This is a genomic window from Brevundimonas sp. Leaf168 (assembly GCF_001423685.1).
Lineage (GTDB): Bacteria > Pseudomonadota > Alphaproteobacteria > Caulobacterales > Caulobacteraceae > Brevundimonas > Brevundimonas vesicularis_C.
Genome location: NZ_LMOY01000009.1, coordinates 113100 through 339730 on the forward strand (window position 1 = coordinate 113100; position 226631 = coordinate 339730).

217 protein-coding genes, 1 tRNA gene, 2 pseudogenes and 1 riboswitch (2 of these 221 cut by a window edge) are annotated in these 226631 nt (G+C 66.8%); of the genes and pseudogenes, 126 read left to right on the top strand and 94 right to left on the bottom strand.

Annotated features, from left to right (window positions below):
* The 6 genes from ASF81_RS09575 to ASF81_RS09600 all read left to right on the top strand — a co-directional run.
* Positions 1-1372, top strand: the 3' portion of a protein-coding gene (locus ASF81_RS09575) for a hypothetical protein (RefSeq protein WP_055808063.1). It extends 1337 nt beyond the left edge of the window; the window shows 1372 of its 2709 coding nt (coding positions 1338-2709); its start codon lies beyond the left edge, outside the window; it ends in the stop codon at positions 1370-1372.
* Positions 1373-1453: 81 nt separating this feature from the next.
* The gene (locus ASF81_RS09580) at positions 1454-2125 is read left to right on the top strand and encodes a hypothetical protein (RefSeq protein WP_055808066.1); all 672 of its coding nucleotides are present in this window, start codon (positions 1454-1456) and stop codon (positions 2123-2125) included.
* A complete protein-coding gene (locus ASF81_RS09585; protein WP_055808069.1) occupies positions 2125-2544 on the top strand; it encodes a hypothetical protein in 420 nt (139 codons plus the stop codon). Before ASF81_RS09580 ends, ASF81_RS09585 begins: the two co-directional genes overlap by 1 nt.
* 164 nt (positions 2545-2708) lie before the next feature.
* On the top strand, positions 2709-3206 hold the full coding sequence (gene ssb / locus ASF81_RS09590) for a single-stranded DNA-binding protein (protein ID WP_055808071.1): 498 nt from the start codon (positions 2709-2711) through the stop codon (positions 3204-3206).
* A gap of 118 nt (positions 3207-3324) precedes the next feature.
* Positions 3325-4263 carry a DMT family transporter gene (locus ASF81_RS09595; RefSeq protein WP_055808073.1) on the top strand — a complete coding sequence of 313 codons (939 nt, stop codon included), beginning with the start codon at positions 3325-3327 and terminating at the stop codon, positions 4261-4263.
* A gap of 29 nt (positions 4264-4292) precedes the next feature.
* The gene (locus tag ASF81_RS09600) at positions 4293-4826 is read left to right on the top strand and encodes a DUF1003 domain-containing protein (protein ID WP_055808074.1); all 534 of its coding nucleotides are present in this window, start codon (positions 4293-4295) and stop codon (positions 4824-4826) included.
* Positions 4827-4865: 39 nt separating this feature from the next.
* On the opposite strand, the gene ASF81_RS09605 is transcribed toward ASF81_RS09600, so the two are convergent.
* Entirely contained in the window at positions 4866-5441 is a 576-nt protein-coding gene (locus tag ASF81_RS09605) for a superoxide dismutase family protein (protein ID WP_055808076.1), read from the bottom strand.
* A 122-nt stretch (positions 5442-5563) separates the two neighbouring features.
* Here ASF81_RS09605 and gyrA point away from each other — a divergent pair, with 122 nt between their 5' ends.
* From gyrA to ASF81_RS09630, 5 genes are read left to right on the top strand one after another with little or no spacing between them, the layout of a single operon-like run.
* Positions 5564-8341, top strand: a complete 2778-nt coding sequence (gene gyrA / locus ASF81_RS09610) for a DNA gyrase subunit A (RefSeq protein ID WP_082503517.1) — start codon at positions 5564-5566, stop codon at positions 8339-8341.
* A 34-nt stretch (positions 8342-8375) separates the two neighbouring features.
* Positions 8376-9215 (top strand): aminotransferase class IV, encoded by an 840-nt coding sequence (locus ASF81_RS09615; protein ID WP_055808078.1) that lies wholly within the window; start codon positions 8376-8378, stop codon positions 9213-9215.
* Positions 9216-9268: 53 nt separating this feature from the next.
* Positions 9269-9754: a pantetheine-phosphate adenylyltransferase gene (gene coaD / locus ASF81_RS09620; protein WP_017504115.1), complete on the top strand. Its 486-nt coding sequence runs from the start codon at positions 9269-9271 to the stop codon at positions 9752-9754.
* Positions 9755-9767: 13 nt separating this feature from the next.
* Complete coding sequence (locus ASF81_RS09625; RefSeq protein ID WP_055808081.1) at positions 9768-10631, top strand: peptidylprolyl isomerase; 864 nt, start codon at positions 9768-9770, stop codon at positions 10629-10631.
* Between the two features lie 26 nt (positions 10632-10657).
* Positions 10658-11533: a peptidylprolyl isomerase gene (locus tag ASF81_RS09630; RefSeq protein WP_055808083.1), complete on the top strand. Its 876-nt coding sequence runs from the start codon at positions 10658-10660 to the stop codon at positions 11531-11533.
* On the opposite strand, the gene ASF81_RS09635 is transcribed toward ASF81_RS09630, so the two are convergent.
* Positions 11534-12634, bottom strand: a complete 1101-nt coding sequence (locus tag ASF81_RS09635; RefSeq protein ID WP_055808085.1) for a Ppx/GppA phosphatase family protein — start codon at positions 12632-12634, stop codon at positions 11534-11536. It lies immediately after the preceding gene.
* Between the two features lie 145 nt (positions 12635-12779).
* On the opposite strand from ASF81_RS09635, the gene hspQ reads away from it, so the two are divergent.
* The gene (gene hspQ, locus ASF81_RS09640; RefSeq protein ID WP_017504111.1) at positions 12780-13088 is read left to right on the top strand and encodes a heat shock protein HspQ; all 309 of its coding nucleotides are present in this window, start codon (positions 12780-12782) and stop codon (positions 13086-13088) included.
* Positions 13089-13143: 55 nt separating this feature from the next.
* Positions 13144-14019: a phenylalanine 4-monooxygenase gene (gene phhA / locus ASF81_RS09645; protein ID WP_055808457.1), complete on the top strand. Its 876-nt coding sequence runs from the start codon at positions 13144-13146 to the stop codon at positions 14017-14019.
* 6 nt (positions 14020-14025) lie between these two features.
* Here phhA and ASF81_RS09650 read toward each other — a convergent pair whose 3' ends face one another.
* The 5 genes from ASF81_RS09650 to ASF81_RS09670 are packed head-to-tail and all read right to left on the bottom strand — an operon-like array spanning position 14026 to position 20325.
* Positions 14026-15312 (bottom strand): MFS transporter, encoded by a 1287-nt coding sequence (locus ASF81_RS09650; RefSeq protein WP_055808087.1) that lies wholly within the window; start codon positions 15310-15312, stop codon positions 14026-14028.
* Between the two features lie 7 nt (positions 15313-15319).
* A complete protein-coding gene (gene astB / locus ASF81_RS09655; RefSeq protein WP_055808089.1) occupies positions 15320-16657 on the bottom strand; it encodes an N-succinylarginine dihydrolase in 1338 nt (445 codons plus the stop codon).
* Positions 16654-18069: a succinylglutamate-semialdehyde dehydrogenase gene (gene astD / locus ASF81_RS09660; protein WP_055808092.1), complete on the bottom strand. Its 1416-nt coding sequence runs from the start codon at positions 18067-18069 to the stop codon at positions 16654-16656. The genes astB and astD overlap by 4 nt, the downstream gene beginning before the upstream one ends.
* Positions 18066-19073 carry an arginine N-succinyltransferase gene (locus ASF81_RS09665; protein ID WP_055808094.1) on the bottom strand — a complete coding sequence of 336 codons (1008 nt, stop codon included), beginning with the start codon at positions 19071-19073 and terminating at the stop codon, positions 18066-18068. The genes astD and ASF81_RS09665 overlap by 4 nt, the downstream gene beginning before the upstream one ends.
* Position 19074: 1 nt before the next feature.
* Positions 19075-20325 carry a hydrolase gene (locus tag ASF81_RS09670; RefSeq protein ID WP_055808097.1) on the bottom strand — a complete coding sequence of 417 codons (1251 nt, stop codon included), beginning with the start codon at positions 20323-20325 and terminating at the stop codon, positions 19075-19077.
* A 95-nt stretch (positions 20326-20420) separates the two neighbouring features.
* On the opposite strand from ASF81_RS09670, the gene ASF81_RS09675 reads away from it, so the two are divergent.
* On the top strand, positions 20421-20963 hold the full coding sequence (locus ASF81_RS09675; protein WP_055808099.1) for a hypothetical protein: 543 nt from the start codon (positions 20421-20423) through the stop codon (positions 20961-20963).
* The gene (locus ASF81_RS09680; RefSeq protein WP_055808102.1) at positions 20963-21304 is read left to right on the top strand and encodes an arsenate reductase family protein; all 342 of its coding nucleotides are present in this window, start codon (positions 20963-20965) and stop codon (positions 21302-21304) included. The genes ASF81_RS09675 and ASF81_RS09680 overlap by 1 nt, the downstream gene beginning before the upstream one ends.
* A gap of 21 nt (positions 21305-21325) precedes the next feature.
* Here ASF81_RS09680 and ASF81_RS09685 read toward each other — a convergent pair whose 3' ends face one another.
* The 4 genes from ASF81_RS09685 to ASF81_RS09700 all read right to left on the bottom strand — a co-directional run bounded on the left by ASF81_RS09685 (position 21326) and on the right by ASF81_RS09700 (position 28821).
* Positions 21326-25564 (bottom strand): translocation/assembly module TamB domain-containing protein, encoded by a 4239-nt coding sequence (locus ASF81_RS09685; protein ID WP_055808104.1) that lies wholly within the window; start codon positions 25562-25564, stop codon positions 21326-21328.
* Positions 25561-27351 (bottom strand): autotransporter assembly complex family protein, encoded by a 1791-nt coding sequence (locus ASF81_RS09690; protein ID WP_055808106.1) that lies wholly within the window; start codon positions 27349-27351, stop codon positions 25561-25563. Before ASF81_RS09690 ends, ASF81_RS09685 begins: the two co-directional genes overlap by 4 nt.
* A gap of 44 nt (positions 27352-27395) precedes the next feature.
* Positions 27396-27659, bottom strand: coding sequence for a hypothetical protein (locus tag ASF81_RS09695; RefSeq protein WP_055808108.1), 264 nt, complete (start codon positions 27657-27659; stop codon positions 27396-27398).
* 73 nt (positions 27660-27732) lie between these two features.
* Positions 27733-28821, bottom strand: coding sequence for a CaiB/BaiF CoA-transferase family protein (locus ASF81_RS09700; RefSeq protein ID WP_200932933.1), 1089 nt, complete (start codon positions 28819-28821; stop codon positions 27733-27735).
* Between the two features lie 88 nt (positions 28822-28909).
* Between ASF81_RS09700 and ASF81_RS09705 the strand changes: the two genes are divergently transcribed.
* Positions 28910-28986, top strand: a tRNA-Lys gene (locus ASF81_RS09705).
* Positions 28987-29031: 45 nt separating this feature from the next.
* Here ASF81_RS09705 and ASF81_RS09710 read toward each other — a convergent pair.
* The gene (locus ASF81_RS09710; protein WP_162237591.1) at positions 29032-31311 is read right to left on the bottom strand and encodes a PAS domain-containing protein; all 2280 of its coding nucleotides are present in this window, start codon (positions 31309-31311) and stop codon (positions 29032-29034) included.
* Between the two features lie 263 nt (positions 31312-31574).
* Here ASF81_RS09710 and ASF81_RS09720 point away from each other — a divergent pair, with 263 nt between their 5' ends.
* Positions 31575-32096 (top strand): hypothetical protein, encoded by a 522-nt coding sequence (locus ASF81_RS09720; RefSeq protein ID WP_055808115.1) that lies wholly within the window; start codon positions 31575-31577, stop codon positions 32094-32096.
* Positions 32097-32117: 21 nt separating this feature from the next.
* On the opposite strand, the gene tgt is transcribed toward ASF81_RS09720, so the two are convergent.
* The 3 genes from tgt to ASF81_RS09735 all read right to left on the bottom strand — a co-directional run bounded on the left by tgt (position 32118) and on the right by ASF81_RS09735 (position 34526).
* Positions 32118-33230: a tRNA guanosine(34) transglycosylase Tgt gene (gene tgt, locus ASF81_RS09725; protein WP_039245513.1), complete on the bottom strand. Its 1113-nt coding sequence runs from the start codon at positions 33228-33230 to the stop codon at positions 32118-32120.
* The gene (locus ASF81_RS09730; protein ID WP_055808117.1) at positions 33231-33704 is read right to left on the bottom strand and encodes a hypothetical protein; all 474 of its coding nucleotides are present in this window, start codon (positions 33702-33704) and stop codon (positions 33231-33233) included. It abuts the gene before it with no gap.
* Positions 33705-33767: 63 nt separating this feature from the next.
* Positions 33768-34526 carry a tRNA1(Val) (adenine(37)-N6)-methyltransferase gene (locus tag ASF81_RS09735; protein ID WP_082503520.1) on the bottom strand — a complete coding sequence of 253 codons (759 nt, stop codon included), beginning with the start codon at positions 34524-34526 and terminating at the stop codon, positions 33768-33770.
* Positions 34527-34724: 198 nt separating this feature from the next.
* On the opposite strand from ASF81_RS09735, the gene ASF81_RS09740 reads away from it, so the two are divergent.
* Both ASF81_RS09740 and ASF81_RS09745 read left to right on the top strand, forming a co-directional pair.
* Positions 34725-35666: a polyprenyl synthetase family protein gene (locus ASF81_RS09740; protein ID WP_055753370.1), complete on the top strand. Its 942-nt coding sequence runs from the start codon at positions 34725-34727 to the stop codon at positions 35664-35666.
* On the top strand, positions 35663-36298 hold the full coding sequence (locus ASF81_RS09745) for a squalene/phytoene synthase family protein (RefSeq protein WP_055808119.1): 636 nt from the start codon (positions 35663-35665) through the stop codon (positions 36296-36298). The genes ASF81_RS09740 and ASF81_RS09745 overlap by 4 nt, the downstream gene beginning before the upstream one ends.
* Position 36299: 1 nt before the next feature.
* Here the strand turns inward: ASF81_RS09745 and ASF81_RS09750 are convergent, their stop codons facing one another.
* The gene (locus tag ASF81_RS09750; RefSeq protein ID WP_055808121.1) at positions 36300-36791 is read right to left on the bottom strand and encodes a MarR family winged helix-turn-helix transcriptional regulator; all 492 of its coding nucleotides are present in this window, start codon (positions 36789-36791) and stop codon (positions 36300-36302) included.
* A 66-nt stretch (positions 36792-36857) separates the two neighbouring features.
* Here ASF81_RS09750 and ASF81_RS09755 point away from each other — a divergent pair, with 66 nt between their 5' ends.
* The gene (locus ASF81_RS09755) at positions 36858-38063 is read left to right on the top strand and encodes an MFS transporter (RefSeq protein ID WP_055808123.1); all 1206 of its coding nucleotides are present in this window, start codon (positions 36858-36860) and stop codon (positions 38061-38063) included.
* Between the two features lie 19 nt (positions 38064-38082).
* Here the strand turns inward: ASF81_RS09755 and trmFO are convergent, their stop codons facing one another.
* Complete coding sequence (trmFO, locus tag ASF81_RS09760; RefSeq protein ID WP_055808126.1) at positions 38083-39477, bottom strand: methylenetetrahydrofolate--tRNA-(uracil(54)-C(5))-methyltransferase (FADH(2)-oxidizing) TrmFO; 1395 nt, start codon at positions 39475-39477, stop codon at positions 38083-38085.
* A gap of 76 nt (positions 39478-39553) precedes the next feature.
* Here trmFO and ASF81_RS09765 point away from each other — a divergent pair, with 76 nt between their 5' ends.
* Complete coding sequence (locus ASF81_RS09765; RefSeq protein ID WP_055808127.1) at positions 39554-40333, top strand: hypothetical protein; 780 nt, start codon at positions 39554-39556, stop codon at positions 40331-40333.
* A 20-nt stretch (positions 40334-40353) separates the two neighbouring features.
* On the opposite strand, the gene ASF81_RS09770 is transcribed toward ASF81_RS09765, so the two are convergent.
* Together ASF81_RS09770 and ASF81_RS09775 are read right to left on the bottom strand one after the other, a co-directional pair.
* Entirely contained in the window at positions 40354-41010 is a 657-nt protein-coding gene (locus ASF81_RS09770) for a 3-oxoacid CoA-transferase subunit B (RefSeq protein ID WP_055808129.1), read from the bottom strand.
* A gap of 2 nt (positions 41011-41012) precedes the next feature.
* A complete protein-coding gene (locus tag ASF81_RS09775; RefSeq protein WP_055808131.1) occupies positions 41013-41738 on the bottom strand; it encodes a CoA transferase subunit A in 726 nt (241 codons plus the stop codon).
* Between the two features lie 334 nt (positions 41739-42072).
* Here ASF81_RS09775 and ASF81_RS09780 point away from each other — a divergent pair, with 334 nt between their 5' ends.
* The 7 genes from ASF81_RS09780 to ASF81_RS09810 all read left to right on the top strand — a co-directional run bounded on the left by ASF81_RS09780 (position 42073) and on the right by ASF81_RS09810 (position 49352).
* On the top strand, positions 42073-43098 hold the full coding sequence (locus tag ASF81_RS09780) for a cyclopropane-fatty-acyl-phospholipid synthase family protein (protein WP_055808133.1): 1026 nt from the start codon (positions 42073-42075) through the stop codon (positions 43096-43098).
* Between the two features lie 11 nt (positions 43099-43109).
* Entirely contained in the window at positions 43110-43523 is a 414-nt protein-coding gene (locus ASF81_RS09785) for a DUF2177 family protein (RefSeq protein WP_039245498.1), read from the top strand.
* 104 nt (positions 43524-43627) lie between these two features.
* Entirely contained in the window at positions 43628-44878 is a 1251-nt protein-coding gene (locus ASF81_RS09790) for an oligosaccharide flippase family protein (RefSeq protein WP_156363207.1), read from the top strand.
* Entirely contained in the window at positions 44862-46010 is a 1149-nt protein-coding gene (gene glf / locus ASF81_RS09795; protein ID WP_055808137.1) for a UDP-galactopyranose mutase, read from the top strand. The genes ASF81_RS09790 and glf overlap by 17 nt, the downstream gene beginning before the upstream one ends.
* Entirely contained in the window at positions 46007-46921 is a 915-nt protein-coding gene (locus ASF81_RS09800) for a glycosyltransferase (protein ID WP_055808139.1), read from the top strand. The genes glf and ASF81_RS09800 overlap by 4 nt, the downstream gene beginning before the upstream one ends.
* Positions 46906-48144 (top strand): O-antigen ligase, encoded by a 1239-nt coding sequence (locus ASF81_RS15585; RefSeq protein ID WP_055808141.1) that lies wholly within the window; start codon positions 46906-46908, stop codon positions 48142-48144. The genes ASF81_RS09800 and ASF81_RS15585 overlap by 16 nt, the downstream gene beginning before the upstream one ends.
* Positions 48141-49352, top strand: a complete 1212-nt coding sequence (locus tag ASF81_RS09810; protein ID WP_235559301.1) for a glycosyltransferase — start codon at positions 48141-48143, stop codon at positions 49350-49352. Before ASF81_RS15585 ends, ASF81_RS09810 begins: the two co-directional genes overlap by 4 nt.
* On the opposite strand, the gene ASF81_RS09815 is transcribed toward ASF81_RS09810, so the two are convergent.
* The 3 genes from ASF81_RS09815 to ASF81_RS09825 all read right to left on the bottom strand — a co-directional run bounded on the left by ASF81_RS09815 (position 49298) and on the right by ASF81_RS09825 (position 52028).
* Positions 49298-50350 carry a glycosyltransferase family 1 protein gene (locus tag ASF81_RS09815; protein ID WP_055808145.1) on the bottom strand — a complete coding sequence of 351 codons (1053 nt, stop codon included), beginning with the start codon at positions 50348-50350 and terminating at the stop codon, positions 49298-49300. The genes ASF81_RS09810 and ASF81_RS09815 overlap by 55 nt on opposite strands.
* The gene (locus ASF81_RS09820) at positions 50343-51455 is read right to left on the bottom strand and encodes a glycosyltransferase family 4 protein (RefSeq protein WP_255353881.1); all 1113 of its coding nucleotides are present in this window, start codon (positions 51453-51455) and stop codon (positions 50343-50345) included. The genes ASF81_RS09815 and ASF81_RS09820 overlap by 8 nt, the downstream gene beginning before the upstream one ends.
* Before the next feature lie 111 nt (positions 51456-51566).
* Positions 51567-52028 (bottom strand): peptidylprolyl isomerase, encoded by a 462-nt coding sequence (locus ASF81_RS09825; RefSeq protein ID WP_017504078.1) that lies wholly within the window; start codon positions 52026-52028, stop codon positions 51567-51569.
* Between the two features lie 72 nt (positions 52029-52100).
* On the opposite strand from ASF81_RS09825, the gene ASF81_RS09830 reads away from it, so the two are divergent.
* Positions 52101-52811 (top strand): RlmE family RNA methyltransferase, encoded by a 711-nt coding sequence (locus tag ASF81_RS09830; RefSeq protein ID WP_055753232.1) that lies wholly within the window; start codon positions 52101-52103, stop codon positions 52809-52811.
* 135 nt (positions 52812-52946) lie between these two features.
* Positions 52947-53210: a hypothetical protein gene (locus ASF81_RS15070; protein ID WP_156363208.1), complete on the top strand. Its 264-nt coding sequence runs from the start codon at positions 52947-52949 to the stop codon at positions 53208-53210.
* A gap of 43 nt (positions 53211-53253) precedes the next feature.
* On the opposite strand, the gene ASF81_RS09840 is transcribed toward ASF81_RS15070, so the two are convergent.
* Positions 53254-53799: a DUF2061 domain-containing protein gene (locus ASF81_RS09840; protein ID WP_055808151.1), complete on the bottom strand. Its 546-nt coding sequence runs from the start codon at positions 53797-53799 to the stop codon at positions 53254-53256.
* Between the two features lie 127 nt (positions 53800-53926).
* Here ASF81_RS09840 and guaB point away from each other — a divergent pair, with 127 nt between their 5' ends.
* The 6 genes from guaB (at position 53927) to ASF81_RS09870 (ending at position 60910) form a co-directional block, all read left to right on the top strand.
* A complete protein-coding gene (gene guaB, locus ASF81_RS09845) occupies positions 53927-55384 on the top strand; it encodes an IMP dehydrogenase (RefSeq protein ID WP_055808153.1) in 1458 nt (485 codons plus the stop codon).
* 6 nt (positions 55385-55390) lie between these two features.
* Positions 55391-55786, top strand: coding sequence for an MAPEG family protein (locus tag ASF81_RS09850; RefSeq protein WP_055808156.1), 396 nt, complete (start codon positions 55391-55393; stop codon positions 55784-55786).
* A gap of 9 nt (positions 55787-55795) precedes the next feature.
* Positions 55796-57097 (top strand): RsmB/NOP family class I SAM-dependent RNA methyltransferase, encoded by a 1302-nt coding sequence (locus tag ASF81_RS09855; RefSeq protein WP_055808158.1) that lies wholly within the window; start codon positions 55796-55798, stop codon positions 57095-57097.
* Complete coding sequence (locus ASF81_RS09860) at positions 57094-57807, top strand: 5'-methylthioadenosine/S-adenosylhomocysteine nucleosidase (protein ID WP_055808160.1); 714 nt, start codon at positions 57094-57096, stop codon at positions 57805-57807. Before ASF81_RS09855 ends, ASF81_RS09860 begins: the two co-directional genes overlap by 4 nt.
* Positions 57804-59366, top strand: a complete 1563-nt coding sequence (gene guaA, locus ASF81_RS09865; RefSeq protein WP_055808162.1) for a glutamine-hydrolyzing GMP synthase — start codon at positions 57804-57806, stop codon at positions 59364-59366. Before ASF81_RS09860 ends, guaA begins: the two co-directional genes overlap by 4 nt.
* A gap of 290 nt (positions 59367-59656) precedes the next feature.
* Positions 59657-60910 (top strand): integrase arm-type DNA-binding domain-containing protein, encoded by a 1254-nt coding sequence (locus ASF81_RS09870; RefSeq protein WP_055808164.1) that lies wholly within the window; start codon positions 59657-59659, stop codon positions 60908-60910.
* Here the strand turns inward: ASF81_RS09870 and ASF81_RS14860 are convergent.
* Entirely contained in the window at positions 60864-61157 is a 294-nt protein-coding gene (locus ASF81_RS14860) for an AlpA family transcriptional regulator (RefSeq protein ID WP_081600486.1), read from the bottom strand. The genes ASF81_RS09870 and ASF81_RS14860 overlap by 47 nt on opposite strands.
* A gap of 135 nt (positions 61158-61292) precedes the next feature.
* Here ASF81_RS14860 and ASF81_RS09875 point away from each other — a divergent pair, with 135 nt between their 5' ends.
* From ASF81_RS09875 to arsH, 5 genes are read left to right on the top strand one after another with little or no spacing between them, the layout of a single operon-like run.
* Positions 61293-61628, top strand: coding sequence for a helix-turn-helix transcriptional regulator (locus ASF81_RS09875; RefSeq protein ID WP_017505590.1), 336 nt, complete (start codon positions 61293-61295; stop codon positions 61626-61628).
* 7 nt (positions 61629-61635) lie between these two features.
* Positions 61636-62061, top strand: a complete 426-nt coding sequence (arsC, locus tag ASF81_RS09880) for an arsenate reductase (glutaredoxin) (protein ID WP_055808166.1) — start codon at positions 61636-61638, stop codon at positions 62059-62061.
* Positions 62058-63137 (top strand): ACR3 family arsenite efflux transporter, encoded by a 1080-nt coding sequence (gene arsB, locus ASF81_RS09885; protein ID WP_055808168.1) that lies wholly within the window; start codon positions 62058-62060, stop codon positions 63135-63137. Before arsC ends, arsB begins: the two co-directional genes overlap by 4 nt.
* On the top strand, positions 63137-63553 hold the full coding sequence (locus ASF81_RS09890; RefSeq protein ID WP_017505587.1) for a GNAT family N-acetyltransferase: 417 nt from the start codon (positions 63137-63139) through the stop codon (positions 63551-63553). The genes arsB and ASF81_RS09890 overlap by 1 nt, the downstream gene beginning before the upstream one ends.
* The gene (gene arsH / locus ASF81_RS09895; protein WP_055808170.1) at positions 63553-64320 is read left to right on the top strand and encodes an arsenical resistance protein ArsH; all 768 of its coding nucleotides are present in this window, start codon (positions 63553-63555) and stop codon (positions 64318-64320) included. The genes ASF81_RS09890 and arsH overlap by 1 nt, the downstream gene beginning before the upstream one ends.
* A 12-nt stretch (positions 64321-64332) precedes the next feature.
* On the opposite strand, the gene ASF81_RS09900 is transcribed toward arsH, so the two are convergent.
* Complete coding sequence (locus ASF81_RS09900) at positions 64333-64758, bottom strand: helix-turn-helix domain-containing protein (protein ID WP_017505586.1); 426 nt, start codon at positions 64756-64758, stop codon at positions 64333-64335.
* A gap of 55 nt (positions 64759-64813) precedes the next feature.
* Between ASF81_RS09900 and ASF81_RS09905 the strand changes: the two genes are divergently transcribed.
* The 10 genes from ASF81_RS09905 to ASF81_RS09950 all read left to right on the top strand — a co-directional run bounded on the left by ASF81_RS09905 (position 64814) and on the right by ASF81_RS09950 (position 75298).
* Positions 64814-65491 carry a cation transporter gene (locus tag ASF81_RS09905; RefSeq protein WP_017505585.1) on the top strand — a complete coding sequence of 226 codons (678 nt, stop codon included), beginning with the start codon at positions 64814-64816 and terminating at the stop codon, positions 65489-65491.
* 130 nt (positions 65492-65621) lie between these two features.
* Positions 65622-65975 carry a hypothetical protein gene (locus ASF81_RS09910; RefSeq protein ID WP_017505584.1) on the top strand — a complete coding sequence of 118 codons (354 nt, stop codon included), beginning with the start codon at positions 65622-65624 and terminating at the stop codon, positions 65973-65975.
* 58 nt (positions 65976-66033) lie between these two features.
* Positions 66034-67287: a TolC family protein gene (locus ASF81_RS09915; protein WP_055808172.1), complete on the top strand. Its 1254-nt coding sequence runs from the start codon at positions 66034-66036 to the stop codon at positions 67285-67287.
* Positions 67287-68486, top strand: a complete 1200-nt coding sequence (locus tag ASF81_RS09920) for an efflux RND transporter periplasmic adaptor subunit (protein ID WP_017505582.1) — start codon at positions 67287-67289, stop codon at positions 68484-68486. The genes ASF81_RS09915 and ASF81_RS09920 overlap by 1 nt, the downstream gene beginning before the upstream one ends.
* Before the next feature lie 12 nt (positions 68487-68498).
* Positions 68499-71720 carry an efflux RND transporter permease subunit gene (locus ASF81_RS09925; protein WP_017505581.1) on the top strand — a complete coding sequence of 1074 codons (3222 nt, stop codon included), beginning with the start codon at positions 68499-68501 and terminating at the stop codon, positions 71718-71720.
* Complete coding sequence (locus tag ASF81_RS09930; protein WP_017505580.1) at positions 71720-72322, top strand: cation transporter; 603 nt, start codon at positions 71720-71722, stop codon at positions 72320-72322. The genes ASF81_RS09925 and ASF81_RS09930 overlap by 1 nt, the downstream gene beginning before the upstream one ends.
* Positions 72319-73230 carry a cation diffusion facilitator family transporter gene (locus tag ASF81_RS09935; protein ID WP_055808174.1) on the top strand — a complete coding sequence of 304 codons (912 nt, stop codon included), beginning with the start codon at positions 72319-72321 and terminating at the stop codon, positions 73228-73230. Before ASF81_RS09930 ends, ASF81_RS09935 begins: the two co-directional genes overlap by 4 nt.
* A gap of 82 nt (positions 73231-73312) precedes the next feature.
* Complete coding sequence (locus tag ASF81_RS09940; RefSeq protein ID WP_055808176.1) at positions 73313-73756, top strand: DUF305 domain-containing protein; 444 nt, start codon at positions 73313-73315, stop codon at positions 73754-73756.
* Positions 73757-73760: 4 nt separating this feature from the next.
* Entirely contained in the window at positions 73761-74171 is a 411-nt protein-coding gene (locus ASF81_RS09945) for a hypothetical protein (protein ID WP_055808177.1), read from the top strand.
* On the top strand, positions 74168-75298 hold the full coding sequence (locus ASF81_RS09950; RefSeq protein ID WP_055808180.1) for an acyltransferase: 1131 nt from the start codon (positions 74168-74170) through the stop codon (positions 75296-75298). Before ASF81_RS09945 ends, ASF81_RS09950 begins: the two co-directional genes overlap by 4 nt.
* Positions 75299-75490: 192 nt before the next feature.
* Here ASF81_RS09950 and ASF81_RS09955 read toward each other — a convergent pair whose 3' ends face one another.
* Positions 75491-76642 carry a hypothetical protein gene (locus ASF81_RS09955; RefSeq protein ID WP_055808182.1) on the bottom strand — a complete coding sequence of 384 codons (1152 nt, stop codon included), beginning with the start codon at positions 76640-76642 and terminating at the stop codon, positions 75491-75493.
* Positions 76643-76936: 294 nt separating this feature from the next.
* Here ASF81_RS09955 and ASF81_RS09960 point away from each other — a divergent pair, with 294 nt between their 5' ends.
* The 5 genes from ASF81_RS09960 to ASF81_RS09980 all read left to right on the top strand — a co-directional run bounded on the left by ASF81_RS09960 (position 76937) and on the right by ASF81_RS09980 (position 83093).
* Positions 76937-78229: a hypothetical protein gene (locus ASF81_RS09960; RefSeq protein ID WP_055808184.1), complete on the top strand. Its 1293-nt coding sequence runs from the start codon at positions 76937-76939 to the stop codon at positions 78227-78229.
* Positions 78229-79203, top strand: a complete 975-nt coding sequence (locus tag ASF81_RS09965; RefSeq protein ID WP_055808186.1) for an SEC-C domain-containing protein — start codon at positions 78229-78231, stop codon at positions 79201-79203. The genes ASF81_RS09960 and ASF81_RS09965 overlap by 1 nt, the downstream gene beginning before the upstream one ends.
* 238 nt (positions 79204-79441) lie before the next feature.
* On the top strand, positions 79442-81457 hold the full coding sequence (locus ASF81_RS09970; RefSeq protein WP_055808188.1) for a ParB/RepB/Spo0J family partition protein: 2016 nt from the start codon (positions 79442-79444) through the stop codon (positions 81455-81457).
* A gap of 315 nt (positions 81458-81772) precedes the next feature.
* Entirely contained in the window at positions 81773-82288 is a 516-nt protein-coding gene (locus ASF81_RS09975) for a helix-turn-helix domain-containing protein (RefSeq protein ID WP_055808190.1), read from the top strand.
* A 1-nt stretch (position 82289) separates the two neighbouring features.
* On the top strand, positions 82290-83093 hold the full coding sequence (locus tag ASF81_RS09980; RefSeq protein ID WP_200932934.1) for a hypothetical protein: 804 nt from the start codon (positions 82290-82292) through the stop codon (positions 83091-83093).
* Positions 83094-83164: 71 nt separating this feature from the next.
* Here ASF81_RS09980 and ASF81_RS09985 read toward each other — a convergent pair whose 3' ends face one another.
* Positions 83165-84586: a nuclease PIN gene (locus tag ASF81_RS09985; RefSeq protein WP_200932935.1), complete on the bottom strand. Its 1422-nt coding sequence runs from the start codon at positions 84584-84586 to the stop codon at positions 83165-83167.
* Positions 84583-86295, bottom strand: coding sequence for an SIR2 family protein (locus ASF81_RS09990; protein ID WP_162237592.1), 1713 nt, complete (start codon positions 86293-86295; stop codon positions 84583-84585). The genes ASF81_RS09985 and ASF81_RS09990 overlap by 4 nt, the downstream gene beginning before the upstream one ends.
* 283 nt (positions 86296-86578) lie before the next feature.
* Between ASF81_RS09990 and ASF81_RS09995 the strand changes: the two genes are divergently transcribed.
* The 3 genes from ASF81_RS09995 to ASF81_RS10010 all read left to right on the top strand — a co-directional run bounded on the left by ASF81_RS09995 (position 86579) and on the right by ASF81_RS10010 (position 89885).
* A complete protein-coding gene (locus ASF81_RS09995; RefSeq protein ID WP_055808197.1) occupies positions 86579-87493 on the top strand; it encodes a nucleotidyltransferase domain-containing protein in 915 nt (304 codons plus the stop codon).
* 16 nt (positions 87494-87509) lie between these two features.
* The gene (locus tag ASF81_RS10000; RefSeq protein WP_055808199.1) at positions 87510-88556 is read left to right on the top strand and encodes a hypothetical protein; all 1047 of its coding nucleotides are present in this window, start codon (positions 87510-87512) and stop codon (positions 88554-88556) included.
* A gap of 1032 nt (positions 88557-89588) precedes the next feature.
* Positions 89589-89885, top strand: a complete 297-nt coding sequence (locus ASF81_RS10010; RefSeq protein ID WP_055808202.1) for a DUF736 domain-containing protein — start codon at positions 89589-89591, stop codon at positions 89883-89885.
* Positions 89886-89936: 51 nt separating this feature from the next.
* Here ASF81_RS10010 and ASF81_RS10015 read toward each other — a convergent pair whose 3' ends face one another.
* Entirely contained in the window at positions 89937-91217 is a 1281-nt protein-coding gene (locus tag ASF81_RS10015; protein ID WP_055808204.1) for a hypothetical protein, read from the bottom strand.
* A gap of 234 nt (positions 91218-91451) precedes the next feature.
* Here ASF81_RS10015 and ASF81_RS10020 point away from each other — a divergent pair, with 234 nt between their 5' ends.
* From ASF81_RS10020 to ASF81_RS10045, 6 genes are all read left to right on the top strand, one after another.
* Positions 91452-91973 carry a MobC family plasmid mobilization relaxosome protein gene (locus ASF81_RS10020; protein ID WP_055808206.1) on the top strand — a complete coding sequence of 174 codons (522 nt, stop codon included), beginning with the start codon at positions 91452-91454 and terminating at the stop codon, positions 91971-91973.
* On the top strand, positions 91970-92962 hold the full coding sequence (locus tag ASF81_RS10025; RefSeq protein WP_055808469.1) for a hypothetical protein: 993 nt from the start codon (positions 91970-91972) through the stop codon (positions 92960-92962). Before ASF81_RS10020 ends, ASF81_RS10025 begins: the two co-directional genes overlap by 4 nt.
* Before the next feature lie 71 nt (positions 92963-93033).
* Entirely contained in the window at positions 93034-93627 is a 594-nt protein-coding gene (locus tag ASF81_RS10030) for a DUF6088 family protein (RefSeq protein ID WP_055808472.1), read from the top strand.
* Complete coding sequence (locus ASF81_RS10035; RefSeq protein WP_055808208.1) at positions 93620-94636, top strand: nucleotidyl transferase AbiEii/AbiGii toxin family protein; 1017 nt, start codon at positions 93620-93622, stop codon at positions 94634-94636. The genes ASF81_RS10030 and ASF81_RS10035 overlap by 8 nt, the downstream gene beginning before the upstream one ends.
* A complete protein-coding gene (locus ASF81_RS10040) occupies positions 94633-94986 on the top strand; it encodes a hypothetical protein (protein WP_055808210.1) in 354 nt (117 codons plus the stop codon). Before ASF81_RS10035 ends, ASF81_RS10040 begins: the two co-directional genes overlap by 4 nt.
* Before the next feature lie 50 nt (positions 94987-95036).
* A complete protein-coding gene (locus ASF81_RS10045; RefSeq protein WP_055808212.1) occupies positions 95037-95480 on the top strand; it encodes a hypothetical protein in 444 nt (147 codons plus the stop codon).
* Positions 95481-95489: 9 nt separating this feature from the next.
* Here ASF81_RS10045 and ASF81_RS10050 read toward each other — a convergent pair whose 3' ends face one another.
* The 17 genes from ASF81_RS10050 to ASF81_RS10125 all read right to left on the bottom strand — a co-directional run bounded on the left by ASF81_RS10050 (position 95490) and on the right by ASF81_RS10125 (position 108225).
* Complete coding sequence (locus ASF81_RS10050; protein ID WP_055808214.1) at positions 95490-96074, bottom strand: LPD7 domain-containing protein; 585 nt, start codon at positions 96072-96074, stop codon at positions 95490-95492.
* Complete coding sequence (locus tag ASF81_RS10055) at positions 96071-97891, bottom strand: type IV secretory system conjugative DNA transfer family protein (protein ID WP_055808216.1); 1821 nt, start codon at positions 97889-97891, stop codon at positions 96071-96073. Before ASF81_RS10055 ends, ASF81_RS10050 begins: the two co-directional genes overlap by 4 nt.
* On the bottom strand, positions 97857-98864 hold the full coding sequence (gene virB11, locus ASF81_RS10060; protein WP_055808219.1) for a P-type DNA transfer ATPase VirB11: 1008 nt from the start codon (positions 98862-98864) through the stop codon (positions 97857-97859). The genes ASF81_RS10055 and virB11 overlap by 35 nt, the downstream gene beginning before the upstream one ends.
* A complete protein-coding gene (gene virB10 / locus ASF81_RS10065) occupies positions 98864-99976 on the bottom strand; it encodes a type IV secretion system protein VirB10 (protein ID WP_200932936.1) in 1113 nt (370 codons plus the stop codon). Before virB10 ends, virB11 begins: the two co-directional genes overlap by 1 nt.
* Positions 99973-100803 carry a TrbG/VirB9 family P-type conjugative transfer protein gene (locus ASF81_RS10070; RefSeq protein WP_055808221.1) on the bottom strand — a complete coding sequence of 277 codons (831 nt, stop codon included), beginning with the start codon at positions 100801-100803 and terminating at the stop codon, positions 99973-99975. Before ASF81_RS10070 ends, virB10 begins: the two co-directional genes overlap by 4 nt.
* Positions 100800-101483, bottom strand: a complete 684-nt coding sequence (locus ASF81_RS10075) for a virB8 family protein (protein WP_055808223.1) — start codon at positions 101481-101483, stop codon at positions 100800-100802. The genes ASF81_RS10070 and ASF81_RS10075 overlap by 4 nt, the downstream gene beginning before the upstream one ends.
* Positions 101480-101671 (bottom strand): hypothetical protein, encoded by a 192-nt coding sequence (locus ASF81_RS15075; protein ID WP_156363210.1) that lies wholly within the window; start codon positions 101669-101671, stop codon positions 101480-101482. Before ASF81_RS15075 ends, ASF81_RS10075 begins: the two co-directional genes overlap by 4 nt.
* A 1-nt stretch (position 101672) precedes the next feature.
* Positions 101673-102593 (bottom strand): type IV secretion system protein, encoded by a 921-nt coding sequence (locus tag ASF81_RS10080; protein ID WP_054765304.1) that lies wholly within the window; start codon positions 102591-102593, stop codon positions 101673-101675.
* Positions 102594-102602: 9 nt separating this feature from the next.
* The gene (locus ASF81_RS10085; protein WP_055808225.1) at positions 102603-102818 is read right to left on the bottom strand and encodes an EexN family lipoprotein; all 216 of its coding nucleotides are present in this window, start codon (positions 102816-102818) and stop codon (positions 102603-102605) included.
* Positions 102815-103543, bottom strand: coding sequence for a type IV secretion system protein (locus ASF81_RS10090; RefSeq protein WP_082503524.1), 729 nt, complete (start codon positions 103541-103543; stop codon positions 102815-102817). The genes ASF81_RS10085 and ASF81_RS10090 overlap by 4 nt, the downstream gene beginning before the upstream one ends.
* Positions 103540-105915 (bottom strand): VirB4 family type IV secretion/conjugal transfer ATPase, encoded by a 2376-nt coding sequence (locus ASF81_RS10095; protein WP_235559302.1) that lies wholly within the window; start codon positions 105913-105915, stop codon positions 103540-103542. Before ASF81_RS10095 ends, ASF81_RS10090 begins: the two co-directional genes overlap by 4 nt.
* A complete protein-coding gene (locus ASF81_RS10100) occupies positions 105908-106243 on the bottom strand; it encodes a type IV secretion system protein VirB3 (RefSeq protein WP_055808227.1) in 336 nt (111 codons plus the stop codon). The genes ASF81_RS10095 and ASF81_RS10100 overlap by 8 nt, the downstream gene beginning before the upstream one ends.
* Entirely contained in the window at positions 106236-106418 is a 183-nt protein-coding gene (locus ASF81_RS10105) for a hypothetical protein (protein ID WP_055808230.1), read from the bottom strand. The genes ASF81_RS10100 and ASF81_RS10105 overlap by 8 nt, the downstream gene beginning before the upstream one ends.
* A complete protein-coding gene (locus ASF81_RS10110) occupies positions 106418-106717 on the bottom strand; it encodes a TrbC/VirB2 family protein (RefSeq protein ID WP_055808232.1) in 300 nt (99 codons plus the stop codon). Before ASF81_RS10110 ends, ASF81_RS10105 begins: the two co-directional genes overlap by 1 nt.
* Entirely contained in the window at positions 106714-107328 is a 615-nt protein-coding gene (locus tag ASF81_RS10115) for a lytic transglycosylase domain-containing protein (RefSeq protein WP_055808481.1), read from the bottom strand. The genes ASF81_RS10110 and ASF81_RS10115 overlap by 4 nt, the downstream gene beginning before the upstream one ends.
* A gap of 76 nt (positions 107329-107404) precedes the next feature.
* Entirely contained in the window at positions 107405-107665 is a 261-nt protein-coding gene (locus ASF81_RS10120; protein ID WP_055808235.1) for a helix-turn-helix transcriptional regulator, read from the bottom strand.
* 59 nt (positions 107666-107724) lie between these two features.
* The gene (locus ASF81_RS10125; protein WP_200932937.1) at positions 107725-108225 is read right to left on the bottom strand and encodes an XRE family transcriptional regulator; all 501 of its coding nucleotides are present in this window, start codon (positions 108223-108225) and stop codon (positions 107725-107727) included.
* Between the two features lie 256 nt (positions 108226-108481).
* Between ASF81_RS10125 and ASF81_RS10130 the strand changes: the two genes are divergently transcribed.
* The 4 genes from ASF81_RS10130 (at position 108482) to ASF81_RS15680 (ending at position 111898) form a co-directional block, all read left to right on the top strand.
* Positions 108482-109093, top strand: a complete 612-nt coding sequence (locus ASF81_RS10130; protein WP_055808237.1) for a GntR family transcriptional regulator — start codon at positions 108482-108484, stop codon at positions 109091-109093.
* 71 nt (positions 109094-109164) lie between these two features.
* Positions 109165-109482 carry a hypothetical protein gene (locus ASF81_RS10135; RefSeq protein WP_055808240.1) on the top strand — a complete coding sequence of 106 codons (318 nt, stop codon included), beginning with the start codon at positions 109165-109167 and terminating at the stop codon, positions 109480-109482.
* The gene (locus tag ASF81_RS10140; RefSeq protein ID WP_055808242.1) at positions 109470-110162 is read left to right on the top strand and encodes a lasso peptide biosynthesis B2 protein; all 693 of its coding nucleotides are present in this window, start codon (positions 109470-109472) and stop codon (positions 110160-110162) included. Before ASF81_RS10135 ends, ASF81_RS10140 begins: the two co-directional genes overlap by 13 nt.
* Positions 110159-111898 (top strand): asparagine synthase-related protein, encoded by a 1740-nt coding sequence (locus tag ASF81_RS15680; protein ID WP_082503526.1) that lies wholly within the window; start codon positions 110159-110161, stop codon positions 111896-111898. The genes ASF81_RS10140 and ASF81_RS15680 overlap by 4 nt, the downstream gene beginning before the upstream one ends.
* An 18-nt stretch (positions 111899-111916) precedes the next feature.
* On the opposite strand, the pseudogene ASF81_RS10150 reads toward ASF81_RS15680, so the two are convergent.
* From ASF81_RS10150 to ASF81_RS10165, 4 genes and pseudogenes are all read right to left on the bottom strand, one after another.
* Positions 111917-114211 (bottom strand): annotated as a pseudogene (locus ASF81_RS10150) (hypothetical protein); the annotation flags it as partial.
* On the bottom strand, positions 114211-117168 hold the full coding sequence (locus tag ASF81_RS10155; protein WP_055808247.1) for a TonB-dependent receptor: 2958 nt from the start codon (positions 117166-117168) through the stop codon (positions 114211-114213). The pseudogene ASF81_RS10150 and the gene ASF81_RS10155, both read right to left, overlap by 1 nt.
* 64 nt (positions 117169-117232) lie before the next feature.
* Positions 117233-118240, bottom strand: a complete 1008-nt coding sequence (locus ASF81_RS10160) for a FecR domain-containing protein (RefSeq protein WP_055808249.1) — start codon at positions 118238-118240, stop codon at positions 117233-117235.
* 10 nt (positions 118241-118250) lie between these two features.
* Positions 118251-118736 carry an RNA polymerase sigma factor gene (locus ASF81_RS10165; protein WP_055808252.1) on the bottom strand — a complete coding sequence of 162 codons (486 nt, stop codon included), beginning with the start codon at positions 118734-118736 and terminating at the stop codon, positions 118251-118253.
* Between the two features lie 480 nt (positions 118737-119216).
* Between ASF81_RS10165 and ASF81_RS10170 the strand changes: the two genes are divergently transcribed.
* Together ASF81_RS10170 and ASF81_RS10175 are read left to right on the top strand one after the other, a co-directional pair.
* On the top strand, positions 119217-119459 hold the full coding sequence (locus ASF81_RS10170; RefSeq protein WP_082503529.1) for a response regulator transcription factor: 243 nt from the start codon (positions 119217-119219) through the stop codon (positions 119457-119459).
* Between the two features lie 194 nt (positions 119460-119653).
* A complete protein-coding gene (locus tag ASF81_RS10175) occupies positions 119654-119953 on the top strand; it encodes a hypothetical protein (RefSeq protein WP_055808488.1) in 300 nt (99 codons plus the stop codon).
* A 67-nt stretch (positions 119954-120020) separates the two neighbouring features.
* Here ASF81_RS10175 and ASF81_RS10180 read toward each other — a convergent pair whose 3' ends face one another.
* From ASF81_RS10180 to ASF81_RS10210, 7 genes are all read right to left on the bottom strand, one after another.
* The gene (locus ASF81_RS10180) at positions 120021-120248 is read right to left on the bottom strand and encodes a hypothetical protein (protein ID WP_055808254.1); all 228 of its coding nucleotides are present in this window, start codon (positions 120246-120248) and stop codon (positions 120021-120023) included.
* Between the two features lie 10 nt (positions 120249-120258).
* Positions 120259-120642 carry a copper resistance CopC family protein gene (locus ASF81_RS10185; protein WP_055808256.1) on the bottom strand — a complete coding sequence of 128 codons (384 nt, stop codon included), beginning with the start codon at positions 120640-120642 and terminating at the stop codon, positions 120259-120261.
* A gap of 16 nt (positions 120643-120658) precedes the next feature.
* Positions 120659-121855 carry a copper resistance protein B gene (locus ASF81_RS10190; RefSeq protein ID WP_055808258.1) on the bottom strand — a complete coding sequence of 399 codons (1197 nt, stop codon included), beginning with the start codon at positions 121853-121855 and terminating at the stop codon, positions 120659-120661.
* Positions 121852-123678: a copper resistance system multicopper oxidase gene (locus tag ASF81_RS10195; RefSeq protein WP_055808261.1), complete on the bottom strand. Its 1827-nt coding sequence runs from the start codon at positions 123676-123678 to the stop codon at positions 121852-121854. The genes ASF81_RS10190 and ASF81_RS10195 overlap by 4 nt, the downstream gene beginning before the upstream one ends.
* Before the next feature lie 126 nt (positions 123679-123804).
* Complete coding sequence (locus ASF81_RS10200) at positions 123805-124365, bottom strand: RNA polymerase sigma factor (protein WP_055808263.1); 561 nt, start codon at positions 124363-124365, stop codon at positions 123805-123807.
* Between the two features lie 9 nt (positions 124366-124374).
* Positions 124375-124815, bottom strand: a complete 441-nt coding sequence (locus ASF81_RS10205) for a Spy/CpxP family protein refolding chaperone (RefSeq protein WP_055808265.1) — start codon at positions 124813-124815, stop codon at positions 124375-124377.
* Positions 124812-125093: a hypothetical protein gene (locus ASF81_RS10210; RefSeq protein ID WP_055808267.1), complete on the bottom strand. Its 282-nt coding sequence runs from the start codon at positions 125091-125093 to the stop codon at positions 124812-124814. Before ASF81_RS10210 ends, ASF81_RS10205 begins: the two co-directional genes overlap by 4 nt.
* 129 nt (positions 125094-125222) lie before the next feature.
* On the opposite strand from ASF81_RS10210, the gene ASF81_RS10215 reads away from it, so the two are divergent.
* Genes ASF81_RS10215 through ASF81_RS10225 form a run of 3 tightly spaced genes read left to right on the top strand, consistent with a single transcriptional unit; the run spans position 125223 to position 127379 of the window.
* The gene (locus tag ASF81_RS10215) at positions 125223-126374 is read left to right on the top strand and encodes an acyltransferase (RefSeq protein WP_200932939.1); all 1152 of its coding nucleotides are present in this window, start codon (positions 125223-125225) and stop codon (positions 126372-126374) included.
* The gene (locus tag ASF81_RS10220) at positions 126371-126847 is read left to right on the top strand and encodes a DUF411 domain-containing protein (protein ID WP_055808271.1); all 477 of its coding nucleotides are present in this window, start codon (positions 126371-126373) and stop codon (positions 126845-126847) included. Before ASF81_RS10215 ends, ASF81_RS10220 begins: the two co-directional genes overlap by 4 nt.
* A 40-nt stretch (positions 126848-126887) precedes the next feature.
* Positions 126888-127379, top strand: a complete 492-nt coding sequence (locus tag ASF81_RS10225; protein WP_055808273.1) for a nuclear transport factor 2 family protein — start codon at positions 126888-126890, stop codon at positions 127377-127379.
* 176 nt (positions 127380-127555) lie between these two features.
* Here the strand turns inward: ASF81_RS10225 and copD are convergent, their stop codons facing one another.
* From copD to ASF81_RS10250, 5 genes are all read right to left on the bottom strand, one after another.
* Positions 127556-128470, bottom strand: coding sequence for a copper homeostasis membrane protein CopD (copD, locus tag ASF81_RS10230; protein WP_055808274.1), 915 nt, complete (start codon positions 128468-128470; stop codon positions 127556-127558).
* Between the two features lie 4 nt (positions 128471-128474).
* A complete protein-coding gene (gene copC / locus ASF81_RS10235; protein ID WP_055808276.1) occupies positions 128475-128837 on the bottom strand; it encodes a copper homeostasis periplasmic binding protein CopC in 363 nt (120 codons plus the stop codon).
* Positions 128838-129044: 207 nt separating this feature from the next.
* On the bottom strand, positions 129045-129491 hold the full coding sequence (locus tag ASF81_RS10240) for a DUF305 domain-containing protein (protein ID WP_055808279.1): 447 nt from the start codon (positions 129489-129491) through the stop codon (positions 129045-129047).
* Positions 129492-129587: 96 nt separating this feature from the next.
* Complete coding sequence (locus ASF81_RS10245; RefSeq protein WP_082503530.1) at positions 129588-130031, bottom strand: DUF305 domain-containing protein; 444 nt, start codon at positions 130029-130031, stop codon at positions 129588-129590.
* A gap of 149 nt (positions 130032-130180) precedes the next feature.
* Positions 130181-130594 carry a MerR family transcriptional regulator gene (locus ASF81_RS10250; protein WP_055808281.1) on the bottom strand — a complete coding sequence of 138 codons (414 nt, stop codon included), beginning with the start codon at positions 130592-130594 and terminating at the stop codon, positions 130181-130183.
* A gap of 68 nt (positions 130595-130662) precedes the next feature.
* Here ASF81_RS10250 and ASF81_RS10255 point away from each other — a divergent pair, with 68 nt between their 5' ends.
* Entirely contained in the window at positions 130663-131427 is a 765-nt protein-coding gene (locus ASF81_RS10255; RefSeq protein WP_055808283.1) for a glutaredoxin family protein, read from the top strand.
* 539 nt (positions 131428-131966) lie between these two features.
* Here the strand turns inward: ASF81_RS10255 and ASF81_RS10260 are convergent.
* The 7 genes from ASF81_RS10260 to ASF81_RS10290 all read right to left on the bottom strand — a co-directional run bounded on the left by ASF81_RS10260 (position 131967) and on the right by ASF81_RS10290 (position 137477).
* Positions 131967-132392, bottom strand: a complete 426-nt coding sequence (locus ASF81_RS10260) for an OsmC family protein (RefSeq protein WP_055808285.1) — start codon at positions 132390-132392, stop codon at positions 131967-131969.
* 91 nt (positions 132393-132483) lie between these two features.
* On the bottom strand, positions 132484-133473 hold the full coding sequence (locus ASF81_RS10265) for a malate dehydrogenase (protein ID WP_055808287.1): 990 nt from the start codon (positions 133471-133473) through the stop codon (positions 132484-132486).
* A 7-nt stretch (positions 133474-133480) separates the two neighbouring features.
* Complete coding sequence (locus tag ASF81_RS10270) at positions 133481-134104, bottom strand: DsbA family protein (RefSeq protein ID WP_082503531.1); 624 nt, start codon at positions 134102-134104, stop codon at positions 133481-133483.
* 33 nt (positions 134105-134137) lie between these two features.
* Positions 134138-135319, bottom strand: a complete 1182-nt coding sequence (locus ASF81_RS10275) for a TDT family transporter (RefSeq protein ID WP_055808292.1) — start codon at positions 135317-135319, stop codon at positions 134138-134140.
* A gap of 22 nt (positions 135320-135341) precedes the next feature.
* Positions 135342-135863: a hypothetical protein gene (locus ASF81_RS10280; RefSeq protein WP_156363211.1), complete on the bottom strand. Its 522-nt coding sequence runs from the start codon at positions 135861-135863 to the stop codon at positions 135342-135344.
* 127 nt (positions 135864-135990) lie between these two features.
* Positions 135991-136482 carry a uracil-DNA glycosylase gene (locus ASF81_RS10285; protein ID WP_162237593.1) on the bottom strand — a complete coding sequence of 164 codons (492 nt, stop codon included), beginning with the start codon at positions 136480-136482 and terminating at the stop codon, positions 135991-135993.
* A gap of 110 nt (positions 136483-136592) precedes the next feature.
* Positions 136593-137477, bottom strand: a complete 885-nt coding sequence (locus ASF81_RS10290; protein ID WP_055808299.1) for a LysR substrate-binding domain-containing protein — start codon at positions 137475-137477, stop codon at positions 136593-136595.
* A 115-nt stretch (positions 137478-137592) separates the two neighbouring features.
* Here ASF81_RS10290 and ASF81_RS10295 point away from each other — a divergent pair, with 115 nt between their 5' ends.
* The 8 genes and pseudogenes from ASF81_RS10295 (at position 137593) to ASF81_RS10330 (ending at position 145735) form a co-directional block, all read left to right on the top strand.
* Positions 137593-138000 carry a DUF305 domain-containing protein gene (locus tag ASF81_RS10295; protein ID WP_055808492.1) on the top strand — a complete coding sequence of 136 codons (408 nt, stop codon included), beginning with the start codon at positions 137593-137595 and terminating at the stop codon, positions 137998-138000.
* Positions 137997-139436: a YncE family protein gene (locus ASF81_RS10300; protein ID WP_055808301.1), complete on the top strand. Its 1440-nt coding sequence runs from the start codon at positions 137997-137999 to the stop codon at positions 139434-139436. The genes ASF81_RS10295 and ASF81_RS10300 overlap by 4 nt, the downstream gene beginning before the upstream one ends.
* A gap of 11 nt (positions 139437-139447) precedes the next feature.
* Complete coding sequence (locus tag ASF81_RS10305) at positions 139448-140119, top strand: MBL fold metallo-hydrolase (RefSeq protein ID WP_055808303.1); 672 nt, start codon at positions 139448-139450, stop codon at positions 140117-140119.
* A 968-nt stretch (positions 140120-141087) separates the two neighbouring features.
* Positions 141088-141901 (top strand): annotated as a pseudogene (locus tag ASF81_RS15685) (tyrosine-type recombinase/integrase); the annotation flags it as partial.
* Positions 141902-142179: 278 nt separating this feature from the next.
* A complete protein-coding gene (locus ASF81_RS10320) occupies positions 142180-143163 on the top strand; it encodes an ABC transporter ATP-binding protein (protein ID WP_235559323.1) in 984 nt (327 codons plus the stop codon).
* Between the two features lie 116 nt (positions 143164-143279).
* On the top strand, positions 143280-143906 hold the full coding sequence (locus ASF81_RS10325) for a tyrosine-type recombinase/integrase (protein WP_055808308.1): 627 nt from the start codon (positions 143280-143282) through the stop codon (positions 143904-143906).
* Positions 143907-143987: 81 nt separating this feature from the next.
* Positions 143988-144566: a hypothetical protein gene (locus ASF81_RS15080; protein ID WP_156363213.1), complete on the top strand. Its 579-nt coding sequence runs from the start codon at positions 143988-143990 to the stop codon at positions 144564-144566.
* A 554-nt stretch (positions 144567-145120) separates the two neighbouring features.
* Entirely contained in the window at positions 145121-145735 is a 615-nt protein-coding gene (locus tag ASF81_RS10330; RefSeq protein WP_235559307.1) for a helix-turn-helix domain-containing protein, read from the top strand.
* Here ASF81_RS10330 and ASF81_RS10335 read toward each other — a convergent pair.
* Together ASF81_RS10335 and cydD are read right to left on the bottom strand one after the other, a co-directional pair.
* A complete protein-coding gene (locus ASF81_RS10335) occupies positions 145656-147377 on the bottom strand; it encodes an amino acid ABC transporter ATP-binding/permease protein (protein WP_200932940.1) in 1722 nt (573 codons plus the stop codon). The genes ASF81_RS10330 and ASF81_RS10335 overlap by 80 nt on opposite strands.
* Positions 147374-148978: a thiol reductant ABC exporter subunit CydD gene (cydD, locus tag ASF81_RS10340; RefSeq protein ID WP_055808494.1), complete on the bottom strand. Its 1605-nt coding sequence runs from the start codon at positions 148976-148978 to the stop codon at positions 147374-147376. Before cydD ends, ASF81_RS10335 begins: the two co-directional genes overlap by 4 nt.
* A gap of 196 nt (positions 148979-149174) precedes the next feature.
* Here cydD and ASF81_RS10345 point away from each other — a divergent pair, with 196 nt between their 5' ends.
* The 8 genes from ASF81_RS10345 to ASF81_RS10380 all read left to right on the top strand — a co-directional run bounded on the left by ASF81_RS10345 (position 149175) and on the right by ASF81_RS10380 (position 157825).
* Positions 149175-150755 carry a cytochrome ubiquinol oxidase subunit I gene (locus ASF81_RS10345; protein WP_055808496.1) on the top strand — a complete coding sequence of 527 codons (1581 nt, stop codon included), beginning with the start codon at positions 149175-149177 and terminating at the stop codon, positions 150753-150755.
* Positions 150756-150779: 24 nt separating this feature from the next.
* Positions 150780-151928 (top strand): cytochrome d ubiquinol oxidase subunit II, encoded by a 1149-nt coding sequence (gene cydB / locus ASF81_RS10350; RefSeq protein WP_055808313.1) that lies wholly within the window; start codon positions 150780-150782, stop codon positions 151926-151928.
* An 18-nt stretch (positions 151929-151946) separates the two neighbouring features.
* The gene (gene cydX / locus ASF81_RS10355) at positions 151947-152096 is read left to right on the top strand and encodes a cytochrome bd-I oxidase subunit CydX (protein WP_017504187.1); all 150 of its coding nucleotides are present in this window, start codon (positions 151947-151949) and stop codon (positions 152094-152096) included.
* Positions 152083-153459, top strand: coding sequence for an oxygen-independent coproporphyrinogen III oxidase (hemN, locus tag ASF81_RS10360; protein ID WP_055808315.1), 1377 nt, complete (start codon positions 152083-152085; stop codon positions 153457-153459). Before cydX ends, hemN begins: the two co-directional genes overlap by 14 nt.
* Before the next feature lie 128 nt (positions 153460-153587).
* Positions 153588-154244 carry an OmpW family protein gene (locus ASF81_RS10365; protein ID WP_055808317.1) on the top strand — a complete coding sequence of 219 codons (657 nt, stop codon included), beginning with the start codon at positions 153588-153590 and terminating at the stop codon, positions 154242-154244.
* A gap of 88 nt (positions 154245-154332) precedes the next feature.
* The gene (locus ASF81_RS10370; RefSeq protein WP_055808319.1) at positions 154333-155304 is read left to right on the top strand and encodes a GAF domain-containing protein; all 972 of its coding nucleotides are present in this window, start codon (positions 154333-154335) and stop codon (positions 155302-155304) included.
* Positions 155305-155441: 137 nt separating this feature from the next.
* A complete protein-coding gene (locus tag ASF81_RS10375) occupies positions 155442-156959 on the top strand; it encodes an aldehyde dehydrogenase family protein (RefSeq protein ID WP_055808321.1) in 1518 nt (505 codons plus the stop codon).
* Positions 156960-157198: 239 nt separating this feature from the next.
* Complete coding sequence (locus ASF81_RS10380) at positions 157199-157825, top strand: tyrosine-type recombinase/integrase (protein WP_055808323.1); 627 nt, start codon at positions 157199-157201, stop codon at positions 157823-157825.
* Between the two features lie 182 nt (positions 157826-158007).
* Here the strand turns inward: ASF81_RS10380 and ASF81_RS10385 are convergent, their stop codons facing one another.
* Genes ASF81_RS10385 through ASF81_RS10395 form a run of 3 tightly spaced genes read right to left on the bottom strand, consistent with a single transcriptional unit; the run spans position 158008 to position 160840 of the window.
* On the bottom strand, positions 158008-158766 hold the full coding sequence (locus ASF81_RS10385; RefSeq protein WP_235559308.1) for an acyl-CoA thioesterase: 759 nt from the start codon (positions 158764-158766) through the stop codon (positions 158008-158010).
* Positions 158763-159824 carry a methionine synthase gene (locus ASF81_RS10390; RefSeq protein ID WP_055808499.1) on the bottom strand — a complete coding sequence of 354 codons (1062 nt, stop codon included), beginning with the start codon at positions 159822-159824 and terminating at the stop codon, positions 158763-158765. Before ASF81_RS10390 ends, ASF81_RS10385 begins: the two co-directional genes overlap by 4 nt.
* A 29-nt stretch (positions 159825-159853) precedes the next feature.
* Complete coding sequence (locus ASF81_RS10395; protein ID WP_055808325.1) at positions 159854-160840, bottom strand: DUF1852 domain-containing protein; 987 nt, start codon at positions 160838-160840, stop codon at positions 159854-159856.
* 107 nt (positions 160841-160947) lie between these two features.
* Positions 160948-161156: riboswitch (cobalamin riboswitch) on the bottom strand.
* Between the two features lie 372 nt (positions 161157-161528).
* Here ASF81_RS10395 and ASF81_RS10400 point away from each other — a divergent pair.
* Together ASF81_RS10400 and ASF81_RS10405 are read left to right on the top strand one after the other, a co-directional pair.
* The gene (locus tag ASF81_RS10400) at positions 161529-162233 is read left to right on the top strand and encodes a hypothetical protein (protein ID WP_156363214.1); all 705 of its coding nucleotides are present in this window, start codon (positions 161529-161531) and stop codon (positions 162231-162233) included.
* Between the two features lie 1064 nt (positions 162234-163297).
* Positions 163298-166159 carry a TonB-dependent receptor gene (locus ASF81_RS10405; RefSeq protein ID WP_055808329.1) on the top strand — a complete coding sequence of 954 codons (2862 nt, stop codon included), beginning with the start codon at positions 163298-163300 and terminating at the stop codon, positions 166157-166159.
* A gap of 110 nt (positions 166160-166269) precedes the next feature.
* Here ASF81_RS10405 and ASF81_RS10410 read toward each other — a convergent pair whose 3' ends face one another.
* Complete coding sequence (locus tag ASF81_RS10410; protein ID WP_082503533.1) at positions 166270-168522, bottom strand: glycoside hydrolase family 88 protein; 2253 nt, start codon at positions 168520-168522, stop codon at positions 166270-166272.
* A gap of 168 nt (positions 168523-168690) precedes the next feature.
* Between ASF81_RS10410 and ASF81_RS10415 the strand changes: the two genes are divergently transcribed.
* From ASF81_RS10415 to ASF81_RS10430, 4 genes are all read left to right on the top strand, one after another.
* Complete coding sequence (locus ASF81_RS10415; RefSeq protein ID WP_055808333.1) at positions 168691-170088, top strand: glycoside hydrolase family 28 protein; 1398 nt, start codon at positions 168691-168693, stop codon at positions 170086-170088.
* 28 nt (positions 170089-170116) lie between these two features.
* Positions 170117-171424 carry a pectate lyase gene (gene pelA, locus ASF81_RS10420; RefSeq protein ID WP_055808335.1) on the top strand — a complete coding sequence of 436 codons (1308 nt, stop codon included), beginning with the start codon at positions 170117-170119 and terminating at the stop codon, positions 171422-171424.
* Between the two features lie 184 nt (positions 171425-171608).
* A complete protein-coding gene (locus ASF81_RS10425) occupies positions 171609-172034 on the top strand; it encodes a DUF2231 domain-containing protein (RefSeq protein ID WP_055808338.1) in 426 nt (141 codons plus the stop codon).
* The gene (locus ASF81_RS10430) at positions 172031-173338 is read left to right on the top strand and encodes a sorbosone dehydrogenase family protein (RefSeq protein ID WP_055808340.1); all 1308 of its coding nucleotides are present in this window, start codon (positions 172031-172033) and stop codon (positions 173336-173338) included. The genes ASF81_RS10425 and ASF81_RS10430 overlap by 4 nt, the downstream gene beginning before the upstream one ends.
* A 123-nt stretch (positions 173339-173461) precedes the next feature.
* Here the strand turns inward: ASF81_RS10430 and ASF81_RS10435 are convergent, their stop codons facing one another.
* Both ASF81_RS10435 and ASF81_RS10440 read right to left on the bottom strand, forming a co-directional pair.
* Complete coding sequence (locus tag ASF81_RS10435) at positions 173462-173803, bottom strand: TonB family protein (RefSeq protein WP_055808342.1); 342 nt, start codon at positions 173801-173803, stop codon at positions 173462-173464.
* Positions 173804-173913: 110 nt separating this feature from the next.
* A complete protein-coding gene (locus ASF81_RS10440) occupies positions 173914-174789 on the bottom strand; it encodes a LysR family transcriptional regulator (RefSeq protein ID WP_055808345.1) in 876 nt (291 codons plus the stop codon).
* Positions 174790-174906: 117 nt separating this feature from the next.
* Between ASF81_RS10440 and ASF81_RS10445 the strand changes: the two genes are divergently transcribed.
* The 11 genes from ASF81_RS10445 (at position 174907) to ASF81_RS10495 (ending at position 191821) form a co-directional block, all read left to right on the top strand.
* Positions 174907-176409, top strand: a complete 1503-nt coding sequence (locus ASF81_RS10445; RefSeq protein ID WP_055808347.1) for a CoA-acylating methylmalonate-semialdehyde dehydrogenase — start codon at positions 174907-174909, stop codon at positions 176407-176409.
* A 7-nt stretch (positions 176410-176416) separates the two neighbouring features.
* Positions 176417-177553, top strand: coding sequence for an isobutyryl-CoA dehydrogenase (locus tag ASF81_RS10450; protein ID WP_055808349.1), 1137 nt, complete (start codon positions 176417-176419; stop codon positions 177551-177553).
* Positions 177550-178599, top strand: a complete 1050-nt coding sequence (locus ASF81_RS10455) for an enoyl-CoA hydratase/isomerase family protein (protein ID WP_055808351.1) — start codon at positions 177550-177552, stop codon at positions 178597-178599. The genes ASF81_RS10450 and ASF81_RS10455 overlap by 4 nt, the downstream gene beginning before the upstream one ends.
* Positions 178574-179530 (top strand): 3-hydroxyisobutyrate dehydrogenase, encoded by a 957-nt coding sequence (mmsB, locus tag ASF81_RS10460; protein WP_235559310.1) that lies wholly within the window; start codon positions 178574-178576, stop codon positions 179528-179530. Before ASF81_RS10455 ends, mmsB begins: the two co-directional genes overlap by 26 nt.
* 356 nt (positions 179531-179886) lie before the next feature.
* Complete coding sequence (locus tag ASF81_RS10465; protein ID WP_200932941.1) at positions 179887-180957, top strand: LacI family DNA-binding transcriptional regulator; 1071 nt, start codon at positions 179887-179889, stop codon at positions 180955-180957.
* Between the two features lie 49 nt (positions 180958-181006).
* Complete coding sequence (locus ASF81_RS10470) at positions 181007-184024, top strand: TonB-dependent receptor (RefSeq protein ID WP_055808355.1); 3018 nt, start codon at positions 181007-181009, stop codon at positions 184022-184024.
* 75 nt (positions 184025-184099) lie between these two features.
* Positions 184100-185566: a glucoamylase family protein gene (locus tag ASF81_RS10475; RefSeq protein ID WP_055808357.1), complete on the top strand. Its 1467-nt coding sequence runs from the start codon at positions 184100-184102 to the stop codon at positions 185564-185566.
* Entirely contained in the window at positions 185563-186846 is a 1284-nt protein-coding gene (locus tag ASF81_RS10480) for a sugar ABC transporter substrate-binding protein (protein ID WP_200932942.1), read from the top strand. The genes ASF81_RS10475 and ASF81_RS10480 overlap by 4 nt, the downstream gene beginning before the upstream one ends.
* Positions 186843-187775, top strand: coding sequence for a carbohydrate ABC transporter permease (locus ASF81_RS10485; protein WP_235559311.1), 933 nt, complete (start codon positions 186843-186845; stop codon positions 187773-187775). Before ASF81_RS10480 ends, ASF81_RS10485 begins: the two co-directional genes overlap by 4 nt.
* Complete coding sequence (locus tag ASF81_RS10490; RefSeq protein WP_055754970.1) at positions 187772-188587, top strand: carbohydrate ABC transporter permease; 816 nt, start codon at positions 187772-187774, stop codon at positions 188585-188587. The genes ASF81_RS10485 and ASF81_RS10490 overlap by 4 nt, the downstream gene beginning before the upstream one ends.
* 18 nt (positions 188588-188605) lie before the next feature.
* Complete coding sequence (locus tag ASF81_RS10495; RefSeq protein ID WP_055808359.1) at positions 188606-191821, top strand: discoidin domain-containing protein; 3216 nt, start codon at positions 188606-188608, stop codon at positions 191819-191821.
* A gap of 156 nt (positions 191822-191977) precedes the next feature.
* Here ASF81_RS10495 and ASF81_RS10500 read toward each other — a convergent pair whose 3' ends face one another.
* On the bottom strand, positions 191978-193066 hold the full coding sequence (locus ASF81_RS10500; RefSeq protein ID WP_055808361.1) for an ABC transporter ATP-binding protein: 1089 nt from the start codon (positions 193064-193066) through the stop codon (positions 191978-191980).
* A 173-nt stretch (positions 193067-193239) separates the two neighbouring features.
* On the opposite strand from ASF81_RS10500, the gene ASF81_RS10505 reads away from it, so the two are divergent.
* From ASF81_RS10505 to ASF81_RS10525, 5 genes are all read left to right on the top strand, one after another.
* Entirely contained in the window at positions 193240-195858 is a 2619-nt protein-coding gene (locus ASF81_RS10505; RefSeq protein WP_055808367.1) for a TonB-dependent receptor domain-containing protein, read from the top strand.
* A gap of 68 nt (positions 195859-195926) precedes the next feature.
* Entirely contained in the window at positions 195927-196643 is a 717-nt protein-coding gene (locus tag ASF81_RS10510; RefSeq protein ID WP_055808369.1) for a hypothetical protein, read from the top strand.
* Between the two features lie 342 nt (positions 196644-196985).
* The gene (locus tag ASF81_RS10515) at positions 196986-197954 is read left to right on the top strand and encodes a winged helix-turn-helix domain-containing protein (RefSeq protein WP_156363216.1); all 969 of its coding nucleotides are present in this window, start codon (positions 196986-196988) and stop codon (positions 197952-197954) included.
* 91 nt (positions 197955-198045) lie between these two features.
* On the top strand, positions 198046-199053 hold the full coding sequence (locus ASF81_RS10520; protein WP_162237595.1) for a sensor histidine kinase: 1008 nt from the start codon (positions 198046-198048) through the stop codon (positions 199051-199053).
* Between the two features lie 62 nt (positions 199054-199115).
* On the top strand, positions 199116-199463 hold the full coding sequence (locus ASF81_RS10525) for an ArsC family reductase (protein WP_055808375.1): 348 nt from the start codon (positions 199116-199118) through the stop codon (positions 199461-199463).
* On the opposite strand, the gene ASF81_RS10530 is transcribed toward ASF81_RS10525, so the two are convergent.
* Both ASF81_RS10530 and ASF81_RS10535 read right to left on the bottom strand, forming a co-directional pair.
* Entirely contained in the window at positions 199456-200265 is an 810-nt protein-coding gene (locus tag ASF81_RS10530) for an endonuclease/exonuclease/phosphatase family protein (RefSeq protein ID WP_055808377.1), read from the bottom strand. The genes ASF81_RS10525 and ASF81_RS10530 overlap by 8 nt on opposite strands.
* 7 nt (positions 200266-200272) lie before the next feature.
* Entirely contained in the window at positions 200273-200512 is a 240-nt protein-coding gene (locus tag ASF81_RS10535) for a DUF2188 domain-containing protein (RefSeq protein WP_055808379.1), read from the bottom strand.
* Positions 200513-200687: 175 nt separating this feature from the next.
* Here ASF81_RS10535 and ASF81_RS10540 point away from each other — a divergent pair, with 175 nt between their 5' ends.
* The 8 genes from ASF81_RS10540 to ASF81_RS10575 all read left to right on the top strand — a co-directional run bounded on the left by ASF81_RS10540 (position 200688) and on the right by ASF81_RS10575 (position 207401).
* Positions 200688-201086 carry a DUF6249 domain-containing protein gene (locus tag ASF81_RS10540; RefSeq protein ID WP_055808381.1) on the top strand — a complete coding sequence of 133 codons (399 nt, stop codon included), beginning with the start codon at positions 200688-200690 and terminating at the stop codon, positions 201084-201086.
* Positions 201087-201110: 24 nt separating this feature from the next.
* Positions 201111-201668 carry an RNA polymerase sigma factor gene (locus tag ASF81_RS10545; RefSeq protein WP_055808384.1) on the top strand — a complete coding sequence of 186 codons (558 nt, stop codon included), beginning with the start codon at positions 201111-201113 and terminating at the stop codon, positions 201666-201668.
* Positions 201658-202074: a hypothetical protein gene (locus ASF81_RS10550; RefSeq protein WP_055808386.1), complete on the top strand. Its 417-nt coding sequence runs from the start codon at positions 201658-201660 to the stop codon at positions 202072-202074. Before ASF81_RS10545 ends, ASF81_RS10550 begins: the two co-directional genes overlap by 11 nt.
* Positions 202075-202143: 69 nt before the next feature.
* Positions 202144-202980, top strand: coding sequence for a 3-methyl-2-oxobutanoate hydroxymethyltransferase (gene panB, locus ASF81_RS10555; protein ID WP_055808388.1), 837 nt, complete (start codon positions 202144-202146; stop codon positions 202978-202980).
* A gap of 79 nt (positions 202981-203059) precedes the next feature.
* Entirely contained in the window at positions 203060-203875 is an 816-nt protein-coding gene (locus ASF81_RS10560; RefSeq protein ID WP_055808390.1) for a tetratricopeptide repeat protein, read from the top strand.
* A 26-nt stretch (positions 203876-203901) separates the two neighbouring features.
* Positions 203902-205284, top strand: coding sequence for a PQQ-binding-like beta-propeller repeat protein (locus ASF81_RS10565; RefSeq protein WP_055808392.1), 1383 nt, complete (start codon positions 203902-203904; stop codon positions 205282-205284).
* A 31-nt stretch (positions 205285-205315) separates the two neighbouring features.
* Positions 205316-206935: a ribosome biogenesis GTPase Der gene (gene der, locus ASF81_RS10570; RefSeq protein WP_055754955.1), complete on the top strand. Its 1620-nt coding sequence runs from the start codon at positions 205316-205318 to the stop codon at positions 206933-206935.
* A 4-nt stretch (positions 206936-206939) separates the two neighbouring features.
* Entirely contained in the window at positions 206940-207401 is a 462-nt protein-coding gene (locus tag ASF81_RS10575; RefSeq protein WP_055808395.1) for an NUDIX hydrolase, read from the top strand.
* A gap of 3 nt (positions 207402-207404) precedes the next feature.
* Here ASF81_RS10575 and ASF81_RS10580 read toward each other — a convergent pair whose 3' ends face one another.
* Positions 207405-208265: an AraC family transcriptional regulator gene (locus ASF81_RS10580; protein WP_055808397.1), complete on the bottom strand. Its 861-nt coding sequence runs from the start codon at positions 208263-208265 to the stop codon at positions 207405-207407.
* 162 nt (positions 208266-208427) lie between these two features.
* Here ASF81_RS10580 and ASF81_RS10585 point away from each other — a divergent pair, with 162 nt between their 5' ends.
* Positions 208428-209315 (top strand): oxidoreductase, encoded by an 888-nt coding sequence (locus ASF81_RS10585; RefSeq protein ID WP_055808398.1) that lies wholly within the window; start codon positions 208428-208430, stop codon positions 209313-209315.
* Positions 209316-209322: 7 nt separating this feature from the next.
* Here the strand turns inward: ASF81_RS10585 and ASF81_RS10590 are convergent, their stop codons facing one another.
* Genes ASF81_RS10590 through radA form a run of 4 tightly spaced genes read right to left on the bottom strand, consistent with a single transcriptional unit; the run spans position 209323 to position 213663 of the window.
* Entirely contained in the window at positions 209323-210075 is a 753-nt protein-coding gene (locus ASF81_RS10590) for an SDR family NAD(P)-dependent oxidoreductase (protein WP_055808400.1), read from the bottom strand.
* A gap of 57 nt (positions 210076-210132) precedes the next feature.
* On the bottom strand, positions 210133-211638 hold the full coding sequence (purF, locus tag ASF81_RS10595; protein ID WP_045810557.1) for an amidophosphoribosyltransferase: 1506 nt from the start codon (positions 211636-211638) through the stop codon (positions 210133-210135).
* A 26-nt stretch (positions 211639-211664) separates the two neighbouring features.
* Positions 211665-212261 carry a CvpA family protein gene (locus ASF81_RS10600; protein ID WP_055808402.1) on the bottom strand — a complete coding sequence of 199 codons (597 nt, stop codon included), beginning with the start codon at positions 212259-212261 and terminating at the stop codon, positions 211665-211667.
* Between the two features lie 31 nt (positions 212262-212292).
* Entirely contained in the window at positions 212293-213663 is a 1371-nt protein-coding gene (gene radA, locus ASF81_RS10605; RefSeq protein ID WP_055808404.1) for a DNA repair protein RadA, read from the bottom strand.
* Between the two features lie 172 nt (positions 213664-213835).
* Here radA and ASF81_RS10610 point away from each other — a divergent pair, with 172 nt between their 5' ends.
* Positions 213836-214483 (top strand): Yip1 family protein, encoded by a 648-nt coding sequence (locus ASF81_RS10610; RefSeq protein ID WP_055808406.1) that lies wholly within the window; start codon positions 213836-213838, stop codon positions 214481-214483.
* On the opposite strand, the gene alr is transcribed toward ASF81_RS10610, so the two are convergent.
* The 8 genes from alr to rpsF form a co-directional block, all read right to left on the bottom strand.
* Positions 214477-215523 (bottom strand): alanine racemase, encoded by a 1047-nt coding sequence (gene alr, locus ASF81_RS10615; protein ID WP_055808503.1) that lies wholly within the window; start codon positions 215521-215523, stop codon positions 214477-214479. The genes ASF81_RS10610 and alr overlap by 7 nt on opposite strands.
* 38 nt (positions 215524-215561) lie before the next feature.
* Entirely contained in the window at positions 215562-217052 is a 1491-nt protein-coding gene (locus ASF81_RS10620; protein ID WP_055808408.1) for a replicative DNA helicase, read from the bottom strand.
* Positions 217053-217163: 111 nt separating this feature from the next.
* Complete coding sequence (locus ASF81_RS10625) at positions 217164-217640, bottom strand: hypothetical protein (RefSeq protein ID WP_055808410.1); 477 nt, start codon at positions 217638-217640, stop codon at positions 217164-217166.
* Positions 217631-217996 (bottom strand): hypothetical protein, encoded by a 366-nt coding sequence (locus ASF81_RS10630; RefSeq protein WP_055808412.1) that lies wholly within the window; start codon positions 217994-217996, stop codon positions 217631-217633. The genes ASF81_RS10625 and ASF81_RS10630 overlap by 10 nt, the downstream gene beginning before the upstream one ends.
* Positions 217997-218156: 160 nt before the next feature.
* A complete protein-coding gene (locus tag ASF81_RS10635; RefSeq protein ID WP_055808415.1) occupies positions 218157-220580 on the bottom strand; it encodes a TonB-dependent siderophore receptor in 2424 nt (807 codons plus the stop codon).
* Positions 220581-220961: 381 nt separating this feature from the next.
* Complete coding sequence (gene rplI, locus ASF81_RS10640; RefSeq protein ID WP_055754943.1) at positions 220962-221546, bottom strand: 50S ribosomal protein L9; 585 nt, start codon at positions 221544-221546, stop codon at positions 220962-220964.
* A 1-nt stretch (position 221547) separates the two neighbouring features.
* Entirely contained in the window at positions 221548-221826 is a 279-nt protein-coding gene (gene rpsR / locus ASF81_RS10645; RefSeq protein ID WP_008259463.1) for a 30S ribosomal protein S18, read from the bottom strand.
* Between the two features lie 12 nt (positions 221827-221838).
* Positions 221839-222225: a 30S ribosomal protein S6 gene (gene rpsF / locus ASF81_RS10650; RefSeq protein ID WP_026108635.1), complete on the bottom strand. Its 387-nt coding sequence runs from the start codon at positions 222223-222225 to the stop codon at positions 221839-221841.
* 219 nt (positions 222226-222444) lie between these two features.
* Between rpsF and ASF81_RS10655 the strand changes: the two genes are divergently transcribed.
* The gene (locus ASF81_RS10655) at positions 222445-224037 is read left to right on the top strand and encodes a carboxyl transferase domain-containing protein (RefSeq protein WP_055808417.1); all 1593 of its coding nucleotides are present in this window, start codon (positions 222445-222447) and stop codon (positions 224035-224037) included.
* Between the two features lie 50 nt (positions 224038-224087).
* Positions 224088-224987, top strand: coding sequence for an enoyl-CoA hydratase-related protein (locus tag ASF81_RS10660; protein WP_055808419.1), 900 nt, complete (start codon positions 224088-224090; stop codon positions 224985-224987).
* Between the two features lie 151 nt (positions 224988-225138).
* Here the strand turns inward: ASF81_RS10660 and ASF81_RS10665 are convergent, their stop codons facing one another.
* Positions 225139-225750, bottom strand: a complete 612-nt coding sequence (locus ASF81_RS10665; protein WP_055808422.1) for a TIGR02466 family protein — start codon at positions 225748-225750, stop codon at positions 225139-225141.
* Between the two features lie 87 nt (positions 225751-225837).
* On the opposite strand from ASF81_RS10665, the gene ASF81_RS10670 reads away from it, so the two are divergent.
* A protein-coding gene (locus ASF81_RS10670) for a biotin carboxylase N-terminal domain-containing protein (RefSeq protein ID WP_055808425.1) crosses the window boundary here: on the top strand, positions 225838-226631 show its 5' end (the start). The gene runs 1168 nt beyond the window's last position; the window shows 794 of its 1962 coding nt (coding positions 1-794); it begins with the start codon at positions 225838-225840; its stop codon lies off the right edge, out of view.

Genomic DNA, 226631 nt, shown 5'->3' on the forward strand with positions numbered 1-226631 from the left:
CAAGGCGGCCGATGAGGCGACCGAGGTCCGCTTCGGCGCCGACGGCATGGTCTATGTCGCCGGCCGGTCGAAATCGGCCATGCCGGGCAATGCGGCCCTGGGCGGCTGGGATTCCTATCTTCAGGCCTTCCAGGAAAAGCCGATAAAGATCAACGGCCCCGACGTGGGCGTGAACGTCGCGACCGTGCAGTTCGGCACCAGCGGCGACGATTCCGTTCAGGCCATGACGGTGTCAGGAAACGACCTCTACACGGCCGGCGTCGAGAACGGGAAAGCGGTCGTGCGCCGCTTCACCCTGGACGCCGACGGCGTGCCGAGCCTGGCTTCGACGCGTGACCTTGGCTACGCCAGCGGCGCGATCGCCGGCATATCGGTCGAGAACGGCAAGGTCGTTGTGACCGGCCATACCGAAAACACCGCCCTCGATATCTCTACGGTGACCAACGCCCATGCCGGTGGCAGCGATGTCTTCATCGCCACCTTGTCGGCGGACCTTCAGGCCTCGGCGAGCGACCAACTGACCTATTTCGGCGGGGCGGGCGCGGACACCGCTGCCGACGTCGCCATCAAGGACGGCAAGGTCTGGATCACCGGCACGAACCGGGCGGAAGGCGCCGGCAAGGACGACCCCACATCCGGCTATCTCGCGCAGATCGATCTGGCCACGGGCCAGGTCCAATCGAACCGAACCTGGCGTGCGGACGGCGATCAGGCCAAGCCGACCAGCCTGAGCATCGCAGCGGGCGGGGCCAGCGTGCTCGACCGCCTCGGCCTGCCTCAAGGCCAGATCATGCAGGCGGATTCCAAGCTGCTGACCGTCGCCACCTCGGCCCGCGTCGGCGATCAGTTTTCGATCAGCCCTGCGGCCGGCGGCCGCGCCGTCACCGTGAGCATCGACGCCAAGGACACGCTGGAAAGCCTGGCCAAGAAGATCAACGCCGCCTCTGGCCGCCAGTTGGAAGCCAAGGTCATCACCGACCTGAAGGCCAAACCCATCGTCCAGCGTCTGGAAATCAAGACGGCGGCCAACAAGGACGGCGCCGTCATCTCCGCTGGGGCGATCGGCAAGGACGCCCTGGGCGCGCTGGGTCTGACGCCCGGTTTCGTCGGTCCGGTGAAGCCGGACAAGGACGCGATCAAGACCTATGGGCTGAACCTGTCGAACAAGCTGAACCTGAACGATCCCGCCTCGATCAAGGCGGCCATCGATTCGCTGGCCCAGGCGATGACGGCGGTCCGGTCCTCCTACCGCGCCCTGGCGCCATCGACCGGCGGCATAACCAACACCCAGACCGGCAACGGGTCCTCGACCGCCTACCAGCAGACGCAACTGGCCAACTATCAGGCTGCGCTGAGCCGCCTGACGGCTTGATCGGGGTCGTGACCGGTCAAGGCGGTTGACGCCCGAGGCCGGGTCGGAGTTATTGACCTCCTCATCCGCGAAAGCCCGTCCATGGCCCTTCCGAAAGACAACCGCGTCATCCTGTTGGTCGGCGCCGGCGTGGCGATCGTCATCGCCGTCGTGCTCGCCCTGATCTTTACGGGCGGCGGCGACAAGACGACGGAAGCGCCGCCGGCGTCCAAGGGCGGACTGGTGGTCAACCTGGCCGAGGCGCCCACGCTGGAGCCGACGCGGGAACTGCGCTGCTTCGTCGATGGCCAGTTCGTCGGCATGGCGACCCTGGCGGTCTGCGCCCAGCGCAATGGTCTGGCGACGGACGCTCTGGACGTCGGGCTGGACGCGACGGGCGCCTTGGCCGCCGCCCCGACCGCCGCCTTCGCCCCGCCGCCCGAACTGCCTGCGGTCGAGATGGCCCAGACCCCGCCGCCGGCCTCCGTCGAACAGACGCCTGCGCCGCGCCCCACACCCGTGGCAGGCGGCAGCCCCTGCCTGCGCCACACCGGCTCCGACTGGCGGACCCTGTCGCCAAGCATGAGCCTGAACGCCTGCGTCCAGGCGCTTTACGCCGGAACCTGCGTCGGGCCGGGCGACGCCCAATACGGCCGCTGGGGCGATACGACCCTGCGTCTGGTGCCCCGCCGGGTGGAACAGTCCAATGACAACAACCGTTTCAGGACCCTGGCCGAGCAGGATCGCAACTGCCAATTCACGGGAATGAACTGATGCGTTTCGTCGCCCTCGCCGCCATCGCTGGGACTGCTCTGCTGGGCGCCTGCTCAAACGAACCCAAGTACGAGTTCGCCGAGGGCGCCTGCTACTTCGTGGCGACGCCGGACAATGCGCCGCCTCGTTTGCAGAAGATCGCCGACGACCAGCCGCAACTTGAACAATGCGCCGCGCGGCTGGAGGAGATGCGTCTTCGCTTCCTGCGCATGGGAGGATCGAACCAGGAAATCGCCGGCGCCTACCAAGGGCGGTTCATCTTCGTGGACCGCGAGGGGGTCAAGATCGGCAAGAGCCTGAACGGAAGCCGCTTCTTCGCTATGGCCCGCACCGGCGACGGTCGTCTGGCCATACCCGGCGCCATCCAGCGCGACGAGACGGGTCGTCCCATCGCCATCGCCGCGGACCCCGCCAAGTAGGGCTTGCGCGCAAAGAACAGGTGGAACATTTCGTTAATGATCCACCGTTTTGGCGGGTTGGATGTCGAAAGCGGCTGGCGGTGACGGGCTGCTCCGGTCAGACATCGGACTGAATTGACGGGGCGGGCGAAGTCGTCGCCGCCTCACACGAGAAGGAAGTTTCCATGGCGGGCAGCGTCAACAAGGTCATTCTGGTCGGCAACCTGGGTCGCGACCCCGAGATCCGCTCCATGCCCAACGGTGACCGCATCGCCAACCTGTCGATCGCCACCTCGGAAACCTGGCGCGACAAGTCGTCGGGCGAGCGCAAGGAAAAGACCGAGTGGCACCGGGTCGTCATTTTCAACGACAACATCGTCAAGGTGGTCGAGAACTATGTGAAGAAGGGCTCGACCGTCTACGTCGAGGGCGCGCTCCAGACCCGCAAATGGACCGACCAGCAGGGCGTCGAGAAATATTCGACCGAGATCGTCGTCAGCCGCTTCAAGGGTGAACTGACCATGCTGGGCGGCCGCTCGGAAGGCGGCTCGTCGGGCGGTGGTTACGGCGGCGGCGGCGGTCGCGGCGACGACGACTATTCCTCGGGCTTCTCCACCGGCGGCGCCAACAAGCCGAGCGGCCCCAAGGAAAGCTACGACCTGAACGACGACATCCCGTTCTGAGACTGAGTGCCTGACTTGGCGATCGTTGCCAGCGGTCGCCAAGCCGGATTTCTGAGCGGAAACCTGAGGTCATCCAAAGTGAGCCGACGCAGCGGGCGCGCCGTGCCATAGGGCGGTCATGACCGACGTCCGTTCCGAAGTTGCGCCTGCGCCCGCGCCCCTGCCCAAGAGGCCTCACGCCCTGACAGGGCTGGAGATCGCCGCCATCGTGGCGATCATCGTGGTGTGGGGCGTCAATAACGCCGGGGCCAAGCTGGCGACGCAGGAGTTGTCGCCGCTGTTGGTCGGCGCCATCCGGTTCGGCATCGCCACGGCCTGTCTGATCGCCTTCGTGCGGCCGCCGTTCCCGGACTGGAAGAGCCTGATGCTGATCGTCATCATCGGCGGGCCGATCCAGTACGGCCTGGCCTACACGGCCTACTGGCTGGCGACGGACGTCAGCCCGGTGACCGTGGCCAACCAGTTGTGGATCCCCTTCACCACCCTGTTCGCGTTCCTGATCCTGGGCGAGCGGCTGTCCAAGGCGGCCCTGGTCGGCATGGGCGTGGCCTTCGTCGGCGTGGCCTGGATGACGCTGGACGCCCATGCGCTGCAGGACTGGAAGGCCATTCTGGTCGCCATCGCGGCCGGCGCCGCCTGGGGCGTGACCACGGTGGTCGCGCGTCGCACCACCTCCATCCCGCCACTGAAGATGCAGGGTCTGCTGGCGCTGGGGGCCTTTCCCGTCATGGCCTTCGGCTCGGCGGTGTTCGAGCATGGCCAGTGGGAGGCGGTGAAGAGCGCCACGCCCATGGTCTGGGCCTCGTTGCTGTGGGCGGGCGTCGTGTCGTCCGTGCTGGCCACGACCCTGCTGTTTTGGTTGGTCCAGCGGCGCGAGGCGGGGCGGGTGACGCCCTATCTCCTGGTCACGCCCGTGGTGTCGATGTTCATCGGCTGGAGCTTCATGGGCGACATCCTGACGCCGCAGATTCTGACGGGATCGGCCATCACCATGGGCGGGGTGGCCCTTGTGGCCCTGGCCGAACGGGGCTTGCGTGCGGGGGCCGCCAAGGCTTGATCTGTTCCTGATCGTATCAGGAGCCCGTTATGCACCACGCCCCCCTCGACGCCGACCACGTCTCCCGCCGCTGGCTGGGGAAGGCGAAGCACGAACTTGCGGCGAACGAAGCCGTCGTCGTTCAGAGCACCGCCGATCGTCGCCCTGTGTCCGAAGACATCAACGAGACCTTCGACGACCGTCAGACCTTCGGCGAGCGGCTGGCCGATCGGGTTGCGGCCTTCGGCGGTTCGTGGCCGTTCATCATCGCGTTCGGCGTCTTCCTGGCGATCTGGACCGGGCTGAACCTGCTGCTGCGCAAGGAAGCCTTCGACCCCTATCCCTTCATCTTCCTGAATCTGGTCCTGTCGATGCTGGCGGCGATCCAGGCGCCGGTCATCATGATGAGCCAGAACCGCCAGGCGTCAAAGGATCGGCTGGACGCGGGCAATGACTATCAGGTCAATCTGAAGGCCGAGATCGAGATCATGGCCCTGCTGGAAAAGGTCGAACACCTGACCGCCCGGCAGGAGGAGCAGACCGAACTGATCCGCCGTCTGCTCGCACAAAAAGAGACCCGCTGAACGGTATCCAGCGGGCCATCTTCCGTGCCTTAGAAAGACTTAGCTTGCGCTGAGCGCCGCGCAGGCCACTCGGTCGCCTGCGCCGCCGATGGGCTGGGTCGAATGGTCGTCGGGGTTGGCGTGGATGATGATGGCCGAGCCGTCGGCGTCCCACAGCCATTGGCCGGGACCTTCGGACGAGATCCGGGCGCGGGTCGTGAACAGTTCGGCGTTCACCTTGCCGTCCGCACCGGCCCAGACGTTGGGAAGGTCGCCGTCGTCCGGCCCGGCGGCGTTCAACAGGCCGTGGGGAGCCTTGGGCTCGCCGTGGTTGATGTGGGCCCCGGACGAGGTGAAGGGCGCGGCGCATTCGCCGGTCGCATGGATGTGAATGCCGTGCCAGCCGGGCGTCAGGCCCGAAGCCTCGATCGTCATCAGCAGGCCGGTCGGTCCCTGACGCAGGTCGACGCGACCGATAGTGGCGCCGGAGGCGTTGATCAGAACGGCCTGTCCCGTCGCGCCGACGGGCGCGCGTTCGACGGCCGCCTGGGGCGCGTTTCCGGTCGCGGCGCATGCGGTTGTCAGGGCCAAGGGGGAGGCGAGGAGAAGGGCGGCGGCGAGGCGGGTGGCGCGCATGTCGAAAGTCCTTTCAGAGACGGGCTTTCACGGCGACGTCGCTTTGCCACCGAGGCCCTGGAATGCTAGAAATCGTCACAGCGGATCACGTTCCGATTCCGGCCGCATAAAGCCACGCTTCATTGACCGACGACAGCTACGAAAACGCCGCATCTCCGATCGTTCCGGGAGGCGGCGGCTCCGACATTTCCACGATCACGATCGAGGACGAACTGAAGCGTTCGTACCTCGACTATGCCATGAGCGTGATCGTCTCGCGCGCGCTTCCTGACGCCCGTGACGGGCTGAAGCCGGTTCACCGTCGCATCCTGTATTCGATGCACGATCTGAACATGACGCCTGAGCGCAGCTATTCGAAATGCGCTCGTGTGGTCGGTGACGTGTTGGGCCGGTTCCACCCCCATGGCGACGCCTCGGTCTATATGGCCCTGGTGCGGATGGCGCAGCCGTTCTCGATGGGGCTGATGCTGGTCGACGGCCAGGGCAACTTCGGTTCGGTCGACGGCGATATGCCCGCCTCGATGCGTTACACCGAAGCCCGGATGGCCCCGGCCGCCGTCGCCCTGATGGCCGACATCGACAAGGACACGGTCGATTTCCAGCCGAACTACGACGAGAAGGAGCTGGAGCCGGTCGTTCTGCCGAGCCGGATCCCCAATCTGCTGGTCAACGGCGCGGGCGGCATCGCCGTCGGCATGGCGACCAACATTCCGCCGCACAATCTGGGCGAGGTCGTCGATGCGGCCCTGGCCCTGCTGGATGATCCCAACGTCACCGACGACGCCCTGCTGGACATCGTGCCCGGCCCGGACTTCCCGACCGGCGGCGAGATCATGGGCCGTACCGCGCCGCGCAACGCCCTGCGCGACGGTCGTGGCTCGGTCGTCGTGCGCGGCCGCGCCTCGCTGGAGGAGATCCGCAAGGACCGCGAGGCCATAGTCGTCACCGAACTGCCCTATCAGGTCAACAAACAGACCCTGATCGAACGCATCGCCGAAATGGTGCGCGAGAAGCGGCTGGAAGGTATTTCCGACGTTCGCGACGAATCCGACCGCCAAGGCATGCGGATCGTCATCGAGCTGAAGCGCGACGCGTCCGGCGACGTGATCCTTAACCAGCTGTGGCGCTATACCGCCATGCAGAGCTCGTTCGGCGTCAACATGCTGGCGCTGAACCACGGCCGGCCCGAGCAGATGGGCCTGCGCCAACTGCTGCAGATCTTCCTCGACTTCCGCGAGGAGGTCGTGGTTCGCCGCGTCAAGTTCGAGCTGAACAAGGCCCGTGATCGCGGCCACGTCCTGGTCGGTCTGGCCGTCGCCGTCGCCAATATCGACGAGGTGATCCATATCATCCGCTCGTCGGCCGATCCGACCGAGGCGCGCGAGCGTCTGCAGGCCAAGGCTTGGCCCGTCGGCGACATGATGGCCCTGGTCGAACTGATCGCCGATCCGCGCAGCGTCGTGATCAATGGCGACAGCCTGAAACTGACCGATGAACAGGCCCGCGCCATCCTGGCCCTGACCCTGTCGCGTCTGACCGGCCTGGGCCGCGACGACATCTTCGGCGAGGCGCACGGCCTGGCCGACACCATCCAGGGCCACCTGACCATCCTGTCGGACCGCAAGAACGTCCTGGCCATCATCCGCGACGACCTGATCGACGTGAAGGATCGGTTCGCGGTTCCGCGCCGCACCCTGATCGGGGAAGGCGACGGCGAGATGGAGGATGAGGACCTGATCCCGCGCGAGGACATGGTCGTCACCGTCACCCACGGCGGCTACGTCAAGCGCGTGGCCCTGAACGCCTATCGGACCCAGCATCGCGGCGGCAAGGGCCGCAGCGGCATGTCGATGAAGGACGAGGACGCCATTACCGGCGTGTTCAGCGCCTCGACCCACACCCCGGTCCTGTTCTTCGCCACCAACGGCAAGGCCTACAAGCTGAAGACCTGGCGTCTGCCGCTGGGCAATCCGCAATCGCGGGGCAAGGCCTTCGTCAATCTGCTGCCCATCGAGCCGGGCGACAGCATCATGAACGTCCTGCCCCTGCCCGAGGACGAAACGACCTGGGGCGACTACGACATCATGTTCGCCACTTCGAGCGGCGACGTGCGGCGCAACAAGCTGTCGGACTTCGCCACGGTCAACCGCGCCGGCAAGATCGCCATGAAGCTGGAAGGCTCTGACCGCATGGTCGGCGTCGGCCTGTGCACGGCGGACGACGATGTGCTGCTGACGACGGCGCTGGGCCGCGCGATCCGGTTCAAGGCCGACGACGTGCGCGTCTTCAAGGGCCGGGATTCGACCGGCGTCCGGGGCGTGCGCCTGCAGGACGGCGACGAGGTCATCTCCATGGCCATCCTGGGCCGCGTGGACGCGACGCCGGAAGAACGCGCCGCCTACGTCAAACACGCCAACGCCATGCGTAAGGCCCTGGCCGGCGCGGATGCGGAAGAGGATGCCGCGGCTCCGGTCGAGGTTGAAGACGAGGTCGCGGATGCGGCTCTGACGGTCGAGCGGATCGCCGAACTGGGCGCCGCCGAACAGTTCATCCTGACGGTCACTGAAACCGGCTTCGGCAAACGATCCTCGGCCTACGAATACCGCCGCACCGGTCGTGGCGGTCAGGGTCTGACGGCCCACGGCCTGGGCGGTCGCGCCGGCACGCGTCTGGCGGCGGCCTTCCCGGTCGAGGAGACGGACGACCTTCTGCTGGTCACCTCGGGCGGTCAGATGATCCGCACTCGCATCGATCAAGTCCGCATCGTCGGCCGCTCCAGCCAGGGCGTCACCATCTTCCGCACCGGCAAGGATGAAAAGGTCGTCTCGGTTGAACGTCTGCCGGAAAGCGGCGGCGCGGATGATGCCGATGTCGGCGGAGAAGACGGCGGCGAGGCCTGATCCGCCTCCGCGCAGCAGAGCAGGGAAGGGTCGTTTGAGCGCGACGATTCTGATCGACGGCCTTCCCGCCACGCCTGACGACATGGCGCACCAGGCGTTGGTCAACTACGGCGCCTATACCTCCTTCCGCGTCGAGGATGGCGCCGCGCGCGGCCTCGACCTCCACCTCGCGCGTCTGGAGCAGGCCGCCGTCGAACTGTTTGGCGAAAGCCCCGGCGAGGCGGAGTTTCGGCGTCTGATGGCGCTGGCGGTCGCCGGTCGTGACGCCTGCTGGCTGCGCGTCAGCCTGTTCTCGCCGGAGATCGGCCATCGCAACCCGACCTATGTCGGCCGACCGAAGGTGATGACTAGTGTCTCCCCAACGCCGCCGCCGCTGGCGCACCGGGTGCGGATCACCGCTATGCCCTATCAGCGCGAGGCGCCGCATCTGAAGCATCTCGCCACCTTCGGCCTGATTCGTGCGCGCCGTGCCGCGCGCGCCGCCGGGTTTGACGACGCCCTGTTTGTGGATGGTGAAGGGCGGGTGTCAGAGGGCACGCTGTGGAACATCGGCTTCGTCCAAGGCGACCGGATCGTCTGGCCCCAGGCCCCGATGCTGGCGGGCGTGACCCAGGCCTTGATCACGCGCGGGCTGCCCCAGGTCGGGCTGACCCGTGAAACGCGGCCGATCCGTCTCGATGAGATCGGCGCCTTCGACGGCGCCTTCCTGTGCAACAGCGCCACGCCCGTCTGTCCGATCACCGTCATCGACGATGTCGCCTTCGCCAATGGTCCGGTCCTGCTCGCCATGGTCGAAGCGGCCTGGAGCGCCCAGGCGCCCCAGCCCATCGCGGATCGTGACGATGACGAAGGCGTCAGCCGGCTAGGCCGCTGATTTCGCACCTGCTAAACGACGCTGACGCCACGCGACAGGCCGGGGAGACACGCATGCGCATCGGACTTTATCCGGGCACCTTCGACCCGGTGACGAACGGGCATACCGACATCATCAAGCGCGCGCTGAAGCTGGTGGACCGACTGGTCATCGGCGTAGCCCAGAACGATGACAAGGGGCCGCTGTTCTCCACCGCCGAACGGGTCGAGATGCTGAAAGCCGAGATGGCGCCCCTCGGCGGCGACATCGTGGTCCAGCCGTTTTCGACACTGCTGATGCATTTCGCCGAAGAGCTGGACGCCAGCGTCATCATCCGGGGTCTGCGCGCCGTCGCCGACTTTGAATACGAGTTCCAGATGACGGCCATGAACCAGCGCCTCAATCAGGACATCGAGACCGTATTCCTGATGGCCGATCCGCGCCATCAGGCCATCGCCTCGCGGCTCGTCAAGGAGATCGCCCGGCTGGACGGCGCGATCGACAGTTTCGTCAGCCCCGCCATCGCCGAGCGCGTGCGGGCCAAGGTCAAGAACGGTTAGGGTAGACAAGACCATGCGTAAGGCCATCATCGCAGCGACCGTCGCCGCTCTTCTCGCGGCTGGAGCGGCCCAGGCCCCCGCTGTGGCGCAAACGGCGCCGGCGGCGTCCGACTGGCGGACCATTGCGCCGGAAAACCTGCTGGTTATCGATACGTCGAAGGGCCGGATGCTCGTCGAACTGATCCCCGTCGCCGCGCCCAACCATGCGGAACGCATCCGCACCCTGGCCAACCAAGGCTTCTACGATGGTCTGAAGTTCCATCGCGTCATCCCTGATTTCATGGCGCAAACTGGCGATCCGAAGGGCACGGGTGAGGGCGGCAGCGAGTTGCCGGACCTGAAGGCCGAGTTCAGTTTCCGTCGTGGACGCGACGCCGGCTTCGTCGCGGTGCCCAGCGTCGGTGCGGGCGTGCGCGGCCTGGTCGGTGATCTCCCGGTCCAAACCCAGCCCGACGCGCAGATGATGGTCACCGCCGACTTCAAGGTCGACGCCCACGGCCTGTTCTGTCCCGGCGTGCTGGGCATGGCCCGCTCGGGTTCGCCTGACAGCGCCAACAGCCAGTTCTTCCTGATGATGGGCGCGCGCGAACAACTGGACGGCATCTACACCGCTTTCGGACGCGTGGTGTCCGGCCTGGACGTGGTTGGCAAGCTGAAGAAGGGTTCGGACGCCGAGGACGGCAAGGTGACCGATCCCGACACCATGACCCGCGTCCGCATGGCCTCGGCTCTGCCCGAAGCCGAGCGTCCGACGGTGCGCGTGCTGAACGCCGGCAGCGCCGCCTTCGCAGAACGGATCGCCACGGCGCGCGCCGCGCGCGGCGCGGCCTTCAGCGTCTGCGATATTCAGCCGGTCACCGAAGTGACGGGCGGCTGAGGCTTTCGCAAACGGGGGAGGGGACGATGACGATACGAACGATGGCGATGGCGGCGGCCGTGCTGGCTGCGACGGCGGGCGCCGCCCTGGCGCAAGACGCGACCGCCGTTCCCGCGCCTCCGCCGCCGCCCGGTGAATGGAGGACCATCGCGCCCGAGAACCTGCTGGTCATAGACACCAACAAGGGGCGGGTTCTGGTCGAACTGGCGCCCCAGATCGCGCCCGCCCATGTCGAACGCATCAAGCTGCTGGCGTCGCGCGGCTTCTTCGACAACCTGGTCTGGCACCGGGTGATCGACTGGTTCATGGCCCAGACCGGCGATCCGCTGGGCACGGGCGAGGGGCAGAGTTGGTATCCGGACCTGAAGGCCGAGTTCACCTTCCGCCGTGGCGCGGACATGGGCTTCACCCCGGTGGCGGCCCCGGTCGGCGCCTTGGTCGGCTTTGTCGATTCCATCCCGGTCCAGACCCAGCCCGACGCCCTGATGTCCGGCACCAGCGACAAGAAGGTCCACGGTTGGGCGCTATACTGCCCGGGCGTCGCGGGCATGGCGCGAGACGAGGGCAACGACACCGCCAACAGCCAGTTCTTCCTGATGCGTCAGGCCTATCCGGCCCTGGACAAGCGCTACACCGTCTGGGGCCGGGTCGTGTCCGGCCTGGACGTCGTGCGATCGCTGAAGGCCAGCGACACGCCGGATGGTCTGGTCCAGGGACCGGATCAGATGACCCGCGTTCGCGTGGCGTCGGATCTGCCCGCAGCCGAACGTCCGACGGCGGCCGTCCTGAACACCAACTCCGCCACTTTCCAGACCCTGGCGCAGCAGGCGCGCCAGGCGCGCGGCGCGGATTTCTCGGTTTGCGACATCGAACTGCCGGTGCGCGTCACGCCCGCCGCCTGATCAGGCGGCGGGGCCCGGCCGGCCCCGTCCGCGCCGACGACGCCGTCCCCTCGGCGGCTTCTTGTCTTCGCGCATCCTTTGCAGCAGCAGGCCTTCGCGCAGGCCCCGATCCGCGACCCGCACCCGTTCCGACGGCCAGGCGCGCTGCACCGCTTCCAGGATGGCGGCGCCCGCCAAAACGAGGTCCGCCCGATCGGGACCGATGCAGGCCTCGCGCGCACGGCCGTCCGGCCCCAGCGCCTTCAGCCGATCCGCCGCCGCCTCGCACTCGGCGCGCGTCATCCACAAGCCATCGACCCGGTCGCGATTGTAGCGCGGCAGGTTCAGGTGGATGCCCGCCAGGCTGGTGATTGCGCCCGAGGTGCCGACCAGATGCGCCCGGTTCTGCCGGAACAGGTCCAGCATCGGTTCATCGACGATCCCGCCCGCTGCAATGGCCGCGCCCATGTCGGCGACCATCGCCTCGTACCAGGCCTCGCCGGAGTTCGGGGGCTCGGGATGCCGCTCGGCAAGGGTCACGACCCCCACCGGCGCCGACATCCACGCGGTGGTCGTCCAGTCGGTCCCGCTGCGCTTCAGCCACGACATCTCGGTCGAGCCGCCACCGACATCGATGACCAGCACCGCCTCGGCCTTGGGGTCGATCAGGTTCAGGCATCCCTCGACCGCCAGCCGCGCCTCTTCGGCGGGATCGATGATCCGCAGGCGCAGGCCCGTCCCCTTGCGTACCCGGTCGATGAAGTCGGCGCCGTTCTCGGCCGCGCGGCAGGCCTGGGTGGCGACGGCGCTCAGTCGCGCCGAATCGACGCCCTTGCGCACGATCCGCTCGGCGCACAGGGCCAGGGCGTCATAGGCTCGGTCCATGGCGCGCGGGTCCAGAAGGCCCGTACGCGACAGCCCTTCGCCCAGCCGCACGATGCGGCTGAAGCTGTCGACCACGCGAAAGCCTTCGCGTGACGGCCGCGCGATCAGCAGCCGGCAATTGTTGGTCCCCAGATCGAGCGCGCCATACAGCGGCGCATCTCGACCTGACGCATCCCGCGAACGGGAAGGCTGGGACCGCTCGTCGCGCCGTCGGGGCGCGCCGTGGGTCTCCGGCATGGGCCGTCATCCGTTGTGGGCGGTCCAAAGCGGCGCCCGTCCTGGTTAGCCTAACCCGCCAGGATCGTCCGCGCCAAGCCATTCTGTCAGGAAGATGAACAGACCGGCAGGCATTGGCGTCATGCGGTGAATCGTATGAAGTGTGATGACCCGCATTCAGACCGCACGTTTCGCCATCGGCCAGATCGTCCGCCACCGCGACGACGCCTTTCGTGGCGTCGTGATGGATGTCGATCACGCCTATGAGGGACCGGCAGGTGAAAGCGGCTTGGTCAGGCCGGACCAGCCCTTCTACCGCGTCTTCGCCTTGGGCGAGGACGGCGGCTTTGTCGCCTACGCCGCCGAAGGCGCTCTCGAAGACGGCGATTCCGTGCTGCTGCCCGACGACGCCGAGCGGTGGTTCACCACCGACGGCATGGGCCACCACGCACCGCTGGATGAACGTCTGCACTGACGGTTGGAAGCCATGGCGGCTCCGGGCTAGAATGGCGGCAAAAGAGGAATACGCCATGTCCGACTTCGAACACGTCTTCGAAAAGCCGCCCGAGGGCGCGGCTGCCGACTGGACCATTCCCCAGAACTGGGCCGCCTACACCGAGGTCGAGCACCAAACCTGGGACACGCTTTACGCCCGGCAGATGAAGATCCTGCCCGGTCGCGCCTGCGACGCCTTCATGCGGGGACTGGATGCGTTGGATCTGAACGCAGGCGGGATTCCCGACTTCGACGTGATCAATCCTAAGCTTCAGGCCCTGACCGGCTGGACGGTTGTCTGCGTGCCGGGCCTGGTGCCGGACGAGGTCTTTTTCGACCATCTGGCCAATCGCCGCTTCGTCTCGGGCCAGTTTATCCGCAAGCCGGACCAGCTGGACTACCTTCAAGAGCCCGACATCTTCCACGACGTCTTCGGCCACGTTCCGATGCTGACCGACCCCGATTTCGCCGCCTATATGGAAGCCTATGGCAAGGGCGGACAGCGCGCGGCCAGCCTGGGCATGCTGCCGAACCTGGCGCGCCTGTATTGGTACACGGTCGAGTTCGGCCTGATGAAGGAGGCGGACGGCCTTCGCATCTACGGCGCCGGCATCGTCTCCTCGGCGACCGAGAGCGTCTTTGCTCTGGACGATCCGTCGCCCAACCGCCTGGGGTTCGACCTGGAGCGGGTGATGCAGACCCTGTACCGGATCGACGACTTCCAGCAGGTCTATTTCGTCATCGACAGCCTGGAAGCTCTGAAGGACGAGACGCTCAAGGACTTCGGCCCGGTCTATGCGGCGCTGAAAGGCAAGGATGACCTCGCCATCGAGACCGTCCTGCCGACCGACCAGGTCTTCACCCGGGGCACCCAGGCCTACGCCCAGCGCGGCGGGCGGTTCGCGGCCTGATCGGCGTCAGGTATGGGTGATCAGGCTGTTGTGCTTGGTGTCGCGCATGCGGATGAAGGTCAGTAGCGACATCCCGATCATCCCGGTCACGTACCAGAAGAACACACTCTCGACGCCCGCGACCTTCAGCCATAGCGCCACATATTCCGCCGTGCCTCCGAACACCGCATTGGCGATAGCGTAAGGCAGAGCGACGCCGAGGGCGCGGATGTGGGCGGGAAACAGCTCGGCCTTCACCACCGCATTGATCGCGGTGTAGCCCGACACGATCACCAGACCGACCAGCGCCAAGAGGAAAGCGACGAAAGGGCTTTCGACCGTCGATAGGGTCGTCATGATCGGCACGGTGCACAACACCCCCAGCACGCCGAAAGCGATCATCACGGGACGCCGTCCAACCCTGTCCGAAACCGCGCCGACCGCCGGCTGAAGCAGCATAAAAATGAACAAGGCCGCCGCGCTGATTTCGGTCGCCGTGTTCTTGGAAAACCCGCTCGTATTGACCAGAAACTTCTGGAGGTAGGTCGTGTAGGTGTAGAAGGCCAAGGTGCCGCCGGCCGTCAGGCCCAGCACCATCAACGCCTCTTTCGGGTGTTTCAGGATCAACTGCACGGCGCTGGATTTCGGGGCGTCCTTGGCCTCGGTCGCCTTATGTGTCTCGTCCAGACGGCGACGCAGCCAGAAGACGACGACCGCCAGGCCCGCGCCGACGAAGAAAGGGATGCGCCACCCCCAGGAGGCCAGCGCCGTCTCGCTCAACGTATTTTGCAACACGATCAACAGCAGCAGGGCGATCAACTGGCCCGAGATCAGTGTGACGTACTGGAAGCTGGACCAGAAGCCCCGGCGATGCGGCTCGGCCATTTCGGACAGATAGGTGGCGCTGGATCCGTACTCCCCGCCGACGCTCAGCCCCTGCAGCAGCCGCGCGAACAGCAGCAGCGCCGGCGCCGCCAAGCCGATGGTGGCATAGCCGGGCGTCACGCCGATGATCAGCGAACCGGTGCACATGAGGGTCACCGAGAGGGTCAACCCCGCCTTGCGACCTTTGCGGTCGGCATAGACCCCCATGATCCATGCCCCGATGGGCCGCATCAAGAAGCCCACCGCAAAGACGGCGGCGGCGCTCAGCAGTTGCGCCGTCGGGTCTTCGCTGGGGAAGAAGACGGGCGCGAAATACAGGGTGAAGGCGGCATAGGCGTACCAGTCGAACCACTCCACCAGATTGCCGGCCGATCCGCCGACGATATTTCTCAATCGGCGGGCGGGGCTCATGGGCGCTGCGGTCGTCATGGCCGGATCAGCCTCTCTGGAAGGGGTAGAAGTCGGTTCCGAGGTTCAGGATCGTCGTCAGTTCGTCCAGTGCGCCCCGGCTCTCGGTGAGCAGGTCAGGATCGGCCAGATTGGCGGGGCGAAGTTCGTCGCGATACCAGCGCCCGGCCCAGTCCGACAGACGCGTATGCAGATCATCGGTCAGGCGCATGGCCGGGTTCGTCGCCGCAAGCTCGGCTTCGGTCAGCACGACACGCAGGCGCAGGCAGGCCGGTCCGCCGCCGTTGCGCATCGACTGGCGCACGTCGACATACTGCACCCGGCCGATCGGACCGTTGGAGGCGGCCAGCGCTTGCGCCACCGCATGGCTGCGTGGGTTGTCGCGGGTCTCGGTCGGGCAGATCAGGGTCAGGCGATCCTCGCCCGGAACTTGGATCAGCATGGAGTTGAACAGATAGCTCGAGATTGCATCGGCCAGCGGCAGGTCGGCGGCCGAGACCTCAACGAAGATTGGCTCGAACAGCCCATCGGCGGCGCGGCGAATGGCGGCCTGGGTTGCGGCCGTGTCCTCGAACGCCAGTTCGTGGAAGAACAAAGTGTCCAGCGCCCCGACGCAGACGACGTCGTTGTGGAAGGTGCCACCCGCGATGGCGGCGCGGGATTGCTGGGCGAGGACCGGCCGTCCGGCTTCGTGACGTCGGACGATGGCTTCTGACGCTTCGCGCGTCTGGCGGGCGGGGAAGGGGCCGTCCCAAGGCTCGAACGCCTCGCGACCCCAGACCAGCAGATTGACGCCGCGACCACCATGCTCGGCGCACAGGCGAACGTGGTTCGCGGCGCCTTCGTCGGCCAGATGCGCGACCGCGGGCAGGGCGTCGTGGACGGCGAACCGGCTGGCGTCGGGAAACAGGGCGTCCAGCGCGCGCTTGGTCTGCCGGTGTTCCAGGCTGCGGTGCAGATTGGTGTGCAGATTGGCCGGGGTGAAATGCGCCCGGCCGTCGGCGGCGTCGGCGCTGGGCGTCACGGTCGCGGCGTTGGCGGCCCACATGGGCGAGGCCGAACAGGCGGCGGCGGCGAACGAAGGCGCGCTTCGCCAAGCCCGCTCCAGGACCTGGGCGTCCGAGCCGGCGAAGCCCACGGTTCGCAGGAAGGGAATGTTCGGCCGCTCATGGGGCGGCAACACGAACTGGGGCAGGCCCAAGTCCGCCAGGGTCTTCATCTTGTCGAGGCCTTGAAGCACGGCCGCGCGGGGATTGGACGCCTCGCCCTTGTTCAGGCTGGAGGCCAGATTGCCAGGCGACAGACCGGCGTAGGAATGGGTCGGCCCGATCAGACCATCGGCGTTGGCCTCGACAGCGCTGATCATCGCAATCCCTTGATCTCGCCTTCGATGTTGGCGACGGCGTCGGCCTCGAAACTGGCGACCGGATAGGCGCAATAGTCGGCGGCGTAATAGGCGCTGGGCCGGTGGTTGCCGCTGGCCCCCAAGCCGCCGAACGGCATGTCGCCGGCGGCGCCGGTGGTCGGGCGGTTGAAGTTGACCACGCCGGCGCGGATGCGGCGGATGAAGTGGTCCCAGTTCTTCGGATCATCGCTGACCAGACCGGCGGACAGGCCGTAGCGGGTTGCGTTCGCCGCCTGGATCGCCGCCTCGAAAGAGGCGACGCGCGTTACCGACAGGAAGGGCGCGAACATCTCTTCGTCCGGCACGTCGACCCCCGTCACGTCGATGATGGCTGGTTTGACGAAGGCGCCGGGCAGATTGGCGACCGGCCCCGACGCGCGGATGACCTTGGCCCCCATGTCGATCCGGTTCTGCAACGCCTTCAGCGCCGCCTCGGCGGCACGCGCCGAGATCAGCGGGCCGGCATAGGGTTCGGGATCGCTATCCCATGGGCCGAAGATCAGCCGGTCGGATAGGGCGGCGATGGTTTCGATGATGGCATCGCCTTGCGGTCCTTCCGGCACGATCAGGCGACGCGCGCACGAGCAACGCTGGCCAGTGGTGATGAAGGCGGATTGAACGGCGATGCCCGCGACGGCCTCGGCATCCGCTGCGTCCCACACGACCAGTGGGTTATTGCCGCCCAATTCCAGCGCCAGGATGACGTGGGGATCATCCGCGAACTTGCGCCGGAAATGCGCGCCCGCCGCGCCCGAGCCTGTGAACATCAGGGCGTCGATACCGGCGTCCAGCAGGGCCGCCCCGGTCTCGCGACCACCTTGGACCACATTGACCACGCCGGTGGGCAGATCGGCGGCGGCGAAGGCTTCGGCCATCACCTGACCGACCAGGGGCGTTTCTTCCGACGGCTTGAAGACGACCGTGTCGCCCGCCAGCAGGGCCGGGACGATATGGCCGTTCGGCAGATGGCCAGGGAAGTTGAACGGGCCAAGCACCGCCGCGACGCCGTGCGGACGGTGCCGCAGGGTCGCGCGGCCGAACGCCGTATCGCTGGTCCGTTCGCCGCTGCGCTCGTCATAGGCGCGGATCGAGATGTCCACCTTGCCGATCATGGCGGCGGCCTCGGTCTTGGTTTCCCACAGCGGCTTGCCGGTCTCGCGCGCGATGGCCTCGGCGATCTGGGGCGCGCGATCTTTCAGGACGGCCTGATAGCGTTTGACGGCGTCGATCCGGTTGGCGCGCGGTGCATCGGCCCAGGCGGGGAAGGCGGTGCGGGCGGCGTCGACGGCGGCCTGAACCTGAGCCGGGCTGGCGGCCTCGCCCTCCCAGTTGGTCGCTTCGGTGGCGGGATCGGTGGAGGTGAAACGGGTCATGATTTTACTCGCACAGTGTCTCCGCTGCGCACCTTGAGCGCGGCGGCGGTTTCGGCGGTCAGGCGAACGGCGTCGCCATCGATGTCGGCCTTGGCGCGAACGGCGCGGAAGGCGGCGACGCTGTCGGTCGAGATCAGGGCCGGCAACTCGGCCTCAACCCCCTCGACGATCTGAACCGTCAGGCGCCGGGCGTCGCGCACGGTCCGGATATTGTCGCGCCCGCATGCGACGGTCGGACCGGCGTCGAAGATGTCGACCAGACCATTGGGCCGGAAGCCCTCGCTTTCCAGCAGGGCCATGGCCGGCACGCCTTGCGGATGGACCTTGCCGATCACCGCGCGGGCCGGTTCGGGCAGCAACTCGGTATAGATCGGGTGGCGCGGCGCCAGGTCGAGGATGAATTGCTTATCCGTCGAGCCGGTCATCCGGTCGGCGTGGTCGAACTCCATCGGGAAGAACTTGTGCGCCACATGGTCCCAGAAAGGGCAGGCCCCGTCGGGCGTGAAGACCCCGCGCAACTCCGCCAACACGTTGTCGGCGAACAGCTCGGGCTGGGCGCCGATCAGCATATATCGCGACTGGCTGAGCAGACGGCCCGCGCCGCCCTTTCTCCGATCCGCCTTCAGAAACAGCGAACCGACCTCGGTCCAACCCGTGCATTCATTGACCAGAACCAGCGTCTGATGATCCAGCTTCACCCCCAGCGAGGGCGACTGGACGGTGTTGTTGACGACGCGGAACGAGAAGAAGGGGCGTTTCAGCCCCACCGTCGCCTTGACCGAGCCGACGCCGTCGATGTCCCCCGTGTCGCCGTCTTCCAGCATCAGGGTGTACCAAGCCTCTTGCCAGGGCACGCGACCTTCGAAGCTCGCCTGGCTCAGCTCCAGCCGATCGGCCAGGGCGTCGGGATCTTCAGGCAGGCTGGTGAAGCCGGGGCCGGACAGGATGGCCAGTTCCAGCAGATGATCGAGATCGGCGGGGCCGGCGGGACGGACGACAAGCATTCTACAGGGTTTCCATCCGCAGGGATTTCAGTTTGGCCGCATCGATTTCACCCGATGCGATCTTGCACAGGATTAGAGCGCTGAGCTGCGCGCGTTCGACGAAGCTGTCGGGCCAAGCAAACTCCTGATCCGAATGGATGTCGCCGCCGCGAACGCCCAGGGTGTCGATATTGGGCAGGCCGGCGGCGTGCAGATTGTTGCCCTCGCACACTCCGCCCGACGGTTTCCAGTCGATGGGCTGGCCCAACAGGGCGCCCGCCTCTTTCACCGCTTCGAACAGGGCAGTCTGGGCGGCGTCCATCGGCTTGGGCGCGCGGGTGAAGCCGCCGTGCAGATCCAGCGTCAGGCCCTCGAACGGCGGTGTCGCGGCGATGGCTCGCACGGATGCGTCGATCCAGTCGGCCGCCGCCTTGTCCGGCACCCGGACGTTGAATCGCACCACGGCGTTGTCGGCGACGACGTTCAGCGCGCCCCCGCCCGAAATCTTGGCGACGTTGACGGTGACGCCCGCGTGCTGACCGTTCAGTGCGTGCAGGGCGGCGGCGATGATGGCGGCGCCGGCCACAGCATTGCGGCCTTCATCGAAGGCGCGGCCAGCGTGCGCGGCGCGGCCCGTCACGATCAGATGATAGTTGCCGCTGCCCTTTCGCGCGGCGGCCAGCGTGCCGTCCGCCAGCGCCGGCTCATAGGTCAGGCCGACATGGCCGCGCGCACCCAGTTCGGCCAGCAGCGGAGCGGACGCCGGCGAGCCGATTTCCTCGTCGGGGCTCAGCAGCACGGTCCAGCCGACGCCGTGTTTGTCTGGATGGGTCTCGAACGCCTCCAGCGCGGCCAGAAGCACGCTGATCCCGCCCTTCATGTCGGCGACGCCCGGCCCGTTCAGGGCGCCGTCGGCCCGCGTGGTCACGGTCTGGAACCGGCTGTCGGCGGGGAAGACGGTGTCATAGTGGCCGGTCAGCACGACCTGGATCGGCGCATCCGGCCGGGCGGTGATCTTCAAGGCGTCGGCATGGGCCTCGGTCCGCACCGATCCGTCGTCGGCGACGGTGGTTGAACCCTGCGTCGGGAGGCGTTCGACGGTGGCGGCCAAGGCGCCCGCCGCCGCTTCCAGAACATCCAGCACAGCATTCAGTCCGGCGGCGTTGCGGCTGCCGGAGTTGATGTTCGCCCAATCGATGGTGCGGCCGATGATCGTCTCGCGTCGCGCGGCGACGTGGTCGAGGACGGCCTGGTCCGAGGTCAGAATCCGCATCGGCCGGACCCTAGACGCCTCGACCCCAAAGGTGAAGGTCGGGGCCTGTAAGTCATCGCCGATCACCGCTAGGTTCCGCTCGAAGCGAGGGCCCCATGACACGCAACAAGATCGATCTCTGGCTCCGCGCCATGAACCCGCTGAAGCTGCCGCGCGGCATGGCCGAGGCCCAGCGTTCGGCGCGCTCGATGGTGATCGGCCTGGTCATCGCCCTGATCGTCGGCCTGATCCCGACCTGGTGGATGTTCACCTCGGGCTGGTTCGAGACGGCGATGAGCGCGGAGTACGCCAAGATGGGTCTGTCGGCGGATCAGTTGGCCATGCAGCAGGAGATGATGAAGGTCATGTGGCCCTTCGCCATCGCCTCGGGCGCGATCTTCTCCGTCCTATTCTATGGCGTCGTGGCGGTGGTTCAGTGGCGCATGATGACGCGCGCCATCCCGATCATCATGCTGGCGCTGATCGCCTACAGCGTAGTGGCCAATCTGGCGATGCGGCTGCTGGGGACCTTGCCATCGCCGGACCTTCCGCTGTGGATCAACCTGACGACCTGGCCGGCCATGATCGTGTCGGGCGTGATCTATATCGCGTCGCTGCAAGGCGCCATGCTGCTGCATCGTCTGAAGCAGGAGGCCTGATGTCGGTCGTCCTCTACCACAACCCGAAATGCAGCACGTCGCGCAACGCCCTCGCCCTGCTGCGCGAGCAAGGCGTCGAGCCGACGGTCGTCGAATATATGAAGACCGGATGGGATCCCGAGACGCTGCAGCGATTGGCGTCCAAAACCGGCGTCGGTTTGTCCGGCCTGCTCCGCTGGAAGGAGGCCGACGCCAAGGCTCTGCTGAACACCGGCGCAGATGACGAAGCCATACTGGCCGCAGCGATCGCTCAGCCGATCCTGATCGAACGTCCGATCGTCGAGACCGACAAGGGCGCCGTCATTGGCCGCCCCGTGGAGCGGGTGCTGGAGGTTCTCTAGCGACCGATCCGACGGGGCGGCCTAGCGGTTCCGGCCGCCCCGGTTCGGACGACGGTCGCCCGCCTCGCGGCTTTCATGACGCCAGCGGATCGACAGGCTGGTCTGACCTTGACCGCCGAACTGCGAGGCGATGGCGACGTTGCGCCGAGGCTGCCATTCGACCTTGACCGCCGCACCGTTCTGACCGCCGCCGATGACCTCCAGATAGACGTCGTCGGTGATGTAGCGACCGCCTGCAACCGTGACCGCTGACGCGTCGCCGCCGAAGGACAGCCGATCCAGCCCCGCCAGTTCGCGCAGGTTGCCGATCACGTCGAACCCGCCGCCGCCCGCCAGGGCCGCGACCCCGGCCGCCAGCTGCGCCGCCTCGAAGGCCGACAGCTGTGACGCCGACCGTCCGAACAGCACCTGCGACAGGATTTCGTCCTGGGGCAGGGACGGGGTGGAGGTCAGAGCGATCTTGGGTTCGGCGGCTGTTCCGGTGACGTTGATCGAAGCGGTCAGGGCCGCGTCCTCGCGCGTCGCCGCCAGGTTCAGACGGATCTGCTTGGGATCGGTCGACAGGGTGACGCGACCGGTGTCGTCGAACACAAACCGCTTGCCCGCGAACTCATAATCACCGCGCACCACATTGGCCGTCCCGGTCAATTGCGGCTGGGCGATGGTGCCGCGCACCCGGGCGTTCACGTCCAGGATCACGTTCAGGCCGCGACCGTTGACCCGCACCTTGCCGCCGCTGGAACGCAGGACGATGTCCATGCCGATCTGCGGGCCGCGCGCCTTCTGCTCCGTCTCCTCCGGATCGCCGCCGGGACGATTGATCTCGACCACATCCATCGAGACGATGCCGGTCGCGCCGGGCAGTTCCGGTTCGATCTTGGCCTCGTCGATGTCGATGCGGCCGCCCAGCTGGATATTGCCGTCGGCGCCGCGAACGATGGTGATCGAACCCGAGGCGCGCGCCTCGGCGATATCGTTGTCGATGACCCGGAAGCGGTTCAGCATCAGTTGTGCGTTCGATCCGGAGCCTTGGCGCAGACCGATGCGGCCCTGGCCGGACACTGTGCCGCCCTTGCCGTCATTGGCCGTGAAGGTTTCGATCTGGGCGGCTGTGTCGTCGAACCGGGTCCGCAGCGTCAGGTCGCTGAGCACCAGACCGACCGCATTCTCGCGATAGGAGCCTTGGCTCAGATCGAACCGGCCGTTCAGACGCGGTGCGTTCAGCGTCCCGCCGATCGTCGCCTGACCCGCCACCTGACCCGCCAGGCTGCGGTCGCCGCCCAGGAACAGGTCCCAGATCGGCTGGATCTGCCCGTTGATCGACACCCGGCCCGACATTTCGCGCGTCCGGGCGATGGCCAGGCGCAGCGGCGCGGCCGAGGCCTCGACCGGCAGGACGACGTCAGCCGAGGCCTGAACCGCGCCCTCGTCGACCGCCGTCGCCTTGATGCTCAGCCGGTCGCCCGCCAGGGTCGCGTCCACGCGCCCATCGACGGCCAGGCCGCGCGGCGCATCAATGCTGCGCACGTTTTGAAGGGCGATATTGGCCGTACCCGACAGATCGCTGCCGGCGCCGCGCAGGGCGACCTGACCCGTCACGTTGCCGCGCAGTTCGGGAGAGATCGAGCCCAGATCGACCCGCGTCAGGTCGGCCTGGATCGCGGCGCCGCGCGCATCCTGACGCAGGTCGGCCAGCAGCACGCCGCCGCCCACGCCCAGATCCAGATGCGCCGTGCGCGTGGCGCCGTTCAGGGTGATCGAGGCCGGACTGCGGGTCGTGAAGGCCACCTCGCGCACCCGGCCGCCGCCGCGCAGCGTCAGACCGTGCGTCGTGTTCTGACGCGAATAGACGCCCGTGCCGTTGAACTGGGCCGGGTTGGGGCCGCCCACGTCCAGCGCCAGGGTGAAGGGCAGGTTGTTCAGAGTGCCGCGTCCGTCCAGATCGAGATTGCGAATGATCCAGTTCTGACCCGCCAGCCGGACGTTGCGACCGCTGACGTCCAGAATGGCGCTGTCCGATCCGCCGCCGTCGGTCAGCCGCACCCGTCCGTTGGCTTCGCCCGAAGCCAGGAAGGCGCCCGCCCGCGCCGAGAAGGTCAGGTCCGCGCTGGAGGGAATGCTGTCGGACAGGGCGATGGCGCCCCGGGCCGTCACGCCGCCGGCGTCCACGTCCAGATCGCTGAGCCGAATGCGCTTGCCGCCTAGGAAGAAGTTGCCCGAGGCGCGCGCCGGTCCATAGTTCGAGCCGCTGACCACCGAAATCCGGCCGTCCGACGCATCCGCGCCCTTGCGGAAGCTCAGCGTCAGATCGGCGTTGTTCAGCGTCAGAGCGCCGGCCGTGACCTGCTGGAAGCCGGCGGTCAGATCGACGCGCGGCTGGGCCAGTGTGCCGGTCAGGGCGCCGCGTCCGTTCATGTCGCCGCCGATCTCGACCGGCCCGGCCGCGAACGGGCCACGCGCGTTCCAGTCCAGCGCCAGCCTCAGCTTGCCGGCGGTTTCGATGATGCCCTTGGCCCCCGCGCGCCCGGCCGCGCCGGTCAGTTCGCCGCGCTCGACCTCGATACGTCCGCCGTTCAGCTTGCCGGCCAGTTGCAGACGCGGCGTCTTGCCGAGCAGGCGATCCAGCTCGTCCAGACCGACAGTCAGGTTGCGGCCCCGTCCGTCGAAGTTCAGCACCCACGGCGCGCCGGCCCGCGCCGACGAGGCCCGGATCGGACCGCCGAAGGCGCCGCGCGCGTCGGGCAGCACGCGCCTGGCGTCGGTCAGTTGCGCCTCGCCGCGGAAGTTCATCCCGCCCAGCAGATTGCGCGAGCCCGAGCCATTCAGCGTCAGGCCTTGGCCCTGCAGATCGACCTTGGTCAGCAGGATGGCGCCGTCTTTCATCCGCGCCGCTTTCATCTGCACCCGCGGGGCAGGACCCAAGAGGCCGCCGATGATGCCTTCGCCTGATCCGCCGTTGGCGCGAATGTCGCCGTCCAGATCGATGCGGCCGTTCTTGACCGCGACGTTCAGCGGTCCGGAGATGCGCGTGGCGCGATAGCTGGCGACATTGGCGTTCAGCAGGGTGACCTGGCCATCGAGCGTCCAGGTCTGGGCGTCGCCCTTGAACAGGCCGGAATAGGCCGCTGGGCCCGCCACATCGGACCCGACCAGCCGGCTCAGCGAGGCCGTCTGAATATTCAGACTGATTCCGTCGGGCGAACTGCGGTCGGAGTTGCGGACCAGGCCGCGCGCCTCGGACTGGACGTTGTCGGAAAGCAGCTTCCACGCCACGCCCTGGCTGGCCTTGTCCGGCGTAGGAACCATGGCGAAGCCGAACCGCGCAGTGCGGCCGATCTTGGTGACGAAGGGCGCCAGCAGGTCCGAGTTGCTGAAGTCGGCGAAGCCCGCGACGCGAGAGCCCTTGTCGCCGAAATGGCCCTGGACAATCAGGGGGACGAACTGTCCCGTCTGAACCCGCGCATTGACGACGTCCGCGTTCAGAACCGCAACCGCCGAGAAGGGCTGATCCGGCGAATAGCCCAAGGCCCCCGCCAGCGGTCCGCCCTGAGCCTCATTGGCGCGCAGGTTGAGGCGCGTGTCTTCCAGCTTGCCGCCGAAGGTCGCCGCCAGACGCAGGAAGTCGCCCGGTCGGTTCAGGCTGTCGGCGTTGACCGTCGCGCTCTTGGCGCCGGCGCGTGGCAGGCTGGCGTTCCCCGACAGGCTCCAACGACCGTATTCCTTGGAGAAACCTTCCATCAGTTCGATGTTGGCCGCGAACTTGTCGATGTGGACCGAGATCGGCTGGGGGCTGGGCGGTTCGCCAGTGGGCGGCTCGACCACAGGACGGCGTAGGACGCGAATGGTCTCGGCCTTAATGTCGTTTGCATGGAAGCTGCGGCCGAGCAGGGCCAGATACGACCAGTCCATGCTGAGGTTGTTCGCCTCCAGCCAGATGCCCTGACTGTCGGCCAATGTGATGCGGTCGATGGTGAAGTCGCTGAGCAGATCGCCCTTCAGCCCATAGACCTTCAGCCGGCCGTAGCGGCTGATCTTCAGGTCCTGAAGCCGTTGCAGAACCATGTCGCGACCGCCGTCCGAGGCGATGTAGTAACGCCCTCCGACCAGCGCGGCGGCGATCAGCACCAGCAGTCCGGCCAGCACGACGCCCACGCCCAGGGCGATGCGTCTGATCAGCCCGCGACGCGGCTTCGCGGGCCGCGCGGCCTTGGCCGGCGTCGTCGCTTCTTCAGGCGTGGCTTCGGGCGGTGTATCGGTCAAAACGCCTGCCCGATGCTGATGTAGATCTGGAAGGCGGAATCGCCCTCACGCTTGTTGAGCGGCATGGCGACATCCGCCCGGATCGGTCCGAACGGCAGCATGTAGCGCACGCCCACGCCCGCGCCGTAGCGCATGTTGGTCAGGTTCGGTGTCTCCTGGAAGCCCACGGACCCGGCGTCGACGAAGGCGACGGCCTGGAAGCTCTGACCGATCGACTGGCGCACCTCGAACGAGGTTTCGAACAGAGACAGACCCCCGCGCGGCGTACCGTCCGGCAACTGCGGATTGACGCCCTGATAGGAATAGCCTCGCACCGAACCGCCACCGCCGGCGTAGAAAAGACGGTCGGCTGGCACGTTCAGCTCGCTGCCGCCGACGATGGAGCCGATCTTCATCCGTCCGGCCAGGATGGTGCGATCACCCGCGACGGGGAAATAGGCGGTGCCCTGCGTCTCGGTGCGCAGGAACAGGATGTTGCTATCCCCGGTCACCGCCGTCGGCTGCACCGCCAGATTGACGCGCCAGCCCTTGGTCGGGTTCAGCGGGTCGTTGGAGCGGTCGATGTAGGCGCTGGTCCGCGCGGTGACGATCGCCAGATTGCGGTCGAAGGTCACGCGCTGCGGCGGCAGGGTGCTGAAGTCGTAGCGCGTCTCGCTGTAGCGGCCCGCGTCCAGCCCGATTCCGTAGTTGAAATAGGAGGTCTTGCCGATCCGCTGTTGCAGGTCGGCGTACAGAACCACGGCGGTGCGCAGATAGGCGTCGGTGTCTTCGTTTACGACCGCCGCGCCCAGCTTCAGCGTCCGACCGGGTCGGCGCCAGTGGGGTAGGGACAGGTCGGCGCCGATCCGGCTGTCGATGTCTGCCAGTCGCGCTTCCAGCCTCAGCGTGTCCGCGCGGCCGAAGCGGTTGTAGCGGGTCTGGATCACATCCACGCCCGCGCCCTCCGCCGTCGACCAGGTGGCGCCGGCTTCCAGCACGCGACGGGGGCGGTCTTGCAGGCTGACCACCACGGGGCGATGACCGTCGGCGGTAATCTGGTCCAGTGGCGACAACGCGACGCTGACGCCGTCATAGACGCCGGTGTCCAGCAGCCGGCGTTCTAGCTCCGCGACCATTTCGGGATCGTAGCGATCGCCCTCGTTCCACGGCGCTAGGCCCGCCACCCAGGCGGGATTGGTGCGGCCCTGGCTTGTCAGACGCACGCCGTCCAGACGCACCAGCGCGCCGGAGGCGATGCGATATTCCGGCGCGACGGTGAAGGCCGCGTGATCCACCACGACACGGCGCGGATTGGCCTTGGCGTCGGCATAGCCGTCACGCACCAACGCCGCCACGGCCCGACCTTCGCCCGATATGACGTCTGCCGCCCGCCCCGGATCGCCGGCCTTCAGCGCGATCGCAGTCTTCGCCTTGTCCGCCGCCTGGACCTCCGGCGCGGGATCGGCCCACTGGATCGTCGGATCGGTCAGCAGGAAACGGCGCCCCGGTTCGACCGAGACCACCGCGATCGGCGTCTCCTCGCCCTCGACGATGTCTTCGACGACCGGTTGATAGTAGCCTTCGGACCGCAGCAGGGCGGTCGCCGAGGTCACGGCGCTCTCGGCGCGACGACGGGCCTCGAAGCGGCTGGCCGGCGCGCCGTCAACCTCGCCCACGGCCCGCTCCAGCGCCCGCCGCAGATCGCCGTCCATGTCGCCCCGGATCTGCGCGCGGGGTTCCGCCGCCGCTGCATGGGCGCAGGCCGAAAACGCCGCGAGGGCGACCAGCAGGGTAGGCCTGAACGTCAAACTCGATCTTTCGTCAAAAGGACGCCCCCCGGCAAACCTGTTCGTCAGTAGAACAGCGTCTCGCTCTCGGGCTGGACCGACTGTTCGGACGTGCGTTCCTCAGGCGGAAGCGTCGTCGACGGCGGAGGCGTGGGCGTCGGGTCCTGCACCTCTGGCGCAGGCGGGGGGGCTTCTTCCTTGACCGGCGGAGGCGCCGGCTCGACCGACATCTCGCCATAGTCTTCGTCAGAGCGCGAAGGACGGTCGTCGCAGGCCGACAGCGCGAGCACGCTAGCGGCGGCGGCCAAGACAAAAATCGAGCGTGTCATGAAAGTCCCCGGTCTCCGCCGACCAAACGCCTGTCGCGCTAAGCTGTTCCCTTAACGCCGAAATCTGCGTCGGTCATCCTGCGTGATCGGACCATTTTGTGACCATTTGATCTAAGGTCAGTTCGGATTTGGGGGAGGGCGCAGCAACTACGCCGTCGAAACGGGGCGCGGGTTGCGGCAGGCCGCTGTGGAATGTTCCTCGCGCCTGATTGTGCGGATGAGCCGGCGCCTCGGCCAGGCCCAGCACGGGCGTGACACAGGCTTCCGTCCCGGCGAAATGGGCGCTCCAGTCGTCGCGGTCTCTGCTCGCAAACAAGGCCGCAAACCGCGCTTGCAGGGCCGGCCAGGCGGCGATGTCGTATTGAACCGCGTCAGCCGGATCGATCTCCAAGCCGGCCAGCAGCGCAGCGTAGAAACGCGGCTCCAGCGCCGCCACCGCCACGAACCCGCCGTCGCGACAGGCGTAGCAGCGATAGAAGGGCGCGCCCCCGTCCAGCAGGTTGGCTCCGCGCTGGTCGCTCCACAGCCCCCGACCCTGCAAGGCCTGGAACAGACCGCCCAGCAGAGCCGCCCCGTCCGTCATGGCGGCGTCCACCACGCGTCCCTTGCCCGTCGTCCTGGCCTCCACCAGCGCGGCCAGCACCCCGACCACCAACAGCATGGCCCCGCCGCCATAATCGCCGACCAGGTTCAACGGGGGGGAGGGCGGACGATCCGCCTCGCCCATGGCGTGCAGCACGCCCGACAGGCCGATGTAGTTCAGATCATGCCCGACCCCATTCGCCAGCGGCCCCGTCTGGCCCCATCCCGTCACGCGCCCAAACACCAGCGCGGGCTTTCGCGCTTGGACAACGTCGGGACCATAGCCCAGCCGCTCCATGACGCCGGGTCGAAAACCTTCGATCACCGCGTCGGCCCCATCGATCAGCTGCAGGATGCGCTCGCGATCGGCCGGTGATTTCAGATCGACTGGAACGGCCGCTCGTCCCCGATGCAGGACCTCGCCTCCGACCTCGTCGAAGACAGATGGTCCGGCCGAGGCGTCGCGCGTCAGCCGCACAACCTCCGCTCCCAGGTCCGCCAACATCATTCCGGCGAAGGTGACCGGCCCCAAGCCGTCGAATTCGATGATGCGGACGCCATTTAATGGTTTCATGCCCAATGAGTAGCAGACCGGGTCTTGACCGGAAGGCCGGATTACAACAGAAGGCGCCCTTCGACGGTTCGGGCCAGCCCGGACGTCGCGCGGTGCGTCCTTAGCTCAGTTGGTTAGAGCATCTGACTTTTAATCAGAGGGTCCTCGGTTCGAGCCCGAGAGGACGTACCATTTAAAGCCCGCTTCGGCGGGCTTTTTGCTGTCTGGGCCTTGCCTTCAGTGCGTCGCGAAACGACCTGGCGCAGTCGCATCTGCCGCGATCGGAGCGTTCGATTTGTCGAGATACTTCGACAGGGTGGCGATTAGGGCAGGCAGTTGCAGCGGCTTGGCCAGGTGGTCGTCCATGCCGGCGTCGCGACACAGCTGGATCTGGTCCGGCTGAACATTGGCGGACAGGGCGATGATCGGCAGTCGGCGTCCGCCGCCGTGCTCGATACGGCGAATCTCACGCGTGGCCGTCAGGCCGTCCATGACCGGCATCTGCATATCCATCAGGACGAGATCGTAGACTTCGGACTGCACCGCATGCACCGCCTCGGCTCCATCGCTGGCGGTAGCGACCTCCAGTCCCATGCCGACAAGGATGGCGCTGATCAGTTCGCGGTTGGCCGGTGCGTCGTCGGCGATCAACACGCGGCCCTCGGGCACAACGCTGAGGCGCGGGCCCTCGGCCTCCGATCCGCCCTCGGCGATGTGCAGCGGGACGGTGACCTTGAACGTCGATCCCAGGCCGGGCTGGCTCGTGACGACGATATCGCCGTCCATCGCCCGCGCCAGCCGCCGCGAGATCGCCAGCCCCAGGCCGGTGCCCCCGTAGAGCCGGGTCGTCGACCGATCCGCCTGCGAGAAACGTTCGAACAGATGGGCCTGGGTCTGGGGGCTCATGCCGATGCCGGTATCGGTCACCTCCGCCGTCAGACGCCATGCGCCGCTATCGTCCATTGCACCGCCGACCGACAGACTGACCGAGCCCTGGCTGGTGAACTTCACGGCATTGCCCAGCAGGTTCAGCAGGATCTGTCGAAGACGGGCCTGGTCGCCCATCAGGCGATCCGGCATGTCCGGCGACAAGTTGACGTGCAGCGCCAGACCCTTGGCCAGACACTGGGCCTCCATCATCTGGACTGTCTCGTGCGCCAGGGCGGCCGGGTCGAACCGCTGCGGCTCCAGCTCGATCATGCCGGCTTCAAGCTTGGAATAGTCCAGCACGTCGTTGATGACCGACAGCAGGGCTTCGCTGGCCGTGGCGATGCGCGCGACATAGCCCTTCTCGGCCTCAGGCAAGGCCTCGCTGGCCTTCAGCAGGTTCGAAAAGCCGATGACGCTGGTCAGAGGCGTGCGCAGTTCATGGCTCATGTTCGCCAGGAACTCGCTCTCGGCGGCCGCCGCCGCCTCGGCCCGGTCGCGCGCGGTGACCAGTTCGTCCGCCAGGATCTTGCGATCCGTCATGTCACGGATGACCACCACCACCTCCGACGGCTTGCCCGTTTCGGCAGCCAGGGCGCGGAAGGTGCATTCGACCCAGACGATCGAACCGTCGCGATGAAGGGCTCGGTGCTCCAGCCGGCACGGCTCCTTGGTGTGGATGGTTCCCAGCACGGCCCGGGTCACCATCTCCCGATCATCAGGATGGACATAGTCCATGGGCCGGCCGTTCATCTCTTCGGTGGTCCAGCCGAGCAGGCTTTCGATCGCCGGCGAGATGTATTTGCTGGTGCCGTCCGGGCGAACGCGGGTGATCACGTCGCCCACGTTTTCAGCCAATAGCCGATAGCGCGCCTCGTCACGCTGAGCGCGGGCGATCTGGGCCTGCTGGTCTGTGATGTCCTGAAACACGCCGTAAAGGACCTTCACGACCCCGGCGTCGTTACGTTCGGCGCGGGCCTGGGTCAGAACCGCACGCTCCTCGCCATCGGCGCGAATCAGCCGAAGCCGCATTTTGTAGCCATCGCCGGTTTCGGCCGAGTTTGCGATCGCCGCCAACAATCCGGGCCTGTCGTCGGGGTGATAACGGTCGATGGCCGAATCGACCTGGGGATCGAAGGTTTTGCGATCTAGACCATGGATGCGGAACACCTCGTCGGACCAGTGGACCTTGCCGCTGGCCAGTTCCAACCGCCAATGGCCGACCCCTGCCATGTTTTCGATCAGCTCCAGCGTGCCGTGGCGCTCATCGCTGACGCGACCGACTTCCAGCGACGCGATGATGTCTTCGGCCATGGCGCCTAGCGTGCGCAAAGTCGCGATCTGGGCGTCGGAGGGGTGGGGGCGGGGTTTGCGATCCATGACGCCGAACGCGCCCAGCGGCCGACCGTCCGGGCCGCAGATCGTCACGCCGGCGTAGAAACGCAGATTGTAGGGGGGGCGCCACCAGGAAATGATTGCGCGCTGCGGGGTCCGCCAGGCCGTCTTCGACCACCAGGACGGCTTCTTTGCCCCGGCGCAGCAGACGGTCGCCGAGGGTGCGTTCGCGCGGCAGGCTTCGAACCAGTTCACGATCGCTGCACCACAGTACGGCGTTGTCGCCGCTGACCAGGGTGACGACGGCGGCGGGCGCATCGAAAACCGTGCAGGCCAGTTCCGTAAGACGTTGGAACGGACCGGCAGGGGCGTCCAGGGCTTCCAGGCTCTTGGCGATGTAAGGCACGACCGAACTCCAACGACCGGCCAAAGTGCCATAAGATCAGAGAATTCTTCGTTACCGAACGCTTCCGCCGCTACGCTTTAATCGTCAGCCGAGGCGTGGTCTAAGCCAACCCATGAAACGCCTTCTTCTCGCAGTCAGTCTTGTTGCGCTTTCCGGTTGCAATGCCGGTCGGTCGGCGATGGGCGGCGCCGAACAGGTCGGGGCGGGCTTCGCGGCGGCGGCGACGGCGCCGCTGGAGGACTTCAACCTGCGTCGTCAGATGATCCCGACGGTGCTGCTTCAGGCCGAAGCCAATCCCTACGACCTGCGCAATCTGAATCAGTGCACGACCATCGGCGCAGAAGTCGCACGGTTGGACGAAGCGCTGGGACCCGATACGGACGAACCGCCGCGTCAGGACGGCTCCTATCTCAGCGAGCGGGCGGCGGATGCGGCGACCAAGGCGGCGCTGAACGCCATTCGCGACACGACGACCGACTTTATTCCCGGCCGAAACTGGATCCGTCGGCTGAGCGGCGCCGAACAGCACTCAAAGCACGTTCAGTCGGCTATCCAGTCAGGCCGAATGCGCCGCGCCTTCCTGAAAGGCATGGGCATGCAGCGGAACTGCGCGCCGCCGGCTGCGCCCAGCTAATTCAGACCGCACCCTTAGGTGTCAGCCGTTTGACGTGTGGCGGGCGTGGAAGTCGCGCCTGAACTGCTCGAACCGACCCTCGGAAATCGCCGCACGCATGGCCGCCGTCAGCGCCTGATAAAAGGCGATGTTGTGCCAACTCAGCAGCACCTTGCCCAAGATTTCATCGGCGCGGATCAGGTGGTGCAGATAGGCCTTCGAATACTGCGATGACGGGCCGTCGATGGTTGGGTCCAGCGGGTCCTGATCCTCGGCGAAGCGGGCGTTCTTCAGGTTCAACGGGCCATCCCAGGTCCAGGCCTGACCGTGACGGCCCGCGCGGGTCGGCAGGACACAGTCGAACATGTCGACGCCGCGATACACCGCCTCGACCAGGTCGACCGGCTTGCCCACGCCCATCAGATAGCGCGGACGATCGGCGGGCAGCATTTCCGGCGCGTAGTCCAGCACCTCGCACATGGCCTGGTGGCCTTCGCCGACCGCCAGACCGCCGATGGCGTAGCCGTCGAAACCGATTTCTTGCAGTTGCTCCGATGACTGGCGGCGCAAGTCCTCGAAGGTGGATCCCTGCTGTATGCCGAACAGGGCCTGGTTTTCACGTTCGCCGAACCGGGCCTTGGACCGCGCGCCCCAGCGGATCGACAGCTCCATCGCCTTTCTAGCTGCATCCTTTTCGGCCGGATAGGCGACGCACTGGTCCAACTGCATCGAGATGTCGGCGCCGATCCGGTCGGCTTGGATTTCGATCGACCGCTCGGGCGTCAGAACATGTTTGGAGCCATCGATGTGGCTGGAGAAGGTTACGGCCTCCTCCTTGACCTTGGAGATGCCGGCCAGGGACATGACCTGGAACCCGCCGCTGTCGGTCAGAATGGGCTTGTCCCAGCCCATAAACTTGTGAAGCCCGCCCAGACGCTCCATCCGCTCGGGCCCAGGGCGCAGCATCAGGTGATAGGTGTTGCCCAGCAGGATGTCGGCGCCGGTCGCCTTGACCTGATCCACCGTCATCGCCTTGACCGTGGCGGCGGTGCCGACCGGCATGAAGGCGGGGGTGCGGATATCGCCGCGCGCGGTCTTCAGTACCCCGGTGCGGGCGCGGCCCTCGGTGGCGGAAATCTGGAAGGGGAAAGGCATTCAGGCGATCAGTCGTTCAAGCTGTTCGACGCGCGCCAGATCCTTGGGGCGGCCGAACAGGCGGTACAGGGCGATGTGGTCCCGGATGTCCGGGACGAACAGGGGCGTGTCCTCGACGAAGACGCGGCGGCGCGAGCCGAAGGCGACCGGGGTCCAGTCGCCGCCGTCGCGGGTCTCCAGATCGGCCATGACCTCAACCAGGATTGGCTGATCCGGCGCGCGCCCGAAGACGGCGGAGCGGAACAGACCTTCGCCCGGATCGGGTATCACCACGCCGCCCAGCGCGCCCAGCAGGTTGCGCGCATCGCGCGGCGCGCACAGCACGTCGATGTCGGGCACATGGATGTCGGTCAGGCCATAGAGCGCCATGGCCGCCCCGCCGAAGATCCACCACGGCTCGCGCAGGTCGCGCGCGGCCTCGCCGACGGCGATCAGGCCGTCTTGAAGATCATGCGGAAGGTCGTCGGGTGACACGGGGCGGGCTCGATTTCGTCAGGAGGCGGCATTTAGGCGTTCCGGTCGCGATTGACCACCCGATCACCATCCCAGCGACGCCTCGCCGCGCAGGATGGCCTCGGCCTGGGAGGTGTGCTTGCCGCCCTCGCGGTCGTGCAGGATCAGCGGCGGCAGCAGCCGCAGCGGCGCGCGCCCGGTCTTGATGGCGTGCACCAGCACCCGCTTGGCCGGCTCGTCCGCAAAGGGATGGATGGGCCGCACGGCGAACGACCCCGCCTTTTCGCCCAGTAAAGCCAGCAGATCGGCCAGTCGGTCGGCGCGGTGAACGACCACGATGCGTCCGCCTTCCTTCACCGCCTTCAACAGGAAATCGGTCCACGCCTTCAGCCCGTCGTCGGCCATCCAGGCGCCCCGCTTGCCCTCGGCCGGGGCGCGCAACGCCGTGGCGTCATCGAAGAAGGGGGGATTGGATATGGCCCAGTCGGCCGGCTCCACGCCGAGGGCCCGAAACCCGGCCGCCACGTCGCCCTGACGAATCATAGCTGATCCAGCTGCGCCGTTCAGCGTCGCATTCTCGGTCGCCAGCGCCGCCATCACCGGATCGCGCTCCAGTCCCGTCAGGGTCACGCCGGGCCGTCGCGCCGCGATCTGCATCAGGACCGCACCCGCCCCGCAGCCCGCCTCGATCACGCTCTGGCCCGCCTCGGCCGGGACCGCCGCCGCCAACAAAGCCGCATCCATCCCGGCGCGATAGCCGCGCGCGGGTTGACGCAAGCGCACCCGGCCGTTCAACAGGCCGTTCTCGACGATCGTTGTCGGCAGGGTTTCGACCGGCTCCAAGCCTCAATCTCCTTGACCCTCAAGGGGTCGAACATCATTGTGCGCCGCAACTCGCGGGGGCAAGCCGGCCCGGCCGCAAAAAGCCATTCCCGCGGCCCGCCGCGCCAGTGAAAGAGTATTCGTTTGGACGTCGCCATCGCCGCCGCTCACCGCCCGAAGGGGGACGTCAACGCCCTTGTCCGGCTGGCTGAGGTCGATATGGCGGCCGTGGACGCCCTGATCCTGGATCGGATGCAGTCGGATGTGCCGATCATCCCGAAACTGGCCGAACATCTGGTTTCGGCGGGCGGAAAGCGTCTGCGCCCCCTGATGACCGTCGCCGCGGCGCGCGCCGTGGGCGCGACGGACGACATCGTAGCGCCGCGCAAGCTGGCCGCCGCGGTCGAGTTCATTCACACCGCCACGCTCCTGCACGACGACATCGTCGATGCGTCCGAACTGCGTCGGGGCAAGGTCGCGGCCCACCTGATCTGGGGCGCCCCCACCAGCGTCCTGGTCGGCGACTTTCTGTTCGCCCGCGCCTTCGAACTGATGGTCGAGACGGATTCGATGCGCGCCCTGGGCATTCTGGCCGAGGCTTCGCGCGTGATCTCCGAGGGCGAGGTGCTGCAGCTGACGCGCGCCCACGACCTGAATCTGGACCAGGCCACCTATCTGCAGATCATCTCGGCCAAGACTGCCGAACTTTTCGCCGCGGCCGCCGAGGCGGGCGCGGTGGGCGCCGGGGCCGATCCGGCCGCGATCAAGGCTTTGCGCGACTACGGCATGGCGTTGGGGATCGCCTTCCAACTGGCCGACGACGCCCTGGACTACGGCGCGACGGCCGAGGCCCTGGGCAAGAACGCCGGCGACGATTTCAACGAGGGCAAGGCGACCCTGCCGCTGCTTCTGGCAGTCGCCCGCACGCGCGGCCGCGAGGAAGCCTTCTGGGAGCGCACCGTGACCAAGGGCGAGCGGACGCCCGAAGATTTCACCCGCGCGCGCGAACTCATCATCGGCTCGGGCGCCATCGGCGCGACCCTGGACCTGGCCGGCGACTATGCCGATCAGGCCAAGGCGGCCCTGTCGGTCCTGCCGTCCAGCGACTGGCGCGCCGCGCTGGAAGACCTGGCCGATTTCGCGGTGTCGCGCGCCGCTTGACCGAGACTGCGGATACGCTCGGCCAACAGGTCCGCACCGCCGACCTCGACCGCTGGCTGTCCAGTCGCCTGGTCGCGGATGACCGCGCCCGCGCCGACCTTATCACGCTTTACGCCTTCGAAGCCGAGCTGATGACCATCCCCACGCGCGTGACCCAGCCGCTCCTGGCCGAGATGCGCTATACTTGGTGGGCGGAACAGCTGGACGGCGTCTTCGCCGGCGTGCCGCGCAAGGGCCATCCGGTGTTGGAGGCCTTGACTGAACTTGTCGCGCGTCACGGCCTGGAACGCGCGCCGTTCGACGCCCTGATCGACGCCCACATCGGCCGGGTGCGCGAACAGCCGCACGATCTGGACGCTTTCTACGTCGGCCCGATGCAGGTCGCGACGCGTGTGTTGGCAGGGCAGGGGCATGACTCGGCCATGGCCGATGCGGCCCGCGTCTGGGGGCTGACGCAGACCGGCCGGCGCCAGCAGGCGGCGTCCCTGAGAACTGTCGCTAATAAGGCGCTGAAACGCCTGCCGCCTGCCGGCTTCCCGGCCGTGGCTCACGCCGCCCTGACCGATCCGGACCAACCGGAGCCGCTGAAGCGGCTGCGCCTGCTATGGGCCGTGCTGCGCGGCCGGATCTGACCTAGCCGTTCAGGCCGGCGATCAAGCGGGTCAGCAGGGCGTTCAGCGTTTTCTGATCTTCTCGCGACAGGCCGCTCAAGGCCTCTTTGGCCGTATCTTGATGGCTGGGCATGATCGTCTCGATCAGGTCGAAACCCTTGTCCGTCAGACGGACCAGGGTCGCCCGTCGGTCGCTCGGATGCGGGCGCCGCTCGACCCAGCCCGCCTTTTCCAGCCGGTCGATCCGCGCGGTCATGCCGCCGGACGACATCATGGCCGCCTCGAACAGCGCCGTCGGCGTCAGGCCTTCGCGTTCGCCCGATCGGCGCAGCGTCGCCAGCACGTCGAACTCGCCGTGCTGCAAACCATAGCGCGCAAACAGCGGCGTCTGGCGCTCGCGGATCACCAGTTGCGACGCCTCGTTCAGGCGTCCCAGCACCTCCATCGGCAGCATGTCTAGGTCGGGGCGTTGCACGGCCCATTGGGCGGCGGCGCGAGAAGCTCTATCGGGCATGGTTATCTTGACATCCAGATACTTGAGGTCGAGAGACTAGCGCGATTTTCAGTCGGAGTCCCCACCATGACCGCACGATCTGACGCCACGCCCGCGCGCGGCGCTTCGCTGCTGTTGCTGGCGGCCATCGTCGCCCTGGCGCTGAATCTGCGGCCGGCGATGGCGGCGGTGGGGCCGCTGCTGGATCTGATCGAGGGCGCGACGGGCATGGGTTCGACCGCCGCCAGCCTGCTGACCACCTTGCCCGTGCTGATGATCGGTCTGGGCGCCCTGTCGATCCGGCCGTTGCGTCGGCGGTTGGGCGAGCGGCGCGGGATCTTGCTGGGCGCGCTTCTGATCGGTGCGGCCTGCCTGGTGCGGGTGGTGCTGACCGGCGCGACCGGCCTGATCGCCAGCGCAGTAGTCGTCGGCGTCGGCGTCGCCTTGATCCAGGCCTTGGCGCCGGTCGTCATCAAACGGGCCTTTCCGGCGAAGTTCGGCACGGTCATGGCGCTCTACACCACCGGCATCATGGGCGGCGCCGCCGTCGCGGCGGCCACGGCGGCCGGTCTGGCCGAGACGATCGGCTGGGCCGGGACGCTGGCCCTATGGAGCGCGCCGGCCTTTGTCGCAGCATCGGTCTGGCTGGCGGCGTCGCGCGACCCCGCGGCCGAGGAGCCGAACCGTGCCGCAGCGGTCGAGGCGACGGACCCCGATCTGCCCTTCTGGCGTCAGGGGCGGGCGTGGCGGCTGATCCTGATCATGGGCCTAGGGACCTCGGCCTATACCTTGATGCTGGCCTGGCTGCCGCCCTTCTACATCGACCTGGGCGAGCCAAGGGCGACGGCCGGCTATCTGCTCAGCGGTATGACGGCTGCGGAGGTGACGGCCGGCCTGCTGGTGTCGCTGACCATCGGGCGCTTTGCGGATCGGCGCGGACCGATCCTGACGGCGCTTCTGCTCGCCCTGGCGGGTCTGGCCGGGCTCGTGGTCGCGCCCCTCAGCATGGCCGTGCCGATCGTGATCCTCCTTGGCCTCGGCATCGGCGCGATCTTCCCGCTCAGCCTGATCCTGGCGATGGACCAGATCGACGATCCCGCCCGCTCCGGCGATCTGCTCGCCTTCGTCCAAGGCGGCGGCTACATCATCGCCAGCCTGTCGCCGCTGGGCGCCGGCCTGCTGCGCGACCATATGGCCGACCTGACCCAGGCCTGGGTGCTGATGGGCGTCGGCGTCATCCTGCTGGGCGCAATGACGCTGGAGTTTCGGCCGGGCCTGCCCAAGCTGCGCTGAGCGGCCCGGCCCTCAGAAATCAGTCCGCGTCGCGCCAGGCTTTCAGGCTTTCCATCGCCCGGAGGCTCATCAGGCGCTTCTTTGCCCGGCCGCGTTCCTTCAGCGGGATCTTGACGCCGGCCTCGTCGACCTTGGGCGCTTCCAGCGGCGGCAACAGGCCGTAGTTGATGTTCATCGGCTGGAACTTCGATCCCGCCAGGTGCCCGCCGGTGATGTGCTCGACCAGGGCGCCCATGGCGGTCTCGGGCGGCGGCGGGGCCAGGTCGCGACCCAGCGCTTGCGCAGCGGCGAGACGGCCGGTCAGCAGGCCCATGGCCGCGCTCTCGACATAACCCTCCACACCCGTCACCTGTCCGGCGAAGCGCAGGCGTGGCATGGCCTCCAACCGAAGCTGCTTGTCCAGCAGTTGGGGACTGTTCAGATAGGTGTTGCGGTGAAGACCGCCCAGACGCGCGAACTGAGCGTTCTGCAGGCCGGGGATCATGCGGAAGACCTCGGCCTGCGCCCCGTGCTTCAGCTTGGTCTGGAAGCCGACCATGTTGAACAGGGTGCCCAACGCGTTGTCCTGGCGCAGCTGGACGATGGCGTAGGCCTTGACCAGCGGGTCGCGCGGATTGGTCAAGCCGACCGGCTTCATCGGGCCGTGCCGCAGGGTCTCGCGACCACGCTCGGCCATGACCTCGATGGGCAGGCAGCCGTCGAAATAGGGGACGTGCTCCCACTCTTTGAACTCGGCTTTGGGACCACTCAGCAGGGCGTCGATGAAGGCCTCGTACTGGGCCTTGTCCATCGGGCAGTTGACGTAGGCGGCGGCGTCGCCGCCCGGACCTTCCTTGTCATAGCGCGACTGACGCCAGGCGATGTCGAAGTCGATCGAATCGGCGTGAACGATGGGGGCGATGGCGTCGAAGAAGCTCAAGGACTCCTCGCCCGTCGCCTTCAGGATGGCGTCGGCCAGGGCGGGGGAGGTCAGGGGGCCGGTGGCGACGATGACATTGTCCCATTCCTGCGGCGGCAGGCCGGCGATCTCTTCGCGCACGATGGTGACGAAGGGGTGGGCGGTCAGTTTGGCCGTCACCGCCTGGGAGAAGGCGTCGCGGTCCACGGCCAGGGCGCCGCCGGCCGGCACCTGGTTGATGTCGCCGCAGGCCATGATGACCGAATCCAGCGCCCGCATCTCGGCGTGCAGCAGGCCGACCGCATTGAACTGCCAGTCATCCGAGCGGAAGGAGTTGGAGCAGACCAGCTCGGCCAGGCCATCGGTGTGGTGGGCGTCGGTCTTGACGCCAGGCACGCCGCGCATCTCGTGCAGGATGACGGGTACGCCGGCCTGGGCGATCTGCCAGGCGGCCTCGGAGCCGGCCAGGCCGCCGCCGATGACGTGGATGGGGGAAGGAGAGGGGGAAGCGCTCATCGCGGCCTTCTAGCGGGCGGGTGGCGTGGTGTCATGGCCCCCTGCTATATCCGCCGCCGGTCATCGGGGGCGTAGATTGAGCGAGCATCGGATTTTGCGACTGGGCGAGACGCTGTCGGCGGCGGCCCGCACCCTGCCTCGCCTGTGGCGCGGGGCTTGCGGCGCGATCCTGCTGGCGGCCGTGGTCTGGAGCCTCAAGCCGCTGGCGGCGGGCGCAGCGGGCCTGATCTGGGCGGTGTGCGCCTTGGCCTCGACCCTGGTGCTGGCGGGCGCGCTGGCGCGGATCGCCATCACCGACGATCTGGCTCGGGCGCGGCGGCTGGGCCTGGGGCCGGTCGGGTTGCAGTTCGGGCGGCCGGAGGTCCGGTTGCTGGGCGCGGGCCTGCTGTGCGCGATCTTTCTCGCGATGATCCTGTCGGTCGTAGCCCTGGTCCTGCTGGCCGTGTTCGGCATGGCCGAGTTGAACGCCCAGGCCATCGAAATGCGCCAGTGGAGCGCGGTGGGACCGTCGTGGAAGCTGATCCTGCTGGCGGTCGTCACGGCCTTCGCCCTGTTCGCCGTCATCGCCTTCGCTGTGCGCCTGTCCCTGTTCGCGCCAGCGACGATCGGGCGCGGGCAGATGGTGTCGCTGCAGAGCATGAGCATCGCGCGCGGCGGCTTCTGGCCCCTGCTGGTCGGGCTTGTCGTTACGGCGCCGCCCAAGATTGCGCTGGTATTGCTGTGGGGCGCCGGGCTGCTGTCGGGCACGGCGGGCTGGATCGTCTTCGCCGTCGTGCTCACGGGTGTGCAGGCTCCGCTGACGATGGCCTTTGTGGGTGCCGCCTATCGCCGGCTGGAACCTGCGCCGCTCCGGTAGGCCAGAGCGGCGCAGGTCTATCAGGCGGCCTGCAAGCCCGGTTCGACGGTGTAGGCCGCCTCGGTCTTGGCGGCGACTTCGTCGAGGGTGACGCCGTCGGCCAGTTCGATCAGCTCGAGGCCCGCGCCGTCGGGCTTGACGTCGAAGGTGGCCAGGTCGGTGATGATGCGGCTGACGACGCCGGTGCCGGTCAGAGGCAGGGTGCAGGATTTCAGCACCTTGGATTGGCCGTGCTTGTTGGCGTGTTCCATGACAACGACGACGCGCTTGACGCCGGCGACCAGGTCCATGGCGCCGCCCATGCCCTTCACCAGCTTGCCGGGGATCATCCAGTTGGCGATGTCGCCGTTCTGGGCCACTTCCATCGCGCCCAAAATCGACAGGTTGATATGGCCGCCGCGGATCATGGCGAAGCTGTCGGCGCTGGAGAAGTAGGACGACTCCGGGATCTCGGTGATCGTCTGCTTGCCGGCGTTGATCAGGTCGGGGTCCTCGTCGCCCTCATAGGGGAAGGGCCCCATGCCCAGCATGCCGTTCTCGGATTGCAGGGTCACGGTCATGCCGGCGGGGATGTAGTTGGCGACCAGGGTCGGGATGCCGATGCCCAGATTCACATAGAAGCCGTCCTGCAGTTCCTGGGCGGCGCGTTCGGCGAGTTGTTCACGGGTGCGGGGCATGATCAGACCTCCGATCCGGCGGCGGCGCCGGCGGCACGTTGACGGACGGTGCGCTGTTCGATGCGCTTTTCGGACACGGTCTGGACCAGGCGGTCGACATAGACGCCCGGCGTGTGGATGTGGTCGGGATCCAGCGCGCCGACCGGGACGATCTCTTCGACCTCGACAACCGTGACCTTGCCGGCTGTGGCCATCATCGGGTTGAAGTTGCGGGCGGTCTTGCGGAACACCAGGTTGCCGCGCTCGTCGGCCTTCCACGCCTTGACGATGGACAGGTCGGCGACCAGGCCGGTCTCCATGACGTAGTCGCGGCCGTTGAAGTTGCGGACCTCTTTGCCCTCGGCGACCAGGGTGCCGACGCCGGTGGCGGTGAAGAAGGCGGGAATGCCCGCGCCGCCGGCGCGGATGCGCTCGGCCAGGGTTCCCTGCGGGTTGAACTCAAGCTCCAGCTCGCCGGCGAGATACTGGCGCTCGAACTCCTTGTTCTCACCGACGTAGGACGAGATCATCTTCGCGATCTGGCGGGTGCCCAGCAGTTGGCCCAGGCCGAAACCATCGACGCCGGCGTTGTTGGAGATGACCGTCAAGCCCTTGACGCCGCTGTCGCGCAGGGCGGCGATCAGGTTTTCGGCGATGCCGCACAGGCCGAACCCGCCGGACATGACCGTCATGCCGTCGAAGGTCAGGCCCTCCAGCGCGGACGTGACGTCAGCGTAGATCTTTCCCATCGCTCTCCCTTTTTTCACTGCCTGATGAATATCGGCTTTTGACCACGCCTAACGCGGGGGCGGGCGGGGGGCAAGACGCGGCGTCGATCCGACGCGGCGATTTCAGACGGCGAAGGCGAAAAACAGAGTCTAATTCGTCTAATTCGTCTGAAACGACGGCGAGCCCGGTTCGAAAAAGAGAGTACAATTGGTGCACTTTCTTCGGAATCGGCCGGCGCGGGAGGCGGATGTCGGCATCCTTGGGGTTGCGTTCAAGAGGGCGAAGGCATCCATCGGGGTCGAGGCGTCGTATTGCCGTCAAGCCTGCAGCAAGATCCGACGATCGAGGACGCCGATGAACCTGACCAATGTCGCCATTCGCCAGCTTCAGGACGCGCCGTTCCCGGACTTCGTGACGCGTCCGGCGATCGACAGCCTGGTGACGGAGGCCAGAAAGCGTCTGGATCGCGACGGGCCGCACGACGAGGCGGCCTTTGCGCGCGAAATGGCCCAGCGCGCCATTGCCGAACATACGGATGCGGCGAACCAGCAGCATTACGAACTGCCGCCCGAGTTTTTCCAGCTGTGCCTGGGCAAGCGGCTGAAATACTCCTGCTGCCTCTATCCCACGGGCCGCGAGACGCTGGATCAGGCGGAAGAAGCGGCGCTGGCCGAGACCTGCGCCCATGCCGATCTGAAGGACGGTCAGACGATTCTGGAGATGGGCTGCGGCTGGGGCTCGCTTTCGCTGTGGATGGCCGAGACCTATCCGAAGTCGAAGATCACGGCAGTGTCGAACAGTCACGGCCAACGCGGCCATATCGAAGCGCAGGCGGCGGCGCGGGGGCTGACCAATCTGACGGTCATCACCCAGGACATGAACGCCTTCGACACCGAGCAGCGCTTCGACCGCATCGTCTCGGTGGAGATGTTCGAGCATATGGCCAACTGGCGCGCCCTGCTGACCAAGGCGAGAAACTGGCTGACGCCGGACGGGCGGATGTTCATCCACGTCTTCACGCACCGCGACGCGCCCTATCGGTTCGACCATACCGACAGCGGCGACTTCATCGCGCAACACTTCTTCACCGGCGGGGTCATGCCCAGCCACGGCCTGATCCGACAGTTTCCGGACCTGTTCGCGGTCGAGCAGGAATGGACCTGGAACGGCGGTCACTATGCGAAGACCGCCAACGATTGGCTGGCGAACATGGACCGGAACGCCCCGCGGATCGCGGTGTTGATGCGGGAGACCTATGGCGACGACGCCAAACTTTGGACCCGTCGCTGGCGGCGGTTCTATCTGGCGACGGCCGGTCTGTTCGGAAACGACGAGGGCCGCACCTGGGCGGTCAGCCACTATAGACTGAAGCCGGCTTAAGGGAGACGAGGATGATCAAATATGTCGCGGCCTATCTCGGGGCCGGCCTGACCTTTGCAGCCATCGATTTCGTCTGGCTGACCACCATGACCAACCGGCTGTACAAGCCCGTCATCGGGCCGATCATGGCCGACAAGCCGGACATGAAGGCGGCGGTGGCCTTCTATCTGATCTCCATCGCCGGGACCGTGTTCCTGGCGATCGCGCCGGCCCTGAAGGAAGGGAACTGGACGCGGGCGGCGATCAACGGGGCGGTGCTGGGCTTCGTCGCCTACGCCACCTACGACCTGACCAATCAGGCGACCCTGGCGGTCTGGCAGACCAAGCTGACGATCATCGATCTGATCTGGGGCACGACCTTGACGATGCTGTCGGCGACCGGCGGTTATTTCGCCGCGCGCTGGGCCGAGGGCCGTTTCGGCTAAGCAGCCCGGCTGAGCCCGCGCTTGCGATTGCAGCCGCGCGTGTCTAAAGCTCGCGCCAGGGTTGATCGCGGGGGCAACAGTTGGGGGATGGCAGGCACCGATTGATGTCGGCGCGCGGCGCGGCCGATGCGGGCTGGGTCTATGGCGCGCACGTCGCCCGCTATGTCTCGCCGCTGCTGCTCTATCCGGTTCTGACGCGACGCCTGGGGCTGGAAGGCTTCGGGGTGTTCGCCTCGGCCATCGCCCTGGCCTTGGTGGTGTCGGTGGTCGTGGATTATGGGCAGTCGCTCTCGGGGCCGCGCGACATCGCCGGAGCTGTCGAAGGGCGCGGCGTCCTGGTCGGTCAGGCCCTGGCGATGCGCGGCGTGCTGATCCTGCCCGCCGCTGCCGTCGGCGTCGTTTTGGCGGCCTTCAATTCGGTTCTGGAAGGCGCGAGCGGCGTCGTGGCCATGGCGGTCGTGCTGGGGATCGGGCAGGGGGCCAGCCTCCTGTGGTTCTTTCAGGGTATTCGCGATCCCGGTCCGGCGGCGATGTTGGAGGTCGGCTTCGCCCTGGTCGGAGCGGGCGTCGTGCTGGCGCTGCCGGACTTGAGCGTCGGCGGCGCGATGGCCGTCCAGGCGGGCGGCGTCTGGGCGGGCTTGGTCGCGACCGGCGTCCTGCTGCTGCGACGGCAGACAGTTCAGGCGCCGGAGCGGGGTTTTGTGAGGCGCGCCCTGATCCATGGCGGTCCGCTGTTCGCCAGTCGAGCGGTCATCGTCGCCTATACGGGGGCGGGCGTTCTGGTCGTCGCGGCGCTGGCCGGGCCGGCGCAGGCGGCGCTTTACGGGGCGGCGGACCGACTGGTCGCGGCGTCCGGGTCGCTGATGCGGCCGCTGGCAGGCCTGATTGCGCCCCGGGTCGCCGGACTGCTGGGAAAGGATTCGGCGGCGGCGTTTCGCACGGCGCGGTGGACGCTGGCCGCCTCGACCGGCGCGTTCGTGCTGCTGGCGGCGGCGCTGACGCTGGCGGCGCCGCTGCTGATCAGACTGTTGTTCGGGCCGGGGTTTGCGGGCGCCGTCGAGGTGCTGCGCCTTCTGGCCTGGGTGCTGCCGCTGGTGGCCGTCAGCCAGGTGCTGGGGCTGCATCTGATGAACCCGCTGCGGATGGATGGACGGTTCGCGCTGATCGTGGCGCTGGGCTGTGTCGCGACCCTGGGCCCGGCGGTGGTGTTGGCGCCCGGCCTTGGCGCGGCCGGCATGGCGGGCGCGCGGATCATCGGCGAGGCGGTGGTGGTCGCGGCCTGCCTGATCGGCCTGAGGGCGCACTGGGGGGCGTTGTTCCAGACCGGCAGGAGGCGCGATGTCCCGGCGATATGACTGGCTGATCGTCGGCGCCGGTTTCACCGGGGCGGTGGTCGCCGAACGGCTGGCGCGCGGGCTGGATCAGAGCGTGCTGGTGATCGACCGGCGCGACCACGTCGGCGGCAATGCGCACGACCGACGCGATGCGGGCGGGCGGCTGATCCATCCGTATGGTCCGCACGTGTTCCACACCAACAGTGCGCGTATCTTCGCCTATCTGAGCCGGTTTACGGCGTGGCGGCCCTATGCCCATCGGGTCCAAGGGCTGCTCGACGGGCGACAGGTGCCGCTGCCGTTCAATCTGGATTCGATCGAGACGCTGTTTCCCGCCGCGATGGCCAAGCGGATGACGCAGGCCCTGGTCCAGCGTTTCGGTTTCGGGGCGCGGCCCAGCATCCATGACCTGCGACAGGCGGGGGACGATCCGGATCTGAGGCGGCTGGGTGACTATGTCTTCAACAAGGTGTTCGCCGGATACACCGCCAAACAGTGGGGTTTGCCGGTCGAGGTGCTGGACGCCTCGGTCACCGCACGGGTGCCGATCGCGGTCAGCCGGGACGACCGCTATTTCGTCGACCGCTATCAGGCCATGCCGCGCGACGGCTATGGGGCGCTGTTCCAGCGGATGCTGGATCATCCCAACATCACGGTGTCGGTGAATACGCCGATGGATCAGGTCGAAGCGGGGTCGTGGGACCGGATGGTCTATTGCGGCGCGCTGGACGACTATTTCGGCCGGTCCGTCGGGGCCTTGCCCTATCGCAGCGTGCGGTTCGACCATCGGGTCGTGGATGCCGATGAGGGGCTGCCGGTCGGGACGGTCAACTATCCCAACGATTTCGACTTCACGCGCATCACCGATTTCCGCCACCTGACCGGCGAGCGCGGGCCGACGACGGCGACGGTGACCGAATATCCGATGGCTTATGAGGCGGGCGTGAACGACCCCTATTATCCGATCCTGACGGAGTCTTCGCGCGCGTTGGCGGTGCAGTATCGCGCGATGGCGGCGACGCTGGCGGGCAAGGTGTGGTTCGCCGGACGGCTGGCCGATTTTCAGTATTACAACATGGACCAGGCGGTCGGGCGGGCGCTGAGCCTGGTCGAGAAGTCGCTGGCGCCGGCCATCGCCCGGATGGCGGCATGAGGGCGTCGGTTTGGGCGGTGGTGGTGACGTGGAACCGGCGCGCCCTGCTGGAGCAATGCCTGGCGCATCTGATCGCCCAGACGCGGCATTGCGACGGGGTGGTGGTGATCGACAACGCCAGCGATGACGGCACCGCCGAGATGCTGGCCGACGCCTGGGCGGGGCAGGCGATGGTGGTGCGGATGCCGGTCAACACCGGCGGGGCGGGCGGCTTCAACGCCGGCATCCGCGCGGCCATCGAGGCCGGGGCCGATCGGGTGTGGCTGATGGACGACGACGTGCTGCCGGCGCCGGATGCGCTGGAGGCCTTGCTGGCGGCGGAAGCGGGGCTGGCGGACGAGGGCGTCGTTCCGGCCTTCCTGTGTTCCAGCGTGAGGTCGCCTGAGGGGCATCTCACCAACACGCCCGAGATCGACCGACGCGAGAATGTGCTGGGCTATCCGACCTGGGGCGAGCGACTGGAGCAGGGGATGGCGCCGGTGCGGCAGGCGACATTCGTGTCGGTCCTGGTCAGCCGCGCGGCGGTCATGCGGCACGGCCTGCCGCTGACGCCCATGTTCATTTGGGGCGACGATACGGAATATACGCTGCGGCTGTCGCGCGACGAGCCGGGCTATCTGGTCGCGGCCAGCCACGTCGAGCATGTGCGCGCGGCGCCGGGACGGCTGACCATCGAGACCGAGCCGGATGCGCGGCGCGAGCGGCTGCATCGCTATCTGACGCGCAACGTCATCCTGGCCAAGCGGCGGCACGAGGGACGGCGCTCTGCGCTGCGCTATGCCGCATCGCGGCTCAGGCTGGCGGGTCGGCTGGCGCTGGGCGGACGCTGGCGAAAGGCCGGGGTGCTGGTCGCCGGCGTGGTGGACGGGGCGCGGTTCGATCCCGAGGTCGAGCATTGCAGGCCGTCCTGAGCGCATCGCGGCGCGGAACGCTGCGCTGGTCCCAGGTGCGCGCGGCCTATGAGCGGGTAACTTTGGGTCTGCTGGGCCTGGGCGTAACCTTGCCGCTCTTTCTGACGCCGGGGCAGGTCAGCGGGCCGCGGCTAGGGGATCTGGCGCTGGCGGTTGCTGTGCCGTTGGCGGCTGTGACGTGGCGAGGCATGGCGCCGGTTCTGAGGGCGGCTTGCGTGGTCGCGGCGGGCTTTCTGGCGATGACGCTGCTGGCGCAGGTCGCGCAGGGCGGCGATCGCCTGAACGTCGGGGATGCGGCCTTCTGGTTTCGATGGATCACCTCGGCGCTGGCGGCGCCGGCGGCGGCGACACTGATCCTGAGAGATGAACGACGGCGGCGGCTGTTCCTATGGGCCTTGCTGGCGGGCGCGGCGTGTCACTTGGCGACCTACGGGCTGGTGACGCTGGTGGGATTGGAGCCTTTGCAGGCCGTGGGGCTGGCGTCGCCGCGCGCGATGGTGACCACGACGGCCGCCCAGGTGCGGCTGACGACCCTGGCCGAGCATCCGAATGCGGCGATGGCGATGATCGGATTGGCGGTCCCGGCCGGCGTGATGCTGGCGGGACGGGGCTGGGCCCGGCGTGCGACGACGTGGGGCGGCGTCGGCGTGGCGGCATTGGGGTTCGTCAGCACCCTGTCGCGAGGCGGCATGATGGCGGCGATGCTGGCAGGGCTGGCGAGGATGGTCGTCGGTTGGCGCTGGCGCGAGCGGGTTCGGCCGCTGGGGGTGGTGCTGACGGTCTGCGTGCTGGCGGTGGGGGCGATGACTTTGCAGGCGGGGCGGTTCGACCTCGATGGCGGCCGGTTTGCGGGACGGTTCGACAGGGCGGCGCTGCAGGACAATCTGGCCGGACGGATGCTGACCTGGCGGCGGACAGTCGATCTGGTCGTGGAGCGGCCGATGGGGGCGGGGTGGTCGTCGGCGGACGAGATGGGGGCGTTTCGGGCGCTGTCGGTCAGCCACAACGGCTATCTGTTCACGGCGCGGACGGCGGGCGTGGTGAGCGCGCTGGTGCTGCTGGGGCTGCATCTAGCGTCGGCGGCGCGGCTGGACGCGCTGACGCCGCTGTCGGTCTATGTGCTGGCCGCGATGTTTGGAGAGGACCTGACGCAGGGGGCGGGGATGGTCTTCCTGTGCTGTCTGGTGGGCGCCTTGGCGTGGCGAAGGCCGCTGGAGCCGTGAGGGTGCTGATCGTCAACACCCTTTATCCGCCGGCGCAGGTCGGCGGGGCGGAACGCAGCGTGGCGCAGTTGGCCCAAGGGCTGAGGCGGGCGGGCGTCGAGGCGTCGGTGCTGACGCTGACGCCGGGGCGCGAGACGGTGAACGAACGGATCGACGGCGTGCCCGTGCAGCGCCTGCCGGTTCAAAATCTTTATTGGCCCTATGACGGCACGCGGCGATCGGCGGTCCAGCGAGCGGTTTGGCATGGGCTGGAGGCGGCCAATCCGCTGATGGATCAGGCGGTGGATCGGGCGGTCGCGCGGGTGCGGCCGGACCTGATCCATCTGCACCTGACGACGGGGTTTTCGCTGTCAGTCCATCGCGCGGTGGCGCGGCGGGATCTGCCGCTGGTGCAGACGCTGAGGGACTGGTCGATGCTGTGCGCGCGGGCGTCGCTGTTTCGACGCGGACGGCGATGCGATCGGCGGTGTGGGTCGTGCATTCTGCTGACAGCGGGGAAGCGGGTGCGGTCGCAAGGGGTGGATCATGTCATCGGCCTGAGCGGGCCTGTGCTGGAGACGCATCGGGGGGCGGGCTATTTTCGGCGGACGCCGGGGTCGGTGATCGGCAATGCAGCGGGCGCGGCGGCGATCGCGCCGAAACCATCGCTGGTCGAGGCGCCGGCGATGCGGTTCGGGTTTCTGGGGCGGATCGAACCGGAAAAGGGGATCGAGGTTCTGCTAGCGGCGGCGAGCGGGTTGGACGGCGACTGGGCACTGAATATCGGCGGGCGGGGCGAGGCGGACTACGTGCAGGCGTTGAAGCGGGCTTACGATGATCCGCGCATCGTCTGGCTGGGTCAGGTGGAGGCGGAGGCGTTCTGGCCCAAGGTGGATGTGCTGGTTGCGCCGGCGGTGTGGGCCGAGCCGTTCGGACGCAGCGTCGTGGAGGCGGTTCAGCAGGGACGGGGCGTGATCGCATCACGCATCGGCGGCTTGCCGGAGGCGGCGCAGGGGGCGGGCATGTCAGCCTTAGTGGAACCGGGGGATGCAGGCGCGCTGACGGCGGCGATGCAGGCGGCTGTAGACCAGCCGGAACGCGGGCGTTTCGCGGCGGTCGGTGCGCCGCCCTGGACCGAGGCGTCGATCGTCGAGGCGCACAGGGCCGTCTATCGTCAGGTGCTGAGCAGAAGGGCTTCGATGATTTCGGCCGAGCGGGACCAAGCGTAACGGTCTGCGCGGCGAAGGCCCGTGTCGCGGCGAGCGACATCCGGTCCGCTGAGCATCTCAGCCATATGGGCGGCCAGGGCTGCGTCGTCGGCAGGGTCGAAATAGAGGGCGGCGTCGGCGCAGACCTCGCGCGCTGCGGGGATGTCGGAGGCGATGACCGGACAGCCGAGGGTCATCGCCTCCAGCGGCGGAATGCCGAAGCCTTCGTAGAGGCTGGGAAAGACCAGGGCGCGCGCGCCGCCGAGCAGGGCGGTGATCTCGGCATCCGAGCGACGGCCGACGAAGATCAGGCGCGGGTCGGCCGGAAAGGTGGAACGGTCGAAGACGGCGGGGCGGTCGCCGATGAGGACCAGCCGAACGGCAGGGTCGGCAAGACGGGAGAGGGCGCGAATGGCGACGGCGAGGTTCTTGTTCGGCGTCAGATTACCCAGGGCCACGAAGTAGGGGCGGGTCGTCAGATCAAGGCGTGCAACGACGGCGGGGTCTTGCATGACGATGCGAAGATGGTCGGCGCTGTTCGGGGCGACAGCGATGCTGTCGGGCGACAGGTTCAGGACCGAGGCCAACTCGCGCCGGGAGAACTCGGAGACGGTCGCCAACCGCGCCCGGCGCGCCAGAATTCTGTTCAGGGCGCGGTGGAAGGCGGCGTAGCCTGTTCGGAAATGCTCAGGATGACGAAAGACAGCGGCGTCGTGGATGACGACGACATGGCGACGATGCAGCACCGGACCCGAACCCGCTAACGAAAGCAGACGGCCGTGGCGCGCGGTCCAGGCCAGGGCGGTCTGTTCCCAAAGATGGCCGCCTGCGCGCCCGATCGTGCGGGTCGGGATGTTGAGCAGGTTCAGGTTATCGGCGCCGGGGGGCTTCAATAGGACGTAACGCTCGGCCGAGCCGGGGCGCTGGTCAAGGGCGCGGACGATCTGACGCGCATAGCGCTGAACCCCGCTCATCGGCTGGGTCAGGAAGCGGCCGTTGATGAAGACGGGCTCAGCCACCCAGGCGTCTGCGGGCGAAGGCGTCGCGGTAAATCCGGACCGTCTGTTCGGCCATGCGTGAGGCGGACAGCAGGCCCGGCGCAATCGGCAGGGGAACGACGCGGCTGGCCAGCGCGGCGCGCATCGCCTCGGCCAGATGATCGGGCGAGGCGTCGACAGGCAGGCGGTCGATGTGCGCGCCGGCATGGATCAGACGCCCGATACCGCCGACGTCGGTGCAGACGATCGGCAGGCCCAAGGCGGCCGCCTCGATCATGGCGTAGGAATCGGCCTCATAACGGCTGGTCATGGCGAACAGATCCAAGCCCGCCATCAAAGGCCCGGCATCGCGTGCGCCCAGCAGGCGGAGGGCGTCGCCGCCGGCGGTCCTGACCGACGAGGCCAGATCGCCGTTCCCGATCATGACGCCGGTGATGCGCGGATCGATGGCGTTCGCCCGGCGGACGGCGTTGGCGAACCGGACGGGGTCTTTCTGGGTGCAGAACCGGCCGACGAAGCCGATGACCAGAGCGTCGTTGGGAACGCCGAGGATTTGGCGGGCGGCGAGACGATCGTTGGCGGGCGGGGAGGCCAGGCCGTTGGGAACGACGTGCAAGCGGTTCCCGCCGAGCCCCCAGCGACGGGCGACGGCGGCCTCCTTCTCAGAGACGGCGATGATGGCGTCGCTGGAGCGGGCCAATAATGCCTCGGCCGCGCCGGCGATGATCGTCGTCAGGTTGGCCGGGCCCATCATAGGCAGGGCGTGAGGCGTGTAGATCTTGGCGGCGCCGGGCGCGTGGGCCAGGCGGACCAGGGCGCCGGCCTTGGCGCTGTGGCCATGGACGATCTCGAATGGGCCGAGACGGGCGATCAGGCGGTTCAGGGCGTAAAGGGCGGCGACGTCCCACGGTCCGACGCTGCGGCGCATCGGCAGACGTCCACTGGCGTGCAGGGGAAGGGCGGCGACCGCGGCCTCGAACCAAGGCTCTGCGCGGCTCGGCGACCAGATCAGGGACACCTGATGGCCGCTTCCGATCAAGGCGCGGGCCAGATCGACCACGTGACGCCCCGAGCCGCCGCCGGACGGCGATGACCAGAAGAATGCGCAATGTCGTCCCCCGACGATGGCTCAGCATTGCAACTGAAAGCCATCATCGAGAAACGTCAAGATTGCGCACATTCTCGTTGCGCGAAATCTAATCCGAGTTGGACGAAGTCCAACTCTGCCGCTTTCGCTTTAGTTGACCGTCGCCTTGACGATCTTGCCGGGGCTGCGCGGCGGCTCGCCCTTGGGCAGGGCGTCGACGTGTTCCATGCCCGATTCGACCTGGCCCCAGACGGTGTACTGGCGATCCAGGAAGGTGGCGTCGTCGAAGACGATGAAGAACTGCGAGTTGGCGCTGTTGGGGTCAGAGGTGCGGGCCATCGAGCAGACGCCGCGCACGTGCGGCTCGGCCGAGAACTCGGCCTTCAGGTTCGGCTTCTTGGAGCCCGAGGTGCCGGTGCCGGTCGGATCGCCGCCCTGGGCCATGAAGCCCGGAATCACGCGGTGGAAGACCACGCCGTCGTAGAAGCCTTCCTTGGCCAACTCGGTGATGCGTTCGACGTGGCCGGGGGCCAGGTCGGGGCGCAGCTTGATGACCACGTCGCGGGCTTCGCCGTCGCCGGTGTCCAGGGTGAAGGTCAGGGTGTCGGCCATGTCGGTCGTCCTCTTTGGGTTGATTTGAGGCGGGACATAGCCCGCAACGCCGGTCGGGGCTATGTGGGAACGATGAGCGAAGACGAAAAGCCCCAGGAACGCCGCCGGATGGTGAAACCGCCCACCGGCGGAACCGCCGCCGGACGCGGCATGGGCACCAAGATGAAGACGGCCGACACCAAGTCGATGTCGAGCCAGCAATGGATCAAACGCCAGCTGTCGGACAAATGGTCTGAAAAGGCGCGGGCCGAAGGCTGGCGCTCGCGCGCGGCCTTCAAGCTGATCGAGATCGACGACAAGTTCCGGCTGATCAAGCGCGGGTCGAAGGTCATCGACCTGGGCGCGGCGCCGGGCGGCTGGGTTCAGGTGGCCTTGAACCGGGGTGCGGGCGCGGTGGCGGGGGTGGACCTGCTGATGATCGCGCCGATCCCGGGCGCGACCTTGCTTCAGGCCGATTTCACCCATCCGGGCGTGGACCAGCAGCTGATCGACGCCATCGGCGGGGCGCCGGACCTGGTGCTGTCGGACATGGCGCACAACACGGTCGGGCATCGCCAGACGGACCATTTGAAGATCATCGCCCTGATCGAGATCGCCGCTGACTTCGCCATTCGCACGCTGCGGCCCGGCGGAAACTTCGTCTCCAAGAACTTCCAGGGCGGGGATGCCGGCGGGGTTCTGGCGCGGCTGCGCGAGGAGTTCGAGACGGTGAAATACGTCAAGCCGGCGTCGAGCCGGAAGGACAGCGCCGAGGTGTTTCTGGTCGCGCTGAACAAGCGATAATCGCGCGTACCGGGGAAAGTCGATGATGCCGGTCTTGGTTTTGGCTGCAGCGCTTCAAGCAGCTCCGTCGCCCTCAGCTGATGATCTGTCACCAGTATCCGACAAGGTCCTGCGGTACCTGCTGGATGGGTCCATTTGGATTACGTCGATACAGTCATTGGTGATCGAGCGCAGTTCTTCTTTCCCGAGGGTCGATACGTGGTCCATGGCAGAGCAAGAAGCGAAGGTCGCTATCGCGTGTCGGACGGTCGAATTTGCACTCAAGTCGGAGACTATTCCGAGAACTGCTTCCACGTGTTCAGCGACACCAGCGGACGTTTCTTTGTCGACCACCTGCCAGCACCCGGTGATGGCGAGGTCTCGGAAGTTCGCTTTGTTCCTGTCCTGGAAGCGCGCTGATAGAACGCGCATCTGGCGATAGACCAGCGATCGCTTGTAAGGCTTAGGCCGTAGCGACGGCGCTGCGCGCCCGACGCTCTTCGATTCGCGACCAGATGCGGTCGTGCAGGGCGAAGAAGAGCGTCTGCACCATAGGCTCGACCATGCCGATGGTCAGCGCCGTGCGGATGTCGTTGGTCAGGGCGTAGGCTACGGCGACCGCCACGGCGAAATGCATGACGCCATAGGTGACAGTCTTCAGCGCGATCTGTTTGAACGACCGGGGCAGGGTGTGGCTGTGGCCGTGATGAGCGTCGTGCGAGCGGCGCTGTTCCTCGGGCGACATGATGTCGAGGCGGGCGGTGAAGGCCTCTGTCGCCTCCTCGATATTGGAGGCCATGCGACGCCGCTCGACCTTATGCCAGACGCGGTCGTGGACGGTGTAGGCGATGGTCTGAAAGATCGGCTCGACCATGCCGACGGCCAGGGCGATGCGCCAGTCGCGGGTGATGACGAAGGCGACCAGGATGGCGACGATCAGGTGCATGACGCCATAGCTGGCGATCTTTAGAGCCAGTTTGCGCGCGGTGCTGAGGATGACGCCGACCATGCGGAGAGAATGGTGAGCGGCCCTGCGGGTTGCAAAGCAATAAAATCTATCGGGCCTATAACCGCAATCGGCCTTGCCCCCGACCCCCGCATCCCGTTATACGCGGCCCGCAAAACGGAGACTCCCTATGGAGATACGCGAAGGACTGACCTTCGACGATGTTTTGCTGGAACCCGGCGCATCCGAGTTCATGCCGGCGATGGTCGATGTCTCGACCCAGCTGACGCGCGACATCAAACTGAACATCCCGCTACTGTCGTCCGCCATGGACACGGTGACGGAAAGCCGTCTGGCCATCGCCATGGCGCAGTCCGGCGGTCTGGGCGTTCTGCACCGCAACATGACCATCGAGGAGCAGGCCGACGAGGTCCGCGCCGTCAAACGCTATGAGAGCGGGATGGTGGTCAATCCGGTGACGGTCGGCCCGCAGACGACGCTGGGCGAAGTGCGCGAGATCGTGGCGCGCAAGAAGATCACCGGCTTCCCTGTCGTGGATCCGGCGACGGGCAAGCTGGTCGGGATGCTGACCCACCGCGACATGCGCTTCGAGAGCGACCTGAACGTCACGGCCGCCTCGCTGATGACCACCGGCGACCTGATCACCGTCCGCGAAGGCGCCAGCCGCGACGAAGCGCGCGAGTTGCTGAAGACCCGCAAGATCGAACGCGTCATCGTGGTGGACGAGGATTATCGGGCCGTCGGCCTGATCACCATGAAGGATATCGAGAAGGCCCAGGCCTTCCCCAACGCCGCCAAGGACGAGCAGGGCCGCCTGCTGGTCGGCGCAGCCTCCACCGTCGGCGACGCCGGATACGAGCGCGCGATGGCGCTCGCCGAAGCGGGTTGCGACGTGGTGGTGATCGACACCGCCCACGGTCACTCGGCCTCGGTCGCCCAGGTGGTCGAGCGGATTAAGCGCGAGAACAACCGGCTGCAGATCATCGCAGGCAATGTCGCCACCTACGATGCGACGCGCGCCCTGATCGACGCAGGCGCGGATGCGGTGAAGGTGGGCATCGGTCCCGGCTCCATCTGCACCACGCGCATTGTCGCCGGCGTGGGCGTGCCGCAGCTGACGGCGGTGATGGACGCCGCGCGCGCGGCCAGGGGCACGGGCGCCTCGGTCATCGCGGACGGGGGCATCAAATACTCGGGCGACCTGGCCAAGGCCATCGCGGCCGGCGCCAACGTGGCCATGATGGGCTCGATGTTCGCCGGCACCGACGAAAGCCCTGGCGAGGTCTTCCTGTATCAGGGCCGCAGCTACAAGTCGTATCGCGGCATGGGTTCGGTCGGCGCAATGGCGCGCGGCTCGGCGGATCGGTATTTCCAGAAGGAAGTCTCGTCCGAGAAGCTGGTGCCCGAGGGCATCGAGGGTCAGACGCCCTACAAGGGGCCGATCAGCCCGGTCCTGCACCAGATGGTCGGCGGTCTTCGCGCCTCCATGGGCTATGTCGGCGCCGGCACGATTCCGGAGTTCCAGGAACGCGCCCGTTTCGTGCGCATCACCGGCGCGGGTCTGCGTGAAAGCCACGTGCACGACGTGATGATCACGCGTGAAGCGCCCAACTATCGGCAGGGGTAGGCGACCATGACGACCGAACTCACCTATCTGGCCCTGACGCTGATCCTGGCCCTGGTTCAGATCTTCCTGCCCGCCGGGGCGCGGACGGCCGAGTTCGGCTCGAAATGGAATGCGGGTCCGCGCGACGAGACGCCGGAGGCGAAGAAGCCGCTGACCGGCCGTCTCGAACGCGCCCAATCCAATCTGTACGAGACCCTGCCGCTGTTCATCGGCGCGGTCCTGATCGCCCATGTCATCGGCGCGTCCAGCGCCCTGACGGTGTGGGGCGCGGCGCTCTATTTCTGGGCGCGGGTGGTCTATGTGCCGCTCTACGCCGTCGGCGTTCCCTATGTCCGGTCGCTGGTCTGGGTGGTCTCGCTTGCGGGACTGGTCATGGTCCTGGCGTCCCTGTTCTTCGTTTGAAAGCCTGAATTGACCCCAGCCGCTCGCCTCGCCGCCGCCGCCTCCGTCCTGGACTCCATCGCCCAGGGCCGCCAACCGGCCGAGGCCGTCATGAAGGCCTGGGGCACGGCCAACCGCTACGCCGGGTCCAAGGACCGGCGCGCCATCGCCGACCGGGTCTATAAGGTGCTGCGCGCGCGCGGCCGCCTGTCGTGGATCATGGGCGGGCGTGAAGACGGTCGGGCCCTGGTCATCGGTTCGCTGCACGCCATCGACGGTCTTTCGCTGGAAGAGATCGAGGGCCTGCATTCGGGCGACGGCTATGGCCCGCGCCCGCTGTCCAAACAGGAGCGCAGCCGCATCACGGCGGGGCAGGGCGAACTGCCGGGCTGGGTCGCCGCCGGCCTGCCTGAGTTCGTGGTCGAGGATTTCAAAGCCACCTTCGGCGATCGCTGGGCCGAGGAAGCCCACGCCCTGATGGCGCCGCGCGCGCCGATCGACCTGCGCGTCAATGATGCGGCCGCCACGATCGATGAGGTCGAGGCCGAGCTGAAGGCCACAGGGCTCGACGTCTCGCGCACGCCCTGGTCGGCCGTCGGCCTGCGCGTGCCGTCGGAACCGCCGCCCAACATCCAGGCGCTGGACGGCTTCAAGGCCGGTCGGTTCGAAATCCAGGACGAAGGCAGCCAGGTCGTCTGCTGGCTGCCTGGGGCGCAACCCGGCATGACGGTGGTGGACTACTGCGCCGGCGGCGGCGGCAAGACGCTGGGTCTGGCCCAGGCGATGAAAGGGCAGGGCAAGCTGGTCGCCTCGGACGTCGTCAACAAGCGGCTGGAGAACATCCGTCCTCGCCTGCAGCGCGCGGGCGTCGAGGCGGAGCTGGTCCTGATCGGCCAGAACGGCGGCGGTCTGGAAGACCTGAACGGGCAGGCCGATCTGGTCTTCGTCGATGCGCCCTGTTCGGGATCTGGCACCTGGCGTCGTCGGCCCGAGGATGCTTGGCGGCTGACAGCCGAGGAGGTCGAAAAGCTTCACGGCCTGCAGGTGCGTATTTTGAGCCAGGCGACCAAGCTGGTGAAGCCGGGCGGCAGACTGGTCTATGTCACCTGTTCGATGCTGGCGCGCGAGAATGAAGCCAGCGTGGACGCCTTCGAGGCCGCCAACCCCGACTTCCGCCCTGTCCCCGTCGCCGACGTCCTGTCGGCGCCGCAACTGACCGACGCCGCGCGCGCGAAGTTCGCCGAGCTGGCGTCCGGGGCGCGCCTGCGCCTGTCGCCGGCGTCGGCCGACACCGACGGCTTCTTCGCCGCCGTCTACGAGCGCGCCGCATGAAGCTGGCGCGGCATGGCGGGGTTTCGCTGCTCTACGTCATGGCCGCGCCTGCGGAATACGGCCTGCACCTTCAGGCCCGGATCACGCCGCTGATGACCGGCGTCGGTCCGGTGGAGGCCGCCGTGAGCCTGGGCGCCGCCCTGGCGCGGCTGGAAGCGGCGAACGATCTGCCGGATCTGATCGTATCGGTGGGCTCGTGCGGGTCGCGGGTGTTGGAGCATGCGGCGGTTTATCAGGCCTCGTCCGTCGCCTATCGCGACATGGACGCCAGCCCGCTCGGTTTTCCGAAGGGCGTGACGCCGTTGCTGGACCAGCCCGCCGTCCTGTCTTTGCCTTGCCCGATCCCCGGCGTGCCGACGGCCTCCCTTTCTACGGGTGCGAATGTCGTCTCCGGCGCCGCCTATGACGCCATCGACGCCGAGATGGTGGACATGGAGACCTGGGCCCTGGTCCGCGCCGCCCAGACCTTCGGTGTGCCCCTGATCGCCCTGCGCGGCGTGTCGGACGGTCGCGCCGAGTTGAAGGCGTTGGAGGACTGGACCTCGACCCTGCATCATGTGGACGAGACCCTGGCCGTCGCCCTGGATCGCCTGATCGCCGTGCTGGAGGCCGACGGCCCCGCCGCTCTTGAGCTCCCCGCCCTTGAAATATCGGCCCCGCCCGGCCAAGACCCCGCCCATCTTCCTGCCCCGGATTCGATCACGTCATGACCACGCCGCAAGACCACCAAAAGGTCCTCATCGTCGACTTCGGCAGCCAGGTGACGCAGTTGATCGCGCGGCGCCTGCGCGAGGCCAGCGTCTATTGCGAGATCCATCCGTTCCGGAAGGCCGAGGCAGCTCTGACGGCCATGAACCCGGCGGCCATCATCCTGTCGGGCGGTCCCGAGAGCGTGCATGAAGAGGGCAGTCCTCGCGCGCCGCAGGGCGTGTTCGAGGCGGGCGTGCCGGTGCTGGGCATCTGCTACGGCGAGATGACGATGTGCGAGCAGCTGGGCGGCAAGGTCGAGGGCGGGCACACGCGCGAGTTCGGCCGCGCCGAGATCACGGTTCAGAAGACCTCGCCCCTGCTGGCAGACCTGGCCCCCGTCGGCGAGAACGAAGAGGTCTGGATGAGCCACGGCGACAAGATCGTCGCCATCCCGCAAGGCTTTGGCGTGGTCGCCTCGTCCGAGGGGTCGCCCTATGCGGTGATCGCCGACGAGGCTCGTCGCTTCTACGGTGTTCAGTTCCACCCCGAAGTGATGCACACCCCGCGCGGCCATCAGATGCTGAAGAACTTCACCCACGGGATCGCGGGTTTGAAGGGCGACTGGACCATGGCCGCCTATCGCGACGAGAAGATCGCCCAGATCCGCGAACAGGTCGGCGACGCCAAGGTGATCTGCGGCCTGTCGGGCGGGGTGGACTCCTCGGTCGCCGCCGTTCTGATCCATGAGGCCATCGGGGATCAACTGACCTGCGTCTTCGTCGATACCGGCCTGTTGAGGAAGGACGAAGCGAAACAGGTCACGACCCTGTTCCGCGAGCACTACAACATCCCGCTGGTGCACGTTGATGCATCGAAGGAATTCCTGGGCGAACTGGCCGGGATTTCCGACCCCGAAACCAAGCGCAAGACCATCGGCCGGCTGTTCATCGCGGTGTTCGATCGCGAGTCCGCCAAGATCGAGGGCGCCGAGTTCCTGGCCCAGGGCACCCTCTATCCGGACGTGATCGAGAGCGTCTCCTCGTCCAGCGGCAAGGCCCACGTCATCAAGAGCCACCACAACGTCGGCGGCCTGCCGGACTATATGAAGCTCAAACTGGTCGAGCCTCTGCGAGAGCTGTTCAAGGACGAGGTCCGCGCCCTGGGCCGCGAACTGGGGCTCAGCGACGCCTTCGTGGGTCGCCACCCGTTCCCCGGACCGGGCCTGGCCATCCGCATCCCCGGCGAGATTACGCCGGACGCCGTCGAGACCCTGCAACAAGCGGACGCCATCTATCTGGATGAAATCCGCAAGGCGGGTCTATACGACAAGATCTGGCAGGCCTTCGCCGTGCTGCTGCCGGTCAAGACCGTCGGCGTCATGGGCGACGCCCGCACCTATGAAAAGGTCCTGGCCCTGCGCGCCGTCTCCTCCACCGACGGCATGACCGCCGACTTCTACCAGTTCCCGTGGGACGTCCTCTCCAAGACCGCCACCCGCATCATCAACGAGGTGCGCGGCGTCAACCGCGTCGTCTACGACGTCACGTCCAAGCCGCCGGGGACGATCGAGTGGGAATAATTCGGGCCTTTCGGGAGCTTTCGAGAACGCTTCCGAAATGGGCTGTAAGTTGCTGACGCGAAAGTGAATTCTGTCGAGACCCTTCGGAGCCTTTCGGAGGGTCTTTTTTTCGTGATGCCGACCTGTCTGACGGTATCGCGCTCCGTTGCTCCCATGGATTCCGGCTCATACCGTCTGGGCCACGGCGAGCCGTTGACGGTATTCTTTTCAAGCAAGACGCTGAAAAGGCGAGAAAATATCGACCTCGAACCGCCGATTTCCGGGCCTGTCCGGTGCGAGGAGGTTTTACCGTGCTTACCGATGCCGCTCTGAAGAATTTGAAGCCTAAATCAAAGCCTTACAAGAGTACCGACAGGGACGGCTTGTACGCCTACATCTCGCCCGGGGGAGCGATCTCGTTCCGCTACGACTATCGCTTCAACGGTCGGCGAGAGACGCTCACCCTGGGGCGCTACGGACGGGGCGGTCTGAGCCTCTCGCAGGCGCGGGAACGTCTGTTCGAGATCAAGCGGACCATCGCGGACGGCGTGTCGCCCGCCCTGGAGAAGCAGCGCGCCAAGCGTCGTCTGAAAGAGGCGCGCAGCTTCGAGCATGTCGCCCAGCGTTGGATGGACACCGCACCGATGGCGGACAGCACACGGAACATGCGCCGGTCGATCTTCAATCGCGAGGTGCTGCCGCAGTGGCGAAACCGCCTGCTTAGCGAGATCACTCCCGACGACATCCGGGCGCACTGCAAGACCATCGTGGACCGCGGCGCGCCGGCGACGGCGATCCATGTGCGCGACATCGTCAAACAGATCTACGCCTGGGCGATTCTGCACGGCGAGAAGATCGACAATCCGGCCGACGGCGTCGGGCCGGCGTCGATCGCGACCTTCCGGCCGCGAGACCGCAGCCTGTCGCCGAGCGAGATCCGCATCATGCTGGGGCTTCTCGGAGAGGTGGCGACCCTGCCGACCATCCGGCTCGGGCTGAAGTTCATCCTGCTCAGCATGGTGCGAAAGAGCGAACTGCAGGATGGCGTCTGGCCAGAAGTGGATTTCGAGAACGCCGTCTGGTCGATCCCGGCGGCGCGGATGAAGCGCTCCCGGCCCCACAACGTCTATCTGTCGACCCAGATGCTCGACATCCTGATCGCCCTGAAGACCTGCGCGGGGAACTCCAAATACATCCTGCCGTCGCGCTACGACGCGGACGCGCCGATGTCGCGGGCGACCTTCAATCGCGTGACCTCCGCCATCGCCGCGCTGGCGAAGAAGCGGGGACTGCCTTTGGAGCCGTTCACCGTGCACGACCTGCGACGGACGGCTTCGACCCTGTTGCACGAGATGGGGTTCAACTCGGACTGGATCGAAAAGGGCTTGGCTCACGAGGAGCGGTCGTCGCGCGGGGTCTACAACAAGGCGGAGTTCGAGATGCAGCGACGGCATATGGCGCAGCAGTGGTCGGACGCGGTCGAGGCCTGGGAGGCCGGGCGGACGTTCACGCCGGTGCTCAGTGTGCCGGAGGGAGAGGGACCTCGCTTCGATCCAAAGTTCTGACGGGTCGGCTGACGCGTCGGCGGACATCGGGCGGCGGGGCGCGGCGGATCGGCTGGTTGCGGCGCCGCTCGAGCCACGCCTCGACCTCGGCCAGGTCCCAGACCACGCAGCGGGGCGTCAGAAGGAACCGCTTCGGAAACTCGCCCCGGCGCTCCATCTCCCAGATGGTGCTGTCGGCGAGCGGCACCATCTGGTGCAGTTCAGGTTTCTTGATCGTGCGGCGTAGGGGTGGGCTGGCCTGGGCCATCGAAATCTCCGCTTTGCTGGGAGAATCGAACCCGAAAGATTGCGACAGGCCTAGCCGTATCCTCTCCACCGTAGGCTTGCGCATCCCCTGGCGTCAGCGGCTTGAATACTTCCATATTTCGACTAATGCGGAACTATGGAAGCCGAAGCCTCGATTCTCGCTCTCGCTGCCCTGGCGCAGTCGACCCGGTTGGAGGCGTTTCGTCTCCTGGTCCGTCACGAACCGGAGGGCCTGCCGGCCGGTGACATCTCCAATCACCTCGCCATCCCGGCCAACACGCTTTCGTCCCATCTGGCCGTCCTAAGCCGGGCGGGGCTGATCCAGTCGGAACGTCGCAGCCGGTCGATCATCTATCGGGCCGACCTGGACCGGCTTCGCGACCTGGTCCTGTTCCTGCTCAAGGACTGCTGTGGGGGCAGGGCGGACCTGTGCGAGCCGCTGTTGGCAGACCTCGCGCCCTGTTGCTCGTGAGGACGCCATGGACATCGTAATCTATCACAACCCCGCGTGCGGGACGTCTCGCAACGCCTTGGAGCTGATCCGGCACGTCGGGATCGAGCCTCACGTAATCGAGTATCTGAAGACGCCGCCGTCGCGCGCCATGGTCGCTTGGCTGGCCGGGCGGACCGGCGCGCCGCTGCGTGACCTGCTGCGGGAGAAGGGCACGCCCTTCGCCGAGCTGGGTCTCGAGAACCCCGACCGGACGGATGAGCAACTGCTCGATGCGATCGAGGCCCATCCGATCCTGCTCAACCGTCCGATCGTCGTCGGTCCCCTGGGGGTTCGTCTCTGCCGCCCGTCGGAGGCCGTGCTGGACCTGCTGCCGATCGAGAACCTGAAGCCCTTCACCAAGGAAGACGGAGAGGTCGTCATCGACGCCGACGGCCGGCGGGTGGGACGATGACCGAAGCGCCCGCCAGGTCGCCACGCCGCCTGTCGTTCCTTGATCGCTGGCTGACGGTGTGGATTTTCGCCGCCATGGCCGTCGGCGTTCTGCTCGGAACCATGGTGCCGGGCCTGCCCGCCTGGGTCGACAGCCTCTCGGTCGGTACCACCAACATCCCGATCGCCATCGGCCTGATCCTGATGATGTACCCGCCGCTGGCCAAGGTCCGCTATGAGGCCTTGCCGCGCGTGTTCGCCGACAAGCGGGTCCTCGCGCTGTCGCTGGTCCAGAACTGGATTCTGGGTCCGGTGCTGATGTTCGCTCTAGCGGCGATCTTCCTGCGCGATCAGCCGGAATATATGACCGGCGTGATCCTGATCGGCTTGGCGCGCTGTATCGCCATGGTGCTGGTCTGGAACCAGTTGGCCCGAGGCGACAACCAGTATGTGGCCGGTCTCGTGGCCTTCAACTCGATCTTCCAGATCCTATTCTTCAGCCTCTATGCTTGGCTCTTCCTCACCGTTCTGCCGCCGCTGTTCGGCCTGCGGGGCAGTGTGGTGGACGTCAGCGTCTGGACCATCGCCGGAGCCGTGCTCGTCTATCTCGGCGTTCCGTTCGTGGCGGGCTTTTTGACGCGCCGCTGCCTGATCGCCCGCAAGGGCGCCGGTTGGTACGAGCGTCGTTTCCTGCCGCGCATCGGACCGATTACGTTGATCGCGCTGCTCTTCACCATCGTGGCCATGTTCAGCCTGAAGGGTGGAGAGGTCGTGGCCCTGCCGCTGGATGCCCTGCGCATCGCCATTCCGCTGACGATCTACTTCCTCGTCATGTTCGTCGTCAGCTTCCTGATGGGCAAGCTGATCGAGGCCGACTACCCGCGCACCACGGCGCTGGCCTTCACGGCGGCCTCCAACAATTTCGAGCTGGCCATCGCGGTCGCCATCGCGGCGTTCGGCCTGGCCTCGCCGGTCGCCTTCGCCGCTGTCATCGGCCCGCTGGTGGAGGTGCCGGTGCTGATCCTGCTGGTGTCGGTCGCCCTCTGGATGGGCCGGCGGTGGTTCCCGGAAACGGTCCCGCCGGCGGACGCCGGGTGATGGTGGTCCTCTATCTGATCGAACCGACCGACGCCGGCCTGATCGCCGCGCTGCGGGCCGAAGGCCTGCCCGCGCCCGACGCCGGCCGCTACTTCAGCGCCGATCACCACGGCGCCGTCGTCGGCTATGTCGGACTGGAAGGGGAGGGGCGCGACCTGCTGGTCCGCTCGCTGGTCGTCCTCGCCGACCGGAAAGCGCGGGGCCTGGGAGCCCGGGTGCTGGCCGCCGCCGAGATCATCGCCGGCGACATGGGCGGCGCACGCCTGCATCTGCTCACCACGGCGGCCGAGCCCTTCTTCACCCGACACGGCTACCGGGCGGCGAACCGCCAGACGGCGCCGGAGGCGATCCGACGGACCCGCGAGTTCGCTGGACTCTGCCCGGCGTCGGCAGCCTATCTGACCAAGGACCTCTGATGGCCTTCGCCCGCCTGCGCCCGCTTCCCGATCCGGATCACCTGCCGGCCTTGGACAAGGCCTATCTCTCGGCCGATCCGGCCCGCGGTCTGGGGCCGCACGACCAACCACCCCGGATCCTGCTCCTCTACGGATCGCTGCGCGAACGGTCCTACTCGAGGTTCTGCGTCGAGGAGGCGGCTCGCCTGCTGCAATGGATGGGATGCGAGACCCGCATCTTCGACCCGTCGGACCTGCCTCTTCCGGGGGCGCCGGGCGACGATGACCACCCGGCGGTGCGCGAACTGCGCGACCATGCCCTGTGGTCCGAAGGCATGGTCTGGTGCAGCCCGGAGCGGCACGGTCAGGTCTCGGGCCTGATGAAGCTGCAGATCGATCATCTGCCCCTGAGCATGGGCGGCGTGCGCCCGACCCAAGGGCGGACCCTGGCCGTCATGCAGGTCTCCGGCGGGTCGCAGAGCTTCAACGCCGTCAACACCCTGCGGCTGCTCGGCCGCTGGATGCGGATGATCACCATTCCCAACCAGTCGAGCGTGGCCAAGGCCTTCCAGGAATTCGACGACGCCGGGCGAATGAAGCCGTCCGCCTACTATGAGCGCATCGTCGATGTGATGGAGGAGCTGGTCCGTTTCACCATCCTGTCCCGGCCTCACGCCGCGCAGCTGGTCGATCGCTATTCCGAGCGCAAGGCGGTCGGAATTCCGATCGACGCAGCGACCGATCTCTCGTCGATAGCGGTTGCGCCCCAATCCCGACCAAACGCCTGAATGTCGGTCTGCTTAATGTCGGCAGTCTCGGTCCTGAAGGACTTCGATGACCTTGCAGGCTGAAACCCGGCCGCCGGCGCAGTCGGCCGTCATCCGTGAAAGTTCAGTCTGGAGCGCCTGTAACTGCCGAATCTTCTCCGTGACATCGGCCAGATGCCGTTCCGCGATGGCGTTCGCGTCACTGCAGGTGCGGTCGGGGTGATCGGCAAGGTCGAGGAGCGAGCGGATAGCGTCGAGGTCGAAGCCCAACTGGCGGGCGTGCCGGATAAAGCCGAGCCGGCGTAGTGCGGGTTCGTCGTAGAGCCGACGGTCGCTGGCGGTGCGCGGCGGCTCGGGCAGGAGCCCGGCCTGCTCATAGAAGCGGATGGTCGGCACCTTCACGCCGGTCGCGGCGGAGAGCTTGCCGATGGTCAGATGCGGAGCGGGAGTGAGCGTCATCGGCTGAAAATAGGCGCTTGATCCTCTAGTGACTAGAGGATGTAGACCAGTCTTCATGGACACGAGCGAGACCGCCTGCCGCCCGGCCGCCGGCTGCTGCGGACACGATGTGAAGTTTGACGGCTCCACGCCGGCCTATCGCCGCGTGCTGGTGGCCGTGATCGTCATCAACCTCGTCGGCTTCGTCGCGGTCTTGGCCGGCAGTCTCGCGCAGGGGTCGGCCGCGCTCGCCGCCAACGCCCTCGACTTCCTCGCCGACAGCGTGACCTACGCCGTGAGCCTTTGGGTTATCGGCCGCTCGGTGCGCCTCCGCGCCGGCGCAGCCCTCGCCAAGAGCGCCAGCCTGGTCGTGCTGGGGCTGTCGGTCCTCGGCTTCGCAGTCTGGCGGGCCATGACCGGGGCCGCGCCGGAGGGCTTCGTGATCACGGGCCTGGGTCTGTTCGGCTTCGCCGCAAACCTGGTCGCCGCCACCCTGCTGCTGCGCTTCAGGGACGGAGACGCCAATGTTCGATCGGTCTGGCTCTGTACGCGCAACGACCTGGCCCACAGCCTCGGCGTCGCCGCGGCGGGCGGTCTGGTCTGGCTGACGGGATCGCGCTGGCCGGATCTCGCCGCCGGCGCCCTGCTGGCCTTCATCTTCCTTCAATCCGCATGGTCGATCACCCGTCAGGCGCTCGTCGAGACCCGCGTGAACGCTCGCTCGTCCGCCGCCCTGCCTGGAGCGGGCGCTTGATCCGCCGGGCCCGATCCGGCGTGACCGGTCGTCGCAGCAGGGCGGGCCGGAGCGCGTTCCCGTCGCGCAAGGCCGGGGCGGCCGGAGCAGCGTATTTTGTAACAGATTGCCGATACGGGCGAACGAAAGTATGCAGCCGCCGATGACCTGGTCGATGGTGACATGGGCGAAGTTGATTCTGGCGGTGACCTTCGTCGCCGCCGCCTTCTTCGTCGCGCCCATCGCTGACGCAGCGACCTGCCAGCCCGAACCGCCCGCCGCCCACGCCCTGGTTGATCACGATCCGGCCGAAGGCGACCACACCGGCGGCAAGGACCACGGCATCTGCTCGCACGGCCATTGCCATCACACCGCCGCCGCTCGCACGGCGGTCGGCGAAGACCTGCCTCTGCAGGCCTTCGACCGGCCGCTCCACGCCTTGCCCCTGAGCGATCTCTTCGGCTCCATCGCGCCAGACGGACTGAAACGCCCTCCCAGAGCCTGACACGACGACCGCGCTTCCGCGCGGGCTCTCTCGTGTCACTCCCTCTGGAAGATGAATCATGCCTGCCTCATATCGCCGGCCGCCGCGTTTCGCGGTCGGCTGCGCGCTCGCCGCTATCGCGGCTGTGCTGGCCAGCCCCGCGTGGGCTGACCCTGCGCCTTCGTTCGCCGAGCTCCTCGCCCGGCTGGACCAGACCCCGGCCACCCTGGAAGCCGGCGCGCTTCTGGACGCCGCCGAAGCCCGGGCGCGCCAGGCGCGTGTCCGCCCCAACCCGACCCTCGCGCTCGATGCCGAGAACGCGTTCGGGAGCGGGCCCTTCTCTGGCTACGGCAATGCCGAGACCACGCTCTCGATCACTCAGGATCTTGAGCTCTGGGGTCGACGCACGGCTCGCATCAACGCGGCCCGCGCCGATGCCGGGACCGCCTCGCTCCGACGAGATCTGGCCGTGGTCGACGCCGCCGGACGGTTGGCGCTGGTCTACGCCGACGCCGAGGCGGCCGAGCGGCGCGCGACCTTGGCCGAGGAGAGCCTGAGCCTCACCCTCGCCGACGCCCGCGCGGCCTTGGTGCTGGTGGAGGAGGGGCGCGAGCCGCTTCTGCGCGGCATCCAGGGCGAGAGCGAAGCCGCCGCCGCGCGCGCCGGTCTCGACGAAGCCATCGCCGAACGGGACGCGGCCTTCGCCCGGCTCACGGCGGTGGCCATGCTCGCCGAGCCGGTGACGACCATCGACGTCAGCTTGCTGGACCTCGCGCCGGCGACCGCCCTTTCGCCGACGGACCAGACGCCGACCGTGCGCGTGGCCGAGGCTGAGCGCTCGGCCGCAGAAAGCCGCATCGCGGTCGAACGCACGCGGTCGCGACCGGACGTCAGCGCCAGCGTCGGCCTTCGCCGCTACGAGGCAGAAGACGCGACGGCGCTGACCTTCGGCCTCAGCCTGCCCCTGCCGCTGTTCGATCGGAACCGCGGCAACATCGAAGCCGCCCAGGCGGACTTCAGGGCGGCCGACGCCCGGCTGATGACCGCCCGTCAGGAAGCCCAGGCGGACCGGGCCGCAGCACAGGCGCGCCTCCGCGCCTCGGTGAGCCGCGTCAACGCCGCCGACGCCGGGGTGACCTCCGCCGAAGAAGCCTACCGCCTCTCGCGGATCGGCTTCGAGGCGGGCCGGATCTCGCAGCTCGAGCTTCGCGCGACCCGTACCGCCCTGGTCAACGCCAGAACCGCCGCCGTGGACGCCCGCCTCGCCCGGGTCCGCGCGGAAATCGATCTCGCGCGCCAGGACGGCCGCGCCCCCTTCCAAGGAGCCCAATGATGCGCAAGCGCACTTCCAACAAGACCTTGCTGATCGGCGGGGTCGCCGCCCTCGTCATCCTCGGGGCCGGGGGTCTTTACCTCGCCATGGGACGGTCGGATCCGCCCGCCGCCGAAGGCGCGGCGGCTGAAGGCGAAGCCAGTCACGCCGAAGAGGAGGGCGGTCACGCCGAAGGCGAGGCCGAAGCGCCCGAGGGCTTCGTCGCTCTCAGCGCCGCCCAGGCCCAAGCCGCCAATCTGGTCGTCGTCGGCGTCGGTCGGGGCGGGGGCGCCGAGACCCGGCTCTCCGGTCGCGTCGAACCCATGATCGACGCCCGCGCCGCCGTCGCCGCGTCTGTCGGCGGACGGGTGGAACGGGTGCTGGTGGCGCCCGGCCAGTCCGTTCGGATCGGCCAGCCCCTGGCCAGCCTCGTGAGCGGCGACGCGGCCACCTTCCGCGCCGACGCGGACGCGGCCGCGGCCCAGTCCGAAGTCGCGCGCCAGGCCTATCAGCGCAACAGCAACCTCGCCGACCAGGGCGTCGTCGCCCGGCAAGAGGTCGAGGCGTCCCGGGCGCAGCTGCTCAGCGCCGAGGCGGCGGCCCGAGCGGCCCGCGCGCGGTCGAGCGCGGCCGGATCGCCCAACGCCGCCGGACGGCTGAGCGTGAACAGCCCGATCGCCGGCGTGGTCACCAGCGTTCAGGTCGGCCCGGGCGGCTTCGTCCCGCAGGGCGGCGTGATCGCCGAGGTGACCAACCCCGCCCGCGTCGAACTCGTGTTCAATGCGCCGCCGCACCTTGCGGCGCTCGTCCGCGCGGGATCGACCTTGCGGGTCTCCAGCCCCGCGGGCGATTTCGACGCCGTCGTCACCGGCGTCGCCGCCGGGGCGGGCGCGGAAAGCGGCGCCACCGTGATCCGGGCGCGCCCGACGGGAGCGACCCTGCCGCCGGCCGGCTCCGCCGTCACCGGCGCGATCGTAACGGGTGAAGCCGCCGGCGGCCTGACCGTGCCGACGGAAGCCATCCAGACCGTCGACGGCGCCAGCGTCGTTTTCATCCAGGTCCCGAACGGCTTCCAGCTCCGTCCCGTGCTCGTCGGTCGCCAGGCCGGGGGACGCACGGAGATCCTGCGCGGCCTCGACGGGTCCGAGCGGGTCGCCGGAACCAACGCCTTCCTCCTCAAAGCCGAACTCGCCAAGGGCGAGGCCGAGCACGGCCACTAAGGGGGCGCGCGAATGTTCAAATTCATCATCGAGCTGTCGGTCAAATTCCGATGGTTCATCGTCCTGGCCACGGCGCTCGTCGCGGCCTACGGCCTCCTCGAACTGACACGGTTGCCGATCGACGCCGTGCCGGACATCACCAACCGTCAGGTGCAGGTGACCACCGTCGCCCCGGCCCTGGCCCCCGAACAGATCGAACGTCAGGTCACCTATCCGATCGAGACCGCCATGGCCGGCATCCCCGGTCTGACCTCGACCCGGTCGCTGAGCCGCAACGGCTTCAGCCAGGTGACCGTCATCTTCACCGACCAGACGGACATCTATTTCGCCCGTCAGCAGGTCGCCGAACGACTGGCGCAGGCGCGCGAGACGATGCCCGAAGGCGTCGAACCGGCGCTGGCGCCCATCACCACCGGCCTGGGCGAGGTGCTGATGTGGACGGTGGACTACAAGCCGTTCAACAGCGCCAACCTGGCCAGGCCGGGCCAGACCGGCTGGCAGGCCGGCGGCGCCTATCTGACGCCTGAAGGCGATCTCCTCACCACCCCGCAACAGCGCGCCACCTATCTGCGCACCGTGCAGGACTGGATCATCGCTCCGCAGATGCGGACGGCGCCCGGCCTGGCCGGCGTGGATACGGTCGGCGGTTATGTGAAGGAGTACGCGGTTCGTCCGGATACGGCGCGTCTGTCGGCCTACGGGCTCGGCATGGGCGACCTCATCCAGGCGCTCGACCGGGCCAACACCCAGGCCGGGGCCGGCTATGTGCAGCGTGCGGGCGAGGCCCTGACCGTTCGCACGGACGCGCTGGCCTCGACCGTCGAGGACCTCGCCCAGGCGCCTGTCGTCAATCGAAGCGGCCTTGTGGTCCGCGTCGCCGACGTCGCCACCGTCGAGGTCGGCCAGGCCCCGCGTCTGGGCGGCGCCAGCCGCGACGGACACGAAGCGGTCCTCGGCACCGCCCTGATGATCGCGGGCGGCAACAGCCGCACCGTGGCCCAAGCCGCCGGCGATCGGCTCGAGGAGGTGCAGAAGACCCTGCCGCCCGGCATCGAGGCCGTGACGGTGCTGGACCGAAGCGCCCTGGTGAACTCGACCATCGCCACGGTGGCGCGCAATCTGACCGAAGGCGCGCTCCTGGTCATCGTCGTGCTCTTCCTGCTGCTCGGCAACATCCGGGCGGCGAGCATCACGGCGTTGATGATCCCGATCAGCTTCCTGTTCGCCGTCATCGGCATGAACCGGTTCGGCATCAGCGGCAATCTGATGAGCCTCGGCGCGCTGGACTTCGGCCTGCTTGTCGACGGCGCCGTGGTCGTTGTCGAGAACACCCTGCTGATGCTCAGTCAGAAGCGCGCGGAGGCCGGGCGCATGCTGACGCGGCGCGAGCGTCTCGGCGTCGCCGCCGCGGCGGCGCGCCAGATGGTCAAGCCGGCCGCCTTCGGTCAGCTGATCATCCTGCTCGTCTTCACCCCCCTGCTGATGCTGGAAGGGGTCGAAGGCAAGACCTTCATCCCGATGGGCGCGACGGTTATGCTGGCCTTGGTCGGCGCCTTCATCTTCTCCTTCACCTTCGTGCCGGCGATGACGGCGCTCTTGGTGCGGGATCCCAAGAAGGTCGAGGTCGACGAACACGGCCATGCCCACGAGCACGAGACCTTCCTGCTGCGCCACGCGCGCCGCTGGATCGCTCCGGCCATTCGCACGGCCGTCGATCGTCCGAAGATCGTCCTGCTCTCCGCGCTCGGCGCCCTGGTCATCGGCGGCGTCACCTTCACCACCCTCGGCCGGGAGTTCATCCCGACCCTGGACGAAGGCGACATCGCCATGCAGGCGCTGCGGGTTCCGTCAGCCTCGCTCGAGCAGTCGCTCGCCATGCAGATGGCGATCGAGCGGGCGATCAAGGCCCAGCCGGAAGTGGAGACCATGTTCTCGCGGACCGGCACCGCCGAAGCGGCTGTGGACCCCATGCCGCCCAACATCTCCGACAGCGTCATCGTTCTGAAGGACCGCAAGGACTGGCCCAACCCGGGTCTGGAGAAGGAGGAGCTGATCGCCCGCTTCGAGGAAGTCGCGTCGCGGCAGATCGGCAACAACTTCGAATTCAGCCAGCCGATCGAGCTCCGCTTCAACGAGCTGATCTCGGGGGTGCGGACCGATCTGGCGGTCATGGTCTATGGCGACGACTTCGCCACCATGCAGCGGGTCGCCGACCAGGTGGCCAACGCCCTGCGCCAGACGAACGGGGCGGCCGACGTGAGGGTGGAGCAGGCGTCCGGCCTGCCGACCCTGACGATCAGCGTGGACCGGTTCGCCGCGGCCAACTACGGCCTGTCGGCGGCCGACGTCTCCGAAGCGGTTTCGGCCGCGATCGGCGGCGCCGAGGCCGGCCGCATCTTCGAGGGCGACCGGCGTTTCGACGTCGTGGTCCGTCTCCCTGACGACGCGCGCAACGATCCGGCGGCGCTGGCGGCCTTGCCGATCGTTTCATCGACCGGCGTGACCGTGCCCCTGTCCTCGGTCGCGCGCATCCAGAGCGCCGAGGGACCGAACCAGATCAGCCGCAACGACGGCAGCCGCCGCATGGTCGTCCAGGCCAATGTGCGCGGTCGCGATCTGGGCGGCTTCGTCACCGACGCCCAGAAGTCGGTGGATCAGGTTCAGCTCCCCCCGGGCGTTCGCCTGGACTGGGGCGGCCAGTTCGAGAACCTCAAGCGCGCCGAGCAGCGGCTGGGCCTGGTCATTCCGATCGTCTTCGTCCTGATCGGCGTATTGCTGTTCATGGCGCTGGGCTCCTTCGCCGAGGCGGGTCTGGTGTTCGCCTGCGTGCCGCTCGCCCTGGTGGGCGGGGCGCTGGCGCTGCTCCTGCGCGGCATGCCGTTCTCCGTCTCGGCGGCTGTCGGTTTCATCGCCGTCTCCGGCGTGGCGACGCTCAACGGCCTGGTGCTCATGCAGGCGATCCGCGAGCGGCTTCAGGCGGGATTGCCGCCCCGTGACGCGGCCATCGAGGGTGCGTCCAGCCGCCTGCGGGCGGTGCTCACTACCGCCATGGTGGCGATCGTCGGCTTCATTCCGATGGCCATCGCTCACGGCGCGGGGGCCGAGGTTCAGAAGCCGCTGGCGACCGTCGTCATCGGCGGCCTGATCACCGCCACCGCCCTGACCCTGCTGGTCCTCCCGACCTTCGCGGCCAAGGCGGTGCGTCATCGCAAGGACGAGGGGATCGAAGACTGATGGCCCGGCCCCAGGATGACCGTCAGCAGCGCCGGACGCTGCTGACGGTTCTCGGCCTCAACGCCGGCCTGGCGGCGGCGCTCGGGATCGGCGGCGTGTCCGCCGATTCCAGCGCCTTGCTGGCCAATGCGCTGGATAACGCCTCGGACGCGGCGGTCTATCTGATCAGCTTTTTGGCCATCGGTCGGGCAGGGACCTGGAAACGGGGCGCCGCAAGGGCGTCGGGGATCATGTTGCTGGTCTTCGCCGTCGGCGTCCTCGTCGACGCCGTGCGCCGGGTGATCACCGGAACCGAGCCGATCGGTCCGACCATGATGGCGCTCGCCCTGGTCGCCGCCGTCGTCAACCTGATCTGCCTGCAGCTCATCCGCCGCCAGCACAGCGGCGACGTCAACATGAAGGCGGCCGAGACCTTCAGCTTCAACGACTTCGCGTCCAACGGCGGCATCCTCGTCGCCGGCGGTCTGGTCCTCTGGCTCGACCAGGCCTGGCCCGACCTCGTCGTCGGCGTTCTCGTCGCGGCGATCGCGATCAAGGGCGGCGTCGAGATTCTCCGCGACGCCAACGCCGCCTCCGACCACCCACAGGAACGCGCTTCATGACCAACCACGACCATTCCAACGGGCACGCTCACGACCACACCGCCGGGGCCAACGCCCGGCAGCTCACCATCGCCCTGGCGCTGACCGGGACCTTCCTGATCGTTGAGGTCATCGGCGGCCTGGTGTTCAACAGCCTCGCCCTGCTGTCGGACGCCGCGCATATGTTCACCGACGCGGCGGCCCTCGCCATCGCGCTGTTGGCGATCAAGATCGGCCAGCGGCCGGCGGATGAGAAACGCACCTTCGGCTACAGGCGGTTCGAGATCCTGGCGGCGGCGTTCAACGCCGTGCTGCTCTTCGTCGTCGCCGGTTACGTCCTCTACGAGGGGATCAAGCGCATTCTGGATCCCGAGCCCGTCGGCTCGATCGGCATGCTGATCGTCGCCGCCGCCGGCCTGGTGATCAATCTGATCTCCATGCGCATCCTGTCGAGCGGCAAGGATCGCAGCCTCAACGTCAAGGGCGCCTATCTCGAGGTCTGGGCGGACATGCTCGGCTCGCTCGGCGTCCTCGTCGCCGCCGTCGTCATCACCGTGACGGACTGGCGCTGGGTCGATCCGATCGTCGCGATCGCCATCGGCCTGTGGGTCCTGCCCCGCACCTGGATCCTGCTGCGCGACACCACCCACATTCTGCTGGAGGGCGCCCCGCGCGGCGTGGCCCTGTCGGACGTGCGGGTCGCCATCCTCGCCACCCCCGGGGTCGCCAGCCTTCACGACCTCCACGTCTGGGTTTCGGGCGCGGATCAGGCGAGCTGCACGGTTCACGTCGTGCTGTCGGAGGGCGCCGACGCCGATGCTGTCCGACAGGCCGTCGGCGACATGCTCGAAGAGCGCTTCGACCTGCATCACACGACCGTCCAGACCGAGCTCGAGCCCTGCGGTGACGCCGGAGGTCTGCACGTATGACCCGAAGCGACGACCCAGCCCGGTCCGCCGCCATGAGGGGCGACGAGATCCAAACCCTTTTTCAAACTCAAAGGAAAACGCCATGAAGCGCACCGGTTGGATCTCGGTGATCGCGGTCTTCCTCGCCGTCGCCGCCTTCGCCTTCGGCATTCTGTCCCGTCGAGGCGCCCCCGACGCCTCCGCCCCGCCGCCGGTCGAGGCGCGAGCGATTGATGGGCACGCCGGCCACGAGGGCGCGCCCTCGGATACGCCGTCGACCCGCGCCTATCGGGAGGCCGCCGACCGCATGCACCAGGCAATGAACATCGACTACTCCGGCGACGCCGACATCGACTTCCTGCGCGGCATGATCGCCCACCACGAAGGCGCGATCGCCATGGCCAGGATCGCCGTGGAGGAGGGCGAGGCGGATGACGTGCGCGGCCTGGCGCAGGAGATCATCCGCGCCCAGGAAGCCGAAATTTTGCGGATGCGGATCATGCTGGCGCGGCACGAGGACGCGCCCGCCGATCCTGCACGGCCCTGACCTCATGGCCGGCAAGCGCTTCACGGTCCGCAGCCGCAGCATCCGCTGGCGCGAAGGGCGCTACAAGGGCCGCCGCGGCTCGAGCCCGCGCCCGCCGCCGAAACCCCGGCCGGTGCTCGATGTCGTGATCGCCGTCGGCGCCAGCCTGATCGCGGCCTTCGTCGTCCTGTGCATGGCCTTCTCCCTGCTCGGCGCATACGGAACGCCGCTCTACATCGGCTATGGCGTGATGATGAGCCTGGTGACGGGCGGCTGTCTGGTGTTCGGTCCCCGCGACCGGGCCGGATTGATGATCGCCGGCGGGCTCGGCGTGCTTTGCGTCGCCGGAACCCTCATCCTGTACGGGGTGCGGGCGGACGTGCACTACCATCCTCACGCCAACGAACGCCCCGCCGCCACAGGGAAGCGCGAATGACGATCAGCTCCGGTGTGGAAGGTCAGGCCCGCCACCCCGCGCGCATCGCACGCGGCGGCTGGCTGGACGTGCTGCGGTTCGCCGCCGGATCGCTGATCATCCTCTACCACTTCCGGGAAGCGGCCCCGCTGCCGCTCGGACAGATCCATCCGGTGTTCGACCGGGGGTTCCTGCTCACCGACTTCTTCATCATCGACTCCGGCTATGTGCTAGCCCGGATCTACGGCGAGCGCCTGGCCTCGGGCGGGATGGACGTCAGGACCTACGCCCGGCAGCGGCTGCTGCGCGTGTTCCCGGCCCATCTGGCCGTGATCGCCGGTCTCGCGGCCCTCGTCGCGGCCGCCGCGTTGGCCGGAGTCCGACCGAGCAATCCCCAATGGTTCGACTGGAGCCAGTTGCCCGCCCAGGCCTTGCTCGTGCAGGCCTATGGCGTGCCGGGCGGTGTCGGCTGGAACGCGCCGACCTGGACGCTGTCGGCCCTGATCGGCTGCTATCTGCTCCTGCCATGGATCTGCCGGGCGCTCTGGCGCCGGCCCTGGACCGTGGCCGCGGTCGCGGTCGCCCTGCTTTTCGCCGCCGACGCCGCCAGCCGCGTCTGGCTGGGTGACCCCGTCTATCGCCTTCCGCTGCGGTTCGGGTTCCTCCGCGCCTTTCCGCTCTTCCTGCTGGGCGTGGCCGCCGCCGTGGTCGGCGCGCGCCTCTACGTGCGCCCAGCGGTGGCGGGCGCCATGGGGCTGGGCGCCTTCGGTGCGCTGGCGCTCCTGCAGTCGGCGGGGCACTTCGGTCTGGCCTCCCTTTTTCTGATGACCCTCATCATCTGGGCGGCCGGAGCCTTGCCCGTGGTGCGCCCGTCGCGCCTGATCGAACATCTCGGCCTGATGTCGTTCGCGATGTTCCTCACGAATGAGGTGACCCGCATCGTCTGGTTCGGTGCTTTCGACGCCGTCGGTCAGTCGGACTGGTCCGTCGGGATGCGGTGGAGCGTCTGGGCCGCGGGTCTGGCGGTGGCGTTCATGGGGGCGGCGGCGTTCCGCTATGGGTTCGACCGGCCGGTCCAGGCCTGGCTGAACCCGCCGAGGCCCGCGACGCCAGCGCCGGGGGTCAGCGCGGATCGGCCGGTGGCCTGACGCGGCTGCGGACCTCGGCGCCGTTGTGCCGACCCCAGACGCCAAGCGAGCTGGCGGCGATCGGCGGCAAGGGTTGGTAGGGTTCGCATCCGGTGGCTTCCGTGCCCAGCGACCTGCCTACATGCCGGGCACGCTCAGCGCCCCCGAGCCTGGCCGCGTCGCTGTCGACGGCGGCCAGGCTTTGTCGATCGATCAGGCGGCTTCGCTCTCGCCAGCCTCAAGTGTAGCCGCGGCCGTGGAAACGAAACCCTCAAACCGCGCGGGGTCTGCCAGTGCCTCACGCAACTGGCCGCCCCAGTCTGGATGGCGCTTCAACCACTGGGCCCAGGCCTGGTCCGAGACGCCGTGGTGAGCGGCCAGATAGTGTCCGATCATCGCCGGCGCCTGAGCCGCCACGAAGGTGGCGTTCAGTCGGTGAATGACGCTGAACATCCGATAACCGTGGGCGAAGGCCCGAACCCGCCCCTCCAGGGCGAAGCCGCGTAGAAGCTCGAGCATGGCCCCGGACGGCGTGACGTACTCCGGCGCGTGCTGGGCGCGGATGGCTTCGGCGACCTTGACCGTGTCGTCGACGCCGAGAGCGAGCAGGGCCTCGTGGATCGTGCGCGTGACGCGCCCGTCGGTGTAATCGTCGGACTCGAAGTCATTCACCTGGGCGGCGTACTCCACGTCGAGGACGGCCTGCCGGGCAAGCTCGTCCGGAAGTCCGACCGGCGCCAGAACCCGGATCGCGGGTCCGCGCTGGCGATCATCGATCACTTCAAGCACGCCCGCCTCTGTGAGCACGGCGAGCTCCCGTGCAAATCGAGGATGTTTCGCCTCGCTCCGAAAGACCGACGCGATATCGCCGGGATAGTCCAGGGCCAGCGTCTCAGGGTCCAGAGTGGGGGTCCGCTGATGTCCGCCGTGGATGTTCATGAGCACGCCGCAGACCATGGCCTGCCGCAGCCTTTGGCCGGCGCCGGAGCCCGGGCGGATCAGCGGTGTCTGGGTACGGTGCAGAACCTCGGTCGCGAACACATACGGCATGACGTCCCGGAAGAAGTTCGGCGGTATGCCGTCGCCGGGCGGATCCTCGGCGTCCGGGTCGGGATTCCAGGCTTCAGCGAGCGGACCGCGACAGGCTGGCGGCAGCGCCGCCAGAAGTCGTCTGCGGTAGGCGTCGCCGTCTTGCGAGCGACTGCCGGTGCGGAGATTGGCCTGGAGGTCATGCCAGTCCTGAAATCCGCCGGCGTTCGCAACCGCGGTCTGACACCGGTGCAGCGGAACATGAAAGCCGCTGTCGTCGAACAACCGCTTGAGCTCTTTGGCGCGAACCTTCGCGCCGTCGAGGGTGGAGTACATTTGATCCTTCTCTCCCGGCCAGATCGAAACTGCTGCTCGTCTCTCGCGGCCGACAGGAGGATGCGGTCGTGAAAGGGTGGGGTGCGTCTCGTTGGACCAAGGGTCCTTCGCCAGGGCAGCGGCCACGCCGACGTTGACGGCGTTGGAGGAAAGCTACGCCGACGCCGCGGAAAAGCAAGCGCTGCTGTTGGTCCGTCCACCTGCGCCGGATCGAATGGTCGAGGATTTGGCTCTGCGTCTTTGGGACAGAGCTCATCGGTTTCGGCAGGCGTCCGGAACGACTACCGTCGTCTCATGCTGGACTTCCGGAAACCGCAGGCGTTCTCGGGCCGCCTCTCAAGGGGCGGTGACCATCATGATGTGGCGTTCAAACTCACCCTGACCCCGTCCGGATCGCTCGTCTTCGACTTCGAGGAACTGCCCTTCAGCAGGGCGACGGCCTGGCTGCGCGGCCCCGACGACCACGGTGAGACGGTGTCCTACTACAGCCTCGTCGCGCGGTCGGGCGAGGTGACGCTGACGACGGATCATCTGCACCTCAACGCGCCTGTCCATGACGATCAGGAGGGTTCTTATCTTGTCTTGAAGGGTCAGGCTCAGCTGGCGACCCTGACAGCCGAGCGCAAGGATGAAGAGCCGTTCCTGCGCATGGGACTGCGGGCGTTTCAGGGCTTCGGCCGGCATCAGGTCGAGACGGCCCTCGGAACGATCTATGTCGGCGGCGGCCCTGCCAAGCCCGTCGACGACACGATTTCGGGATTCATGACCCTGGTCGCGCCGTCCGCCGTCGCAGACCTGTCGGCTTGGCGGGCGGAGGCCGGGCGGCTGCTGGAGTACCTCAGGCTCATGACGAGCTTCGCGACCGGCCGGAACCTCAAGGGCCCGATCCTGGAGTACGCGAGCGGCACGAAGTGGGCGCTCGAAGTCCTCGAGCAGGCCGGCGGGGGCGACACCCATCAGCCCGTCATCCATTTCCTCAACCAGCAGGCCTTCGTCCACGCGGCCGTCGACGCCTGGTTTGAACCAGTATTCAAGGTCGAGCAGCTGATGTTCGCCCTCGAGTGGTATGTGATGGCCGCAGGGTACACGGAGATGCGGCTGGTTCAGGCCATGACCGTTCTCGAGAACCTGAGCCACGCCAACCTGACCTCTCGCCAGAGCCATTTTCTCTCGCCGACGCAGTTCAAACGGCTCTCGACCGCCATGCGGGCGGCGGCGCCGGTCGCTCAAGGCGATCCTGACCTTGAAGCGCTGTTGACGGCCCTGCCGGGCAAGATGGCGGACCTGAATCGCCGGCCGCTGAAAGACAAGGTCAGACTGCTTATGAAGCAGTGGAACGTCCCGGTCGCCGATCTCGATCTCGAGGCGCTGGATCGTGCGGTGAACGTCCGAAACGAGATCGTGCACCGCGGCCACTATCGCGCCGACGAGCCGCGATCCTCGGCAGGATCGGGCCTCTGGCCTCACGTGCAGTTCGTCCGGGAGATCATCGCCCGGATCGTGTTCGCGATGATCGCTTATGACGGCCAGCGGATCGGCTGGATCGGCGGCTATCATCTGACGACCTATCCGCCGTCGGAGGTCTGATGGCGTCCCGGCGTTGGGTCGTTCCGCCCCAGGATCAATGGGATTTCCCCTGGACGCGCGGCGACCGCTGTCCCTGCGAAAGCGGGAAGCCGTTCGGCGACTGTTGTCTGAGCGCCGACGGGCGGCCCCATCTGAAGCTGGGTACGATCCATCCGACGCCGCCGGCCACCGGCTATGCCCACCCCAGATGCTATCTCAACCGGTCCTGCGACTGCTCGCGCGCCATCAGCAGGGAGCATTACATCAGCCGGGGCCTGATCAGCCGGCCGGGCCTCAAGGTCAGGGGCATGCCGTGGCAGGCGGAGCCGGTCATGGCGACGTCCGCCGACGCCCTGACATCCAAGATCCTTTGTCAGCGCCATAACTCCGCGCTCTCGCCCCTGGACGCCCATGCCCAGCGGGCTTTCCTGGCTTTGGAGGCCGCGCAGATGCATGCCACCAAGTCGTCCCTGTCGCGCAAGCGGTTTTCGACCCTCATCTCCGGCGAGGCGCTCGAACTCTGGGCGATGAAGGCCCTGGCCGGTCTCTATGCGACGGGCATGGACTTCAAGGTCGGGCCCTACCGATTCCGCGACTATCCGCCGCCGATGGCGAACATCGCCGACGCCCTGACGGCGACTCCGCCCCGAAGCCTCATGCGTCTGGAGGTGCCGACGGATCCGGACGCGCACGAGGCGTCCCTCGGCCGCTCGGCCGTCTCGACCCTTCCGGTCATCGACGAGGATCAGGGTCGGCTGGTCGCGGTGATCTTCCGCCTGCAAGGTCTGGGATTGAAGTTCCACCTCGACGAGGGTGCGCCGACGCCATCCGACGCGGTGCTCAGACCCCACATGATCGATGTGGTGGGGCCGGACCGGAGCAGCCGGATCTACGTCAGCTGGGGCGACGCCAAGCCCGGTCAAATCGTCTTCCTCAAGCTGAAGTCCGCGACGCCGCGTCAGAAGGACGCCTGGCGCGCCTCGCATAAGGGCTAAGGGCTCCGCCCTCGCGCGGGCCAGGGTGAAGCGGCTTCGCCGCCGGACCGGCCGGTCTCCCCGACCTTCCGCGCTAGCGACGGGCGTCATGACAATCATCAGGGTCAGGCTTGTGCAGGTCGGGCGATCCCCCTCCGGCCGGTCCGCCCTGGCCCTTGCTACCCCGGTCTCGCCGACGGGCAGGGTTTCAGGCGCGCAGTTCGCGTGCCTGCAACCCGTGCCCAAAGGAGGCAGAGACATGAGTGCTCAATCCACCCAAACCGTCGCGACCGAAGCGACCGAAGCGACCGCGCCGCAGCACGGCGCGGAGGTGATCGTTCCGCTGAACCGGCTCAAGGCCTCGCCGAAGAATGCGAGAAAGACCCCGCACAGCCCGGCGACCATCGAGGCCTTCGCGGCCTCCATCAAGGCCAAGGGGGTGTTGCAGCCGCCCGTGGTCGAGATCGAGCGGGACGGGGAGGGCGCCCCGACCGGGAACTACCTCGTCACCATCGGCGAGGGTCGCCGTCAGGGGCTTCGACTGCTGGCCAAGCGCAAGGCGATCAAGCGGACCCACCCGGTGCGCTGCATCGTGGACGCCGAGAACGACGCCCATGAGATCAGCCTCGACGAGAACATGACCCGCGAGGCCATGCATCCCGCCGACCAGTTCGAGGCCTTCCAGCGGCTGGCGGTCGAAAAGGGCTACGGTCCCGAGGAGATCGGCGCCCGGTTCGGGGTGTCGGCTCATGTGGTGCGCCAGCGGTTGAGGCTCGGCGCGGCGGCGCCCGAATTGATGGCGGCCTATCGGGAGGGGGCGTTGGCTTTGGACCAGCTCATGGCCTTCTGCGTGAGCGCGGATCAGGACCGGCAGCGGCAGGTGTTCGAGGAGTTGGGCGAATACCGTCCCGTCCACGCCATTCGTCGGGCCATGACCGAGGCCAAGGTGCGGGCCGAAGACCGGCGCGTCAGCTTCGTCGGCGTCGAGGCCTACGTCGAAGCGGGCGGCGGAATCCTCCGGGATTTGTTCACCGAGGACGGCGGAGGCTGGCTGGAGGACGTGATCCTGCTGGACCGGCTGGTCGCCGACAAGCTGGCCGGGCTGGCCGACGAGGCGTGCGAGCGGGAAGGCTGGAAGTGGGCCGAGGCGGGTCTGGGGTATCCCGACCTGTCCGCGTTCGGTCGGGTCTATCCGGTCGCGGTCGAGCGGTCGGAGGCGGACGCCGCCGAGATCGCGGTCCTGTCCGAGGAGTACGACGGCATCGTCTCCGAGGCGGGCGACGACGGCCTGTCGCCCGAAGCGGACGCGCGGCTGGAGGCGATCGACAAGGCCTTGCAGGCCTTCGGCCCGGACTTCGCCTATGCGCCCGAGGCCAGGGCGCGCGCCGGGGTCATGGTGATGCTCGGTCACGACGGCCTCGCCCGCTTCGAGCGCGGTCTGGTCCGGGCCGAGGACGTGCCCGCCGATCCGCTGTCGCCGTGGTCGGAGGAAGAGGCGGACGACGGTGCGGACGGCGGGGCGCAGTCCGGCGCGGACATGTCCGAGGGCGAGACGCCTTCGGCCCTGTCGGATCGTCTGCTGATCGACCTGACGGCGCACAAGACCATGGGGCTGCGCGACGCGGTGCAGGCCGATGTGAACGCGGCGCTGGCGACCGTGGTCCACGCCCTCGTCCTGCAGGTCTTCTATCCGGGCTACGGCGTCTGGACGCCCCTGCAGCTTCGGCTGACGACCACGGGGCTGGAGCGGCTGGCGCCGGGGGTGGACGACGGTCCCGCCGGTCGGCGGGTCCGCGACCGGTGCGAGGCGTGGGGGGCGCGTCTGCCCGAGCGTCCGGAAGACCTGTGGGGCGTGGTGGCCGGTCTGGCGCCGTCGGACCAGTTGGACCTGATGGCCTGCTGCGCCGGGGTCGGCCTCTACGCCGTGCGCGATCCGCACGACCGCAGGCCCGGCGCCTTGGCGCAGGCCGAGACGCTGGCGACGGCGGTCGGACTGGACATGTCGGGGACGTGGTCGGCGACAGCGGTCAGCTACTTCAGCCGCGTCGCCAAACCCAAGGTGCTGGAGGCGGTGACGGAGGCGGCGGGCGCCCAAGAGGCCGCGCGGATCGCCGGGTTCAGGAAGGCGGACATGGCCGAGGCCGCCGAACGGTTGGTGGAGGGGAAGGGGTGGTTGCCCATCCCGCTGCGGACGGTGTCGGACGCGGTGGAGCCGGAAGAGCCGGGCGCCGAAGCGCCCCGTGACGACAACGCTTATTCGTTCGCCGCCGAATAGGTTCCTTCAGGGCAAAAACTCGCCGCGCGCCCTTTGGGGGCGCTCGGCTTTTTCGTTTCGCGAACACTGAAACCGATTTCATAGGCGATCCCCCGGGTCAATCTGACCTGGGGTCCCGGAGTCATGGGCGTCGTTCGACCCGGTTGCTAGGCCACGGATCATGAATCGGGGGACACTCATGGGGTGGCCGGAGAGACGGATATGTCCCGGCCCCCTAGACCCGAATGACCTGGCCCTTTACGCGTCGATTGCTAGATTTCCAAGGTCATCGACCGCATCTTCTGCCACGGACATGTCGTCCGGGAGCAATACACAATGAGTGACGAAGAGGAAGAGGCCAAGGTGATCCGGTTGTCGGATCGTCGGGGCAAGCCCGAAACCGACAAGGTGCTGCGGCAGAAGTGGAAGTCCAGCCTCGACGGCGGCTTCACCGTCGTGCCGTCGGTCCTGTTGCAGACCCTTCCGGCTCTGGGCATCCGCGCATCCGAGCTCGCCGTGCTCGTCTGCTTGATCGACGCCTGGTGGAAGCCGGATGATATGCCTTGGCCCTCCAAGGCCAGGCTGGCCGGCCTGCTCGGCGTTTCCGACAAGACCATCCAGCGCGCGATCCGGCGGCTGGAGGCGCGAGGCCTGATCGTCTCGGAAGCGCGCCACCGGTCGCACGGCGGCCAGACGTCGAACCGCTACGATATGACGCCGCTCGTGGCCCGTCTGGAAGCGATCACCAAGGATCTGAAAGACGCCGAGGCCGAGGCGGAGAAGGCCCGCGGCATCGCCGTGCACAAGAGCGCCCCCCGGCGCCTCAAGCGCCCGAGCGGGAAGGCCAGCTGAAATGACCACCACCCCCACGCGCCGGAAAGCCGCCCGCGAAGAGATCGGGCGGGCTATGCAATCCCGGACGCATGCGTATGTGCTTCACTACGCCTGTGAAGGCTTCGAAACGCCGCAACGACGGATTACCGCCATCGCGGCGCGTAATCTCGGCACCGGCGTGACGCAGAGCTTCGAACTGGATACCGCCCTGCGTCGGGCGGGCTGTGACCCGGCGCAGGCCACGGCGGCGGATATCGACAAGGCGGAAAAGGCTGTCCTCGACGGCTTCTACGACTTCGTGGCGCACAATTTGAATGGCACCTACTGGCTGCACTGGAACATGCGCAACGCCACCTTCGGCTTCCTCGCGCTCGAGAACCGTCATCGCCTTCTCGGAGGCCGACCTCTGACCATCCCCGACGCCCAGCGCGTCGATCTCGCGGCGCGCATGGTCGATCTCTATGGCGACGGCTACGCCGCGATCGACAACCGGCTCCGGTCCGTGGCGTCGCGAAACGGCCTGGCGATGAACCATCTGATTGACGGCGCAGACCAGGCCGCTGCTCTCGGGCGCCGGGACTTCGCGACGGTGGACCGGTCCCTGCTGAACCGGGTCGATCTGATGTACGCGATCGCCACCAAGGCCAATGAGGGGACGCTGAAGACCCACGCGGGCGCATTCGACGGGTTGGGGGGCCTTGGCGGCGCGATCGCGTGGATCAAGGAGCACCCGGTGGTTGCGGCGTGCGCCGCCGCCGCGCCTGTGTTCGGAGCCGTGCTCGGAGCCGTGAAGCTATGGGGCTTGTTCAGCGGGCACGCGTGATCGTCGCCTCGTTCGACTTCCGCAAGGACATGGCAATTGACGGGTCGATCAGGCGCTTATGGTGGCGGCGTCTACATGAACAACCGGAAGGGATAGGATCGAGGTTCAAGTGTCGGCATACGGACCACGACCTTTGCCAATGTCTGGGCGAAGTTGAGGGTCACCGGGACTCGATCATACGGACCGTCGTTGTTCCAATCCATTTTCGTGAGCCCCAAGGTCTGCCGGCATAGATCGTCCATCGGTCCGTTTCCCGCGTAGCGAACCAGCATCAGGGGCTCGGGGATGCCCTTGCCCTCCTTGAAGTAGTCACGATCATTGGCCACCACGGGCAGGTTGCCCTGGGTCCAGAGCAGGGTCTCATAGGCACCCAGCTGCAGCGCCGTACCGCGATGGACCGGATAGCCGTGCGGTTTTTTCGGCTCTGGAATATGCATCCCTCGCCAGCCGCTGCTCTGCTGGACATGCACAAGGTCGATTGCGTCCGTGCGAGGGAGCGCATCGAAACAGCCTTCAACCTCTTCGGGCTTAAATTCGGTGTTCTTGTGGACGACGATGCGGCGTGGGGATTGGCCCGCGTGCTTGCGTTGATAGATCAGGAGGCTCCGGGAGATGACCTTGAGCATCTGGTCGCGGCGCAGGAAAGGGTTCTTGCCGAACATCCGCACGTCGTTGGCTTCATAGGCGACGAACTCCATGCCGGAGCCCTCCGCGTCGAAGACCTGACTGCAGCAGATTGCGTAGCGAGAAGCGGGTCCCGCGTCTGAGCGCATAGCGTAGTCGATGCCAATGAAGGCGGTTCCTGGCTCGACATCAGCCAGCACCCACGGTGTGCCGCCGGCCTTGGTGTACAAGGCGACGCCGAGGCGCCAGGCGACACTGCACCGGCAATAGTAGCCCAAAGCGCCTTCGTCTCGGACGATCTGGATGCAGATGCCTTCCGATGCAGCGATTGCCTTGAGGTGGTGCCGTAGGTCGAAGTCTTCGCCGTCGGTGGTCCTGAATCCGTCCGACCAGCTTCGATCGACGTGGATCAGGACGATATCGAACTCCGTGCGAACATTGCGGAGCGCGAACAACGCTCGGGTGATCGCGTCGGCCAGCACCTGGTGCGGACGAGGCGAGGCCGCCATCTGCTTTTGCAAGTCCGCGGGAAGCTCGATGGCGGTTGGCCCCACCGCCTTGGCGAGGCTGACGCCGAACAGCTTCGAGAAGCCGGGATAGTCCGGGAGATAGGCCTTTCGCTCTTTCGGCCGATGCGGTTGTTCCAACTCCTGCATCAATCGATTCAAGCGATCGACGCCCCCTGCCGGTGCGATCATCGCGATCCGGATGGGGTTAGCCACGCCCGACAACCTGTCACGGCTGTATGGGCCAAACCGGGAGAGACCCAGCAGCGGATGCAGGTCTGTATTTCGATCGGACGCTCCGCCAAACCGTAGAGCAGGTTCAGGAAACTGAGTGTGGCCCGGCAGCTTGTAGGCGACGGTCATTGCGGAGCCCTCCCGCTGAAACCGGTCGTCCGGGCGATCTCGAAGTCGGCGTCCGCGCCGTCGGAAATCCCGAACGCGCGGAGGCGAAGTGAGTCCGAAGTGCCCACGATCAGTTCAATCCAGCCGTCCAGCATGCTGTTCGCGTGCTTATTGCGTCGCTGCGCCCGGCGCTCTCGGACCCAATCTTTCGCTTTCGCCACCATGGCTTCGGCCGTGCCGTCCTCAAGCTCCAGGACAACGCGCGGCTCCAAGAGGAGCCAAAGGCCGTCGAGCTTCCAGTCCAGCCTGATTTCGCAGGCCTCGTTCCAGGCAACGGTCGTCCCTGGAACGACACCGGTCAGGGTTTCAACGCAAGCGACCGTCCTGTTGAACGGCGCCGTGCCGGCTCCGGCGGCGGGCCGCAACAGGATGCGGCGGCCCCGCCGCTCGATCGCGAGGGTCTCGCGCTGGCCGAGCGACCGGACCAGGGCGTCTCGAATGAGTGTTCGCTCGCCACTCTCGTATCGTAGGCGCGCGGGAGAAATAGCGTAGGTCTCGAGGCTGGTGATATCCCGATCAGCGAGGGCCGTGCGAAGCTCAACATCCCTGCCGAAGGCCAGTACACCGGCGCGGACACGATTGACGTCGAGATCGACGCCGGCCTCCTTAACTGCCGCAACGACCTCCGACACACCGCCGATGGTGCAGACCACCAGTCGGCAGGACGTGGGCCATGAGATGATCGGGAGCGCGTTGGTCCGGACCACGGGAAACTTTGTGCCGACGGCGCGCAACGGCGCCTTGCCCAGCCGTGGCCGGTCGGCTTCGCCGATGGCGTCGACCTTGCCGGTGGTCGTCGGGAGAAACCGCACGAGGTCAGACATCAACTCGTCGAACGTTTCGACCTCGACGAAGAAGGCTTCGATGCCGGCGTCCGTAGCCGCCTTCATGAGAGAAGTGACGCCCTCAAACGGCGTTTCAGTGGATCGCTTGAACCAGAACAGGCCGCCCGGGAATCCCGCGCCTCCGTTTATGGCGTCAGTCAGAGCCGCGATGATCGAAGTGTCGCGGCCGCTGTAGCCGACCAGCGCCAAACCGTTGCCTTGGCAAGCCGCAACGAAGGCCTGTCGCATGGCGGCGTCTTGGTCTCGAAGTTCCTCGTTGGTGTTCTTGAGGCGATCCGAATGGAAGTCGCCGTGAAGCTTGCCGAGTACCGGCCAGCGGCCTTCCTGCATGGCGCGCTGCAATTTAGAGGGCTCGCCCAGATCGGCCACCGTCAGCCTGCCGGTGCTTCCGTAGATTTTGGCGGCGCTGTCCTCGACCAGTTTGTCGAAGTTGGTTGTCCAGACCGTATGGGTAAGGTTCTCGCGCATCAGCAGGGCGAGCGCCCGATGACCGAACGAAGGGTTCGCTTCTTCGATGATGCCGTCCAGATACTGTCGGCGGTCACGCGCGGACGGATAGGCGGCCTCGAAATAGGCCGAGTATTCGTCCTCCGCGCCAGCTGACGGGAATGATCCCAAGCTGTCGAAGTGTTCCTGTATCTTTCTCTGCACAACCGTATCGCTGAGATCGGTGATCGCGGAGAGCGCGAGCTTCTTCTGCGAGCAATAGAGCTTGTGCTTGAGATCCCAGATGACGTCCCAGGCCGTTTTGACGCCGGCTGTGCGGGAGGCGCCCGCGCCAAGCAGCCACATGACTTGGGTGGCGCGCATCTGAAAGAGGCGCATGAACCGTGCGACATCCATCGTCGGCACGGCCGAATTGGACGCGGACGCTTGGCCATCCGGCCGACTCGCTTCACTAACTGTCGATAACGCCACGACGCTCCCTTCCTAGGTCCGTCGCGCGATAAGCTTGCCCCCACAGCCCTGCGCGGCCTCGTACGCTACCCGACACCAGATGTTGGGGCAAGGGGTGTTAACTTATCCACATATTGGGTGCCTTATACCACCGGTTGAGAGGGGGCGGTGGAGACTTGCCGTCTGGCGTGGGTTCGGAGAGACTCGACTGATGAAGAAAAGCCTCGATCATTTGCCGGCGCGGAAGCAGGCCGAGCTGCGCCGCGTGGTCGAGATGATTCAGGAAGCTTTCGCGGAAGCCGTCGCGACGCGACGCGCCGAACGACTGAAGAACGGCAAGATCCTCAAGATCATCCTGTACGGATCATACGCGCGCGGCGACTGGGTCCATGATCCGGTCGGTCGCTACTTTTCCGACTTCGACCTGTTGATCGTCGTCGACCATGAGGATTTGACCGACGGCGAGTTCTGGCACGACGCCGAGAACCGCCTGATGCCCATGGGCCCGGACATCCGCACGCCGGTCAGCCTGATCGTGCATGGCCTGGATGACGTGAACGAGCAGTTGGACAGGGGGCGCTACTTCTTCGCGGACATCGTTCGGGACGGGGTTCTTCTTCACGACACGCCCGGTGCCAAGCTGCATAAGCCGGCCGATCTGAAAGCTCAGGCGGCGTTGGCGGAGGCAGAGGAATCCTTCGCGGAGTGGATGGCGAGCTCAGCGGAGTTTCAAGCGGGGGCTCAGTTCTACGCCGAGCGCGGAAACAACAAACTCGCAGCCTTCAGTCTGCATCAAGCCAGTGAGCATCTCTATCACTGCATCCTGCTGGTGGTGACGCTGTACAGCGGCAAGGCCCACAACCTCGCTTTCCTCCGCAAGAAGGGCGAGGCCATCGACGCCCGGTTGGCTGGCGCCTGGCCGCGCGAGACCAAGTTCGAGCGGCGAAGCTTTGAGTTGTTGCGCGAGGCCTACGTCAAGGCACGGTACTCCAAACACTACAAGATCAGCACCGACGAACTGACCTGGCTGACCGAGCGGGTCGAGGCGCTGCGCGGTCTGGTGAAGACTGTCTGCGAAGAACGCCTCGCGCAGTTGCGTCTTGAGGCCGAGGCGGACAACGCGTGATCGACGGACGGACGTCGTGATCGACAACCGACCAGCCCATCTGCTGGACGATCCCGACTACGCCGTCATCCCGGCCCTGCCGATCGGTCTGGAGCTGGGCACCGTGCCGGATTGGGTCAAACTCAGCATGCTTCACCTGGGCGGCGTTCAGCCGATTACGGTCGACATGATGGAGGCGGCGGGTTTCGTTCTCGAGGACCGACCGTCCGAGGGCGAACTGGAGCTATTTCGTCAAAAGGGGACCCGGTTCCAGATGATTTCGGTCGTCACCAGCATCGCTGCATTCCGCGAGGTCGACGGCGTCATGATGGGCGTGCCGTATGCGATCTCGCTGGTCCCGGCCAATAAACGCGGCACGGTGCTGTCGAACGTCGACGCGGAGTACGTCCGTCAGATCGATTTGAACGCCGTGCTCCAGCAGCAGGAACCCTGCTACGTCGATTTCAATCCGTTTACGGGTCACTGGGGTGCCTGGGGCAACATCACTGTCTTCCTGGGCGACCGGCCGCGGGACGCCTTTCCGGACGGGCTCGGCCTGGTGACCGACATGTACTACCTGCAGCTAGGGTTCGATCCCGAGACCGTAGGCGTGGTCAACATGGGCATGGGAGAGGGGAAGCCCTTCCGTAAGTACCACCGCCATCGCACCCGCCTGATGTTCTCCCCGTTCGAGACGTTCCGGGCGCGGCGCGTCTGGGGCGCCGAGTCGCCGATCGAGCTGTTTCTGCTACAGGGGCTTCTCCGGGAAAACCTGACGCCGGTTTTGCAAATGCTCCTGTTCGACGACGGGTCCGCATATCCGTCGATTTATGATCTCTGGGCGCAGGATCTCAGCGACCTGCCGGGGCTGATTACCGAAGCCGATATGTTCTTTCCGGATCAGCGACTGGCGGTGTTTTGCGATTCCACCCGACACCACCGCGGCGGCAAGGCCGCGCGGAGGGATGAAGCGATCAGTGAACGACTGGCGGCCGCCGGCATCAAGTCCGTCCGAGTTCCGGGGCCGCTGATCGTTCGCGACTTGAAGGCGGCCATCGATCTGGTGCTCAAGGCGCTGCGCTGATTGACCGCCCGTCGTCCACATCCACAGGGCAAGAACAAAGGAGGAACATTTCACTTGCCTCTGGCGGTCTGTCGGCTCTAACGCGGACCCGGGTGTCGGTTCGCCGAGATTGGAGCAAGCCGTGAGAGAGCTGGGTGCGGGGCCGACCGTGCGCGAGGACATTGTGCCGGAGGTCGGTCGTCGCCTCGTCGTACGGTGCGACGCCGCGAAGTGCGACCATGCGGCCTTGCTCGATCCTAAGCCGCTCTTCGGCTCACCACGACACTGGCCGCCGACGGGCTCGTCATACCGTTTCCGCTGTCAGTGCGGCCACAGGGTCTCGCGCGTCTCCTACACCCACAATGCGGATCAAGCCGAAGGGCCGATTTCATCGGCCGCGCTCAAGCTCTGGTTCTAGGATGCACAGGACGTTTGGGCCGCCCGCGCCGCCGCGCCTCGTCACGGTGCAGTCAGCGCGCCGGCATGGTCTGCTGTTGCGCATTGCCTGTGAGCCCTGCGAAAGGACCCAGTTGATCGATGGGGCCACCTTGCCCGCGATTCCGCGTGCCATCGCGGTTGGCGAACTTTGGTTCGCAGGACGGTTTCGGTGTGCCGCGTGTCGGCGTCCGGCGTCCCGGCTTGAGCTGATCGAACGGGGGCAGGTCCAGACGATGCTGGAGCGGTGGGCCTTGGGCGAACCCTTTGTCACGGAGCGGCTGCGCCGACATTGGCGGCATGATCCCTACGATCGGCGTGACTGGCCCGCGTGGTTCCGGCGTCGGTGATTATTTGTCTCTCCTGCAACGAGCCAGCCTTGCGCGGCCTCTCAATGGCCTGATCTGACCGAAGCCCGTCCGGCTTCCGCAACCGCTCGCTCGACTTTCTTCCCCGGCCTGACGGCCTTCCTCGCGAGACAAGAAAGTCGCCCTCGCGGTCCTCCGCTGCGCTGCGGGGTCTCGCCATGCTCGCCCTGCGGGCCGTCAGGTCTCCGGTCCGCCGATCGCCATCGAGGCCGCGGCAGTCGTGGCCCGACATCAGCAAGGAGAGACTACAATGGCCACCATCGGCACCTTCACCCAGCAAGCGGACGGCAGCTACAACGGTTCGATCAAGACCCTGACCCTCAACGTCAAGACGGCCCAACTGCGGGCCAACGAAAAGACCGACGAGAAGGCCCCAGATTTCCGCATCTTCTCCGGCCAGACCGAGTTCGGCGCCGCCTGGAAGAAGACGAGCCAGCAGAACCGTGAGTACCTGTCGGTCAAGCTCGACGATCCCAGCTTCCCGGCGCCGATCTACGCCTCGCTGGTCGAGGTTGAGGGCGGACACAGCCTGATCTGGTCGCGGTGACCAAGCCAGGCGCCCGCGCCTCGGCGCGGGCGCCTGTTCCCCGAAACAGGGTCATCCTTCTTCGAGGGTTGGCGCGCTCAGGGCCCGAGGCAGAACGGCCAAAGGGCCCTCCGTCGGGATGGGCGCAACGAAGCTGTGCACGCCGGCTTTGATGTTCTCGGCCATCTGCAGGACGTTTCGCGCCTGTTCGGCTGCGACCCAGCGAGGAGACATCAACTCCAGTCCGATCCGATCAGCATAGTGGCCGGATAGGCCCCATGCCCCCTCCATGCCGTCGGGCCAGTGGCCGCTGACGAAGTAGGAACTGTCCCGGTTCAGGCGGGCGGTTAGCCCCGCCTCCTGGAACGCGTCTGTGAGACGGTCGAAGTCGATCACCACGATCAGGAACAGGTCGCCCGCGATGAATTCGAAAAGGGCGTCAGGGTCGCGGATGAGCAAGGTGAACGGTCGGTACGACAACCACGTTCGGTCCATCTTCCAGGCATTGAGCGAATAGACGCCCAAGCTGCCCGTCATCACCACATCGCTGAAGATGGGGATCCGGCTGGACGTCCGTTGCCCGACAATCTGAACGCCCGGCTCCGGCGACGCGACGCAGCGGCCCTCAGCACGGGCGGCGGCGATCACAGCGTTCAAGGCGGCGGTGTGGTCGATGGGTTTGCTAGACAGGGCGCTGCGAGCCACGGTGGGGGCACCTAGAACCTCTCCGCCGTCGTTCTCGAAAAAGTCGTTCAGCCGTGTGACATCCACCTTCTGACGCTGTCCGCGCGCGCCGCCGTCGGACCGGGTCTTCACCTCGATCAGATGAGGGTCTGAGCCGCCCAACAGGCAGACGTCGCCATGTCGTATCGAGTTGGTGAGGTCACAGAGAAGCGCAGGCACGCCGTGGTCGAGAGCGGATCGGAGAACGTGGAGCTCCATCGCCAGACCGGTCTTGCCCGACAGGCTACCCGCCGAGCGTTTAATGACCTGCCCCTCGCCTTCGAAAGAGAGCGGCTTCACCGCGTGCCGGTCGAGGTAGATGAATGCGATTCCGTCGCCGAAGCAGCGCAACACATAGGTGACGTCCCGCAAGCGTTCCGTGCGCCTGTCCAGCCAAGCAACGCGGCGTTTGATCTTTCGGCTTTCGTCCTTGTCCAAACGTGAGGCCAACTGCGCCTTGAGGACTTTGCGCTCCGCTTTCAGCTGCTGCTGCTTGTCCTCAGCGGTGAAGAGTTCGCGGATGAGCCATTTCTGCATGGCCGCGAGATTGGCGAGGTCGTCGAGGTTCGCCTCCTGATGGCGGAGGCGTTCCGTGATCCAGAGCAATCGTCGCCGGTAGTATCCGAACATCCCGTCATCCGTTGCTGCTGTGGCCGGCCAAAGGCGAGAAGATAGCGTGCCATCCGCGTGGATGCAGCGGGTTCACTCCGCCCGGCTGGGGCGCCCTTCAGAGCGGCGGGCGAGCGGCCGTCTTCGGTCGCCGAGGGGAGGGCGGGGAGCCCCGTAGGCCTGCGGGGCGAAGGGGGTGACGGTCTAGGGCAGGATAGGCTTTGCGCCGGCAACGTCTGACAGACCCACCTCCCGATGGACCGCCTCACCCTTCGCGTCTCGCCCGATCTGATCCGCCGGTTCGACGCCGCGGCGGCGGGGCAGGGCGGGCGCTCGCGCTTGCTTCGCCGGCTCATGGAGGGGGCTGCGCAGGCGTCCTTTCCGGCGCCGCCGGAGGCGGTCAGCGCGCCCAGGTCGGGCAAGCTGACCCTGCGCCTCGGCGAGACCGACCTGCGTCTCCTGGAGGCCGAGGCCGCCGCCGTCGGGCTGTCGCGAACCCAATGGAGTGTCGCGCTCATCCGGCGGCGGTTGCGGGATCGTCCGCAGTTCAGCCGTCCCGAGGCCTTGGCGCTGATCGAGGTGCGGCGCGAGCTGCGGCGCATCGGCGTGAACATCAACCAGATCGCCCGCGCCCTGAACACGGCGGTGATGGAGGGGCAGGTGCTCGATCTGGAGATGGCCCAGCTCGGCGCCTTTCAGGCTGAGATCGCGGCCTGGGTGGAAGCGCTCGGCGAGGCCTTTGACGGCAACCTGTCCTATTGGGCCGGGCGGCCGTGAGCGACTTCCGCTCGCCGCGCGGGTTCGAGGAAGCCTTGCGGCCGCCGGTCGATCCGCGCCGCGCGCGGATCACGCCCGCGGTGCTTCGGCCGTCTCGGAACAGAGGGCAGGAGTCGGCCGCCCGCTTCATCCGGGTCCTGCGCCGGGCGCCGGAGGTGATGGTCAAGGTGACCGGCCGTACCCGGGACGGCGGCCACCTGAAGGCGCACCTCGACTACATCAGCCGCAATGGCGCCCTGACTCTGGAAGGGCCGGACGGGGAGCGGCTGGACGGGCGCGCTGAGGTGCATGCGCTCGCCCGCGACTGGGCCGAGGAGTTCGCGATGGAACCGGGACGCAGGCGTGACGCCTCGGTCTCCCTGTCGATCGTGATCAGCATGCCGGCGGGGACGGATGCGGTGCGTCTGCACGACGCCGCCCGGGCCTTCGCGGCCGAGACCTTCAGCGAGCGCTTCCCCTATGTCTTCGCCCTGCACGACGAGGGACGGCACCCGCACGTGCATCTGACGGTGCGCCGGCTGGGACGCGAAGGCGAGCGGCTGAATCCGCGCAAGGCCGACCTGCAGATCTGGCGCGAGGGCTTCGCCCGGGCGCTGCGCGACCGGTCCATCGAGGCGGAGGCCACCCCGCGGCGGACGCGCGGCGTGACCCGAAAGGCGGAGCGGACGCCGATCCGCAAGATGCGGGAGCGGTTCGTGGCGGGGAAGGGCGATCTGCCCGAGACGCTCGCCGCCGCCTACCGCGACGCGCTCCGGGGCGACGGCGGGGAGGGACCGTGGCTGGAGGCAATTCAGGCGCGTGAACTGGCGATGCGGCGCGCTCTGGTCGCGGAAGCGGTTCGACTGGGTCGGTCCGATCGGCTGGCGGATCGCACCCTGGCCCTGGTGGTGGAGCGGTTCGTGCGGGACCGGCCCGGGCCGAAGACGCGCGACCAGGCCTTGAGGGACGCAGGCGTCGATCGCTCGACCGGGCGAGAGCGAAGCCGATGAAGCGGCGCGACTCCACGGGCCCGGTTGCGGAGTGTCAGAAACAGAACTATATTTCTGACACGGAGACGATCATGCAAGTCCTTGCTGAACAGATCATGGAGCGCGTCCGGGCCCTGCCGGAGGGCGCGCCGGTCGCCGCCAAGGGGCTGCTCCATCTGGGCAGCCGCGCGGCGGTGGATCAGGCCCTGTCGCGCCTCGTGCGACGGGGGCGGCTCGTGCGCGCCGGGCGCGGCGTCTACATGCGTCCGCTGGAAAGCCGCTTCGGATCGCGGACGCCTTCGGTGGAAACGGTCGTGCGCGCGGTGAGCGAGCAGCGCGGCGAGGTCGTCGCCTCCAACGGGGCGGCGGCGGCCAACGCCCTGGGCCTGACCACCCAGGTGCCGATCCGCATGGTCTATCTGACCAACGGCAAGAGCCGGCTCCTCAACGTTGGCAAGCAGACGGTGGAGTTCAAACATGCGCCGGCATGGCAGCTGCTCCTGGCTGATCGTCCGGCCGGCGAAGCGGTTCGCGCCCTGGCCTGGCTGGGGCCGGAGAAGGCCCCGACGGCGCTGGAGACCCTGAAGCGAAAGCTGGGACCCGCCGCCTTCGGCGAACTGGTGTCCGTCGGACCGCGTCTGCCCACCTGGCTGGCGCGGTCGGTCAGCCAGGCGGCGCATGTCTGAGACCTTCCTGCAGCTTTCGGCCGAGGACCGGGCCGAAGCCCTCGCGGCGGTGGCGTCGGCGTCCGGCCGGCCCTCCCATCTGCTCGAGAAGGATGTCTGGGTCGTCTGGGCCCTGAGCGCGCTGTTCGAGGCGCCCTTGGGCGAGGGGCTGGTCTTCAAGGGCGGGACGTCCCTGTCCAAGGCCTACGATGTCATCCAGCGGTTCTCGGAAGACATCGATCTGACCTGGGACATCCGTCGCCTGCTTCCCGATCTGGCCAATGCGCCCGAAGACCCGGTGCCGCGGACTCGCGCTGAGGAGCGGCGCTGGTCCCGGGACGTTCAGCGGCTGTTGCCGCTCTGGGTCGAGGGCGAGGTGCGGCCGCTTCTGGAGGCCCGGATCGCCGCAGACGGCGTCGGCGCCACGGTGCGGATCGAGGGCGCCAAGGCCTTCGTCGACTATGCGCCGACCAGCACCGGCACCGGCTATGTCTCGCCCAGCGTGATGCTCGAGTTCGGCGCGCGGGCGACCGGCGAGCCGAGCGCGCCGCGACCCGTGGTCTGCGATGCGGCGGCCCATCTGCAAGGCGTCGTCTTCCCGACCGCCACGCCGCGGGTGATGGCGGCCGAGCGGACCTTCTGGGAGAAGGCCACCGCCGCCCACGTCTATTGCGCGCAGGGACGACTGCGGGGCGATCGCTTCTCCCGGCATTGGCATGATCTGTCCCGACTGGACGCGGCCGGCTTCGCCGAGACCGCGATCGCGGATCGGGCGGTCGCCGAGGCGGTCGCGCGCCACAAGGCGATGTTCTTCCGCGAGACCGCCGACGGCGCGGAGATCGACTATGGACAGGCGGTCACGGGCGGCCTGCGTCTGAAGCCTGAAGGCGCCTCGCTGGAGGCCCTCGGGGACGACTACCGCCGGATGGTCGAGGACGGCCTGCTGGAGGCGGACGCCGAGCCCTTCGAGGCGCTGATGGAGACCTGCGCGGGGCTCGCGGACCGCGCCAACGCCGCGGCGGCCCGTTGACCCTGCGCTACGCGCCGATCGAGCAGGAAGCGATCCTGCTCAAGGCGGTCTGGGACATGATCGACGACATGGTCAATCTGGAGATCTTCGACTATCCGATGACCTCCCGTCCGACCAATCTGGTGTTCAAGTCGGGAACCCACAAACGGGTCTTCGCCATCCTGCTGGCGATTTCCTGGCCCAGCCCCGGCCATCCGCGCTGCCCTTCGCCTTCGCGCCTTCGACGGCAGGCGCGCGCGAGACCGATCGAACCTATCTGTTCTATCTGGACGGCATCGGCCGTCAGCCGACCCTGGGCGCCGACGCCTCCGGTCTGGCGGCTTCCGCCTCGGCCTTCGCGGACTGGCTGAACGCGGAGTGCGTCTGTCCCAAGGTCTGGCTTCCCGAACTCGACCTGTCGGTGGACCTGCGCGTCTCCCGCATCTGGCTGCTCAAGGTCGTCGGCGACGCCAACAAGCACAACTTCTCCCGGCTCGATGCCCGGGTGAAGCAGATCAGGGCGATGCTCGCGCGGCACGGCCATGAGGTCGATGAGGGGATGGTCTATCGGTCGGTGCCGGACTTCCAGCAGTGGTTCTACACCGACGTCTTCTCCTATCACGCCAGCACCATCGGCGAGTTCCTGGACCAGATCCGCCGGGCCCTGTTCGCCTACCTCTCGCCGGAGTTCGCCCGGGCCTGGCGACGTGGCGACCGGTTCGAGGGCGATTACAGCTTCGATATTCCGGCGGACATCCGCGATCCGCTGGCGCTGGGCATGTATTGGGACCTGATGAACCGGATGAGGGACGGCGTCGGATTCCCGGCCTTCACCGTGTCGCCGTATCTGAAGAACACTTTCTAGGCGCGACCGCTAGCGCCGCCGCTCGCGGTCGCGCATCGTGTCCCGTTCCGTCGGACGCGCGCGGCCGGCGCGCGCCCAGGCGGCCTCCAGCAGCTTGGCTTGGATGGCGGGATCGGGGATGAGACGGGCCACCACCACGGCCGCGCGGGCGAGCCGCTCGGCGAGCGGATCCTGGAGGGGCTTCTGGGAGGAAGCCCGGTCGATTCCGGCCGCCTGGCGATCGCGATCCCTGGGCCGATGGCCGTGGACCTCCAGACCCAGGCTCTGGGCCTGTATCCAGACCTCGCGCCGGAAGGCTGGGTCGCCAGAGACCTGTATCCGCTCCCAGCCGCGGTGCCGCGCGATCTTGAGCATGTCGATGACGGCGTCGGGATAGGCCTGGGTCGAGGTGAGCGATCCACCCCGGTCGCGGAACATCGGCGCGGGCGCACGATGATCCCGGAAGAACCGCTCCGCCCGGCCCCTGAGATCGCGCTCGACCAGATAGCGGTCGAGCACCGCGTCCGGAACGTCGCCCTTGGCGGTGGAGCGGCCGGGTGCGCCGGGCGCGGGCCGCAGGCGGTTGACCGCCGGAGCGGGCTCTGACGGGGTCATGGCTCGCGCTCCGGCGGGGTGGCGTCGACGACGCGGTCGAGCCAGGCCGCCACATCGGTTTCATCCGCGTCGGGCGGGGGCGGAGGAAGGCCTTCGGCGGCGAAGGCGCGGGCGATGACGTCGAAATCCATGGGATCCTCCTCGAGAGCGGGCGGGACGACCGGCGCTTCGACCGTCGGCGCGGGCGTGGGAGCGGGACGCAGACGGCGCTGGAAAATCCGGTCGCGCCAGTAGGCGATCTTGCGGCCGCGAACAGGCGGAAGACCGGCCTTCAGGACGATCAGGGCGGTCTGCGGAAGCTGCATGAGCTCCTGGGGCAGCATCAGCGCCCTGCGCTGGTCGGACACGGTCGTACTGCGTCGGCCGCGCGCGAGGCCGGCCGGCCGGCTGCGGCTTCGCCCGTCCGTCGTATAATAGCCCAGCCGTTCGCTGAGCTCCCGGGCGATCCTCAGTTCCTTGGGCGCGAAGACGATCTCGATGCCGCAATTGGTCATCACGTCCTCTGCCAGATCGGGTCCGTAGAGCGCCCGGAGCTGGGAGGGACTCTGAAGCACGGCCAGCAGACGCAGTCCGTAGCCCGCCACCCAGGCGAAGGCGTGGGCCAGCACCGGCGCCGGGCCGAGGCGAGCGAATTCGTCGAGCAGGACGAGGGTCGGACGGTCGGCGGGGGCGGGAAGGCTGCGGCTGTTGAGATCGACCAGCTGCTGAAAAAGCAGCGCATAGAGCGGCTGGATCCTCAGCATGTTGTCCGGCGTGGCGCCCAGATAGAGGGAGAGATCGCCGCGGCGCAGGTCGCGCAGGTCGAAATCCGAGACCGAGGTGGCGGCGTCGATCCGGGGGTTGAGCCACAGCCCCATGCGAGTGGTGATCGACTGACGCACGGAGGCGAAGGTGTTCTCGCTGGAGCTGGTGAAGTCCGTCAGGGCGGCGACGACGGGCCCCGGAAGAGGGCGTCCCTCCCGCGCGCGCGCCGCGACGATGCGGGGCAGCCGAGCACGGGCGTCGCCCGCGGTGAGCTGGCGGAAGATCTCGCCGAGGGTGAAGGGGCGATCGGGCGTGGCGGCGACATAGCCGCCCACGCCGATGAAGCCAGTGCGCGACGCCTCGGCCCAGAAGGGATCGGCCCTGTCATGGACTGGAAACAGCATCGCCGCCATGCGCTGAAGCTCGTCCAGCACCTGGATCGGATCGGCGCGGTCGATGTGGGCCAGGGGGTTGAACCGCGCGGTTCGGCCGTCCGACGCCAGGGGATCGAACAGATGGACCGTCTGGCCGGCCTCGGCGCGGTAGCCGGCGGTGGCGACATAGTTCTCGCGCTTGATGTCCAGCACCACGACCGAGTCCGGCCAAGCAAGCAGGTTCGGGATGACCACGCCGACGCCCTTGCCGGTGCGCGTCGGGGCGTAGAGCATCACATGCTCGGGGCCGTCGGCGATCAGGAAGGCGCCGTCGGCCCGCCCCAGGACCACGCCGCGGCGCGAGCTCAGACCGGCGTGGCGCTGTTCGGCCGCCGACGCCCATCGGGCGGCGCCGTGCAGCGGGCGTCTCTGGTGGAGCAGCACGGCGACGATCAGGATCCCGCCGACCAGACCCGCGCATGACAGGCCCACGGCCAGCCAGCGCCGCAACTCGGGATCGTGACGGTAGTACCAGAGCCAGCCGGGGACGCGCGTCGGGTCGATATCGCCGGAGAACCGACCCAGGCCGATGAGGGCGATGGTCACGGTGAGAACGCCCAGGACTGCGGCGGCGGCGAGGCCCGCGGTGGCGATCAGCGCCCCCCTAGTCGCCGGGCTGGCGCTTGCGAAGCGGGTCATGCCAGATCTCCGTCACACGGAACCGGCCGTCGACCTTCTTCATCTGGACGACGACATCGACGAGCAGGTGCAACAGGGCGCGGATGTCCTCGCGCGGCAGATCGCGCCCGCCTTCGGATTCCCGCACCAGCAAGGTCAGTTGCTCGAAGGCGAGGGCGGCCGAATCCGCGTGCACGGTGGTGATCGAACCGGGATGCCCCGAGTTGACGTTGCGCAGGTAGAAGAAGGCCGTGCCGTCGCGAAGCTCCTGCAGCAGGATGCGGTCCGGCCGCATGCGCAGGGCGCTTTCCAGAAGCTGTTTGGGGCCGATCCGGGCCAGACCTTGGCCGTCCTTGGAATAGACCAGATGGACGACGTTGCGGTGGGGCGTCACGAACTCGCGGGTGTCCTCGATCGTCAGCAGACGCTCGTGATCGGGGATGAGGGCGATCAGACCCTTGGCCAAGGTGGTCTTGCCCGAGCCGGTGGCGCCCGAGATGAGGATGTTGCGGCGAGCGGTGACGGCCAGGGTGAGGAAGCCCGGCCAGTCGCCGATCTGGCGCAGGCGCGTCAGCTCGGCGTCGACGGGATCGGCGGTCTCGGCACGGGCGTCGGCGACCTGGTCGAACAGGCCGGCCGCCGCGAACTCTACCAGGCCGAGGCGTCGCCGCGACGGCTTTCTCAGGGTCAAGGACAGGCCGCCGTCGGCGACCGCCGGCGGCAGCACGATCTGGCAACGGATGTCGCCGGGCAGGGTGGTCGAGCAGATCGGCTGTTCGGGGCTGACGTCCTGTCGGGTGTAGGCGGCGGCCGCGACCGCGAGGGTGCGCAGCCAGGCCTCGGTCAAGTCCGGCGCCTCGGCCCAGCGCCAGACGCCGTCGGCCTCGACCCCGACCTCGCCGGGGCGGTTGACGACGACCTCCGTCACCGTCTCCGGTTCCAGAAAGGGGCGCAGCGGCGCGAGGTAGTGATCGAGGACGGAGGTGTCGTCCATCACCGCGACCGCAGCTGATAGACGCCGGAGAAATCCAGATCCTGGGCGACGAAGATCGATACCTCCGCGCCCTGGCCCTTGCGCAGCGTCGGCGGGATGTCGACCGAGCCCTGGAGGGCGACCCCGGCCGCGTCGGACGGGAGGCGGGCGGTCGCGCCGCCGTCCTCGCGGCCCACGGCGGCGTAGACGCCGTGATCGACGATCGACAGCAGAAGGGCACCCCCGAACCGATCCCAGAAGCGGGTGTCGACCACCCCGTCGAAGCCGGATCGGCCGAGCGCGTCGGCGGCCGGCGAGGCGAGGGCGACGGCGACGCCCGTGGGCGTCACCGCCCGGGTCCAGAGGACGAACAGCCGGCGCCGGCCTTGCTGGAGGCCGCCGCGATACTCGCCGAGAACCCGGGTGCCGCGCTCCATCAACACCACGGCGCCGTTGTCGGACCAGGCGTCGCGGGACAGGACGCAGGTCACATAGCCCGGCGTGGTGCTGTCCATGGCCGTCTGCAGCACGCAGGGGACGCTGGTCCCGGCCGTGATCAGCAGGTTGCGGTCGGTAAGGCGGCCCGCGCGGGCCTGACCGACCGGGGTGACCTGACGGAGCTGGTCCAGGTCGGTTTGCGGTCCCGCGGGCGCGCCGGGCGCCGGAGCTGGCGGAGGAACCGCGGCCCCGCCGGCCCGGCTGTAGACCAGCACCGGAGCCCGCCGCGCGCTTTCGGCCAAGGCGCGCCGTTCCTCCGCAGGCGACGGACCGGAACGGGGCGCGCCTTCAGGTCCGGCCTCGATCGGCGGAATGGAAGGCCCGTCGTCGAGCCCGGGGGCCTCCGGATCGACGACCGGATCGCTGAGCAGCGGCGGCGGAGCCCGTCGCGCGGGCTCGAACGGCGCGGTCTGCCGCGGCGGCTCATCGCGTGTCGTCGGACGATCGGCGTCGCGGTCGCCCCGATCCCAGCTCGCGATCAGGAAGACGCCGCACCCGGCGGCGAGCGCGGCGAGGGTGATCATCTTGCCGCGCGGCCCGCCGAACCGTCCGGCGATCGGCGAGACGCCGCGGTCCGCCGCCGTCGAGGCCGGGGACGGACTCTCGTCCGGAGGCGTCGGCGCGGCCCCGGTCATGACGGATCTCCGACGGGCGCCCGATCGACGACAGGCGAGGCCGTGCCCGTGCCCAGCCCCCTGCCGCGAGGATCGAAGGCGTCGTTGAACAGGCAGAGGACGGATGACCCGCGCCTCAGCCGCAGGCCCCGCGCGACCCCGTGGACGACCACGAACTCGCCGCGCACGTCATAGGGGATGAGCCGCTCCGAGCCGTCCTCGGCGACCTCGAACAGGGCCGGCAAGGCCTGCACGCCTGGAAAGCGTAGAACGGTGACGCGGCCGTTGTCGCTGACCTCGCTCGGCTGCAGGGCCGCATCGCCCTGGGCGGACCAGGCCAGATTGCGCGGCCCTTCGAGAACGCCGCGGTCCAGCTCCAGGCCGATCAGGCGCTGTTCGACCGCCGCGGCCTGAACGGCCAGGGCGCGGGCGGCCTGGGCCTGATCGTCGGCCGGATAGCGGAAGCGCACCTGATAGGCGAGGGCGGCGCGGTCGCCAGGGTCGCGCGCGACCAGTTCGAAGGCGTAGTGGCGGATGACGCCGGCCCGCTCGGTGACCACCAGCAGATTGGTCGCCTGATGGCGTTCGCGCGGCTTCAGGAACAGAACCGAGCCTTCTGCCGCCACCTCCCAGGCGACGCTGTCGCCGATCGCGGCGTGGCGGATGGTCTCCTCGGGGGAGAAGACGATCTGGGTCGCCGTCCGGAAGGCGCCGGCGATCCGGTAGACCGCCGCCGGGTCGTAGACGACCTCGCGGATCCGGGGATCGGGGGGTGTTTGCGCCATCGCCGGGGCGGCGAGGACGACCAGGCCGGCGATCAGCGCCAGGGCGGACAGGGGACGTGTCATCGGATGACCTCCGGATCGGCGCGGTAGGAGGTCACCTGGAAGCCGACAGGGTTCCTCAGCCGGTCCGGCTCCGACATCGGCGCGCGCGTGTAGGTGAAGGCGATGGTGGCGATCCAGTCGCTCTCGACGGTCTGTTGGGCCTGGCGGACCGTGCGTCGGAAGCGGACATTGGCGACGCCGGCGTTGATGAAGCCGATGGCGCGGATCGCCACGATGGCCTCGCCGTCCGGACCGTAGAGATTCTGCGGGCTGGCCGGGTTGGAGCCCCGGAACAGATCGGCCCAGCGGCGTTGCTCGCCGGGCGCGGACAGGATGGACACCAGCCGGAAGGCGTCCTCCGCCGCCGGGTCGAGATACCCCTCCCGCTGGCGGACGTATTGTCCGAGGAAGTATTTGCTGACCGCTTCCTCGTAGCGGACGGGCCCGCCCTCGGCGGAGAGGCCGCGCATGACGTCGACCGCGCCGGTGGCCTGGTCGACCCGGATCACGAAGGGCTCGGTCGACTTGAGCGGCGTCAGCAGGGCGACGGCCCCGGTCGAGACCACGGCCAGACCCGTGGCGAGCGCCGCGGCGGACCAGGCCAGGCGGCGCGATCGGAGCGCCGAGGCCAGGCGGTCCTGGTCCCAGCGGCGCGCCTCGACGAAATAGCGCTTCAGCTCGGAGGAGGGGACGCCGCTCATGCGCAACCTCCCGTGTCCGGTGAGGCGACGGGTTTGGCGGGACGCTCGGCCGCGGGCGTCAGCACCGATCCGTGGGGGTTGGCCGGTCGCCGGGCGGAGCCGTCGCAGGTCGGCAGCGCGGGATCGCCGCGGTGGGCGCAGGCTCCCAGCAGCAACAGGCTAGCGAGCAGAAGTGAGCGGTAGGTCATGTCAGGCGCCTCTCGGTCGGATGGAGCCGCCGCTCCTCGGGGGTTGGCGGCTGGATTCCTGCGGACCCTGGGCGCGGCCCGAGCCGCTTCCGCCCAGGGCGGCGGCGTTGGCGAAGTCGGCCAGGCCGGCGCTAGCGCCGCCGGCGATCCCGGCGGCGATGGCGGGGGTCTGCAGGAAGAAGATCGCGCCCAGCAGGCACAGGGCGATGAAGATCAGGCCGCCAATCATCGGATCGGCGCCCTGGATCGCGCCCCATTGATCGCGCACCAGCGACAGCACGAGCTGGAAGATGACGATGATCAGGGCGAACAGGACGAGATAGTTCACCGCCTGGCTGAGCCAGCCGAAGAAGAAGCGCCGGGTCGCGTCGAAGAGGGCGCAGGCGATGAAGATCGGGCCGAGGGTGACGAGCAGGGCGAGGGCCAACTTGGCCACCAGCACAACGCCGAAGCCGAGGGCCGCGGCCAAGGCGCCGACTAGGAAGACCGCCGCCGACACCACATAAGGGCCGGGGTTGAAGGCCGACGCGTCGCGCGAGATGTCCTCGCCCAACCAGGCGGCATAGGCGAAGAACTGGTCGAAGGCCGCGCCGACGCTGGGCGTATCCGCTCCGCTGACCGCGCGGGTCAGGGCGTTGGGCAGTCCGGTGAACAACGGCTCGGTGACGAAGGTGGAATAGGCCGCCGTCGTCGCCAGCAGATAGAGGAAGGCCAGCTTCAGCGAGCGGACCGCGAAGTCCATCACCGGTTCGCTGATCGCGCCGCGCAGGATGGCGACGCCGTAGAGCACGACATAGAGGACCAAGGCGATCCGCAGCGGACCTTCGACCTCGGCGATGACCGAGGACAGGCGGTCGCCGAGAAAGACGTTCAACCGCTCGTCGATGAAGTCGTAGCTGGGCTCGAAGACGCGGAAGCTCATGGCCGGTCCTCAGAACGCCTGCTCATAGGCGCGCATCCGGGCGTCACGCCGGGCCTCGGCCAGGCCGCGGCGCGCCGCCTCGCACTCCGTTTGCGTCCGGCCGGCGTCGCAGGCGGCCACGATCCGGGCCGCCGCGTCAGGGTCGGCCGCGAATTCCCCGGCCGTTCGGTCCGGCGCGCCGCAGCCGGCGAGCGCGAAGGCGGCGAGGAGGGCGATCCGCGTCACTGGAAGGCCCTCTCGTAGACGCTCATGCGCGCCGTGCGGGCGGCTTCGGCCCGTTCCCGGGCGCGTTGCTCCTCCAGCCGGGCCTCGGCCGCCTGGGTCAGGGCCAGACCTTGCAGCCGCACCTGTTCGTTCTGGATCAGAGCCTGTTCCGCCGCGAGCCGCGCCTCCAGATCCATCACCGCCCGGGCGTTGAGCGCGGTGTCGAGGGCCGAGCGCAGCGTCTCCAGACCCTCAAGCCGCCGGTCGGCGGCTCCGGCCACCGCCTCGCCCACGGCGAGATCGCGCGCCGTGCGGGCGCCCGCGCGTTCGAGACTGTCCCGGTAATAGGCGTCGGCCGGGCTCAGATCGCCCGTCGGCGGCGTGTACAGCCGGGTGTCGCGACGGATGGCGTTGGCGCGGTCAGCCAGGTCGCCGAGCGCGCCGAGGTCGCCGTTCGCCGCCGCCCGCATCGACCGCATATCGGGCAGGGGATTGCGCACGGTCGGCAGGCCGAGCTCGCCGGCCAGGGCGTTGACATCGGACAGGTTGTTGAGACTGTCGAACAGCCGCTGGCCCTGTTCGACCTGGGTCTGCAGCGCTTTCAACTGATCCAGGGTGGTGCGTGCCTCCTCGATCATCTGGGCGAGGGCCCTCGGGTCGTGGACGATCTGCTGGGCCCGGGCGGCCGGAGCGCCGGCGACAACGAGGGCGGCGACGGCCGCGGCGGACAGGATTCGGGCTCTCACAGGAACCTCCTCTGGTCATGGAAGGGGGCGCGCCATTGCGCGTAGTCGTCGCCCGCCTCGGCGCGCAGACGGTCGAGCAGGGCGACGGTCTCGGTCCGGCCGGACAGGATGGCCAGGGCGTCGTCCATGCCGCGCAGGTCGAGCTCGACCACGACGCTGTCGTGACCCTGTTTGACCAGGAAGCGGTGCGACTCCGGGGTCAGCACCTCGCGGACGAGCCGGAACTCCTCCCGGGTCAGGCCGAAACCGTCGATGTAGTCCCGGGCCTGGCCGTGGGCGTTGGGCAGGAAGATCTTAGTCGCGCACTGCTCGAGGATGGCGTGGGCGATGGGCGAGCGCAGCGCGTCGGCCGGCGACTGGGTGCCGAACACCATCAGGGCGTTCTGCTTGCGCCAGGTCTTGAGACCGTCCCGGGCGAGCTCGGTGAAGGCCGGATCGTCCAGCACCTTCCAGAACTCGTCGATGTCGAGCACGAGGCGTCGGCCATCGACACGCTCGGCGATGCGATGAAACAGATACAACATCGCGGGCGTGCGAACCTCGTCGTGGTCCAGCATCTGGGTGATGTCGAAGCCGGCGAACCGCGCCTCCAGGCTCAGGGCGTCCGCCTCATTGTCGAGCACCCAGCCCAGCGGACCGCCGCGCTGCCAGCGCTCCAGGCGCGCGCCCACGCCCCCGGCGTCGCCCTGGCCGAGCAGGCTGCGCAGGGCGGCGATGGAGCGTCGCTCGCGGGGCAGGGCCTCCAGCGCCGCGACGCCCTGATCGATGGCGCGCGCCTCCGGAACCGTGAGGGGGTCGTGGGGGCGATCGACCAGCGCGCGGACGAGACGAACCAGGAAGGCGCGGTTCGCCGGCGTCGGGTCGAGCGCCTTGAATGGGGCGAAGCCCGTCGGCTCGCCGTTGCGCAGGGCGAGATAGGTCCCGCCGCAGGCGCGCACGAAGATCTCGGCCCCCCGGTCCTTGTCGATGAACAGCTGCTGGGCGCCGAAGCGTTCGAGCTGGGCCAGCATGAAGTTCTGGACGACCGTCTTGCCCGATCCGGACGGCCCGCAGATGAAGGTGTGGCCCAGATCGCCGACGTGGAAGTTGAACCAGAACGGCGAGCCGGCCGTGGTGCGCAGCACCGCGACCGCCTCGCCCCAGTGGGCGCCGCGCGCCTTGCCGACCGGATGGGCGTGGAACGGCGCCAGGGCCGCGAAATTGCGCGAGGTGATGGCGGCCGGCCGGGTGCGGCGGGCGAAGGCGCCGGGGAACTGGGACCAGAAGGCCGCCTCCAGTCCGAGATCCTCCCGGGCCACGACCAGACCGGAATCGGCGAGAATGGCGCGCGCCTTGGATAAATGGTCCGCCAGCGCCCCCGGCGTATCGCCGTGCACGAGGATCGAAGCCTGGTGCTCGCCCATCACGAAGCGGTTGCTGACCAGGTCGTCGAGCGCGTCCGACAGGCCGGTGATCTGAGAGGCCGCGCGGTCGCGCGCGGAGACCATCTGGTTCTGCTTGCGCTCCATCACCGTCCGCGCGGCGGCCTTGGACAGGAACGCGAAGGACTGGCTCGCCACGAAGCCGAAGCGGACGCTCAGCAGATCGTCCCACAGCCCCGGCCGGGTCGTCGCCGGATATTCCTTCACCGCCAGGACGCCGGCGTAGCGAGCGTCGGCGACGTCCCGCAGCTCCAGGGTCTCGCGACCGAAGATGACACGCACCGTATGAACGGCCGCGCCGAGGTGGCCGAAGACGATCGGAACCGCCGAGCGCCGACCTGTCAGAACCAGTCGCATCACCTCCATCGGCTCGGAGAACCAGAGACCGTCACGTTCATACAGGCCGAGCCGGCGCGGCGCGTAGCGGTCGAGATACTGGATCAGGTCCCGGCCCGCTTCCTCGATCCGCTGGAGGTGGGCGGTCTCGACCTCGGCGTCCGCCCGCCGCGCCGCCTTCAGGCGACGCGCCAGGGCCGCGGCGCGATCGCCCGCCTCGCGGCCGGGGTGGAGGACGAGGGTGACGAAGAGCTCATTGATCCAGAGCCGACGCTCCGCGACCCGATCGTCGTAGAGCGCGCCCAGTTCGCCGGCGAAGTCCGAGCGGAAGCCGGCGGACCGCTCGAGTTCGGCCGGGCGGCGCACCACATGGTGCCAGATCGCCAGGCGATCGTCGGCCAGATTGCGCCACGCCTGGTTCAGCTTGATATGCCAGTCGTTCAGATCGCGCGCATCCGCGGTCTCGAAACTGGCCCCGTCGATCTGGAAAACCATCATCAGGGCGCCGTTGTCGAGCGCCACCACGGCGTCGGAGACGTGGCGCGCGTAGGGCAGATGAGGCCGGGCGTCGGCCTCGCGCCGCAGGCGCATCGCGCTGACGCCGCCCTCAGCCACGGGCCAGCTCCGTCGGACGGTAGCGCCGGATGAGAGGCAACGGTGTCGCCGAACTGCCGCCCCAGAGGGCGGCGTTGCGCGACCGGCCCTTGGTGTCGACATAGACGAACAGCAGCCGGAAGGCGTTGTGATCCGCCCGACAGATTGCCCGGAACACCAGGTGCAGGGCCGGCGCGACGAGGAGATAGAGCAGGCTGCCGCCGACCAGGAAGACGACGCCCGAAAGGATGACATTCACGCCCATGGCCTCCATGGGGACGCCCAGGATCATGGCCGGTCGGGTGCAGGCCAGGAACAAGGGGTCTTCGGTCAGGCGCTCTTCAGCCATGCGGGCCTCCGGCGGACAGGCGCGACAGGGCCAGGCCGATGGCGACGCCGGAGGCGAGGCCGGCGAAGATCTGGGCGAAGCGCTTGGGCGAGATCAGCTTCAGGCCGAGCATCAGGACCAGCGCCAGGAGCACCGAGGCCGATCCGATCACGACCCAGGAGAGGGCGTCGTCCATCAGGCGCCGCCCGTGATCAGATTGACGATCTCGGCCGCGCCGAAGACGACCACGATGCCGAGCACCACGATCGCCGCGCGCCGCAGGTCGAACAGGCCGAACATCCAGAGAATGCCGACGACCACGACCGCCAGGACGGCGAGCAGCCGCGCGGTGTTGCCGGTCAGCATGTCGACGACGTTCTGAAGCAGGCCTTCGACGTTGGCGGAGGCGAAGGCCGGCTGGACCAGAATCAGGCTGGTCGCCAGGGCGATGGCGCCGACGGCGCCGAACCGGCGAGAGGAGATGGAGGCGGTCATTCAGAACTCCCGGTCTGGGTGGCGGTGAAGGTCAGGACCAGGCTGGTCCGGGCGCGCGCGAAGACGTCCCAGTCCGCCGCTGGCGCGGTCTGGACCGGGTCGGGCAGCGGCGCGGTCGCAAGGGGCTGGACGGGGCGCAAGGCCTGAACGCCGAGGCGGACGGCGGCCGCCTCGACCCGGGCGACATAGCCGTTGCGGAAGCCGCGCTCGGGATGACCGGTGTTGTAGCGGGAGAGGGCGATCCTCAACGTCGTCTGCGGATCGACGCCCTCGGCCGGCCGATAGCCCGCGCGAAGCACCTGACCGGCGGCGGCGAGGTTTCGGCAGGGATCGAAGGCCGCCTCGACCGACAGGCCGAGCCAGTCGAGGTTGTCGCTGTTGATCTGGGCGACGCCGAGATCGAGGTTCGCGCCTCGGGCCAGAAGGTCGCGCGCCACGCGCGCCGCCTCGGCGGCGTCGCGTGGCGTCCGCGCCGGCCGGGGGCCGCGGTTGACCCCGATGGCGTTCGGATTGAAGCGGCTTTCCGCATAGGCGACGGCCGCCAGGGTTTCGGGGGCCACATGCGGGGCGCAGGCTTGGGACAGGCTGAGGATGAGGGCGAGGTCCAGCAAGGGAGGCTCCATCGTGAGCCCCGAGCAAAGCCGATGAGTCCCGGCCGCCGCGACCCGCGACCCTCCCGCCGGGCGTTTACGGTAGGAAGGTCCGGGGTTCAGGCGGCCGCTGGGCGGCCGCGAGCCGCGCCACGGCCTGGACGCGCGTCCGCACCCCGAGCGCACGGCAAGCGCCCATCAGATGTTCATCGACCGTGCGGGCGGACAGGCCGACCCTTTCGCCGATCGCCGCCGATGTCAGACCCTCGGCGGCCAGGGCAAGGCACTGCTTCTGCCGATCGGAAAGCCGGTCGAGCGTGGAGGAATCTGAAAGCGGGTCGGCGGGTAGCGGGCGCATCCGGTCATGAGGCGCCGAATGGAACCCTTGGACCAGTCCGTAAACCCGCCACCCGGGATCTACGGTGCGCCCTTGTCCGAGCCGCCGTCGTCTCCGGTGGGGGAAACGAGCCGATGTCGCCGTTCCTCAAGCCAGGCGTCCGCCGCGCTCTCCCGGCGGACGGACTGCGCGGCCAGCTCGCGCAGGGCCTTGGTGAAGGTGTTGATGATGGTCAGGGACTCCAGCTCCGCGATCGCGTCGCCCGCCTCCTCGTCGAACTCCTGCAGCACGACCGCGAGAATGGTGGCGAGCTTATTGTCGGCGCACCGCAAGGCGAAGGCGGGCGACCCGAGCGCCAGCGCCGCGAGGATCGCGTGGGGATCGCTGTCCGTGACCTCGGCGAAACGATGGACGCGCTCGATGTTGATGCGTCCACCGCCGGACTCGAAATGCTCGTAGGAGCGCAGCGCCATGTTCATGGACTTGCCGACATCCGCCGCCCGCAGCCGACGATGGGTGCGGATCAGCCGAAGGGCGGTGGACAGGGTCTCGCTCTGGGACTGACGGTCGGCGCTCTCCATGACGTCGCTCTAACTCCGTTTCCGAGCACCGCGACTCGCGCGCACCGCACCCCTACTGGTTGAAAAATGAAGCAACCGTGCATCAAATGAAAGGTGGGAAACAAACGGGTTTATAAACCTTGTGTATTTGCGCAAAATATCTGCGGGTCGCACGCGAAATCTTTGCGGAAGTCGCCGATTACATGGTCGCATTCTCATCGCAACCCGAACTCGGCGTGGGTCGCGGCTTGAGCGCCCTCGCTGGGGGTTGGTCGTGATGCGATCGCGAGACCCCTATAACGACGCCCTGACCGCCTTGGCGGCGTTCGCCGGATCAGGCCGCTTCGGCTGGGGAGAGCCGTTGGTCGCCACCGCCTTGGCCGCCGAACTGGAACTGTCCCAGACGCCCGTGCGCGAGGCCCTGGCCCGGCTCGCCGGCGAAGGTCTGATCGAACATCGCCCCGGGCGTGGCTACTACGCCCCCAGTCCCAGCGCCGACGACATCGTTGATCTCTACGAAATCCACCGGCGGCTGGTGCATTTGGCGATCGACCTTCTTGACGCCGCCGGAACGACTGTGGCGCTCCAGAGCGTCGGCGAGAGGAGCGAGGAGCGCTTCTACGCCGCCTTGGTCCGGTCGCCGGGGCGGGCGGTCTTGGCGCAAACCCATTGGCGCCTGACGCTGCGGCTTCGACCCATTCGGATCGTCTCGGCCGAATTGGCGCCGCCGGACCTGGCCTGGATCGTCGGTGTCGAACGCCACGTCGCGGACGGCGCGCTCGTCGCGTTGCGGCGCGAGGTCGATCTGCATCATCGAGAGAGATCGGCGCTCGCCACCGCCGTCGTGGCAGTCATGCGACAATCTGTCGAAAGTATAGGACAGATATAGTTTGAATATAGAGCCTCGCGGGCGCTGGCTTAGGGTGCGGGGCGTTTGGCCCCGTTCAAGGAGGCTACGACATGAAGACCAATCCCCTTCCGGGCCTGATCGGGCTCGGCTGCGCCAGCGCACTGACCCGCGCCGGCGGCGGCGTCGAAAAGATGGAGCTGATCCCGCTCTATTTCTACGACGACGCGTCCACGACCCAGATCGTCGGGCTCGGTTCCGCGATGGAGCAGACCCGCGCCGACGGCCCGGGGCACAATCGGGAACTCAACCCGATCTACACCTACGTCGATCCCTCGGTCGCCCGCATCGGCGGGGCCGCGGAGCAGACGCGGGCGGACCAGCCCAGCGGCAATCGCGAGCTGATCCCGGTCGAGCGTTGGACCGCCTGAGCGCGACGGCTCCGACGGGGGGCGACGGCGGCGACGCCGCCGCCCCTGCCGTGCGCCTGTATTTCGCGCCGGACGTTCACCACGCCTGCGTCGGTGGTGACGCCGTCCTGCTCGACGTGCGCGGCGACGGCTATCATTGCCTGCCGGACGGCGCCGCCCTGTGCCGGCGGCTCGCGGGAGGCGGTCTCGTCCGGATGAACGGCCCCGTCTCGGCCCTGATCGCGGCGGGGTTGATCGGAGCGGAGCCTTCGCCGAAGCCCCGGGTTCCGCCGGCTCGCCCGGTGCGTTCCGTGATCCACGCCGGAGGGCGTCTGGACCTGATGCGGGACCTGATCCCGGGGCTCTGCGCGATGCACGAGGTGCGGGCCGCCCGGCGCGGGGCCGGCCTGTCGCCTTATGTCAGTCTGGGCGGCGCCGAGCCTCGTGACGACCCTATGGCCGCGATCGAGGCCGGTCGGCGGTTCTGGACCCTGATGGCCTATTTGCCGATCGAGGGGGAATGCCTCGTCCGGTCGGCGCTGCTGGTCCGTTTTCTCCGGCGTCAGGGGCTTCGGGCCGACTGGGTGTTCGGCGTGCGCCTGTGTCCGTTCACCGCCCATTGCTGGGTGCAGGTCGGCGAGGTCTGTCTCAACGATGATGTGGAGCGGCTCGTGGCCTACACGCCGATCATGGTGCGATGAGCGGCGACGCCGGCTATCTCCTCGTCGCCGACGCCGCGGACGCCCGCGATCCCGCCGTCGAGGCGGCCCTGGCGGCGCTACTGCGGAGCGGCTGGACCCTGCGGCTCGACGGCTTCGGTCTGAGGATTCTGACCGGACCGCGTTTCCCATGGCCCGTCGCGCAGGTTCATCGCGCCCATGCCCTGATCGGGGAATGGCGCGGGGAGGGCGCGCATCCTTCCGCGATCGCAGGCCGCTTCCCCGAAGGACGCCCGCTCGGCGCGGGCCTCATGAGCGAAGGCTGGGGCGCCTATCTGATGGTCTGGCGAGATCGCGACGGCCACCTGAACCTGGTGCGGGATCCGACCGGAGCGGTGGATGTGGTGTGGTGGCGGCGAGGTCCCGTCACCTTGGTGACCGACTGTCCTCCGCCGGCGCTCGACGCCGTCTTGCCGGACACGCTCGCGATCGACTGGCCACAACTGGGCGCCCTTCTGGCGACGCCTTCGCTTCTGACCGACGGATTGCCCCTCCAAGGTTTGACGCCGGTCGGCGCCGGTTGCTGGAGCCGGCCGGACCAAGACCTTCCCGACGAACCCCTGTGGCGGCCGGCCGACTTCGTCCGTCGGGGCGCCGACGACGCCCCGGACGCTCTCGTGCGGGTCGTCGATCGCACCATCGACCGCACCATGCGCTCGCGTCGCCGGGTGGTCTCCGAACTCTCCGGGGGACTGGACTCGGCCATCGTGGCGGGAAGCCTGAGGGCGACGGGGCACGCCGAGCGCGCGGTCTTCATCAACTACTATGGCGACGACGCCGAAGGCGACGAGCGTCGTTACGCGGAGGCGGCCGCGGCGCTGAGCGGCGTTCCGCTCGAGACCGTTCGCAAGCCGGTCGAGGCGATCTCCGACGCGGACTTCACCACTCTGGCCTCCGGACTCCGTCCCGCCCTCCAAGGGGTGGACCCGGCCTATGATCGGCACGCCGCGGGCCGACTGGCGGCGCTGGGCGCCGACGGCCTGTTGACGGGACAGGGCGGCGACAGCGTCTTCTTCCAGGCCCCGGATCCCCTCGTCGCCGCCGACCGGTTCCGCCGCCAGGGCTTGCGCGCCCTCAATCCGGCCTATCTGGCGGCGGTGGGCCGCTGGACCCGCCACTCCGCCTGGACCGTCGGCCGACTGGCGGTGCGCGGCCGGACGCAGACCGGATCGGGGCCGCGTCACCGGTGGCTCGACGACGCGGCCGAGCTTGCGCCCGCCAAGCGGGGGCAGCTGGAGCGGTTCGTGAACTGTCAGCTGTTCTGGACGGACTGTCTGAGGGCGCGCCAGGCCCCGCTGCTCAATCCCTTCCTCAGTCAGCCGGTCGTCGAACACTGCCTCGGCGTGCCGTCCGACCGGCTGACCCTGGGCGAACGGGACCGGGGCCTGGCCCGCCTGGCCTTCTCGGAGCGCCTGCCGCCCTTGATCGCCGAACGGCGGGACAAGGGCGATCTGAGCCACTTCTACGGCCAGGTCGTACGGGACAGCGCGCCGGCGCTCGCCGCCTTCCTCCTGGAGGGACGACTAGCGGCCCAGGGCGTCCTCGACCGGGCGACGCTCGAGGTTGATCTCGACCCGGCCCGCCTGCTCTGGCGCGAGGGCGCCAACGCCCCGTTGCTGGCCGCCGTCCTGGAGGCCTGGGCGCGCCACTGGGAGGGTCGGATCGCGCGTCGCCGGACCGAGGTAGCGCGCCAGCCAGTCGAGGATGTGGGCGTGTAGGTCGCGCAGGTTGCCGGGGCTGGCGAGCACATGGCCCTCGCCATAGTAGGTCAGCAGAGCCGCGTCCCGGTTTAGTCGGTAGAGGACGCCGAACAACTTGCCCATGCGCGGCCGCTCCAGATCGCTTTCGATCAGCAGGGCCGGCGCCCGCAGGTCCGCCGCCGAGAACAGCGGGCTCATCTCGACATAGCGGGCGGCGTCCGCCGGGAAGGCGCCGATCGCCGCCTGGCCTGTCTCCGCCCAGCCGGACAGCTGGCCGATGGGCACGCCCTCGTCGGGTGCGGAGCGGAAGAAGGGCGGCAGTTCGAAGGCGCTGATCAGGTCGGCGTAGCCGTTGGAGGCGATCAACGCCGCGACCCGGTCGCTGTGGGGCGCCGCGTTGAGCACATTGAAGGCCCCGTAGCTGTGACCGAGCAGGGCGTAGCGGTCGGCCCGGACCCGGCCAGTGGCGCCGGCCGCATCGGCGATGGCGTCGATCTGCGCGGCAAGGGCCGCGCCGGACCAGCGCCCATCCGGCGGGTTCGGCAGGCTGACATAGAGAACCGCATAGCCGCCCCCGGCGATGACCGCCGGATTGTTCTGGAGCATGGCGGAGCGGCGCGTGAGCGGTGACGGCGGACGCGACGAGACGCGGCCGGGGTAGACCTCGACGACCAGCGGCGCCTTGACCCCTTCCGCCAATCCCGGCGGCAGGAGCAGCCAGCTCTTCAGCGCCTGGCCGGCAGGACCGGTGTGCGCAACTTCGATGATTTCGCCCCAGTCGAAGGTCGCGCGATCGAGGTTGATCTCCGCCAGGGTCAGGCCGGCGTCGGCGCGATGGAGCCGGAAACGGGCGGATCCGTCGGCGGAGTCCTGACGGGCGACGACGAAGGCGCCGTCAGGGCTGGAGGCGACGCGGGTTTCATCCGGTTCCAGCGGCGAGACGCAGACCGGCGCCGCGTCGATCGCGGCCTTGGCGCAGCCGTCGCTGATCAGGGTGCGGCCGGGGGTCGCCTCGCGCACATAGGCGGCGCGGAAGCCGGCGTCGCGAGCCTCGCCGAGGTCGCTGATCCGGCCGGCGACGTCCGGGCCTCCGTTCAGGGACAGAAGCCGGTCGCCGCGCTCGATACGGGTCTCGCCGTTCCAGTCGACGAGCCGATCGCCCGTCTGGGCCGGGATCGGCGCGAGACCGCCCGGCACGCGCCATTGGGCGACGCCGGCGTCATCCAGGACCCGGAGCACGGGCGTGTCGCCGAGCCAGCCGCCCAGCGCCACCGGTTCGTCCCACGGGCTTCGCTCCGTCGCCGGCTTGTCCGCGAACCTGGAGACCAAGCCGTCCAGCCCGATCGCGACATAGGCGCCGGACCGCTCGAAGCCGGCTTGGCCCACGTGGCGCGCGAAGGCGAGAAGCCGACGGCTGTCGGGGCTCCACGCCATCAGATAGGGGCCGTAATCGAGAGCGGGGTCGATCCGGGTTTCGGCGCCGGTGTCGATGTCGATCAGGCGCAGGGCGCGTCGGCGGATCGGGTCGCCGACCAGGACCGGGCGATCGGGATCGGGCTGCAGATCCTCGCGGTCCTCCAGCACGGCGATACGGGCGCCGTCCGGCGACAGGGCGAGATCGAAGATCGCACCCGCGGCGAGCGGCGTCTGCGCGCCGCTACGCACATCCAGGCGGAGGAGCGACAACGGTGGGCGATGTTCGCGGGTGTCGCGGGCCGAGCCGCTCGGAATGAAGGTGCCGCCGACGGATCGGCCGGACGCTGTCGCCGCCCAGAGCGCCGCGATACGGTCCTGGGCCTGGAAGCCGGTGCGGGCGATCTCGGGCAGCTGTCCGCCCGGCTGCACGACGACGAGCAGTTCGTCGACGGTTCGCCAGAGCGCCGTCAGCCCGAGCCGCGGGTCTTCCGGCGCGAGCGCGGTCCAACGGACCGCGCCGGTCTCGAGCGACAGGACGCCCAGCCGCCAGCTGTCCGGCGTCAGCTCGTAGACGATCAGCCGGCGACCGTCGGGCGAGAACCGTCCAGCCGTATAGCCGGCGGAATGGTCCGGGGTCTCCAGGGTGCGGACGACCTCGCCAGAGCGCGCGTCCACGATCTGGACGGCGCTGAGGAGGCGGTCGGTGTCCCTGGACAGCTTGTAGGAGGGCGCGCGGTCGTAGCGCGCCCGGCGTTCCAGCGCGATCCAGCGGCCGTCCGGACTGACGCGCGCATCGCCGAGACTCTCCTGACGCAGCAGGGCGTCGATGGTGAAAGGGCCGGAGGACTGGGCGAGCGCGGGACAAGCGAAGGCGAGCCCGGCCGCAAGGCCGAGCATCAGAACTGTGCGGTGCATCACCAGCTCCGGGTCAGCTGGAGCGAGACGTAGCGGCCGATGACGTCCGAGTTCGCCGCGTCATAGGCCACGCCTTCGGGCGCGTCGTAGAAGGGCGGATCACGGTCAAAGAGGTTCTGGATCGTTAGGGCGACGGCCGTCCCGGCGATCGGACCCGTCTCCGGCGCATAGCGCACCTGAAGATCGGCCGTGGTCCAGGAGCCGATGCGACGCCCGGAGGTGTCGGCGTAGTCGGAGACATGATCCACCGCTCCGCCGAGGGTGAGCGGGCCCCTCGTCCAGCTGAGATGGGTGCGACCCCGCAGGCCCACGGGATAGTTCGGTCGATCCAGCTGGGAGACCACGGGGGAGGTGGGCGTGGCCCGGGCGTCGAAGCGCTCCAGCCAGGTCAGGCTGCTGGTCAGATCGAAGGCGTCAGGGCCGACCGCGAAGGCGTAGGCGACCGTGAGGTCGGCGCCCTGGACCTGGACGCTGGCGGTGTTGACGTAGCGGGCGTCGACGATGGCGCCGTAATCGGTGGCCGGGAACAGGTCACGCAGGTTGGTGGTCGGCAAATCGAGGATCGCCTGCATGTCGGCGCGATCCTGGGCGTTGGTGGCCGGATCGATGATCCGAACGAACGGGCTCAGGGTGGTGTCGCTCAGCGCGGTGAGGATGTTCTCCAGAGCCGGTTGGCCGATCCGGTTCTCGAAATCCGTGCGGAAGGCGTTGACGCTGATCCGGAGACCCTGAACCGAGGCGGGCTCGAAATCGCCCCCAACCGTCCAGGTGTCGGCGGTTTCGGGCTCCAGATCCGGATTGCCGCCATACAGGATCATGGTCAGGATCTGGTTGGGTCCGCGGGGCAGGATCGAGGGACTGGCCGTCGCCGCGTCATTCACCTCGCGCAGGGCCGGCGCCCGGAAGGACCGGCCGTAGTTGGCCCGCAGGCGCGCGCCCGCCATGGGTTCCCAGACCAGACCGACCTTGGGGCTCGTCGTCTGACCGACATCGCCATAGTCCTCGAACCGGGCCGCCAGCGACAGTTCGAGCCGTTCCAGTCCCGGACGGCTGTTGCCGGCCCCGAACAGGGGAATCCGCGCCTCCGCATAGACCGCCGCCACGTCGCGCTCGCTGGCGTTCAGCGCGCCCAGGACGGGCGCGATGCCGGAGGTGAAACTGTCCACCTTGCGGTCGAAATTCTCGCGCCGGAGCGCCGCCCCGACCGCGAGTTTCAACGGGCCGCCGGGCAGCTCCAACAGGTCGCCGTCCAGCATCACGTTCGCCGTGGTGATGCGGCTCTCGCTCCACAGATGGGTCCAGCCGCCCGTGATGAAGTCCAGCGCGGCCTGCGGATTGACGTTCCCCGCCCCGAACGGATTGAGAAAGCCGTCCCTGGCGGCGCTGTAGCCCGTGGCCGGATTGTCCGCCAAGGCGCCCAGCGCCTCGCGCAGATAGGTCGATTGCAGCGTGCCCGACGACCCGAAGCCGGCTTCTTCCGCGCCGTAGGCGAGATAGCTCGACAACCGCCACGAGCCGCCCAGGTCGAGATCGGCGCCGATCGTCGCGGACAGGGTCTCGACCTCCCCGGATTGCACCGGGTTGGGCGTCTGACCGGCGAAGGAATAGGCGATCAGGTGCGAATTCGCGCCCGTCGGGGATTCGAAGAAGGGGTTATTGCGGTTGACGGTCAGCAGCGTGGCGATCGGCGACGATCGGGTCTCATAGTCGCGCCGGGCCCAGCGCGCGTCGCCGGACAGGGTCAGCCGGCCGCCGAGATCCTGCCGTCCCGCCAGATAGGCGATATGGCGGGTCTGCCGCGGAAAGACGTTCATGCCGAACCGCTGATTGGTGCGGTTCTCCTGCCCCGGCAGGAAATCGCCCGGAGCCAGGTTGGTCCCGTCCTGACCGCCCGGGATGGCGAAGGCGGAGACATAGGCGCCCGACGCCGGGTCGATCACCATGATGTTGCCGGGGTTGCTGTAGTTCAGTCGGCGATCCGATCCGCCGAAGCGGCGCAGATCGGCGTCACCCGCGCGATCGCGTTCGGCCGCGGGCAGGGCTTCGCGGTCCTGGTATTCGTAGACGCCCATAAGACTGCCGCTGCCCCATCGCCGCCCGATCGTCTGGGCGAACAGGACATCGGAGAAGGCGCCGTCGGCGGCCGTGCCGTAGCGCGCTCTGGTCTCGGCGCCGTCGTAGTCGTCACGCAGGACCACATTGATGACCCCGCCCACGGCGTCGGCGCCGTAGAGAGCCGAGGCTCCGTCGAGCAGGACGTCGATCCGCTCAACGGCGGCCGTCGGAATCGACGAGACGTCGGCGAAATCGCCCTTGGAGCCGGTCCCGGCGATCCGCCGGCCGTTGACCAACACCAGGGTCGCGTCGCTGCCGAGGCCGCGCAGGTTCACCCCATTGGAGTAGTTGGCGTTGGTGCCGCTGCGGTCGCCGCCGTTGCTGAGGGTGGCGTCATTGGCGGTGCCTGCGAAATTCTGCGGCAGCGCCGCCAGGGCTTGAGCGACGGTCGCGTGGCCGTCGCGATCAATCTGGTCGCGGCTGACGACCACCACCGGCGAGGGGCCGTCGAGCACCCCGCGCAGCAGGCTGCCCGTGACGACGACCTCGTCCAGCTGGACGGCTTCCAGCTGTTCGGCCTCGGCGCGTTGCGACGGGTCGATGAGGACGAACACATTGGGCCGGCTCCGTCGATAGGTCAGGCCGGTGTCGCGCAGGAGCAGCGCCAGCGCCGTCTCGACGGAATAGTCGCCCGAAAGTGACGCCGAGGCCCGGTCCGCCACCAGGGCGCTCGGATAGAGGATCTGCTGACCGCTCTGGCGAGCGAAGGCGGGGAGGGTGCGCGCCAGCGGCCCTGCCGGGATGTCGAAGCGACGCGCGGACTCGGCCTGCTGGGCGCAGACCGGCGTCGCCGACGCCATCAGAAGCGCCGCGAGCGCCGTTGAAGTGAAGCCCTGTCTCATGTGTCTCCCCCGGTTTCTTATCCGCATTGATGCGGGACCGGGAGGAGACGACCGGTCGCGGGCCTTACCCTAAGTCCGGGGTCAGATTATTTTTCGATGCGCCCGAAAGCACCACATGACCGTCCTCGGCCCGTTCGGCGGTGAGCGGATAGAGGTCGCGCAGCGCCGCCACGAAACCCTCGACGTCGCCGGCGTCGAACACCCCGCTCACCCGGATGGAGGAAATGTCCCCGGCGCGCAGTTCGATCGGATGACGGGTGTAGCGGTTGACCTCAGCCACGGCGACGCCGATCGGCGTTTCGTGGAAGGTCAGTCGGCCCGCCGCCCAGCTGGTCGCCGCGGGTAGATCGGTCGTGACCACCCGGGGTCGGGGGACGGACGTCACCAGCTGCTGTCCCGGCTGCATCGACCAGCGCCGGTCCGCCTGTTCGCCCTCGCGCACATCGACCCGGCCCTCGACAAGCACCACGCGTGCGCCCGTCCCGAAGCGCCGGACGTCGAAGCTCGTGCCCAAGGCCGTAACCTCGGTGTCGCCGGCCTTGACGACGAACGGCCGGTCCGGGTCGCCCTCAACGTCGAACCGGGCCTGGCCCGTGACGAGGGTGACCAGCCGGCGGCCCCCGGTCAGGCGAACGTCGATCCTGGAGTCCGTGTCGAGCGTGATCGTCGAGCCGTCGGCCAGTTGAACGACGCGGCGTTCGCCGACCTGGGTGAGATAGGGGGTCGGCTGCTGCGCTGACCACAACCACCAGCCCACGGACAGGGCCGCGATCGCGGCGCCGACGGCGCCGACGGGGGCGAGAACACCGAGCAGGCGGGGGCGGGCCCTGCGGCGGGAGGCGGCGCGGGTCCGGGCGTCCGCCGAAAGCGCGGCCATCTCGGGTTGGTCGGCCAGGGTGCGACTCGCGTCCCACATCGCCTGCATGCGGTCGAAACTCTCGGCGTTCCTGGAGTCCCGTCGCCAGGCGCTGAACGCCTTCACGTCCGCCGTGGTGACCTTGCGCTGGTTGAGCCGCGCGAACCAGTCGGCGGTCTCCTTGCGTCTGATGTCGGCGTCAGCCTCGGTCGTCATCAGTCTTCGCCTAAAGGTCCAGCCGCAGCGCGCAGTAGTCGAGCGCCTTGGACATCCGCCACTCCACCGTCTTGACGCTGATCTCGAGCTCCTTGGCGATCTCGGGATACGTCATACCGTCAAAGCGGCTCAAGACGAAGACGTCGCGGTAGAGTTGCGGCATGGATCGTATGATCTGGGCGAGCAGAACCTGATCGAACTGGGGCGCGCCTTCGGATTCGGGGGATTGGAGGTCGGCGTCGCTTGGCCGACGGCGCCTATGTTTGGCGTCATCGCGCACCAGATTGAGGGCGACCCGGAGCAGGAAGGCGCGGGGATGGGCGATCCCGCCGTCGGCGAAGGGCGCGATGCGGATATAGGTTTCCTGCACGACGTCGGCCGCATCGTCCGGACCGATCCGAGCCCGGAGGCGACGGTTCAACCACGCAGCGTAGCGGCGGTACAGGCCGTCCAGGCCGCCGCCGACCTCCGCTTGCAATGGCTTCGCTTCGCTCACCCTGCCTCTCCGACCGCAATTCAGACGGCTGGAATCCGGGGCGCGAACGGACAGCCGGGCGCAGGCGCTCACACGCCTGACACGGTGATCCGGTCAGCGACAGCCACGCCGCGCGTGGGTCGTCGAAGAAGATATCGCACAGGGGATTCCAAGCCCCTGCCGACGCGTAGGTCGGCCTGGCGAGCATGAATCAAACGGAATCCCGACGCAAGCGGGAGGGGTCGGGCGTTGGAATCCTCTGCGAACGAGGCCCGTTACTTCAGCGCGCAGCGCCGCCTCCGTCAGCGACGAACCCCGGCTCCGGCTGTGCGCCTATCTCGCGGCGCCCGACGGCCCCGCTGTAGTCGCGACCTGTCTGCGGTTCAACCGGCGGGGAGGCTTCCGTCCCGCAAGAAACCTGCGGGCGACCCGCAATTCATCGACGTTGCCCGGGCGCGAACCCGCCGTGTACGGAGGGAGTCGGACAACCGGTGGTGTAATATGGAAGCTGTATCCGAAGATCCGGGCCGTGGATCGCACGCGGTCACCCTGAGCCCGCGCGAACAGGAATGTCTGCAATGGGTCTGTCGCGGGAAAAGCTCTTCCGACATCGGAATCATTCTGTCGCTGTCGCCCCGCACCGTGGACAGCTATCTTGAGAAGGCCTGCTCCAAACTCCGGGTCCGGACCCGGATCGAAGCGGTCGCCTCGGCGGTCCGGCAAGGTCTGATCGACCCGGGATGAGGGGAGGGGGCGGGCCAGGAACTTCTGTGATGAAGCCCGGCGTTTCGCCGCCGATCGCCGCCGACGTTTGCACGTCCCCTGGCTCTTGATCGGCGCCTATCGTTCCCGGAACCCGCCGCCGGCGAGTCTAGATCGGCCAGCCCAAGCGCGCCAGCCGGGCTTGACCCCCGGCAGCAGTGGAGCAAGACACCCAGATGGCTAAATACGCGCCGCTCGCAGCCTTTCTCCGACGTCAGAAGAGCGCCGAGGTGGACCTGTCCTTTCGGGACATCGAGCGGATCGCCGGGGGCATTTTGCCCAAGGCGGCGTCGCTGGAGGTTTGGTGGCGCGTGGATACGGCGAGGGCGCCGATGCCCCAGCATCTCGCCTTCGCCGAGGCGGGTTTCGTCGCTGAACCGCGGACGCGGGCCGAGACCGTCCGTTTCATCCGGATTGCGGCAGGCGGCGCCCCAGGGAGCGAGGCGCGGCTCAGCGCGGCGAAGACCGAGAGTTGACGCCTGTCCGCTCCGGGCAGACCTCCGATCAGTCGGAGCGCCTGCCGGAGCGGTTCAGATCGGCCGGTCAGTTATGGTCGGCGTGACCTTGGGGAGCCGGAGCATCCGAGGGCGCCGGCGCGGGCGGCGCGGGTTCGGCGGGCGGCGAAGCGTCAGACTTCATCTTGTCGCAGCAGCTCATGGCGGCGTCAGCGGCCATGTCCTCGCAACAGTCGCAGCCTTCGGCGGCCAGGGCCGCTCCAGCGCTCAGGGCCAGGATCGCGCCGGCGGCGGCCAGCAGGTTGGAAACTCGCATCGTCGTTCTCCTAGTGAACCATGAAGCTGACAGAGCCGGACATCTTGTGGCCGTCCGGACCTTCAGCGGTCCAGGCGGCCGTGTAGGTTCCCGCGGCGAGCCGGGGAAGAGCCACGCTGACGGTCGCGGCGGCCGGCGCGGCGGGGGCGTTCACGACCACCGGGGCCTGTCCCTCGGCGGTCAGGGTCACTGTCTTCAGGACCATCGCGTGCGGGAAGGTGACGCTGAAGCGTTCGGGCGACCCATGGGTCATCGCCCCGTTCGCCGGAACCGTGGTGACGCCCGATTGCGGCGCAGCGGCCTGCGCCGGCATCGTGTGCCCGGCGTGAGGATCCTGAGCGGCGGCGGCGCCGGCGAAGGCCAGGGCGGCCGTGAGGACGAGAGTGCGGATCATGGGGGGTCTCCTTCGGTCAGAACCAGGCCTTGAGGCCGACGACGAGACGGGTGTCGTCAGCCTCGCCGCCTCGGGCTTCGATGTAGTCGGCGGTGTCGCCGAGCGCTCGGCTCCACTCAACGCCGACATAGGGGGCGAACTCCTTGCGGAACTCGTAGCGCAGACGCAGGCCCGCCTCGATCGACGACAAGCCGGAGCCGATCTCCAGCTCCGGAATGTCGCTCGCCGAAGCGTCGATTTCGAGGCGCGGCTGGAGGATCAGGCGCTGGGTGATGCGCTGGTCGTATTCGGCCTCGACGCGGGCGGTCAGGTCGCCTTCGGTGGAGAGGAAGGCGGCCGCGTCGATCTCCCACCAGTAGGGCGCGAGGCCCTGCAGGCCGAGAACAAGGTGCGTCGTATCCTCGCCGTCGGGCCGGAAATCCTGGCGCACGCCGGCCTGCATATCCCAGAACGGCGAGATCGCGCGGCTGTACAGCGCCTGGACCTCGGCCTGCCCCAGCTCGCCGCCAAAGTCGCCTTCGCCTTCGGACTTCCACCAGAAGCGATTGATGTCTCCGCCGCTCCAGCCCTGGACGTCCCAGAGATACGACTCGCCGTCATCGCCGAAGCCGGCTTCCAGACGGTCGATGATGACGGCCGTGGTGCGGACGTCCCCGTTTTCGCGAACCAAGGTCTCACGGGCGGCGGCCATCGCCTCGGCGCCGAAAACCAGATCGGCGGCGTGCGCGGGACCGCTGAGGGCGGCGGCGGGGAGCGGATCCTCCGGAGGCCGGCCGGGATTGTCGGCGCTGGTCGGCACGTCCGGCGGCCCCTTGCTCATGGTCGACATGTCGTGACCGGCATGGGGATCGGCTTGAGCGGAGGGCATGGCGGACATGTCGTGGCCCGCGTGCGGATCGGGCTGCGTCGTTGGCGCCATGGTCGACATGTCGTGACCCGCGTGCGGATCGACGCTCTGGGGATCAGCCGGCATCGGATGACCGGCATGAGGGTCCGGCGCCGGCGGCGTTGGCGCGGGCTGCATGACATGACCGGCATGCGGGTCCTGAGCGGGCGAGGGAGGGGGCGTCTGAGGCCGGACGACCGGTTCAGGCGCGGGTCGCGGCGCCGGGGTCGCCGGCATGACATGGCCCGCGTGTGGGTCCTGCGCCTGGGCGCTAAAGGCGCTGGCGGCGAGGATCAGCGGCGCGAGGGCGACGGCGAAACGGTTCATGACGCGACTCCGTCCAGGGGGCGGACCGTGACGACGTTGAACATGCCCGCGTGCATGTGCATCAGCATATGGCAGTGGAAGGCCCAGTCGCCGGGCGCGTCGGCGGTCAGGTCGAACGTCACCTTGCCGCCGGGCGCGACGTTCACCGTGTGCTTCAGGGGTTGATGTCCGGCGGGGCCACCGGTGACCAGCTCGAAGAAGTGGCCGTGCAGGTGAATGGGGTGGGCCATCATGGTGTCGTTGACCAAGGTCACGCGCACCCGCTCGTCGCGCTCGAAGCGGATCGGCTCGACCAGCTCGCTGAACTTGCGACCGTCGAAGCCCCACATGAACCGCTCCATATTGCCGGTCAGGTGTATTTCCATTGTCCGCGACGGCGGGCGCTGGTCCTTGTTCGGCTGCAGCGACACCAGGTCGGTGTAGACTAGAACGCGGTGGTCGACGTTGTTGAGACCGATCGGCCGCTCGCCCAGGCGATTGGCCGGATCCATGGCGATCGCATCGACGCCGACGCCGACCGCCATGTCCGGAGGCGCGTTCTCGGGATCGCGCATGTTCATGCCCGACATGGACATTTCGCCCATGTCATGCGCCGGTGTCGCGCCTTGCGCCGGGGCGCCATGGTCCATGCCTGCCATCGCACCATGATCCATCCCGGCCATGCTACCGTGGTCCATGCCGCCCATGGCGCCATGGTCCATTCCGCCCATGCCCATGTCGCGCATGGTAAGGTTCGGCACCTCCCGCAGCGGCGGGACTTCGGCCGTCATTCCAAGGCGCGGGGCCAGGGTCGCCCGGCCCATGCCTGACCGGTCGATCGCTTCGGACACGATGGTGTAGGCCCGGTCTTCGGTCGGCCGGACGATAACGTCGTAGGTTTCGGCGACCGAAATCTGGAACTCGTCGGTCTCGACCGGGCGGACGTTCTCGCCGTCGGCCTGCACCACGGTCATCGGCAAGCCAGGGATGCGGACGTTGAAGATCGACATGGCGGAGGCGTTGATGATGCGCAGCCGCACCCGCTCGCCGGGTCGGAACAGGCCGGTCCAATTCTCCTGCGGGCCGTGGCCGTTGATCAGATAGGTGTAGGTCGAGCCGTTGACGTCCAGGATGTCGCGCGGGTCCATCCGCATCTCACCCCACATGCGCCGCTCTTCCAGGCTCATGCGGTCGCTGCCGTCCATGAGGCCGGCCAGGGTGGTGCGCTGCTGGTTGAAATAGCCGGGGCTCTTCTTCAGCTTCTCCAGGATCTCGTGCGGGTGCATGAAGCTCCAGTCCGACAGGACCAGCACATGCTCGCGGTCGTAGCCGACCGGATCGGCGCCCGCCGGATCGATGACGATCGGACCGTAGTGGCCCATCGCCTCCTGGAGATTGGAGTGGCTGTGGTACCAGAAGGTGCCTGACTGCTTGATCGGGAACTCATAGACGAAGGTTTCCCGCGGCTTGATGCCCGGGAAGCTGATGCCCGGGACGCCGTCCATCTGGAATGGCAGCAACAGGCCGTGCCAGTGGATCGAGGTGTCCTCATCCAGGCCGTTGGTCACGGACAGTCGCACGTTCTGTCCCTCGCGCAGGCGCAGCAAGGGCGCCGGAAGCACCCCGTTGATCGTCACGGCATGGCCGGTCCGGCCTCCGACCGTGAAAGGCGAGTGGCCGACCATCAGGTCGATGTTGGGCCCGCTCAGCGTCGGCAGGTCCGCTCTCAGCCCCGCCGATCCGGTCTGCGCCCAGGCCGGCAGAAGGCCCTGCAGGCCAAGCAGCCCGCCGCTTACGGCGGCGCCCCTGAGAAGCATTCGGCGATCGAGACTTGGCATGGGCATAGGCGGGGGGTTCCTCGGACGCGTGTCGGCTTCTGGTAGACATACGCACGTCGGCGACAACGCCCTTGCGGCAGGTCGCCACACCTCGAAATAAACCGCCCTTCGCCGTCCGGCGACACGATGAGGTCAAGCGCCCCCGGGAACGGCCATGTCCTCGGCAAGCCGCTTGCGGGCGCGGGCGATCCGCGTCTCAACGGCCTTGGTCGTGACGCCCATGATCGCCGCGATCTCGCCGTGCGAGCGACCTTCGAGCGTGGCCAGCAGAAGAGGGGCCTTGAGGCCGTCAGGCAGGCGGGTCAGTGCGCGATGAAGCGCCTCGGCCCGGCGGCGATCGTCCAGTTGGGTTTCTGGAGACGGCGTCTCGATCCGAACCGCCGACGCTTCAGGGGCGTCGAGGCCCATCACGCCGCGCACTACCCGACGCACCGCACGCCGACGGCTCCAGTCCCGGCATTTGTTGAGGGCGATCGACCGGAGCCAGACATCGAAGGGCCGCGCCGCATCATACCGCCGCAGCGCGAGCCACGCGGCCGTGTAGGTTTCCTGGAGCAGGTCGTGCGCTTCCGCCTCATCGCCGACATAGCGCCGAACGAACCTGTAGAGATCGCCCTTGGTCGCCGCCATCAAGGCGCTGAAGGCGCCCCTGTCCCCGCCAGCTGCACGCGCTTCAATGCTGTCGCCCTCCACGCGCCGCGCCTAGCCGGCGTCGGCACGCAGGGCGTCCACCACCGCGGCGTCGAAGACCTCAGCCTGCGCCGGGGTGAGCACCGACCGCATCTCGAAGACGTGTGCGATGGTCGCTTTCTGCAGATCGCCCATGGCCGCGTGGAAGTGATCCACCGCCGCCTGCACCTGGGGCGTGTTTCCATCGCTCGCGGCGATGGCGGCGGCGAGCTCGCGGTTGGCGGTCCGCACCTCTGCTTCCAGCGCGGGGCGACGCGCGGCGAAGCGCGCTTCGATCGCGTCCAGACGACGATCCTGTTCGGCGCTCAGGTCCAACTGCTCGTGAACGACGCTATGCAGACTCGGTGGCTGACGCTCTCGCATGACCAAGGTCGCGCTCGCCCAGGTCGCCGCACCGCTGGCGAGCGCCGCCAGCACGGCTGTCAGGGTGACGGATTTCCAGCGCGCTCTCATCCCCGGACATCCAGGGGATCGAGAGGCGACAGGCCCGCGGAGACTGTAAAGATGCGCAACTCAGAGGGCTCTGGCCTGGGCGACGCCAGGAGCAGCAATCCACCGTTGGCCACGCCGAGCACGAGGGCGAGCCCTACGGCGGCGACCCGAACCTGGCCCATCGACGCCGAATCCCTGCGCACGGCGATCCGTGCCCAGACAGCCTCTTCCAGACCCTCCAACCGCCCCGTATCGCCAGGCGCCGCAGCCCCGATCAGTCGCTCGATCTCTTCAGTCATTACGCACCTGCGTCACGCCCCCTTTGCCATACGCGCCGAACCGCCCAGCCCCTCACGAGGGGGAGAGCGGCCCGCCGCGTAGATACCAGAGAACGACCGGGAGGACCCGCTCGTGTCGGGGGAGGCGATGTGAGCGAGAGGTCAGATCCGGCCGCGGGTCCGTTCCCGGACCGGCTCGATCCGCTGACGGGGGTGCGGTTCTTCCTCGCGCTCGGCGTGGTCCTGTTTCACTACCAGTTGCAATGGACGCTGCCCGAGGGCGCGGCCGGACTGTTGAACCGGGCTCGTCTCGCGGTCGACATCTTCTTCATCCTGTCGGGCTTCATCCTCACCCATGTTTACCTGCAGGGTGATCGGCCGGTGAACTACAGGCGGTTCCTCGCGGCGCGGTTCGCCCGCATCTACCCGGCGCACCTGTTCATTCTGGTGGCGATGCTGGCGCTCGTGCTCGTCGCGCCGCTTCTGGACGTCGGCCTGGAGCCCGGGCGGTTCAACGCTGCGGATTTCCTGACCACCTTCTTTCTGATTCAGGCGTGGTTCCCGCGAGACGGGATGGTTCTGTGGAACGGTCCCGCCTGGTCGCTGTCGGCCGAGTGGGCCGTCTATCTCGCCTTTCCGGCCTACGCTGCGGTCGCCCTGCGATTTCGACACAGGCCATGGATGCTCGTGGCGGCGGCGACTGGCCTGTTCATCCTGCTGGACGCGATCTACCGGCAGTGGTTCGGCTCGGTACTGCCCCGCGCGGAAGACAATATGGGCGTCTTGCGCATTGTTCCGGAGTTCCTGCTCGGGATTGGCCTCTACTATCTCGGAGCGCGCTGGGCGCCGTCCCCGCGGACAGCCATCGCGGGCGCCGTCGGAGCCACCGTGGCGCTCTTGCTCGCCATGCAGATCGGCGCCGACGATCGCCTTATCGTCGCTGCGGCGGGACCCTTCGTTCTCGCCCTGGCGCTGCTCGCCAAGGCAGGTGTCAGGACCTTCCTGTCGCACCCGATCACAATCTTCGCCGGTGAGGCCTCGTTCGCCCTCTACCTCGTCCATATTCCGATCCTGATGGTGTGGCGCAATGCCGCCCAGACTCTCGGGGGCTGGCCGGGCGACTATCGGATGGGTCTTCTTGAACTGGCGGCCATGCTGGCGGTCACCCTCGCCGCGGCGGCCGCCATCTATGGTCTGGTCGAGCGACCGAGCCGGAGTTGGCTGAGACGGCGGACCGTCGGCCGGACGCCGGATGCCGAAGCCAGACGCACCATTCACAGCGATCAAGGAGAGCCCTTTTGACCACCTCCCAGCTCCACCGAAGGCTTTTTCTCGGCGCCGCCGTCAGCGTCGCCCTGACCGGAACGGCCTGCGCCCAGAGCCGGTCGACGAGAAACCTCACGGTCTTCAAGACGCCGACCTGTGCGTGCTGCGACGCCTGGATCACGCACATGCGGCAGGCCGGCTTCACCACCACCATCACCGTTCTGCCGAGCCTGCAGTCCGTCCGCAGCAGTCGGGGACTTCCGGACAACCTGGGCTCCTGCCACACCGGATTGATCGATGGCTATTTCGTAGAGGGCCATGTCCCGGCGGGGGACTTGATAAGGCTGCTTGCCGAGCGGCCGACGGCGCTCGGCCTCGCGGTGCCGGCCATGCCTCTCGGTTCGCCCGGCATGGACACACCGCAGGGAGACAAGGATCCCTACGACACGCTGCTGGTGCTTCGCTCCGGCGCGACCCGGGTGTTCGCCCGTCACAATCCGCCGACCTGACCTGACCCTGTCTCACCTGATTTATAAACCGGAGCCCATCATGTCCCCCAAACCTCTCGTTCTCGCCCTCTCTCTCGCCGTCTCGACGGTGACGCCAGCCGTCGCGCAGGACCATTCCCACGGCCACGCCCAGACCGCCGGGTCGATCAGCGCGGAAGCGACGGACGCGGCCGCGACCGTCGATGCCTTCCATGCCGCGCTCAAGGCCGGCGACACCTCTGCCGCCCTGTCGCTTCTGGCCCCCGACGTCATGATCTTTGAAGAGGGCGGAGCGGAGCGCTCGCGCGAGGAATACGCCTCCCACCATCTTGCGTCGGACGCCGCCTTCGCGGCCGCCTCGGACGCTACCGTGAGCCGCAGATCGGGCTGGGCGGACGGTGATGTGGCGTGGATCACCAGCGAAGGCCGCACCACCGGTCAGTTTAACGGGCGCGCCGTGGACCGTCTGACAACGGAAACCATGGTGCTGAAGCGCCATGCCGACGGCTGGCGCATCCATCACATTCACTGGTCGTCGCGCGCTCCGCGGTAGTTCGCGTCTCGGGTCTGAACGGCTCCGTGCGCAAGCGCGTGGCGTTCAGACCGTATTTGTCCGCTTGCCGGGAATCCCGGACGCCCCGAGGGACGGACGTGACAACCTTCCGGCCTCGAAGAACGGAGCCGCGACCGCAGCGGCGCTCGGCTCCGCGGGCCATTTGCTCGCCCGGATCACGTCGCGACCGGCGGGGGGAGGGTGCCCATAAGCGCAACGACGGCAAGGACGACGAGCCCGAGGGTCGTCTCCGTGACGATGCTGCGCCGCAGCCGTCGAACCGCCGAGATCGACTGTCCCGTGTGCTCCAGCTCCCGGCGCAGGGAGGGTGTGAGGCGGAAACGGTTGTCCGCCGCCAGACTCAGCATCAGCACGAAGAGCGCCAGCTTGGCGATCAGCAGCTGTCCGTAAAGGCTGTCGCCAAGGTTCACGAAACGCTCCGGTCCGACGAGGAACCAGCTGTTCGCAAGACCGGTGGCCACGAGCAGGGCTACGGCGAGAGTGCCAAGGCCCGAGAACCCATGCAAGGCGCGGTGGAGGACCCCATCGTCGACCCCGGCGCGGCGTCGCAGCAGGATCGTCAGCGCCACCAGCGCGCCAAGCCAGAGGGCTGCCCCGACGGAATGGACGATGTCAGAGGCGAGGTGGACCAGGCCCCCGGAGCCTTCTGTCGCCGCGCCGTGTCCTGTCCAGGCGAAGCTCGCGACCACGAAGAGCCCAAGGCCTAGCGAGACGCTCCAAGCCGTCTTGCCCGGCTTTATGGCGAGGACCGCGACGACGGCTGCGAGGGCGAGGGCGGCCCGGGCGACCATGGCCTTACCCAAGGCCGTGCCGGTGATCATGAAGGACAGAGACGCAGGCTTGATGGCTTCCGCCAGCGAGCCGGCCATGACCGCCGTCTGGGCGAGGAGAGCCAGGAGCGCGCTGGCGAAGACCACCAAACCTGACCCTATCAGGATCGCGCGCGACCAGGTGAGATCCACGCCATCGCCGCGCCTGAAGGTGTACAGCAGGAATAGCGGCGTCCCGAGAAGGACGACGGCCCCGGCGTACTGGAGCCACCGTAGCGCGACGACCGCGAGCTCGAGCACGGCGTCAGCGCACGGTGAAGGTGTACGAGCCTGTCATGCGGTGACCGTCGCTCGAGGCGATGCGCCAGTCGATGCGATAGGCGCCAGCAGTCAGCGGTCGCGCCGGTGTCCCCGTGAGGGTCTTGCCGTCTTCAGCGATCGAGGTGCGTACCGCGAGCTTTTCGCCGGCCGAGTTGACGACGTCGAAACCAGAGAACGCCGGCACAGACCGCTCGCTGAAGGTCAAAGTCAGCGTGCGGGTCGCACCCACCGTGGCGTTCGGCGCGGGCGTGGCGCTCACGAGACGGGCGTGAGCCGCAGCTGGTCCAGCGGCGAGGACGACCGCAGCCGCCAAGGCGACATAGGGAACGGGGTTGAATGCACGCATACTGTGTCTCCTGACGATTTGGCCGGTCCGGCCTTCGACTAGTCTACGCGTCGCGTCGACATTCCCCTCGCCAACGGCGACCGACGCTGGACGGCCTAATTCCGTGGAGCCGTCGACAAACCTCGCGGGGGCGGGCCAATCCGCCTGACGTCGCCTCGAAGAGCAATAGCCGCTCGGCGACCTGCGGAAAGTCTCGTCTGAACGCGGTCAGAGCCGCTCCTGAATGGCCTGCATCTGGCGGATTTCACGCTTCTGAGCCTCGACGATCTCTCCGCAAAGCGCGACCAATTCCGGGTCGCTCAACTTGGCCTTGCCGCACATCAGGATCGCGCCGGAGTGATGGGGGATCATTCCGCGAATGAGTTCCTTGTCGCCGATCGCCGCCTGGGTGCGCATGGCGTAGAAGCTGCCCGCGAAGATGATCATCGCGGTCAGCCCGATGGCGAGGTTGAGACGATTGTTCGGATACATCTCGCGCATCAGAACCAGCATAAGGACGGCCATTGGTGCGACCATCATCAGCGTCATGTAGACGTTGTTGAGATTGAAGTCGAAGTGATCGAGCGTCGCGATCATCGTAAACATCACCAAATACATGATGATGAAGTGGACGATGAGTTCAATCGCCAGGTTGCGATAGCTCTTGTCGTGCATGAGGGACCTCCCGCCGGCGAACCGACGCCGACGATCGACGCCGTCCAAAAGCACATACGCGCGGGCAGACCATTTCCCGCGCGTAATCGTCCCGCATCAGGCTCCGGGCTGCACCGAACCCGCAGCGGGGGCTGTTGCGCTGGATCGATGTTGCGCGACCCACTGCTCCAGCTCCGTGATCTCCTGGCGCTGCATGGTAATCGTCTTTTCGGCCATCTGGCGGAGCGCGGCATCGGGGTTTTCCCGCATCAGGACCTCCGACATAGCGATGGCGCCCCGGTGGTGCTCGATCATCTTCAGGGCATAGGTCTCCTGCGGGTCTGCGCCGTGCGCCTGCATCATGGCCTGATGCATCTGCTGTTCGGACGCGGAATAGGGCGTCTCAGGCCCCGCCATCGGCTGGGCCGCCGGAGCGCTTTGTTCAGTCGCCGAGCCCGCATCGGCCGTCTCGGTTCTATCGGCCTGACCCGCAGGACTGCACGCGGTCAGGAGCACGGACAGGGCGGCGGTCGCCAGACCGGCGTTCAGCTTGATCGACATCTTCGTTCTCCGAAAGTGATGATCAACGAACAGTTCTGGCTATGGGACGTTCCGGTCCTCACGCTTGCGCGGCTACGCAGTCGGATTGCGTTTTTCCAGGCGGGACGGATGCCGGCCATCCCACCCGTTCGCCAAGACAGGGCACGATTTCAAACCTTTTCACCCTGAAAGGCTGAAATGATCGGACACGGTCCGCTGTCGTTCGCCGCGCAGGCGCTCGCCAGTCGGCGCAACGCCGCTCTCGCCGTCTCAAGATCGGAGATGGTTCGATCGAGCGCTTCCAGCCTCTCCGCCGCCAGCACACGGGCGCGCGTGCGGTCTTCGCCAGCGTCGAGCGACAACAGCTCTTTGATCTGCTCCAGGGTAAAGCCCGCCGTCTGTGCGGAGCGGATGAACCTCAGCCGGCGCACGTCCTCCTCGCCATAACGTCGAACCCCCGCGCCGGCGCCATCGCGAGACCACCTATCGGGCGTCGGAAGCAATCCGCGACGCTGATAAAAGCGAACAGTCTCCACCCCGACGCCGCCGTCTCTCGCCAACCCTGCGATAGTCCGAACGTTCATGCTTGACTCCGTATCACGGTACGGAACTTAAGACCTGCAGCTCAGATTTGAAGATCAAGGAGCCTGCAATGACCAAGACCGCTGTCATCTATCGGATGGTGATGCCCGACCACACCTGTCCGTGGGGGCTCAAGGCCCGGCATCTTCTCAAGAGCCGGGGCTACAAGGTCGAGGACCACTGGCTCACGACCCGCGAGCAGACCGACGCCTTCAAGGCCGAGCACGGCGTCAAGACGACGCCTCAGGTCTTCATCGACGGCCAGCGCGTCGGCGGCCACGACGATCTGCGCCGCTATCTCGGTCTCAAGGTCCGCGATCCCAAGGCGACCACCTACACGCCGGTCCTCGTCGTCTTCCTGACCACCGCCGTGATGGCGACGATGCTCAGCCTGACGATTTTTGGCACGCCGTTCACCGTGCGGGCAGGGGAGTGGTTTATCGCCCTGTCTATGATGGCCCTCGCCATGCTGAAGCTCCAGAACATCGAGAGCTTCTCATCCATGTTCCTGAACTACGACCTGCTGGCCAAGCGGTGGGTGCCATACGGCAAGGTCTATCCGTTCGCCGAGTTCGGGGCAGGCGCGTTGATGGTCGCGGGCGTCCTGACCTGGTTGTCGGTCCCGGTGGCCCTGTTCATCGGCGGCATTGGCGCGGCCTCGGTCTTCAAGGCTGTCTACATCGACAAGCGCGAACTGAAATGCGCCTGCGTCGGTGGAGACAGCAATGTGCCGCTTGGCTTCCTATCCCTGACCGAGAACCTGATGATGATCGCCATGGCGATCTGGATGCTGGTTATGCACTACGCTCTGCCGGCGTCAGCGATGGCGATGTAGGTTCTGTTCATGCTAGTCTAGAGGAGGCAAGTGAACGCGCAAGAATCGATTGTTAATTCGAGTTTGAGATTGTCAATACGTCTCGAAAGATTGCGCGATCACGCGGTTTTTACATCGGTCTATTTATCTAATGTTTTCAGAACCAAGCCGAACGGTCGGGCGGCGAGCCGGTGTTAAAGTAGGTGGGCCGCGAAAAAACCAACTGATTCATGATTTTACCCAGCTTAGAGCAATCGAGTGGGGAGTGAGGGGCGGCGGGCATGCGGGTGCGGCCTCTGGCGATTTGGTTGACGCCAGGGCGACATTAGCGGTCGGGTTGGGATAGCGCGAACCCGTAGATCTACGGTGGTGAAGGGTGCCGGAGATGCTCGATCTCTCGTGGGTATTTGGGGTCCGCTTCTGACTCATTGCTGACCTTCCGAAGGTCCGCTTCCGGCGGAATGGAAGTTTGTGTCTAGTGGGACCACACTTTTCGTGTCGCGACCAACACTGAGAAAGAGGGGGATGGGCGGGACGTGGCGATGGCCTTCGCCTCGCAGCTAGATGGTCGCCTTGCACCAGATCGTTTCGATCGAAACTGTACCTACGAGCATCCGATGAATTGGGCACTTGTCGGCGATCTCCAGCAACCGGATCCTCTGTTCCTCCGGTAGCCCAGTCGGCAGAGTGATTGTTCGGGTGAACTGATCCGACGGTGTCGCCCCCAAGTCCCGGGTCAACAAGACCTCGACGGACATGGCGCCCAAGGTCCAGCCTTTCCGGTTGGCGTACAGGCGCAGGGTCTGGGCCGTACAGGAGGCGAGCGCCGCCTGCACCAGCTCGTGAGGGGTCGGACCGAGATCCAGCCCGCCCAGGGCGACGGGTTCGTCGACCACGAAGCGGGCGGGGCCCGCGGTGATCGTCAGTTGTAGGCCGCCGAGACCGGCGTCGGTCGCGATCGAGGGCCGGGAAGCTGCGTCGGTCATGGGAATCCTTCGGCGAAGTTTGGAAAACAGGGACGCCGTCGCCTGCCTTGGCGACGGCGACTACATGAGCATGTTCGACGGCGTCGGATGATCAGGCGTCCGCCAGGACCGCGAGCGCGGCGTCGCGCTCCTCGATCAACTCCTGCACCGAAGCGGCCAGACCGGCGCGCGTGAAGGCGTCGAGCTCCAGACCCGTGACGGGCGCATAGACGCCGTCGCGGCAGGTCGTCGGCACACCGCAGACCAGCCCTTCGGGAATGTCGTACTGGCCGATCGAGGCGACGCCCATCGAAACCCAACGGCCGTTCGAGCCCTGCACCCAGTCGCGCATATGGTTGATGGCGGCGTTGGCGGCCGAGGCCGCCGAGGAGGCGCCGCGGGCTTCCAGCACGGCCGTGCCGCGACGGGCCACCTCAGGGATGAGGGTGTCGCGATACCAGGTCTCGTCGTTGATGAGCCCGGCCAGAGACTGGCCCTCCACGGTCGCATGGCTCCAGTCGGCGAACATGGTCGGGGAGTGATTGCCCCAGACCGCGAGCTTCTCCACGGCATCGACGGGGACGCCCGCGCGGCGCGCGAACTGGGCGGCGGCGCGGTTGTGGTCGAGGCGGATCATCGAGGTGATGGCGCCGGGCGGCAGATCCGGCGCGGACTGGATCGCCACCCAGGCATTGGTGTTCGCCGGATTGCCAACCACCAGAACCTTGACGGAGCGTTTGGCGACCGCGTTCAGGACCGCGCCCTGGGTCTTGAAGATGGCGGCGTTGGCCGCCAGCAGGTCGCGGCGCTCCATGCCCTTGGCGCGGGGGCGCGACCCGACCAGAAAGGCGGCGTCGATGTCGTCGAAGGCGATAATGGGGTCGTCGGTGGTCTGGATGGAGGTTAGTAGCGGAAAGGCGCAATCGTCCAGCTCCATGACCACGCCCTGGAGCGCCGCCTGAGCCTGAGGCAGGTCGAGGAGGCGAAGATCGATCGGGGTGTCGGGCCCGAACACATCGCCCTGGGCCAGGCGGAACAGCAGGGCGTAGGCGATCTGGCCGGCGGCGCCGGAGACGGCGACCTTGACGGGGGCGTTGGGCATCGGAACCTCAGGATTGCGGGGTTTGAGAAAGGGCTTGGTCGATCGAGGCGGAGACGGCTTCGAGGGTCAGGGCGGTGTCCAGACGTCGGTGCTGGACGAAGAGCGTCGGCGTTCCATTCACCCCGGCGTCGCGGGCACGGGCGACACGGCGCTCCAGGGCCGCGATGGCCTCGGGATCGGTGATGCAGGATTGAAGCCGCGCCTCGCTGATGCCGAACCGCGCCGCGATCCTCAGGAGGGCGTCGCGCGGGCCGCCGCCGTTCGCCCATTCGGACTGGCCGTGCATCAGGGCGTCGATGACCTCGAAATAGCGATCTTCGCCTGCGCACCGCGCCAGCAGAACGCCGGCGGCGGAGAGGTTGGCGGGGCCGGTGATGAATTCGCGATAGATCAGCCGGACCCGCCCGGCGTCGATGTAGCGCCGCCGGAGTTCGGGCAGCACCTCGATGGCGAAGCGGGCGCAGGGGCCGCAGGTGGTCGAGGCGTATTCGATCAGGGTCACGGGCGCGTCAGCCTGGCCCAGCACCATGTCGTCGGCTTCGGCCGCGCGCGGCGCACAGGCGGTGATCAAGGCGCCGACGCCGCCCGCCATGAGGACGCGGCGTGACGGCGTGAAAAGGTCATGAGGCATTGGTGATTCCAGAAAGGACGGAGTGGAGGCGGATCAGCGTGCGCAAGGGATGTCGCGCTTGGCCGCCTCGGCGAGGCAGGGGGCGACGAACAGGTCTCCGCGCCAGGCGCCGCGCACCGTACGGGCGCCGACGATCAGCCACAGCACCAGCAGTGCGGCGACCAGGGCCATGCCGAACAGGTTGAAGGCCGGGATGGGGAGCAGGGTTCCCAGCTTCAGCGTCGCGACAGAGAAGACGCCGAGTGGGAAGGTGTAGCCCCACCAGCCCAGATTGAACGGCAGGCCCTGACGCAAGTAGCGCAGGGTGATCAGCACGGCCATCGCGGCCCACCACAGGCCGTAGGCCCACAGCAGCAGGCCGCCGATCAGGCCGATCCCGCGCGCGGCGTCGCCGTACTGGCCCAGACCGGCGGCGGTGAAGATGGCGGGCGCGGCCTGGCCGAGCACCAGCATGCCGAGCGCGCCCGTGCCGATCGGGCCCAGCGACAGCCAGCTGGAGGCCGCCATACCGGCGTGCGGCAGTTTGTGGATCGCCATGCGGAGCACGAGGATGACCAGGATGCTCATCGCCAGCGGCACGGACAGGGCCCACAGGCCATAGCTGACTACCAGCACCGACAGGGCGGCGTTCGGGTCCGCGAGGTGCGGCGCGATCAGGCCGCCGGTGACGGCCGCGACCTCGGCCGCCACGACCGGCAGCAGCCAGACGGCCGTCATCTGGTCGATGGCGTGCTCCTGGCGGGTGAACATCATGAAGGGGATGCCGATGCCGCAGGCGACGGCAAGGGCCACGTCGATCCACCACAGGGCTTCGGCGACCGGCACGACGCCTTCGCCCCAGCGCGCCAGGCCGAAGGCCATCAGGCCGTTGATGATGGTCGCCAGCCCCATCGGGATGCAGCCGAAGAACATCGACACGACCGAATGGCCGAAGATTCGTCGCGCGCCGTCGAAGAAGAAGATCCAGCGCGCCGCGTAGAGAACGGTGAACAGGGCGAACAGGCCGATGTTGAAAACCCACAGGGCTTCGGCGACGATTTTTACGCCGGGTATGGGGACCGGAAGCTGGTTCAGCGCCAGGGCGAGGATGCCGGTTCCCATGGTGGCGGCGAACCAGTTCGGCGTGAACTGCCGCACGATCTCCCTGGGCGATTGCAGACTCGCCAACGGGCGAAGGCCGAAGGCGACGTCGCGAACGTGAATGTCATGAGCCATGAGAGGTTATCCAGACGAGCGGTCAGCCCGCGGTGAAGCGATAGACGGCGCCGAGCACGACGGCGGTGACCAGAAGGCAGGCGGGCAGGGTCAGCATCTGCAACGCGGCTTCGCGGCCGCTGATCCAGCCCGTGTCGATGATCACGCGACCGGCGAGGCAATCGTTCAAGGAGCGGATGCGCTCGCCCGGCGCAGGCGTATCGGCCAGCAGGCTCATCCCGGTGAGAAGGCCGAAGAACATCAGGCCGAGAACGGTGATGAAGCCCAGGGCGAGCATCGCCTCGCCGTGACCGAACACCAGCCAGAACACGGCCACCATGGCGGCGTAGAGACCCGCGACCGCCTTGACCATTGCGGGGTGAACGCCGGTAAGGCCGACGCCAGGCTGGACCCGGTGCAAGGTCTCGCCGGATTGGGTCGCGGCGATGGGAGAAGGCGGAATGAAAGGCGTCTGCGGTTTTACATTCTCAGGACCGATGGCCTGGCGCCTGGCGACGGACCTGCGGCCTTGGCGCATGGCCGGAGCGGCGAGAAGGGTGGTCATGGCGGCTCTCCTTTCGGAGTGGAGGCCAGTCTTCGGCGCGCTCCTCGACATCCGGGATGCGCCTCTTGGATCATCAGCTCCAACGGATGTTTTAGATAGGTTTGTTCGCTTTGATCGAATGAACGCCCTAGGGGGTGATCAGCGCGGCTGCCCACGCAAAGGCGGCCTGCAGGCCAAGACGATGCTCGGGGGCGGTGTTGATGAACGTCGGGCTCGGGTGTGGCGCGAGACACAGCTCCACTTCAGGCCGCAGGCGGGTCAGCGTCGGAGCCGCCATCGCGGCGACGCGGCCGCACAATACCGCGGCCCTGAGGCGATGAAGCGGGGTGACCAGTCCCTCTAGCGTGGCCAGGCCGGAGGCGATCTCCTGTCTTGTCAGCGGTCGCGCGGACCCCGAGCGAAGCCAGGGGACCGTGTTCCAAAGGACGATGCGGCGGCGGTCGAGCCCCGCTGCTTCCATCGCGCGCTTCAGGTTGCGCGCGGTGCCCGTGGGATTGTCGATGGAGACGAGGCGATCCGCTTGCGGTCCCGGGGCCGGTGTCTCCAGAAGCACAAGGATTTCCGCCTCGTCTCCACCGTCGAGGGGGTCGAACTTCGGCGTACCTTGTTGAGCGCCCACGCCCCTATCCAGAGCTCTCAGGAATCCGTTCAGTCCGTCGAGATGCGTGTGAGGCGGCGCGCGGTCATTCACCAGTGAAGGCCAGACACCGCCTTGACGAGCCGACGCGCTCAATGGCGTGACGCCGTCAGGGACGCCAGGAACACCTCGCCCGCCTTTGAGCGATAGCGCTGCTTGTGCCGCAGGAGCCAGAACGGGCGGTCGGGCAAGGTCAGGGGCAGGGCGGCGAGGATGCCGGCGCGCAGGCGCGCGGCGACGACATTGCGCGACACGACCGTCGCTCCCGCACCGGCCTCGACGGCGGCGGCGACCGCCTCATTCCCGGGCAAGGTCATGGCCACGTCCAGAGCGTCGATGGCCAGCCCGCGCTGATTGAGGGCCGTCTCAAAAGCCGACCGGGTGCCGGAGCCGGGCTCGCGCAACACCCAGGTCATTTGCTTCAGGTCCGGCGGCCCGGCGCCGTCCTGGGCGGCGGGGTGGTCGGCCGCCACGACCAGCACCAGTTCGTCGTGATCCAGAACCGAACGGCTCAACGCCGGCTCGTTCAGTTCGCCCTCGACCAGACCCAGTTCAGCGCAGCCCTCCAGGACAGCGTCGGCCACCTCGCGCGTATTGCCGATCGAGACCTCGATGCGGATGCCGGGATGAGCCTGATGAAACCGGGTCAGTCGGGCGGGAAGCCACCAGCCGGCGATGGTCTGGCTGGCGTGGATCGACAGTCGTCCGCGTTTCAGGCCGCCCAGGTCGTCGAGCGCGTCCTGCGCCGCCTCGACACGGGCGAGGATCGCCTTGGCCTCGACGAGGAAGGTTGCGCCCGCCTCGTTCAGGACGATGTTGCGGCCAACGCGGTCGAACAGGGCGACGCCGTGGCGGCCCTCCAGCGTCGTCACCGCCGAGCTGACCGCCGACTGGGTCAGGTTCAGGGCCTCGGCGGCGCGGGTTACGTGCTGGCGCTCGGCGACGGCGACGAAGATGCGGAGCTGGTCCAGGGTCATGGGACAATCCTAACCCACGAAGCGGCGACTTCGACAGGGAACGTTCGGCGACGGCGAACGTTCCGAGCGGAACATCGCGTTGGTCGTCCGGGACGATCGCCTGCAGGATCGGATCATGACCCACGCCCCACCCTCCCGATGGATCAGAACCGGCGTCCTGGCGCTTGGCTCGGCGACTGCCGGTGCCGCAGTTATGGCCTTCGCACAGATGCCCGGCTCGGACTTCGATGCGGCGATGGCCGAGGCGATGGAGCGGATGCACCGCGACATGGCGGTAGAATCCACCGGCGACCCAGACGTGGACTTCGCCGCCATGATGATCCCGCATCATCAGGGCGCCATCGACATGGCGCGCGTCGAGCTTCTGTACGGGCAGGACGAGACCATGAAGCGTCTGGCCCAGGGGATCATCATTGAACAGACCCAGGAAATCGCCCTGATGCGCGACTACCTGACCCGCCATTCTGATGCGCCGACGCCGACCGGCGGCGCGACCTCGACCCATCACGGACACGGATCATGACCCTGACAGCCCGCGCCATCGCCGCCCTTGTTCTCAGCCTGTCCGCCGGACACGCCTTGGCCGATCAGGTTCCGGGCGCGGCGGCGGCGCCCGCCATCCCGATCAGCAGCCAGGATCGGTTCTATTCGGCCGACCAGTTCTCCAACACCGTCTCGGTGGTCGATCCCTCGACCAACGGCCTGCTGGGGGTGATTTCCCTCGGCGAACCGACTCCGGCCAACCTCAGCCCGCTCTACAAGGGCCAGTTGCTGGTCCACGGCATCGGCGCGGCGCCGGACGGCAAGACGATCGCCGTGGTCTCGATCGGGTCCAACTCGGTCAGCTTCATCGACACGGCCAGCAACACCGTCAAACATACCACCTATGTCGGGCGCTCTCCGCACGAGGCCTTCTTCACGCCGGACGGCCGCGAGGTCTGGGTCACGGTGCGGGGCGAGGCCTATGTTTCGGTGCTGGACGCCGCGACCTATCAGGAGACCGCCCGGGTCGAGACGCCCAACGGGCCGGGCATGACCATCTTCTCGCCGGACGGCCGCTACGCCTACATCTGCTCCAGCTTCAGTCCCGAGACGGTGGTAGTCGAGACCGCGACCCGTCAGATCGTCGGTCGGGTGGCCCAGGCCAGTCCGTTCTGCCCCGACATCGCCGCCACGCCCGATGGAAGCCAGGTCTGGATGACGCTGAAGGACGTGGGCAAGACCATGGTTTTCAACGCCCGTCCGCCGTTCGCTGTCCTACAGACGCTCGACACCGGCCCCTTGACCAACCACGTCAACATCGTGCGCAACGCGGCGGGCCAGTTCGCCTATGTGACCGTCGGGACCGAGAACCGGGTCAAGGTCTATCGCACCGACACCTTCACGCTCGTGACGGAGATCGAGGTGGGGTCGCTGCCGCACGGTCTGTGGCCCTCCGGCGACGGCTCGCGGATTTACGTCGGGCTGGAGAATGGCGACGGCGTGGCGGTCATCGACACCCTGGCCAACCGCGTGATCGCCACCGTGCCGATCGGTCAGGGACCGCAAGGGGTCACCTATGTGCCGCGTGCGGTCACTCAGGGTGACGGCAGGGCCAACCTCACGCCCCTGGGCGCAGCTCGCGCCTCGCATCAACTCGTTCTGACGGGCGAGGGCGACACCCGGTCCCAGGCGACCTTGTTCGAGCAGGGGCAGGTCCAGATGCTGCAGATCGCCGCCGCAGGCCTCCAACCCGGCAAGCCCTATGTCCTCGCCTTCGCCAATGCGGCGGACGGATCGGGGACGCTCGAGCCTCTGACGAAGTTCATGACCAATCCGGCTGGGTCTGCGGTCGTCAACGCCGTGGGCCCGATCCGTCAGGTGGTCGCCGCCGACGCCGGCGCACCCCGCCGTTGGCTGGTCATCGCCTCGGGCACGCCCGAGGCGATCGGCGCGGTCGTCCAGAGACAGTCGGAATAGGACCGGCCGCCATGCGGATCGACAAGTTCGTCCATAGCTGCCTGCGCCTGACGATCGGTGCAGATCGACTGCTCTTCGATCCGGGCAAGTTTTCGTTCGTCGACGGACGGGTCGATCCTGCTGTCTTTTCGGATGTCTCGACGATCGTCCTGACGCATGGCCATCCCGACCACATCGACCCTGACGCTCTGGCCAGGATCGTGCAGGCGAGTGGCGCGACACTCGTCGGCAACGGCGAGGTCGCCGACAAGCTCGGCGAGAAGGGGCTGTCGGTCACGGTGTTCGAGGAGGGCGAACGGACCTTCGGCGCGTTCCGGCTGCAGGCTCAGCCGGTCGCGCATGAGCCCATCCTGTCGGACGAGAGCCCGCAACTGACAGCCTTCCTCGTCAACGACGTTTTCCTCAACCCGGGCGACAGTTTCGACAGCCGTCTGGATCGGTTCGCGGGCGTGGAGGTGCTGGCCCTTCCGGTGATGGCGCCTTACCTGACCGAGCTCACTGTCCATGCGTTCGCCAAACGGATGAAGCCAAAATCGGTCGTCCCGGTCCATGACGGCTACGCTCGCGACTATTTCCTCAGGCAGCGTTACGACGTCTACGAGCCCTATCTGGACAAGGCCGGGATCAAACTGCACCGGCCGATGGCGCCCGGAGACGGGTTCGACGTCTCTGACCATGACTGACGCAGTCTGCACCTCCACCGGTTTCGCGCGATTGCGATCGCGATAAAATGGCGGCGGCTCGGCGTGGTAACTCAGGTGAATGTCGCCTTTGCGCGGTGACTGTCATGTCCGCTCATGGCGCGAAGCTGGCTTTGCGCTTCGCTGTGGTGGCAGGAGTGGTCACCGAGGCCCCGACGTGCCACTCGTCCCGGTGGGAAGGCAGGCGGCCATGGGGATCGCAACTTTGGGAGCGGACGGCAGCATCGATGTTCTCGAAGCCAGCACGCCGGAGAAGCGGAGCGCGCCGGGGAATAGTTGTTCAACGCCGACCGAGCGCTCACGCGCTCGGTCGGCGTGCGGCGGCGCGCGACTTTGAAGCCAGGCGGAATGAAATGGCAGGAGATCTGCCGATAGATGACGATGAGCTCCAGGCCTCGCCTGTTCTTCAAAACGTCAGGCTATGGTATCCGCCTATGCCTAGGTATACCGGTACGATTCCCTCGCGCACCACGCCTGCGGCATTGTCAATACACCCCGAAAGATCTCGTGATCACGCGCTTTTTACATCCGATTATTTCTTCACTGTTTTCAACAGTCCACGATCTATTCGGACTACGATACGGCGCTTTAGGTGACCTCTGGTGCAAAGTCCTTGCCGATCAACGCGCTACCGGCCTTCGTGTAATCGAGTGGGAATAATTCGGGGCTTTCGGGAGCTTTCGAAACCGCTTCCGATTTGATCTGTAAGGCCCTGACGTAAAAGTGAATTCTGTCGAGACCCTTCGAAGCCTTTCGGAGGGTCCTTTTTTCGTGATGCCGACCTGTCTGACGGTATCGCCCGGCGTTGCTCCCGGGGATTCAGGCCCATACCGTCACTCGCACGGCGACCCGATGACGGTATTAATTCAGCACAAGATGCTGGAAAGATTGAAGAATATCAACCTTGAGCCGCCCATTTCCAGGACTGCCCGGTGCGAGGAGATTTTACCGTGCTTACCGCTGCCGCGCTGAAGAATCTGAAGCCAAAATCAAAGCCTTACAAGAGTACCGACAGGGACGGCTTGTACGCCTACATCTCCCCTGGCGGCGCTATCTCCTTCCGCTACGATTATCGCTTCAACGGCCGCCGGGAGACGCTGACCCTGGGCCGCTACGGGCGGGGCGGCCTGAGCCTGGCCCAAGCCCGAGCGGCTGTTCGAGATCAAGCGGACGATCGCCAGCGGCGTGTCGCCGGCTCTGGAGAAGCAGCGGGCGAAGCGTCGCCTACAGGAGGCGCGCAGCTTCGAACATGTGGCGCAGCGCTGGATGGACACCGCCCCGATGGCTGACAGCACGCGCAACGTGCGCCGGTCGATCTTCAATCGAGAGATCCTGCCGCATTGGCGCAATCGTCTGCTCAGCGAGATCACGCCGGATGACCTCCGGGCGCACTGCAAGACCATCGTGGACCGCGGCGCGCCGGCCACGGCGATCCATGTGCGGGACATCGTCAAACAGATCTAGGGCTGGGCGATCCTCCACGGCGAGAAGATCGACAATCCGGCGGACAGCGTCGGACCCGCTTCCATAGCGACCTTCCGGCCTCGCGATCGCAGCCTTTCGCCGAGCGAGATCCGCATCGCGCTGGTTCTGCTGAGCGAGGTCGCGACCCTGCCGACCATCCGGCTCGGCTTGAAGTTCATCCTGCTCAGCATGGTTCGGAAGAGCGAACTGCAGGACGGAGTCTGGCCGGAGGTGGATTTCGAGAACGCCGTCTGGTCGATCCCGGCGGCGCGGATGAAACGGTCGCGGCCGCACAACGTCTAGTCGTCGCCGGTCTCGGCGCGCAGACGGTCGAGCAGGGCGACGGTCTCGGTTCGCCCGGACAGCACGGCGAGCGCGTCGTCCAGGCCGCGCAGGTCGAGCTCGACCACCACGCTGTCGTGACCCTGCTTGACCAGGAAGCGGTGCGACTCCGGGGTCAGCACCTCGCGTACGAGCCGGAACTCCTCCTGGGTCAGGCCGAAACCGTCGATGTAGTCCCGGGCCTGGCCGTGAGCGTTGGGCAGGAAGATCTTGGTCGCGCACTGCTCGAGGATGGCGTGGGCGATGGGAGAGCGAAGCGCATCGGCCGGGGACTGGGTGCCGAACACCATCAGGGCGTTTCGACGCTTGAGCAGGTTGTCGTCGAACCCGGCGAGTTCATCTGCCTTCTGGGGCGAAACGGCCAAGGCAAGTCCACGCTGCTGCGGACTCTGGCGGGCTTCATACCTCCGGTCGATGGCGAGGCCCGTCTTGATGGACGGCCGGTGCGGCAGTGGCCCGCCGCCGAGCGGGCGCGAAAGGTCGCCGTGGTTCTGACCGACAGGCCACAGGTCGGCGCGCTCCGCGTTCATGAACTCGTCGAGATGGGGCGTCAGCCTTACACGGGTTGGACTGGCGCGCTGTCGGACGAGGATCGCGAGATTTGCGAAGACGCATTGAAACAGATCGATGGCGGCCATCTGCGTGACCGCTATGTCGACAGCTTGTCGGACGGCGAGCGACAGCGGGTCATGATCGCGAGAGCCTTGGCCCAGCGTCCTCAGGTCATGTTGCTGGACGAGATCACCGCCTTCCTGGACCTGCCCAGTCGGGTGACCATCACGGCGACCCTGCGCCGGATCGCCCGCAAGACAGGCGTCTCAATCATTCTGTCCAGCCATGATCTGGAGCTATCGCTCAATGCCTCCGACCGAATTTGGCTGCTGCCAAGCGAGGGCCGTTTTATCGATGGCGCGCCCGAGGATGTCGCCCTGTCAGGTGCAATCGGCGAGGCGTTCGACCAGGCCAATCTGGCATTCTCGCTTCAGAGCGGCCGGTTCGAAACGCGTGGGACCAACCGTGGAATGGTTTTTATCGAAGCCGACGGTCTTGCGGACGTGTGGTTGGGACGCGCCATCAAACGGATGGACTTTGGGGTCAGCGGATCCCAAGCAGAAGCCGACGTCGTCATCCGCCACTCGAGGGAGGGCTATGAAGTTGATGGCGAGACCTATTTGACGATCCAGTCTCTGAGCAAGGCGCTCATCCACCAGCTTGGATAGGGTTCCTGCAACGTCGCCTTGTTGCGTCGATCAGAATGTCCGCTCATGGCGCTGAACAGATCCAAAGAGCGTAGACTGGGCCACGGACAGGGAGGCGACCTCAATGGAGGTTGGCCATGCGCCAGTCTGACCTGTTTAGGCAACCGAAGCGCCCATGGAATGCTGGCCGTCTTATCGGCCCCAAGGCGCCGCTGAAGCCGAAGCATATCTGGGCCATTCGACAGCAGTCGAAGGTCGCAAAGAGGGTTCGCGACCTTGCGATGTTCAACTGCGCCCTAGATGCCAAGCTGCGAGCCTGTGACCTGGTTCGGCTCCAGGTCAGCGACGTAGCTCCCGGCGGCACGCTCCGACAACGGTCGATCGTTATCCAGCAGAAGACCGGAAGGCCGGTGCCGTTCGAGATCACCGAACCTGCGCGTGACGCAATCGCGGCCTGGCTTAAGGTCCGCGGCGAGCGTGAAGATGACTGGCTGTTCCTGAGCCGCAGCCGACCGGGTCAGCATATCGGCACCCGGCAGTACGCACGGCTGGTGGATCAGTGGGTTCGGATGATCGACCTGGAACCGCAGGGCTGCGGGACCCACAGTCTCCGGCGCACGAAGGTGTCGCTCGTCTACAAGAAGACCGGCAACCTTCGCGCCTGTCAGCTCCTGCTCGGCCACCGGAAGCTTGAGAGCGCCGTCAGATACCTTGGTATCGAGGTGGACGACGCTCTGGAGATGTCGGAACAGATCGACCTGTGACTCATGGCCGGGCCGGAAAGCGGGCCCGGCCATCGTCGCCTAAGGGTGGAAAGCGGAACTCGAGTGGTCGATAGTCACCCGATGTCTCTGCTCATTTTTACGGTTTTGGCTCTTAGCCAGACACAGCCGGTTGGCTCGGTGCCCTATTGTAGTCTGGCGAAATACACCTCAATCACTCAAAGCTACGATGACTTTGAATCAGGGTCTAACGGCTGGCGGCAATGGGGCGAGAACGGCTGCTATAGCGAGGCTGCTGAACTGCTAGCCAACTATCGTCGGGAAAACGATGCCTCACTAGGCGCAGCCCCGCGAAACTCACTCCTCTTTCACGAGGCCCAGCTACGGGCCTCAGCTGGAGAAAACTCCGCAGCAGCAGATTTGATCGATGAGATAGAAACAAGGTCCGTCATCGCACCGGTTGCAATCTACTATGCAGCTACAGCGGCTTTCCTTCGCAATGATAAAGTTCGGTTAAAACAGATGCGAAAGGAGCTCTCTGAAATGCCGATGCCGAAAGAGTTCGAAGATGCTCGGCGGCGATATGTCGAGGCCAACGGTGGGGAGGGTCCAAAGTGGCCCATGAATCTAGATGTCGTAGATGACCTCATAAAGTGTTTCGGCCAGCCATATCTGATCGCTTACAGTTGCTCCTATCAATAGCGCCGAGAGATGATTCCTCGGTGGGGCTAGAGCTGCCAGCGTTTGGTAATGATGGCTCCAAGTGCCAACTCACACGCTGAATGTCCGCAACGGGTCGAACGCGGACGTCAGGGCAGCGGAGATCCGGATGTCAGCTTCTCGGCCGTCAGCAAATGTCCGCTTCTGGCGCGAAGCGCCTGTGCCTGACACGTTGCTTACTTTGAGCAGAGCCGGTTTTCGGCAAGGCGCCTACCCGAGCGCAGCGGGCAGACGACCAGCACCCATCTGATTGATGCCGGCAGATAGGGATGCATACCCCGCATCAGCAATCTGTCGCTGCTCCTCTTTGAGGAATGCAAATTCTTTTAAGTGAAGGAACTGGTGAAGCACTCTCAGCTGGCACGTCGAGATAGACTGCTTCACTCGTGCTCTAGGGGTGATAGACAGTGAGCATGTTGAAAGTCCGCGCGCTGCCTACGGTCTGTGCCGACCGGCCCACCAGTTCAGTCTGCTCAGGCTGTGGTGCGCGTGCGTTCAGCGTCTGCGACGCGTTGTCGGAGGTCGATCTTGGGCGATTGGACTCGATCGCAGAACGCGTAGCGCTGGCGAGCGGCGACGTCTTGGCCAATGAGGCCGAACCGGTCTTGAACGTCTTCAACGTCACCTCGGGCGCTGTGCGGATATACAAGCTTCTGCCCAATGGTCGTCGCCAGATCACCGGCTTCCTGTTCGCCGGGGATTTCATTGGACTGACGGCGGGGGAGACCTACGCCTTCTCTGCTGAGGCGATTGAGGACACGACCGTATGTCGCTTCCGGGCCTCGGAGTATCGCGCCCTGGCGCGAGAGCGGCCCAGTCTGGAAGCGGCCTTGCTGAGTCGGGCGATGCATGAGCTGACGGCGGCGCAGGACCAGATGCTGCTGCTCGGTCGCAAGACCGCGCGTGAACGCCTGGCCAGCTTTCTGGTGACGATGCTTTCGCGCGATCCCTTGCGTCCGTCCGGCGATAACGCTGTGCGACTGCCGATGACCCGATCCGAGATCGCGGACTATCTCGGACTAACGATCGAGACCGTCAGTCGAGAGCTGACCAAGTTGAAGACCAGCGGCGTCATCCATGCCGTTTCCCTGCACGACTTGCGGATCGAGCGCCCTGACCGCCTGAAAGACATGGCGAACGGCGCATCCTAGGCGGCCGTGTCATCCGGGGGGAGGTCAGACGAAGATGTCCGTCGCTGCCCAGCCCTTCGACCCGAATGGAGCGGTCGAAGAGCGCCATCGGCGACGCCCGGTGGCTGACCAAGATCAGGCCTTGCCCCCGCGCGACCAAGCGGTTCTGAAGGCGGTCTAGGACCTGGGCCTCCGTCGCGGCGTCCAGGCCTTCCGTCGGTTCGTCCAGCACCAGCCAGGGCGCATCGCGCAGATAGGCGCGCGCCAGGCCAAGACGCCGTCGTTCTCCACCGGATAGCTGCTCGCCGTTCGGTCCGACGGGGGTGTCCAGCCCCAGCGATTCGGCGCGAATTCGGTCGCCCAGCGCGGCGTCGTCCAGCGCCGCCCACAGGGCCGCATCGTCGGCAGGTCCTGCAAGCAACAGGTTCTCGCGCACGGATCCGTTCAGCAGACGGACGTCCTGGGCCGCATAGGCGAACAGCTGACGCCGATCCTCCGGCGCGATGACAACGGCGTCCAATCCACCGAGCCGCATCTCGCCGGCTTGGGGTGTTCGCAAACCGATCAGGCGTTCGATCAGCGTCGTCTTGCCAGCGCCCGATGGGCCGAAGACGCCTAGGCGATAAGGCGGCGCCAGCTCGGCGCCAAGGTTTGCGAGACCGAGCGCCGCGCCGCGGAGCGGTCGATCGTGACGGGAGGACGCCGTGGGCATGGCGGCGTCGAGGCGAGACAGGGCCTGGGCGGCAGACCCGTTCTGGTGCAGGGCGACGACCAGTCCTCCGGCGGATTCGACGCCCATGACCGCCGCTAGGGCTGCCAGCGCGATCAGAGGCAGATCGGCTGGCAATGCGGCGGGAATGACAACGCCGACCGCGAGGGCGCTGGCCGCCGCCTGCCACACGGCCGTCCAGCCGCCCGATCGGGTCAGGGCGATCTGCGCCGTGTCGTGATCGGCGGCGACCTGCGCGACCTGCGCGCACGCCCAGTCGTCAAGACCGTAGGCCTTCAGCTCGGGGGCGGCGGCCTCCAGGGCGGCGAGGCGATCCTTCAGCGCGCCTGCGCCGGTCTGCAGCGCTCGGCCGGCGGGATCGGCGAGGCGGCGGGCGATAAGGACGCCGCCCAGGACGGCTGCGATCATCACGACGAACAGGGCCGCGCCGGCCGAGGGGGAGGCGAGGCTGGCCAGCAGCACGGCGGAAACGGCACCGGCGCCCAAGCTCCAGGGCGCCGAGCGGCGCACGAAGAGGGTCTGAACCGCATCCACGTCCTGAACCAGCCGGGCCGAGACCTCGCCGGACGACAGGTTCAGAGCGCGCTCGGCCGGCCCGGTGGCGATGGCGTCGAACAACTGCGGGCGCAGGCGGGCGAGCGCCTTCAAGGCAGCCTCATGGCCCGCGACGCGCTCAACATAGCGCCCGCCGGTGCGGACGATGGCCAGCAGGCGGACGATGGCGCTGGGCATCATGTAGTTGAAGCTCTGGGCGGCCGCCGCGCCCGCCAGGCCCGCAAAGGCTGCGCCCGTGATGAACCAGCCCGACAGCCCCAACAGACAGACGGCCGCCACCGAGACGACAGCGCCGCCGGCCGCGGCGAGCCGAAGCCGGGCGCGCTGGGCCTGAATCTGCGCGGCGATCAGGCCGGCGATGCGCGATGGGACTCTCATAACGTCACCACGCGGTCGGCCAGGGCGGCGACGGCTGGCGAGTGGGTAGCGATCAGGGTGGTGCGGCCGCGCGCGGCCTGACTGATGACGTCGAGCACGGCGCGTTCGGAGACCGGATCCAGATTGGCGGTCGGCTCGTCGAGCACGAGAAGCGGCGCCCGCTTCAGGATGGCGCGGGCCAGGCCCAGGCGACGGCGTTCGCCGCCCGACAGGCCGCCGCCACGCTCGTCGATGGGGCGATCCAGATCGCCGGACAGGCCGGCCGTGCGCGCCGCCATGACGATGCGGCCGGGGCAGGCGGTGCGATCCGCCAGGGCGATGTTCTCGGCCAGGGTTCCAGGCGTCACGATCGGGTGCTGGCTGGCCCAGGCGACCCGCCCGGCGATGTCGCCGCACTGGCTGAGCCGCGCGCCGCCCACCTCGACCTCGCCGCGCGTCAGGGGAGCAAGGCCGAGCAGCAGATGCAGAAGGCTGGACTTGCCCGCGCCGCTGGCGCCCATCACCGCCACGATCTGGCCCGGCGCAATGTCGAGGTCGAACCCGTCGATGACAGGGGCCGAGCCTTCATAAGCGATGGCGACATCGCGGAAATGGATGGCGGGCGCCAGGTCGCCGATGGGCGCGCGCTGGGCAGGGCGCGGGTCTGGCGTGATCAGGGATGGAGCCGCGGCCTCGGCGGCCTGGCGATCATGATAGGCGGCCGCCAGGCGGCGCAGCGGCGCATAGACTTCGGGCGCCAGGGCCAGCACGAAGAAGGCGCGCGACAGGTCCAGCGTCTCGGGAACGGGGAAGGGCAGCAGCCGCAACAGGTTGAAGCCGCAATAGACGGCGATCAGCGCGACCGACAAGGCCGAGAAGAACTCCAGCACGCCCGATGACAGGAAGGCGATGCGCATGACGCGGGCGGTGCGGCGCTCCAGCTCGTCCGAGGCCTGGGCGATGTGCACCGTCGTGCGGCCCACGGCGTCGAAGGCGAGAATGGCGGGCAGGGTGCGGATACGGTCGACGAACAGGCCAGACAGCCGCTCAAGCGCCTGAAACTGACGACGGCTTTCGCCCGCCGCAGCCGTGCCCGCCAGGGCCATGCCGACGATGAACGGGAACAGGGTGAACAGTAGAATGCCCGCCGACATTGGGCTGGCGATCGCGGCGGCGGCGATGATCAGCAGGGGCGAAACGCCTGCGGCGAGGCGCAAGGGGGCAAACCGCGAATAGTAGCTGTCCAGCGCGCCGACCCCTTCGACCAGGGCCGTCATCAGCGCGCTGGATCGCCGTCCTCGCCCAAAAAGGTCCGATAGGAGGCGGCCTCGGACGTCGGTCTTTACCGCCCGACCCAGCTTCGCGCCGACGATCACGGCGGCCTGGCCGATCAGGCCGCGCGCGATCAGGCTGAACACGGCTAAAGCCAGCCACGGCGCGGCGGCGGCCGGCGATACGGTCAGGCTGGAAATCGTCAAAGCCAGCCCCGCCGCGAAGCCGATCGCAGGCGCGACGTCCGCAATGGTCAGCACGCCGGTCAGCAGGGTCAGCCGCCCCCACGGACGACCGATCTGCTTCAGCCAGGCGGCCGCAGAGACAGGGGCAATTGGCACGGCGCTCATCAGGCGACTCCAGCGCTCGGCGCAGGCCGCGCGCCACTGGGCGAAACGTCGTTGGACGAAATGTCCAAGGACCAACCGTCCAATAGGGCCGGGCGTTCGCCGCCGCTTTGATCGAGATCAAGGCGGGCGTCCCGCGTACCGCCTACGGCCGACGAAACGTCGGTCCAGCAGACCGATTCCTCGGAGCAACGCCATGATCGACCTCGCGGTCGTCGACCTGTCCCGGCTGCAGTTCGCGCTGACAGCCCTTTACCACTTCCTGTTCGTTCCCCTGACGCTGGGGCTGTCGTTCATGCTGGTCATCATGGAGTCGATCTATGTGATGACCCGCCGGCCCATCTGGAGGACGATCACCCGGTTCTGGGGCGTCTGCTTCGGCATCAACTTCGTGCTGGGCGTCGCAACCGGCATCACCATGGAATTCCAGTTCGGCATGAACTGGAGCTACTACAGCCACTATGTCGGCGACATCTTCGGCGCGCCGCTGGCCATCGAAGGGCTGATGGCCTTCTTCCTGGAGGCGACCTTCGTCGGCCTGATGTTCTTCGGCTGGGACAAGCTGAAGCCGCACGCCCACCTGTTCGTCACCTTCATGGTCGCGCTGGGCACCAATCTGTCGGCCCTGTGGATCCTGATCGCCAACGGCTGGATGCAGAACCCGGTCGGCGCCGCCTTCAATCCCGACACGATGCGGATGGAGGTCACGGACTTCATGGCTGTGGTGTTCAACCCGGTAGCCCAGGCCAAGTTCGTTCACACCGTCTCGGCCGGCTATGTGTGCGCCTCGGTCTTCGTTCTGGGCGTCTCGGCATTCTATCTGCTGCGTGGCAAGCACGTCGGCTTCGCCAAGCGGTCGATGACGGTGGCCTCTGCGTTCGGTCTGGCGGCGTCGCTGTCGGCCGTCGTGCTGGGCGACCAGTCCGGCTACAATCTGACCGACAACCAGAAGATGAAGCTCGCCGCTCTGGAGGCCATGTGGCACACCGAGCCTGCACCCGCCGGCCTGACGCTGATCGGCGTTCCCTCGATGAAGGACCGCGAGACCCATTTCGGCGTTCACGTACCGTGGATCATGGGGCTGATCGCCACCCGCACCATCGACAAGCCCGTCGAAGGCATCTTCGAACTGGTCGCCACGGCTGAGGACCGCATCGAATCCGGCGTCATCGCCTATGATGCGCTGGAGAAGGTCAAGGCTGACCCGGCCGATCCCGCCGCGCGCGGCGTGTTCGAGACCCACCGCCGCGACCTGGGCTATGGCCTGCTGCTGAAGCGCCATGTCGCCGATCCCCGCCAGGCCACGCCGGCGCTGATCCAGCAGACCGCGTGGGAGACGGTGCCGAACGTCCCGGCCCTGTTCTGGAGCTTCCGCATCATGGCGGGCATCGGAATGTTCATGATCGCCCTATTCGGGACCGCCTTCGTGCTGTGCACCCTGCGCAAGCATCATACGAAGTGGTTCCTGCGGTTAGCCGTCTTGGCCATCCCGCTGCCGTGGATCGCGATCGAGTTCGGGTGGATCCTGGCCGAGTTCGGTCGCCAGCCGTGGGCGGTGGAGGGCGTACTGCCCACCTTCCTGGGCGCCTCGTCCCTGACCGTGCCACAGCTGTCGGCCACGATCGTCGGCTTCACCCTGCTGTATGGCGCGCTGGCGGTGGTCGAGGTGCGGCTGATGCTCTTCGCCATCAAGAAGGGGCCGTTTCACGAACAGGAGACGTTCGGCGAACCCAGCCCCGAAGCCCTGGCCGAGCGCGTTCCCGCGCCCGCCGTGGCCTGACCCAAGACCTTAGGACATCCGACAATGGATCTTCCCCTCGACTTCGCCACGCTTCGCCTGATCTGGTGGGGGCTGCTGGGCGTGCTTCTGATCGCCTTCGCCCTGACCGACGGTTTCGACCTGGGCGTCGGCGCCCTTCTGCCCTTCGTCGCCAGGACGGATGAGGAACGCCGCATGGTGATCAACACCGTCGGCGCCACCTGGGAAGGCAACCAGGTGTGGTTCATCCTGGGCGGCGGCGCCATCTTCGCCGCCTGGCCCTTCGTCTACGCCGTCAGTTTCTCGGGCTTCTACCTGGCCATGTTCCTGGTGCTGTCCGCGCTGATTCTGCGGCCGGTGTCTTTCAAATATCGCTCCAAGCGGGCGTCGCCGAAGTGGCGGTCGTTCTGGGACTGGTGCCTGTTCATCGGTGGTTTCGTTCCGGCCCTAGTGTTCGGGGTGGCGGTGGGCAACGTCCTGCTGGGCGCGCCCTTCCATCTGGATGGCGACCTGCGGTCCTTCTACGACGGCACGCTGCTCGGCCTGTTCACCCCCTTCAGCCTGATCGCCGGCCTGTTGTCGGTGGCCATGCTGGTGCTGCACGGCGCGGCCTGGCTGTCAGTCAAGGCCGAGGCCGGCCCGGTGATGGAGCGGGCGCGTCTGTTCGGCACGGTCGCGGCTGTTCTGGCCCTGTTCCTGTTTGCGGTCGGCGGACTCTATGTCGCTTACGGCGGCCTGGGCTACCGGATCACCGGCGCGCTGGACGTCAACGGCTTCTCCAATCCGCTGCGCACGACGGTTCAGGCCGCGCCCGGCGCCTGGCTGGACAACTACGCCCGCTATCCGTGGATGCTGATCGCACCGGCCTTGGGCTTCCTGGGTGCGCTGGTCGGCCTGGTCGGGATGTGGCGGCGGTCCGCGCCGCTGGCTTTCGGCGGATCTTCCATGTCCACCGTGGGCATCATCTCCACCGTCGGCCTTTCGATGTTCCCGTTCATCCTGCCCAGCTCGGTCAATCCGCAATCCAGCCTGACGGTGTGGAACGCCTCATCCAGCCATCTCACCCTATTCATCATGCTGATCTGCACGCTGATCTTCCTACCCTTGGTGCTGCTCTACACCGCCTGGGTCTATCGCGTGCTGTGGGGCCGCACGTCGACCGCCGCCCTCAAGACCAACCCCGACCTGTACTGACCTAAGGAGCGCAGAACCATGTGGTATTTTTCCTGGATCCTGGGGCTTGGCCTGGCCGTCGGTTTCGGCGTGCTGAACGGCCTGTGGCACGAGTTCCATCTGTTTGACGAAGGCGACGCCGGCCTGTCCACGCCCGACGCATCGAAAGAGGGCGATGTCCCTCTCTAGCCCCGCGCGCCTGTCCGTTCGCGACCTGATCGCGCGCTATGACGCCCATGCGCCGCGCTATACCTCCTATCCGACGGCGGCCCAGTTCACGCCTGCCGTCGGGCCCGGCGAATGGGCCGACTGGCTGGAGCGCTTGCCCTCCGATCAGCCGGTCTCGCTGTATCTCCACCTGCCGTTCTGCAAGCGGCTGTGCTGGTACTGCGGCTGCAACACCCGGGCGGTGAACCGACCCGGCGTCATCTCCAGCTATGTCGATCTGCTGCTGCGCGAGGCGGATTTGGTCCTGGCCCGGATTGGCCGGCCGGTCCGTGTCGGATCGATCCATCTGGGCGGCGGCACCCCGAACATGCTGCCGCCGGACGATCTGGAACGACTGTTCGCCGGTCTGTCCGCGCGGTTCGACCTGGGCGACTGTTTCGAGGTCGCAGCCGAGTTGGATCCCGAAGTCCTGACGCAGGAATGGGTCGAGGCAGCGGGCCGCATCGGCCTGAGCCGCGCCAGTCTGGGGGTGCAGGACCTGTCTCCACGAGTGCAGGCGGCGGTGAACCGGCCCGAACGTTTCGAGACCATCCGTTGGGCGGCCGAAGCCTTGCGGGGGCAGGGCGTGACCTCCCTCAACCTAGATCTGATGTACGGCCTGCCGCTTCAGGCCGTCGAGAACGTCATCACCACCCTGGGCCAGGTCACGACGCTGAGGCCGGAACGGATCGCCCTGTTCGGCTATGCTCATGTCCCGTGGATGAAGCCGCATCAGCGGTTGATCAACGACGCCGACCTGCCGGACGCCGAAGCGCGCTTCGCCCAAAGCAGGGCGGCGGCGCGCTATCTGGTCGGCAAGGGATGGCAGGCGATCGGGCTGGATCATTTCGCCCTGCCGCACGACGGGCTGGCGGCGGCGGACCGGGCCGGACGGCTGCATCGCAACTTCCAGGGCTACACCACCGACGCCGCAGAGGTGCTGATCGGCCTGGGCGCCTCGTCGATCAGCCGCACGCCCAGGGGCTATGTTCAGAACCACGCGCAGGAACGCGACTGGCGCCGGGCAGTCGGGGCGGGCGACCTGCCGGTCGCCCGAGGCGTCGCCCTGACCGAAGGCGACGCGTTCGTCAGCGAGATCATCGAGCGGCTGATGTGCGATTTCGTCGTTGATCTTGCGCCCATCGTTCGACGTCGCGGTCGAGACCTGTCGGACGTCGCCGGCGCCTTGTCCCCGTTGGAGCGCTTCGTCGACGACGGTCTGGTGCGGATCGACGGGACAGTGGCGGCGGTGACCGACCTGGGCCGTCCGTTCGTCAGGGCGGTTTGCGCCGCCTTCGATCCCAATGCGGCGGCTCTTCAGCAAAGGCATGCGCGGGTGGTGTGAGTGGACAGATTGTCCACCCCCTGAGCGATTTGCGCTGGATCAAGGCTTAGGTTTCCGCCGCGGCGCACACCCCGCTCAGACGCCTGACGAAGGCCGCACGAGGCGGCCAGGGCGTCGGGGATCAGAAGATGAATACCAAGACCCTGCTGCTTGCCGCCGTCATTTTCGCCGCCTGCGCCGCGCCAGTCCTCGCTCAGACATCCGTCGCCTGGGAGGCCCCGAAGAAGGGCGACTTCCTGGTGAGCGGGCGCGTCACTGATGTCTTTTCCCAGGCCGATGACGCGATCACCACGGCCGCAGGCGCGGACACCGGCCTGGAGGTGGACATTGGCGACAGCGTCATGCCAACCCTGGGCTTCACCTACTTCCTGACCGATCACCTTGCGGTCGAGGCGATCCTGGGCACGACCCGACACGAAATCCGCGCCCAGGGCAGCGCAACGGACATGGCCGTGCATGAGACTTGGGTCCTGCCGCCGGTCGTCACCCTGCAGTACCGCCCCCTCAGCCAAGGGAGCTTCAGCCCCTATGTCGGCGCGGGCGTGAACTACATGCTGTTCTACAGCGGTAAGGACAAGAACGGCTTCACCGTCGATCTGGACGACGGTTTCGGCTACGCGCTCCAAGCGGGCGCGGACGTGGGCATTCAGGGCCCCTGGAGCCTGAACCTTGACGTCAAGAAAGTCTGGTTCGAAACCGAGGCCAAGATCAACGACGGCGCCCTGAAGTCCAGCGTGACCCTCAATCCGTGGGTCCTGTCGTTGGGCGTCAGCTGCAAGTTCTAGCCGGAGCCCCTAGGGGTCGCCGACCTTTGTCCCATTGACTGGAACACCGATGCGGCGCTTTTTTCCGAAAGAGCGGCAGGGAACATCAATGGTCGCGCAAACGGGAAACGGCCACGGCAAGCTGATCAAACAGGCGCTGGACGCCGCCGGAGGTGAGGCTCGTTCGGCCCTGGCGGCGTCATGGCGACGGTCGATGTCGCTTTATGGGCTCGATCCTGAGGATGAAGGCCGACCGAACACCCTGACAGACCAGGAGTTGCGCGAAGCCCGGGACGCCCTAGAGCCGATGACAACGGCGGCTCAGGACTCGCTTGACCGACTGTTCCTCGCCGTCGGCGACACAGGATGCTGTGTCCTTCTCACCAACGCTGAAGGGGTGACCCTGGAGCGGCGAGGCGCAGCGGCGGATGATGAGATCTTCCGCCGCTGGGGATTATGGCCCGGCGCGGTCTGGTCTGAGGCGGTCGAGGGTACAAACGGCATCGGCACGGCTTTGGCCGAGCGTCGGCCGCTGACCATCCATCGCGATCAGCATTTTCATACCCGTAACACGGCGCTGAGTTGCACCAGCCATCCCATCTACGGTCCAACAGGGCGGCTGGCGGGCTTGTTGGATGTCTCGTCGTGCCGGGCCGATGCGACGCAGTGCGTATTGGGCTTGATCGCGGCGGCGGTGGCGGACGCTGCGAGAGCGATCGAGGCGCAAACCTTCCGGCAGGCCTTTCCCCAGGCGCGCATCGTGCTGACCGACGATGCGGCCGGACGAAACACGGCGGCTCTGCTGGCGGTTGACCAGGACGATCTGGTGGTTGGAGCGACGCGCGCCGCACGCCTTGCGCTCGCGATCACCGACGACCGGATCGCAAACCAGCTCGCGGCGTCGGAGGTGCTGGGCGTAGGCGCCGTGAAAGCCGATCTTCTGAACGCCGAACGCGGCGCGGTGCGTCGCGCGCTAGCGTTGAGCGGCGGCAATGTCTCGGCGGCCGCGCGCGCTCTTGGGGTCAGCCGCGCGACCCTGCACCGCAAGCTGCACCGGCTCGGCCTTTCTAACGCACCTTAGCAAGCGATCTGTCGCAGTTCTGCGACAGGTTTGCGCCGCAGCATGGCAGCGGCGTATGGCGTCACGTGCTCCGCAGGATGACCTTCTGATCCAAAGACGTCGACAACCGACGCCAGAGGACAACGCAGGAGGCCTTCATGACCAAGCCCGAATTCATTCGCGCCGCGACCCCCAAGTTCAAGGCGCGCTACGAGAACTTCATCGGCGGACAGTGGGTCCCGCCCGTCAACGGCCGATACTTCGAGAACACCTCCCCGGTGAATGGCCGCGTATTGTGCGAGGTCGCACGATCGGACGCGGCCGACGTCGAACTGGCCCTGGACGCCGCCCACGACGCCAAGGACGCGTGGGGGCGAACCAGCGTCGCCGAACGCGCCGTCATCCTGAACAAGATCGCTGACCGGATCGAAGCCAATCTGCAAGTCGTCGCAGAGGCGGAGACCTGGGACAACGGCAAGCCAGTGCGCGAGACGACGGCCGCCGATATTCCCCTTGCGATCGATCATTTCCGCTATTTCGCCGGCTGCATCCGGGCCCAGGAAGGCGGAATCTCGGAACTGGACCACGATACGGTCGCCTATCACTTCCACGAGCCGCTTGGCGTGGTGGGGCAGATTATCCCCTGGAACTTCCCAATTCTGATGGCGGCTTGGAAAATCGCTCCAGCTCTGGCAGCGGGTAACTGCATCGTGCTGAAGCCGGCAGAACAGACTCCGGCGTCTATCCTCGTGGTCATCGAACTGATCCAGGACCTGCTGCCGGCCGGCGTGCTGAACATCGTTTCGGGCACGGGGGCCGAGGTGGGCGAGCCGTTGGCCACCAATCCGCGCATAGCCAAGATCGCCTTCACAGGCTCGACCGCCGTTGGCCAGAAGATCATGGGCTATGCGACCCAGAACCTGATCCCGGTGACGCTGGAGCTTGGCGGCAAGTCGCCGAATATCTTCTTCAAGGACGTGATGGATCACGACGACGCATATCTGGACAAGGCGCTGGAAGGCTTCGCCATGTTCGCGCTCAATCAGGGCGAGGTCTGCACCTGCCCCAGCCGCGCCCTGATCCATGAGGACATCTATGAGGCCTTCATCGAGAAGGCGATCGCCCGGGTGGAGTCGATCGTCCAAGGCGACCCTCTGGACCCGGCGACCATGGTGGGGGCGCAGGCCTCGACCCAGCAGCTCGACAAGATTCTCGGCTACCTGAAGCTCGGCAAGGAGGAGGGCGCCGAGGTCCTGACCGGCGGCAATCAGGCCGCGCTCAAGGACGATCTGGCCGGCGGCTATTACATCAAGCCCACCGTGTTCAAAGGCACCAACGACATGCGGATCTTCCAGGAGGAAATCTTCGGTCCGGTCCTGGCGGTAACGACCTTCAAGACGCTGGAAGAGGCCATCGCCATCGCCAACGATACCGAATACGGCCTGGGGGCCGGGGTTTGGTCGCGCGACATGAACACCGCCTATCGCGCCGGCCGCGCCATCCAGGCCGGACGGGTCTGGACCAACTGCTATCATCAATATCCGGCCCACGCGGCCTTCGGCGGCTACAAGAAGTCGGGCATCGGGCGCGAGAACCACCGCATGATGTTGGACTACTATCAGCAGACCAAGAACCTGCTTGTCAGCTACAGCCCCGACAAGTTGGGCTTCTTCTAATCCGGGCGCAGGATGGCCGATCGCGGATTGGCCATCCTGCGTAGGGTCCTATCATCAGCCACTCACTCGGGCAGGCCTGCAACTGTCCACAGTGGTGCTGCTGCGAGTAGCCCGGACAGGGGACGGTTTGCGAGCCGCTGAACGTCAGCGTTCGAACTTTGAGGCAATGTCCGCTTCTGGCGCATCAGCGCTGTCTGAGGCGTATGGTGAGGAGGGGGCGTTGATCGTGGGAGGCGGCCATGAGCCAGCCCGATCTTTTTTGTCTACCTCGTAAGCCCTGGAATGCTGGTCGGATGACTGGAGCCAAGGCTCCACTCAAGCCTAAGCACATCTGGGCAATCCGACAGCACCTCAAATCGGTTGGATCGGTCCGGGATTTGGCGATGTTCAACATCGCGCTGGACGCGAAGCTCCGAGGCTGTGATCTGGTGAAGCTTCGGCTAGCGGATATCGCTCAAGGCGGAGCCATTCGCCAACGCTCGACCATCATTCAGCAAAAGACAGGTCGCCCGGTCCCGTTCGAGATAACTGAGGCCGCGAGGGAGGCGTTAGCGCATGGGCTCGAGCGCCGGGGGTGCCGACGCGACGACTGGCTGTTTCCCAGCCGTAGCAAAGAGGGCGCGCACATAGGCACGCGCCAGTATGCTCGGCTGGTCGATACTTGGGTGAGAATGATCGACCTAAACCCAAGTGCGTATGGGACCCACAGCCTGCGACGGACAAAGGTAGCGTTGATTTACAAAAAGACCGGAAATCTGCGCGCGTGTCAGCTTCTGCTCGGTCACGGAAAGCTGGAAAGCACCGTTAGATACCTCGGCATCGAAGTCGATGACGCTTTGGAGATATCGGAACAGATCGACCTCTAAGCCCGCTTTCGGGCAGTTCTTTGGAGAGCGGACTGCCCGAAATTCTGCTTAGGGTGGAAAGCAGACCTAGGCTAAGCACAGATTTTTCGGACATTCGCCGAGGTTCGCAATACCCCCTAGTCGTCGGCCCACCGATGTCCGCTGTCGGCGCATCCGAGGGTGACATCTATCGCACCCAAGCCTCAATCTAAACTCCGCCTGGCTTTGATTATCTTCGGCTTGCCCGCATTATCGACGGCGACCATGACGAACTGGGCCGTGGTCGAACGTCGCCTTTCTCCCGTCAGGAGGCGTTCGGCCCACAGTTGCACCTCGACCGAGAGGGAGCTTCGCCCGACCATCTTCACGCGCGAGACCAGTTCGACCATGTCGCCGCCGTCGATCGGGGCCTTGAAGTCGATGCGGTTGGTCGCGGCCATGACCATGACTTCGCGCGCATGACGGGTCGCCGTGACGAAGGCGGCCTTACCCATAAGCTTGAGTGCATCGCCGCCAAAAAGGGTGCCGTAGTGGTTGGTCGTGCCGGGAAAGACCATCTCTGCGGTCCTCAGCCAACCGTCGTCCGCTTCGCCTGCCTCATCGAGGGGCACCAACGGTTGATCATCGTCCGCCGGCCTCAGGGCGACCATGTTGAAGGCCCCGCGCGTGCACAGGCGGCGCTCGCCGCTGAGCAGGCTTTCGGCGTGCAGTTCGACTTCGACGCCTAAAGAGGAGCGCCCGATCCGAACGACGCGGCCGACCGCCTCGACCATCTCGCCGATCCGGGCCGGAGCCGCGAAATCGATCCGCTCGCATCCGGCCGTGACCACGGCCCGTCGCGCATGACGGCTCGCGGCCAGAAAGGCGACCTTGTCGAGGTGGGCCAGACCAACCCCGCCGAACAGGGTGCCATGGTGGTTGGCGTCGCCGGGGAACACCATGTCGATCAGGCGCACCCTCACGGCTCGCACCTTTCCGCGCCGTAGTAGAGGTCGCGGGACAGTTCCTCGCGCACGATCTCGGCCCCGGCGCTCAAGGCGCGCAGCTTGCCGTTGGCGACGCGGCGCGACAGGGGCGCCATACCGCAGTTGGTGGCCGGATAGAGTTTGTCGGCGTCCACGAACTGAAGCGCCTTGCGCAGCGTGTCGGCCACCTCTTCGGGCGTTTCGATCGTGTCGGTTGCGACGTCGATGGCGCCGACCATCACCTTCTTGCCCCGGATCAGTTCGATCAGATCCATCGGCACGCGCGAGTTCTGGGCTTCGAGCGAGATGATGTCGATGCTGGAGGTCCGAAGCTTGGGGAAGGCCTCTTCATACTGCCGCCATTCCGAGCCGAGCGTCTTCTTCCAGTCGGTGTTGGCCTTGATGCCGTAGCCGTAGCAGATGTGGACCGCCGTTTCGCACCTCAGCCCCTCGGCCGCCTTCTCGAGGGTCGCCACGCCCCAGTCGTTCACCTCGTCGAAGAAGACGTTGAAGGCGGGCTCGTCGAACTGGACGATGTCGACGCCGGCGGCCTCCAGTTCGCGGGCCTCCTCATTGAGGATTTTGGCGAACTCCCAGGCCAGTTTTTCGCGGCTGCCGTAATGGTCGTCATACAGGGTGTCGATCATCGTCATCGGCCCGGGCAACGCCCATTTGATCGGCTGGTCGGTCTGGGCGCGCAGGAACTTGGCGTCCTCGACGAAGACCGATTTCGGACGGCTGACGGCGCCCACGACCACCGGGACGCTGGCGTCATAGCGATTGCGGATTCGCATGGTCTTGCGGTTCTCGAAATCGACGCCGTCGAGGTGTTCGATGAAGGTCGTGACGAAATGCTGGCGGGTCTGTTCGCCGTCGCTGACGATGTCGATGCCGGCCCGGCGCTGATCGTCCAGCGACAGGCGCAGGGCGTCACGCTTGGCCTCGATCAGGTCATCGCCTTGCAGCTTCCAAGGCGACCAGAGCGTCTCGGGCTCGGCCAGCCAGACGGGTTTGGGCAGGCTGCCGGCGGTCGAGGTCGGGAGAAGGGTTTTCATGAGGGGAGACTCTGAAATCTGGAAACTGATCAGGCGGCGGCGAAGGCGGCCGACCATTGGTCGAGACGGGCGCGGTGCGGCTTGATGAACCGCTCCTCGACGAAACGGCCCTGCTCGACGGCCAGCCGACTGCGCTCGTCGCGGTCGTAGACGATGCGGGTCAGCGAATAGTCCTGCGCCTTCAGGCTGGGCTGATACTGCTCGGTCGCCGGGGAGTTGGCGTTGTAGATTTCGGGCCGATAGATCATCTGGAAGGTCTCCATCGTGGCGATGGTGCTGGCCAGTTCGAGGTCGGTGTAGCCGCCGGTCAGGTCGCCGATATGGTACAGGGCGAACGGCGCCACGCTGCCCGGTGGCATGAAGTAGCGGACCTTCATCCCCATCTTCTCGAAATACCGGTCGGTCGGCGAGAAGGCGTCGTTGGCGTATTCCAGGCCCAACACGGGATGGTCGAAGCCGGTGCGATGATAGGTCTTGTTGCTTGAGACGCTGAGGCAGATGACCGGTGCCTTGGCGAAGTTGTCGCGATAGGCGCGCGACGTCAGAAAGTGCCGGAACAGCTTGCCGTGCAGATCGCCGAAATCATCCGGCACGCCGCCGTTCGGATGCGCCTTCAGGTGTTCGGGCAGGACTACGCTGAAGTCGTAGTCACGGACATAGGAGGAGAAGTTGTTGCCCACGACCCCCTCAATCCGCCGGTTCGTCTCCTTGTCGATGATCGTCGTTTGCAGGATTTCGATCAGCGGAAAGGCGTCGTCGCGCTCCGAGCAAAGACTCAACTCGACCGAGACGATCTGAAGCTCCAGCGCATAGCGATCGCCCCTCGGATTGTCGTGGTGCGCCAGCGAGTTGAAGCGGTTGTCGATCATCCGCAGGGTGTTGCGCAGATTGTCCCGGCGGCTCTCGCCTCGCGCCAGGTTGGCGAAATTGGTGGTGATCCTCGTCGTCTCGGCGGGCCGATAGTCTTCGTCGAGCGCGGTCCGCTTGATCCTGAATGTGAAGTCGGTGCTCGCCATGGTCTCTGCCGTTGATGCTGTGGCGAGACAGCGGACAGGGACGCGCGACCGCTCGCGCGCAGTCGTCCCGTCGCGGCGTTCATGCGACCTGACCGGACACCCCGCCGGAGGACGTTATCTGTCGGGGCAGGTCTCCTGGCTCACGGGTCACGGCTTCGGGTCCGGCCTTCCCAACGTCCGAAGACGTCAGTGACACGAAATGGACCTTCGGCTCGCCGCTCACAGTTGCGGGGGCAGCGCCGGCATCACACCGGCTTCCCTCTTAGCTCCGCGTCGCCCGGAGGCGACGCGCAGAACCTCGACGGCCTCATGAGACGCGCACCCGACGCCGAAGTCAAGAAACATATAAGGATATCCTTATGGGCCTGGCTGACGTCGGCCTCATGTCGTTCGGATTTGGGCTTGAAATGTCGCATCCGCGATCAGGCTCGACGTCTGCTTCGGGTCGATTTCTGTCCTACCCTGAAGCGCCGAAAGCGGACATCACCATCAGTCCGAAGACCAGTCCGGGTGCATGTCGCTGATGGGCGGAAAGCGGTCGCTAAGTCACGGGTAGGCCCGCACGGGGCAGAGTTAGATTTATTCTCGATACGACCGTCATTCTGAGCTCAAAAGGCCCTAGGTCAGTAAGTCCGGTTTCTTGGTGACCATAACAGTCCCTTAGCCATTCGCCGCACATCATCCGCTCATGCAGGCCCACCAAAAAAAACACTCTCGGCTGCGTTCAAAGTTTGCTGTGGTTTGCCTCACATCTTTGATTTCCGGGACAGGCTGTCGCGAGATTTTGGTTGAGGGAGAAGATGCCCCGTTCTCTGCAAAACTGGGTCAGGTGACGTTCGACGTGCCTCAACGAGACGACCTGTACCAAGCATATAAGTCCGAAGACGGGAAACTCGTCAGCATCCGCGTGTGCAACAGAGAGAGCTTCTACCAAACATACGAGCAAGCCGTGCCGTCTTGTGAAGGGATGGCGAAACCCCTGGTGAACCTCTACGGCGTCTCGACCTACCTTCGTCACTTCGAAGGGGACCAATACCGTCTGCTGAGTGAGCGGCCAGCGTCCCCGACACCGCCGCCGAACCCTTTGGTCGAAATTCCAGGCCACCTCATCAACCGGCAGCTCGGTAAAGGAACTGAGGGATATCAACTGAGCCGGGTGATGGGATTGGGCGGGAGGTTGTACACTACGCACCGTGACTGGCCGGTCGCCGCTTGCCATACGGCCCAGCAAGGCGGTCGCTACTGCATCATTGGTTTTCTAGTGAGGGACGTCTTTGTCGAGGCACACTGGAATGCTGAAGATGGGGTCCAGCTGAACCAAGCCGAGGTATGGTCTGTCGCTGTCGCATTGGACGCGAAAATTCGCAGCCTGATCGCCACTCAGTCATCGTAAGACAGAGCGCGTTAATCGGGCGCTGGGGCTTGGGCTGCTGAATATCGACAGTCGCGCCCCTTCCGGCCAGGAACCTGCGGAGCCGCTTGCCAGCTCGACGCCCCCCAATGTCCGCAATGGGTCGGAAGCGGCCAAAGGCATCGGACCAAAAAGCGGACGTACCCAGGCTCAGACTGCATTGATGAATGACGTGTTTCCGGCACCCGGTGAATGACCGCTCCTGGCGCGAAGCCGGCTCCGCGCTTTCGCCGCGGTGGCTGGAGTGTCACCCAGGTCCGGACGTGCCGCTCGTCCGGTGGGAGGGAGGCGACCATGGGGATTGTGCATATCGGACCAGACGGCAGCGTCGAGGCACTCAAACCCAGCACGCCTGAGTAGCCGAGCGGGCTTGGGAAGGGCTACTCAACGTAGCTAGAGCGCTCGGCCGGCTCGCGGCGGCTCGCGACTTTGAAGCCCGGCGTATGAAAGGGCAGGAGACCTGTCGGTGGGTGACGGTGAGCTGTAGGTCTGGCTGTTCTTCAGAGCGCTAGGCTGTGGTATCCACCGACAGCTATACCGGCGCGATTACTTCGCAAACTGCGCCTGCGGCATTGTCAATACATCTCGAAAGATGTCGTGATCACGTGCTTTTTACAGCGGTTCATTTCCATATTGTTTTCAATAGTCCTTGATTCATTCGGACTGCGAAACGGCGCTGTGGGTGATCTCGGCTCCAAAGTCGTTGCCGATCAACGCGCTGTCGACCTTCGTGTAATCGAGTGGTAATAGGCCAGGGCGTCCGTCGGTTCTTTAAAGTGGCAGGTATTCTTCTAAACCGCACAATGCGCCGGCGTGCAGGTTGCACCTACTTTCCCGCTTAACCCACGCTCTTCGACGAGATTACAAATCCGCCATCAGGATCGTCGCCTGCTTGCGAGTCGCGGCCGAATATGACTAAACATGAATGACACCGGTAGCAGTCAGGCGGCCAACTCGCTTTGACACCGGTGTCTCCCGTCAGCAGCGGGAGGCGTGAACGAGGGCGTTCGATCCTTGAAGCGCACCACTTGGGAGGAGAAACTAGAATGATCCAACGCCACAAATTCGCGCGCCACGCCCTGGTCGCCACCGCGTCGCTGGGAGCCCTAGCTCTCGCCATGATGGCGCATGACGCCGCCGCCCAAACGGCCGAGGTCGCTGCGCCTCAGACAGATGACGCTGCCGAGGTCGATGATATCGTCGTCACGGGCTTTCGGGCCAGCCTTCAGAATTCCTTGAACATCAAACGCCGCGAAGCCGGCGTCGTCGACGCCATTTCTGCTGAGGACATCGCGGATTTCCCGGACACCAATCTGGCTGAGTCGATCCAGCGCATTCCCGGCGTCTCGATCGACCGCGACGCAGGCGAGGGCCGGTCGATCACCGTCCGCGGTCTGAGTTCGGAGTTCACCCGTACGCGGATCAACGGCATCGAGGCCCAGGCATCGACCGGCGCCACCGACTCGTCGGGCGGGGTGAATCGCGGTCGTGGCTTTGACTTCAACGTCTTCGCCTCAGAGCTCTTCAACAATATCACGGTGCGCAAGACCGCCTCGGCCGAGACGGAAGAGGGGTCGCTGGGGGCGACCGTCGATCTGCGCACAAGCCGTCCGTTCGACAAGATGGGCTTTCAGGGCGCGCTGTCTGGCCAGTACGGCTACAACGATCTGTCGCAGGACTGGAGCCCGCGCTTCGCCGGTCTGATTTCGAACACCTGGGCGGATGACCAGATCGGCGCTCTGTTCTCGATCGCCTACAGCGAGCGCGACAGTCTCGAGGAAGGTTTCAGCTCGGTGCGCTGGGGACCTGCCAGCGCCGACGGCGGCTTCCAGAATGGCGCTGTCCTGCCGAACGCCGCGCGCACCTACCATCCTCGCATCCCGCGCTATGGCAGCCTGGAGCACAGCCAGGAACGTCTGGGTGCCACCCTTTCGGTCCAGGCGCGGCCGGGCAATGGTCCGACCCTGTTCACGATGGACATGCTGTACTCGAAGCTGGATTCGACGCGCAGCGAAAACTTCCTGCAAGCCTGGTCGCTCAGCCGTGGCGCCGATCAGGGCGGCAAGCCGCAGGTCGACATCATGAGCTTCGAGATCGATCCCGACACTGGCGAGATGATCTACGCCCAGCTCGACGACATGGACATCCGCAGCGAGCAGCGGTTTGACGAGCTGGAAACCGAATTCAAGCAGATGACCTTCGGGGTCGAGCACGAGTTTTCGGATCGGCTGCGGTTCGACGGCCTGATCGGTCGCGCGGAATCCAGCTTCGCCAACCCGGTCCAGGTCAGCGCCATCATCGATCGCCAGAACGTCGACGGCTATTCCTATGATTTCCGTCAGAACCGCAATCTGCCGGCGATCAACTGGGGCTTCAACGTCGCCGACCCCACACAGTGGAGCGTCGTCGGCCCGACCGGCGCCCAGCCCCGCTCGGAACTGCGCATCAGTTCGAACTTCCAGGAAAACGTCTATACGACGGGTGAGGCCAACTTGGCCTTCGACGTCAGCGATTGGCTCACACTGAAAGCGGGCGTCAGCCGCAAGGAATATGAGTCGAGCAGCCGCGCCTTCGCGCGCCCAAACAACGCCAACGGTTCGCCAGCGCTGCCGGCGGGCACGAGCATGGCTTCGGTCACCAATCTGCTGAGCGGGTTCGGTCGCAATCTCGATCTACCGTCAGGCGCTGCGACCAGCTGGGTTCGGCCGGATTTGGCTGCGTTGCAAACAGTCTGGAACTACAACTGCAACTGCGACACGGGCGTAGCAGGCGGTGATTTCAGACTGATCGGCCTGAACGGCAATCCGTCCACCTATGGCAACTGGCGTGACGTGACCGAGACCGACACCGGCGCCTATGTGCAGGCCGACTGGGACACGGAAATCATGGGTGTGCCCTTCCGAGGCAACGTCGGTGTGCGTCAGGTCAAGACCGAGGTCGACGCCTTGGGTTATTCGAACGTCGGTGGTGTTGCGACGCCGGTCCGGGGCGAGAACGAATACGACGACACCCTACCGTCGCTGAACGTGTCGATCGAGCCGATGAAGGATTTGATCGTGCGTTTGGGCGCCGCCAAAGTCATGGCGCGACCGCCTGTCACGAGTCTGGTTCCGGTCTTCACGCTGAGTGCAGCCGGGGCGGCGACGAATACGGCGTCGCTGGGCAATGTCGAGTTGGAACCCTATCGGGCGACGACCTACGACCTGTCGGTTGAATATTACTTCGCGCCTGAAGCTCTGCTGTCCTTCGCCTACTTCTACAAGGACATCTCGACCTATGTGCAGACGACCACCGAACCGCTGTCGTACAGCCAACTGACGGCCTTAAACCCTGTGGCCTTCCCGGCGGGCGGTCGTCCTGCCGGCGACATCTATCAGTTCAGCACGCCCACAAACACGCCGGGCGGCCCGCTGAAAGGCTTCGAGATCAGCTATCAGCAGACGTTCTCCTTCCTGCCCAGCCTGCTGTCGAATATCGGTACGCAGCTGAACTACACGCACGTTGAATCCGAGATTCAGTATTGCGTCACCGCAACCTGCGCGGCCTTCGTGACGGCGGATCTGGTCAACCTGTCGCCGAACGCCTGGAATGCGACGCTGTATTATGACGACGGCAAGTTCAATGCGCGTGTGTCAGCGGCCTATCGCGACACCTATTTCCAGAACGTGCCGGGTTCGAACGGCGCCACGGGCCTGATTCCGTATCAGGGCAAAACCGAAACCACGACGATCGACGCTTCAGCATCCTATAACCTGACCGATAACCTCAGTGTTTCTGTCGAGGGGCTCAATCTGACCGACGAAGCCAACCGTCAGAACCACGGCGACATCGGCCTGCCGCGTGACAGCACCTATGTCTATCACCACACTGGCCGCCAGATTTACATCGGCGCGCGGTATCGCTTCTGATCCCAACAGATCGGCGAGATAAGACAGGCGGCGTCGGTATAACCGGCGCCGCCTTTCTTTTGACGTCGGCGGAACTGGCGCGACGCGACGAGAGAATTTTCGCTTGCGACCTAGTTGCCTTGGCGGAAGTCAAAACTTTGGTTTGCGACATAATCTTCCCAGGCGCTGCGCGTGGCGAAGTCCAGGCCGCGATCCCACGCCGATCCCATGTAGTAGGTGAACGGCTGACCCGGCGTGACCCGCACCAGGATCAGATAGTTGTCGGCGTCTTCGGTGAAGCCTTCGACCGTTGCGGGATCAACCGCCAGAGCGATGCCGAGCGAGCCATACTCGGGGTTTTCAGGCTCCCAGAACATCAGACGCCCGTGTGCGGCGTCGCGCGTGACGAAGCCCCGTCCGTTGTCGTTGCTGCGTTTCGAAATGCCGATCGCGACGATCAGCGGTGCGTCGGAGTTCGAGGTCAGAGTGGACGTCATTCGCGTAAAGTTGGAGCCTAACGGAAGGCTGAACTCACGCGTTTCCGAAACCGTGCGCACGATATCGACAGGCCAAGGACGGTAGGTCACGCTGAACCGCGCCTCGTCGCCGCCGGTTTTGTCGATCTGGTAGGTAGAGAAGTTGCGACTGGTCCAGAGCTTGTTGTCGTACCAGATGCCCAGACCCCCGGCGCCTCTGCCGCGTCCCACGTCGTAATAATCCAGGCCTTCACCGCGATCGACGTGATAGTTCGGGAACTTCAACTGGCGGTCCATGAAGGGATAGCGGACACGTTTGGCCCACACATCGATGCCCGAGCCAGAGGGCGCCTCGCGCGCTTCAAGCGTGGGACCGTAGATGCGGTGAGCGACGCGATCGTTTTCCCACAGCAGATCATCCAAACGATCCGGCGCGAAGCGGGCGACGGCGCGCGGTCGCTGCTGGTCTTCCGGCGGCGGCTCCAGCGGTTCGATGCTCGAGGGTCGATTCAGAGCGGATGGATCGTAGGAGAGCGCCGAGGTCGCACGCATCTCGGCGTCTCGACGGCGGATTTCTTCGGCGCCAACGACCGTCACGGGGGCGGGTGGGACAGGCGTTGTCGCAGCGATCACTTCGGCCGTGTCGCGCGTTGGTTCCGTTAATGGCACAGAGCGAACTGGGTCATTCAGCGACGCGACTTCCAGCCCGGCCAGAATATAGGTTCCTGAAGCATAGAGGCCGACGTCCTCAGGGTCGGTCGACACGGGCTGATCGCCGGTCTTCTGCGCTGCGCCCACCAAGCCGTTCGCAAGGACATGGCGGTTCAGGCCGGCCCACCCCTTCAACACATGCGGCAGGTAGGTGTCGCGATCCAAAAGGCCGTGATTGATCCCCCAGGCCAGGGCGTAGACATAGAAGACCGAGCCTGAGGTTTCAGCCTCGGGATAGGCCTCGGGGTCCAGAAGGCTGGCGCGCCACAGTCCGTCCTCCTGCTGAAGTCCTGCGACCCTGCCGGCCATCTTCTGGAAGAGATCGACATAGAAGGCGCGGCCGGCGAAATCGGCCGGCACGGACTCCAGCCATCTTACTAAACCGCCGATGACCCAGCCATTGGCTCGCGACCAGTAGATTCGGTCGCCGTCAGCGTCACGATGGTTCTCGTCCTTGAACCGTTCGTCGCGCAGGAACAGCTTTTCGTCCTCGACCCACAGCCGCGCCGCTGTGCGTCGCCATTCCTTATCTGCGGCGTTCAGATATTTTGGATCGCCCGTGATCGCGGTCATCCGGGCGAAGACCGGGGGCGCCATATAGAGGGCGTCGGCCCACCACCAGACGAGCGCGGGTGTGTCTTCCGCCCGGGCCAGATAGGGGACCTGCCAGTCCAGCCGCTGACGCAGCGGCATCAGCACGCCCTCCTGTCCACGACGCGCGTAGAGTTCTTCGTAGAGATCGCCGATCGCGATATCGTCGGCGTTCAGCATCGTCTTGCCCGACCGCGCGCCACGTACACTGTAGTTGTAGTGATCGGCCACGGCGCTCAAGAAACGCAGCGTCCGCGTATCGTCCGACACGCGCGCAAGCCGCGAAGCGCCGACGTAAAAGGTGGCTGCGACCCAGTTCGACGACATCTGCGTCAGGTTGCTGCCCGTCGATAAGGCGAGCGGCTCGGCGGCCATGGCTGCGATTTGCGAGGAGGCGACATATTCGACAGCCGCCATCGTGCTCTCGCGAGACGGCACGCCTGCCACGTCGGTGTATAGGGCGGGGCGGTCGCGTTGAGCCAGCCATTCAGCCTCGACGCCCGGCGGCAAGGCTGCGACCGTTTGCGCTAGAACGGGGCCGGACATGGCGGCCGAGCTCAAAAGGACTGCAATCAGGCCAAGGCAGGGTCGGGTTGGCAGGGCCATGTTTTCCTCCGGCGCTGCTCCGGGCGGCGCATGATGGTTGGTGGCCCACTTCGACGGCAAGCCGCAACGTAACCGGTGTCAATTTCTGACGATCAGCTGTCGGTATCTCTTGTCAGCCTTATATCGTCCACTATTGTGAGACGAAAGAACAGAATGTGGGAAATCTAGATGCGCGCCAATCGCCGCACGCTTCTGCAACTGGGTGTCGTCAGCGCTTTGACGCAAGCGACGCCGGCGTTTGCACAGTCGAGCCGTTCGCGCGCCTTCGACGCGTCCGACTATGGCGCGATGGGCGACGGGGTGACCATCAACACGCGTCCTATCCAGGCCGCCATCGACGCAGCGGCAGGGCAGGGCGGAGGGGTCGTCGTCCTGAAGCCCGGTCTGTATCTGTCAGGTTCGCTATTCGTGAAGTCGGGGGTGACCCTGTCGATCGAACGCGGCGCCACTCTGCGCGGCGTTCAGGATCTGGCAGCTTATCCGATGGTTCGCACGCGTGTTGCCGGCGTTGAGATGGACTGGCCCGCCGGCTTGCTGAATGTCTATCAGCAACAGAACGCCAAGATCACGGGCGAGGGTCTGGTCGATGGCGACGGCAAGGTTTTCTGGGACACCTATTGGGGGCTGCGCCGCGATTATGATCCGCGCGACCTGCGATGGGCGGCCGACTACGACTGCCGCCGTCCGCGTCTCATTCACGTTTACGATTCACAGCAGGTCGAGGTTTCCGGTCTGAACCTAGCGCGATCGGGGTTCTGGACTGTCCACGTCTGCTATTCGCGGGATGTGAAGGTCGCCGACCTGATCATCAGGAATAACATCGGCGGACGCGGCCCCTCGACGGACGGCATCGATATCGACTCATCGGAGCGGGTGCTGGTCGAGAGATGCGACCTGTCGGTCAACGACGATGCGATCTGCATCAAGGCGGGACGCGACTGGGACGGACTGCGGGTGGGTCGGCCGTGCCGTCACGTGAAGATCCGCGACTGCATCGTCCGTGACGCTTTGGCCGGGATGACCTTCGGATCGGAGACATCTGGTGGATTTGACGACATCGAGGTCTCTGGACTGAGGATCGAGTATCCGGTGCCGCTGGGGATCTTCTTCAAATCAGGCCACACACGCGGCGGCGTGATTTCCAACATCCGCCTGCGCGACATCCATCTGCAGGACGTGCGCACATTGATGCAGGTGAATCTGAACTGGTACCCAAACTACAGCTACGCCCAGATTCCGGACGGCATTGCGGACGTGCCGGATTACTGGCGCGCGCTCGCCACGCCCGTGCCGCGTGAACAGGGCATTCCCCGCATCCACGATGTTCGGCTGTCGAACATCAAGGCCGTCGGCGGCAAAGTCGGATTCGCCGCCGCCGCCTATCCCGAAGCGCCGCTGAAAGACTTCATTTTCGAACGGTTGGACTGGGATGTGCAGGATGCGGGCGCCATAGCCAATGCCGAGAACTGGCGCTTCCGCGACTGCAACATTGACACCCTCAACGGCCAAGGCCCCAAGGTGACCGAGTCGTCCGGCGTCACTGGCCTGCGATCCAGACAAGCATGAAAAACCAAAAATTGTGGGAGTTAGCGCGATGAAAATCCTATCCGCCTGTTCGATCCTGGCATTTGGCGTGGTCGCGCTTGTGGGGGGCGTTTCCGGCGTTGCTCAGGCTGAAGTCCTGCGGCTGAACACGCCGGCGGTGGGCCTGACCAGCGACAGGATCGGCGCCTTGCCCGACGCGGAGCGCGGTCCGTGGGCCGAGTATCTGGCACGCTCTCAAGCCCAGCATCTGGCCGACCGCGCTGCGCTCGCGGCCGAGCTTCCCGCTGGAGTGGCTCCGCCGCCGCCTCCCAAGGCCGTCGGACCCGCACACTACAACATGCCGCTGGATCGGCCTGCCGACTGGTACGCCACGGCCGAAGCCCGGGCCGTCGCGGATGCGATCGTCAGTTTCCAGACGCCTGCCGGCGGATGGAGCAAAAACCAGGATCGCAGCATTGCGCGCCTGCCGGGTCAGCGGTTCTCCAACGATGCCGAAACCATGGAGCAGAACCCGGCGAACTTCGATGCGCCGGCGGATCGCTTCTGGACCTTCGTCGGCACGTTGGACAACGAGGCGACGTGGTCGGAAATGCGTTTCCTGGCCAAGGTCGCCGCGCACGCGACCGGACGCGATGGCGACGCCTGGCGCGCCAGCGTCATCCGAGGCGTGCGGTATCTTCTGAACGCGCAATATCCCAATGGCGGCTGGCCTCAGATCTGGCCGCTAGAAGGCGGCTTCCACGACTCCATCACCTTCAATGACAATGCGGTGGCGAACGCGGCCATGCTGCTTCGTGATGTCGCCCATGGCGCTGAGGGCTTCGACTTCGTGCCGGCTGACTTGGAGACACAGGCGGCCGAGGCGACTCAAAAGGCGATCGACGTCATCCTCGCGGCCCAGGTGCGTCAAGGGGACCGCCTGTTGGGCTGGCCGCAGCAGGTCGAGCCCATGCGACTGGTGCCAACCAGCGCTCGGAACTACGAGCCGCGATCCATCGCGAGCGGCGAAACAACCGATATCCTCATCTTCCTGATGGGCGAGGAGAACCCGTCGCCGGAGATCGAGGCCGCCGTCCGCGGCGCCGCTGAATGGCTTCAGGCGATGCGTGTCTATGACAAGTCTTTCGAAATGACCGACGACGGACGCAAGCTGATCGACAAGGCCGGGGCGGGTCCGATCTGGTCTCGCAATTACGATCTGGTTACTGGACGTCCCATCTTCGGCGACAAGGATCAGACCATCCACGACGATGTGAATGAAATCTCCGTCGGAAGGCGCAACGGCTATTCCTGGTGGATCTCATCGCCGCAGAAGGCGCTGGACCTCTACGCCGATTGGTCCAATCGGGTCGGGTAAATCCGAGACGCTGATCGGCATTGTCGATGCGGTCTGACGGCGCATCCGCGACGCAGTTTGTGAGCCACCAAAGGCGAGAACGCGCGCCTAACTTCAACGCTAAAAGATCGGCGCGGCAAACCCCGATGTGAACCATTTCCAGTTCCGACGGTTAGCCAAGCCAGACTTTACGGAGAGGGCTGGCATGAGCACCCATGGACTGAAGGATGCGGTCGTTCGACCGTTGCATTGGCTATTTCTGGCGTTTCCAATCGCGCTGTTCACCTTCGCCCTGTTCACCGACATCGCCTATCTGAAGACGGCTGAGGTCCAGTGGACGAACTTCTCCGCCTGGCTGATCACGGGAGCGCTGGTGTTCGGCGGCGTCGCTGGCCTGTTTTCGATCTTCGATTTCGTCGTCGGCCTGCGCCACGGGAGGTCACGGCGGGCGACGGTGCATCTGGTCGCGCTTGCGCTGGCCTGGGTGCTGGGGCTGGTGAACGCCTTCAAACACAGCCAAGACGCCTGGAGCTCTGTCGGAGCCTTCGGTCTGATCCTGTCGATCCTCTGCACAATCCTGGTCCTGGTCGCCGGCTGGACCGCCTATGCCGCGCGGGAGAGCGTCCGATGAACAAGAATCTGCTCGCCGCCAGCGCCGCTACCCTGGCCATGGCCCTGACGGTCGCATCGTGCGGCAACGCCAGCGATCCGAAACTGAACCAGACCGGCGCGACGCCCGACCTGCCCAAGGTCAACGAGACGCTGGTGCCGCCGATGAAGATCAGCCCGCCGGCAGGCTGGAACGGCGAGACGCCGACGGTGCCGCAGGGCTTTACGATCAGCGCCTTCGCCACCGATCTCAAAATCCCGCGTCAGATGCTGGTCCTGCCTAACGGTGACGTGCTGATCGCAGAAGGGCGCGGAGGCCATGCGCCCGCCATGCGGCCCAAGGATGTGATCGCCGGCGTCATCAAAAAGCAGGGCAACACCAAGATCAAAGGCGGCAACCGCATCACCCTGGTGCGCGACGCGAACAACGACGGCATGCCCGAGTTGCGGACCGTTCTGGTGGATAACCTCGATGCGCCCTACGGCCTGGCCTATGTCGACGGCTATCTCTATGTCGCCGAACAGGGGGCGCTTGTTCGCTTCGCCTTCCAGCCCGGCCAGACCGGCATCGCGACGCCCGCCGAGCGGGTGACGGAACTGCCCTCGCGCATCAACCACCACTGGACCAAGTCCCTGGCCGCCAGCGCGGACGGGTCGAAGCTGTATGTCGGCACCGGCTCGAACTCGAACATCGGCGAGCGCGGCATGGCGGTCGAAGAAGAGCGCGCCACAGTGTGGGAAATCGACCGGGCGACCGGCGCGCGGCGCACCATCGCCACCGGCATTCGCAATCCGACGGCCCTGGCGATCGAGCCCACGACCAATCTGTTGTGGTCGGTCGTCAATGAGCGCGACGAACTGGGGCCGCAATTGGTCCCAGATTATCTGACCCAGGTGCGTGACGGGGCCTTCTACGGCTGGCCCTACAGCTATTGGGGCCAGAACCGCGATCCGCGCGTGATGCCGCAGAACCCCGAGATGGTCGCCAAGGCGATCAAGCCTGACTACGCCCTTGGCTCGCACGTCGCCGCCCTGGGCTTGGACTTCGCCCGCAATGGCGGCTTTGGCGGGTCGTTCGCCAACGGCGCCTTCATCGGCATGCACGGCAGTTGGAACCGCCAGGATCCGTCCGGCTACAAGGTCGTCTGGGTGCCGTTCAACGCCGGTCGTCCAGCGGGTCAGCCCGTCGATTTCGCCACAGGCTTCCTGAAGGACGGCAAGGCGCGCGGGCGTCCTGTCGGCGTCGCGTTCGATGGAAACAAACGTGTGCTGTTTGTCGCCGACGACCTGTCGAACACGGTGTGGCGCATCGCGCCTGCGCGATAGGCCGGCTTTTCCTTCGCCCGGCAAGGGCGAGGGAAGTCGCTAATGTCCTCGACACATAGCCGAATAAGAAAAGTCCCCGGCTGCGAGCAACCGGGGACTTTTCATACGGGGCTGAGCTGTGGCCTACGGCGTGAAGTCGATGGTGCGTTCGAAGGGAGCATCGACAGCACGGCCACGATCCATGATCGGCGTGACCTCGGCGCCGTTCATCAAGGCCAAGGCGGCTTCGCCAAAGCCCATGCCCGGACGGCTTTCTTCCAGGACGACGCAGTCGGTGACGTGGCCCGACGCCAAGGCGGTACAACGCAGGCGCACGCTGAAACGTTCGGTACTCTGGGCCTTGGGCGAGACGGCGCGTTCGATGGCGGGTTGAGGCGCGCTGTACAGGGCCGCGTCCTTGAGCAGCGGTCCGGTCGGGGCGCCCATCAGGGCCGTCATCAATGTCAGGCTGAAGGTCAGTGTCATGGCAGGCCTCGTTCGTCTTCTATTAAGATTTGAACGAGATCTCCGTTCCCCGAACTTTCAAAAACGCGCGGGTGTGTGCGGCACACCACACTTCGATTTCTCTGCCGAAGTCAGAATGGCCGCAAGCTGGACTGTTGTTCTTGGCACAGGGTCTTCAGCCACGAACGCACGGTGCGCAGACGCGCGGTGTCGTGGACGTCGCGGTGGGTGGCTAGCCAGAAGCGACGTTCGATCAGGATCGACGGCAGCACGCGCACCAGACCCTGCGCCAGGAAGCACGGCAGGACGCCGACGCCGCCCCCGGCGGCGATGATCTCACGCTGCGCCCGGATCGACGACGAGGCGACGTGGGGCGCGAGGCCCGGCTGGACTTCGTCGAGATAGCGCAGCTCGGGCGCATAGATCAGATCGTCGATATAGCCGACGATGTCGAAGCGGCTCAGGTCATCGACGGTGTTCGGAACCCCGTTGCGTTGCAGGTGATCGGGCGAGGCGTAGAGGGCCAGCTGATACGGCGTCAGCGGCTCGACGATCAGGCGTGCGGCATGCGGCGCGGCCAGGGTGATCGCCATGTCAACCTCTCGGCGCGTCGGCGACAGGAAGCCGGAGGTCGCCGCCAGTTCGATCCTGAGGCCCGGATGGGCCAGACGCAACGCGGGCAGGGCGGGGGCCATCAGGGTGACGCCAAACCCCTCGGACGCACTGACGCGCACGACGCCGGCGGGCGCGTCGGGCTGGGTCACGCGGCCGGCGGCCTCCATCGCGCTTTCGGCCTCCAGACCGATATCGAGGAGCTGGGCGCCGGCGGCGGTCAGCTGAAGGCCGGTGGTCGAGCGGACGACCAGGGTGGATTTCAGCGCGCTTTCCAGCCGGGCGACCCGACGCCCGACCGTGGCGGCGTCGACGCCCAACCGCTGCGCCGCGCCGCCCAGCGAGCCTGCGCGCGCCGCGGCGATGAAGATGCGAAGATCGTCCCAGTCGTACATGGCCGTCTAGTCATCTTGCAAAAACGCAGAATGTTGCCTGCAACTTTGCATTATCGACCCGCGCGCTGGGGTGATAGCCATAGTCGCAACAAAACAACCAACAGGGACACCCAGGCCATGCGCGACATTCGCCACTTCATCGACGGTGCGGCTTTCGACGGCGCGTCCGGCCGATTCAGCGACGTGTTCAATCCCAACACCGGGGATGTACAGGCTCGCGTGCAACTGGCGACGACAGGTGAGGTCGATCGTGCGGTCCAGGCGGCGCAGAACGCCTTTGACGGTTGGGCTTCGACCAATCCCCAGCGCCGCGCCCGCGTCATGTTCGACTTCAAACGTCTGGTCGAGGCGCGGATGGACGAACTGGCCGAACTGCTGTCCAGCGAGCACGGCAAGGTCATCGCCGACTCCAAGGGCGACATTCAGCGCGGCCTGGAAGTGATCGAGTTCGCCTGCGGCATCCCGCACGCGTTGAAGGGCGAATACACTCAAGGCGCCGGCCCCGGCATCGACGTCTATTCGATGCGTCAGCCGCTGGGCGTGGTGGCGGGCATCACCCCGTTCAACTTCCCGGCCATGATCCCGATGTGGATGTTCGGCGTGGCCATCGCGGTGGGAAACACCTTCGTGCTGAAGCCGTCCGAGCGTGATCCGTCGGTGCCGGTGCGTCTGGCCGAATTGATGCTGGAAGCCGGGGCGCCGAATGGCGTGCTGAACGTCGTGCATGGCGACAAGACGGCGGTCGACGCCATCCTGACCCATCCGCTGGTTCACGCTGTCAGCTTCGTCGGTTCGTCCGACATCGCCCACTATGTCTATCAGACGGGCGCCGCCAACCATAAGCGCGTCCAGGCCATGGGCGGCGCCAAGAACCACGGCATCGTCCTGCCCGACGCCGACATGGATCAGGTGATCAAGGATCTGTCCGGCGCGGCCTATGGCTCGGCGGGCGAGCGCTGCATGGCGCTGCCGGTCGTGGTGCCGGTCGGCAAGAAGACCGCCGACGAACTGCGCGAGCGGATGGTCGCCGAAATCCCCTCGATGCGGGTCGGCGTCTCGACCGATGCGGGCGCCCACTATGGCCCCGTCGTCACGGCTCAGCATCGCGAGCGTGTCGCGGGCTGGATCGAAAAGGGCGTGCAGGAAGGCGCTGAACTGGTCGTCGACGGCCGCGACTTCAGCCTGCAAGGTCACGAGGAGGGCTATTTCATCGGCCCGTCGCTGTTCGACCATGTGAAGCCCGAGATGTCGTCGTATCAGGAGGAAATCTTCGGTCCGGTGCTGCAGATCGTTCGCGCCGAGACGTTCGAGGAGGCGCTGGCCCTGCCGTCGAACCACCAATACGGGAACGGCGTCGCCATCTTCACCCAGAACGGCCGCGCGGCGCGCGACTTCGCCGCCCGGGTCAACGTCGGCATGGTCGGGATCAATGTGCCAATCCCGGTGCCGGTCGCCTACCATACCTTCGGCGGCTGGAAGCGTTCGGCCTTCGGCGACATCAACCAGCACGGCATGGAGGGCGTCCGCTTCTGGACCAAGACCAAGACCGTGACGGCCCGCTGGCCGGACTCGGCGCTGGAGCATTCGGACAGCTCGTTCGTCATTCCGACGATGCGCTGAGGCCGACATGGATTTTGCTCTCAACGACGATCAGCGCGCCATTCAGGACGCCGCCCGCGCCTTTTCCGACGCCGAACTGGCGCCCCATTCGGCCCGCTGGGACGAGGACAAGCATTTCCCCGTCGAGGTGATGAAACAGGCGGCCGAGATGGGCTTCTGCGGCATTTACACCGGCGAGGAGCACGGCGGCATGGCCCTTGGCCGGGTCGAAGCGGCGGTGATTTTCGAAGAGCTGTCGCGCGGCGACGTGGCGACGGCGGCCTTCATCTCGATCCACAACATGGCGACGTGGATGATCGATCGCTTCGGGTCGGACGATCTGCGCGGCCGGTTCGTGCCGTCGCTGGTCGGGATGGACAAGATCGCCAGCTACTGCCTGACCGAACCGGGCTCGGGGTCGGATGCAGCGGCGCTGCGGACCACGGCCGTGCGCGACGGCGACCACTATGTGCTGAACGGGTCCAAGGCCTTCATCTCCGGCGCGGGCACGTCGGACGTCTATGTCGTCATGGTCCGCACGGGCGGCGAGGGGCCAAAGGGCGTTAGCGCGATCGTGGTCGAGGCCGGCACGCCCGGCCTGTCGTTCGGCGCGCAGGAAAAGAAAATGGGCTGGAACGCCCAGCCGACCGCCATCGTCCAGTTCGACGACTGTCGCGTGCCGGTCGTCAACCTGCTGGGCGAAGAGGGGGCGGGCTTCCGCTACGCCATGGCCGGGCTGGACGGCGGGCGGCTGAACATCGCCGCCTGTTCGCTGGGCGGGGCGCGGCTGGCGCTGGAGACGGCGCAGGAATACGTGACGACGCGCAAACAGTTCGGCCGTCCCATCGGCGAGTTCCAGGCGCTTCAGTTTCGCCTTGCCGACATGGCCACGGACCTTGAGGCGGCCCGGCTGATGGTGCTGCGCGGAGCCTGGGCCATCGACAACGATCACCCGGAAAAGACGAAGTGGTGCGCCATGGCCAAGCGCCTGGCCACCGACGCCTGTTTCCAGATCGCCGACGAGGCCCTGCAACTGCACGGCGGCTATGGCTATCTGAAGGACTATCCGCTGGAACGGATCGTGCGCGACCTGCGGGTTCATCGCATTCTGGAAGGCACCAACGAGATCATGCGGGTGATCATCGCACGGGAGATGACCAAGTGAGCGACGCCGAAGTCATCACCCGGATTGAAAACGGCGTCGGTCGCATCACTCTGAACCGACCCAAGGCGATCCATGCGCTGAACCGGGCGATGTGCGAGGCGATGACGGAGGCGCTGCTGGCCTGGCGTTCGAATCCCTCCATCTCCTCCATACTTATTGACCACGCCGGCGAGCGGGGCTTTTGCGCGGGCGGCGACATTCGCATGATCGCCGAAAGCGGTGCGGGCGATGCGTCGGAGGCCAAGGCCTTCTTCCTTGCCGAGTACCGGCTGAACCACCTGATGTTCGACTATCCCAAGCCGATCATCGCCATCGTGGACGGCATCGTCATGGGCGGCGGGGTTGGCATTTCCGAGCCGGCCGACATTCGTGTGGCGACCGAGCGCACCACCTACGCCATGCCCGAGACCGGGATTGGCCTGTTCCCCGACGTGGGCGGCGGCTGGTTCCTGCCGCGCCTGCCGGGACAGACCGGCGTCTGGCTGGCGCTGACAGGCGCGCGGCTGAAGGCGGCGGATACGGTGGCCCTGGGCATCCACACGCACTTCGTGCCCGCTGATCGCGTCGAGGCGCTGAAGGCCGATCTGATGGGCGAGACCGCCGATCCGTCGTCGGTCGTGGCGCGCCACGCCGGGGACGCGGGGCCTGCACCGCTGTCGGCCCACCGCGAGGCCATCGACCGGCTGTTCGCCTTCGAGACGGTTGAGGAGATTTTCCAGGCGCTTGAGGCGAACGGCTCGGACTGGGCGCTGAAACAGCTGGAAACCCTGAAGACCAAATCGCCACAGTCGCTGAAGGTCTCGCTGCGCCAGATCCGTACGGGCGCAACGCTGAACAGCTTCGCCGAAAATATGGCGATGGAATACGCCCTGGGCGGCCGCGTGGTGCGCACTCACGACTTCCAGGAAGGCGTGCGGGCTGTGATCGTGGACAAGGACAATGCGCCAAAATGGTCCCCGGCGGACCTGTCGGGCGTTACCGACGAGACGCTGGATGCGCTGTTCGCGCCTTCGCCGGACAATGAAAAATGGACGCCGCTGGCCTGATCACGGCGCCGACAAAGGGAGAGACACCATGACCAAGATCGCCTTCATCGGCTTGGGCAATATGGGCGGCGGCATGGCCGCGAACCAGGCCAAGGCGGGCCATGCGGTCGCCGCCTTCGACCTGTCGGCGCAGGCGCTGGAACGGGCGGGAGCGGCGGGTTGTGTCGCAGCCGGATCGGTCGCCGAGGCGGTCAAGAACGCCGAGGTGGTCATCACCATGCTGCCGGCCGGGCCGCACGTGCTGAAGGTCTATTCCGAACAGATCATCGGCGCGGCGCCGTCGACCGCCTTGCTGCTCGACTGTTCGACCATCGACGTCGAGACGGCGCGCAAGGTCGCCGGTCTTGCCAAATCGGCCGGCTACGCCTTTGCCGACGCGCCCGTGTCAGGCGGCACCGCGGCGGCGGATGCGGGCACGCTGGCCTTCATGGTGGGCTGCGACGAGGGCGACTTCGACCGCGTCGAGGCAGCGCTGGAGCCTATGAGCCGCATCACAATCCGCGCCGGCGACCATGGGGCGGGGCAGGCGGCCAAGATCTGCAACAACATGCTGCTCGGCATATCCATGCTGGGCGCCTGCGAAGCCATCGCCTTGGCGGAAAAGCTGGGTCTGGATCCCGAACGGTTCTTCGAGATCGCGTCCAAGTCTTCGGGTCAGTGCTGGAGCGTTACCAGCTACTATCCCTGGCCGGGTCCGGTGCCGACCGCGCCGTCGAACCGCGACTATCAGGGCGGGTTCGCCACGGCCATGATGTTGAAGGACCTGAAGCTGGCTCAGGACGCAGCGGCGAAATCCGGCGCTTCAACGCCGTTGGGCGCACAGGCGGAGGCGCTTTACGCCCTGTTCGACGGGATCGGGCACGGCGGCCGCGATTTCTCCGCCATGCTGCAGATGCTGCGCGGCAAGCTGGATGAGCTTAACCCGGCATAGATTCGTCTTTCGCATCGTGATTGCGGCCCGCGCAGCTTCGGCGGCGCGGGCCTTTTCGTATGAGGCCGCGTTCGCGACTCGGGTCGCCGGCTGTTGGTGCGACCAAGGCGCGCGCCCGGCGCGTTCGCCTTATTCCGTTCGTCGGAGTGTGCCTGTGAAGAGCGCAGTCAAAGCAGCGACTTAGCTATCCTTACGCCGTGCGCCTTCTCTGCCAGAAATCGAAAATCGCCTGAAATGTGGCTGAAAGGCGCTTGCGGGGCACATTGCTCCTGTGTCATGTAACCGCTTACATCGCTTATCGACGGATCTTCGAAAAGGGGCCGGGACGATAGGGAGCAGGGAGAATTCGATTGGACATGGCCGCGCCTAGCGCTGCGTCTGCACGGCAGGAGGGCCAGCCCTTCGCCAAGGCCGCCACCATGCGCGACGTGGCTGAACGCGCCAATGTGTCGGTTGCTTCTGTCTCTCGTGTGTTGAACGGCTTGGGCGTGACCTCGGACGCGACGCGCCAGCGGGTGCTCGATGCGGTCGAGGACCTTCGCTATGTCCCGCACTTCGGCGCCCGCAGCCTGTCGACCAGCAAGAACGACACGATCGGCGTCATCCTGCCCGACCTGTTCGGCGAGTTCTTCTCCGAGCTGATCCGGGGCATGGACCTGGCCGCCCGCGCCCACGGCAAGCATCTGATCGTCTCCAGTTCGCATGACGGCGCGGAAGACACCTTGGCGGCCGTGCGTTCGATGCGCGGGCGCGTGGACGGCATGATCGTGCTGTCGCCTTACCTGGGCGCGGCGAACCTGTCGTCAGAGTTCGCCGGTCGGATGCCGGTCCTTCTGATGAACGGCGGCGCGGCCGAGCCGGGCCGGGCGTCCATCATGATCGACAACCACGGCGGCGCCGTCGGCGCGGTCCAGCATCTGCGGTCCACTGGCCGCAAGCGCATCGCTCACATTCGCGGCGCCGCCGGCAACATCGAGGCGGACACGCGTGCGGCCGGCTATACGGCGGCGCTGGACGGTCATGACCCGATCATCGTCGAGGGCGACTTCTCCCAAGCCTCGGGCCATCGCGCGGCGACCCAGCTTCTGGCCATGACAGAGCGGCCTGACGCCGTCTTCGCCGCCAATGACATGATGGCCGTCGGCGCCCTGTTGGCCTTCCAGGAGGCCGGCGTGCGCTGCCCCGAAGACATCGCCGTCGTCGGCTTCGACGACGTGCCTATCGCCGCCCTGATGCGGCCCGCGCTGACCACCATGCGCGTCAACATCGCGGAAATCGGCCGAAGGGGCGTCGAACGCCTGATCGGTTTGGTCCAGTCCGGCCAGAGCGCCGACGCCACGGACACCGCTTGCGAAATCGTTCGGCCGATCCTGGTCGAACGCCAGTCCACCGCGGCGGCTACGTCCGCCAGGTTCAACAAAGGGTAGGCCAGCCATGTCGCTGAAAACCGATCCCATCAGGAGGGGAGAGCTCAGGATGACCCAGTTCAACACGCGTAAGGCCGCGACACGTCAGGTCGCCTTGGCCGCCGCATCGGCGCTTGCCATCAGCATGGCGGTCGTCGGCGGCGCGCAGGCGCAGAATGCAACGACGACCCTGCGCGGCGCCGTCTATGACGGCCAGACCGTCGAGACGGGTGCGACGGTCGTCGCGACCGAAGTCTCTACCGGATATGCGACGCGCGCGCGCGTGGGCGCCGATGGTCGCTATGTTCTGTCCGGCCTTCGCCCTGGCACCTATCGCGTGCAGGTCACCAGCGCGGACGGCCAGACGGCGGAAGAAACCGTGACCCTGTCGCTGGGTCAGGTCGGCACGTTGAACCTGGATGTCGCCGGAGCGACGACGACGGCCGCCACCGACGGCGCGACCGAGCTGGGCGACATCGTCGTCACCGGCCGCCGCGTCTTCGAGGTGCGTACGCCCGAAGTCGCCACCAACGTGACCCAGCAGCAGATCAACAACCTGCCGCAGATCAGCCGGAACTTCCTGAACTTCGCCGCCCTGGCGCCCGGTCTTCGCGTGACCGAGGACGACACCGAGCGGACGATCTCGGCCGGCGGTCAGACCGCTCAGGCGATCAACGTCTTCATCGACGGCCAGAACCGCAAGTCGCTGATCAACGACGGCGGTGTCGCCGGGCAGGACGACAGTCGCGGCACGCCGTTCCCGCAGGGCGCTGTGCAAGAGTTCCGCGTCATCAGCCAGAACTTCAAGGCCGAGTACGAACAGGCCGGTTCGGCCATCATCACCGCCGTCACGCGCTCGGGCACGAACGAGTTTCACGGCGACGTCTTCGCCTACTATCAGGATCCCGGCTGGATCGCTCAGGACGTGATTTCGGAGCGTCGCGGCGACGCCAAGGCGCCTCTGAAGCGAATCCAGTATGGCGCCAGCCTGGGCGGCCCGATCATCCAAGACCGGTTGCACTTCTTCGGCGCCTATGAGCGCAAGGACGAAGAGCGCATTTCGCAGTCCTTCCTAAACCGCACCGAATACACCAGCTTCTTCGCCAACGACCTGGGCACGACCTCGACGCCATATGAGCAGGACGTCTTCTTCGGCAAGCTGTCCTGGCAGATCAACGACCGTCAACGCCTGGAGTTGAGCAGCGAGTACAAAACGGAAGAAGATATCCGCGGAGCCAGCGGCCAGAATGCGCCCAGCCGCGCGGCGCGTAACAACGGCGAGAATATCGCCTTCAACCTGCGCCACCAGTATCAGGGCGATCGCTTCCTGAACGAGTTCGCGATTGATTACTTCACGTCCAGCTATGAACAGTCGGTGATCAACGGATCCGACTATGGACGCCAGTACGTCATTTTCCGCGACGACAGTGCAGCGACGCCGGGCTTCCAGTATAACTTCAACAACCGCGACTCCACCGTGTTCACAGCCGGCGGGCGGGCTGATGCTCAGTTCCTCGAGCAGAAAAGCACCACGATCCGTAATGATCTGACCATTCCGGATCTAGAATGGATGGGTACGCACACGATCAAGATCGGTGCGAAATACTCGATGCAGAACTATTTCGTGCAGAAGGATTTCGGGCGTAACCCCACCTTTACCTACGACATCGAAGCCCGTCCCGAGATCAATGGCAGCCGCGATATCCCTGTCTCGGTTGACTTGGGCGTCGCCGTTCCGCCTGCAGACGTCGATAACAACGTTCTGGGCCTCTACATTCAGGACGACTGGCAGATCACCTCCAAGCTGGAGCTGAACCTCGGCATTCGTTGGGATTACGAGGACAATGCGGTCAACAACGACTACCGCACGCCCGATTCCATTCGCAACATGCTGGCCGCGATCCAGAACCTGCCGAACTACGACTTCCCGTCGTATTTCAATCCCGCGGATTATATCTCCGATGGTGATCGCAAGGCCTTCAAAGGTGCGTTCCAACCGCGCTTCGGCTTCTCCTACGACGTCTTCGACGACGAGCGGACGGTCATCTTCGGCGGCGCGGGCCGTTATTACGATCGTATCGGCTTCAACTTCGCGTTTGACGAGCGGTTCAAGCCCTTCCAATTCAACAAGAGCATCTACTTCTCGAACACCGGCGGGCCTCGTGGCGGTGTCCAGACGATCGCCTGGAACCCGATCTACCTGACACCGCAGGGCCTTGATCCCTTGCTGGCGGCAAGCCCGGGCGCCGGCGAAGTCTTCCTGGTTCAAAACGACTTCGAGCCGCCGCGCACCGATCAGTTCAGCTTGGGCGTGCGCCAGAAGATCGGCATGTTCCAGACGGCGCTAACGCTTGCAGCCGGCAAGACGAGAGGCGAATCCAGCTGGTACATCGCCAATGCACTCACGGAAACGGGCGGACGGTTCAACGGTCCGACGCCGGGATCGGTAGGCTTCCCGCAGTTCCGCAACCTGATCTTCTTCCAGAACACGGACAAGGAGCGCGACTACAAGGCGATCTACTTCACGGCCGACAAGCCCTATAACGCCGAAGATCGTTGGGGCGTGAACATCGCCTATACCTATATGGACGCAACCCAGAACGGCAGCCGCGACTCCGGCTACGGCGCCTTCGACTTCGATTACAATGTGCCCGGACAGTCGCCTGAGTTCCCGTCGAACACCGACGAGACGCATCGTATCGTGGCGTCCGGCACCATCGGTCTGCCGGCGGACTTTCTGCTGTCAGGTATTGTCACCTTGGGTTCGGGCCTGCCCTACACCGTGTTCGACTGCCCGAACGCTCCCGCCGGCGGCCCGAATATCTGCTGGAATGGCGGTCGTCCTGACAAGCGCGCCTTCTTGCCCGGTCTGAACTTCGCCTATCGCCAGATCGATTTGCGTCTGACGAAGGGCTTCGAAGTCTATGGCGGTCAGAGGGTGGAGTTCATCGTGGATGCGATCAACATCTTCAACTTCACCAACTACAAGTCCTTCGATCAGGGCTTCAACAGCCCGCGCTTCGGCATGGGCACGGAACAGTATCTGCCGACCCGCAGCTTCCAGGTCGGCCTGCGTTACTCCTTCTAAATCCTGAGCCTGGGCCGCCTTTCGCTTGTCGAAAGGCGGCCTTTCTTTTTCGATTGAGACCCAGTGAGCGTGCCCATGAATCGTCGAAACTTCCTGATGCGGACCACCACAGGCGCGGCGGCTCTGGCCGTTGGATTTCCGGTGATGGCGGCGGCGCAGCAGGCGGCGGCGACGGGGGCGGTCAATGGGACGCAGAGACGGCCGATGCGGCTTGATCAGGAGATCGAGGAGCTACAGGAGCGGACGTTCCGCTGGTTCGAGAAGGTCACGGATCGCAAGACCGGCCTGACGCCGGATCGCTGGCCGACGCCGTCGTTCTGTTCGGTGGCGGCGGTCGGGTTCGCCCTGACCTGCTGGCCGGTGGGCGTCGAGCGCGGCTGGATGAGCCGGGCGGAGGCGCGAGAGCGAACCCTGACGACGCTGCGCTTCTTCCATGACCTGCCGCAAGGTCCGGAGGCCAGCGGCACGGCGGGATACAAGGGCTTCTTCTACCACTTTCTGGATATGGAGACGGGGCTTCGCTACCGGACCAACGAACTGTCGACGGTCGATACGGCGCTGCTGATCGGCGGCATGTTGTTCGCCGCCCGCTACTTCGACGGCCGTCATGCCGACGAGGCGGAAATCCGTCAGAAGGCCCAGGCTATCTACGAACGGATCGAATGGCCGTGGGCTGTGATCCGCGACAACCGCATCACCATGGGCTGGCACCCCGAGAGCGGCTTCATTCCGTCCGACTGGCACATCTACAACGAAGGCATGCTGGTGCTGCTGCTGGCCATCGGCAGCCCGACCCATCCGGTGTCGGTCAATGTGTGGCACGAATGGGCGGCCAGCTATGACGAGAGCTGGACCGATCGCTGGGGCAGCTGGCACCTGAACTTCGCCCCCATCTTCGGGCACCAGTACAGCCATATGTTCATCGACTTCCGCGGCATTCAGGACGCCTGGATGCGCGGGCAGTCTGCCCAACTGGGCGAATACCTCGACTATTTCGAAAACAGCCGCCGCGCCGTCTACGCGCAGCAGAAATACGCCCACGACAACCCCGGCGGCTGGGCCGGCTATTCATCTGAGGTCTGGGGCCTGACGGCCTGCGACGGGCCGGGCGATTTCAAACAGATCATCGACGGCAAGGAGCGCGAGTTCTTCAGCTATTCCGCGCGGGGTCCGGGCGAGCGCGACGACGGCACCATCGCGCCGACGGCAGCGGCCAGCTCCATCGCCTTCGCGCCCGAGATCGTCGTGCCCTGCGTCAAGGCGATGAAGGCGCGCTATGGCGCGGGCGTCTATACCGAGTGGGGCTTCCTCGACAGCTTCAACCCGACCCTGACGATGCGCGACGGGCCGCTGCAGCACGGCACGATCGTGGACGGCGTGGGCTGGGTGGATGGCGACTATCTGGGCATCGACCAGGGGCCGATCGTCATCATGACCGAGAACCACAGGTCCGAGTTCGTCTGGCGCTATATGCGCGGCGAGCCAAATATCCGCCGCGCGCTCGACATCGCGGGCTTCACCGGCGGCTGGATGAACGGATGAGTTTGACGGCGCCCAAGCCCCATCTTGATCGACGTGGCGCGCTGGCCCTCATGGCGGGAGGGGCGGCTGCGGCCTGCACCCCGCGCCGCGACGGCGAGATCGTGCTGCGCTTCTGGGCCATGGGCAATGAGGGCGGGACGGTGGGCCAGTTGATGCCTGAGTTCGAGCGCCGCAATCCGGGCGTCCGCGTCTCGGTCCAGCCCCTGCCGTGGACGGCCGCGCACGAAAAGCTGCTGACCGCCTATGCCGGGGCCTCGCTGCCGGACGTCAGCCAGATCGGCAATACCTGGGTGGCGGAGCTGACCGCCATCGGCGCCCTGTCGCCGACCCCGCCCGAAGCCGCGAACCTGTTGACCGATCAGTTTCCGGCGGTGCTGGAGACAAACGAGATCGCCGGCCGCGTCATGACCACACCCTGGTATGTCGACACACGGCTTTTGTTCTATCGCAAGGATCTGCTGGCGCTGGCCGGCTTCGACGCGCCGCCCGAGGACTGGGCCGAATGGAAGCGGGCCATGCATGCGATCAAGCGTGTGGCCGGCGGCGACAACTACGCCATCCTGCTGCCGCTGAACGAGTTCGAGCAACTACTGACCTTCGGGCTTCAGATCGATGAGCCGCTGCTGAGGGATCGGGATACGCGCGGAAACTTCTCCAACCCCGGCTTCGTCGCAGCCCTGGCCTTCTATCGCAGCCTGTTCGCCGAGCAGTTGGCGCCGTTGGCCTCGTCGACGCAGATTTCCAACGTCTGGACCGAGTTCGCCAGGGGCTATTTCAGCTTCTACTTCTCCGGCCCGTGGAGCGTGGGCGATTTCCGCAGCAAGCTGCCCGCGTCGTTCCAGCCGAACTGGGCCACCGCGGGCGTGCCGGGCCCGAACGGCCTGGGCGCCTCGGCGCCGGGCGGGTCCAGCCTGGCGGTATTCAAATCCTCCCCGCATCAGGAGGCGGCCTGGGCCCTGGTCCGCTATCTGTCGGAGCCGTCGGTGCAGGCCCAGTTCAACACCATCGTCGGCGATCTGCCCGCACGTCAGAGCGCCTGGGACATCGCGGGCGTAGAGCGCGACCCGATGCTGGCGCCGTTCCGGGGCCAACTGGCGCGCGCCAAGGCCGTGCCCAAGGCGCCGGAATGGGAGCGGATTGTGACAGAGATGCAGATCGTCGCCGAACGGATGGTGCGCGGCGAATACACGCCCGAGGCCGCCGCCGCCGAAATCGACCGTCGCGCCGACCGCCTGCTGGAGAAGCGTCGCTGGATGATCGAACAGGGCAGGGCCGTATGACCGTCGCCGATCCGACCTTGGCCAGAGTGAAGCCATCGCGCGGACGCGGCGCCCGCGAACGGGCCGCCTGGGCCTTCGTCGCCCCGGCCATGCTCGCCGTCGGCCTGTTCTTCGCCATTCCGGTGATCGCGGCCCTGCTGCTCAGCCTGACCGACTTCGACATCTACGCCCTGGAGAACCTGGACAATCTGCGTTTCGTCGGCCTGCAGAACTATGAGCGGCTGCTGACCAACCCGCTGTTCTGGGGGGCGATGAAGAACACCCTAACCTTCGCGGTCCTCGGCGTGCCCCTGTCCATCGCCGCGTCCCTAGCGGCGGCGGTGATCCTGAATGCGAGAGTCGTGAAGTGGCGGCCGATCTGGCGGGTCATGTTCTTCGCCCCCTATGTCACCACCCTGGTCGCGACGGCCGTGGTATGGCGCTATCTGCTGCACACCCGCTACGGCGTCATCAACTGGGGGCTGGAAAGCATCGGCCTGCCGGCCGTGGACTGGCTGGGCGATCCCTCGACCTCGATCCCCGCCATCCTGATGTTCGTGGTCTGGAAGATTTTCGGCTACAATATGCTGATCTTTCTGGCGGTGCTTCAGACTGTGCCGGACGACCTGTACGAGGCCGCGCGCATCGATGGCGCCGGCCCGTGGAAGCAGTTCCGCCATGTCACTTTGCCGGCCATTGCGCCGACCATGCTGCTGGTCTCGATTATCTCGGTCGCCAGCTTCTTCCAGCTGTTCGCCGAACCCTATGTGATGACTCAAGGAGGCCCGGCCCAGAGCACGGTGACAGTGCTCTACTTCATGTACGAAGAGGGCTTCAAATGGTGGAATCTGGGCTCCGCCAGCGCCGTCGCCTTCGTCCTGTTCCTGTGCATCCTGGCGATCACCCTGGTCCAGCTGGCGGTCGCCAAACGGGTGGGGGCGTATCAATGAAACTCCGCGCCATCCTGCTCAATCTGGCTGTCGGCCTCATCGCCATCATCGTCCTGTTCCCGTTGGTCTGGATGGTGTCGGTCAGCTTCATGGCGACCGGCGAGGCGGCGGTCTTCCCGCCGCCGCTGCTGCCATCGCACTGGACGTTGGAGCACTATCGCGACCTGTTCCTTAACCAAGGCATGGGGCGGTATCTCTGGAACAGCTTCGCCCTGGCGACACTGGCGACCATCCTGGCGCTGGGGTTCACGGTTCCGGCCGGCTACGCCTTCGCCAAGCTGAAGTTCGCCGGGCGTGAGCGGCTATTCCAGTTCCTGGTCGCCGCCCTGGTGGTGCCGGCCCAGATCGGCACCCTGCCGCTGTTTCTGATGCTGAAGTCGATGGGCCTCGTGAATACCTACGCCGGCGCCCTGGTGCCGTGGCTGGCATCCATCTTCGGCCTGTTCCTGGTGCGCCAGTATGCGCTGAGCATTCCCGACGAGATGTTGGAGGCTGCGCGGATCGACGGCGCCAGCGAGGGCCAAATCTTCCGCCGCGTGGTCCTGCCGACCTTGCAACCGATCATCGTGACCCTGGGCCTGTTCGTCTTCCTGGGCAGCTGGAACGACTTCCTGTGGCCCCTGATCATCCTGACGGATCAATCGAACTATACCCTGCCGGTCGCCTTGGCAGCCCTGTCGCGCGAGCATGTGCAGGACATCGAACTGATGATGGCCGGCGCTGTCGTCACGGTCGCGCCCGTGCTGATCCTCTTCCTCGCCCTGCAACGCTACTACATCCGCGGCATGCTCGCGGGCAGCGTGAAGGGCTGACCAGAACTGCGAGTTTCGATGCGTAATCTCCTGCTGGCCGCCGCCTCGGTCCTGACCCTCGCCCTGGCCGCGCCCGCCATCGCCCAGGAAACGCGCGTTCTCGACAGCATGGACGATGCGACGCGGTGGGAGGCCAGCGCCTCGACCGACGTTCACGCCGCCGTCTCCGACGTCGCCGGCCATGACGGGAAAGCGGTGCGGCTCGACTACGATTTCGGCGGCAAGGCAGGTTATGCGGTGCTCAGCCGGCCGCTGCCGTTCGACCTGCCCGAGAATTACGAGATCAGCTTCTGGGTGCGCGGCGCCGGGCCGACCAATACCTTCGAGGTCAAGCTGACCGACGCCTCGGCCGACAATGTCTGGTGGAAGCAGACGGCGCGCTACGACTTTCCCGACGGCTGGACCCGGTTCGTGATTAAACGCCGTCAGGTCTCCAAAGCCTGGGGACCAAGCCCTGAAACCATCCTGCGTCGCGCCGAGCGGGTCGAGTTTGTCGTGGTCGCGGCCGAGGGCGGCAAGGGCTCGGTCGAGATCGATCAACTGATCCTGCGCGCCCTGCCGGTCGATCCGCCGGTCCCGCCTCAACCGGTCGCCAGCGATGGGCAGGCGGATTCGACCGCCGCCAACGCCGTCGATCTGGACCTGAAGACGGCCTGGACCCCGCCGGTGGACGAGGCGTCGGCCCTGACATTGGACCTAGGCTACGAGCGCGAGTTCGGCGGTCTGACCCTGCGGTGGGGCGAGCGGGGGGCGGCGAGCGACTATCGCGTTTCGGCCTCGATCGACGGGCGCGACTGGCGCGAACTGGCGACGGTCACGAGCGGCAACGGCGGCGTCGACTGGCTGAGAACGCCCGAGGCGACGGCGCGCTGGCTGAGACTGGAACCGCTGAAGCCCGTCCCGGCGCCGAACGTGGTCGGTTCGTCCGGCGCGGGCCAGCGGCTGGGCGCGGCCCAAGCCACGACCTACGCGCTGAACGAGATCGAGGTCGAACCGCTGACGTTCGGCGCAGACCCCACGGTGTTTCTGGAAGCCGTCGCCAAGGAAAACCGGCGCGGTGTTTATCCGCGCGGCTTCTCCGGCGAGCAGCCCTACTGGACCCTGGTCGGTGTCGATGGGGGTGGCGAGAGCGGCCTGATCGGCGAGGACGGCGCCATTGAACTGCGCCGCGCCGGCCCCAGTATCGAACCCTTCGTGGTCGACAACGGGCGGCTGATTACCTGGGCCGACGTCAATATCGAACAGGGGCTGAAGGACGGCGACCTGCCGATCCCGTCGGTGACCTGGACCGCCGACGACTGGACGTTGAAGATCACCAGCTTCGCCGATGGTCCGGCCGATCAGGCGCAGCTCTGGGGCCGTTACGACCTGACCAACACTTCCAGCCGGCCGCGCACCCTGACCCTGGCCCTGGCGGCGCGCCCGATGCAGGTGAATGCGCCGCGTCAGTTCCTGGCCATTCCAGGCGGGGTCAGCCCGGTGGAGACGATCGCCTGGGACGGCGCCGCACTGAAGCTGAACGACACGGTGCGGGTGCAGCCGTTGGCGGCTCCGGATCAGGTTGCGCTGGCGACCTTCGATGCCGGCAGCGATCCGCAGTCCCTGATCCTGCCGTCCGCGCGCCGACCGGCCGCCGAGGTCATGGCGACGACCGACGCCACAGGTCTGGCCGCCGGCGCCTTGACCTATGAAATCACCCTTCAACCCGGCGAGACCCGTACGGTCGGCTGGGTGTCGCAACTGTCCGGCGAGGACCTTGCGCCAGAGCCGTTAGGTCAGGCGGCTGCGGTTCTGGATACGGTCGAGGCGCGGCTGGCCGGCGAATGGCGCGAAAAGCTGGACCGTGTCGAACTGACCCTGCCGCCCGCCGCCCAGCGGATCGAGCACGCGCTGAAATCCTCGCTGGCCCATATGCTGATGTCCCGACAGGGGCCGATCCTGCAACCCGGCACCCGCAGCTACAACCGCTCCTGGATTCGCGACGGCGCCATGATGGCCGAGGGGCTGAACCGGCTGGGCATGGCCGAGCATTCGGCCGACTATCTGCGCTGGTACGCGCCCTATGTGTTCGAGAACGGCAAGGTGCCGTGCTGCGTTGATGCGCGCGGCGCCGACCCGGTGCCCGAGAACGATAGCCACGGCGAGTTCGTCTTCCTGGCCGTCGAGACCTATCGCTACACCAAGGACGAGGCCCTGCTGCGCCAGGTCTGGCCGCAGGTGCAGAAGGCGATCGCCTATATGGACGAACTGCGCGCCTCGACCCGGACGGCGACCTTCCAGGCGCCGGATCAGCGGCATCTCTATGGCCTGCTGCCGCCGACGATTAGCCACGAGGGCTATTCGGACAAGGCGGCCTATTCCTACTGGGACGATTTCTGGGGCCTGCTGGGCTACAAGGACGCGGTCTTCATTGCCGAGACGCTGGGCGATGCGGAGGCTGCCGCTCGCTATGCGGCGGCGCGGGATCAGTTCGCCGCCGAAATCCGCGCGTCGATCACGGCGACGGCGGCCCATCATGGCATCGACTGGATCGCGGGCGCTGCGGACCGGGGCGATTTCGACGCCACCTCGACCACCATCGCCCTGTCGCCTGCGGGCGAACAGGATCATCTGCCGCCCGAACTTCTGGCGCGAACCTTCGACCGGTATTGGGAAAACTTCCAGAACCGCCTGACTAACCGCACGGCGTGGAAGGACTACACGCCCTACGAATGGCGGCTGGTCGGCGCCTATGTGCGGCTGGGTCAGAAGGACCGCGCGCTGGATGTGCTGGATTTCCTGATGGCCGACCGCAGGCCCAAGGCCTGGAACGGCTGGGCCGAGGTGGTGGGGCGGGAAAAGCGCGAGCCGCGCTTCATCGGCGACATGCCGCACGCCTGGATCAGCTCCGACTATATCCGCTCGGCGCTCGATCTGTTCGCCTACGAGCGGGACCGCGATCAGGCTCTGGTGCTGGCGGCCGGCGTGCCGGAGGCGTGGCTGGACACCGCGGAGGGGGTCGGTGTGCGGGATCTGCGCACCGCCTATGGGCCGCTGACCTACGCCTATCGCAAGGAACGGCGCGGCTATGTGCTCACCCTGGGCGACGACGCGACGCCGCCGGGCGGCTTTGTGCTTCAGTGGGCGGCGGGACAGGGGCGGCCGGAGCGCGTTCGGATCGACGGCCGTGCGGCGACGTGGTCGGGCCACGAGCTGGTCATTCCCGCAGGGGCGCGGCGGGTGGAACTGCGCTGACCACCTGCGTCCCTTCTCCCATTGGGAGAAGGTGGCCCGAAGGGCCGGATGAGGGGCGGCCGGTAGGCTAGGTCGCACCATCCGACCCTCACCCTTTCGCGCGAAGGACGATCGCTAATGCTCTCGTGCGCTCAAGCCCTCTCCCAGTGGGAGGGGTCAGAGCCTCTGGAACGCCTTACCGGCCGCGTCGAACAGATGCGCTTGTTTCGCGGGGACGTGCAGCGTCAGGCGCTCGCCCGCCTTGGCACGGAGTTCACCCGCCAACTGAACCGTCAGCGTGTCCTGCGTCGCCGGATGCTTCAGGTGCGCCATGGTGGTGGCGCCCAGGGTTTCGACGAACATGACCTCGGCGGTCAGCGCATCGCCGTCGCCGGTCGTGGTCAGATGCTCGGGACGGAAGCCCAAAGTGACGGCATCGCCCGGCTTGGCCGAGGCGGCGTCAACCGACACCCTGATAGTCTCGCCTGCGGACGTCTTCACCGTAGCTCCAGCAGCCGAGGCTTCCACGATCTCAGCGGCCAGCAGGTTCATCTTGGGGCTGCCGATGAAGCCGGCGACGAAGAGGTTGGCAGGGTGCTCGTACAAGTCCATCGGCGCGCCGACCTGTTCGATCCTGCCGCTGTTCAGCACCACGATCCGGTCGGCCAGGGTCATGGCCTCGACCTGGTCGTGGGTGACGTAGATCATGGTGGTCTTCAGCTCGGCGTGCAGCCGCGCGAACTCATAGCGCATCCGCACCCGCAGGGCGGCGTCCAGGTTGGACAGGGGCTCGTCGAACAGGAAGACCTCGGGCTCGCGCACAATGGCGCGGCCGATGGCGACGCGCTGGCGCTGGCCGCCCGACATGGCCTTGGGTTTGCGGTCCAGATAGTCGGTGATGCTGAGCGCCTCGGCGGCGGCGCGGACGCGGCGATCGATCTCGGCCTTGTCCGTTTTGGCCAGCTTCAGACCGAAGGCCATGTTTTCATAGGCCGTCATGTGCGGATAGAGCGCATAGGACTGGAACACCATGGCGATTCCCCGGTCCGACGGCGACAGGTCATTGACCACGCGGTCGCCGATCAGAACCTGGCCCGTCGTCGCCTCTTCAAGACCGGCGATGGTGCGCAGCAGGGTGGACTTGCCGCAGCCCGAGGGCCCGACGAAGACGATGAACTCGCCGTCGGCGATCTCCAGATCGACACCCTTCAGCACCTCGACGGCGCCGAACGCCTTCTTCACGTCGACCAGACGGACGTTCGCCATGCTTCCTGCTTCCCTGACCCGTTTCTGTTTTGCCGCACCGTAACCGGTTACATGGCGGGATCAATGGCGCTCGATGTCTCGCGCACAACTGAAATTGCAAAACTGCAAAATTAAGCTTTCGCAAAATCGAAGCGCTGGATAGAAGCCGCTGCCAATCGCGGGGAAGTATCCGAATGACGCAGGGCAACTTTTTGATGGTGACCGCTTCGATCGCCTGGCTGGCCACGGCTGCGGCCGCCCAGGCCCAGGAGGCGTCGCGCTTGGACGATGTGGTCGTCACCGGCTCTCGGATCGCAGGCGGCGAGCGGATTGCCCCGGTAGAGACTGTGGCCCGCGGAACAATCGCCGCCGCCGGCATCGCCGATGCCTCTCAACTTGTCCGGCTGGTCACGGCCAATTCGGGAGCGGAGGCCCAGGTCGATCAGCTGAACCAGCCGCAAAGTTCGGGCACGGCCCAGTTCAACCTGCGCAATCTCGGTCTCGGCTCGACCCTAGTTCTAGTGGACGGCCAGCGCTGGACAAATAGCGCCGTGGTGGCGACGGACGGCTCGGACTTCGTTGACATCAACTCGCTGGTTCCGATGATCGCGCTTCAGCGGGTCGAGGTGGTCAAGGACGGCGCCTCGGCGGTTTATGGCTCCGACGCGGTGGCGGGCGTGGTCAACTTCATCACCCGGCGGGGAGTGGAGCGCCCCGAGGTTAGCGCCAAATACGCCGTCGCCGACGGGTCGCAAGAGAGCGTGATCGAGGCCCTCGGCGGGTTCGGCCTGCTAGGCGGCGACCTGACGCTGGCGGCCTCGCATTTCCATCGCTCGGCCCTTGGGTCGGACGAGCGGGACTTCACCCAAGCCGAACGCTATGGCCGCGCCGCCTGGACGGCCGTGACCAGCTATGGCCAGCCGGGTTCCTATTTCCGACCCAGCCGCAATGGGTTTTCGCCCGATCCGGCGTGCGGCGATCCGGCGTTCGCCAGCGCCTATCTGAACTCGCCCACGGACACCTTCTGCCGGCTGGACTATTCGGACTTCTTCGATCTGGCCCCGGAGGAGACGCGCACCCAGCTGTTCGCGGACTACCGACGGCCTGTGGGCGACATGACCCTGTCGCTGCAAGGGGCGTGGTCGGCGACCAACACCATCGCGCGCCAGTCGCCCTCGCTGCCGATCCTGGCGCGGTCGCTGACGGTGCCGGCGACCCATCCTGACAATCCGTTCGGCGAGGCGGTGCTGTTCCGGGGGCGGCTGCTGGGGGCGGAGGCCGGCGCGTCGCAGGCCGAGTTCGACTATCGCACGTGGCGGCTGGCGGCCGGGCTGGATGGCCGCTTCGGCAATGGGTGGAGCTGGAACCTGTCGGCGACCAGCAGCCGTCAGCATGTCGTTTATGACAAGCCCGACACCATCGGCAGCGCCTTGCAGAATGCGCTGAACGGCCTGGGCGGGGCGGGCTGCGATCCCGCGACGGGGACGCCCGGCGTCGGCGCCTGCCAGTATTTCAACCCGTTCGGCAGCGCCTATCTGGGGACCGGAACGGCGAACAGCGCCGCCCTGATCGACAGCCTGATCGGCTCGACCGGCCTGCGGGGCGCGGCGACCCTGATGACGGCGGACGCCTCCACCAGCGGCGAGGCCCTGGCCTGGGCCGGCGGGTCGGTCGATGTCGCCGTCGGCGCCCAGTATCGCCGTAGCGGCTTCCGCCACGACTGGAGCGACCTGGTGAACCGGGGCGATCTGCTGACGGCGGGCGTGTCGCCGGACTTCGAGGGCGATCAGGAGGCTTTGGCCGCCTTCGCCGAAGCCCGCCTACATCTGGGCGACCGGATCGAGGCGCAGTTGGCCGGGCGCTACGAATCCTATGACGGCGACGAGGGCCGGTTCAGCCCCAAGGCCGCGATCCGTTGGGACGTCACCGACGCCCTGGCCCTGCGCGCGTCGTGGGGGCAGGGGTTCCGGGCCCCGTCGGTCTATGCCCAGTCGGGGGCGCAGGCGTCGCAGCCGTCGGTGTTCGACCGGGGGGCGTTCGTCTTCGTCAACACCTTGACCTCGGGCCGGGCTGATTTGAAGCCGGAGAAGTCCGAGAGCCTGAACCTGGGCGCAGTCTGGACGCCGATCGACGGGCTGGAGCTGGGCGTGGACGCCTGGCGGTTCGACTATGCCGATCAGGTGGTCAAGGAGTCGGCGCAAGCCGTCATCAACCAGGCGGCGGCCGACACGGCGGCGGGGCGGACCGGCACGGAGGCGCAGAGCCGCATCACCCGCTCGGCCAGCGGCGCCCTGAACTTCGTGCAGCTGTATTTCGTCAACGCCTCGTCCATCGAGACCCAAGGGATCGACCTGTCGGCTCGCTATCGGCGGGGCCTTTGGGGCGGCGAGACGACGGCCTCGGCGACCTGGACCTATGTGGACGCCTATGACATCCGGCTGGACGCATCGGCCGCCAAGGTGTCGGGCGTCGGTTCGACCAACCTGAACAACATCGGCCGGTCCCTTCCGCGCAATCGCGGGGAATTCGCCCTGGGCTGGAGCGGCGGGCCGAACGCGGTGACGGCCCTGGTCCACTATACCGACGCATACGCCAACGACCGCAGCGGCATCACCGACGCCAGCATCGCCAGCCAGACGACGGTCGACCTGTTCTATCGCCGCACGATCGGCGCTGACCTGGATCTGTCGGTCGGGGTGGTCAATGTCGCCGACAAGGCGCCGCCGCTGGCGCAGTTCGCCCTGGGCTATGACCCGGTCGTGGCCGATCCGCGCGGGCGGGTGGTCAGCATCGGCCTGAGCAAGCGGTTCTGAGCAAGCGGTTCTGATCGGCGGTTGCGCGGTCAACCGGGCGGTGTATGCATCCCCTAGGGGAGAATCCGATGACCGACGGCGAGACGACGCGCAAGCAGGCGTTCAAGGACCTGTCCGAGGACGCGCTGGGCTTTGGCGGCGCGGAGGTGCGGACCGCGCGCGACCTGCTGGTGCGGCCCCGGTTGGTGCTGCAGGCCTGGATGATCGAGGGGCCGACCGGGGGCGGGCGTTACGCCAAGCCGTTGAAACTGTATCTGGCGCTGAACGCGATCCTGATGCTGATCGTCTTCCTGCGTGGGGGCTTGAGCTTCTACCTGGAAGGCATGCCGGCCGATGTTCTGAACCCTTTGCTTCAGGAAGCGGGCAAGTCGCGCGACGCCTTCATGTCGGACGCCGACGGCTGGATGTCGCTGGTGGCCGTGCCGATCATGGCGCCCCTCTATGCCCTGGCGGCCATGCCGCTGTTTCGCCTGTGGGACGCCGAGGACCTGGGCCTGAGATGCGGGTTTCGCGCGGCCTTCGCCTATCTGAACGCCTGGACCGTGCCGTTGCTGCCGCTGGCCTGGTTCATGTTCAGCCCCGGCCCGCTGGCTGCGGCGTGCAGCCTTTTGATGCTGGCGCTGGGCATCGTGGCCTTCATGCGGATGGGGCGGGGACGGTGGTATCGGGGCGTGGTCCCCGGCCTGGCCAAGGGCCTGATCGTGATGACGGCCATCGGTCTGTCCAGCGTCGTTGCGACCTTCATCGTGATGGTCATCGGCGTCTTCGCCGGGTTCGCGGCCTAGACGGTCGCCTGACAAAAACACCGTCTAATTCGTCTAATTCGTCTGAAATCAGCGACCGAGCGAAATTGCACGGCGTCCGGAAAAGGCGTGCAAAGTGCAAGGTGGTGCAATTCGTGAGCGCTGCTGTTTTCAAAGACCCGTCGACATCATAGTCCCGTTCGGGGACACGTAAGGTCGATTGACGAAGGCCGTCTCTAAGCGCCCGACACTAAAGGGGATTTGTCGGCGAACAATGACGGCAACGCTGCGCCTTTGTGCGTGGATCGATCGTCGGCCGGCATCTGTCCAGAAACCTCAATTTCGGTAGTTGCCTTGTCGACAGGGGCGCGAGCGAGGGCGACAGTGTTCGTCGAAGCCTCAAACGGTCCGCCAATGTCTCTGCGTTTACAGGCCGCTCAGGTCGCTTGGCTGAATACGAAGCTGACCCTCGATTTCATCGCCGCATCCCGCACCTGGATCGACGAGGATCTGATATCAGCGCTGCTGACCGCAGGCGTGGTGGATGCGAACGTAAGAGGCGCCGATGACGAAGGTGCGGCACGCGACCCTTCCATTGGAGCCGGCATTATGCCGAACGCCCTGCGGCGGCCTGTGAATGCCATCAGCATCGCCATGTCCCTGGGCGTGCCGCGCGAGAGCGCGCGCACAAAACTGGCGGGCCTGGTGGAGCGGGGCGTGCTGGTGCGGACCGACGGCGGCTTCGTGTTGCGCGCCGAGGTGTCGCAGTCGAAACCGTTCAAGTCTGCGATGGAAGCCTTCCTTCTGGCCACGGTGGAGTTCGTCGATGGGCTGGCGATGCTGAATGCATGCGGCGCCCGCGACGGCGACCGGGTCGTCACGCCAGCCTGGCCAGTCGCAGGCTTGGCGACGCGGCTGATGACGGCGCACGTTCTGAAAGGCATCCAGCACGCCCGATCGCTGAAGCCCGAAATCAGCCTGACGACGCACTACGTCCTGCTCTGGCTGTCGCATCTCACCGGGAGCGCCTTGCGCGTTGGTCATGGCCAGCCGGACGCCGGCCGTCTTGCCCTGCTGAACCCGCCGTTCGGGCCAGTGAGCGTGATCGAGGTCGCCAAGGCCGCCAGAATGGACGACGAAACGGTTCGCCGGCACCTGGGTCAGCTTGAAAAGGCAGGCCTGGTGATCCGGGTCGCGGGCAAGAGAGACATCAATCTGCCGGATCAGACCCTGGTCGCGAACTGGCTCGATTTCCAAAGCCGGACGATTCTCGGCACGCAGCAACTGGTGCGCAAACTCTATGTCGCGGGCGTGATCGTCGATCGGCCAAGCGAAACCATTCGATTATTCTGAACGACGATGATGAGGTTCGCATCACAGATCGATGCTGGAGCTGCATTCGTCGGTTGCTCGTCGAATGCCGTCGTCAACAGGGGCCGCGCCGATGCCAGCCCTTATTGATGCGTTCGACTGGGCGACGACGCCCCTGGGGCCAAGGCGCGATTGGTCGCCCGCGCTGAGCATTTTGTATGACATGATGATGGGAATGGGTTTCGCGGCCAGCGTCATGTGGGGCCCGGAGCGCACCTTGCTTTATAACGGCGCCTATATTCCGCTGCTCGGACAAAAGCATCCGAACGCCCTGGGCCGTCCGCTGGACCAGGTCTGGTATGAGGTTTGGGACGTGTTGCGCCCCCTGACGGAACGGGCGCTGGCAGGCGAAACTGTTTTTCTCGAAGACCTGCCGCTGACGATGGTTCGAAACGGCTATTCGGAAGACACCTGCTGGGTCCTGTCCTACAGCCCCGTACGGGACGGCGACGCGATCGTCGGCATTCTGAATATCGCCATCGAAACGACCGAGCAGGCGCGGGGCGAGCAACACCGGCAGATGCTGGTCGACGAATGCGGTCACCGGGTGAAGAACACCCTCGCCCTGGTTCAAGCGGTCGCCCGCAGCACTTTGTCGGGCGTCGATCGCGATGTGCTGGAGCGTTTTGACGAGCGACTGAACGCCATCGCCAAGACCCAGCAGACGTTGGATGAAAAGGCGTGGAATGGCGGCGACCTCGGTGAGATCGTTCGCGACGCGGTGGGTAATCTGGTGCGCAGGCCGGTTTCCATCTCGGGGCCGTCGGTGCACCTGTCGCCGCGTGTGGCGCAGACGGTCGCCTTGATCATCCACGAGCTGACGACGAACGCGTTCAAACATGGGGCCCTCGCCAAGCCCGGCGGCCGCGTCTCGGTCGATTGGCGGCTGGGTGAGGGCGAACTCGTCCTGACGTGGATCGAAGGCGGGGGTGCGCCGGCCCATCCGCCGCTCAAGACCGGCTTTGGCGTCAAACTGCTCGCGAGAGGCCTGCTGGGGTGCGGCGGCGCGGATCTTCGTTATGGCGTAGAGGGGTTCTCGGCGACATTCACAGCGCCGGCGTCGCGTCTGACCGACAGTTGACGATGCCTTGCGAGGGGGCGAAAGCGGCTGCATTCGCTTGATCCCCGACTTTGGAGAGCCCCATGACCTACACCCTCTATGGCATTCCCAACTGCGACACGGTGAAGAAGGCCCGGGTCTGGCTGGAGCAGCAGGGCGTGGATTACATCTTCCACGACTACAAGAAGGCCGGGGTCGATGCAGGGCGGCTGGGCCAATGGGTCGACGAGCACGGTTGGGAGACGGTGCTGAACCGGGCCGGGACGACGTTCAAAAAGCTGCCAGATGCCGACAAGGCGGACATCGACAAGGCGAAAGCGATCGCGCTGATGACGGCCCAACCGTCGATGATTAAACGGCCGGTGCTGGATCTGGGGGATCGACGGCTGGTGGGGTTCAAGCCCGAGACCTACGCCTCAGCGCTTACCTGAGCCGAACGGTCGCGGCGACGCCGAAGTGGTCGGACGGGTATTCGCCGTGGGTCGGCGTATCGCCGAAGCGGCGGGCCTCGCCGGGCGTGAAGGCGGCCTGTTCGACGAAGATATGGTCGATGACGCGCTCGGGGTGACCCTTGGCCGGGTTCAGAGTGGTTGTGACCGAACCGCGGGGCAGGGCGCTGAAGAAGCGGGGGCCCGTCAGGGTCGCGAGGCCGGAATCGTCTTGCGTCGCATTGAAGTCGCCCAGGACGATCAGGGGCGTGCCGTCCTGCGGCAGCCAGCTTAGCAGCGACGCGATCTGGCGGGCGCGGACCGGGCCGGCGTCCTGTTGCCACGCCAGATGGGTGACGACGACATCGACCGGGCGACCCTGGACCGCGACACGAAGCCGAAGCGCGGTGCGGAAATCGTCGAGCGGCTCAAGCTTGGTCGAGGCCTCGGCCAGAACCGGCAGTCGGGTCAGCAGGGCGTTGCCGTAACGGCGCGGGGCGCCCTCGGCGTCGGTCGAGACGAAGGCGACGTGATAGCCGCCCAGCTCGCGCGCCAGCATCCGGGCCTGGTTCTCCAGCCCGACATTGGCGTCCTCCAGCACCTCCTGAAGGGCGATTACGTCGGCGTCCTGGGCCTTCAGGGCGGCGATCAGCAGCGGACGGCGGGCGGTCCAGTCTCCGAGATTGTGCCAGATGTTGAAGGTGACGAGCTTCAGCTCTGTGGGCGTCTTAGCCTTTGGGGCCGTGGCGCAGCCTGCCAGCGGCGCGAGGGCAACGGCGGCCAGCAGGGTGCGACGGTGGATCATCTCGGCCTCAGCCCTCGACGTCCGTGGAGGGGCGGTCGTGGCCGTCGGCGCTTTCGGTGACCCATTCGCCGGCGGCGGTCTCGTATTCGATCGCTGCGGTCTGGTCCGGCACGCGCTGCTCGCGCGCGACGCGCACGGCGGCGGCCTTGGCGTCGTCGTGGGTGGCGAAGGTCTCGGAATAGGTGTCGCCGGACTTGTAGGCCCAGCCGCCGTCATGCTCGACGATGCGATAGGTGACATGGGCCATGGGACGCGCTCCTGAGATTGATGAAACCGGACCCTAGACCGAACCGGCGGCGGCCGAAACGGCGACCTTACGAAGATTTCACGCAACGACGCGCATCCATTGAGGCGTCGGCCAGCCTCTTGTGATCAGAAGGCCGCCGCATCAGGCTGCTGCAACGGTTCAAGGGATACTCGACATGGAAGACTTCATTCCGATCTTCGCCATCTTCGCCGTCTTCGGCACGATTACGGCCATCGTCTTCGGCCCCACCTTCCTGAAGTACCGCGAAAAGCGCGACATGCAGGAGACCGTGCGTCTCGCCGTCGACAAGGGTCAGGAACTGCCGCCCGAACTGCTCGATGTGATGACTAAGGATGTGCAGAAGGGGCTGCCGTCGCGCAGCAAGGACATTCGCAAGGGCGTGCTCAGCCTGGCGAGCGGCATCGGCATCGCCGGGTTCGGCATCGTCGTTCAGGGCACGACGCACGTCTGGGGCGGCAATGGCCAGGGCGCGTTGCTGGGCATCGCCTGTATTCCCGCGGCCATCGGCGTCGCCTTCATCATCCTGGGCTTCTTCAACCCGAACAAAGACTGACGTCCGCCGGAAGGGGGCAACGTCATGGTCAAATCATTGAGAGACTTCCACGATGTGGAGCTGGCCGCCCAGGCGGCGGCCGGCGGTCGGCGGGAGTATGGCGAGTTGGTGCGTCGGCACGGGTCGGCGGTGCGGGGGCTGCTGCGGCGGATGGGGGCGACGCCGTCCCTGTCCGACGACGTGGCGCAGGACGCCTTTCTGCAAGGGTTTCAGCGGTGCGCGGAGTTTCGCGGGCAGGGGACATTTGCGGGCTGGATCAAGAAGATCGCCGCACGACTCTATCTGAAGCGGGTGGCCAAGGAGGCGCGCTACGTCGCCGAGATTGAGGCCGACCAGGCGGATGTGGTCGTCGATCGCGGCGGTCTGATGGACCTGGACGAGGCGTTGAAGACGCTCAGCGAAACAGAGCGTGTCTGCGTCTCCCTGTGCCACGGCGCGGGGATGTCGCATCCGGAAATCGCGGCAGCCATGAATTTGCCGCTTGGCACGGTGAAATCGCATGTCAAACGTGGTCTGGATAAACTCCGTGCGCGGCTTCAACCGGCGCACGGCTCAGGCGGGAGGTCGGTCCATGTCGGCTGACGAATTCGATCCAATGATCGAAAGGCTGTTCGCCCAGGCGCCGAGCCTGCCGGACGAGGCCCTGTTCCTGGCGACCGTCAAGGCGCGCATGGAGACGCGGTCGCGCTGGCGCGCCCTGACCCTGACGGCGGCCGGACTGATCGGCGGCGTGCTGGCGGTGCGCGAGGGGGTGAACATCAACTTCACCGCCGACGGCGATACGACCCTGGCGCAAGGCCTTAGAGCCGCGGCCGCCACGGCGCAGGGCGCAGCGCAGTCGGGCCTGGATGGCTTGGGCCTTCAAGGTCTGGGCGTCGGGTCGCTGGACCTGATGAACGGCTCGGGCATGATGGCCTTCTGGATCGTCGCCGGCGCCCTGGTCGCCCTGATGGCGGCGGGCGTGGCGAAGCTGTCGCAGGACGTGTGAGCGCGGCTGCAAGGGTGACACCGGCGGGGCAGGGGCCTATCTGACCCCTTCACGTCAGGAGGCCCGGCGATGTCCGTCCACACCCAAGAGAGCGTCAAACGCATCACCGTGCCCGATATCGCGGGGCGCAAGGGCGGCGAGCCGATCGTCTGCCTGACGGCCTATGACGCGCCGATGGCGGCCCTGTTGGACCCGCACTGCGATGTGCTGCTGGTCGGCGACAGCCTGGGGATGGCGGTTCACGGCCTGCCCAATACCGTGGGCGTGACGCTGGAGATGATGATCCTGCACGGGCAGGCCGTCATGCGCGGCGCCAGACGGGCCATGGTGGTCGTGGACATGCCGTTCGGCTCCTACGAAGGCGGCAAGGAGGTCGCCTACGCCAACTGCGTGCGGGTGATGAAGGAGACGGGCGCCCAGGCGGTGAAGCTGGAAACCAGCATCGAAATGGCCGAGATCGTCGCCTTCCTGGTCAAGCGCGGCATTCCGGTCATGGGCCATGTCGGCTTGCGCCCCCAGGCGATCCTGGCCGAGGGCGGGTTCAAGGCCAAGGGCCGGACCGAGAGCGAGCGCGATCGGGTGCTGGCCGAGGCCAAGGCCGTCGCCGAGGCCGGCGCCTTCTGCATCGTCATCGAGGGCGTCGCCGAATCGCTGGCGCGCGAGATCACCGAGACGATCGACGCGCCCACCATCGGCATCGGCGCCTCGGCCGCCTGCGACGGTCAGGTGCTGGTGGTCAACGACATGCTCGGCATGTTCGACTGGACCCCGAAGTTCGTGCGCAAATACGCCGATCTGCGCACCGAGATCGACCGCGCGGCCGCCGCTTTCGCCAGCGATGTGAAAACCCGCCGTTTTCCTGCCGAAGTCGAGACCTACTTCTCGAAAAAGCCGGCTTCGCAGTAACGGACGACGTTGCGGGCGGGGAGCCGACCTTCTAGGGTCCGCGCCGGTTTGCATTTCGCGATTTTGGGGCGACGTTTCAGTGGTTGATGTCTTCGAGCAGGTCGAGGAGGAGCTTCGCTCCGACAAGTTGAAGCGCCTGGCCAAGACCTGGCTGCCCGTTTTCGGCGTGGTGCTGGTCGTCGCCCTGATCGGCGCCCTGGGCTGGTGGGGCTGGGACAGCCTGAACTCCAACAAGGCCGCCAAGGCCGCCGAAGCCTATGATCGCGGCATGGAGGCCCTGCGCGCCGACAAGCCGATGGACGCCCGCGCCGCCTTCGAGGAAGCGATCAAGGAAGGCAATGGCGCCTATAAGGTCCTGGCCCTGCAGCAGCAGGCCGGCCTGGCCGTCAGCGCCAACAAGTTCCAGGACGCGGTTCGCCTGTTCGACGAGGCCGCCAAGGCGTCCAGCGATCCGATCCTGTCGGACCCGCCCGCCCTGAAGGCGGCCTTCCTGGTCATGGACACCGCGCCGCTGGCCGAGATCGAAAAGCGTCTGACGCCGCTGGCCGAAGACAAGCGCCCGCTGCACGCCTTCGCCCAGGAAGCCCTGGCCCTGGCGCGCCTGCAACACGGCAAGACCAAGGAAGCGCGTGAGGCGTTCGTGCTGCTGCAACTGGGTCAGGACGTGCCGGACTCGATCCGTCAGCGCGCCCAGATCGCCGTGGAATCCATCGACGCCGGCACCGCCGCCGCCATCAAGCCCATCATCGACGCCGCCGCCAAGGCGACGCCGCCGGCCGCCGGCGCTGCGAACGCGATGACGCCCTCGGCCACCCAGGCTGCTCCGGCCCAGGCTGCCCCGGCTGAGGCCGCACCCGCTCAGGCGGCTCCCGCCGCCGCGCCGGCCGCCCAATAGTGACGACCCCTTACAGGACGCCCCCGATGAACCGAGTTCTGAAAGTCGCGCTGATCTGCGGCGTCGCCGCAACGATGGCGTCCTGCGGCACCGTGCGCCGCAACCTGCCGTTCGGTCTGGGCGGCGGCAAGGAAGACGCCGGCGCGACCGCCTCGGCCGGCCAGCGCATCTCGGTGCTGGAGTTCGAACAGAGCCTGTCGCCGTCGGCCGCCCTGTCCGGCCGCGACTTCTTCCTGCCGGGTCCGCAGGCCGTGACGGCCTGGACGCAGCCGGGCGGCACGTCCGAGAACCTGGTCGAGCACGTCATTGCGGCGCCGAACTTCCAGATCGCCTGGAAGCGGGGCGTCGGCTCAGGATCGGCTCACGTCGGCAACGTCATGGCCCCGATCGTGGCCGCCGACGGCAAGATCTTCGTGCTGGACGGCGAATCGACCGTTTCGGCGGTTTCGGCCGACACCGGCGCGATCCTGTGGAGGGCCAACGTCAAGAACGCCGATCGTGACCGCAACGGCGGCTTCGGCGGCGGCGTCGCGGTCGGCGGCGGCAAGGTCTTCGTCTCGTCCGGCTATCGTTCGATGACGGCGCTGGACGCCAACACCGGCGCGGTGGTCTGGACCCAGCAGGTGGACGCCCCGATCCACGGCGCCCCGACCGTCTCGGGCAACAGGGTCTTCGTCGTGGACGTGGACAGCCAGCTGTTCGCCTTTGACGCCAACACCGGCGCCCAGGACTGGACCTATCGCGGCATCGCCGAGCCGGCGCGCGTCATGCGCGCCTCCAGCCCCGCCGTCAGCGGCACGACCGTCGTCGCCCCGTTCGCCTCGGGCCAGCTGGTCGCGCTGAGCGCCCTGAACGGCCAGGCGGTGTGGGAAGAGACCCTGTCGCGCACCAGCCGCACCAGCGCCCTGTCTGAGGTTCGCGACGTGGCGGGCCGTCCGGTCATCAGCCGCGGCATGGTCTATGGCGTCAGCCATTCGGGCGTGATGTCGGCGCTGGACCTGCGTTCGGGCCAGCCCAAGTGGCAACTGCCGGTGACGGGGGTGAACGCGCCTCTGCCGGTCGGCGACGCCGTCTTCGTGGTGTCCAAGTCGGGTCAGCTGATCACGGCCAACCGTGACACGGGCCAGATCTACTGGACGCGCGAACTGAACGAGGGCCGCGAGCGCCGCGAGGGCGGTTTCCTGACCTTCGGTCGTCGCACCATCCGCCCGCAATGGTCGGGGCCGCTGCTGGCCTCCAACCGTCTGGTGATGGTCAATTCGTTCGGCGAAGCCGTCGCCTTCGATCCGAAGACCGGCGTAGCGCAGACGACGCTGAAGCTGGGCGCGCCGGCCTATATCGCGCCGGCCGCCTATAACGGCGCGCTCTATGTGCTGACCGACAACGGCCAACTGATCTGCATCCGCTGATTTTCAGCCCAAACTAAGCTAGAAGGCCGACATGGCTCTGAAGGTCGCCATCGTCGGCCGCCCCAATGTGGGCAAATCGACACTGTTCAACCGCCTCGTCGGAAAGCGCCTGGCGCTCGTCGACGATCGCCCCGGCGTGACCCGCGACCGGCGATACGCCGACGGCAACATCGGCGACATGGACCTGACGCTGATCGACACGGCAGGATATGAGGACGTCACCGACGACAGCCTGGAAGCCCGGATGCGCGAGCAGACCGAGGCCGCGCTGGACGACGCCGAGCTGGTCATGTTCATGATGGACGCCCGCGAGGGCGTGACGTCGTTGGACCGGATCTTCGCCGAGCGCCTGCGTCGGGTGCACAAGCCGATCATCCTGCTGGCCAACAAATCCGAGAGCCGCGAAAGCGGCGGCGGCGTCGGCGAGGCGCACGCCCTGGGCTTCGGCGAACCCGTCGCCATCTCGGCCGAGCACGGAGAGGGGATGGCCGATCTGTACGCCGCCATCGTCGCGGCCTCGCAGGACATCTTCGTCGAGGAGATCGACGAGCCGGACAAGCCGATCCGCATCGCCGTCATCGGCCGTCCGAACGCCGGCAAGTCCACCCTGATCAACCGCCTGATCGGCGACGACCGGCTGCTGACGGGGCCGGAAGCGGGCATCACGCGCGACTCCATCTCCGTCGATTGGCAGTTCGAGGGCAAGAACATCCGCCTGGTCGACACGGCCGGCATGCGTCGCAAGGCGCGGGTGCAGGAGAAGCTGGAGAAGCTGTCGGTCGCCGACACGATCCGGGCCATCACCTTCGCCGAAGTCGTCATCCTGATGATGGACAAGGACGACGCCTTCGACACCCAGGACCTGCAGCTGGCCGATCTGGTCGAGCGCGAGGGCCGCGCCCTGGTCTATGTCGCGTCGAAGTGGGACCTGGAGGACGAGCCCCAGTCCCGCATGGCCAAGCTGAAGGGCATGGCTGAGGACAAGCTGCCGCAACTGAAGGGTTCGCCGTTCGTGGCCCTGTCGTCGCACAGCGGACGCGGCGTCGAACGGCTGATGCCGGCGGTGCTTCAGGCCTATGACACCTGGTCGGTCAAGGTGAAGACCAAAGACTTGAACACTTGGCTGTCCATGGCGACCCAGCGGCACCCGCCCCCCGCCGTGGACGGCAAGCGGATCAAGCCGAAATACATCGCCCAGACCAAGGCTCGCCCGCCGACCTTCGTGCTGATGGCCAACCGCGCCGAGTCGATGCCGGAGCATTACAAGCGCTATCTGGTCAACTCGATCCGCGAGAGCTTCGACCTGCCGGGCACGCCGATCCGTCTGAACGTCAAGTCCAGCGGTGTGAACCCCTATGCCGAGGGCGGCGCCAAGTCCGGGCCCGAACGCTACAAGGGCGACGCCAAGACTGCGCCGCGCCGCGTCAAGAAGGCGGAGAAGGAAGAGGCCCTGTCCAAACTGCCCGGCAAGGCGCTGGAGCAGAAGAAGACCCGCAAGGCTCAGCCCAAGATCCTGGGCGGGTTGAAGTCCAGCGCGTCGAAGAAGGCCGGTTCGTCGGTGGCGGTCCAAAAGGGCGCGCGCGGCGGCGCCCGCCAGGTGTCGCGCTCGGGCCGGATCCGCACGGGCCAAAAGGGCGGCGCCAAGAAGTGACGGCGTGAGCGAGGCCGAGAGCGCGCTTCCCGCCCGGCCCACCTCGCGTTGGCTGATCCTGGACGGGCAGGGGCGGGTGCTGCTGTTCCACTTCGTGTTTTCCAAAGGACCGCTCGCCGGCACAGCCTTCTGGGCGACGCCCGGCGGCGGGTGCGAGACTGGCGAGACCTTCGAGGACGCCGCGCGCCGCGAACTATTCGAAGAGACGGGCCTGGTCGTCGAAGACCCCGGCCCGCAGGTCGCCCAGGTCCGCGTCAGCTTTCGCCTGCCAGACGGCCGAATGGCGGATGTGGATCAGAGGTTCTTCCTGCTGCGCACCGAGGCGTTCGACCTGTCTTGCGCAGGCTGGACCGTGGAAGAACAGGGGGTTCTGGTCGATCACCGCTGGTGGAGCGTCGCGGACATCCGCGCTTCGGCCGAGACGATCTGGCCGGCGGAACTGGCGGATATCCTCGATACGCTCTGAGGCTCAGCCCATCATCAGGCTTTGACGCATGCGGACCGCGTCGCGGCCGGGCGGAAGGCCGAACTGACGGGCGTATTCGCGACTGAACTGGGACGGGCTGTCATAGCCGACGGCGAAGCCGGTCTCGGCCGCGCCCTCGACGCCCGTCAGAAGCCGGGCGCGGGCCTCGCGCAGCCGCAGCTGCTTGTGGAACTGCAACGGGCTCATGGTCGTCACGGTGCGGAAATGTCGGTGGAACGTCGATAGGCTCATGCCTGCCATGTCCGCCAGAGTCTCTAGCCTGACCGGTTCGGCGTAGTGGGCGCGGAGCCAGTTGATGGCGCGACTGACGCCTGACAGGCGGCTTTCAGTCGAGCCGATCTGGCGCACGGTCGCGGCGTGCCGGCTGTGGAGCAGGCGCCAGATCAACTCGCGTTCGATCATCGGCGTCATGACGGCGATTTCCTCGGGCCGGTCCAGAAGGCGCAGCAGGCGGGCCATGGGCTCCAGCAGTTCGTCCTCCAGCGGTGTTACATGGATGCCGGTCGGCGGCGGCTGATCCGAAGGGGCGGGGACGTCGATTTCCAACATCAGGCCGGCGATGGCGGCGGGGTCGAGGTCGAAGCTGAGGGCGCGATACGGCGCCTCGACGATGCTGCCGCACACCGGCAGTTCGGCCGACACCACCAGGCAATCGCCGGCCTGATAGGAATAGACGGTCTCGCCCAGGATCGTCTGTTTGGCGCCGCACACAACCAGGCACAGCATGGGATCATAGGCGACGGGGACCAGCCGGGTCTGTGCGTTGCTGCCATACAGACGCAGCCGCGGCACGGCCGATCGCGACAGATCAGGCGGCGCGTGACGCGCAACGATGTCGCTCATTTCGGGCAAGAGACTCATGACGGCATTCAGCGCCGGTCACCGGCTATTCGCAAGCGAGCGAGAGCGGTTTGACAGGATCGTGCAAGCCTTCGACCGGATCGCCCTAACGCCGTCGACCTGAAACCGCGTCTTCTGCGTCCGGTCAGGCAGAGGAGATTTCCCATGACAACAACCAACCAAAAGACCTGGCTAATCACCGGTGCGGCGCGCGGCCTTGGCGCCGGGATCGCACGCGCGGCGCTGGACGCGGGCGATCGCGTCGTCGTCGCAGGTCGAAACCGTGACGCCCTGATCAAAGCCTTCGGACCGGATAGCGACCTGGTCCTGAGCCTGACGTTGGACGTCACCGACACAACCGCCATCGCCGCCGCCGTCAAGGCGGTCATGGCGCGCTTCGGCCGTATCGACGTACTGGTGAACAACGCCGGCTATGGCCACCTCGGCATTTTCGAGGAGACCAGCGCCCAGGATGCGCGCACCCAGTTCGACACCAATGTCTTCGGTCTGTTCGACATGACGCGCGCGGTGCTGCCGATCATGCGCGCGCAGAGGTCGGGCCATGTCTTCAACATCTCGTCCATCGGCGGTCTGATGGGCGGTGAGAGCGGCGCGATCTATTGCGCGTCCAAGTTCGCGGTCGAAGGCTTCAGCGAATCCGTCGCGCAAGAGGTGCGTCCGTTCGGCATACATCTGACCATCGTCGAGCCGGGTTTCTTCCGCACCGACTTCCTTGACGCCTCGTCGATCCGATACGGCGATAATCCCATCGCCGACTATGCCGAAGCATCGCGCGCCATCCGCGCCTTCTACGACGCGCGCAGCCATAATCAGGCGGGCGATCCTGCGAAGTTGGGTCAGGCCCTGGTCGTCTTGGCGAATGCGGAAAACCCGCCGGTGCGATGGTCGGCGGGCACGGACGCCATCGGCGTGGTCGAGATGAAGGCGGACAGCCTGAAGGCCGAACTGGAGGCCTGGCGCGATCTTTCAGCCTCAACCGACGGCGACTTCACCTTCCGCGAAGAGCCAAGGCTAGGCGGCGCCTGGGGCTGATCCCAGCCTAGACCAGCGCTTCCGTCGTCGGTCCGGCCGCCCAATCGCGGAAGCGGATCGTCAGCGGGGGCGTGGCGTCGGGGCGGGCCAGATCGACCACCAAGGGGCCGATCTCGGAGGGGTTGGGCAGGACGGACGGGTCTTCGCCCGGATAGGCCTGGGCGCGCATGGCGGTGCGCATGCGGCCGGGATCAACGATGCTGACGCGGACGGGCGTGCTCTCGATTTCGTCGGCCCAGGCCTTCACCAAGGCCTCGGCGCCCGCCTTGGTCGCGGCGTACATGCCCCAGAAGGCCTTGGGCGCGCTGGCGACGCTGGTGGTGAAGTGGATGGCGCGGCCGGCGTCGGAGGCGCGCAGCAGCGGCTCCAGCGAGCGGATCAGGCGATAGACGGCGGTGAAGTTGGTCTTTTCGACCTTGGCGAATTCGCGCGGGTCGGCGTGCGACACCGGCGTCAGGCCCGAAGGGCCCATGGTGGCGGCGCAGTGGACCCAGATGTCCAGCTTCTTGAACCGTTCGAAAATGGCGCCGCCCAGCCTGTCGATAGCCCCGCCATCCACCAGATCGAACGGGATCAGGGTCGCATGGCGGCCGGTGGCGGCGAAGATGGCGTCGTCCAGCTCTTCCAGACCGCCCTGTGTGCGCGCCGTCGCGATGACGTGGGCGCCGGCCTTGGCCAGGGCCAGCGCGCTCTCATAACCGATGCCGCGCGAGGCGCCGACGACGAGGGCGATACGGTCGTTCAAGGGAAGTTCGGACATGGCCGCTGATAGCGCGGCCTCGGCCCTCAAGCCAAGGCCTGCGCGCTCGGCTTTCGATCAGGCGCTGACCAGCAAGGACAGCTGTTTGGCGCCGAACTCGCGCCCGCCTTCCTCGATCTCGCGATCCAAGAGGCGGGTGGGGTAGTCGCCAGTGAAATAGTGGTCGGTGAACTGCGGGGCGGCGGCGTTGCGGCCGGTCTCTCCCATCGCGCGATACAGGCCGTCGATGGACAGGAAGCCCAGCGAATCGACCTCCAGCATGTCGCGCATCTCTTCCAGCGTCTTGTTGGCGGCCAGCAGCTGCGCGCGCTCGGGCATATCGATGCCGTAGAAGTCCGGGAACAGGATTTGCGGGCTGGCCGAGCGCAGGTGGACCTCGGTCGCGCCGGCGGCGCGCACGGCGCGGACCAGTTTCAGCGAGGTGGTGCCGCGCACGATGGAATCATCGATCAGCACGACGCGCTTGCCGGCCAGGGCCGACTTGTTGGGGCTGTGCTTCATGCGCACGCCCTTCTGCCGGGCGCCCTGGCTGGGCTGAATGAAGGTGCGGCCCAGATAGTGGCTGCGGATGATGCCCATTTCGTAGGGAATGCCGCTTTCCTGGGCGTAGCCTAGGGCGGCCGGAACGCCGGAATCGGGCACCGGCACGACGATGTCGGCCTCGACGCCCAGTTCGCGGGCGAGGCCGCGACCCATTTCCTTGCGGACCTCATAAACGGAGCGGCCGTTCACCACGGAATCCGGGCGCGAGAAATACACGTATTCGAACAGGCACGGACGCGCCGCGCGGGCGGGGAAGGGCTTGAGCGAGCGCAGGCCGCTGTCGTCGATCACGACGATCTCGCCATGTTCGACGTCACGCACGAAGGTGGCGCCCATCATGTCCAGGGCGCAGGTCTCGGAGGCCAAAACCCAGCCGTCGCCCAACTGGCCCAGCACCAGCGGGCGGATGCCCAGCGGGTCGCGCGCGCCGATCATCTTGGTGCGGGTCTGGGCCACCAGGGCGTAGCCGCCCTCAATCCGGGCCAGGGCGTCGGTGAAGCGATCGACGATCTTGGCTTTGCGGCTGCGCGCGATCAGGTGGAGGATGACTTCGGAATCCGAGGTCGACTGGAAGATGGCGCCTTCGCTAACCAGCTGGGCGTGCAGGAATTTGAAGTTGGTCAGGTTGCCGTTGTGGGCGATGGCGATGCCGCCCTGGTCCAGATCGGCGAACATCGGCTGGATGTTGCGCAGGAAGCTGCCGCCGGCGGTAGAGTAGCGGGTGTGGCCCACGGCCGCGCGGCCGGGCATCCGCGTCATCAGGTCGGCGCCGCCGAAGGCCTCGCCCACCAGGCCTTGGTGCCGTTCGGTGTAGAAGCGCTCGTCCTTGACGCTGGCGATGCCGCAGGCTTCCTGGCCGCGATGCTGAAGAGCGTGAAGACCCAGGGCGACGACGGAAGAGCCTTCGTCCTCGTCCGCGCCCCAGACGCCGCAGACGCCGCATTCCAGACGGAGCTGGTCATCCTCCGGCTCGCGCCAGTGCTCGCGGTGAACGACGGGATCGGCGATATGGTGGCGCATCGTGGGGCTCCGATGACCGGGGAAACTTAAGGGGCGGCTTCGCGGCGCGAGTTAGGCTCTGATTGCGTCGGGGGCAAGGCTTCGTCGTCCGAAAACCCCCGCCGTACGGACGAATCCACGACCGGCGTGATGGCGTCGGCGCCGCGTCCGATGCTGGGCAGGACGATCTGGATCATCCGCGCGCCCATGGCGCTGACCGGATAGAGGGCCGCCTTTCCGAGCCAGAGCGGCGTGCGCTCGCCCGGCAGGGCTGCGACGATGACCAGATGCACCGCGCCGATCAGGACCAGCGCACGAATGCCGCCGATGAACAGGCCGAAGATGCGGTCGATGACGCCGAGGTGCGGATGATCCTTGGCGCTCTTGGACATCATCGAGCCGACCAGGCGCAGGCCGAAATAGACGACGAAAAAGGTCAGGACGGCGGCCAGGATCGACCCGGCCCACTCGGGATCGACGAAGGCGCGCGTGACGCCGGCGGTCCAGGGCAGGGCGATCAGGGCGACCAGGGCCGCCAAGGTCGCGCTGAGCAGCGTAATGACCTCGCGCACCCCGCCGCGCACCCAGCCGGCGGCGACGGAAAACAGGATCACCACGATGGCGAAGACGTCGTATCCGGTCACGCGTGGGGGATCCTGCGGTTGCTACCAGGGTCTAATAGCGGTTCTGCGAGATTCGTTCGACCACATCCGTCAGGCGCGTGACGGATGTCACCTGCACCCCCTTGGTCTTGGCGGTCAAAGTCGGGCTGAGCACCTGATCAAAGCCCAGTTTTTGCGCCTCGCGCAGGCGGGCCTCGGCGCGGCCGACGCTGCGGACCTCGCCCGACAGGCCGATTTCGCCGAAGACGACGCAGCCCTGGGGCAGGGACACGCCGGTCGCCGAGCTGATCAGCGCCGCCGCCGCCGCGAGGTCCGCCGCCGGTTCGTTGATGCGCAAGCCGCCCGCGACATTCAGATAGACGTCCTGATCGCCGAAGCCGAAGCCGCAGCGGGCCTCCAGCACGGCCAGCACCATGGCCAGACGTCCCGTCTCCCAGCCGATCACGGCGCGGCGCGGGGTGCCGTAGGCGGACTTGGACACCAGGGCCTGCATCTCGACCAGGACGGGGCGCGAGCCCTCGATCCCGGCGAAGACGGCGGCGCCCGGTGCGCGCTCCTTGCCCTCGCCCAGGAAAAGGGCGGACGGGTTGGCGACCTCGCGCAGACCCGCGTCGCCCATTTCGAACACGCCGATCTCGTCGGTGGCGCCGAAGCGGTTCTTGCCGGCGCGCAGGATGCGGAACGGATAGCCGCGCTCGCCCTCGAAGGTCATGACGGCGTCGACAAGGTGTTCGACCACGCGAGGGCCGGCGACCTGGCCGTCCTTGGTGACGTGGCCGACAAGGACCACCGCGACGCCCTGCGACTTGGCCAGTCGCACCATTTCGCCGGCGCAGGCCCGGACCTGGGTGATCGAGCCGGGGCCGCTTTCATGGACGTCGGACCATAGGGTCTGGATCGAATCGACGATGACGATGTCGAACTGTTCGCGCTTCAGCGTGCCCAGGATGTCGCGCAGCGCCGTCGCGGCCGCCAGATTGACCGGCGCGTCGGCCAGGCCCATCCGCTTGGCGCGGGCACGGATCTGCTCGACGGCTTCTTCGCCCGAGATATAGGCCACGCGCGATCCGCGCAGCGCCGCCTTGGCTGCGACCTCCAGCAACAAGGTGGACTTGCCGACGCCGGGATCGCCGCTGAGCAGGATGGCCGAGCCGGGCACGACGCCGCCGCCGCAGACCCGGTCGAACTCGTCCACGCCCGTCGTGATGCGCGGCGGCTCTGGCGTGTCGGACTGAAGCGTTTCGAACTGGATGCCGCGCGTGCGGGCCAAAGCCGCCGCCGACGGCTTGATCGCGCCCGGCGGGGCCGAGCGGCTTTCCTCGCTAAGGGTGTTCCACTGGCCGCAGGAGCCGCACTGGCCCGACCACTTGCTGTGGACCGAGCCGCAGGACTGACAGACGTAGAGGGCGGAATCGCGAGCCATGGGCTTCCTTAGCAGATCGAACGGTCGCGTCGGACATGGCGTCGGCTCACGACAGTTTCGGTCGCAGGCGCAACCTTTGCCATACTGAAGGATTGAGAATGTGTCGCACACCCTTGCTTCTTGAAGCGACGCAACGTCAACATCCGCCCATCTTCTCTCGCCGAGGCCTGTCATGACCGATCCGACGACCCACTCCCAACCCGCTGTCGATCCGGCCCTGGTCGCGCGGGTCAAGGGCATACTGCTGCAACCCAAGTCTGAATGGCTCAAGATCGACGGCGAGTTCGCCACGACCAAAAGCCTGTTCACCCGCTATGCGATGATCCTGGCGGCGATCGGCCCGGTCTGTTCGCTGCTCGGCGGTCAGTTGATGCCGATCATGGGCGTGAAGCTGTCGATCGTGGGCGCGATCGTCGTGGCGCTCGTCAGCTACGGCATGTCCTTGCTGGGGGTCTTCCTGCTGGGACTGATCATCAATGCGCTGGCGCCGAACTTCGGCGGTACGGCCAATAAGGTTCAGGCCATGAAGCTGGCCGTCTATTCCTGGACCGCCGCCTGGCTGGCGGGCGTCTTCGGCCTGATCCCGATGCTGGGCATCCTGGCCATCCTGGGCCTCTACAGCTTCTATCTGCTGTTCGTCGGCCTGCCGATCCTGATGAAGGTGCCGGAAGACAAGAAGGTCGGCTATTTCATCGTGACGGTGATCGCCGGCGTCGTGATGTATTTCATCATCTCGGCGATCGTCGGAGCCATTTCGATGAGCTTCGTCGCCGCGTCGGTCGGCATGGCCGGGCTCGCGGGAATGGGCGCCGGCTACTGAGAATAGACGCGCGGCACGCGGGGGGTGATCGAGGTCAGCAGCTCGTAGCTGATGGTCCCCGCAGCGGCCGCGGCGTCGTCCAACAGGCGGTTCGGGCCGAATAGTTCGACCGGATCGCCAACCGCGACATCCAGGCCGGTGATGTCCACCGCGCAGACATCCATCGAGACCCGACCCAGCAGCGGGCGGGTATCGTTGGCGATCCAGACGGCACCCTTGGGCGAATAGGACCGCAGCAATCCATCCGCATAGCCGGCCGCCACGGTGGCGACCTTGATCGGGCGTTCGGCGATGTAGCCGCGCGAATAGCCGACGCTCTCGCCCGCCGGCACGTCGCGGACCTGGAGCACCTCGGCCGTCAGGGTCGCCACGGGTGAGATACGGGGATCGGGACGCCCCTCTGGCCCGCCGCCGTAAAGACAGATGCCGGGCCGCACCGTGTCGAAGGCGAAGTCCGGGCCTAGGAAACAGCCGCTAGAATTGGCGAACGATCGGATCACGCCCGGATAGCGATCCAGAACGCCCGCGAAGGCGTCACGCTGGCGCCGGTTCATTGGATCGGCCGGTTCGTCGGCGCAGGCGAGGTGGGTCAGGACCAGGGCTAGGCCGTCGAACGCCTCGGGCGCGTCCTCGGGCCGAATACCCAACCGGTTCATGCCAGTGTCGATCTGCAGGCCGCAGATCCCGCCGCCCGCCGCCCTCCAGGCCTGGATCTGCGCCGGATGGTTCAGCACGGGCCGTAGGTCCGACGCCTTGAGCATCGCCGCATCGTCGCCGTGACAGCCGTCGAGCACATAGATGACGGGACCGTCGGCGCCCAAGGCCGCCCGCAGCCGCACGCCCTCCGCCGCCCGCGCGACGAAGAAGGTCCTCGCGCCCTCGGCCATCAGCCGACTCGCCACGGCCTGCGCCCCCAATCCATAGCCGTCCGCCTTGACCACCGGATGCACCGCCTGGCCGCTGACGGCCTCCAGCGTGTGATAGTTGCGCGCCAGGGCGTTCAGATCGACGGAGAGGACGGCGGGGGTCGATGCGGTCATGGCGTCCTTATGCGCCAACATCACACCGATGGAAGAGGCTACTCGTAGCTGACCTCTTCATAGCCGTGCGCCAGGTTGCCGAAGCGGACGGTGTCGGCGTCGAAGGCCAGTTTGACGATGCCGATGGGGCCGTGGCGCTGCTTGCCGATGACGACCTCGGCCTGGCCTTGCAGGCGGTCCATGTCCTGCTGCCATTGCAGGTGTTCCTCGGTCCCCTCACGAGGCTCGGCCCGGCCCAGGTAGTAGCTTTCGCGATAGACGAACATCACGCAGTCGGCGTCCTGCTCGATCGAGCCGGATTCACGAAGGTCCGACAGTTGCGGGCGTTTGTCGTCGCGCTGCTCGACCTGACGCGACAGCTGCGACAGGGCGATGATCGGCACCGACAGTTCCTTTGCAAGGGCCTTCAGTCCGCCGGTGATTTCGGACACCTCCTGCACGCGGTTCTTTTGGCCCCCGCTGTTGCCGGTCGTGACCAGTTGCAGATAGTCGACGATGATAAGGTCCAGCCCATGTTCCATGCGCTTCAGGCGGCGCGCGCGGGCCGCCAGCTTGGAGATGGACAGGCCGCCGGTGGCGTCGATGTAGAGGGGGCTTTCGCCAATCTCGACCGCCGCGTCGCGCAACTTGCCGAAGTCGGCGGCGTCGATCTCGCCCTTGCGCAGCTTGTCCGACGACACGCCTGACGCATCGGCCAGAATACGCATCGCCAGCTGCTCAGCGCTCATTTCCAGCGAATAGAAGGCGACGACGCCGCCGTTGACCGTCTTGCGGCCTTCCGGTGTCGGCTCCCACTGATAGGCGCGCGCCACGTTGAAGGCCATGTTGGTCGCCAGCGCTGTCTTGCCCATCGACGGACGGCCGGCGAGGATCAACAGGTCGGACGGGTGCAGGCCGCCTAGTTTGCGGTCCAGATCGTTCAGGCCGGTGGCGAGGCCGGCCAGCTTGCCCTCGCGCTGATACGCTTCGGCCGCCATCTGAACGGCGCCGGACAAGGCGTTGGAGAAGCTGACGAAACCGGAAGAGGGCTTGCCCGTCTCGGCCAGCGAATACAGGGTCTGTTCGGCCTGTTCGATCTGCTCGTCGGCGGGCGTCTCCGGATTGGGCGCCTCCTTAATCATGTCGCCGCCGATGCGGATCAAGTCGCGGCGCAGCGCCAGGTCATAGACGACGCGGGCGTAGTCTGGGGCGTTAGCGGCGGGCGGCGCGCGGTCGACCAGGTCGGCGAGATAGCGCAGGCCGCCAAACTCCTGGAACGCCGGATCCTGCTTGAACCGTTCCATCAGAATGGTGGGCTCGGCCAGCAAGCCCTGGCGGATATGGTCCTCGATCGCGTCGAACAGCCGCTGGTGGAAGGGTTCGTAGAAGTGCGAGCCGCGCAGCCGGTCGTTCAACCGCTCGAACACGGCGTTGTCGAACATCAGCGAGCCCAGCAGCGCCTGCTCGGCCTCCAGATTGTGCGGCATCGAAGTGACGCCGCCGGAGTCCAGCGGAGACGACGAGAAGGGCATGGGGGCGAAGGCGTTCATCGATTAACGCTTTAGCCCTCTCACGCCCCTGCGTCAGACGCGGACGCCGCCTGGACCGTGGACAGATCGCGCCGCCTTGGGGACGAACCGGAATTCCTCAATCGGCGCGCGTCAGGCGGCTGACACAAGACTGGTCAGCGCAAAGCTCCAGAAGACCCACTTCAGCCCGACGGCTTGAATGCCCGCACGAAGCAGGGATCGCCGCCGATCCAGCAGATAGGCCGTCGTCACGACGATCCAGATCCAAGCTGATGTCGCCAGTCCCAGCCAGCCGTTGTCCCAATGGATGCCGACGATATAGGCGCCGCCGCCGAGGGCCAGGCCGGGCCAGACTGACTTGAAGAACCGCCTAGAAAGTTCGGCCGGAAGCAGCGTGAAGACGGCCGCCTCAACAGCCATCAGGGCTAACCCAATCGCCGCCAGGACGAGCGGGGAAAGGCGATCCAGTGCGTCAGGAACGACGCCGTCGCCCGGAGCCAATAGGCCAAGCCCGACAACCCCGCAGATCAACAGCAGGCTGCCGCCTGCGAATATCGCAAATGAGCGGCCGATGCCCGATGGGGTCAGATCATCGGCGATCAGGCGCACGGATAGTCGTGCGCCATCCATTCGCGGACGGCCTGGGTCACGCTGATGTTGCGACGGCTTTGAGGGACGGCGTTGAAACGGCTCAGGATGGCGTTCGGTGAAAAGCCGACCTTGTCCGGCATGCAGGTCGCGGGCTGACGGCCGGCCGCCTTGGCCTGGGTCTGTTCGGCGCGCACGGCGCGAACGGCGGTTCGGAACTCGGCCATCAGGCGACGGGTGTCCGAGCGCAGCAGGGCAGTGGGATTCTGAGGAATGGCGTTGGCGGTTGTCAGGAACTCCTGAACCGTCATGGCGTTGGCCGCGCCGGCGAAAAGCGACAGCGCCAGGACGCCGGCTGCGATTGATCTGGTCTTCATCTGGTCCCCTCCATAGCCCCCTCTGGCAGCGCGCAGATTGAACGGCGATATGTGTCGCAACTGGGGCGAAGCCGAACGGTCAAGCTGAAGGTTTCGTAATGCAAACAAGGAAAAGGGCGCTCCGCAGAGCGCCCTTGCCTGGCCTTCGATCAGCCCGACCTCACCATTTCAGGCTGAGGCGCGCATAGCCGTAGCGACCGTTGAAACCGAAGGGCGAATAGTAGGGGAAGCCCAGAACGCCGTTGGAGTTCAGCGACGCCGGGACGAAGTCCGGATATTCGTCGAACACATTGTCCAAGCCGATCGCCACGCCCACGCGTTCGGTCAGCTGGAACCGGCCTTCCAGATCCACGACCGTCTTGGCCCCGGTGCTGTAGTCATTCGCCGCCGTCGAGCCGGGTTGCAGCACGTCGCCATAGTAGGTGGCGCGAACCGTTGCGCCCCACTTGTCCCGGCTCCAGTCCGCCGACGCCGAGACCTTTGTATCGGGCGTGCCGTCTTCGATGGTCAGGATGCGTTGGCGGGCGAACAGGGTCGGCACCGGGTTCAGCACCGAGGAAGACGTCGGCACGCGGTTGACCGACACATCGTTGAAGTTGGCCGCAATGGTGAAATCGAAATCGCCGAGCGTATCGGTCGGCAGGCGATACCGTCCGACGATGTCCACGCCTTCGGTCGATGTCGAGACGCCGTTCAGGAAGAAGCGCGCGGCCTGGACGCCTTGCGGATCCAGCAGGCCGGCGACCTGACCCGAGAACGTCCGGTTGATCAGTTCGGACAGAACGATCTGATCGTCGATGTCGATCTTGTAGGCGTCAACCGTCAGGTCGAACCGGCCCAACCGCACCACCGCCCCTAGCGAATAGTTGGTCGAGGTCTCGGCCTTCAGCGGACGCGCGCCAAGGGCCGCTGCGACCGCGCTGGTGGCCGGGAAGGTGCCGGTCTCGACCACGGCGCCGTTCTGGATCACCGAGGCGGTGGAGGTGAAATACGACTGCTGCAAGGACGGCGCGCGGAAGGCGGTCGAGACCGAACCGCGCAGGGCGAAGTTGGGGGTGAAGTCATAGCGGGCCGACAGCTTGCCCGTCTGGGTGTCGCCGAAGTCGGAATAGTCCTCGAACCGCACGGCGCCCTCGACGCGCAGCTTGTCGGTCAGGGGAATTTCAACGTCGGCGTAGGCGGCGAAGTTGTCGCGATCGACATCCACGGCGTTCGAGGGCTGGAAGCCGACGAAGCCCTGGGCGCCGCCGGTCAGGGCCGTGTTGGCGCCTAAGGGGCCGCGGTTGTAGCTTTCAGGCTGGCCGGCCTCGATCTTGTAGTTTTCCCAGCGCTGCTCCAGGCCCCAGGCAAAGTTCAGCGGGCCGCCGGACAGACCGACTTCGAACTCACGGCTGAAGTCGGCGCCCAGCACCAGTTGATCGTAGATCAGGCTGCCGGAATCGAAGCTGGTCGGCGAAGTCGCGCCGTAGGTGGAGTTCAGCGAATCCTCGGTGCGGAAGTCCAAGGCGTTGCGGCCATAGGTCAGGCTGATGTCCGTATTCCAGCCCGCCAGTTCGCCGCGCAGGCCGCCGGCCAGCGAGGCGTCTTTCGAATTGATGGCGATTTTCGGCAGGAAGCCGTTCGGGTAGATCGAGGCGACATTGTTGACGTTGTCGGACAGGCGAGGGAAGGCGGCGCCTTCGCTGTCGCGGTCCTGATAGCCAGCCCAGCCATAGGCCTCCCAGCCGTTGCCCAGGCCCTTGCCGGCATTGGCGAAGACGGTCCACTGCTCCACGTCCGGGTCGCCGAAGCGGGCGGTGATCGCGCCGTTCGCCGCCGCGCGGGGGTCATAGTCCGAACGGTTGGTCGACTCGCGGTTCAGATACTCCGCCGACAGGGTCAGAAAGCCGTCGTCGCCCAACGAAAAGCCCTGCCAGGCCGAGGCCGTGACGGTGCCGCCGTCGGTCTCGTCGCGTTCACCGCGCGCGGTCTTCACGGTGGTGAAATACTGGCCGTAGGTCACGCTGGCGCCGCCGCCGCTGGAGGCCTCCTTCAGGCGCAGGTTCACCACACCGGCGATGGCGTCCGAGCCGTACTGGGCCGAGGCGCCGTCACGCAGTACCTCCACCCGGTCCAGAGCGCCGGTCGGAATGGTGTTCAAGTCGACGGCGGCCGACCCGCGCCCCACCACGCCGTTGACGTTGACCAGGGCCGACGCATGGCGACGGGTGCCGTTGACCAGCACTAGCGTCTGGTCCGGCGACAGGCCGCGCAAGGTGATCGGGCGGATCGAGTCCGAGCCATCGTTGGCTGACGGCCGCTGGAATGTCAGCGACGGCACGGCCTGGGCCAGGGCGGTAGCGAACTCCGTCGTGCCACGCGTCTGCAACGCCTCGGACGTCACGACATCGACGGGCGCCAGGGTGTCGAGGCGCGAGCGGTTCTGGACCCGCGTGCCGGTTACGACAATGTCGTCCACCTGCGCCGCGTCACCGGCGACGGGTTCGGCGTTCTGAGCAAAGGCCGGGGCGGCGGTCAGCAGGGCTAAGGTCGAGACGGTGGCGAGCAGGGCCGGTGCGGCGGCCCGTTGAGAAAGAGAGCGCATTGAGAGATTTCCTAAAGTCTTATTTTGGCGCGAGCGTGCATCGCCGCCGCTAACCGCGACGGGCTTTTTGTGTTCGGCTTGGATTGGGTATGGCGTGCGGTCTCAGCCGCGACATCGCGCGACGACGCGCCTAACAGCCACTAAATCTGACAATATCATTATCACCATCTCCGACCACAGGGCGGGGAGGCCCAGCGGTCATGGCGATATCAGGGCGAAGATGCGGCGGGTCAATCGCGCGCCGCCGCCATGTTTTCTGCCTCGGCCATATAGAAAAGCTATGGCCTGATAGCCCGTGCTGTCGCCTGATCGCCTCCTGCGCAGCAAAAAGGGCGCGTCCCTTGCGAGACGCGCCCTTGATGTCGTTGGGATCCGGTCGGATCAGGCTTCGTCGCCGAAGCCTTCTTGTTGACCGGCGCCGCCTTCGATCAGTTCCTGGGCCGATTGCTCGGCGGCCTGGCGCTCATCGTCGAACTGGCTGCGGATCACGTCCTCGCCCTTGGCTTGGCGCTCGGCCTCGTCCATCGAGCGGGCGATGTTGATCTTGACCGTGGCGCGGACCTCGGCGTGCAGGCGGACCGGCACTTCGTGGACGCCCAGGCTCTTGATCGCCGTGTTCAGGACGACCTGCGAGCGCTCGACCTTGCCGCCTTCGGCCTGGATGGCCTCGGCGACGTCGCGACCGGCGACCGAACCGTACAGGTGACCGGTTTCACCGGCCTGACGGATCATGACGTAGGTCTGGCCGTCGATCTTGTCGGCGACCTTCTGTGCGTCGGCCTTGTTCTTCTCGTTGCGCTGCTCGATGGCGGCGCGGTCGAGTTCGAACGCCTTCAGGTTGGCGGCGGTGGCCCGGCGGGCCTTGTCGCGCGGCAGAAGGAAATTACGGGCGAAGCCGTCCTTGACGGACACGACGTCGCCGATGGCGCCGAGATTCTCGACGCGTTCAAGCAGAACGACCTTCATCTCACTTCACCACGTAAGGCAGGAGGGCCAGATAGCGAGCGCGCTTGATGGCCTTGGCCAGTTCACGCTGCTTCTTCTGGGAGACGGCGGTGATGCGCGAAGGCACGATCTTGCCGCGTTCGGAGACGTAACGCTGCAGCAGCTTGACGTCCTTGTAGTCGATCTTCGGCGCATTGGCGCCCGAGAACGGGCAGACCTTGCGGCGACGATAGAAGGGGCGGCGGCCGGCGGCGCCGGAGCCCGCCGGTGCGCCCGGGGTCGGGGCGGTGGTATCGGTCATGTTCCGGGTTCCTTATTCGGCGTCGGCGGCGGCGTCGTCGCGCGGGGTGCGCTCGCGCTCACGCTCGCGTTCACGCTCGCGACGGGCCAGCAGCGGCGACAGTTCCAGGTCGAGTTCCTCGACACGAACGGTCAGCCAGCGCAGCACGTCTTCGTTGATCGACAGCTGACGCTCGACTTCGGCCATGGCGGCCGGAGGGGCGTCGACGGCCAGCAGCGAATAGTGAGCCTTGCGGTTCTTCTTCACGCGGTAGGTCAGGTTGCGCAGACCCCAGTATTCGATCTTGGCGACCGAGCCGCCACCGGCGACGATCAGATCCTTGATGGTGTCATTCAGCGCTTCGGCCTGTTGCGCCGAGATATCCTGGCGCGTCATGACCGTGTGCTCGTAAAGAGCCATGCGGTAGTCTCCCTTGTGGGCGTCGGCGCGGAAACGACCGGGTAAGTCGGTCTCCACGATGGCTCCTGGCGCGGCGGCCGGACCGAACGTCCAACCCTTTGGTGCTCCGCGACAGGACCGAAGCCCTGGAAAGGCGGGGCCTATAGGCGAAAAGGGGCGAGGAAGCAAGGATGGCGGCAGACGCTTGTGGCGCCCCTCGACCCCGCCTAAACCAGCCACATGCCGAAGCTGACGTCCGCGGTCGATCCGCAAAGCCAAAAATACAAGTCCCTACACGCACACAACAGCGCCCTGGTCGCCGAGTTGCGCAACCATGTGGCCAAGGCCGCGCGCGGCGGGTCCGACAAGTCGCGCGACCGTCACGTCGCTCGCGGCAAGCTGTTGCCGCGCGACCGCGTCGAGCGCCTGCTGGATCCCGGCTCGCCCTTCCTGGAGATCGGGCAACTGGCTGCGCATGACATGTATGACGGCGAGGCCCCGGCGGCGGGCGTCATCGCCGGCATTGGCCGGGTTTCGGGCCGCGAGGTCATGATCGTCTGCAACGACCCGACGGTGAAGGGCGGCGCCTACTTCCCCATGACGGTCAAGAAGCACCTGCGCGCCCAGGAAATCGCCGAGCAGAACCGTCTGCCGTGCGTCTATCTGGTGGATTCCGGCGGGGCCAATCTGCCGCACCAGGCCGAGGTGTTTCCCGACCGCGACCACTTCGGCCGCATCTTTTTCAACCAGGCCCGGATGAGCGCCAAGGGCATCGCCCAGATCGCTTGCGTCATGGGCTTGTCCACCGCCGGCGGGGCCTATGTGCCGGCCATGTCGGATGAGACGATCATCGTCAGAAATCAGGGGGCCATCTTCCTGGCCGGCCCGCCGCTGGTGAAGGCGGCGACCGGCGAGGTCATCTCGGCGGAGGAGCTGGGCGGGGCGGAGACCCACGGTCGTCGCTCGGGCGTGGTCGATCATGTCGCCGAGAACGATGAGCACGCGCTGGAGATCGTGCGCTCCATCGTCGCCAATCTGAACACGACCAAGGCCGTCGAGATGGATGTGCGCGAACCGCGCGCGCCGGCCTTCGACGCAGAGGAGCTGTACGGCCTGATCCCGGACGACGTCCGCGCCCCCTATGATGTGCGCGAGGTCATCGCCAGGCTGGTGGACGGGTCGGAGTTCGACGAGTTCAAGAGCCTGTACGGCTCGACCCTGGTGTGCGGGTTTGCGCGTATCTGGGGCTATCCGGTCGCCATCCTGGCCAATAACGGCGTCATCTTTTCCGAGAGCGCCCAAAAGGGCGCGCACTTCATCGAACTGGCCTGCAAGCGCAAGATTCCGCTGCTGTTCCTGCAAAACATCAGTGGCTTCATGGTCGGCGGCAAATACGAAGCGGGCGGCATCGCCAAGGACGGCGCCAAGCTGGTGACGGCCGTGGCCTCGGCCGAAGTGCCCAAGTTCACTGTCCTGATCGGCGGCAGTTTCGGCGCGGGGAACTATGGCATGTGCGGCCGGGCCTATTCGCCGCGCTTCCTGTTCACCTGGCCTAACAGCCGGATCGGGGTCATGGGCGGCGAGCAGGCCGCCAGCGTCTTGGCGACCGTGCACCGCGACGCCGAGACCTGGAGCGCGGACGACGCCGAAGCCTTCAAGGCGCCCATCCGCCAGAAGTATGAGGACGAGGGCAATCCCTATTACGCCACCGCCCGCCTGTGGGACGATGGCGTCATCGACCCGGCCCAGACTCGTGATGTGCTGGGCCTGGCCATCAGCGCTAGTCTGAACGCCCCGATCCCGGAGACGACGTTCGGCCTGTTCCGGATGTAACCTATTGGTCCGCGCCTCGTTGTGAGCGGACACGCAGTTTGGAGACCCCCATGGCCGATCAACCGACCGAAGCCGACCTCAACGCCCTGGACGTCACCGACGCCGAGGCGGCCGAGATCAACAGCATCGCCCAGCCGCTGGTGCCCGATGCCGCGCCGGACGCCAACGACGATCTGGTGCAGATCGATTCGACCACCGACGGCGTCGTCTTCGTGACCATCAACCGGCCGGCCAAGAAGAACGCATTCGACGCCGCGACTATTGCAGCCCTGCACGAGGCGTTCGAGACGCTGCACGGCGCGGACCGGGTGCGGGCCGTCTTCATTCGGGGGGCGGGCGGCACCTTCAGCGCCGGGGCCGATCTGAACTGGATGCGCGACGCCGCCGGCTGGTCCGAGAGCGACAACCGCGACGATGCCATGGGCCTGGCGAAAATGCTGAAGGCGCTGCACGACATTCCCGCCCTGACGGTGGCGGTGGTCGAGGGCAACGCCATGGGCGGCGGAGCGGGCATCGTCGCCGCCTGCGACATGGCCGTGGCGGTCGAGGGGGCGCGTTTCGCCTTCTCCGAGGTCAAGCTGGGTCTGATCCCGGCGACCATCGCCCCCTATGTGATCGAGGCCGTCGGCGCGCGCCGCGCCCGCCAGCTGTTCCTGACCGCCAACGCCTTCGACGCCGACTACGCCGCCCATGCCGGCCTGATCGACCTGGTCCTGCCCGAAGGATCGGTGGACGAGTTCATCTCGATGCTGAGCGACAGCCTGACCAACAATGCGCCGGGCGCGATGGGCGAGGCCAAGCGTCTGGTCAACGACATCGCCCACCACAAGATCGACAACGGTCTGATGGACGAAACCGCCAAACGCATCGCCCGCGCCCGCGTGTCGGACGAAGGCCGCGAGGGCGTCGCCGCCTTCCTGGAAAAGCGCAAGGCCAGCTGGACGGTCTGATCTTCTACTAACCGTCATTCCGGGGCGTCCGAAGGACGAACCCGGAACCCAGGCGGCTTGCACCAGCGAATGACGAGGTCGGCGTCTGAACCGTCCTCCTGGCTTCCGGGTTCTTTGCTACGCTCGGCCCCGGAATGACGGATGAGTTCGTTCAGGCGTAGTTGAAGCTGATCGAAATCCGGTCGGCCTTGGCCAGGTTGGTCGGCACTTCGTGGCGCAGCCAGCTTTCCCACATCAGAACCGTGCCTGCCTGAGGCTGTAGATAGACGAACGGCCGCTCGGCCTCGCTCGCGTCTTCCGTCACCGACGGGCGGGCCATCATGAAGGGCAGGCGGGGATCTTCCAGCTTCAGCGATGAGGCGCCGTCTGGCACGTCGATATATACGGTGCCCGACAGGAAGGCGTGCGGGTGGATGTGACCCGTATGGCCGCCCCCGGGTTTCAGGATGTTGACCCATAGATTGTCGAGGCGGGGTTTGCGCGCCAGGTCGAAGTTCAGAGCCTTGGCGTAGGCGACGGCGTGGCGATCCAGATGCCGCTTCAACTCGGCGAACTCCGGGAACCGCTGAGGCAGGTCGTTCAGCGATCCGTAGGAGGTGTAGCCGCGATAGGCGTTGGCCTTGCACCACCGGCGGCCGGCCTCATCCTCCTCGGCCATCATCCGGATGACGTCGATCAGCTGTGCGTTGAAGTCGGACCAGCCACGCCCTTCGGCGAGGGAGGCTTCATAGACCTGGGTGACGAAGAGGGGGCGCAGGGACATCGGAGGGGCTTAACGCCTGCCGCGTCGCGTGAGAAGGGTCGTGCTCTGCCTCTCGCCTGATGCGCACGATCCGGCTAAGACCGCTTCATGTTCAAGTCCGTCCTTGTCGCCAATCGCGGCGAAATCGCCTGCCGTGTCTTCCGCACCGCCAAGCGGATGGGGATTCGCACCATCGCCGTCTATTCCGAGGCGGACGCCAACGCCCTGCATGTGCGCGAAGCCGACGAGGCGGTGCTGATCGGTCCGGCGGCGGCGCGCGAATCCTATCTGGACGGCGGCAAGGTGCTGGCGGCGGCCAAGGCGACTGGCGCGGAAGCGATCCACCCCGGATATGGCTTCCTGAGCGAGAACGCCGACTTCGCCGAGGCCGTCGCGGCGGCGGGCCTGATCTGGATCGGGCCGGACCCGTCCTCGATTCGCGCCATGGGCCTGAAGGACGCGGCCAAGGAACTGATGATCCAGGCGGGCGTGCCGGTGACGCCGGGCTATCAGGGCGCCGATCAGTCGGAGGAAACCCTGACGGCCGAGGCGGCGCGGATCGGCTATCCGGTGCTGATCAAGGCGGTCGCGGGCGGCGGCGGCAAGGGTATGAAACGGGTCGATGATCCGGCCGATTTCGCCGCTGGTCTGGCCAGCGCCAAGCGCGAGGGGGCTGCGGCCTTCGGCGACGATCGGGTGCTGATCGAACGCTACATCACCCGCCCACGCCACATCGAGGTGCAGGTTTTCGGCGACAAGCACGGCGAGGTCGTCCACCTGTACGAACGCGACTGTTCGCTGCAACGCCGCCACCAGAAGGTGATCGAAGAGGCGCCCGCGCCGGGCATGAGCGAGGCCGTGCGCGCCGCCGTCACCGGGGCCGCGATCAAGGCGGCCCGGGC

Coding starts and splice junctions, on each gene's coding strand:
- ASF81_RS15075 (WP_156363210.1), bottom strand. CDS start 101,671: ATGACCTACCGCTCACTTCTGCTCGCTAGCCTGTTGCTGCTGGGAGCC.
- ASF81_RS09650 (WP_055808087.1), bottom strand. CDS start 15,312: ATGACGACCGCAGCGCCCATGAGCCCCGCCCGCCGATTGAGAAATATC.
- ASF81_RS10470 (WP_055808355.1), top strand. CDS start 181,007: ATGACCCAGTTCAACACGCGTAAGGCCGCGACACGTCAGGTCGCCTTG.
- ASF81_RS10055 (WP_055808216.1), bottom strand. CDS start 97,891: ATGACCCGCTTCGCAAGCGCCAGCCCGGCGACTAGGGGGGCGCTGATC.
- ASF81_RS10240 (WP_055808279.1), bottom strand. CDS start 129,491: ATGCACGACAAGAGCTATCGCAACCTGGCGATTGAACTCATCGTCCAC.
- glf (WP_055808137.1), top strand. CDS start 44,862: ATGTCCCGGCGATATGACTGGCTGATCGTCGGCGCCGGTTTCACCGGG.
- ASF81_RS10195 (WP_055808261.1), bottom strand. CDS start 123,678: ATGCCCATGCCAAGTCTCGATCGCCGAATGCTTCTCAGGGGCGCCGCC.
- ASF81_RS09965 (WP_055808186.1), top strand. CDS start 78,229: ATGGCGTCCCGGCGTTGGGTCGTTCCGCCCCAGGATCAATGGGATTTC.
- ASF81_RS09995 (WP_055808197.1), top strand. CDS start 86,579: ATGAAGAAAAGCCTCGATCATTTGCCGGCGCGGAAGCAGGCCGAGCTG.
- cydX (WP_017504187.1), top strand. CDS start 151,947: ATGTGGTATTTTTCCTGGATCCTGGGGCTTGGCCTGGCCGTCGGTTTC.
- hspQ (WP_017504111.1), top strand. CDS start 12,780: ATGACCCGCATTCAGACCGCACGTTTCGCCATCGGCCAGATCGTCCGC.
- ASF81_RS09975 (WP_055808190.1), top strand. CDS start 81,773: ATGAGTGACGAAGAGGAAGAGGCCAAGGTGATCCGGTTGTCGGATCGT.
- astB (WP_055808089.1), bottom strand. CDS start 16,657: ATGATCAGCGCTGTCGAGGCCAACGCCGATGGTCTGATCGGGCCGACC.
- ASF81_RS10255 (WP_055808283.1), top strand. CDS start 130,663: ATGACCAAGACCGCTGTCATCTATCGGATGGTGATGCCCGACCACACC.
- ASF81_RS10415 (WP_055808333.1), top strand. CDS start 168,691: ATGCGCGCCAATCGCCGCACGCTTCTGCAACTGGGTGTCGTCAGCGCT.
- ASF81_RS10585 (WP_055808398.1), top strand. CDS start 208,428: ATGACAACAACCAACCAAAAGACCTGGCTAATCACCGGTGCGGCGCGC.
- rpsR (WP_008259463.1), bottom strand. CDS start 221,826: ATGACCGATACCACCGCCCCGACCCCGGGCGCACCGGCGGGCTCCGGC.
- ASF81_RS09970 (WP_055808188.1), top strand. CDS start 79,442: ATGAGTGCTCAATCCACCCAAACCGTCGCGACCGAAGCGACCGAAGCG.
- ASF81_RS09945 (WP_055808177.1), top strand. CDS start 73,761: ATGGCCGGCAAGCGCTTCACGGTCCGCAGCCGCAGCATCCGCTGGCGC.
- ASF81_RS09635 (WP_055808085.1), bottom strand. CDS start 12,634: ATGCCGGAGACCCACGGCGCGCCCCGACGGCGCGACGAGCGGTCCCAG.
- ASF81_RS10655 (WP_055808417.1), top strand. CDS start 222,445: ATGCCGAAGCTGACGTCCGCGGTCGATCCGCAAAGCCAAAAATACAAG.
- ASF81_RS09675 (WP_055808099.1), top strand. CDS start 20,421: ATGACACGCAACAAGATCGATCTCTGGCTCCGCGCCATGAACCCGCTG.
- ASF81_RS10530 (WP_055808377.1), bottom strand. CDS start 200,265: ATGATCCACCGTCGCACCCTGCTGGCCGCCGTTGCCCTCGCGCCGCTG.
- der (WP_055754955.1), top strand. CDS start 205,316: ATGGCTCTGAAGGTCGCCATCGTCGGCCGCCCCAATGTGGGCAAATCG.
- ASF81_RS09985 (WP_200932935.1), bottom strand. CDS start 84,586: ATGACCGTCGCCTACAAGCTGCCGGGCCACACTCAGTTTCCTGAACCT.
- ASF81_RS09905 (WP_017505585.1), top strand. CDS start 64,814: ATGGACACGAGCGAGACCGCCTGCCGCCCGGCCGCCGGCTGCTGCGGA.
- ASF81_RS10665 (WP_055808422.1), bottom strand. CDS start 225,750: ATGTCCCTGCGCCCCCTCTTCGTCACCCAGGTCTATGAAGCCTCCCTC.
- ASF81_RS10270 (WP_082503531.1), bottom strand. CDS start 134,104: ATGCCTCATGACCTTTTCACGCCGTCACGCCGCGTCCTCATGGCGGGC.
- ASF81_RS10410 (WP_082503533.1), bottom strand. CDS start 168,522: ATGGCCCTGCCAACCCGACCCTGCCTTGGCCTGATTGCAGTCCTTTTG.
- ASF81_RS10290 (WP_055808299.1), bottom strand. CDS start 137,477: ATGACCCTGGACCAGCTCCGCATCTTCGTCGCCGTCGCCGAGCGCCAG.
- ASF81_RS10035 (WP_055808208.1), top strand. CDS start 93,620: ATGTCTGAGACCTTCCTGCAGCTTTCGGCCGAGGACCGGGCCGAAGCC.
- ASF81_RS10495 (WP_055808359.1), top strand. CDS start 188,606: ATGCGTAATCTCCTGCTGGCCGCCGCCTCGGTCCTGACCCTCGCCCTG.
- coaD (WP_017504115.1), top strand. CDS start 9,269: ATGCGCATCGGACTTTATCCGGGCACCTTCGACCCGGTGACGAACGGG.
- ASF81_RS10080 (WP_054765304.1), bottom strand. CDS start 102,593: ATGAGCTTCCGCGTCTTCGAGCCCAGCTACGACTTCATCGACGAGCGG.
- ASF81_RS09980 (WP_200932934.1), top strand. CDS start 82,290: ATGACCACCACCCCCACGCGCCGGAAAGCCGCCCGCGAAGAGATCGGG.
- ASF81_RS10325 (WP_055808308.1), top strand. CDS start 143,280: ATGCGCCAGTCTGACCTGTTTAGGCAACCGAAGCGCCCATGGAATGCT.
- ASF81_RS09860 (WP_055808160.1), top strand. CDS start 57,094: ATGAAGCTGGCGCGGCATGGCGGGGTTTCGCTGCTCTACGTCATGGCC.
- ASF81_RS10305 (WP_055808303.1), top strand. CDS start 139,448: ATGCGGATCGACAAGTTCGTCCATAGCTGCCTGCGCCTGACGATCGGT.
- ASF81_RS09925 (WP_017505581.1), top strand. CDS start 68,499: ATGTTCAAATTCATCATCGAGCTGTCGGTCAAATTCCGATGGTTCATC.
- ASF81_RS09755 (WP_055808123.1), top strand. CDS start 36,858: ATGACCGCACGATCTGACGCCACGCCCGCGCGCGGCGCTTCGCTGCTG.
- ASF81_RS10450 (WP_055808349.1), top strand. CDS start 176,417: ATGGATTTTGCTCTCAACGACGATCAGCGCGCCATTCAGGACGCCGCC.
- ASF81_RS10500 (WP_055808361.1), bottom strand. CDS start 193,066: ATGGCGAACGTCCGTCTGGTCGACGTGAAGAAGGCGTTCGGCGCCGTC.
- ASF81_RS10520 (WP_162237595.1), top strand. CDS start 198,046: ATGCCAGCCCTTATTGATGCGTTCGACTGGGCGACGACGCCCCTGGGG.
- ASF81_RS10105 (WP_055808230.1), bottom strand. CDS start 106,418: ATGGACGACGCCCTCTCCTGGGTCGTGATCGGATCGGCCTCGGTGCTC.
- ASF81_RS10295 (WP_055808492.1), top strand. CDS start 137,593: ATGACCCACGCCCCACCCTCCCGATGGATCAGAACCGGCGTCCTGGCG.
- radA (WP_055808404.1), bottom strand. CDS start 213,663: ATGGCTCGCGATTCCGCCCTCTACGTCTGTCAGTCCTGCGGCTCGGTC.
- ASF81_RS10490 (WP_055754970.1), top strand. CDS start 187,772: ATGAAACTCCGCGCCATCCTGCTCAATCTGGCTGTCGGCCTCATCGCC.
- ASF81_RS10510 (WP_055808369.1), top strand. CDS start 195,927: ATGACCGACGGCGAGACGACGCGCAAGCAGGCGTTCAAGGACCTGTCC.
- ASF81_RS10335 (WP_200932940.1), bottom strand. CDS start 147,377: ATGAGAGTCCCATCGCGCATCGCCGGCCTGATCGCCGCGCAGATTCAG.
- ASF81_RS10635 (WP_055808415.1), bottom strand. CDS start 220,580: ATGCGCTCTCTTTCTCAACGGGCCGCCGCACCGGCCCTGCTCGCCACC.
- cydD (WP_055808494.1), bottom strand. CDS start 148,978: ATGAGCGCCGTGCCAATTGCCCCTGTCTCTGCGGCCGCCTGGCTGAAG.
- panB (WP_055808388.1), top strand. CDS start 202,144: ATGTCCGTCCACACCCAAGAGAGCGTCAAACGCATCACCGTGCCCGAT.
- ASF81_RS10110 (WP_055808232.1), bottom strand. CDS start 106,717: ATGACCGCCTCCATCTCCTCTCGCCGGTTCGGCGCCGTCGGCGCCATC.
- ASF81_RS15680 (WP_082503526.1), top strand. CDS start 110,159: ATGAGCGGCGACGCCGGCTATCTCCTCGTCGCCGACGCCGCGGACGCC.
- ASF81_RS10395 (WP_055808325.1), bottom strand. CDS start 160,840: ATGGCGAGCACCGACTTCACATTCAGGATCAAGCGGACCGCGCTCGAC.
- ASF81_RS10185 (WP_055808256.1), bottom strand. CDS start 120,642: ATGATCCGCACTCTCGTCCTCACGGCCGCCCTGGCCTTCGCCGGCGCC.
- ASF81_RS10075 (WP_055808223.1), bottom strand. CDS start 101,483: ATGAGCGGCGTCCCCTCCTCCGAGCTGAAGCGCTATTTCGTCGAGGCG.
- ASF81_RS09830 (WP_055753232.1), top strand. CDS start 52,101: ATGAGCGAAGACGAAAAGCCCCAGGAACGCCGCCGGATGGTGAAACCG.
- arsH (WP_055808170.1), top strand. CDS start 63,553: ATGGCCTTCGCCCGCCTGCGCCCGCTTCCCGATCCGGATCACCTGCCG.
- purF (WP_045810557.1), bottom strand. CDS start 211,638: ATGCGCCACCATATCGCCGATCCCGTCGTTCACCGCGAGCACTGGCGC.
- ASF81_RS09770 (WP_055808129.1), bottom strand. CDS start 41,010: ATGCCCCGCACCCGTGAACAACTCGCCGAACGCGCCGCCCAGGAACTG.
- ASF81_RS10370 (WP_055808319.1), top strand. CDS start 154,333: ATGGTCGCGCAAACGGGAAACGGCCACGGCAAGCTGATCAAACAGGCG.
- ASF81_RS10375 (WP_055808321.1), top strand. CDS start 155,442: ATGACCAAGCCCGAATTCATTCGCGCCGCGACCCCCAAGTTCAAGGCG.
- ASF81_RS09920 (WP_017505582.1), top strand. CDS start 67,287: ATGCGCAAGCGCACTTCCAACAAGACCTTGCTGATCGGCGGGGTCGCC.
- ASF81_RS10445 (WP_055808347.1), top strand. CDS start 174,907: ATGCGCGACATTCGCCACTTCATCGACGGTGCGGCTTTCGACGGCGCG.
- ASF81_RS10480 (WP_200932942.1), top strand. CDS start 185,563: ATGAGTTTGACGGCGCCCAAGCCCCATCTTGATCGACGTGGCGCGCTG.
- ASF81_RS09695 (WP_055808108.1), bottom strand. CDS start 27,659: ATGACACGCTCGATTTTTGTCTTGGCCGCCGCCGCTAGCGTGCTCGCG.
- ASF81_RS10120 (WP_055808235.1), bottom strand. CDS start 107,665: ATGCGCCCGCTACCCGCCGACCCGCTTTCAGATTCCTCCACGCTCGAC.
- phhA (WP_055808457.1), top strand. CDS start 13,144: ATGTCCGACTTCGAACACGTCTTCGAAAAGCCGCCCGAGGGCGCGGCT.
- ASF81_RS15080 (WP_156363213.1), top strand. CDS start 143,988: ATGTCTCTGCTCATTTTTACGGTTTTGGCTCTTAGCCAGACACAGCCG.
- ASF81_RS10030 (WP_055808472.1), top strand. CDS start 93,034: ATGCAAGTCCTTGCTGAACAGATCATGGAGCGCGTCCGGGCCCTGCCG.
- trmFO (WP_055808126.1), bottom strand. CDS start 39,477: ATGAGCGCTTCCCCCTCTCCTTCCCCCATCCACGTCATCGGCGGCGGC.
- ASF81_RS10210 (WP_055808267.1), bottom strand. CDS start 125,093: ATGACTGAAGAGATCGAGCGACTGATCGGGGCTGCGGCGCCTGGCGAT.
- ASF81_RS09780 (WP_055808133.1), top strand. CDS start 42,073: ATGAACCTGACCAATGTCGCCATTCGCCAGCTTCAGGACGCGCCGTTC.
- ASF81_RS10275 (WP_055808292.1), bottom strand. CDS start 135,319: ATGGCTCATGACATTCACGTTCGCGACGTCGCCTTCGGCCTTCGCCCG.
- ASF81_RS10580 (WP_055808397.1), bottom strand. CDS start 208,265: ATGAGCGACATCGTTGCGCGTCACGCGCCGCCTGATCTGTCGCGATCG.
- ASF81_RS10400 (WP_156363214.1), top strand. CDS start 161,529: ATGCAGGCCCACCAAAAAAAACACTCTCGGCTGCGTTCAAAGTTTGCT.
- ASF81_RS10160 (WP_055808249.1), bottom strand. CDS start 118,240: ATGACGACCGAGGCTGACGCCGACATCAGACGCAAGGAGACCGCCGAC.
- ASF81_RS09950 (WP_055808180.1), top strand. CDS start 74,168: ATGACGATCAGCTCCGGTGTGGAAGGTCAGGCCCGCCACCCCGCGCGC.
- alr (WP_055808503.1), bottom strand. CDS start 215,523: ATGACCGCATCGACCCCCGCCGTCCTCTCCGTCGATCTGAACGCCCTG.
- ASF81_RS09930 (WP_017505580.1), top strand. CDS start 71,720: ATGGCCCGGCCCCAGGATGACCGTCAGCAGCGCCGGACGCTGCTGACG.
- ASF81_RS09910 (WP_017505584.1), top strand. CDS start 65,622: ATGCAGCCGCCGATGACCTGGTCGATGGTGACATGGGCGAAGTTGATT.
- virB10 (WP_200932936.1), bottom strand. CDS start 99,976: ATGACCGGGGCCGCGCCGACGCCTCCGGACGAGAGTCCGTCCCCGGCC.
- ASF81_RS09850 (WP_055808156.1), top strand. CDS start 55,391: ATGACGACCGAACTCACCTATCTGGCCCTGACGCTGATCCTGGCCCTG.
- guaB (WP_055808153.1), top strand. CDS start 53,927: ATGGAGATACGCGAAGGACTGACCTTCGACGATGTTTTGCTGGAACCC.
- ASF81_RS10020 (WP_055808206.1), top strand. CDS start 91,452: ATGGACCGCCTCACCCTTCGCGTCTCGCCCGATCTGATCCGCCGGTTC.
- ASF81_RS09915 (WP_055808172.1), top strand. CDS start 66,034: ATGCCTGCCTCATATCGCCGGCCGCCGCGTTTCGCGGTCGGCTGCGCG.
- ASF81_RS09775 (WP_055808131.1), bottom strand. CDS start 41,738: ATGGGAAAGATCTACGCTGACGTCACGTCCGCGCTGGAGGGCCTGACC.
- ASF81_RS09940 (WP_055808176.1), top strand. CDS start 73,313: ATGAAGCGCACCGGTTGGATCTCGGTGATCGCGGTCTTCCTCGCCGTC.
- ASF81_RS10630 (WP_055808412.1), bottom strand. CDS start 217,996: ATGAAGACCAGATCAATCGCAGCCGGCGTCCTGGCGCTGTCGCTTTTC.
- astD (WP_055808092.1), bottom strand. CDS start 18,069: ATGACCCGTTTCACCTCCACCGATCCCGCCACCGAAGCGACCAACTGG.
- ASF81_RS10100 (WP_055808227.1), bottom strand. CDS start 106,243: ATGGCTGAAGAGCGCCTGACCGAAGACCCCTTGTTCCTGGCCTGCACC.
- hemN (WP_055808315.1), top strand. CDS start 152,083: ATGTCCCTCTCTAGCCCCGCGCGCCTGTCCGTTCGCGACCTGATCGCG.
- ASF81_RS09670 (WP_055808097.1), bottom strand. CDS start 20,325: ATGCGGATTCTGACCTCGGACCAGGCCGTCCTCGACCACGTCGCCGCG.
- ASF81_RS10660 (WP_055808419.1), top strand. CDS start 224,088: ATGGCCGATCAACCGACCGAAGCCGACCTCAACGCCCTGGACGTCACC.
- ASF81_RS10380 (WP_055808323.1), top strand. CDS start 157,199: ATGAGCCAGCCCGATCTTTTTTGTCTACCTCGTAAGCCCTGGAATGCT.
- ASF81_RS10125 (WP_200932937.1), bottom strand. CDS start 108,225: ATGGAGAGCGCCGACCGTCAGTCCCAGAGCGAGACCCTGTCCACCGCC.
- ASF81_RS10225 (WP_055808273.1), top strand. CDS start 126,888: ATGTCCCCCAAACCTCTCGTTCTCGCCCTCTCTCTCGCCGTCTCGACG.
- ASF81_RS10545 (WP_055808384.1), top strand. CDS start 201,111: ATGGTCAAATCATTGAGAGACTTCCACGATGTGGAGCTGGCCGCCCAG.
- ASF81_RS10540 (WP_055808381.1), top strand. CDS start 200,688: ATGGAAGACTTCATTCCGATCTTCGCCATCTTCGCCGTCTTCGGCACG.
- ASF81_RS10130 (WP_055808237.1), top strand. CDS start 108,482: ATGCGATCGCGAGACCCCTATAACGACGCCCTGACCGCCTTGGCGGCG.
- ASF81_RS09750 (WP_055808121.1), bottom strand. CDS start 36,791: ATGCCCGATAGAGCTTCTCGCGCCGCCGCCCAATGGGCCGTGCAACGC.
- ASF81_RS09955 (WP_055808182.1), bottom strand. CDS start 76,642: ATGTACTCCACCCTCGACGGCGCGAAGGTTCGCGCCAAAGAGCTCAAG.
- ASF81_RS09875 (WP_017505590.1), top strand. CDS start 61,293: ATGGAAGCCGAAGCCTCGATTCTCGCTCTCGCTGCCCTGGCGCAGTCG.
- virB11 (WP_055808219.1), bottom strand. CDS start 98,864: ATGGACGACACCTCCGTCCTCGATCACTACCTCGCGCCGCTGCGCCCC.
- ASF81_RS10265 (WP_055808287.1), bottom strand. CDS start 133,473: ATGCCCAACGCCCCCGTCAAGGTCGCCGTCTCCGGCGCCGCCGGCCAG.
- ASF81_RS10135 (WP_055808240.1), top strand. CDS start 109,165: ATGAAGACCAATCCCCTTCCGGGCCTGATCGGGCTCGGCTGCGCCAGC.
- ASF81_RS10205 (WP_055808265.1), bottom strand. CDS start 124,815: ATGAGAGCGCGCTGGAAATCCGTCACCCTGACAGCCGTGCTGGCGGCG.
- rplI (WP_055754943.1), bottom strand. CDS start 221,546: ATGAAGGTCGTTCTGCTTGAACGCGTCGAGAATCTCGGCGCCATCGGC.
- mmsB (WP_235559310.1), top strand. CDS start 178,574: ATGAAAAATGGACGCCGCTGGCCTGATCACGGCGCCGACAAAGGGAGA.
- arsC (WP_055808166.1), top strand. CDS start 61,636: ATGGACATCGTAATCTATCACAACCCCGCGTGCGGGACGTCTCGCAAC.
- ASF81_RS09680 (WP_055808102.1), top strand. CDS start 20,963: ATGTCGGTCGTCCTCTACCACAACCCGAAATGCAGCACGTCGCGCAAC.
- ASF81_RS10620 (WP_055808408.1), bottom strand. CDS start 217,052: ATGAACGCCTTCGCCCCCATGCCCTTCTCGTCGTCTCCGCTGGACTCC.
- ASF81_RS09625 (WP_055808081.1), top strand. CDS start 9,768: ATGCGTAAGGCCATCATCGCAGCGACCGTCGCCGCTCTTCTCGCGGCT.
- ASF81_RS09720 (WP_055808115.1), top strand. CDS start 31,575: ATGAAACGCCTTCTTCTCGCAGTCAGTCTTGTTGCGCTTTCCGGTTGC.
- ASF81_RS10170 (WP_082503529.1), top strand. CDS start 119,217: ATGGAAGCTGTATCCGAAGATCCGGGCCGTGGATCGCACGCGGTCACC.
- ASF81_RS10525 (WP_055808375.1), top strand. CDS start 199,116: ATGACCTACACCCTCTATGGCATTCCCAACTGCGACACGGTGAAGAAG.
- ASF81_RS10505 (WP_055808367.1), top strand. CDS start 193,240: ATGACGCAGGGCAACTTTTTGATGGTGACCGCTTCGATCGCCTGGCTG.
- ASF81_RS10390 (WP_055808499.1), bottom strand. CDS start 159,824: ATGAAAACCCTTCTCCCGACCTCGACCGCCGGCAGCCTGCCCAAACCC.
- ASF81_RS09740 (WP_055753370.1), top strand. CDS start 34,725: ATGGCGGCCGTGGACGCCCTGATCCTGGATCGGATGCAGTCGGATGTG.
- ASF81_RS09630 (WP_055808083.1), top strand. CDS start 10,658: ATGACGATACGAACGATGGCGATGGCGGCGGCCGTGCTGGCTGCGACG.
- ASF81_RS09840 (WP_055808151.1), bottom strand. CDS start 53,799: ATGGTCGGCGTCATCCTCAGCACCGCGCGCAAACTGGCTCTAAAGATC.
- ASF81_RS10535 (WP_055808379.1), bottom strand. CDS start 200,512: ATGGCCCATGTCACCTATCGCATCGTCGAGCATGACGGCGGCTGGGCC.
- ASF81_RS10610 (WP_055808406.1), top strand. CDS start 213,836: ATGACCGATCCGACGACCCACTCCCAACCCGCTGTCGATCCGGCCCTG.
- copC (WP_055808276.1), bottom strand. CDS start 128,837: ATGCGTGCATTCAACCCCGTTCCCTATGTCGCCTTGGCGGCTGCGGTC.
- ASF81_RS09665 (WP_055808094.1), bottom strand. CDS start 19,073: ATGCTTGTCGTCCGTCCCGCCGGCCCCGCCGATCTCGATCATCTGCTG.
- ASF81_RS10485 (WP_235559311.1), top strand. CDS start 186,843: ATGACCGTCGCCGATCCGACCTTGGCCAGAGTGAAGCCATCGCGCGGA.
- ASF81_RS09935 (WP_055808174.1), top strand. CDS start 72,319: ATGACCAACCACGACCATTCCAACGGGCACGCTCACGACCACACCGCC.
- ASF81_RS10405 (WP_055808329.1), top strand. CDS start 163,298: ATGATCCAACGCCACAAATTCGCGCGCCACGCCCTGGTCGCCACCGCG.
- ASF81_RS10465 (WP_200932941.1), top strand. CDS start 179,887: ATGGCCGCGCCTAGCGCTGCGTCTGCACGGCAGGAGGGCCAGCCCTTC.
- ASF81_RS09960 (WP_055808184.1), top strand. CDS start 76,937: ATGCTGGACTTCCGGAAACCGCAGGCGTTCTCGGGCCGCCTCTCAAGG.
- ASF81_RS10435 (WP_055808342.1), bottom strand. CDS start 173,803: ATGACACTGACCTTCAGCCTGACATTGATGACGGCCCTGATGGGCGCC.
- ASF81_RS10070 (WP_055808221.1), bottom strand. CDS start 100,803: ATGACACGTCCCCTGTCCGCCCTGGCGCTGATCGCCGGCCTGGTCGTC.
- cydB (WP_055808313.1), top strand. CDS start 150,780: ATGGATCTTCCCCTCGACTTCGCCACGCTTCGCCTGATCTGGTGGGGG.
- tgt (WP_039245513.1), bottom strand. CDS start 33,230: ATGCCTTTCCCCTTCCAGATTTCCGCCACCGAGGGCCGCGCCCGCACC.
- ASF81_RS10365 (WP_055808317.1), top strand. CDS start 153,588: ATGAATACCAAGACCCTGCTGCTTGCCGCCGTCATTTTCGCCGCCTGC.
- ASF81_RS10590 (WP_055808400.1), bottom strand. CDS start 210,075: ATGTCCGAACTTCCCTTGAACGACCGTATCGCCCTCGTCGTCGGCGCC.
- ASF81_RS10015 (WP_055808204.1), bottom strand. CDS start 91,217: ATGTTCGGATACTACCGGCGACGATTGCTCTGGATCACGGAACGCCTC.
- ASF81_RS10550 (WP_055808386.1), top strand. CDS start 201,658: ATGTCGGCTGACGAATTCGATCCAATGATCGAAAGGCTGTTCGCCCAG.
- ASF81_RS10010 (WP_055808202.1), top strand. CDS start 89,589: ATGGCCACCATCGGCACCTTCACCCAGCAAGCGGACGGCAGCTACAAC.
- ASF81_RS10425 (WP_055808338.1), top strand. CDS start 171,609: ATGAGCACCCATGGACTGAAGGATGCGGTCGTTCGACCGTTGCATTGG.
- guaA (WP_055808162.1), top strand. CDS start 57,804: ATGACCACGCCGCAAGACCACCAAAAGGTCCTCATCGTCGACTTCGGC.
- ASF81_RS10155 (WP_055808247.1), bottom strand. CDS start 117,168: ATGAGACAGGGCTTCACTTCAACGGCGCTCGCGGCGCTTCTGATGGCG.
- ASF81_RS14860 (WP_081600486.1), bottom strand. CDS start 61,157: ATGGCCCAGGCCAGCCCACCCCTACGCCGCACGATCAAGAAACCTGAA.
- ASF81_RS10565 (WP_055808392.1), top strand. CDS start 203,902: ATGAACCGAGTTCTGAAAGTCGCGCTGATCTGCGGCGTCGCCGCAACG.
- ASF81_RS09890 (WP_017505587.1), top strand. CDS start 63,137: ATGGTGGTCCTCTATCTGATCGAACCGACCGACGCCGGCCTGATCGCC.
- ssb (WP_055808071.1), top strand. CDS start 2,709: ATGGCGGGCAGCGTCAACAAGGTCATTCTGGTCGGCAACCTGGGTCGC.
- ASF81_RS09825 (WP_017504078.1), bottom strand. CDS start 52,028: ATGGCCGACACCCTGACCTTCACCCTGGACACCGGCGACGGCGAAGCC.
- ASF81_RS09990 (WP_162237592.1), bottom strand. CDS start 86,295: ATGCGCCTCTTTCAGATGCGCGCCACCCAAGTCATGTGGCTGCTTGGC.
- ASF81_RS10250 (WP_055808281.1), bottom strand. CDS start 130,594: ATGAACGTTCGGACTATCGCAGGGTTGGCGAGAGACGGCGGCGTCGGG.
- ASF81_RS10180 (WP_055808254.1), bottom strand. CDS start 120,248: ATGCGAGTTTCCAACCTGCTGGCCGCCGCCGGCGCGATCCTGGCCCTG.
- ASF81_RS10440 (WP_055808345.1), bottom strand. CDS start 174,789: ATGTACGACTGGGACGATCTTCGCATCTTCATCGCCGCGGCGCGCGCA.
- ASF81_RS09790 (WP_156363207.1), top strand. CDS start 43,628: ATGTCGGCGCGCGGCGCGGCCGATGCGGGCTGGGTCTATGGCGCGCAC.
- ASF81_RS09785 (WP_039245498.1), top strand. CDS start 43,110: ATGATCAAATATGTCGCGGCCTATCTCGGGGCCGGCCTGACCTTTGCA.
- ASF81_RS09600 (WP_055808074.1), top strand. CDS start 4,293: ATGCACCACGCCCCCCTCGACGCCGACCACGTCTCCCGCCGCTGGCTG.
- ASF81_RS10245 (WP_082503530.1), bottom strand. CDS start 130,031: ATGTCGATCAAGCTGAACGCCGGTCTGGCGACCGCCGCCCTGTCCGTG.
- ASF81_RS09595 (WP_055808073.1), top strand. CDS start 3,325: ATGACCGACGTCCGTTCCGAAGTTGCGCCTGCGCCCGCGCCCCTGCCC.
- ASF81_RS10050 (WP_055808214.1), bottom strand. CDS start 96,074: ATGACCCCGTCAGAGCCCGCTCCGGCGGTCAACCGCCTGCGGCCCGCG.
- ASF81_RS10175 (WP_055808488.1), top strand. CDS start 119,654: ATGGCTAAATACGCGCCGCTCGCAGCCTTTCTCCGACGTCAGAAGAGC.
- ASF81_RS09585 (WP_055808069.1), top strand. CDS start 2,125: ATGCGTTTCGTCGCCCTCGCCGCCATCGCTGGGACTGCTCTGCTGGGC.
- ASF81_RS09605 (WP_055808076.1), bottom strand. CDS start 5,441: ATGCGCGCCACCCGCCTCGCCGCCGCCCTTCTCCTCGCCTCCCCCTTG.
- pelA (WP_055808335.1), top strand. CDS start 170,117: ATGAAAATCCTATCCGCCTGTTCGATCCTGGCATTTGGCGTGGTCGCG.
- ASF81_RS10300 (WP_055808301.1), top strand. CDS start 137,997: ATGACCCTGACAGCCCGCGCCATCGCCGCCCTTGTTCTCAGCCTGTCC.
- ASF81_RS09580 (WP_055808066.1), top strand. CDS start 1,454: ATGGCCCTTCCGAAAGACAACCGCGTCATCCTGTTGGTCGGCGCCGGC.
- ASF81_RS10430 (WP_055808340.1), top strand. CDS start 172,031: ATGAACAAGAATCTGCTCGCCGCCAGCGCCGCTACCCTGGCCATGGCC.
- ASF81_RS10260 (WP_055808285.1), bottom strand. CDS start 132,392: ATGACCGACGCAGCTTCCCGGCCCTCGATCGCGACCGACGCCGGTCTC.
- ASF81_RS09800 (WP_055808139.1), top strand. CDS start 46,007: ATGAGGGCGTCGGTTTGGGCGGTGGTGGTGACGTGGAACCGGCGCGCC.
- ASF81_RS09900 (WP_017505586.1), bottom strand. CDS start 64,758: ATGACGCTCACTCCCGCTCCGCATCTGACCATCGGCAAGCTCTCCGCC.
- ASF81_RS10280 (WP_156363211.1), bottom strand. CDS start 135,863: ATGACCACCCTTCTCGCCGCTCCGGCCATGCGCCAAGGCCGCAGGTCC.
- rpsF (WP_026108635.1), bottom strand. CDS start 222,225: ATGGCTCTTTACGAGCACACGGTCATGACGCGCCAGGATATCTCGGCG.
- ASF81_RS10190 (WP_055808258.1), bottom strand. CDS start 121,855: ATGAACCGTTTCGCCGTCGCCCTCGCGCCGCTGATCCTCGCCGCCAGC.
- arsB (WP_055808168.1), top strand. CDS start 62,058: ATGACCGAAGCGCCCGCCAGGTCGCCACGCCGCCTGTCGTTCCTTGAT.
- ASF81_RS10475 (WP_055808357.1), top strand. CDS start 184,100: ATGAATCGTCGAAACTTCCTGATGCGGACCACCACAGGCGCGGCGGCT.